This window comes from Ensifer sp. CCNWLY38 (assembly GCF_037120565.1).
GTDB classification, from domain to species: Bacteria; Pseudomonadota; Alphaproteobacteria; order Rhizobiales; family Rhizobiaceae; genus Ensifer; species Ensifer adhaerens_H.
Genome location: NZ_JBBBBO010000012.1, coordinates 111,382 through 275,473, shown reverse-complemented (window position 1 = coordinate 275,473; position 164,092 = coordinate 111,382). Strand labels below are relative to the sequence as shown.

Genomic DNA, 164,092 nt, shown 5'->3' with positions numbered 1-164,092 from the left:
TCCAGCTCCTGCATCACGGCCGGAATGGTCTTCAGCCCCTTGGCCTTGATCAGCCGGCGCACGTCGTCATGGCCGAGCTCGGTGCAGGCGCACATCGGCTGGACGGCGGCGGGATTGTAGCTGTCGCCAAGCGTCAGCGACATCAATTGCTCGACGAGGCCGGTGCAGGAGCCGCAGGAAGCGGACGCCTTGGTATGGGCGCGCACGTCGTCGAGCGAGGTCAGGCTCTTGGCCCCGATCGTCGAGACGATTTTACCCTTGCAGACGCCGTTGCAGCCGCAGATTTCCGCATCATCCGGCAAGGCTGCAACGGCCGCCATAGGGTCCAGCGGGGACCCTCCCTGATAGGCCTGGCCAAAGATCAGCGTGTCGCGCATTTCGGTAATGTCGGTGCCACGCTTCATCAGATCGTTGAACCAGGCGCCGTCGCCGGTCTCTCCGTAGAGCACCGTGCCGATGATGCGGTTCTCCTTGAGCACCAGCCGCTTGTAAATGCCGGCGGTGGCGTCACGAAGGACGATCTCCTCGCGTCCGTCGCCGTCGGCGAAATCGCCGACCGAATAGAGGTTGATGCCGGTCACCTTCAGTTTCGTCGGCGTATCGGCATGGACAAAGGCGGCGCTGCGATCGCCGGCCAGGTGACGCGCGGCAACCCGGGCCATCTCATACAGCGGCGCCACCAGGCCATAGACCATGCCGCCGACCTCGGCGCATTCGCCGAGCGCCATGATGTGCCCATCGGACGTCTGCATACCGGCGTCGACGACGATGCCGCGGTTGGTGGCAAGCCCCGCCTCCTTGGCAAGGCCGACATTCGGTCGGATGCCGACCGCCATCACGACCAGTGTCGCCGGGATGATCCGGCCGTCGTCGAGTTCAATGCCCTCGACTTTCTCCTCGCCGACGATCCGCTTGGTATTCGCCTTGGTGATGACCTTGATGCCACGCTCTTCGACCGCCCTCTGCAGCAGGTAGCCGGCGGACGGGTCGAGCTGCCGCTCCATCAGAGTCGGCATGACGTGCAGGACGGTGACATCCATGCCGCGTGCATTGAGGCCGGCTGCCGCTTCGAGGCCGAGAAGACCACCGCCGATGACGACAGCCTTTTCGCGCGACTGGGCCGCAAGCAGCATCGCCTGCACATCGTCGAGATCGCGATAGGTGATGACACCGCGCAGGTCCTTGCCCGGTACCGGAATGATGAAGGGCACCGAACCGGTCGCGATCACCAGCTTGTCATAACTCTCGGTGACGCCGTGGTCGGAGGTGACGGTCTTGGCGTCACGGTCGATGGCGATGATCTTGTGGCCCTTGTAGAGCGTGATGTCGTGCTTGATGTACCATCCGTCGCCGTGGATGATGATCTGCTCGTAATCCTTCTCGCCCGAAAGCACCGGCGACAGCATGATGCGGTCGTAGTTGACGCGCGGCTCGGCGTTGAAGATCGTCACCGCGTATCGGCCCGAGGCCTTCTCGAAGAGTTCTTCCAGCATGCGACCCGGCGCCATGCCGTTGCCGACGATCACGAGCTTTTCAGTGGTGTGTTCGGCCATGGGATCACTCCGCAGCTTCGACGAAGCGGTGGCGCTCGTAGAGGAACTTGAGCACGGCTTCGCGGCATTTGAGGTAGGTTCGATCACCGGCAAGCTCGATGCGGCGGCGCGGTCGGGCGAGCGGCACATCAAGGATTTCGCCGATGCGGGCCGATGGGCCATTGGTCATCATGACGATGCGATCGGAGAGCAGCACCGCCTCGTCGACATCGTGGGTGATCATCAGCACCGTGTTGCCGAGTTCGGCGTGGATCTGCATCACCTGGTCCTGCAGATGCGCGCGGGTCAGCGCGTCGAGCGCACCGAAAGGCTCGTCGAGCAGCAACACCTTCGGCTCCATGGCAAGCGCCCGGGCGATGCCGACGCGCTGCTTCATGCCGCCGGAGATTTCGGACGGGCGCTTGTCTGTCGCATGCGCCATCTGCACGAGTTCAAGATTGCGCATCGTCCAGTCGTGACGCTCGGCCTTGCTCTTGGTGCGCGAGAAGACCTTGTCGACGCCGAGGCGGACGTTCTCGTAGACGGTCAGCCAGGGCAGCAACGAGTGGTTCTGGAAGACGACGGCGCGATCCGGCCCCGGCTCGTCGGCAACGCGGCCATCGAGCAGCACGACGCCGGTGGTCGCCAGCGTCAGCCCGGCGACGATGTTGAGCAAAGTCGACTTGCCGCAACCGGAATGGCCGATGATCGAGATGAACTCGCCCCTGTCCACAGAGAGCGACACCTGTTTCAGCACTTCTGTGCGCACGCCGCCGCGTTCAAAACTCTTGTCGATCAGTTCCAGCGAAAGATAGCTCTTGGTCATGGCTTTCCCCTCTCTCAAGCGGTTGCGGTGCCGCGGGTGACAACGCGGCCGACGAGGGCGATGAGGCGATCGAGCAGGAAACCGACGATGCCGACATAGATCAGCGCGACGATGATGTCGCTGATCAGCGAGGAGTTCCAAGCGTCCCAGATGAAGAAACCGATGCCGACGCCGCCGATCAGCATTTCAGCCGCGACGATCGCCAGCCAGGAGAGGCCGATGCCGATGCGCAGGCCCGTGAAGATGTAGGGGGCGGCGGCCGGCAGCATGATCTTCGAAAAGTACTCAAAAGCATTGAGGCGCAGCACCCTCGCGACGTTCTGATAATCCTGCGGGATGTTGCGGATGCCGACAGCGGTATTGATGATGATCGGCCAGATGGCGGTGATAAAGATCACGAAGATCGCCGAGGGGTTGCCGTCTTGGAAAGCAGCCAGCGACAAAGGCAGCCATGCAAGCGGCGGCACAGTGCGCAGTACCTGGAAGATCGGATCGAGCCCGCGCATGGCAAGCTGGCTCTGGCCAACCAGCGCGCCGAGCGCGATGCCGACGACGGCCGCGAGCGCATAGCCGACCGCGACTCGCTGAAGGCTCGCCGCGATGTGCCAGAAGAGCCCCTGGTCGACGCCCTGGCCGATATAGAAGGGATGAGCGATCAACTCCCAGCTTTCCTCCAGCACCCGGGTCGGCGACGGCAGGCTGGAATCGGGCGCCGAACAGACGACCTGCCAGGTGATGAGGATCAGCGACAGCGTGACGATGAGCGGCGCTATGTTCGCGGCACCGGCAGCGAGCCTTTCGAGCAGCGGACGACTGCTTCCGGGTTTCGCCGAGCGGGTAAAGGCGATCACGCGCGCGGCAGGTCGCGGCGCCGACGGGCCCTTGAGTTTGAGGTTGGTGACGGTCATGCCGTTCTCCTTGGTATTCGAAAGCGAATGCTGGCGGCCGGCCAGCATCGGCAATGGCTCAGGCGACGCGCGAGATCGAAAGGCTCTTGAGGTAGGCTTGCGGATCCGCGGGATCGAAGATCTTGCCGTCGAAGAACTTTTCGACGCCACGCGAGGTGGATGCCGGCACGTCGGTCACACCCAGATCCTTGGCGGCCTCACGCCAGATGTCCTCGCGATTGACCTTGGCGACGAGCGCCTTGACGTCGGTATCGGGCGCAAACTTGCCCCAGCGGATATTCTCGGTGAGGAACCAGGTATCGTGGCTCTGGAACGGATAGGAGGCATGATCGCGCCAGAACTTCATGAAGTGCGGGCTTTGTTCGACGACCTTGCCATTGCCGTAGTCGTACTCGCCCTTGAGGCGATCAACGATGTCCTTCGGCGGCACATTGAACCAGCTGCGCTTGCCGACGATCTTCGCCAGTTCGTCCTTGTTCGCCATGTCGTCGCACCATTGCGCCGCCTCCTGGATCGCCATGGTAAGCGCCTTGGCAGCACGCGGATTCTTCTCCACCCAGTCGGCGCGCATGGCGAAGGACTTTTCCGGATGTTCGTTCCAGATTTCGGCGGTGTTGACGGCGGTGTAGCCGATCTTCTGGTTGACGAGTTGCTCGTTCCAGGGCTCGCCGACGCAGAAACAGTCCATGGTGCCGACCTTCATGTTGGCGACCATCTGCGGCGGCGGCACGACGATGGTTTCAACATCGCTATCGGGATCAATGCCACCGGCGGCGAGCCAGTAGCGGATCCAGAGATCGTGGGTGCCGCCGGGGAAGGTCATGGCCACCTTGGCGGCGGCACCTTCGGCCTTCTTCCTGGCAAAGGCTTCCTTCAGTACCGAGGCATCGATACCGACCTTGAGATCGGCATAGGCCTGGCCGACCGAGATCGCCTGGGCATCGAGGTTGAGGCGCGCAAGGATCGCCATCGGCAGCGGCTGGTTGTTCTGAGTGACCTTGCCCGTCGAAATCAGATAGGGCATCGGCGTCAGGATATGTGCGCCATCGATGCCGGCGCCGGCGGAGCCGAGCACCAGGTTGTCGCGCGTCGTGCCCCAGGAGGCCTGCTTGACCACCTCCACTTCGGTCATGCCGTATTTTTCGAAGAGGCCCTTCTCCTTGGCGATGATCAGCGGTGCCGAGTCGGTGAGCGCAATGAAGCCGAGCACGGCCTTGGTGGTTTCCGGACCGGAGCTTTGCGCAAAGGCGCCGGATGGGAACGCCGACTTCACCGCGCCGAACAGGGCGGCCGTTGCCGTGGTCTTCAGCAGGCTTCGGCGGGTGAGACCACCGGTCGAAAACTTGGTCATGCGCAGGTTCCTCTGCTCTCAGCCGGGTAAAACCGGAAATAAAAAAACGCCGCTCGGTGATTGCGTCCGGGATCGGGAGGAATCCTCGGGAACAAAACCTTGCGACGTCGGTGTCTTCGGCAAACGCGATCTGGCGTTTGAGTTCGCTTCGATCGCCGTTGACCGAAGCATTTCTAGAAAAGCAAGGGCCGTGCCAGTTCGTCGGCGCGACCCTTAGTGATTTGAATTCAAACCGTAATTTCCGAATTTGGATGCGATGCCCATAAATGCGCCTATTGTAGACTCTGCTGAATTATTGTGCGGTGCACATATTCCGCATCGGGACTCTGCACAAACATGGTGCGCCATCCTCAACCCTCCTGCTCGACCGAAACGCTCTCCGCCAAAGCGCGAACGGGGAAAGTGCGAACATAGGCCTCGATATCTGCGGGATCGAAAACGTGCCCATCCATGAAGCGTTCGCCCGGCCTCTCGCCTTCGACACGAATAGCGGGAGCGGCGGGAGCGGCGGCCCCGCCGAGCGCCTGGCGATAGAGGTCGGGGCGATAGGCGGCAGCCGCCAGCGCCTGCATCTCGGGCGATAGCCGCACTTGCCCCCAGCGCGCCATCTGGCTGTAGATCCACAGTGCCTGGACGGGACGAGGGTAGTTGGCGTGGTCGCGATGAAAAACGAAGTAGTCGTCGATCACTCGCCTGTTGCCGGCCGCATCGATGGCGAACTCTCCGGCGAGAACCCGGCGGATGATTTCGACCGGGGCACCGATGTAACGGGGGGCGGCAAGCAGTTCGGCAAGCGTGCCGCGATTGTCCGGCTCATCACACCAGCGCGCCGCCTGGTCGAGCGCCACGAGCAGGCGCGATACGGTCTCGGCATTGCTGTCCGCCCACTCCGGCCGCATGCCGATCACCTTTTCCGGCGCCAATGGCCAAATGTCCTGCTTGGCGGCGACGATGCGCCCGAGCCCACGCTCGGAGGCCACCATGTTCCAGGGCGCGCCGACGCAGAAACCATCGATGGCGCCGGCGGCAAGGGCATCCGAGGTCAGCGGCGGCGGTACCACCACAAGCTTGACGTCGCGGTCCGGATCGATGCCTCCCGCCGCCAGCCAATAGCGGACCTCGTAATTGTGCGAGGAGAAAGGATAGGTGACGCCGAGCCTTGGCGCCGCCTCGCCGCTTTGGCGCATGCGGGCAAGCACCGCGGCGAGCGCACGCGCATGGGCGAGCGCATCCTCTACTTCGCCAAGGGCGTCTTCCTCCCGCATGCGGGCGAAGAGCCGGTTGGAAAGCGTGATCGCATTACCGCCGCGCCCGAGCGAAAAAGGGGCGATCGTCGGCGACGGATTGGAGCCGAGGCCGAGCATGGCGGCCACCGGCATCGGCGAGAGCATGTGGGCGATATCGAACTGACGAAAGGCGAGGCGGTCGCGCACATTGGCCCAGGAGACATCCTTGACGAGATCGAGCGTCAGCCCCTCCTTGCGAGCGAAGCCAAGTTCCGCCGCCACGATCAGCACGGCGGCATCGACCAGCGGAATAAAGCCGGCGCGGATCGTCCGTGCCCCCTCGCCGCCCAGTCTCACCGGCGCCGGCAGCCCGTCGCCCACCGCCGCGCCGGGTCGCGAATTGTCGATGGTCGTCATGATGTTCACTCCGGTGTCTCCTTCCGACAGCATCGGAAACCGCGCTCTCACATCAGCAGGCCCGCGGCCGTCACCACGCTCTGCGCGATCTCCGACATCTTCTTCTTTTCGTTCATCGCCGTCTGGCGCAGCAGTGCGAAGGCCTCGTCCTCCGAGAGCCCGCGCATCTTCATCAGGATGCCCTTGGCGCGCTCGATCACCTTTCGCTCTTCCAGCGCCGATTTCGCATCGGCGAGCTCGCGCTGCAGCCGGCTGAAGGCATTAAAGCGGCTGACGGCCATGTCGAGGATCGGTTTGACGCGTTCCTTCTTCAGCCCGTCGACCACATAGGCGGAGACGCCCGCCTCCACCGCCGCCTCTATCGACGCCGTATCGGAGCGGTCGACGAACATGGCGATCGGCCGTCCGACGGTGCGGGTGAGCTGGAACAGATGCTCCATCATGTCGCGATTGGGGTTTTCGATATCGATGACGATGACATCGGGCCGCAGCGTCTCGATGGTGCGGACCATGCCCTGGACTTCATGGATGACCGTGACCTTGCGATGGCCGGCCTCATGCAACCCCTCCTCGATGATCGAGGCGCGGATGGCGTTCTCGTCGATCACGAGAATGGTGAGGTCCCGGTTTGTCATGAGCCGATCATGATGCAGCGCAGCATTTTTCGCAACTAGATTTGCCTAATGTTTTGACATTTGTATTAACTGCACAATATTCACGCAAATCGCCAATCGATTGGGCGAGGTTCAGGACGATGGCGGGATGCGGTCGGACGATGTAAAAGACGTGGGAGCAAAAGGATCGGCGCGCGTATGGCAAAGGGTCAATTCAGGATGCTGCGCAGCGCGACCGCGGGCATTGACGCGGTGGAGGCGGAAACGCGCCATTCCTTCGCCCGCCATACCCACGACCAGTTCGGCATCGGCCTCATCTACCAGGGCGCCCAGAAGTCGCTCAGCGGCCGCGGCATGGTCGAGGCCGGCGCCGGCGACATGATCACCGTCAACCCCGGCGAGGTGCATGACGGCGCGCCGATCGGTGACGCCGGCCGTTCCTGGCGCATGCTCTATTTCGATCCTTCCGTCATCGCCAGCGCCGCCGAAGATATCAGCCAGGGCCGCGCGGACGCTGGAGAATTTGCCTCACCGGCCTTTAACGATGCGGAAGCGGCAAACCAGTTCCGCGCGCTTTTCGCTGCGATTACAGACCCCAGGGCGCCCGACGAGACAATCCGCCAGGAGGAGCGGCTTCTGTTGTTGCTTGCGAGCGTTCTCACCACCGGCAGGCCCCAGCACCACGAAAGACCGGCAACCGTCACCGCTGCAAAAACGATGATCGACGACGATCCGACGGCGACGATCACGCTTACCGACCTCGCCGTCGAAGCAAAGCTCAGCCGCTTCCAGCTGGTGCGCAACTTCGCGAGAGCGGTCGGCCTGACGCCGCACGCCTATATCGTCCAGCGCCGCATCGATCTTGCCCGCCGCCTGATCGGCGAGGGCACGCCACTGGCGGAAGCCGCATTCGCGGCGGGCTTCGCCGACCAGAGCCACATGACGCGCGTCTTCGTCAGCAAATATGGCCTCTCGCCCGGCACCTATGCCGAGGCCAGAAAGTAACACCCGCAATTCCGTTCAAGACCCGCCTCCCCCTCCGGCGCATTGCTCAACCTGCGCATCGACAAGCGCGGCACTGCAACGGAGAACGGACATGTCGGAAAAATTTCAGGGCTATCTCCATCTGTCGCTGGCGATGATCCTCGTCGGCAGCACGGTGATCGCCAGCAAGATCATCGCTGCCGGTCTCGCCCCCTTCACCGCGACGGCCATGCGCTTCGCCATCGCCTTCCCGGTCTTCCTGCTGCTGATGCGATTGACCAAAACACAGTGGCCAAGACTCGGGCGGCGCGACTGGCTGATCCTCATCGCCCAGGCGGGTGCCGGTAGCGTCGGCTACACCACCCTGCTGATCGCCGGCCTGAGCCGGACCGCGGCAACCGACGCAGGCGTGGTGATCGGGACCCTGCCGATCGTTTCCGCCGCCATCGCCATTCTGCTGCTCGGCGAGCGCCCCGACCGCCGGATGATTGTGGCGATCGCGCTTGCCGCTGCCGGCGTGCTGGCCATCGTCTTCAAGCCCGGAGATAGCGCCGCGCACTCGCCGCTCGGCATCGCGCTCATCTTTGGCGCCGTCATCTGCGAGGGCCTGTTCATCCTTCTCAACAAACGCGTGAAGGCGGCGATCTCTCCGCTTGCCCTTTCGACGCTGATGGCCGGCCTCGGCTTTGCGGTCGCTCTCATCCCCGCCCTCTTCGAGGCACCTTCGACCGCAAAGATCGACGAGAGCGCGATCGTTGCGGTTCTCTACTATGCGCTCATTCCGACGGTGGCCGGTTTCGTGCTCTGGTATGCCGGCTCCGCACGGGTGAGCGGTACCGAGGCTTCCGTCTTCACGGCGCTCGCGCCAGTCTCGGCCGTGCTCTTTGCCTTTCTTCTGCTCGGCGAACCGGTCGGCACCCATCAGTTGCTTGGGACCGGCTGCGTGCTTGCCGCCGTACTTGGCCTGACCGTGCCCCAGATCCGCGCCAGCCGAAAGACAGCGCGCGCCTTTCGGGCAGGGAAGGCTTGAGCCAGAATGAACGCATCTAATCCGAGGGCCTCCATGCACTTCCAACACGCAGACGATATCTGGCGCGACTTCCCGGAGCTCTACGCCGGCGCACTCTTCATCGACAACGTACGCAGCGATGTTTCGGCCGAGGACCAGGTTCGCCGCTTCCAGGCGATCGCAGAGGACCGCCTGGGCGCCGGATCGGAAAGCGATCTGCCGGAAATCCAGGCATGGCGCCGAACCTTTGCCAGGATGGGGCTGAAGCCGACGCAATATCGCTCCGCCTCCGAGGCGCTGCTCAGGCGTTTCCGGAAGGAAGGCAGCCTGCCGGCGATCCACCCGCTGATCGATCTCTGCAACGCCGTCTCGCTCGCTTTCGCGATTCCCATCGCGGTCTTCGACCTCTCACGCGTAAGCAATTTTTTGCATGTCCGCCGGGCGCTCGGCGGCGAGACCTACTTGACCTTCGCAGGAGAAACGGAAAACCCGGAGCCTGGCGAGGTGATCTTCGCGGACGTCGCAGGGCGGGCGCATGCCCGGCGCTGGACCAACCGGCAGAGCGGCCATTCGGCGATCCGGCCGCAGACGGCGCGTGCGCTGATCGTCGCCGAAGCCCTGCACGAGACGGCACGAGAGGACGTCGCGCGTTTGATGACTGCGCTTTCGGAGGCGATCGTCGCAGCCTGGGGCGTTCGCCCGAGCATGGCAATGCTCGATCGCTCGTCACCGCGTTTCGATTTTTCGATTTAGGGAAGTCGTTCCGACACGGCGCGGCAGGCGCCGGAAGCCGGCCGACGCTTAGGCGCCGGCCGTGCGAGAAAACAATCAGGCCGCCTTGGCGACGTGATATTCCTTGATCGCAACCATATTGATCGCCGGGTAGCGTTCCGCCTCGTAGCGCAGCGAGAAGCTGTCCTGCGCCAGGAACACCGGGTCGCCGTCGAGATCGCGGGCGATATCGCCGCGACGGGCCGTGACGAACTTGTCGAGTTCGGCAGGCTGATCGGCCGAAATCCAGCGGCAGACCGAGAAGCGCGACATTTCGAACGAAACCGGCAGGCCGTATTCGGCGCTGAGGCGTTCCTTCAACACGTCGAGCTGCAGCGCGCCGACGACGCCGACGATTGCCGGCGAGCCGTCTTCCGGCGAGAAGAGCTGCACGACGCCCTCTTCCGCCATCTGCTGCAGGGCTTCCTTCAGCTTCTTCGCCTTCATTGCGTCTTCCAGACGCACGCGGCGCAGGATTTCCGGCGAAAAGTTCGGAACGCCCTGGAACACCAATAGTTCACCTTCGGTCAGCGTGTCGCCGATCCTAAGCGTGCCGTGGTTCGGGATGCCGACGACGTCGCCGGCATAGGCGGTGTCGGCGAGCTGGCGCTGCGACGCGAAGAAGAACTGCGGGGCGCTGAGGCCCAGCTGCTTGCCGGTGCGCGACAGGCGCGCCTTCATGCCGCGCTCCAGCTTGCCGGAGCAGACGCGGGCAAAGGCGATGCGGTCGCGATGGTTTGGGTCCATGTTGGCCTGGATCTTGAAGACGAAGGCCGTCATCTTGTCGTCGGTCGCGTGCACCGTGCGGATGTCCGCCACCTGGTCGCGCGGCGGCGGCGCGATTTCGCCGAGCGCGTTGATGAGGTCGCGCACACCGAAGTTGCGCAGCGCCGAACCGAAAAAGACCGGCGTCAGGTGACCTTCGAGAAACGCCTTCTTGTCGAAGGGCTTGCAGGCCTCGATCGCCAGCGTCAGCTCGTCGGTGAAGGCGTCGCGCTCGTTCTCGGGCAGGCGGTGGGAAGCCATTTCCGGCCCGTTGACCTTGGTCGGGATTTCCTGTGTGTCGGAACCGCGAACGGTGTTGTGGGCGAGATTGTAGGAGCCGCAGAAGGTTTTCGAGCGCCCGATCGGCCAGGTTACCGGCGCGCAGTCGAGCGCCAGCTTTTCCTCGACCTCGTCCAGGATCTCGAAGGGATCGCGGCTTTCGCGGTCCATCTTGTTGACGAAGGTGATGATCGGGATGTCGCGCATGCGGCAGACTTCGAAAAGCTTCAGCGTGCGTGGCTCGATACCCTTGGCGGCGTCGATGACCATGACCGCGGCATCGACCGCCGTCAGCGTGCGGTAGGTGTCGTCGGCGAAGTCTTCGTGACCGGGCGTATCGAGAATGTTGAAGACGTTGCCGCCATATTCGAAGGTCATCACCGAGGTGACGACCGAGATGCCGCGCTCGCGCTCGATCTTCATCCAGTCCGAACGGGTCTGGATCCGATCCTTCTTGGCCTTGACCTCGCCGGCGAGCTGGATGGCGCCGCCGAACAGCAGCAACTTTTCGGTGAGCGTGGTCTTACCGGCGTCCGGGTGGGCGATAATCGCAAATGTGCGGCGGCGGGAGACCGCCTCGGCGAGAGTTTCAGCCATGTCGTAGAATCCTGTGAGTTGCCGCGTCCTTTACAGGCTCGGCCCCGATTATGCAATTGACCGAGGCGCCCGCCGCCCGGCTTATGCGGTCATGAGCACGCACCCATCCGAATCCCGCCCGACCCTCAACCTCGTTCGCCTGCCGCATGGCGAAGGCCTCGAGCTGCCCGCCTATGAGACGGCGGGTGCTGCCGGCATGGATTTGCGAGCCGCTGTCCCCGGCGATCGGCCGCTCATGCTCACCCCTGGCAAACGCGCCCTCGTTCCGACCGGCTTCATCTTCGAGGTCCCCGTGGGCTATGAAGCGCAGATCCGCCCGCGCTCGGGCCTTGCCTTCAAGCACGGCATCACGTGCCTCAACACCCCCGGCACGATCGACAGTGACTATCGCGGCGAGGTGAAGGTGCTGCTCATCAATCTCGGTGACGAAGATTTCCTCATCGAGCGCGGCATGCGCATTGCCCAGATGGTGATCGCGCCGGTCACGCAGGTCACTGTCCGCGAGGGCGACAATGCCAGCGAGACGACGCGCGGCGCCGGCGGCTTCGGCTCGACCGGGGTTTGATCTACGCAATTCCGGACGGAAAACCGCTTCCTGGAATTGCTCTTGCTTAGGCTACGCAATTCCGGACGGAAAACCGCTTCACACTTTTCCTGGAATTGCTCTCCTAAATTAACGGCGGCAGGCGGCGCTTGACCGGCGACGACTTGACGATCGAGGTGTTGGTCTGCGCCTTCTCGGCGATCCGGTCGAGGATCGTGTCGAGCTGCGCCATGTCGCGCACGAAGAGCTTGGCGATGAAGCAATCGTCGCCGGTGACCTTGTCGCATTCAACGATTTCGGGCGTGTCCTGGATCAGCCGCTCAACGATGTGCAGCATGCCCGGCATCGGCCGCACGCGGATGACCGCCTGCAGGGGATAGCCGACCTTCTGGGGATTGAGGGCGATGGTGAAGCCATCGAGGACGCCGCGCTCTTCCAGCTTGCGCAGGCGATCCGCAGCACTCGGCGAGGAAAGGCCTGCCTCCTGCGCCAGCTCCTTCAGCGATACCCGGGCATTGGCTGCCAGAATGTCTAGGATTCGTCGGTCAATCTCGTCCAGCATCACGGCACCATAAGTCATAGCAACAAACAGAACTTCGATAATTAGGCAATCTAGCACAATTGCCTTCGTTCATCCATGGGAAAGGCTGCAAGCACCGGCTATTCTCCGATCACCAACATGGAGCGGCGATTATGAACACCGAACTCAAACGCGGCAGCATCGAGATGACAGCCGCGATGCTGATTTCCGGAACCATCGGCTGGTTCGTGCTGATGTCGGGGCAGCCGGTGATAAGCGTCGTCTTCTGGCGCTGCGTCTTCGGCGCCGTGACACTCGTCGGCATTGCCTGGTTCCTCGGTCTGTTCGACCGCCGCCACTTCAGCCGACGGATGCTGCTGCTTTCGATCGTCGGCGGCGTCGCAATCGTCGTCAACTGGCTGCTGCTCTTCGCCGCCTATTCCCACGCCTCGATCTCGATTGCGACCATGGTCTACAACACCCAGCCCTTCATGCTCTTGGGGCTCGGTGCGCTGTTCCTCGGCGAGAAGATCACGGCCACCAAGATCTTCTGGCTGTCGGTCTCGTTTGCCGGCATGCTGGCGATCATCTCGGCCAAACCCGGCCACGGCTTCGCGCCGGAAAGCTATCTGACGGGTGTTGCGCTGGCGATCGGCGCCGCCTTCTTCTACGCGATCGCGGCGATCGCGACGAAGCTGCTCAAGGGCACGCCGCCGCACCTGATCGCGCTGATCCAGGTAATCACAGGCACCTTGATGCTGGCGCCGATGGCGCTCGCAGCGCCCGCCCCGTCTGGTACCGCGCAATGGTCGATCCTGGTCACGGTCGGCATCGTCCACACGGGACTGATGTATGTGCTGCTCTATGGCGCGATCCAGCGGCTGCCGACGCATATGACCGGCGCGCTCTCCTTCGTCTATCCGATTGCCGCCATCGTCGTCGATCGCATCGCCTTCGGCCATCAGTTGCAACCGATCCAGATCCTCGGCTCGATCGCCATCCTGATTGCCGCCGCCGGCATGAATCTCGGCTGGAAACTTCGCCTGCCCTCTTCTATCAAGCGGGAGCGCGAAGGGAGAGCCGCATGATCACCTGCTATCTGAAATACGTTATCGATCCCTACAAGGCCGCCGAGTTCGAGCACTATGCCAAGCTCTGGATTCCGCTCGTCAACCGCCTCGGCGGTACGCATCACGGATATTTCATGCCGCATGAAGGGGCGAACAACATCGCGCTCGCGCTCTTCAGCTTTCCGAGCCTTGCAGCCTATGAAAGCTACCGCCAGGAAATGGCCGCGGATCCGGAATGCCAGGAAGCCTTCGCCTATGCCGAGAAGACGCGCTGCATCGTCAGCTACGAGCGCAGCTTCATGCGGCCGGTTTTCGAGTGAGCAGTTCCAGGAAAAGTGTGAAGCGGTTTTCCGTCCGGAATTGCGTCACCTGAAAGAACGTGAGCACGGATTAACGCCGCGCCTCCGATGCCATGCTCAGCGCGAAGCCGAAAAGCGCCGTACCCATGGCCCAGCGCTGCACCACCATGAACAGCGGTCGCCCGGCGAGGAAGGCCGCGATGCCGCTGGCGGCAAGCGCGATCATCGCGTTGACGGTAACGCTGGTCATGATCTGAATCGACCCGAAGACCAGCGACTGGCCGAGCACATTGCCGAGTTCCGGCCGGATGAACTGCGGCAGCAACGAGAGATAGAGCACCGCCACCTTGGGATTGAGCAGGCTCGTCAGAAACCCCATGACGAACAGCTTCTTCGGCCCATCCTTCGGCAGATGGCGGACCTGAAACGGCGAACGCCCTCCGGGCCGCACAGCCTGCCAGGCGAGATAAAGAAGATAACCGGCGCCGGCAATTCTCAGCGCATCATAGGCAAAGGGAACGGCGAGAAGCAGCGCGGTGATGCCGAGTGCGGCCGAAATCATGTAGACGACGAAACCGAGCGCCACGCCGCCGAGCGAGATCAATCCGGCGCCCGGCCCCTGGCTGATCGAACGCGAGATCAGGTAGATCATGTTCGGCCCCGGCGTCAGCACCATACCGAGTGCAAGGAGGGCAAAGCCGATCATATCTTTCAACTCGGGCATGGAGAGGCGCCTTTCGCTCGTTTTCTGCAAGCTCTACCGATCCCGCGTCGGCGGACAACGCCAGACTTGTCACCCGATCAATTTTGTCGTCAGGCGCCCAGCGGTCGTCGTTCCTTGATTTCCCTTTCTTGTCCGTCTGCGCTACAGCGCCGCGCGTCTTATCAGACGCGCAAAGGTCGCTGTAGCACTTTGAATTGCTGCATGTTTTTGTCCTTAAATCGGCTACGATTAAAGGAAACATGCAGTAGAAATCGGCATCACCACCGGAAGGAATGCCCATGACGCTCGCGGCTCTCATTGCCTATAGCGGCGCACTCTTCATCGCTGCGGCCATTCCGGGTCCCGGCGTGACCGCGCTCGTCGCCCGTGCGCTCGGCTCCGGTTTCCGCGAAACCTTCTTCATGGGTCTCGGCATAGTGCTCGGCGACATGATCTACCTGACGGCTGTCGTGCTCGGGCTGGCGCTGATCGCCCAGACCTTCACCACGGTCTTCTTTGTGGTGAAATTCGCAGGCGTCCTCTATCTCGGCTACATTGCCTGGAAGCTCTGGACCGCGGGGCTGCTGCCCGAGGATATCAAGGCGAAGCCGTCGACGAGTCCGGTGATGTCCTTCCTCTCAGGTCTGCTCGTCACCCTCGGCAACCCGAAGACGATGCTGTTCTATGTGGCGCTGGTGCCGACGCTGATCGACATCGCTGACATCGGCCCCCGCGACTACGGCCTTTTGCTGACGGCAACCTTCCTGGTGCTGTTGGCGGTGCTGGTTCCCTATATGCTGCTCGCGGCGCGCGCACGTCTGCTGCTCAAGCAGCCAAAGGCGCTGCGAACACTGAACCGGGTCGCAGCCAGCGTGTTGGCGGGAACGGCCGCCTATATCGCCGTCCGCGCGAGCTGAAAAAACTTTTCCTGAACAACAACTTCGCCGGTGCTTTTTCCTCCGGCGAATCGTCGCTGCGTGTTTGTCGTTCTGGAATTGAGCAGTCATTGTTCCTATTCTCATAAGTGACAGTTCACGCCCAAGGGAGAAACCCATGTCCGACACACGCAAGCCCGGCCGCGGCCGCGTCTATTCCTCGATCACGGAGACGATCGGCGATACGCCCATCGTGCGGCTGGACAAGCTTGCCAAGGAGAAGGGCGTCAAGGCGAACCTGCTCGCCAAGCTCGAATTCTTCAACCCGATCGCCTCGGTCAAGGACCGCATCGGCGTGGCGATGATCGAGAGCCTGGAAGCCCAGGGCAAGATTACTCCCGGCCGTACGACCCTGATCGAGCCGACTTCGGGCAACACCGGCATCGCGCTCGCCTTCGTCGCCGCTGCCAAGGGCTACAAGCTGATCCTCACCATGCCGGAAACGATGTCGGTCGAGCGCCGCAAGATGCTGGCCCTCTTCGGCGCCGAGCTGGTGCTGACGGAAGGTGCCAAGGGCATGAAGGGTGCGATCGCCAAGGCGCAGGAACTGGTCGAGACGCTGCCCGACGCCATCATTCCGCAGCAGTTCGAGAACCCGGCCAACCCGGAAATCCACCGCAAGACGACGGCCGAGGAAATCTGGAACGACACCGAAGGTGCTGTCGACATCTTCGTGTCCGGCATCGGCACCGGCGGCACGATTACCGGTGCCGGCCAGGTGCTGAAGGCGCGCAAACCCTCGATCAAGGTGATCGCGGTCGAGCCGGAAGAGTCCCCCGTTCTCTCCGGCGGCAACCCGGGCCCGCACAAGATACAGGGTATCGGTGCGGGCTTCGCGCCGGCTATCCTCGACACCACCGTCTATGACGAGATCATCACGGTCAACAGCAGCGAAGCGATCGAGGCTGCCCGCCTTGTCGCCAGGCTCGAAGGCGTGCCGGTCGGCATTTCCTCAGGCGCTGCCCTGACCGCGGCGATCGAAGTCGGCCGGCGCGAAGAAAACGCCGGCAAGACCATCGTCGTCATCATCCCGTCGTTTGCCGAGCGCTACCTCTCGACCGTGCTGTTCGAGGGCCTCGGCGGTTAAGTCACTGCTTCTCCTGCGATCGGAAAGGGCGCCTGCGGGCGCCCTTTTTGTTTTGCCAATTGATCAGCGGCTCCGCTCAAGTAGCCTGCTCCGTGAAGCTTGCAAAATTGGCGAGCGTCGAGCGCAGGCCGGCGTCGTGATCCTCCTTCGAAATCCCCTCCGGGACGTTTTCGCAGGTGACGCTGACGTGCGTACCGTCAGCCACCGGCTCCAGCGCCCAGGTGATCCGCATTACCCCTGCAAAGGCGGGATCGTCCGACTGGAACTCGGTCTCCTGCACCACGCGCCGATCCGGTTCGAGCGCGACGAAGTGGCCTGAAACGATGTCTGTATCCTCTGAGGTCTTGCCACGCGCCATGTCGTCCGGCGCCTCATAGATCAGCGCCATGCGGAAGGCGCCACCGGCACGTGGCTCGAAAGCGAGCACCTGCCCCTTCATGCCTTCGGGCGGCAGCCAGACAGCCACCGCGGCGGGAACTATGAGCGCGGCGTAGATCGTCCGTGGAGACGCCTTTATCAGACGTTCGGCGCGATCGGTTCTTCGGTCCCTTGATGCATCCGTCATCGGCTCTTCACCTCGCTCCGGTTGTCGAAGGGAAATTGCAACGAAAACAAGGGCCGCATTACCCCTCTCTTCCGCTGTAAAGCTGATACCGGCTACATCAGATCCGCCGGCCGCTACCAGGCTTCCAATACTGACGCATGCGGAACGAAACGCGGGACGTCGCAACCCGATGCTGGCTTCCAGAACAACATTAGCGCGGACGAACCGACCGGCAAGCGCTGCTATGCCGCCGCCTGCAGCCGCTCTCCGGCAATGCGGTAGGAGATCGCTTCGGCCAGATGAATACGCCCGACTGTCGGCGCGCCGTCGAGGTCCGCAAGTGTGCGTGCGACCTTCAGCACACGATGATAACCGCGCGCGGAGAATTTCATTTTTTCGGCAGCGTCCCGGAGGAGCTGCAGGCCTGATGGATCCGGCTCGGCGATCTTCTCGATCATCGAGGTCGAGCAGCGGGCATTGCTCGTCAGTTCCGGATGGCCGAGGGCGGCGAAGCGGTCGATCTGCAAGGCACGGGCGCGGGCAACACGACGGGCCACGACTTCACTGCTTTCGGCTGCGGCCGGCCTCAACAGATCGGCGGCACTGACGGCCGGAACGTCGATGCGGATATCGATGCGGTCCATCAGCGGGCCGGAGATGCGCGCCTGGTAATCGGCCATGCAGCGCGGCCCGCGGGCGCAGTTGCGTCCGGGCTCGCCCGCCATGCCACAGCGGCAGGGGTTCATGGCGGCGACGAGCTGGATCGCGGCGGGATAGCTGACCCGGTGATTGGCGCGGGCGATGATGCATTCCGCCGTTTCGAGCGGCTGACGCAGTGCGTCGAGCACCTGCGGCGTGAACTCCGGAAACTCGTCCAGGAACAAGACGCCATGATGGGCGAGCGAGGCCTCGCCGGGCTTGGCGCGCAAGCCGCCACCGACCATGGCGGCCATGGTTGCAGAGTGATGCGGCGTGCGGAACGGCCGCCGGTCCGAGAGCTTGCCGCCCGGCAATTGACCGGCGATCGAGTGGATCATCGACACTTCGAGCAGCTCGGCCGGATTGAGCGGCGGCAGGATCGACGGCAGCCGTGCGGCGAGCATCGATTTCCCTGATCCCGGCGGCCCCACCATCAGCAGATTGTGGTTGCCAGCAGCAGCCACCTCCAGCGCCCGCTTGGCGCTTTCCTGTCCCTTGATGTCGGCGAGATCCGGCAGGTTGGCAGCACCCGAGCGGATCGCGGCTTGAGGCCGCGAAAGCACCTGCGTGCCGCGAAAATGATTGGCGATCGCGATCAGGCTGCGCGGTGCGAGAATGTCGATTTCGGCACCTGCCCAGGCCGCCTCCGCCCCGCTTTCGGCCGGGCAGATCAGCCCCTTGCCGAGCGCATTGGCGCCGATCGCGGCGGGAAGCGCGCCTGCAACGGCGGCGATGGTGCCGTCGAGATTGAGCTCGCCGATCACGACATAGGGCGCCAGCGCATCGCCGGGGATGGCCCCGAGCGCCGCCATCAGGCCGAGCGCGATCGCAAGATCGAAGTGGCTGCCTTCCTTCGGCAGATCGGCGGGGGCGAGATTGACGGTGACGCGCTTGGCCGGCAGCGCCAGACCCGAAGCATGAAGCGCTGCCTGCACCCGCTCGCGGCTTTCGGCCACTGCCTTGTCCGGCAGGCCGACGATCTGCATGCCGACTTTGCCCGGCGCGACCATCACCTGAACGTCGACCGGCAGACCCTCGATACCCTGAAATGCGACCGTGCTGACACGCGCGACCATGGTTGCTCCCTCGCCCAGGCTGCCCGTCATTACGGGCGCCGCAACCGCCTTGGGTTGCAAGACGGAGCCTTGCACGGTTCACGCACAAAAACAAGAACAATTACGGAACATTTGAGGCGAGACCTACGCGCTGTCGTTGGCAAGGGCGCAACCCCGCAGCCGCGGGCGGAAGCCCGCGGCAATCTCCGTCATCCGGAGACAGGTTCTACCGAAAGCGCCGGATCAGGCGCGTTTGCGCTCGATCGCGTCCCAGAGCAGGCTCGCAACATCGGCGCCGCCAAACTTCTTGACTTCGCGAATGCCGGTCGGCGACGTGACGTTGATCTCGGTCATGTAGTCGCCGATGACGTCGATGCCGACGAAGAGGAAGCCGCGGGCTTTCAGCGCCGGGGCGATGCGGGCGCAGATTTCCTTTTCGCGCGCCGTAAGCTCGGTCGCCTCAGGACGGCCGCCGGCATGCATGTTGGAGCGCGCATCATGTTCGGCCGGAACGCGGTTGATGGCGCCGACCGGCTCGCCATCGACGAGCAGGATGCGTTTGTCGCCCTTGCGTACCGCCGGCAGGTATTCCTGGGCGATGAAGGGCTCACGGAACATCTGGCCGAACATTTCCAGAAGGGAAGACAGGTTGCGGTCGTCACGGGTCGAATGGAAGACACCGGCGCCGCCATTGCCGTAGAGCGGCTTCAGGATGATGTCGCCCATCTCCTGGCGGAAGCTGGCGATCTCCTGGGGGTCGCGGGTGATCAGCGTCTTCGGCATCAGGTCGGCGAATTCGGTGACGAAGATCTTCTCCGGCGAATTGCGCACCCAGGCCGGATCGTTGACGACCAGCGTCTTCGGATGCAGGCGTTCCAGAAGATGCGTCGAGGTGATGTAGCCCATGTCGAAGGGCGGATCCTGGCGGAGCAGGATGACGTCCATGGTCGACAGATCGACGCGTTCGGCTTCGCCCAGCGTGAAGTGATCGCCCTTGACGTCGCGCAGTGTCATCTGCTGCACGCTCGCATAGACCTTGCCGTCGCGCAGCGACAGTTTTTCGGGCGTGTAGTGGAAGAGGCGGTAGCCGCGCGACTGTGCCTCGAGGCTCATGGCGAAGGTGGAATCACCCGCGATGTTGATGCCCGACACATGGTCCATCTGGACCCCGACATTGACGATTTTCGCCATCTTCCCGTCCCCTGTGGATCACGCCAAGCGTGATCGATTTCAAATCGTCAGAACGGAAGAGGACGAGAAAACCGCTGCCCTCTCCCGCACTGGAAAAGCCCTCGACATGTAGAATGCGAGCGGGCCTTAGGCAAGGAGAGCTGAGCCTATTCGAAGCCTTCGACCACGCAGGTGATGAGATCGTGATCCGAAAGCGGCCGGCCGGTTTCATCGAGCGAGGGAATGATCCTGGTTTCGCCGATCTTCAGGCCGCGGGCGAGGAACCAGTCGAGCTTCATCGCGCGCTCCGGCCAACGGGTGATCAGGCTCGGCCGGGTCGTCATCACCTCAAGTGGTCCGCCGTGACGGGTGAAGCCGCGGGCAGCGCTCATGGCAAAGAGCCCTTCGGCTTCGAAGTCGCCGCCTGCATGGTTGCCGGTGTTGAGATCGCCGCCGATCAGCACCGGCAGACCCGGAAAGGCTTCGTCGAGCGCATCGATCAAGTCCCTGACCTGGCGTTCGCGGTAGGCCGCGGTCGTCGCGCTTTCAAGATGGGTGGAGACGGCGACGAAGCGACCCGCCTCGGCCTCGATGACGGCGCCGATCGCGAAACGCTCGCCGAGACGCGGCTGTTCGCCATCGGTGAACCAGAGACGCTCACCCCAGAGGCGCAGCATGAAGGGCCGGCCGAGCGGCACCGAAGCCAACAGCGCATTACCGTGAAAGCCCCTGGCGTTGAAATCATCCTCGCAGAACGCGCGCTCGGTATCGGAGCCGAGGCCCATCTCAATGAATTCGATGCCATAGGCGTATTGCATGCCGAGTGTATCGGCGACTTCGGCGGTCGGATGACGCTGGCCGGTGCGGGCCATGCCGTTGTCCATTTCCGAAAGCAGCACGACCGGGGCCCTGGTTGCTGCGAGATGTGCAGCACTTTCCTTCGCGAACAGGCAGCGCTCCAGGTTCCAGGCAGCGACGGTGAAGGGAAAGGCGAGCGGCGCGATCGAGGACGGCGCGCCGCCAACCTCGATGCTGTTCATTTCCGGTCGCGCGGCCATGGCGGCGTCATGGGCCGCAATGGTGCGCAGCATCGAAGCAAATCCTGCACGCAGTTCGAGCGATGGAACGGCAAGCTGCTCAACGGCTTCATGGATCACGATGCCGTCTCCAGCCGAAGGTACTGCGCCGGTGCATCGCCGGCAAAAGACGCGCCCCGTTCCAGCCGCTTGCCGGTCTCGGGCGAGAAGAAGTGCAGGCGGTCGACGGCAATCGTCACGGCGAGATCACCGGAAAGCGGCATTTCCGGAGAGAGCGCTAGCGTCAGAGGTTGGCCCTCGATGGTGCCGTGCACGAGCCGCTGAGCACCCAGCTCCTCCACATAGTCGACCTGGAACAGCATCGCATCCTCGCCGACACCGGCAAGCCGGAGGTCTTCGGCGCGCAGGCCGACAGTCACAGCGCCTTCGACCGGGGCGCGGCTGCCAAGCTCGATCCTGTAGAGGCCGATCTGCAGGCTGCCGCCCTCGATCTGGCCCTTGATCAGGTTCATCGCCGGCGAGCCGATGAAGCTCGCGACGAAGGTCGAGGCCGGACGGTGGTAGACGTCGAGCGGACGGCCGATCTGCTCGATGCGGCCGCCGTTCAAGACCACCAGCCGGTCGGCGAGCGTCATCGCCTCGAGCTGGTCGTGGGTGACGTAGAGCGAGGTCGTGCCGAGGCGCTTCTGCAGGCGCTTGATCTCGCCGCGCATGGAGACGCGCAGCTTGGCGTCGAGGTTGGAGAGCGGCTCGTCGAACAGGAAGGCCGCCGGCTTGCGCACGATCGCGCGACCCATGGCGACGCGCTGGCGCTGGCCGCCGGAAAGGGCGCGCGGCTTGCGCGCGAGGTAGGGCTCGATTTCCAGCATGCGCGCGGCTTCGGCGACGCGGGCGTCGATCTCGGCCTTCGGCGTCTTGCGGTTCTTCAGCCCGTAGGCAAGGTTGTCGTAGACGGTCATGTGCGGGTAGAGCGCATAGTTCTGGAAGACCATGGCGATATCGCGCTCGGCCGGATCGACGTCGTTGATGACGCGCGAACCGATCGTCACCGTGCCCTTGGAGATCGTCTCCAAGCCCGCGACCATGCGCAAAAGCGTGGACTTGCCGCAGCCGGACGGGCCGACCAGCACGATGAACTCGCCGTCCGCGATATCGATCGAGACGGATTTCACCGCCTCGACATTGCCGTGATAGATCTTCGAGACCTCGGCGATGGTAATGGCCGCCATGGCTGCCTCCGTTGAATTGGTACCGTTTCAGGAGCGGGCGGGACCTTTGTCCCGCCTCCACTCCGCTTACTTGTCGCTTTCGGTCAGGCCCTTGATGAACCAGCGCTGGAAGATCACGACGATCATGACCGGCGGCAGCATGGCGAGGATCGCCAGTGCAAAGGCCTCGTTGTAGTCGGGGATGTTCGAACCGACCCAGACGAGCAGGATCTGCTTGATGCCGCGCACCAGGGTGAAGAAGCCTTCGTCGGTGGTCATCAGCGTCGGCCAGAGATACTGGTTCCAGCCGTAGACGAACATGATGATGAAGATCGCCGCCATCATGGTGCGCGACAGTGGCACGAGCACGTCGATGAAAAACTTGAACGGCCCGGCGCCATCGATGCGCGCCGCCTCAAGCAGCTCGTCCGGCACCGACTTGAAGAACTGCCGGAAGTAGAACGTACCCGTCGCCGAGGCGAGCAGCGGCACGATCAAGCCGGTATAGGTGTTGGTCAGCTTCAGCGTGTTCATCACTTCGTAGGACGGCAAAATGCGCACTTCGAGCGGCAGCAACAGCGTGGTGAAGATCACCCAGAAGAAGAAGGTCGCCAGCGGGAAGCGGAAATAGACCAGCGCATAGGCCGCGAGCATCGAGAGCACGATCTTGCCGACGGCAAAGCCTAAGCCGAGGATCATCGAGTTCAGCATCATGTTGAAGCCGGTGATCTTGCCGGTGAAGCCGCCTTGACGGGTCAAGACCGTCTGGTAGGTCTCGACGAAATGGCCGCCCCAGGTGAGGCTGAGGCCATTGCGGTGGATATCGGCTGCCTCGTGCGTCGAGGTCATGAAGGCGACGACGACCGGCGCCACCATGATGAAGACGCCGAAGAGCAGGATGACGTGGTCGAAAATCTTGGTGCGATACATCGGCGCCGCCTCAGTTGTAGTGCACGCGCCGCTCGATGAAGCGGAACTGGAAGATGGTGAGAACGAAGACGATCAGCATCAGGATCACCGACTGGGCCGAGGAGCCGCCGAGATCGTTGCCGCGGAACCCGTCCATGTAGACCTTGTAGACAAGGGTGATCGGGTTGTTGGCGGCCTTGTCCTTCACCATCACGTCGATGACGCCGAAGGTATCGAACAGCGCGTAGGTGACATTGATGATCAAAAGGAAGAAAGCGGTCGGCGCGAGCAGCGGCAGGATCACCGTCCAGAAGCGGCGAAAGCCGGAGCGGCAATCGATCGCCGCCGCCTCGCGCACCGAGACCGGGATGCCCTGCAGGCCCGAGAGGAAGAAGATGAAATTATACGGGATCTGCTTCCAGACCGAGACGACCACCATGGAGAAGGCGGTGTCGAAGTAATTCAGACCGACCTTGATGTCCCAGCCGAACCAGCGGGCGAGTTCGACGATCGGGCCGATATGCTGGTCGAAGAACATCATGCCGATGAGGCCGGCGACCGGCGGCGCGATGGCATAGACCCATATGAGCAGCGTCTTATAGGCGGCGTTGCCGCGGATGACGCCATCGGCCTTGACGGCGAGCAGCAAGCCGATCGACAGCGCGAAGAAGGTGACGAGCGCCGTGAAGACGGCAGTGAAGCGGGTGATGCCGAGATACTCGCCCGATTTCAGCACGTCGGTGTAGTTGGTCATGCCGACGAAGGTCGAGCCGAAGCCGAAGGGGTCTTCGAGATAGAAGGACGACTGGATCGCCTGAACCGACGGCCAGTAGAAGAAGATGAAGATGATCGCGAGCTGTGGCGCGAGGAAGAGGTAGGGCAGGAACGGCGAGGAGAACTGCACGCGCTTTCCAGCGCCTTCTCCTCCGCTCTTCGACTGGCCACCGAAAAACCGGAAGGCGCCGAAGCGACGCCCGCCGGTTTGGGTTCCGGTTCCTCCCCGCGAGGCGGGGAGGAGATCTGTCGCGGTCGACATCGAGATCAGCCGGCCGTCTTGGCGAAGCGAGCGAGCAGCTCGTTGCCTTCCTTCTCGATCGTGTCGAAGGCGTCCTTGACGGTCGTTTCGCCCGAGAAGATGCGGCCGTATTCGCGTTCCATGATTTCGCGGATCTGCGGGTAGAAGCCGAGGCGGTAGCCCTTCGACCACTCGCCAGCCGGCAGCAGCAGCTGCTTGATGCCGACTTCGGCAACCGGCTTGTCCTTGTAGTAGCCGTCCTTCTGGGCAAGCTCGTAGGCTGCCTTGGTGATGGCGACGTAGCCGGTGGCCTTGTGGTAGAAGTACTGGATTTCCGGCGAGGTCAGGAACTGGAAGAAGTCGGCAACGCACTTGTTTTCTTCATCCGACTTGCCGGACATGGCGAACAGCGCCGCGCCGCCGATGAAGGAATTGGTGCCGGCGCCCTTGATCGAGCCCCAATAGGGCAGGAAGGTTGCCGAGAACGGCATCTGCGCCGTCTTCTGCAGGCCACCGAAGGAGCCCGAAGAACCGATCCAGAACGCAGCCTTGCCTTCTTCGAAGACCTTCTGGTTGTCGTTCCAGCCGGCGCCGTAGAAAGCGAAGTAGCCTTCGTCCTTCCAGGCCTTGAGCTTGTCGAACATCATGATGAGGTTCGGGTCGGTGACCTTCAGCTGCGTGTCGACGACAGCGTCATAGCCGTTGTTGTTAGTGGCGAACTGAATGTTGTTGCGGGAGAAGAAGTTCTCCGTGAACTGCCAGGTGAGCTGCGACTGGACGAGCGGGATGTAGCCGGCTTCCTTCAGCTTCGGGGCAACCGCCTCAAACTCTTCCCAGGTCTTCGGCGCTTCGACGCCGGCCTTCTTCAGGGCCTCGTCGTTGACGTACATGATCGGCGCCGAGGAGTTGAACGGCATGCCGACGAACTTGCCTTCGCTATCGGCGTAGAAGTAACGCACGCCGTCGATGAAGGCGTTGCGGTCGAAGTTGTGGCCAGCCTTGATGATCAGGTCTTCGGCCGGAATGACCGCGCCCTTGGCGTTGATGATCGTGGCGGCGCCGGCGTCGAAGACCTGCAGGATGTTCGGCTGTTCGCCCGAGCGGAAAGCGGCGATGCCGGAAGCGAGCGCTTCCTCGTAGGTGCCCTTCGAAACCGGGGTCAGTGCGCAGGCGCTCTGGGCTTCGTTGAACTTCTTGGAAACTTCATTGATGACTTCGCCGTTACGGCCGGCCATGCCGTGCCACCAGGTGATATTGGTCGCGGCAAATGATGACGTCGCGGAAAAAGCGAAGCTAAGGGCTGCGAATGAAAACTTCTTGAACATGACTTGGTCCCTCTCCACCGGGTTGCGGATGGCTTGGACTAGTGACGTTCAATGACAGGCCCGTAACGCTTTTATGTCGGAACGATTACAAATTCGCGAATTTGTTCCAAGACGGGATGCGCGCGGAACAACACAATCATTTTCCCTCATCCCGCGCCGGTTCAGAAGGCATCCGGTAGATGCCGCGGCCAGCCCCAAGGGGTCACCGTGACGATGTCGTAGCGCACGGAAAGCCTGCTGAAATCCGGTTGCCTGGCCAGCCAGAGATCGCTCGCAGCGCGAATGCGTTTCTGCGCCGTGGCCGTCACCGCGAAGACGCCGTCCTCGGCCGAGCGGCGCGCCTTGACCTCGACGCAGGCAATGAGGTCGCCGCGCCGGGCGATGATGTCGATCTCGCCGAGCTTGGTGCGATGGCGCATGGCCACGATGCGGTAGCCCTTCAGCAACAGGCAGAGCGCCGCGCGATACTCGGCGAGGTATCCCCGCCTCAGCGCTTTCAGCTTCCGCCGGTCGCTGCCGTCAGCCGTCATGGCGCTCCTTCAGCTGCAGCAGCCGGTCATAGAGCTCCTTGCGCGGCACGCCCGTCTGGCGAGCGGCTTCGGTCGCCGCCTTGCCGGCCGGCATGTCGGCGACGAGGCTTAGCAGCAGGGCGTCGACATCGGCCGCTTCCGGCTCGGGTGCGGCGTCCGGCGGACCGATGACGAGCACGATCTCGCCTTTGACTGCACCCGCTTCGTCATAATGGGCGGCAAGCTCGCCGAGCGTGCCGCGGCGGAACTCCTCGAAGGTCTTGGTGAGCTCGCGGCAGACGGCAGCCCGCCTACCCTCACCCAGCACCTCGGCTGCGGCCGCCACTGTCGCGGCAATCCGGTGCGGCGATTCAAAGAACATGATTGTCGCCGGCACGGTCGCGAATTCCCTGAGGCGATCGCGTTTCGCCTTGTCCTTGGTCGGCAGGAAACCGGCAAAGAGGAAGGCATCGTTCGGCAGGCCGGAGCCGACCAGCGCTGCAAGCGGCGCCGAGGCGCCGGGGATCGGCACGACGCGATGACCGGCTTCAATCGCAAGCTGCCCCAGCCGGTAGCCCGGGTCGGAAACCAGCGGCGTTCCGGCGTCGGAGACGAGCGCCACCGATCGCCCTTCGGCGAGTGCTGCAAGCAGCCGGGGTCCGGCCTCGTCGGCATTGTGTTCATGGTAGGCGTAGGGCCGGTTCACGATGCCGTAGCGGTCGAGCAGCACGCGCGTAACCCTCGTGTCCTCGCAGGCGAGCACATCGGCGCCGGCAAGCGTTTCCAGTGCGCGCAGGGTGATATCGCCGAGATTGCCGATCGGGGTCGCCACCAGATAGAGCGCCGCATCGAGGGGGCGGGCCGGAACGCTGACATTGTGCAGGCGATAGCTGCGCTCTCTCTGCCCGCCTGATGCTTCCGAGGTCTTCTGCTTTTCCACCTGCAACGTCCTGATCGTGCTCGCCGATGTGTCTATCCGGTCTTTATGAGTGAGCCTATATGACAGAGCAAGGGCAAGACGGCGGGCCGGCACGCCACATCTGGGGACAGAAGTCCTCAAACCCCTTGCGTTCCGGGCGCTGTTTCTGCCATTTTGCCGGTCCACATATTTTCCGGTCGGTCGGCCGGGGCACTCGCAGTTGACGCTCAGGCGGACGTTCGCCCGCCGGGCAATGGTTGAAAGCGGCATCCCATGCGCATTACTCTCGAGCGGTCCAACCTCCTGAAATCGCTGAACCACGTGCACCGCGTGGTCGAGCGGCGAAACACGATCCCGATCCTCTCCAACGTGCTCTTGCGTTCCGACGGTGCGAGCCTCGAAATGAAGGCGACCGACCTCGACCTCGAAATCACCGAGGCGACACCGGCGCAGGTGGAACAGTCGGGCGCGACCACGGTGCCGGCGCATCTGCTTTACGACATCGTGCGCAAGCTGCCCGACGGTTCGGAAGTGCTGCTCGCCACCAATGCCGAGGGCACGGCGATGACCGTTGCCTCGGGCCGTTCGAAATTCTCGCTGCAGTGCCTGCCGCAGTCCGACTTCCCGGATCTCACCGCCGGCAGTTTCTCGCACTCCTTCCGCCTGAAGGCGACCGACCTCAAGATGTTGATCGATCGCACCCAGTTTGCGATCTCGACCGAGGAAACCCGCTACTATCTCAACGGCATTTTCGTGCACACCGTCGAGAGCAAGGGTGAACTGAAGCTGCGCGCCGTCGCCACGGACGGTCACCGCCTCGCCCGCGCTGACGTTGAAGCGCCGTCCGGCTCCGAAGGCATGCCGGGCATCATCATCCCGCGCAAGACCGTCAGCGAGTTGCAGAAGCTGCTCGACAACCCGGACCTCGTCGTCACCGTCGAAGTCTCTGACGCCAAGATCCGACTGACGATGGGTTCGATCGTCATGACCTCGAAGCTGATCGACGGCACCTTCCCGGATTACCAGCGCGTGATCCCGGCCAACAACGACAAGGAACTGCGCGTCGATTGCCAGTCCTTCGCCCAGGCCGTCGACCGCGTTTCGACGATCTCGTCCGAGCGCGGCCGCGCCGTCAAGCTGGCGCTGAACGAAGGCCAGATGACGCTGACGGTCAACAATCCGGATTCGGGCAGTGCGACGGAAGAACTGCCCGTCGGCTACGACCACGACCCGCTCGAAATCGGATTCAACGCCAAGTATCTGCTCGACATCACCTCGCAGCTGACCGGCACCGATGCGATCTTCATGCTGGCCGATCCGGGCTCGCCGACGCTCGTTCGCGACCTTGCTGCCGAGGATGCGCTTTACGTGCTGATGCCGATGCGCGTGTAACCGGGCCTGACGCGGCGCGAAATACCAACCCGTCACGCCCGCGCGTGACGGGTTTTTTGTTGATCGATCCATCCGGCGGCTGTTGATAAGCCGACGCTTTCAGGCGCAGACAGACTTGTTTTTGCCGCAGATGGGGACACATTATGATTGCCGCCGCCCGGACCGGCTCGAATCAGCGAGCCGGGATCACAGCGGGCGGCCCGTATGAGGAGAGGACGACGGTTTTGAGGGGTTCAATGAATTTGCGCGTGAAGGTGAAGGAACGGCTCGGACGGAAGTTCGATGAGGAAATTCGCTTTTTCAAGGGATGGATGAGCAATGCCAAGGCTGTCGGTGCAATCCTGCCGACCTCTTCCATAACCGCGCGCCGAATGGCGAGCGTCATCAATCCCGCTTCGGGCCTGCCGGTTCTTGAGCTGGGCCCGGGCACGGGCGTGATCACCAAGGCAATTTTGGAACGCGGCCTGCCCGCATCGAGCCTGGTCTCGGTCGAATATTCCACCGACTTCTATAACCAGCTCAGAGCCAACTTCGCCGGCGTCAATTTTGTCAATGGCGATGCTTTCGATCTGGAACACACCCTCGGCGAGCTGAAGGGTCAGACCTTTGACAGCGTCGTCTCGGCGGTGCCGCTGCTGAACTTCCCGATGCATCGGCGCGTCGAGCTGATCGAAGATCTCCTGTCACGCATCCCGGTCGGTCGGCCGGTCGTGCAGATTTCCTATGGGCCGCTCTCGCCTGTTGTCGCGATGCCGGATCGCTACAGCATCCAGCATCTCGACTTCGTCGTGCGCAACATCCCGCCGGCACAGCTTTGGGTCTATCGTCGGGCGCACTGACGGAATGTTCGGCGTCTACGTCACCCATCCGCAGGTCCAGATCGATCCGGACGTGCCTGTCCCGCAATGGGGACTTTCCGCTGTCGGCCGCGATCGTGCGGCCCTGATGGCGGCATTGCCGTGGGTGCGCGCGCTCGGGAGGATCGTCTCGAGCGACGAAACCAAGGCGATCGAGACGGCGCAGCTGCTGGCCGATGCCGCGGGCCTGACGGTCGAAATGCACCACGACATGGGCGAGAACGATCGCTCCGCCACCGGTTTCCTGCCGCCGCCGGAATTCGAGAAGGCGGCCGACTGGTTCTTCGCCCATCCGGCGGAAAGTTTTAAGGGCTGGGAGCGCGCGATCGACGCCCAGACGCGGATCTCGGACGCAGTGTTCCGTGTCCTCGAAGGGCACGACCCCAAGATCCCAATCGCCTTCGTCGGCCATGGCGGCGTCGGCACCCTTTTGAAATGCCGACTGCTCGGCGCACCGATCGCTCGCTCCGCCGACCAGAAGGGCGGTGGCGGCGGCAACGCCTTCGCTTTCCGCCTTGCGGATCGAACCGTTGCATGCGACTGGACCCCGATGGAACACTGGCAGGGGATTTAGATGATGACCGAAACCGCGCGCGACAGACTGATCGTTGGCCTCGACCTTCCGACCATTGCGGATGCCGAGAAGATCGTGTCGACGCTCGGCAACGACGTCTCCTTCTACAAGATCGGCTACCAGCTGGTCTTTGCCGGCGGGCTTGAATTCGCGCGCGACCTTGCCGCCAGCGGCAAGAAGGTCTTCCTCGACATGAAGCTCTTGGACATCGACAACACGGTTGCCAAAGGTGTCGAGAACATCGTTAAGATGGGCATGTCGATGCTGACCCTGCACGCCTATCCGAAGGCGATGAAGGCGGCCGTCGAAGCCGCTAGAGGTTCCGATCTCTGCCTGCTCGGCGTCACCGTGCTCACCTCGATGGACGAGCAGGACGTGATCGATGCCGGCTATGAATACGACCCGCACACGCTGGTGCTGCGTCGGGCCGAACAGGCGCGCGCCGCCGGCATGGGCGGCATCGTCTGCTCGGCGGAAGAATCCGCAGCGGTCCGCAAGATCATCGGACCGAACATGGCGCTGGTGACGCCGGGCATCCGGCCGGCCGGCGCCGACAAGGGCGACCAGAAGCGGGTGATGACGCCGGCCGAAGCCTTGAAGGCCGGATCCAGCCACCTCGTCGTCGCGCGCCCAATCGTCGCAGCCGCCGAGCCGCTCGCGGCCGCCCGCGCGATTCTTGCGGAAATGAATGGGGCCCTCCCGCGCTGACGCGGGCGGCATTTCGGACGCTGAAGCGATCCGTGTTGATCCGCTTGACCTCAACCAAAATTTGCCGGAAGTAACTCCCGTCGGCCCCGGTGCCGAAAGACGAGGAGCTCAACATGGCCAAGGGATACTGGATCGCACGGGTCGATGTCCGCGACCCCGAGCGCTACAAGGATTATGTGGCGGCAGCAAAGCCAGCCTTCGAGAAATACGGCGCGAATTTTCTCGCACGCGGCGGCGAACATCATCGCCTTGAGGGCGGCGTCCGCGCGCGCAACGTCGTCATCGAATTTCCGTCGCTGCAGGCAGCGGTCGACTGTTACAACTCGCCCGAATATCAGATTGCCGCCGCGATCCGCCAGGAAGTCGCCGACGCGGAGATGGTCGTCGTCGAAGGCGTCTGACGACCTGCCATCCTCATCTTCCGACAGACCCGACAAGCCGCGTGGATTGGCCTTCACCTCTCGCGGCTGTTGGGCTATGTAGCAATCAATTCTTTCCACTGCGATCAGGAGTGCGTTTCCCATGACCTTGTCCAACCTTCCGCCGCTGGTGACGATTTTCGGCGGATCCGGGTTCGTCGGCCGTCATGTCGTGCGCGCGCTTGCCAAGCGCGGCTACCGCATTCGCGTTGCCGTTCGCCGGCCCGACCTTGCCGGCCACCTGCAGCCGCTCGGCAATGTCGGCCAGATCTCCTTCGTCCAGGCGAACCTGCGCTACCGGAAATCCGTCGATCGCGCCGTCGAAGGCTCCGACCACGTCATCAACTGCGTCGGCGTGCTGTTTGAAAAAGGGCGCAACACGTTTGACGCCGTCCAGGATTTCGGCGCGCGCGCGGTGGCTGAAGCGGCACGTAGCGTCGGCGCCACGCTGACGCACATTTCGGCGATCGGCGCGGACGCTTCCTCGCCGTCGCAATACGCCCGCAGCAAGGGCCGCGCCGAGGCCGCGATCCTGGAAACGAAGCCTGACGCGATCATCCTGCGTCCGTCGATCGTCTTCGGTCCCGAGGACGGCTTCTTCAACAAGTTCGCCGACATGGCGCGCTTCTCGCCGGTCCTGCCGCTGATCGGCGGCGGCCACACCAAGTTCCAGCCTGTCTACGTGACCGATGTCGCCGAGGCCGTGGCGCGCGCTGTCGACGGCAAGGTCACCAAGGGCAAAATATACGAACTCGGCGGCCCGGATGTCTTAAGCTTCCGCGATTGTCTCGAGATCATGCTCAACACGATCGACCGCAAGCGTACGCTCGTCTCGCTGCCCTTCGGCGTCGCGTCCTTCATCGGCAGCATCGCGTCGATGATCCCCTTCGTCACGCCGCCGCTCACCGCCGACCAGGTGGTGTTGCTGAAATCCGACAATGTCGTCTCGGCAAAGGCGGTTTCGGAGGGACGTACGCTCGCCGGCATCGGCATCGATCCGACCATGCTGGAGTCGATCCTGCCGACCTATCTGGTGCGCTATCGCCCGCAGGGCCAGTACACGCGCAGCGGCCGCGGCGCCTGATCGCTGCGAAGCCCATCTTCTTTTGAACGGCCGCCGGTACCCACCGGCGGCCGTTTGCTGTGGTATCCAGGCAACAGCGTTGCAGTTCTGCCGCAGTTAAGAAAGCGAATGGCATTTACCGCAAATTCAACATGTCCTGATATTGATCATGTCATATCCAGCGACTAAACACCGCCTCGCGCCCCGATCGCAAGGCATGACGGCGGGCGGCAGCAGCAATCTCGAAAGGCATAGCGTCCATGGGCAAGTCGATCGCAATCTTTTTTGCGTGTGCGGCACTGATCATTCTGGCTGGCTCATTCATCGCGCCGAACACGGTCGCGAGCAGCGGCAAGGGTTGCGCGCCGGCCTATGGCGTCGATCCGTGCACGACGGCATCGATCGGTCTTTCCGGCAACTAAGGCCGGCGCCCTTTAGATCAGGCAATTCCGGACGGAAAGCGGCTTCGCACTTTTCCTGGAATTGCATTGGAAGGGCATATTTTAGAGTTATTGGCGGGGGCCAGTAGCCGCGTGCGTTTCACCTTGAGACGCACGCGGCTTTGTTTTTAGGGCTTGGTCCGAGGTCAGAGAAATCTCTGAGGTCAAAGAAAAAGGCGCGTCCGGAACGCGCCTTTTCTCGTTTGAGATCGTTGATCCCGGCTCAGCCGAGCAGCCAGAGGCCGATCAAGCCGGCCGTGCCGACGACGATGCGCCAGATGGCGAAAGGCGTGAAGCCGCGCCGCGAGACGAAATCGAGCAGCGAACGCACGACGAAGATGCCGGCGACGAACGCCGCGATGAAGCCGACGGCGATCAGCGTGAAGTCGTCGAAGGAGAGCGCGTCGCGGTTCTTGTAGAGGTCCAGCGTGAAGGCGCCGAGCATGGTCGGCATCGCCAGGAAGAACGAGAACTCCGCGGCCGAGCGCTTGTCGGTCCCCATCAGCAGGGCGCCGGCGATCGTGGCGCCGGAACGCGAGGTGCCGGGGATCATCGCCAGGCACTGGAACAGGCCGATCTTCAGCGCCAGCGACGGCGGGTAGTCCATGACGTTGGTGTAGCGCGGCTTCAGCGGCAGATGGTCGATGGCGTAGAGAATGAAGCCGCCGACGATCAGCACGACACAGATGAGCATCGGCGTTTCGAACAGCACCGTCTTGATGAAATCATGGGCGATGGCGCCGATGACGGCCGCCGGCAGGAAGGCGATCAGAACGGACAGGACGAAGCGGCGCGCCTTGATGCTCGTCGGCAGCGCCAGCGCGATCGACAGAAGCTTCTGGAAATAGACGAGCAGGATGGCCAGAATGGCGCCGAGCTGGATCAAGACGGCGAAGGTGTTGCCCGGCGACCTGAAGCCGAGGAAGTGGCCGGCAAGGAGGACGTGCGCCGTCGACGAAACAGGGATAAACTCCGTCAAGCCCTCGATGAGCCCGAGGACGAGCGCGCTGATGATCGATTGATCCGCCATATATGAGATTTTCCTGACAAGTTTTGGAGTGGGAGGAAAAGGTTGATTCGCTTGTGTTTGCCACCGCAAATTTCTATAGCTCTATCACAGGAGCCGTGGCCAGACGCTTGCGCCGCCACGCTGACGCCCCCAGCAAAAAGACTCTGAGAAGCCAGATCATCGATGCCGACACTGTATCATCACCCCATGTCCTCCGCTTCACGGTTCGTTCGCCTTATCCTCTCGGAATATGGCTATCAGACGGAATTGTCCGAGGAACAGCCCTGGGAGAACCGGCGCGACTTCCTGGCCTTGAACCCGGCCGGGACGCTACCGGTCTATGTTGACGACAGTATGAGAGCGCTCTGTGGCGCCACGATCATCTCGGAATATCTCGACGAGACGAACGGAATCATGAAGCGGGATCGCCGGCTTCTGGCCGAGGACCCGTTCCAGCGGGCGGAAATCCGCCGCCTGGTCGAGTGGTTCCTGCACAAGATGGAAGCGGACGTGACGCGGCCGCTGGTGCGCGAGCGGATCTTCAAGCTGCAGATGACACCGGACCAGGGCGGCGGCGCGCCCGACAGCAAGGTCCTGCGCACCTCGCGCGCCAATATCCGCCAGCATATGAAGTATCTCTCCTGGCTCGCCGGTTCGCGCACCTGGCTTGCCGGCGACCGCATCTCCTATGCGGATCTCGCCGCGGCCGCGACGGTGTCCGTGCTCGACTATCTCGGCGAGATCGACTGGTCGGATGCCCCGACCGCCAAGGAGTGGTACCAGCGGCTGAAGTCCCGCCCCTCCTTCCGGCCGCTGCTTGCTGAACGCGTGCGCGGCGTGACCCCGGTTCCGCACTATGCGGACCTCGACTTCTGAGGCTGAAACCGTGCCCGGCATCGCTGCCAAGGCTGACAATGGGGATCGACGGCGGCTGAAGCTGACCGAGTTCCTGAAGGCCGAGGCGGCAGACAAGGGCTTCGATCTCTGTCGCATCACCCGGCCGGACGCCATTCCCGAGGCGCCGGCCCGGCTCCAGGACTTCCTCGACGACGACTTCCACGGCACGATGGACTGGCTCGCCGAGACTGCCGAGCGACGCTCCGATCCGCGAACGCTCTGGAGCGACGTGCGTTCGGTGGTGATGTTCGCGATGAACTACGGCCCGGAAGACGATCCGCGCAGGATTCTCGAAAAGACCGATCGCGGCGCGATCTCGGTCTATGCCCAGAACCGCGACTATCACGACATCATCAAGGGCAAGCTCAAGGAAGTCGCGACCCGCTTCGCCGCGCGCGCCGGCGAGGACGTCAAGGTCTTTGTCGACACCGCCCCGGTGATGGAGAAGCCACTCTCGGAAAAGGCCGGCCTCGGCTGGCAGGGCAAGCACACCAATCTCGTCAGTCGCGAATTCGGCTCCTGGCTGTTTCTCGGCAGCCTGTTCACAACGGCGAACCTCGTCATCGACGAGCCGGAGCGCGACCATTGCGGCTCCTGCCGCGCCTGCCTCGATGCCTGCCCGACCGGCGCTTTTCCTGCGCCCTATCAGATCGACGCGCGGCGCTGCATTTCCTACCTGACGATCGAGCACAAGGGTCCGATCGACCCGGAGCTCCGCCCGTTGATTGGCAACCGCATCTATGGCTGCGACGACTGTCTCGCCGCCTGCCCCTGGAACAAGTTCGCGCAGGCGGCCTCCGAAATGAAGCTGAAGGCGCGCGAGGACCTGAAGGCGCCAGCGCTCGACAGCTTGCTCGACCTCGACGACCCGGCCTTCCGCAGCCTGTTCTCGGGCTCGCCGGTCAAGCGCATCGGCCGCGACCGTTTCGTGCGCAACGTGCTGATCGCGGCCGGCAACTCCGGCAACCAGGCGCTCGTGCCTGCGGTCAAGGCGCGCGTCGGCGATCCCTCGCCCGTGGTGCGGGCGATGGCGGTCTGGGCGCTGTCACGATTGGTCGCGCCGGCGACGCTTGCGGAATTTGCCGAACAATGCGAGCCAGAGACGGACGAAGACGTCCTCAACGAATGGCAGATGGCGGGAGTGAGCCGATGCATGTCCTGATCCTTGGCGCCGGCTACTCCGGTATGGCAATCGCGCGGGCCATGGCCCCGACGGCGACAAGCGTTGTCGGCACCACCCGCACCGAGGAGAAGGCGACGAAGCTTGAAAAGGCCGGCATCCGCCCGATCCTCTTCGACGGCGAAACGATCTCCGACGAACTCGCTGCTGCGCTTGGCCAGGCGACGCACCTGATCCAGTCGATCGCGCCCGGCCGCGACGGCGATCCGATGTTCCGCGCTTCCAGCCCGGATCTCGCGCAACTGGCGCCGAACCTCAAGTGGATCGGCTACCTCTCGACCGTCGGCGTCTATGGCGACCACGGCGGCGAATGGGTCACCGAGGACATGCTGCGCAAACCGGTCTCGGCCCGCTCGGTCGAGCGGGTGGAGGCGGAGGATGCCTGGATCGCCTTCGGCGCCAGGCAGAGCATTCCGGTTGCCGTGTTGAGGCTCGCCGGCATCTACGGCCCCGGACGCAATGCCTTCTGCAATCTCGCAAACGGCACGGCCCGACGCCTGATCAAGCCTGGCCAGGTGTTCAACCGCATCCGGGTCGAAGATATCGGCGCGGCCACCCTGTTCCTCGCCAACAACGGCACGAGCGGCGTCTTCAACATCACCGACAACGAGCCGGCGCCGCCGCAGGACGTGGTGGCCGAGGCCGCGCGGCTGATGGGCGTCGAACCGCCGCCGGAAATTCCCTTCGAGCAGGCGGAGCTGTCGCCGATGGCCCGCTCCTTCTATGGCGAGAACAAGCGGGTATCGAACGCCCGCATGCGCGCCACCGGTTTCGAGTTCGCGTATCCGGATTATCGCGTTTCGCTTGCGCAGCTCTGGCAATCCGGCACATGGCGCAACGCCTGAAACGCAACTCGGCGCTCAATCAATAACATAACCCGAAATGCTTATAGAAAGCCGATAGTCAGTACATCAGTAATGGCGGCGGCAGCGCCGCCAGAATTGTGACTTTCTCTGGATATTCATTCGATACTTGACGAATTGAATACAACCTGTGCGCTAGTAACGAGTTTTCGACCATCCGGATTCCGGAAATTTCGTCCAATTCGAAATTTTTAATGAAATTTTTCGTTTACCACTGAGTTGCGCCTGCGTACGGAAGGCTGTGAGCGTTCAACCGCTGATTCCAAAGAACTTCCTGGCTCCATTTAAACTATTTCAAACAATCTTCGTTTTTGAATTTTCGTCCTTTTTTAATAAATCCTAATAGATCGTAAATGGTTGAAGCACGTTTTCGCCATTTTTCGCCCCAATTAGCGGTTCCCAGAAGATTTTTATTCAACCATTTGACCGAGGGGATCGCCAGTTGACGCCAGCGAAGATCAAGGCTGCTGCCGCTGCAGCGCTGTTCACGACCGCTATCGGTCTCGTTTCCGTTTCCGATAGCCATGCAGCCGGCGCCGGCTGCGGCGGCGCGTCCTGGTACGCGCTGAGCTCCAAGACCGCCTCCGGCGAGCGCATGAATGCCGCCCGCCTGACCGCCGCCCACCGCAGCCTGAAGTTCGGAACCAAGGTTCAGGTCACCAACAAGCGCAACGGCAAGAGCGTGATCGTTCGGATCAACGACCGTGGGCCATTCATTCGTGGCCGCGTGATCGACCTTTCCAAGGCTGCAGCCTCGCAGATCGGCATGATCCGCTCCGGCCACGCCAGCATCTGTTATCGCGTCATCAATTCCTGATTTTTGAAATACTGCCATCCGACCGATCGTCGGGTGGGTTTACTTGAGAAAGACCATTCTCGGCGGTTAATCTTCTCCGCCGTCTTGCTCTTCGATGCCATCGCCGTTACCACGGCGAAAAAGGAGTTGATCGAAGATGCGTTTGGGCGGCAGGCTCGCTGGAGCCATTGAGGTTCTTGAGGATATCGAAAAGCGGAAGCGCCCGGTCGCCGACGCGCTCAAGGATTGGGGCCTCTCGCATCGCTTCGCCGGATCCGGCGATCGCTCCGCGATCGGCAACATCGTCTACGACGCGCTTCGCATGAAGCTCTCCCACGCCTACCTGATGGACAGCGACAGCGCCGCAGCACTCGGCCATGCCGTCATGTACCGGCAATGGGGCTTTACGCCGGAAGCGCTCGCGGCCGAACTCGACGGCGACAAGTTTGCACCTGAGATGCCGTCTGCCGAGATGACGCAAGCCTTCGCCACGCGCCGCCTCGAAGACGCCGCAGCCCACATCCAGGGCGACATTCCCGAATGGGTCCAGGCCTCGTTCGAGGAAAACTTCTCCGACGACTGGCTCGATGAAGCCAAGGCGCTCGCCGGCCGGCCGACGCTCGACCTGCGTGCCAATACGCTGAAGGCCTCGCGCGCCAAGGTGCTGAAGGCGCTGGAGCGAAGCGGCGCCGAACCGGCGACGATCGCTCGCAACGGCATTCGCATTCCGGCCGGCGAAGGCGCCTCGCGCCTGCCGAACGTGACGGCGGAACTCTCCTTTCAGAAGGGCTGGTTCGAAGTCCAGGACGAGGGCTCGCAGATCGTTGCCGATCTCGCCTTTCCGCAGGAAGGCGAACAGGTGCTCGACTATTGCGCCGGCGGTGGCGGCAAGACGCTCGCCATGTCCGCCGCGATGAACAACAAGGGCCAGGTGCACGCCTACGACACCGACCGCAAGCGGCTTGCCCCGATCATCGAGCGGCTGAAGCGCGCGGGCACCCGCAATGTCCAGGTACATGAATCCACCGACAGCCTGGCGCCGCTCGCCGGCCGCTTCGACCGTGTGCTGGTCGATGCGCCCTGCACCGGCACCGGCACCTGGCGCCGGCGGCCGGACACGAAATGGCGGCTCAACCAGAAGAACCTCGAAGAGCGCATCTCCCAGCAGGAGGAAGCGCTGGCGAGCGCTGCCCAGTTCGTCCGCCCGGGCGGCCACCTCATCTATGTCACCTGCTCGGTCCTGCCTGAGGAAAACGAGGCCCAGGTCTACGGCTTCTGCGAAGACAATCCGGAATTCGAGATCCTGTCGGCGGCCGATATCTGGGCGACGCTTTTCGGCACCGACAAGCCGCAGCCCTGGTCGGCCGACATGAAGACGGTGACGCTGACGCCCGCCTCAACCGGCACGGACGGCTTCTTCTTCTGCCTGATGCAACGCAAGGGTTGACGCCTTTTGACAATGGTCAAAACACGCGCATCAGATTGAAAACGTTCTAAACTATACACTTTGACACAAGTTTGCTTTTGGTTCATGAGAAGCAGGCCCGGCCGGGGCCTTTTCTCATGGCCCGACGCCTGAACGATACCGCGTTTGCGGGCTCGCTCGGCTGCGCCGAAGGAAGTAACAGGAGAGGGTCATGACCAAGAAATTCATCCGCGGCGCCGCGCTGGCGTTCATGACGGCAACGTCGGCGTTGGCCCTGCAGCCGGCCCACGCGGCAACCGATGCCGCCGCCGTGGTGAAGCATTACACCGCCGTCGCCCATGCCAAATTCGAAGATGCGCTGACGACGGCCGAGGCACTCGACAAGGCGGTCAACGCGCTGATCGCGACGCCGAGCGAAGAAACGCTGAAGGCCGCGCGCGACGCCTGGCGGAAGGCCCGCAACCCCTACCAGGAAACCGAAGTCTACCGCTTCGGCAACGCAATCGTCGACGAATGGGAAGGCAAGGTCAACGCTTGGCCGCTGGACGAGGGCCTGATCGACTATGTCGACCCGAGCTATGGTACCGAGAGCGACGAGAACGCGCTGTTCACCGCCAACGTGATTGCCAACAAGACGATCAAGATCGACGGCAAAGACGTCGACGCCTCCAACATCACGCCGGAATTCCTGGCGGGCACACTGCAGGAAGCCGGCGGCATCGAGGCGAACGTCGCCACCGGCTACCATGCGATCGAATTCCTGCTCTGGGGCCAGGACCTGAACGGCACCAAGGCTGGCGCAGGAAACCGCCCCTATACCGACTATGACACCAAGGCCTGCACCGGCGGCAATTGCGACCGCCGCGCCGCCTATCTGAAGGCCGCGACCGAGCTCCTGGTTTCCGACCTCAAGGAAATGGTCGCCAACTGGACACCGGACGGTGCCGCAACCAAGGCCGTCGAGGCTGACCCGAAGGCTGGCCTCGTCGCCATCCTCACCGGCATGGGTTCACTCTCCTATGGCGAACTTGCCGGCGAGCGCATGAAGCTCGGCCTGCTGCTGCACGATCCGGAAGAAGAGCATGACTGCTTCTCCGACAACACGCACAACTCGCACCTGCACGACGCGATCGGCATCCAGTCGGCCTATACGGGCGAGTACACCCGCGTCGACGGCACCAAGATGACCGGCCCGTCGCTTTCGGAACTCGTTGCCGCCAAGGACGCAGCACTCGACAAGGAAATGACCGGCAACCTTTCGACCACAGTCGAGAAGATGCAGGCAATGGCCAAGCGCGCGGAAACCACCGAGGCCTACGACCAGATGATCGGCGAAGGCAATGCCGAGGGCAACGCCACCGTGCAGGCGGCGATCGACGGCCTGATCGCCCAGGCAAAGACCGTTCAGCGCGTCATTGCGTCACTGGATCTCGGCACGATCGAGCTTGAAGGTTCCGACAGCCTGGACAATCCTAACGCCGTCTTCCAATAAGCTGAAAAGGCGGGCCGCGCCGGCACCGGTGCGGCCCGATCCTCTACTGATGAAAACTGGCGCTCCTCGCCTTCTCGCGCTTCTTTTTGCGCAGGCGCTCTTTACCGCCTTGCCCGCCCTTGCCGGCGACGGCCTTCCGATCGAACGCACTGACCTCGACATCAAGGACCGCCAACGCGTCCTTACGGTCACACGGCCGACCGATGACTTCTCGAAGGCGGAAAGCTTCGAGGCCATGTCCGGTGGTGCTGCGACCTCGATCGCGCCCGTCAATGCCGACAGCTTCTCGCAGTTTTCGGCCAATCTCACCTTCCAGGAAGAGGAAGGCTTCAAGCTCGGCAACGCGCTGTTCCGCAAGCTCTGGGTCTCCTCGCCCTCCTCGACCCAAGCCTCCGACGGCCTTGGCCCGCTCTACAACGCCCGCGCCTGCCAGAGCTGTCACCTGAAGGACGGACGCGGACGCCCGCCGGAGGGCTCCACCGATGCGACTTCGATGTTCTTCCGTCTGGCGCGCCCTTCGCGCGACGACGACGAGCGACGGTTGATCGAGACGCATCAGGTCGTCAACTTCCCGGACCCAGTCTATGGTGCCCAGCTTCAGGATAGCGCCGTGCCGGGCCTCGCTGCCGAAGGGCATCTGAAGGTCAGCTATACCGAGCAGCCCTTCATCTTCCCTGACGGCGAAACGGCGTCACTGCGCAAGCCGAGTTATTCTGTGGCCGACCTCGCCTACGGGCCGCTCGATCCACAGACGACCCTTTCGCCGCGCGTGGCCCAGCCGATGATCGGGCTCGGCCTCATCGAGGCGATCCATGAGGCGGACATCCTCGCGCTTGCCGATCCTGACGACGCCGACGGCGACGGGATCAGCGGCCGCCCGGCACTCAGAGGTAACGCGAAGACCGGCAGGCTGACAATCGGACGTTTCGGCTGGAAGGCGCAGAATGCCACCGTGCGGCAGCAGAGCGCCGATGCCTTTGCCACCGATATCGGCATCTCCTCTCCCGACGCCGACCGGCCGCATGGCGACTGCACAGCCGCCCAAGTGAAATGCCTCACCATGGCGACCGGTGTGCAGGACCGGCTTGGTCCGACCGAAGCGCCCGATCCGGTGCTTAACCTCGTGACCTTCTATTCGGAGAACCTTGCCGTTCCGGCGCGCCGCAAGGCGAGCTTTGCCGAGACGCTCAGCGGCAAGAAGGTCTTCTACGACCTCGGCTGCACGAGCTGCCACACGCCGAAATTCGTCACCCGCCGGGATGCCGCAAACAAGGCGCAGTCCTTCCAGCTCATCTGGCCCTATTCCGATTTCCTGCTGCACGACATGGGCGAAGGCCTTGCGGACGGCCAGCAGGTAGGCGTCGCCAGCGATAGCGAGTGGCGCACCCCACCGCTCTGGGGCATCGGCTTGACGAAGACCGTCAGCGGGCACACTTTCCTGCTGCACGACGGACGCGCCCGCAATTTCACCGAAGCGATCCTCTGGCATGGCGGCGAAGGGCAGAAGGCCCGCGATGCTTTCGCCGCCCTTGCCGCAAGCGATCGCCGCGATCTCCTTGCCTTCCTGGAGTCACTCTGATGCTCTCTACGCATACGCTCACCCTCGCATTCTCCCTGGCGCTGACGACCGCATCGCCCGCGATGGCTCAGGAAGGGAGCGCGCTCTCGCCGCGCGTCGTCAACGAGGCCGCCGTGCCCGCCGTCATGGCCAAGGCCGTCGACGACTTCATCATTCCCGGCTACCGCAACCTGTCGGAAAAGACCGCCGCTGCCAGGCAAGCGACAGCGAAGCTCTGCGAGGCGCCGTCGCAGCCGGCACTCAAGAACGCGCAGAGTGCGTTCTCCGACCTGGTCGGCGCCTGGTCGGCGATCGAGGTCGTGAGACTCGGCCCTGCGCTTGAGCAGAACCGTTTCGAACGATTCCTCTTCTACCCCGACCGCAAGAGCACGGGGCTCAAGCAGGTCCAGGCGATCGTTTTGAAAAAAGACGAAAGCGCCACGGACGTGGCTACACTCAAGGGCAAGAGCGTCGCCGCCCAAGGCTTGGGTGCGCTGGAATACGTGCTTTACGGCAGCGGCGCCGAGACGCTTTCGGGCAAGGAGGGTGACTTCCGCTGCCGCTATGGCCTGGCGATCACTGGGAACCTCGATGACATCGCCAATGAATTCCTGGCCGCTTGGCAGAAGCCGGACGGCATCCAGGCCGCCTGGAAACACCCAGGCCCCGACAATCCCGAATTCCGCGACAATCGCGAGGCGGCGACCGAACTGCTCGGCATTCTCGTCCATGGCGTCGAGACGGTGAAGGACCAGCGGCTGAAGCCGTTCTACGAGGGCAAGGACGACAAGGGGCATCCGAAACTTGCGATCTACTGGCGCTCCGGCAACACCATGGCCTCGATCGCCGGCAACGTGAGCGGGCTCAAGACGCTGTTCGATGTTGCCGACATGCAAAGCCTGCTGCCGGAAGACAGCCGCTCCGTGGCAGGTTCGGCCGACTTCGTCTTCAAGTCGGTGATCGGCATGGCCCGCAACATCGATGGACCGATCGATGCCGCGCTCACTGACGACGACAAGCGCGCCAAGCTCGCATTCCTGTCGCTCAACACCAACGACCTCCTCAACCGCCTGAACAAGGATTTCGGCGGCGCGATCGGGCTTGGCGCCGGCTTCTCCTTCGCCGACGGCGATTAGAGCATCCAGCTCGCAGATGTAGGCACCGGAGCGGAAAAGATGCTCTCGCATCAAAGTGCTGGAGCGTCCTTAGTGCGTTCAATTGAACGCACGCGCTCCAGAGCGGGATGAGGAAAAGTGTGCGCGGTTTTCCGCCCGCATCTCGCTCAAACTCAGAGTGTTGACAATCAAGGCTTTTAGGCGCAAAGCGCTCCCGTGTCCGCTCTCGCGGGCACGTTTCACCACAAGGACCAACTCACAATGAACCCCGACAGTCGAAGTCGAGCCTTCACGCTCACGGCCGTCCGGTCCTGATTTGATCAGGGCTCCGTGGCGGTCGGATGACTCGCCCTATGGAGCCCAATATGCTGCGCATCTACAAAAGCCAGAACAGCCACCTCGTGCTCGTCGACATGCTTGACGGCATCGCATCGCCGACGCCCGCCATCTGGTTCGACCTCTTCAATCCGTCCGTTGAGGAAACGCGCCTCGTCGAGGGCCAGCTCGGCATCGAGATCCCGACCCGTGATGAGATGCAGGAAATCGAGCTTTCCGACCGCCTCTACCAGGAGGACGGTGCCGAGTTCATGACGATGACGGCGACCGCGAAGCTCGACAGCGATTATCCGGTCAAGGTGCCGGTGACCTTCATCCTCAAGGGGACGACGCTGGTGACCGTGCGCCATGCCGATCCCAAACCGTTCCAGATCTTCTCCAACCGCATTCAGAAGACGAACGGCCAGATCTGCGAAAGCGGCGAACTGGTGATGCTCGGTCTTCTAGAGGCAATCATCGACCGTACGGCGGACGCGCTGGAGCGCGCCGGCAGCGAGGTCGACGCGATCTCGCGCGAAGTGTTCCGCAAGACGAATGCCAGCGCCACCAAGAAGACGCGCGACCTGCAGTCGCTGATCGAGCAGATCGGCCAGAAGGGCGACCTCCTGACGGTCATCCGCGAAAGCCTCGTCAGCATCGGTCGGCTCGTTGCCTATCACGTGGCGCTCGAAGGCATGGGGCCACGCAAGGCAGGAAAGGAAAGCCGGCAGCGGATCAAGCTGATCCAGCGGGATGCAACTTCGCTTGGCGACCACGCGCTGTTCCTGTCGAACAAGATCAACTTCCTGCTCGACGCGACGCTCGGCCTCATCAATCTCGAGCAGAACCAGATCATCAAGATCTTCTCGGTCGCCGCCGTCGTCTTTCTGCCGCCGACGCTGGTCGCCTCGATCTACGGCATGAACTTCGGGGTGATGCCGGAACTGCAGTGGGAGTTCGGCTACCCTGCGGCACTGATGCTGATGGTGATCTCGGCGATCGTGCCCTATTTCTACTTCAAGCGCCGGGGCTGGCTCTGACCCCGCAACCTGCTATATCGCAGCCCTGAGCGACACCCCGTTCAGGGCTGCAGGTTTCCACGACGAGCGAGGATGGCATGACAGTCGCCACGGGTCTGATCGATCGACGCAGTTTCGTGAAAATGGCGGGCGCGGCCTGGGTAGCAAGCCTCGCACCCGACCGGGCTTTCGCCCTTGGCAGAGCCGACGCCGTCTTCGCCTCGGCCTTCATGGCGCCGGATGGAAGCTATGGCGTTGCAACGCTGACGGAAGCCGGCGAGATCATCGAACGTACGACGCTTCCGGCGCGAGCGCATGGCATGGCCTATTCGCCCGTCAGCCATCGGGCGGTCGCCTTCGCCCGCCGGCCCGGCACCTATGCGATGATCCTTTCGACCGACGGCTCGGCGGAACCAGTGGTCATCGCTGCAGCAGAGGGCCGGCACTTTTACGGTCACGGCTGTTTCTCGGCGGATGGCAAGCTGCTCTATGCCACCGAGAACGATTTTGCCGGCAATCGCGGCATGGTCGGCATCTATGACGGCACCGACAACTTCACCCGCATTGGCGAATTCCCGACCTATGGCATCGGTCCACACGACATGACGCTCGCTGCCGACGGACGGCTGCTTGCGATCGCCAATGGCGGCATCGAGACCCATCCCGATTTCGGCCGAACCAAGCTCAATCTCGACCATATGGAGCCGAGCCTGACGCTGGTCGACACGCAAAGCGGCGCGCTCGTGCAGAGGCACGGTCTGCCTGCTGAACTCAGCCGTCTTTCGACGCGCCACGTCGATATCGGCCCGAAGGGCGAGATCTGGTTTGCCTGCCAGTACGAAGGCGCGCGCAACGACCTGCCGCCGTTGGTCGGATCCTTCTCCAAGGGCGAAGACCTGAAATTCCTGTCGCTGCCCGAACGCACGACGGAAGCGCTGGCGAACTATGTCGGCGCGATCGCCGTCAACCGGCACGAAGGGCTTGTTGGACTGACCTCACCGAAGGGCAACGTGGCCGTGACGCTCGATGCCCGCACCGGCACGGTGCTGAAGGAAGAGCGCGTCGTCGATGCAGCAGGGGTCGCCAGCGCCGGCCACGGCTTTGCCGTTTCGTCCTATGACGGCCACTTCAAGGCGCGCCAAAGCCGGGTCGCCTGGGATCAGCACATCGTTCGTTTGGCATAGGCCGGAGACATGCCTCAGGCCGAAAAGCGGCCCGCGCCGGAGAGTTTTGCCAAGTCGTCCCAGCGATAGGCGGTCTGGTCGTGGTTTTCGCCGCCGAGGCTTACCTGGCCCTGGCCGATGGCAACCGCACCGAGATGCTCGTAGAACGCCCTGTTCGGATTGCTGGAAAGCACCCAGGCAAACAGGGACTTGCCGCCCAGTTCCCGGCAATGGGCGGCAACGCTGCGCACCAGTGCCGAGCCGATGCCGGCGCCTTGGAATTCCTTGAGGATATAGAGCGCATAGAGCTCGCGATCGAACCGCGGCGGCATCGAGCGGGCTTTTCCGTAATTGGCAAAGCCGATCACCTTGTTCGTGCTCATGTCGACCGCGACCAGATGGAAGACGTCGGCGACGCGCATGCGCCTTGCGTGGCGCAGCGCCTGCTCTTCGACGCTCATCCCATCGAGGAAGGCGTCGGAAATCAGTCCGCGGAACGTCGATCGCCAGCTTTCGACGATGACGGAGGCGATCATCATGATGTCATCCGGACCGGCCGGCCGGATATCGATGCTTCTGAAGCTCTTCATGGCACATGATATAGGTTGCAGATCACGGCTTCAAAACGGCAGCCCCCATGGAAAGCCAGAAAGTCGGTTCTATCTGTCGAGGCCACCATCATCGCGCTATTGATTGCAGTCGCCGGTTTCGTCGTCGCAAGCCGGCGGCGGGATCGCGTTTCGGCCCCGTTGTTCCTGCCCTATCTCGCCTGGGTTGCGTTTGCGACGACGCTCAACAGCTCGATTTTGCTCATGAATTGAACTTGTCGGACCTTCACGAGCGTGCCACTGTCCCGCAGGCATAATGATGCCGCCCGACAAAAAAGGCCATGTGGACTGATGGACGACCGTGATCCCCCCGATTTCCGAAAGCGCATCCGCGAGAGTTTCGCGCGGCAGGCGGCAATGCGCACGGTCGGCGCCGAACTGACGCTCGTCGAACAGGGCACGGTCGAGATCGAACTGCCGTTCGACGACAAGCTGACGCAGCAACATGGCTTCCTGCATGCGGGCGTGATCTCGGCGGCGCTGGATTCGGCCGGCACCTATGCCGCCTATTCGGTGATCGACCCGGATGCCTCGATCCTGACGATCGAGTTCAAGGTCAACCTGCTTTCGCCGGGGCGCGGCGAGCGCTTCCTGTTTCGCGGTGAAGTGACCAAACCCGGCTCGACGATCATCGTTTCCGACGGGCGCGGCTACGCGATCCGCGCCGACGGGCCGGCGAAGCTGATCGCCTCGATGACCGGGACGATGATGGTGGTGCGCGGACGCCAGGGGATCGAAGGATGAGTTTTGCCGTCAAAACCGTTGCCGGACGCAGGGTTCTCTACGTCATGGCCGTTGATGCCGAATACGGGCCGCACCTCAAGCAGCGGATCAAACCGCTGATGACCGGCGTCGGCCCGGTCGAGGCCGCCGTTGTGTTGACGCGCACGCTCACGGAGCTTGCCGCGGAAGGGGCCCTGCCCGATCTGGTCGTTTCGCTCGGGTCCGCCGGTGCCGCGACGCTCGAACAGACGGAAGTCTACCAGGCCGTTTCCGTCGGTTATCGCGACATGGATGCCTCGCCGCTCGGCTTCGAGAAGGGCGCAACACCGTTTCTCGACCTGCCGGCCATGGTGCCGCTGCCGCTGAGGATTCCCGGCGTGCCGGAGGCCCGGCTTTCGACCGGCGCCAACATCGTCTCGGGAGCCGCCTATGACGCGATCGACGCCGACATGGTGGAGATGGAGACCTTTGCGGTCCTGCGCGCCTGCCAGTCCTTCCGGGTTCCGCTGATTGCGCTTCGCGGCATTTCCGATGGCAAGGCCGAGCTCAAGCACGTCAGCGACTGGACGGAATATTTGCACGTCATCGACGAGAAGCTTGCAGCCGTGATCGACCGGTTGGAGAATGCGGTTTCAAGCGGCACGATCCGGCTCGAAACGTGATCGTAAGTCAGAGCGGGATGTGGGCGGAAAAACCGCACGCACTTTTCGTCATCCCGCTCTGAAACCCCGGAATTGTCGGGGTGCAATTGAATCGTTGCGCTGATGGCGGGCTTTCATTAAAGGCTCGCCATGATCAAGCTTGTTTGAAGGCTTCCAATGACCCAGACAGCCCATCCCGACACCGTCCTCATCGTCGATTTCGGCAGCCAGGTGACGCAGCTCATCGCCCGGCGCGTGCGCGAAACCGGTGTCTATTGCGAAATCGTACCGTTCCAGTCGGCTGAAGAAGGCTTCCAGCGGCTGAAGCCGAAGGCCGTGATCCTGTCCGGCAGCCCGGCGTCCACTCTCGACATCGGCTCGCCCCGCGCGCCCCAGGTGATCTTCGATTCCGGCCTGCCGGTCTTCGGCATCTGCTACGGCCAGCAGACCATCTGCGCCCAGCTCGGCGGCAAGGTCGAGAGCGGCCATCACCGCGAATTCGGCCGCGCCTTCCTGGAAGTCGAAAAGGACTGCCCGCTGTTTGAAGGCCTCTGGTCCGTCGGCTCGCGCCACCAGGTCTGGATGTCGCACGGCGACCGCGTCACCGCGATCCCCGAGGGCTTCGAGGTCGTGGCAACCTCTGCCAACGCCCCCTTCGCCTTCATCGCCGACGAGAAGCGCAAGTACTACGCCGTGCAGTTCCACCCCGAAGTGGTGCACACGCCCGACGGCGCCAAGCTGATTTCCAACTTCGTACACAAGATCGCCGGCATCAAGGGTGACTGGTCGATGTCGGCCTACCGCGCCAAGGCGGTGGACGCGATCCGCAAGCAGGTCGGTGACAAGAAGGTGATCTGCGCGCTTTCCGGTGGCGTCGACAGCTCGGTTGCCGCACTCCTGATCCACGAGGCCGTCGGCGACCAGCTGACCTGTATCCTCGTCGACCACGGCCTGATGCGCAAGGACGAGGCGAAGAACGTCGTTGCGATGTTCGAGGAGCACTACAACCTGCACCTCCTGCACATCGACGCGTCCGACCGCTTCATCGGCGAGCTCGAGGGCGTCAGCGATCCCGAGACCAAACGCAAGATCATCGGCCGCCTGTTCATCGAAGTGTTCGAAGAAGAAGCCAAGAAGCTCGGCGGCGCCGACTTCCTCGCGCAAGGCACGCTCTATCCCGATGTCATCGAAAGCGTGTCCTTTACCGGCGGCCCGTCGGTGACGATCAAGTCGCACCACAATGTCGGCGGCCTGCCGGAGCGCATGAACATGCAGCTCGTCGAGCCGCTGCGCGAACTGTTCAAGGACGAGGTGCGCGTGCTCGGCCGCGAGCTCGGCCTGCCCGACAGCTTCATCGGCCGCCACCCCTTCCCGGGTCCGGGCCTTGCCATCCGCTGCCCGGGCGGCATCAGCCGCGAGAAGCTCGAGATTCTCCGCGAAGCCGATGCGATCTATCTCGACGAGATCCGCAAGGCCGGCCTCTACGACGCCATCTGGCAGGCCTTCGCCGTGCTCTTGCCGGTGCAGACCGTGGGCGTCATGGGCGACGGCCGCACCTATGAGTTCGTCTGCGCGCTGCGCGCCGTCACCTCGGTCGACGGCATGACGGCCGACTTCTACCACTACGACATGGAATTCCTCGGCCGCGCCGCAACGCGCATCATCAACGAGGTCCGCGGCATCAACCGTGTCGTCTACGACGTGACCTCGAAGCCGCCGGGCACGATCGAGTGGGAATAAGCAGTCATCTCGATGTCGTCAGACAAGCTCTATAGCGATCCAAGCCTTGTAGAGTTCTACGACATCGAGAACGGCTGGACCGCCGATTCCGAATATCTGAAGACCATGGCCGCTGGCCGCACCTCGATCCTCGATCTTGGGTGCGGCACCGGCCTGTTGGCTGTCGCTCTGGCAGAAGATGGCAGCAAACGGGTCGTCGGCGTCGATCCGGCGGCGGCCATGCTGGACGTCGCAAGGTCGCGACCCGGCGGCGACCGGGTGCGTTGGGTCGAGGGCGACGGGCGGGGCATCCGCCTCGACGAGACCTTCGATATGGTGCTGCTCAGCGGCCATGCCTTCCAGGTCTTCCTGACCAGGGAGGATCAACTCGCCGCACTCAAGACCATCGCAGCGCATCTGGCTCCCGACGGGCGCTTCATTTTCGACAGCCGCAATCCGCTGGTCGAAGAATGGCGGGAGTGGACCGCGGCTGAATCCGAACGGGATATCGTTCATCCGGTCCTGGGCCAGGTTCTCGCCTGGAACGATGTGCAGCATGACCCGGCCACGGGTATCGTGGAATACGGAACTTTCTACCGGATCGCAGCCGACGGACGCACTTACGCGGCCCAGTCGAAAATCGCCTTCCCTTCCCATGAAGACCTCGTCGCGATGATGGACGAGGCCGGGCTGGTCGTCGAACAGTGGCTCGGCGGCTGGGACGGCAGACCGTTCGAAACCTCCGCGCCCGAGATCATTCCGATCGGTCGGCTGAGATAGCCGCTGCCCGGTGCCCGGAAGGCGATAACGATGCGTCTCTTCTATGGAAGCGCATCAAAAAAGAGATAGACCGCAGCGATCTTGCCATCTCGGGCGATGATGAAATCGGTCCCGGCATAGGCCGGTGGTTTGCCGGGACTGCCTGACAGCCACCGGACCCGGCCACCATTGCCTATTTCCTCAGGTGGGGCGATCGGCTGATATTGAAAGTCGGGATGTGTGGCCTTGATCACGCCCGCGATGCGATCAATCTCGTCGCGGCCGCGGAAAACACCGCCCTTAGGGTCGTAGAACACGGCGTCTTCATGGAAAATCTCACCGAACACGTCGTGGAGGTTACGAAGCAACAAGGTCGATACGAGGAAAGACATCACTTTTCTCCGGTTGGGGTCGGGCCGATAGCCGGAAGCATGAGGACATGGCACGGGGTCAGGTCTGGATAGCTCAACCCGGTGGCAACATCCGCCGATCCGGCATTGGCTGACTATTGGGCGGCGAGTGTCGCGCTTGCGTCCAGCTTTCTGTCCCTGTTCCGATTGTCGATGCTGACAGCACCGGCGCCGAAGGCAGCGATCTGAAGAAGCCCACCCGCCATCATGACGTTCTTGAGGAAGTGGATCATCTGGTTCTGATCCGCGAAATTGCTATGAAACGAGAAGGCCGTTGCGAGGGAGAACAGGGCGAGAGCAGCCGCTACGGAGCGGGTGCGATAGCCGGCAATGAGAAGCAGACCTCCACCAAGCTCAACAAGCACTGCCACGGCGAAAGCCAGCGGTGGAAAAGGCAGCCCGACGGCACCGATCATGCCGGTCGTGGCACTGTAGGCACCGAGTTTGCTGAAGCCACTCATGGCGAAGGGAAGGCCGATCAGCAGCCGGCCGACAAAGGGAAGATAACGGGTCGCAGACATTGAACGTCTCCTTGACGTGGACTCCGCAATTCGTTGCGGACCAGGCTATGATGTTGCGACTCCGCTCTTTTCGAAATAGAAATGGTTGAAAGTCATCATTGCAGAATTGTCGATGTCCAAACGCCCGATTTCGAAGCGCTGGCGATGTTTGCCAAGGTGGCGGAGGAGCGTTCCTTCGCTGCGGCGGCACGGACGATGGGGGTTTCGGTCGCAACCGTATCGCGCGCCGTCACCCGTCTCGAAGAGCGACTTGGCGGTCGTCTGCTCAATAGAACCTCGCGCCGACTTGCCCTGACCGACTACGGCCACATGCTGGCCGAACGAGCGTCCAGGATCTTCGCGGATGCCGAAGAGGCGGAGGACCTGGCGCGCGACGCCGCCAGCCGTCCGCGAGGGCTGGTTAAGCTAGCGGCGCCCCTGTCCTTCGGCACGCGCTGGGTCGCTCCCCTTCTGCCGGAGTTCTTTCGGCGCTACCCCGAGATCGCAGTCGATCTTCACTTGACCGATGCGCAGACGGACCTCATCGGCGATGGCTTCGACGCTGCGCTGCGCATCGCCGTGCTGGAGGATTCATCGCTCGTCGCGCGGCTGATCGCACCTGTCCAACGGTTCGTCGTCGCTTCGCCGGCTTACCTTGAAAAAAATGGCCGCCCGCAGCATCCGCACGACCTCGTCGCCCACCAGTGTCTGAGCTACGCCAACCGGTCGAAACGGGACGTCTGGCGCTTCACCCATCGCGAGACCGGCGAGGAAGTGGCGGTTGCGCCCAGGGGGTTGCTGCGAGGGACGAGCGCGGAAGCCTTGCTGCCGACAGTACTCGAAGGGTTGGCGATGACCGAGCTCCCCGAGTTCATCGCCACCCAGTATTTTCCGGACGGACGGTTGGAACCTGTTCTCACCGACTGGCGTCTACCGGAAGGCGGACTGTACTTCGTGACGCCGACGGCGCGCGCGCGCCCCGCGAAGGTCTCTGCCCTCGCCGATTTCCTGATCGCCGGGCTGACAGATGCGCGTTGGAGCGCGGAAGCGGTGATGGGCTGGAAACGACCGCCACCATCGAGAAAGCAGACATAGCCCGGCGCCGAACCGCGTCGCTATGCTCGCCGCCTCTACGCCTTGGCCGCGTCCCGCATTCCGTTGCGCAACTTCTGGATCCTTTCGTTCAGATCGATCATCTCCGGTACGGTGAAACCCGAATGCTCCAGCAGGGAGGCCGTCAAGCATCCGGTCTTCACGTGGAGATCCCGACCCTTGGCGGTGAGGTGAACCTCGACCAGGCGTTCGTCGACCATGCTGCGATGCCGGCCGACGAAACCGGCGGCCTCCAACCGCTTGACCGCTGGCGTAATGGTGCTGGATTCAAGGCTCAGCCGATCAGCGATCGCCGAGATCGTCAGGCCATCCTTTTCCCAAAGCGTACTCAGGACGAGATACTGCGTGTAGGTCACACCCAGCGCATCGAGCATGGGCTTGTAGACGCGGTTGATGGCGATCGACGCCGAATAGATCGAAAAACAGAGCTGGCTGTCCAGCGGCAGGGTGGGTGCATCAGACATCGTAGTCTCCTTGGCGCAGTTCGAACCTTGTGTTGCGAAAATCAATATCGCGATAAAAAGTATCTTTACAACGAAATCGAGTTGGCGTATACGATGATTATCGCGATAATGATTTTCGCGGAAACCAACCCGACAAGGAGACCCGAAAATGATCAAGACCCTCATCACTGCCGCCGCTTTCGCACTTTCCGCAAGCGCACTCACCCCGGCCGAGGCCGCCCCTGCCACCAAGAATGTCGTGCTCGTTCACGGCGGCTTCGTCGACGGCTCGGGCTGGCAGGGCGTCTACAACATCCTGAAGAAGGACGGCTACAATGTCACGATCGTCCAGAACCCGACCCTTTCGCTTGCAGACGACGTTGCCGTCACCAAACGCGCCATCGCCGCACAGGACGGCCCGGTCGTGCTCGTCGGCCACTCCTATGGTGGCGTGGTCGTCTCGGAAGCAGGCACCGACGAAAAGGTGAAGTCCGTCGTCTATATCGCCGCCTTCGCGCCGGATAAGGGCGAGTCCGTTTCCACGCTGATCGCCAACCCGCCGGCCGGCGCCTCCGTTCCGCCGATCCTGCCGCCGGTCGATGGTTTCCTGGCACTCGACAAGGCGAAATTCGCCGCCGCCTTCGCGGCCGACGTCGATCCCGAAATTGCAGCCTTCATGGCCGACTCCCAGGTGCCGTGGGGCGTGGAAGCGGCAGCCGGTGCCGTCACCGCTCCGGCCTGGAAGGAAAAGCCGAGCTTCTATCTGGTTGCGACCGACGACCACATGATCCCGCCGGCCGCCCAGCGCCAGATGGCAAAGCGCGCCGGCTCCACCGTCGTCGAAACATCCGGCAGCCACGCCGTCTACGTCTCGAAGCCGGACGCCGTCGCCAAGCTGATCGAACAGGCCGCGCAGGCTAGCGAATAAGCAACCTCAACCGATAACAACGCAAAGGGGCGCACCTCGGGTGACGCCCCTTTTTCTCGTCTCGAACCCAAACTCGGACGACAGCCTTATCGTTTCAGGAGCGCCGGGCGAAAACAATAGTATTGACTAATCAATCAGTCTGCACTAATGATTCAGCCATGATGATTGAAACCGCCCCCATCACCGCCGTCATGCGCGCCCTTGCCGACCCGACAAGGCGCGCCGTCTTCGAGCGCATCGCCAGTGCCGAGGAAATCACCGTGGTCGAGCTCACCCGCGGCAGCGGCGTGACGCAGGGCGCGATTTCCCAGCACCTCAAGTCGCTGAAGCAGGCGGGTCTCGTCGCCGAGCGTCCGGAGGGCCGCAACGTCTATTACCGCGCCGAGCCCGAGGGCCTGGCGCCGCTCGTCGACTGGATGAGCCACTACGGCACCTTCTGGCGCGACCGCTTTGCCAATCTGCGCACTCTTCTCAAGGAGATCGATCCGTGACCGGCGCAGCAGTTCTGAAGTCCGAAACGCAAGACATCGTCGTCGACGAGGTGTTTCCGCATACGCCCGAGACGATCTGGAAAACACTGACCAACGGCGACCTGATGGGCCGCTGGATCATGCCGCCGACGGGCTTTCAACCCGTGGAGGGCACGCATTTCACCTTCCAGACGACGCCGGCCGGCGCCTGGGACGGGACGATCCGTTGCCAGGTGTTGGAGGTGCGTCCGCATGAGCGCTTCGTCTACTCCTGGCAGGGCGGGCACGAGGGCAATACCGGCTACGGCTCCCGCCTCGATACGGTCGTCACCTGGACGCTGGCAAAGGTCGACAGCGGCACCCGTCTTCGCCTTGTGCATTCCGGCTTCGTCACGCCGAAGAACGATAGCGCCTACAAGAACATGAGCGAGGGCTGGACGAAGGTCCTGTCGCGCCTCGGCACCGTCACCGACGAACAGCACTAGATGCTAAAGCCGGATCGTCACGGCGATCCGGCACCTCACCAACCCGAAACAAGCAAAGAGAATGGTCGGCGCGGCCCTTACGGCCGTGCTCCAGGCTTTGCCTTGCCCGAAACAGGAGGAATGTATGAGCAAGTCCTATATCGGCGGATGCGCCTGCGGTGCGATCCGCTACGAAATCTCCGGAGAACCGGTTTTCTCCAACGACTGCCAGTGCCGCGACTGCCAGCACGAGAGCGGGACCGGGCATGGTTCGCATATGACGTTCCGCCGCGACGGGGTGAAGCTCGAAGGCGAAGCCACGCACTGGGACATGGTCGCCGACAGCGGCCATGTGAAGACGCGCGGCTTCTGTCCCACCTGTGGCTCGCCCGTCTACATGACCTTTTCGGCCATGCCGGAGTTCTTCAGTGTTCGCGCGGCAAGCCTCGACGATCCGAGCCGCTACAGGCCTCAGGCGGTGACCTACGGCATACGCGGGCATGCCTGGGACCATCTCGATCCGGCCCTGACCAAATTCGAGACCATGCCGCCGGCGTAGGATCGCCAATCGAAGGTTTCGCAGGGCGGGCCTTGAAGTGCCCGCCCACACCCATCCGGTCGCTACCCCGGTGGGAACGAGAGTCGGCAAAGGCGAACAATAACTCCGCTTTTCGGCTACCAGTTCGAACAACAGTCCGATGTCATCTTCTGCTTATCGAACGCCTTTTGGCACACACCGACAAACAGGAGAGACAGAATGTTCCGTTCCCTCATTGCCAGCGCAGCCATCGCCATTGCCGCCCCGGCCCTCGCCGACGTTCAGCCCTATCCGGCGACCTTCACCACTCAGGCCGAGTAGCCGGAGCGCCTGAAGCCAGCCAGCATTGCCGATCGAGATCGCCGCGCGTCCTCTCCGACGCGCGGCGATGCTGTACTTTGCCGCTCGCCGGAGCGCACTGAAGCCTCAAGCCGGCGGAATGAAAGGCTGGCTGATCGTCTGGAACACGGGGAGCGCTTCCAGCTTCTGCGCATGTGCCTGCAGATGAGGGTAGTTCGAGATCGCCACAAGATCGGTATGTACGTCGTTAAGGAACCGCAGGACGACCGCAACGGCGATATCGACATGGCCGATGCGCTCCGAGAACCAGTATTCGCTCTGGCTTTGCGCACGGCTCGCCTCGAGCACGCCGAGCGTTTCCTCGATCTGGCGGCGGCAGCGATCGACCCAGAGAGCCGAGACTTCGCCATGCAGGCGTTTCTCGTAAAACAGGCTGACCGCCTTATCTCCAAGGCCGGTCGCGAGCGTGGCGATCCGGAGTGCCCGATGTCGTGCCGGCTCGGTTCGCGGGAACATGACCTGATCGTCGGAAACGAGGCTATCGAGATAGTCGAGGATGATGTGGCTGTCGGTGAGCGCCAGCCCATCGTCCAGCACCAGGGTCGGCACGCGCGTCAGCGGATTGTGCGCGCGAAGCTCGTCGGCGTTACCGAAGGACGACCAAGGGCGGTGTTCGAAGGGGATACCGTAGAGCGTGAGCGCGATGCCCACGCGACGAACGAACGGAGAGTCGTATTGGCCGATCAGGATCATTTTGCCGTCTCCTGCCTGTGCTAGCGGTTTCTAGGAACAATAGGCCTTCCCCGGATGTCAAAGCCAGAGCGACTTCGGCGCAACCCGATTCCGCACCCCAGTTCTTAGCGACTTGCGGACCGCCGTTGGAATGCCGATAAGCGCCACCAACAAAACGATACGGGAGGAGCCCATGGACATTTCCGAAATCATCATCGCCGGCGATACGTCCGGCATCGAATGGCGCCTGCCTGTCTACCGCTTCACGGGCAGGAATGCCGCGGCACCGAAGACCTATATCCAGGCGGCGCTGCACGCCAACGAATTGCCGGGCACCGCGCTGGCACATTTCCTGCTGCAAAGATTGCAGCAGGCGGAAAAAGACGGCGCCATCCTCGGCGACATCACAGTCGTACCGCAGGCGAACCCGATCGGCACGGCGCAATCGCATTTCGGCGAGTTGCAGGGCCGTTTCGACCTCGGCTCACGCACCAACTTCAACCGCGACTTTCCGCTGATCTCGCTTGCCGACCGGGACTACCTCATCGAGGATCTCGATCACTATTCGGCGACCGACCGCCTGAAGCGCCAGCTGCTGCATATGGCGCTCGGCGCCGATCTGATGCTCGACCTTCACTGCGACGACGAGGCGCTGCAATACGCTTATATCGACGACGCCTTTTGGCCGGAGGCGGGCGACCTCGCTTCTGCGCTCAACATGGAAGCGGTCTTCCTCTCGGATGGCGAAAGCTCCGCCTTCGAAGAGGCCGTCGCCTATGCCTGGAAGTATGAGACCGGGCAGAAGAAGGCGCGTCTGCCGGGACGCCTCTCGGTCACGGTCGAGCTTCGCGGCACGCGCGACGTTTATCCGGAGCTTGCCCGGAAGGACGCCGAGGGTGTCTTTCGCTTCCTCGTCGCCCGTGGCGTCGTGACCGGTGAGGAAGAGGCGATCGCGCCGTTCGCCGGCATCGTCGCCCCCCTCGACAACATCGAGATGATCCGCGCGCCGGAGGCGGGCGCCATCCTGTTTCATCGCGACATCGGCGAGAGCGTGAAGGCCGGCGACCTGCTCGCGACCATTCTCACCCGTCCCGGCCGGCTCGACGGCGCGCTCGACGTGCACGCGCCGCAGGATGGGCTGATCGTCACCCGCGTCTCGACGCGGCTTGCGCGCCGGCGCTCGGACCTGATGAAGATCGCCTGCGCTCAGCCCTCCAGCGCCCTGCGCAAGCCGGGGCCGCTCGAAGCCTAACAGCAGTTCCGAGTACACGCGAAGCCGTCTCCGGACGCCTCATTCAGCGGCCGTCACCCAAGGTGGCGGCCGTCATCTTTGGGCTGTCGAGCAAGATGGTCGAACGCAACGTCTTGATCTCGGCAATCTGCTCGAACTCGCTCCAGAGCAGACGCTTGTAGTCGGCGACATCACGCACGGCGATCTTCAGGAGAAAGTCGAAGTCGCCGGCGACCGTGTGGCATTCCACCACCTCCGGCATGCGCGACACCAACTCGATGAAACGGTGACCGACCTTGCTTGCGGTGCGCTCCAGCGTCACTTCGACGAAAGCCTGGAAGCCGACACCGGCCGCCTTCGGATCGACCACGACCGTCTGGCGGATGACGCCCGTCGCATAGAGCCTGGCGAGGCGGCGCGACAGCGGCGCCGGCGAGAGACCGACCCGGGCTGCGAGCTCGTTGTTGCTCAACGACGCATCCTCGACGAGCAGACGGATGATGCGTCGGTCGACCTGATCCAGTTCCATCGCCACCTTTTCAACCATCACCAAGCTCCAACGCGCAAATCAGCAAATCAATTGCAGAGTTTTGCGCAAATAGCACGCCGTCGATATTGCCTACGCAGCAAAAATCGCATCGATTTTGCGCCGATCCTGACTTAAGAAGGAAGCCGCAGGGCAAGCCGGAGGAACGGCAGCCGGCAGGCATTCTCGACCGATAACGCATCGCTGCCAATCAAGGGGGATTTTCCGGCATGTTCGACGCACTGACCCGCCAACCCGACGATCCGTTGCTGGCCCTGATCGGGCTCTACCGCAAGGACGAACGCCCCGGAAAGGTCGATCTCGGCGTCGGCGTCTACCGCGACGAAACCGGCCACACGCCGATCTTCCGCGCCGTCAAGGCGGCCGAGAAGCGGTTGCTCGAAACCCAGGACAGCAAGGCCTATGTCGGCCCGGAAGGCGACCTCGTCTTTATCGATCATCTCTGGACGCTGGTCGGCGGCGACACCGTCGATCGCAGCCACATTGCCGGCGTGCAGACGCCGGGGGGTTCCGGTGCTCTTAGGCTTGCGGCCGACCTCATCCATCAGATGGGCGGCACGCGCATCTGGATCGGCCTGCCGAGCTGGCCGAACCATGCGAGCATCTTCAAGACGGCCGGACTTGAACCCGCCGGCTACCCGTTCTTCGATGTACCAACACAGACGGTGCTCTTCGACAACATGATCACCGCGCTGCAGGGAGCCTCCGCCGGCGACGCCGTATTGCTGCATGCGGGCTGCCATAACCCGACCGGCGGCGTGATTACCGAAGCGCAGTGGATGGAGCTTGCCGCCGTTATCGCCGAACGCGGCCTGTTGCCGCTCGTCGATCTCGCCTATCAGGGTTTCGGCCGGGGCCTCGACGAGGATGTCGCCGGCCTTCGCCACCTGATCGGCGTCGTGCCCGAGGCACTGGTTGCCGTTTCCTGCTCCAAGTCCTTCGGCCTCTATCGCGAGCGCGCCGGCGCAATCTTCGCGGTGACGACCTCGTCGTCCTCGGCCGATACGGTCCGCTCCAACCTCGCCGGCCTCGCGCGCACCAGCTATTCGATGCCGCCGGATCATGGCGCCGCCATCGTGCGTTTGATCCTTTCCGACGCGGATCTTCAGCGCGACTGGAAGGAAGAGCTCGAAACCATGCGGCTGCGCATCACCAACATCCGACGGGCGCTGGCCGAGGGCTTGCGCGACCGCTGGCAGGCGCTCGGCGCCGTCGCCAGCCAGGAAGGCATGTTCTCGCTGCTGCCGCTCACAGAGGCCGATGTCATGCGGCTCCGGAACGAGCACGGCATCTACATGCCCGGCTCCGGCCGCATCAACATCGCCGGCCTGAAGACGGCGGAAGTCGAGAGCGTCATCGCCAAGTTTAGGAACCTCTGAGGATAAGATGGCCGAGCGCAGCATCGACGTGTCCGAAGCCCCTGTCGAACGCCATCGTCTCTATGAGGATGCCCTGGCGATTCTCATGGGCACGCTGATCATGTCGCTCGGCGTCATCATCTACAGCAAGGCGATGCTCTTGACGGGCAGTACCTCCGGCCTGGCGCTGCTTTTGCAGTATGCAACCGGCGCGGAGTTCTGGCTGGTCTTCTCCCTCGTCAACCTGCCCTTCTACATCCTGGCGGTCAAACGGCTCGGCTGGATGTTTGCCCTGCGCACCTTCCTCGCCGTCAGCCTGGTGTCGCTGTTTTCGCGGCTGACGGCCGGTTGGGTAGAGATCGCCCGGCTCGATCCGATCTATGCGGCTGTAGTCGGCGGTGGTTTGATGGGCACGGGCCTGCTGATCCTCTTCCGTCATCGCACCGGGCTCGGCGGCATCAACATCGTAGCGATCTATCTCCAGGAAAAATTCGGTGTCCGCGCCGGTTACTTCCAGCTCGCGGTCGATCTCGCCATCCTTGCCGCCGCCTACTTCGTGCTGCCACCCGCAAACCTCGTGCTTTCGGTCGTCGGTGCAGCCGTCGTCAACATGACACTGGCGATCAACCACAGGCCGGGCCGCTACGCCGGCGTGACCTGAGGCAAGGTCAACGTCTTCCCTCGGGCTCTCCGGGACGCTATCAATCCGGCCACTCTTTGAAATTGCGCGATTCCGGACGGTCTCGTCCGGCCCGGAATTGCTCACAGCGGCTTGGGGCATGGAATGACGGTAACGGTTTACGGCATCAAGAACTGCGACACGATGAAGAAAGCGCGTACCTGGCTCGAAGGCCGGGGCATCGCCTATCGCTTTCACGACTACAAGGCCGAAGGCATCGACCGCCCGCACCTCGAACGCTGGTGCAAAGAAGCCGGGTGGGAAACGGTGCTGAACCGCGCCGGCACGACCTTCCGCAAGCTCGACGACGCCGACAAGCAGGACCTTGACCAGGAAAAGGCAATTGCGCTGATGCTGGCGCAGCCCTCGATGATCAAGCGCCCGGTGCTCGAAGCCGACGGCAATCTCTTGGTCGGCTTCAAGCCTGACCTCGACGAGGCAGCGCTGTAACGCCTCAGCCGGAGCCAAACGATGTCGAAGACCACGCGCGCCACGCAGACGCTCTCGAAGGCCGGTGTCACCTTCAGCGTGCACAGCTACGACTACGACCCGAATGCCGAACGCGTCGGCCTGCAGGCGGCGGAAGCGCTCGGCGAAGATCCGAGCCGCGTGCTGAAGACGCTGATGGCCGAAGTGGACGGCAAGCCGGTCTGCTGCGTCGTTCCCTCCGACCGGGAGGTGAGCATGAAGAAACTGGCCGCGGCTTTCGGCGGCAAGTCGGCCGCCATGATGAAGCCCGCCGATGCCGAGCGCCTCACCGGCTACCATGTCGGCGGCATCAGCCCGTTCGGCCAGAAGAAGCTGGTGCCGACGGCGATCGAGGAGGCAGCGCTTGCCGAGGCTGAGGTCTATATCAATGGCGGCCAGCGCGGGCTGCAGGTGCGGCTCGCGCCGCGCGACGCACAGGCCGCACTGAAGGCGATCGCCGCACCGCTGATCGCCTGAAACACCCGCCATCAAAATATCGCAGATGCCTTATACGTGCCGCAGAAGCGGGATGAAAACTGTGCAACTTTCGCATGCACATCCGCTCACGAACGGCGTCGGGTCTGTCTCATGGCATCTGCAGGGCTTCTCACCGCGAAGCGTCTTTTGAAACGCCTCGTCGTCGTCACGGGTGCGCTTGGTGCAGCCTTGGCGCTCTATCTCGTCGGCCTGCAATGGACCGGCAATTTCCACACGCTCGTCGCTGGTGAGGTCTATCGTTCGGCGCAGCCAAGCCCTGAGGCGATCGCCGCCTATTCCAAGGGCTACGGTATCCGCACCATTCTCAACCTGCGTGGCGAGAAACCGGACGAGCGCTGGTACCGCGACGAGGTTGCCGCCGCCGAGCGTAACGGTATCCGGCTCATCAACTTTCCCATGTCCGCCTCGGCAGAGATCGACCGGAAGGAAACCGACGCGCTGATGGCGATCCTCCGGGACGCGCCGAAGCCGCTGCTGATCCACTGCAAGGCCGGCGCCGACCGCACCGGTCTCGTCTCGACGATCTACCTGCAACAGATCGCCGGCGTCGACGAAGAGACGGCCGAGTGGCAGCTCTCGCCACTCTACGGCCATGTCGCGCTCCCCTATCTCTCGGGCACCTTCGCCATGGACGAGACCTGGGAAGCTCTGGAAAAATCCTTTGGTCTCAATAGTTGAGGACGAAGGCGTCATAGATTGGCGCTTGCTGCCCATGCCCCTCATCCGGCCTGCCGGCCACCTTCTCCCCGCCCACGGGGCGAAGGAGACTCGCGGCAACCGCTCACCTCAACAGCAAGTATCTCCGTCGATTTCCTCCTCACAGTGTCTCCGTTCGACAGCGTGGCACGTCCCCTCTCCCCGCCTGCGGGGAGAGGGCTAGGGTGAGGGGCAAACTTGCACACAGAGGCAGTCCGATTACCTGGCATTGCGGAGACGCGAAGCCGTTGCACGCTTGAAACGCCTTACCTGAGCTTCGCCAGCAGCCCGGCCAATTGCCGCGCCTCCGCTTCGGTCAGTCTGGCGCCCACATGGGCCTCGATCGATGGGCCATAGGTCAGCCACATGCGCGCCCGCATCGCCCGTCCGGCCTCGGTGATCACCACCCACTGGCCGCGACCATCGGCGTCGAAGGTTTCGCGGCGGACGAGCCCTTCCTTCACCAGCCGATCGATCAGGCGCGAGAGATTGTATTGCGCAAGCAACGTGCGCGCCTCGATCTCGAAGGGACGCAGCCGGCCACCTTCCGCTTGCACCAGCTCCCACAACACGTCGTACCAGCCGAGCGGCGGCAAGCCTGAAGCCTTGAAATCGGCCTCGATCCGCGCAAGCACCCGCTCACGCGCACGCATCAGCCCGATCCAGGCTTCCGTGGTTTCCGGTCGGGGACGCTCTCCGTCGTTTTTTGTCTCATCTGCCATAGATGCAATTACATCCATCTTGAAAATCGAAGCAAGCCTACATACATGCAAATGCATCTACTTGTTCAACCGGGAGACTGCCATGCTTACCCTCGTCAGCCACCATCTCTGCCCCTATGTGCAACGCGCTTCGATCGCGCTCGACGAAAAAGGCGTTCGTTTCGAGCGGACCTATATCGACCTCAAAGCCAAGCCCGACTGGTTCCTGAAGATCTCGCCGCTCGGCAAGGTGCCGCTGCTGCAGCTGCCGCAGCAAGGCGGCGAAACCGTGCTGTTCGAAAGCTCCGTTATCGCCGAGTACGTCGAGGAAAGCCAAGCCGGCCCGAAGCTTCACCCTGAAGATGCGCTGGAGCGGGCCCGGCATCGCGGCTGGATGGAGTTTGGTTCGTCGATCCTTTCGGATCTCTGGGGCTTCGAGACTGCCAAGGACCAGGAAACCTACGAGCAGAAGCGTAAGGCGCTCGCCGACAAGTTTGCGACCATCGAGGCGGCATTGCGCGACGGCCCTTATTTCGCCGGTGCCGGCTTTTCACTGGTCGATGCGGTCTTCGCGCCGATCTTCCGCTATTTCGATCTTTTCGACACACTCGCCGATCACGGCATCTTCGATGGGCTCGATCGTATCAGCGCCTGGCGCAAGGCGCTTGCCGAACGGCCGAGCGTCAAGGCGGCGGTGACGGCCGATTACAGCGAGCGGCTGATGGTCTTCCTCAGGGATCACGACGCCTATCTGCTGCGTGCCCTCCGGGCGTAGGCCGATAAGTCTAGTCATGTCGTCCTTCAGTTTGGCTTGGGACTGCCCTATGACAGTGCCCAAGCCCTGCTGGAGGAGCACAACGTGAAGGACATGACGTCGACCCTGATGATTCTTGAACCCTACCCCGGCGTCTATGCCTATTACGACGGGCGTGTCGCCGGCGTACGGCTTCATTCGGAGGCGCCGAACTGGCTTGATGACGGCGCCTACGAACTCGGCATCGCCTCCTACGCCATCGTCGATGGTCGTGAGGCGCTGGTCTATGACACGCATATCTCGCTCGACCATGCCCGGGCGATCCGCAATCACCTCGAAAGCCTCGGCGTCACCTCGATCCGCGTCGTGCTCAGCCATTGGCACAAGGACCACGTGGCCGGAAACGCTGTCTTTGCCGATTGCGAGATCATCGCGCTGAAGCTGACGGCGGAGAGACTTCACGAAAACCGCGAAAAGATCGAGGCGGCGACGCCACCGATCCAGCCCCTCGTCATGCCGAACCGGCTGTTCGAACGGACGCTCGCGCTCACGGTCGGCGAACGTCGAGTCGAGCTGCACCACTTCGCCATCCACAGCGCCGACGGCAATGTCATCTGGCTGCCCGAGGAAAAACTGCTGCTTGCCGGCGATACCCTCGAGGACACGACGACCTATATCAGCGAGGCCGACCAGACGGCGACACATGTCGCCGAACTCGTGCGCCTGCGGCAATGGCCGATCGAAAGGATCCTGCCGGCTCACGGCGACCGCCAAAGGATAGCCGATGGCGGCTACGGACCGGAGCTCATCGATGCCAATCGCCTCTACATCGAACGGCTGACCGACGCGATCACGACCGGCATTCCTATCGGAGCGCTCAAGGATTTCGCCGCCGAGGAGATCGTCTCTGGTGCGATCTTCTATTTCGCGCCCTATGAGACGGTTCACCAGAGTAATATCGAACGGGTGCGGGCTGCCCGCGCGGCACGCTGATCACTGGACGAAGCTCTGGCGTTCAGCCTTCATTTTCGCCGCAAAGCGCTCTAAGTCTTCTTCTTCCGATTCAAAAGACAGGCAGATCATGACCTATCCCGCCAATACACCCAATCCGATTGATCCGGTGAAACTCGACAATCTCGCGGAAGTCGCGATCCAGGTCGGCCTGCAGCTGCAGCGCGGCCAGGATCTGGTGATGACCGCGCCGGTGGCGGCAATGCCGCTCGTCCGTCTCATCACCAAGCACGCCTACAAGGCGGGTGCCGGACTGGTGACGACGCTCTACTCCGATGAAGACACGACGCTGGCGCGCTATGCCTACGCGCTCGACGAAAGCTTCGATCGGGCGAGCGACTGGCTCTTCGACGGCATGGCCAAGGCCTTTGCCGGCGGCGCTGCACGCCTCGCAATCTCCGGCGACAACCCGATGATGCTTTCGGCGCAGGACCCGGCCAAGGTCGCGCGCGCCAATAAGGCGAACTCGATCGCCTACAAGCCGGCGCTCGAAAAGATCTCGAACTTCGACATCAACTGGAACATCGTTTCCTACCCGAACCCGTCCTGGGCAAAGCTCGTCTTCCCGAACGATCCGGAAGACGTTGCCGTCGAGAAGCTTGCGAACGCCATTTTCGCCGCCTCGCGCGTCGATGTCGCCGATCCGGTCGCCGCCTGGAAGGAGCACAATGCCAATCTCGCCCGGCGCTCGGCCTGGCTGAATGGCGAACGTTTCGCGGCACTGCACTTCACCGGCCCTGGCACCGACCTGACCGTAGGGCTTGCCGACGGTCATCTGTGGTGCGGTGGTGCGTCGGAAGCCAAGAATGGCGTGACCTGCAACCCGAACATTCCGACCGAAGAAGTCTTCACGACGCCGCATGCACTGCGCGTCGAGGGTCACGTCTCCTCCACCAAGCCGCTGTCCCACCAGGGCACGCTGATCGACAATATCCAGGTGCGCTTCGAAGGCGGCCGGATCGTCGAGGCGAAGGCCTCGCGCGGCGAGGAAGTGCTGAACAAGGTGCTCGACACAGACGAGGGTGCACGCCGGCTCGGCGAAGTGGCGCTGGTGCCGCATTCCTCGCCGATCTCGGCAAGCGGCATCCTGTTCTACAACACGCTGTTCGACGAAAACGCTTCGTGCCACATCGCACTCGGCCAGTGCTATTCGGGCTGCTTCGTCGACGATACCAAGCTGACGCCGGAACAGATCCGCGCCCAGGGCGGTAATTCGAGCCTGATCCACATCGACTGGATGATCGGCTCGGGCCAGGTCGACATCGACGGCGTGCGCGCCGACGGTAGCCGCGTGCCTGTCATGCGCCAGGGCGAGTGGGCCTGATCACGGCTTCTCCCCGGACTCGTGCATTCTGAAAGTCTCGTTGGCCGCCGCAAAAAATGCGGCGGCCTTTTCTTTGGAGAGTTGCCTTCCGTCAGCCGTTGGCAGCGCGTTTCAGACGCGGCATCTCCGCCGACTGGTAGAGCGACAGGACATGGCCATCTGGATCGGCGAATTCTGCCGACCAGCCGCCCGGCGCGTGGCTCACCGGCGTGACGATCGTGGTGCCTTTTTCAGCGAGCCCACCGACCACGTCGTCGATACCGCCTTCAGCGAGATCGAAGACGACGATCGGCGTATTGCCGGGCTTGCTTTCGGCGACAAAGAAGATCAGCTCGACATTGTTTTCGATGGTGGCCATCAGCCAGACGCCGGCGTCATCATCATCCATCCGCTGCACCTCAAGACCAAGCACATCGCGATAGAAGGCTTCCGTCCGGAGGATATCAGAGACGTAGTAGCAGATGGCTCCGATACGTGGTTTCGACAGCATTGGTTGCTCCCTTTCTGTTGGTTACACCGGCTTGTTGCCGCCGGCCGCCTTTTCGTGAGACGCACGCGAAGAAAAATTGACCGCGAAGAGGTGACCATCGGGATCGTGGCTGGCAAAGGCGGCACGGCCGCTGCGCGTCACCGGCAGCAATGCCTGGCGGATGCGGCCGCTTTCCAGCGGATAACGCAGCCCGGTCAGTTCCAGATTGGTCTCGAGGTGGCCGGCATCGCGCCAGGCTCGGCGCAGCAGCAGGATGCGCTGACGCAGCGCCTCGTCGGAAATCTTGAGGAGATGGCGGATCTCCAGCCGGTTATGACCCGCAATGGCGAGCAGCATCACGATCCTGAGACTGGCCGCGAGCGTGGCCGCAAAGCTTAGAGGATCGCTCGACGCTGCCGTGCCCTGCGTTTCCGGCTCGGGCGCCTGTCGCTCGCGCCGAAGACGACGAGCGGCCGTGCGCGCCTGCATCGCGGCGAGCTTGCGAATGACACCGCAAAACCAGGCGCGATCACCAACGGTGGGGAAGCGCTTTGCCTTGAGCGCCACGATCAACGCTTCATGCAGCAAATCCTCCGCTTCGGCCGCACGGCGGCTCTGGCGCTTGGCGAAGCGGAGGAGATCGGAATAGTGCGCCGGCGTCAGGTGCTCGGTCATCAGGGCATGCGCTTCTCAGGGATTGAGGTTCCCTATGGTTGCAAGACCACGATCAGGCGCGGGCCGGTCGTACCTTCGGCATCAATTGTGCGCGCTGGCTGAGCCAGACACTGGCGAAGACGACGAGGATACCGAGGGCCTGGACCGACGTCAGCTGCTCGCCGAGCACGCCCCAGCCGAGCAGGATGGCAACGACCGGGCTCAGGAAGCCGAGCGGCGATACGGCTGACGGTTCGAGGCGCGACAGGCCGCGGAACCAGAGCAGATAGGTAAAGGCGGCGCCGATCAGGCCGAGATAGGCAAGCCCGAGGACGTTGGCCGTGGTCAGCGGCGGCAGGGACGGCTCGAAGAAGAGCGCCACCGGTACGAGAAGCAGGCCGCCGGCCGCCAATTGCCAGGCGGTGAAGGTGAGCGGCGGCACCGGTGGCGCCCAATGACGGCTCAGCACCGTGCCAAAGGCCATGGAGACGGCACCGGCGAGGCCAGCAAGAACGCCGAGCGGATCAAGCGTGGCGCCGGGTGTCAGCACCAGAAGGGCAACGCCGGCGATGCCGGCCAGACCGGCAACAACGCTGAGTACGCGGATCGGCGAGCCGAGAAAGACGCGCGACAGCAGAATGACGATCAGCGGCTGGACGGCGCCCACCGTTGCCGCAACACCACCCGGTAGCCTGTAAGCAGAGACGAACAGCATCGCCCAGAAGAAGGAGAAGTTCAGCGCACCCAGCACGAACGTCCGGGGCCACCAGATGCCTTCAGGCAGGCGCCGGACGAAGAGCAGCAATAGAAGCCCGGCTGGCAGCGCGCGCAGCATCGCGACGGACAGCGGATAGCCTGATGGCAGGAACTCTGTGGTGACGAGGTAGGTGCTGCCCCAGATGGCCGGCGCGAGTGCAGTCAAGGCGAGATCGACGTTACGGTTCGTGCTCATATCTTTATCTCAAGAATCTCTACATCAAGATAAATTGAGACTACCATAGTTTATCTCTACGTCAAGATACCCTATAGCTGGCAAAACAGTGGAGACCTCGGATGGATCGTGTCGACAGGATATTGGCCCAATGGCACCGGGAACGGCCGGATCTCGACGTGTCGGCCATGGGCCTGCTCGGTCGCCTCTCGCGGCTTTCGACCCATGTCGCCCGGGAAATCGAGAAGTCGTTTTCCGAACGCGGCCTCAGCGCGTCGAGCTTCGACGTGCTGGCGACGCTGCGCCGCTCCGGCGCACCCTACCGGCTCTCGCCCGGCGAACTTCTGGATACGACCATGGTCAGCTCCGGCACGATGACCAACCGCATCGACCAGCTGGAGAAGGCGGGACTGGTCGAGAGGATCGCCAATCCAGAGGACCGGCGCAGTGTCATCATCGCGCTGACGGAAGAAGGGCTGCGCCGCGTCGACGAAGCGGCGACCGCGCATGTGGCAAACCAGCATCGGGTCGTTTCCGACCTCTCGCCTGAGGAGCGTGCGGCGCTTGATGGGCTGCTACGCAAGTATCTCGCGGCTTTCGAGTAGCCGCGGCTAGATACGGGCGACGAGCCGACGGACACGCGCCAGATGTGCCTTGCGTTTGGCGTCAGTCGCCCTGTCCATGTCGTGCAGGCTGAGCATGCGAAAATTCAGCCGCTTGGCACAGAAGGCGGCGATGCCACGCTTCAACAACCGCTTCACCGGATTGCCCATATAAAGGTGCACCACCCACCACGGCGAACCGGTCGTGGTCAGCGCCCAGAACAGCTTGATGTTGTGAAGGCGCGGGATGATGCGGCCACCGGCTGGGTCATTGTCGAAGGCGACGCCGGGCGCAAAGACCCGGTCGAAGAAGCCCTTGAGGATTGCCGGGAAATTGAACCACCACTGCGGAAAGACGAGCACCAGGCCATCGGCTGCCTGCAGCCGCTTTATCCAGTCGGCGGCTGCCGATCGATCATAGGCATCGCTGAAATAGCTGCCGCGCTCCGCAACGCTCAGGCGCGGATCGAAATCCTCGCGATAAAGATCGAGCAGGTCGACGGAATGTCCCTTCGCCTCCAAAGCGGCGCGCGCTTCACGCGCCATGCTCGCGGCAAAACTGTCTTCGAGCGGGTGAGCGAGAACGAGCAGAATATGCATGGTTTCCCCGAGCAGGAATGCGAGAACGTTTGCCGGATTCCGATCTGATGTCGAGCCGGCGTTCGGACTGCCTAGAACAGGCTGCCTTGCTTCGGCGGATCTCCCGCCGGCTCCGTGGGCTTCTGCTGCTTCTTGCGCGGCTTCGACGGCGGAGAAACCGGTTCGCCCTCCCCTTCGCCCGCAATCGCCGAAACGCGGCCATCGGCGAATTCCAGGCTGAGTGCCATGCCGGCGGAGACGGCCGCCGCCTGGCGCACCGGACCGCCATCGGCATCCCGAACCAGCGCGAAACCGCGCTGCAGCACGTTGCGATAGGAGAGCGACTGCAGGATGCGGTCCTGGGCGACGATGACGCTGCGAAGGCGGCGCACGTCGGCGCGCACGGCAACGTCGGACCGGGCGGCAAGGCCGACGACGCGATCGGAGGCGCGATGGATCTGGCCGATGAGCCGCGACGGCAGCGCCCGCAGCGCTGCATCCGCCGCCTGGACCCGCGCCTCGCCGCGATGCACCTGCCGCTCGACGATGCGCTCGGCCTTGTTCATGGCATCGACCAGACGCTGGCGGCGCTCCGAGAACTTGCCTTTGAGAAGATCGGCCCGCAGCTCAGACGAGACGCGCTCGAACTGGCGGCGCTTGTTGGCGGTGTTCATCTGCAGGCCACGTCCGAGGCCGAGGGCGGCCTCGTCGAAGCGGCGGCGCGGGAGCGCCAGAAGCTGATCGAGAGACGGCAGAGCACGTGCCAGTGAACGCACCGCCTGGCGGCGATTGTCCATCTGCCGCCCGACCGCCGCCTTGAGACGCGCCGAAAGGCCGGAGACCCCGGCTTCGAGATCGGCCTTGACCGGTACCGCCATTTCCGCCGCTCCCGTCGGCGTCGGCGCCCGCTGGTCGGCGGCATGATCGATCAATGTCCAGTCGGTCTCGTGCCCGACGGCGGAAATCAGCGGGATATCGGAGGCCGCCACGGCACGGACCACAGCCTCGTCATTGAAGCCCCAGAGGTCCTCAAGGCTGCCGCCGCCGCGCGCGACGATCAACACGTCCGGCCGGGCGATCGGCCCACCGGGCTCGATCGCATTGAAGCCGCGGATCGCTGCCGCCACCTCGTCACCCGAACCATCCCCCTGCACCCGAACCGGCCAGACGACGACATGCACGGGGAAACGGTCGGCAATGCGGTGCAGGATATCGCGAATGACAGCGCCTGTCGGCGAGGTCACGACGCCGATCACCTTGGGCATATAGGGCAACGGCCGCTTGCGGTTGGCATCAAACAGCCCTTCCGCAGCCAGCTTGCGCTTGCGTTCTTCGAGGAGCGCCATCAACGCGCCGGCACCGGCCGGCTCCATCGTTTCGATGACGATCTGGTATTTCGACGAACCGGGGAAAGTCGTGACCTTGCCGGTTGCGATCACTTCCATGCCCTCTTCCGGGCGGAAGCGCAGGCGCGAGAAAGTACCCTTCCAGATCACCGCATCGATGCGCGCCCGGTCGTCCTTGAGCGCGAAATAGGCATGGCCCGACGAGTGCGGGCCGCGATAGCCCGAGATCTCGCCGCGTACGCGCACCTGGTCGAAGGCCTGCTCGACGGTTCGCTTGATCGAGCCCGAAAGCTCGGACACCGAATATTCGGTGAGGTTGCTCGGAGAATCGCTGTCGAAGAAAGAAGCCATGGCTTCTTTTACCGCACCCTTCGCCGAAGGCCAGCATATCCGTTGCGCTTTCCAACGCGCCAAGGGGCCGACGCCGCTTACGGCTTCAGCGCATAGAGCCGAATGGGCGAGCCTGCCGAAACCGGCAAGGGCGAAAGGAACGCCGGCACGCGCCCGGCGGCAAGCTCGGCATAGAAGCCTTGTGGCGCCCGCGCGGCGATCATTCGCGCCTGCACGTCCGCAGCGCAGAAGGCCAGGACCGGATGTCCGAGTTGGCGCAACATGGCCTCCGCGTCCTCGGCCGGTGCCAGGCCAATCTTCAACTCCGTGAGCATGCCGGCGGCATTGCGATGGTAGGGCGCGGCGAGCACGCGGTGCTGGGTGCGGCGAAGCAGGGTTGCACCGATATCCGATGGCCCGACAATGAACGACGGCGGCAAGCCTTCCAGATCGGTCAGCGATGCCGTTGTCAGGCACGCTTCACCGTTCGAAGTCGCGGTTTCGCCCGCCACAACGCTTCCGATTCCCTTGTCGACAAGAACCCTGGCAACGGCCCAAACCGCTGGAACCGAAATGAGAAGCGTGCCGACATAGAGCAGAGACGCGCCCATGCCGGCCGTTCCGCCGTTTGAGCGGGCACGCAGATCCGAGAGCAGCAACGCGATCGGTACGATCGCCAGGAGATTGGAAAAGGCCATCCCGCGTACCTGGACGAGCGCGATCATCAGGCTCGAAAACACAAGCGCGAAGAGGATGAGGTTGAGATCGACCCTATCGCGGCGCCAGATGCGCCAGGCACAGAGAAGCGCGGCAAAGGCGCCGGTGAAATAGTAGGCTCCGATGCTCGCGGGTTCCCCCGTTGCAACGGCTGCGAAAGAACGCGCCTCAGTGACGTTGTCGAGCCACATTTCGCGCAGCAGCGGGTCAAGCGCTGCCAAGGGATTGCCCAGGCATTGCGGTGCCACCAACAGTGCCACGACAATGACTCCCAGGCCGCAAGCGCCAAGGGCAAAACACCGCACGACGGTTGACCGATGGCTTAGCGTTGCGGCGGCGAGCGCCAGCAGGCCGCCTCCGGTCAGCGCCAGCGAATAGAAGGCGATCGAGAGGTTGTCGCAGGTTGCGGCCAGGTAGAGGCGCGGCGGTACCGTCACGAAGAAGAAGAGGCTCAGGCTTGCAGCGAGCGAAAGGCCAAAGGCAACGGTAGCCTGCGAAGGCTGCCGACCAACCCAAACCCACTGGAAGGCAACGACCGCGCAGACCACAGCCACAAACGGCGTCGTTTCCGCCCCAATGGCAATCGCCAACGCCGCCGCCAATCCTGCAATGACGTAGCTCGAAGCGCGATACTGTCGATCAACCACCATTGCTGCCATGGCTGCGACGAGCACCAACTGTACGTTGTGGTGATCGATCGCGCCGCCAAGGAAGCGATTGGTGGTGACGATGAAGATCGTGGTCAGCCCCAGGCAGAAATGCATCGCCACCACACCACCGGCACGACGGCCGGCCAGCCCCATGGCCACCAGCAACGGGATCGCAAGCGAAATCGGCCAGAACCCCAGGGCCAATGTTTCAGCCTGCACCGTCCCGACGAACGGCCTGAAGACGGAAATGAGTGCGGCGATCGGCAGGTCGATGAGGCGCGACCAGTGCATCAGCGTGCCGCCTTCCAGGCCGAGGCGGGCTTGCGTCAGGTCGAACCAGCTCTGGCCAGCGAGGAGATCGCGTACCTGAACCAGACGCATGACATCATCATTGTCGCGGCCAACGTAGTCGGACGCCATCAGGAACCGGACGACAAGGACGAGGATGGTGGGAGCGCCGTAGACGAACACCATCGAACGCAGGCTCGACCAGAACGGCCTCGGCGCGTTCTTCGAAATCGCCTCAGAAAGCGTCGCCGTCCCGTTCACCATGGATCCTCGCCCGTCTCGATCACATCGCAACCTAACGACGAGCGCTCAAAAAAGCGTAAAGCCCACGACAATTGGGGGGCCTGCACGCACGGACGTGACCCTTGGCGTCTTGTTAACACCCTGATGCCTATGATGGCGCCGATCCAACATGAGCCGAGCCACCCGGATGTTCGACCGTTTCAACATCGCCGTTCTGCTGCCTTGCTACAATGAAGCGTCGACCATCGGGCAAGTGGTTCAGGGCTTCCAGGCGGCGCTGCCGACGGCGCACATCTATGTCTACGACAACAATTCGACGGACGGCACGGCCCTGAAGGCCATGCTTGCCGGTGCGAACGTCGTGCGCGAGCGCCGGCAGGGCAAGGGGCACGTGGTGCGCCGGATGCTCGCCGATATCGATGCCGACATCTATGTCATGGCCGACGGCGACAGCACCTATTGTCCGACGGATGCCGAAGACCTGATCCGCACCTTGATCACAGAGCGCGCCGACATGGTCGTCGGGACGCGGCGCGGCGTTCACGACGATGCCGGCAGGCAGGGCCACGCCTTCGGCAACCGAATCTTCAACCTTCTGTACCGGGAAATGTTCGGCACGGATTTCAACGACATCTTCTCCGGTTACCGTGTGCTCTCACGGCGGTTCGCCAAAAGTTTCCCGGCCATTTCCGACGGTTTCGAAATCGAGACGGAGATGTCCGTCCATGCTTCGCGTCTCAAGCTGCCGGTCGCAGAGCTTGAACTGGACTATGGCCGGCGCCCCGAAGGTTCCCATTCCAAGCTGTCGACATACAGGGACGGCGCCAAGATCCTCTGGACCTTCGCAATGCTGATGAAAGAAACGCGGCCTTTCACGTTCTTCGGCGTCATCGGCATGGCTTTCCTCTCGACGAGCGTCGGCTTCATGATGCCGGTGCTGCTCGAATACTTCGCCACCGGGCTCGTGCCGCGCATGCCGACCTGGGTCTTCGCGCTGGCCATGCTGATGGTGTCGATCATCATGTTCACGGCAGGCCTGATCCTCGATTCGGTCTCGCGGGCCCGGACCGAGCTGCTTCGCCTTCACTATATTGCGACCCCGTCGCGCGCCGCAGCCTCTGAGGGCTTGAACAGCGGCTTCGCTCCGTCCCGGGTCGAGGACGAGGAATCCGGCCTGCAGCCGACGCCACGGATTGTTCGGGAACGCCACGGATGAACCGGGAAACAACCAACCGCATACGCTTCATCATCGAAGACGTCATACCGCCTGTTCTCAGGGATTCGCGCCTGTTCAAGGGCATGGCCAGCCTCGCCTGGGGCAAGCATATCGCGCATCTCGCGGAGTTTCGCGCGCGGGCGCCCTTCCTGTCGGCCGGCGAATATGAAGACCTCTATCGGCGCCATCCGAGGGTTCACGAGGGAACGGACAATTCCGAAGCCTGCGTGCGCAAGATCACCGCAAGCATCGTCGGCGACAGCGTCTGCGACGTCGGCTGCGGAACCGGCGTTCTGTTGAAACGTATCCGGGAGGCCAATCCCGAGGTCAAGCGCCTGACAGGTGTTGACTTCGCCATCGACGATGCGGCCCGGATCGAGGGCGTGGAATATCGAGCGGCGATGATCGAGGACCTGCCATTTGCGGATGGCGAGTTCGACACCGTCGTCTGCACCCATGTCATCGAACATATCCTCGACTATCGCAAAGCGATCTCCGAGCTTCGCCGGATTGCCCGGCGGCGCCTTATCATCGTCGTGCCACGCGAGCGCGAGTATCGCTACACTTTCAATCCGCACTTCAATTTCTTCCCCTATACCCACTCCTTCCTTCGCGCGGTGTATCCGGTGCCAGCCGAGCACGAGTGCATCGATATCGGCCGCGACATCTTCTATCGCGAAGACAAAGTATTGGCGGTGTGAGGCGTGGCGATGAACCTCAATCTTCAGCCCGCCGTCTGGTTCGGACTGTTCTTCACGCCGGTGCTGATTTCGGCCGGCCAGATCCTGTTCAAGCTGACAAGCGCCAAGACCGGCGACGCAAACGCTCAAGGGCTGCTGGCGCTGGCCCTTAACCCGACATTGCTCACCGCTTTGGCCGTCTACGGCATCGGCACGATCATCTGGATCTTCACGATCAAGTCCGTGCCGCTGACGATCGCCTATTCGTTCATGGCGCTCACCTTCTGCATTGTGCCGCTGCTTGCCGCCGCCTTTCTCGGCGAGGCGGTAACGCTGCGCTACGCCCTCGGTGCCGCGCTGATCATCAGCGGCATGATCATCATCAACTCGTAAGGGTGCCCGGGACCATGATCGTCACCGCCTCCTTCCTCCTCGGCATCATCACATGCGGTCTGCGCTCTCCGCGTGTCTGCCTGCTGGTCGGTGTGGTGTTTCTGGCTTTGGCAGGTGTCAGCGGCGGCTGGGTCGAGGCGGCGGCAGCGATCGGCGCCTACAATATGGGTCTCGCGCTGATGCTGTGCGGCGCCATCGCCATAGACCTGCAGCGCGACAGCAAGTAGCGCTTATCCTTTTCGCTCGAAAAACGTCTTGGTCTCCTCGTCCGCAGGGAAGAAGGATTCGATCAGCACGCCCTCCACCAGCGCATCCTGGGTCGAGCCGAAGGTCTGCAGCGTGGTGATGAAGCTCAGCCGCAGGCCGCCGACATCGAGTTCGATCGGCAGCACGGGCAACCGGTCAGTATACGGATGGTTCTCGACCGCGCGCACTACCGCAGGATTGGAGGCGGCCTTCTCCAGGCGTTTGCCGAGGCGGCTGCGCGGTCCTTGCAGCCAGGCCTCCGTGCGCACGCGCTGCACGAGATCGGCGGCCGCCGGCTCCCAATTGACGACCAGCTTGCGAACATTGTCATTGCCGAGGAAGGTGTCGAGGAAATTTTCTCCCGGCCGGAAAGGAATGTCGGCGGCGACGGCCAGGCTCGCCAGCGCCGGGTTGACCACGAGCAACGTATATTCGTGGTCGAGCACCAGGCCGGGATAGGGATCGTGGCGCGCCAGGATCAGCCTGATGGCATTGGCGACGGCCGTCGGCATGGCGTCCAGGCCCGCGGCCGGCCGTGTCGCCATGCGCGGTCGATAGCCGGCTGCCGAAAACAGCGTCCCCTGGTCGCGGGCCGGGACTTCCAGCACCGAGGCCAACCGCAGGATCATGCCTTCCGACGGTTTCGAGCGGCCGGTTTCGAGGAACGAGAGGTGACGCGCCGAAATGCCGGCGGCGACCGCGAGGTCAAGCTGGCTCATGCGGCGGTGTCCGCGCCACTCCTTCAGATGTTCGCCAAACTGCATGTGTCGTGATTCTCCATTTGCCCGGCAGAGTGGCGCGCGTGCCGGGTAAAATCCATTACCTCAGAGGTAATTGGTTTGGTGACGTCATCAGCGCAACATCCGGCCAACGACAAACGGATGGAGCCGAAGATGACCCTCTCGAACCGCAGCCTGCTCAACAAGACCTTCCTCGCCGACGGCGCCTTCTCGCTCGTCTCCGGTGCTACCCTGATCCTTGCAGCAGGGCCGCTTGCAGCGCTGATCAGCCCCGCAGCAACACCCGCCATGATGAAGGTGCTGGGTGTAGGCCTCCTGGTCTGGGGGATATTCCACCTCTCGGCGGCGCGCAATGGCGGCCCGGTGACGGCTTCGGCCCGCATCAGCATCGCCGGCGACATGCTCTGGCAGTTGGGAAGCCTGGCATTGCTGCTCGCCGCCTATGCCTCCCTTTCCGCCGCTGGCATCACCCTCGTCGTCATCGGCATGATCGGCGTCGCCGACTTCCTGTTCTTCAAGCTGCGCGGTCTGGCGCAGGAGCGCGCGGCGATCACCTGACGATGGTCTCAAGAGAGCGGGAATGAGGTCCGCCGGTCATGCCGGCGGACCTTCTCGTCTTCTTCGATCGGCTCAGATGGTCTCCCAGCCATCCTTGGCGCTGGCGCGATAGATCGCATCGATGAATTTCTGATTGAGGCGCGAATTCTCGAGCGTCACCACTTCCTCGTCCTCGCCCTTGGCGGCGCGCGAGAAGGCTTCCGCCTGAAGCTTGTACTGGCGGGCATCCTGGAAGCGGAAAAGCTGGGACTGGGCGTGGTTCTGGTTCGTCAGTTCCACCTCCTCGCGGCCGTAACGGTCCGCGTTGAAAGGCGACTTCACCTCGATGAAGCCCTTGTCGCCATGGAAGACCATGACCTGGCGGGCGGCGAGCTGGGTGGAGATATAGAAGCTCAGCTCGAAATCGCCGAAGTCTGCCCGCACGCTCGAATAGATGTCCGTGCCGAATTCCGGATCACGATCGGTGCTTGCCTGCACCCGCACCGGCTCCTTGGCCGTGACGAAGCGGGTGGTGATCGTCGGGTAGACGCCGATATCCGGCAGGCCGCCGCCGCCGAGCGCCGGGATGTTGCGCATGTTGTTGGGGTCGCGGTTGAAATAGGTGAAGGCACCCTGGACGTGACGCAGCCGGCCGATCGCGCCTTCGGCCAGCAGCGAGCGCACCTTGCGCCAGACGGGGCTGTAGGTGACCATGAAGGCTTCGGCGATCACGACGCCGTTGCGGTCGCGGGCGGCAATCAGCGTATCGATCTCGGAGGCCCGCAGCGCAATCGGCTTCTCGCACAGCACGTGTTTTCCGGCGTCGGCCGCCTTGATCGACCATTCCACGTGCTGCGCCGTCGGCAGCGGAATATAGACCGCATCGATCACGTCGGACGCCAGCATCTCCTCGTAGGAACCGAAGGCATGCGGTGCGGAGAAGCGATCGGCCATCGCCCGGGCTTTTGCGAAGTCGCGGCTGGCAACGGCCGAGACGACGCAGTTTTCCGCATCCTGAATGGCCGGCACGACGAGGTCGCGGCCGATCCGGGCCGTGGACAGAATTCCGAAACGTAACATGGTGAAGCTCCCTGATTTTGCGGCCGAGACTAGCGCCGAGGTACGTACCTATCAAGCGATTGATACCGTTCCGGCCGAGATTCCCGTTTCGCAGAAAAATCCGGCAGACGGGTGACAATGTCAGCTTTTCTGCCCTATCTTTCCCTTCGCAATCCTCCCGATCGCGATATGCTTTCATCCAGTCCAATGGAGCGAAACCATGGAAAAACTGAGACTTGGCCGTACCGACCTGACAATTGCGCCCCTTGTCTTCGGCGGCAATGTCTTCGGCTGGACCGCCGACGAAAAGACCTCCTTTGCGCTGCTCGATGCCTTTTTCGATGCCGGATTCAACGCCATCGATACCGCTGATGTCTACTCCTCCTGGGCGCCGGGCAATCAGGGCGGCGAATCCGAAACGATCATCGGCAAATGGCTGAAACAGTCGGGCCGGTCGCGCGACAAGTCCGTCATCGTCACCAAGGTCGGCTCCGAACTCGGGCCCGACCGCAAGGGACTTTCGCGCCGCTGGATCATGCAGGCGGTCGAGGATTCACTGAAACGGCTGCAGACCGACCATATCGATCTCTATCTCTCCCATTGGCCCGATCCGGAAACGCCCTACGAGGAGACGCTGGCGGCCTACGACCAGTTGCTGACCGAGGGCAAGGTCCGGGCCATCGGCGCCTCCAACCTGAACTCGCTGCAACTGCGCGAAGCGCTCGACGTATCCGCAAACCAGGGCCTGCCGCGCTATCAGGTGCTGCAGCCGGAATACAATCTCTACGACCGCGACGCGTTCGAAGGGCCGCTGCGCGATCTCTGCGTTTCAGAAGAGATCGGCGTCATCAGCTATTTCGGGCTGGCGCGCGGGTTCCTCTCTGGAAAGTACCGGACGCACAAGGACCTCGAAGGCTCGGCACGCGGCAGCGGTGTCGAGAAATATCTCGACGGGCGCGGCATGCGCATCCTCGGCGTGCTCGACGACATCGCGGCCGACACCGGGGCGACCCAGGCGGAAATCGCGCTCGCCTGGATCCGGTCACGCAAGGGTATTACGGCGCCGATCGCCAGCGCCACCAGCCTCGCGCAATTGCAGAGCCTCATTCGTTCTGCCGCACTGGAGTTGTCGGATGAAGCGATCCGAAAGCTCAACGATGTGGGTGAATGACGGGAGCTGAACCAACACGATGGCATTGACGATACGCGCTGCGACAGCCGGCGACGAAGCGGACTGGCGCCGCCTGTGGGCCGGCTATGTCGCCTTTTCCGGCACCGATCTCGCCGAGGACATCATCGACCTCACCTGGAAGAGGCTGACCGAACCCTCGGCACCGCTTTTCGCGCGCTTGGCGATCCTCGACGGAAAGGCGGTCGGCTTCGCCATCTGCCAGGAACAGCTCGCCACCTTCTTCCGGCAACCGATTTGCTACATCGAGGATCTCTATGTCGACCCCGCCGCACGCGGTCAGGGCGTGGCACGGGCGATGATCGACGATCTCATCGCGCATTGTCAGGAGAAGGGCTGGGACCGGCTCTACTGGTACACCGAGGCCGACAATGCCACGGCGCGGCGGCTCTACGACCGCTACTCCGGGACCGACGAGCACGTGCGCTACAAGGTCAATTTCGGCACGTTCCTCAAGCCAGGAAATCCGGCATAGGCCTCCGCATGGCTGCCGGCCTGGTTTGCCATGCCGGCCTTCGTCAGCAGCCCGCGCGGCTGGATAAAACTCGAGATCCGACGCGCCGGCCGTTCGTGCCACTGGATGTTGAAAGCCCATAGCTTCGGGAAAAAGCAGAGCGAGGCATAGGGCAGATGGTCGTGGATCCACCAGGCGATCGACTGCCAGCCGCCGATATCGCCGCGGCGATCCCAGACCCAGGGGATGACGATGCAGGCGCTGGCACCGATGCACCCGTCGGCGTCGCGCATATCCCATATATGATCGGCGGCAGAGGCGGCGTTGGTCGAGCAGTTGAGACCATTGGCATTGCCGAAGCCGTTGACAGCGCGGTTGCGGTAGCCTGAGCGGATGACGAGGCGGCCGAAGGTGGCCTCCAGCGGTTCCAGCAATTCCTCGCAGAGACGCCGTCCCGCCTCGATCGCGAGATCCGGATCGTCAGGAATGTTCGGAATGCGATAGAAATCGGCGATCTCCGAATGCAGGAACTCGCGAAAGAAGAAGTTTCGGGACAACCGCACCCGGCCGAGATCTTCAAGTCCCTTCATCGAACCGGGCTTCTTCATCGCTTTCCTTTCTCATCCGAACAAACGGAGTGCGAGATCAATGACATTCCAAATCCGGCCCAACGGCGCCACCCAATTCCACATCGCGGCTATCTGCTGTGCCGGAAGAAATCGATGAAGGCGCGCAGTGCCGGCCGCATCTGCCTGCGGCTTGGATAATAAAGATAGGGGCCGGCATAGGGTGCGCACCAGTCCGCCATAACGCGCTCCAGCTGTCCCTCGGCGATCGCAGTCTCGACACGAGACAGGAAGAGATAGGCGAGACCCGCCCCACCCATTGCCGCCTTGATGATCGGCCGGTCCTCGCCGAGGATCAGCGGGCCCTCGACCGATACCGTCAACTCCTCACCGCCCTTCTCGAACTCCCAGCGATAAAGCGTGCCGTTGGAGAAGCGCCGCCGGATGCAGCGATGTACAGCCAGGTCGCGCGGATGCTGCGGCCGGCCGTGGCGCTCGAAGTAGTCGGGCGATGCGACAACGGCGCTTTCCAGCTCAGGCCCAACTTTGACGGCGATCATATCGGCTTCCAGGCTTTCACCGAGCCTGATGCCAGCGTCGAAGCCTTCCTCGACAATATCGGTGAAGCCGTCCTCATTGGCGATCTCCAGGACGATCTCCGGATAGAGGTTCAGGAAGGTCCCAAGCCTTGGCGCGAGGATCAGATCTGCTGCAAACCGCGGCGCCGTGATGCGCAGATTGCCGGCGGGACGCTCGCGGGCGTCGGCGGCCGCTTCCAGCGCATGGGCGATCTCTTCCAGCGCCGGCGCCAGCCTTTCCAGCAGCCGGCGCCCCTCCTCGGTCGGCGCGACGCTGCGCGTGGTGCGTGCCAGCAGGCGAATACCGAGGCTCGCCTCGAGGCTGCCGACGGCGTGGCTGACGGCCGACGGTGCCACACCGAGTTCTCGGGCGGCCCCGCGAAAACTGCCATGGGCGGCGACGGCGGCCAATACCGCGAGTTGAGAGAGCTGCGTTCTGTTCATTGATCGAAATAATAGAACAGCCCGTGAGAATTGACAGTGATTTTCAGCCGCTCCGCATGGCCCTATTCTTCAATCGTCGCCAACGTCTGGACGAAGCGAGGAGCTCGTCTGCGATGGCAACGAGGAACCGTCGCCCGCCATTCAGGCGCGTCGGCGGTGTCCAGCCACCAATTCATGCCTCGGATGATAGACGCGCCCTCCCAGCGCGTTCGTTCCGACGCGTGGCAGCCAGACAAAGGAAACGACATGAAGACCCGCAAACTCGGGGATGACCTTACCGTCTCCACCATCGGCCTCGGATGCATGGGCATGAGCTTCGCCTATGGCGCAACAGACGAGGCGGAATCGATCCGAACGCTCCACCGCGCCGTCGACCTCGGCATCACCTTCTTCGACACGGCCGAAGTCTATGGTCCGTTCGAAAACGAGAAGCTGCTCGGCAAGGCGCTCGGTCCCATGCGCGACAAGGTGACGATCGCCACCAAATTCGGCTTCCGCATCGAAGCCGGGGTGCCGGCAGCCCAGGCAATCAAGGGCGTCGACGGACGGCCGGAGCACGCGAAGGCGGTGGCCGAAGCCTCGCTCAAGCGGCTCGGAACCGATGTCATCGATCTCTATTACCAGCATCGTGTCGACCCGGAGGTTCCGATCGAGGATACCGTCGGCGCCATGGCCGAATTGGTGCGCGAGGGCAAGGTGCGGGCGCTCGGCCTTTCCGAAGCGAGTGCCGCCACCATCCGTCGGGCCCACAAGGTTCATCCGATCGCCGCCGTGCAGAGCGAGTATTCGCTGTGGTCGCGTGACCCGGAAGCGGACGTGCTCGCCACCTGCCGCGAACTCGGCATCGGCTTCGTGCCCTACAGCCCGCTCGGGCGCGGCATGCTGACCGGCGCGCTGCGCAAGGCCGATGATCTGGAAGCCGACGATTTCCGGCGCTCGCTGCCGCGTTTCCAGGCGGAGAATTTCGACGCCAATGTGCGGCTGGTCGAAACGCTTCAAGCGCTGGCTGAGGAGAAGAGTGTGACCGCGGCTCAACTCGCGCTCGCCTGGGTCGTCAACCAGGGTGATTTCATCGTGCCGATCCCGGGCGCCCGCAAGCTCGACCATCTGGAGCAGAATGCGGCCGCGGCAGGCATCACGCTCAGTGCCGAGGAATCCAGCCGCCTCGCCGAAGCGCTGTCGCCGGCACTTGTCGCCGGCAATCGCTACACGGACGCCTCGCTGGCGCTCACCAACCGTTGACCTCGAGCGTTTCCAGGAGAAACGGAGTCTTGGAAACGCTCTATCTCTGTGATTTCACCGCATTTCCTGACGGAAAACCGCTTCGCACTTTTCCTGGAAATGCTCCATTTCTCCCCGCCTTCCGCAGATGGCGGGGAGATTTCCCATCGAAATTCACGCCGGATGCACTACCTCTCAACCAACGGCAACAAATCCGGAGGAGCGGGAATGTCCGACGAGCAGGCGATTAGCGCGGTGGTGCACCTCTATGTCGACGGCATGGCCTTTGCCAACGAGGGCGCGCTGCGCAAGGCGTTTCACCCCGATGCGGCGATTATCGGCAACTACAAGGGCGCGCTCGAATGGACGACGCGCGACGGCTTCATCAAGACGATCATCGAGACGGGTGCAGCCCCCCCTGGAACCCAGCCGGAGATGGACGTGCAGAAGATCGATATAACCGGTGACACTGCAACCGTGAGGGTGGTCGACAGTTTCGCCGGCGAACGCTATTCCGATCATCTGTCGCTGGTGAAGATCGACGGGCGTTGGGTTATCGTCAACAAGGTCTTCCATCAGCACGCGTGATGATGGCAACCCCTGCGAAACCCGAGCCGACGGGCAGGCTCATCGGCATCGACCATATCCAGCTTGCCATGCCGGCGGGTGCCGAGCCGGCGGCACGCGGCTTCTATAGCGGTCTCCTCGGCCTCTCGGAGGTGAGCAAGCCGGCCAATCTTCTCGCGCGTGGCGGCTGCTGGTTCGAACAGGGCAGCGTCCGCCTGCATCTCGGCATCGACCAAGACTTCAGGCCGGCACGCAAGGCTCACCCGGCCTTTCTCGTCGACGATCTCGACCGCCTGACGCTGCGGCTTGAAGCGGCCGGCGTAACGATCGCCAAGGACGAGCCACTTGCGGGTTACCGCCGATGTTATGTCAACGATCCTTTCGGCAACCGCATCGAACTGATGCAGCACATCGGTTGAGTTCCAACAAAAAAGGCCGCTGCAGTGCAGCGGCCCTTTCGATATCTGCCGTGTCGGTTCGGATCAGGCGCGCAGAACGCCGCCCGTCGTCTTCGTCACATTGGCAACGATCTTGGCGGTCAGCGCCTCGAAGTCCTCGTCGGTCAGCGTGCGCTCGACCGGCTGGATGGTGACTTCGATGGCGATCGACTTCTTGCCTTCGCCGAGCGACGCACCTTCGAACACGTCGAAGACGCTGACACCGGTGACCAGCTTGCGATCGGCGCCCGAGGCGGCGCGCAGGATGGCGCCGGCTTCCACCGTCTTGTCGACGACGAAGGCGAAGTCGCGCTTGACCGCCTGGAACGGCGAGAGATCGAGCGCCGGCTTGGTGCGGGTTGCCTTCTTCTTCGGTTCGGGCATGGCGTCGACATAGATCTCGAAGCCGCAGAGCGCGCCGGAGACATCGAGCGCTTCCAGCGTCTTCGGATGGAACTCGCCGAAGGTGCCGAGAACGATCTTCGGGCCGAGCTTGATCGTGCCGGAGCGGCCCGGATGATACCAGGCGGGACCGCCCGGCTCGAACTGGACGTTGCCCATCGGCACGCCGCAGGCTTCGAGCACGGCAATGGCGTCGGCCTTGGCATCGAAGACGTCAACCGGCTTGCCGCCGCCCTTGGCAGCATTCGACCACAGGCGGCCGGCGCCGTTCAGCGAGGCCGTGCCGCGGCGAATGCCGCCGGCAACGCGGCGCTGGGCGTCCGGCGTATCGCCTTCATAGGTGCCGGAGACCTCGAAGATCGCGACGTCGCCAAAACCCTTGTCGGCGTTGCGTTGCGCCGCCGTCAAAAGGCCCGGCAGAAGCGACGGGCGCATGTCCGACATATCCGAGGCAATCGGATTGGCGAGCTTGAGCGCCGGCGCGCCGCCGCCGAAGAGCCTGGCCTGATCTTCAGAAATGAAGGACCAGGTGACGGCTTCCAGCATACCGCGGCTTGCGAGCGTGCGCTTGGCAAGGCGGGTGCGGATCTGCAGCGTCGTCAGGATCTTGCCGTTGACCGTGCCATGGCTCGGCAACGGTGCGGCAACGATGTTGTCGACGCCGTGGATGCGCATGACCTCTTCGACAAGATCGGCCTTGCCGTCGACATCCGGCCGCCAGGACGGAACCGAAACCTTGAAGCGTTCGCCCGAGCCCTCAACACCGAAGCCGAGCTTCTTCAGGATCGAGACGCTTTCTTCCGAGGAAACCTCGAGGCCGGTCAGGCGCTTCACCTCGGAAACCGGGAAATCGACGATCTTCGGCTGATAGCCGGCATAGCCGACCACTTCCGCTTTGGCCGGCTTGCCGCCGCAGAGTTCGAGCACCAGCTCGGTGGTGCGCTCGAGGCCGGGCACCATGTATTCCGGATCGACGCCACGCTCGAAACGGTAGCGGGCATCGGTGATGATGCCGAGCGTGCGGCCGGTCTTGGCGATGTTCATCGGATCCCAGAGCGCCGATTCGATCAGCACGTCCGTGGTGTTCGCGTCGCAACCGGAATGCTCGCCGCCCATGACGCCGCCGATCGATTCGATCGCCTTTTCGTCGGAGATGACGACGTTGTTGGGGCCGAGCTTGTATTCGCGCTGGTCGAGCGCCAGCACCGTCTCGCCCTCCCTGGCGCGGCGGACCGTCAAGTTGCCCTTGACCTTCGCGGCGTCGAAGACGTGCATCGGCCGGCCCTGGTCGAAGGTCATGTAGTTGGTGATGTCGACCAAAGCATTGATCGGGCGAAGGCCGATCGCCAGCAGCCGCTGCTGCATCCACTTCGGCGACGGACCGTTCTTGACGCCGCGCACCAGGCGCAGCGAGAAGCCCGGGCAGAGATGCTTATCTTCGCCGAGATCGAGCGCGAGCTTCACCGGCGTTTCGCCTTCGATCGCGAAGGATGGCGCCTTCCGTGCCTTCAGCGTGCCGAGGCCGGAGGCGGCGAGATCGCGGGCAATGCCGTAGACGCTGGTGCAGTCCGGTCGGTTCGGCGTGAGATTGATCTCGATCATCGGATCGTCGAGACCGGCATAGGCGGCATAGCTGGTGCCGACGGGCGCATCATCAGGCAGATCGATGATGCCGTTGTGATCGTCGGAGATCTGCAGTTCCTTTTCCGAGCACATCATGCCGCGGCTTTCGACGCCGCGGATGGTGCCGACGGCAAGCGTCACGTCGATGCCGGGTACATAGGTGCCGGGGGCGGCAAAGGCGCCGACGAGGCCGGCGCGCGCATTCGGCGCGCCGCAGACGACCTGGATCGGAGCGCCCGAGCCGGTGTCGACCATCAGCACGCGGAGCTTGTCGGCATTCGGATGCTGCTCGGCCGAAACGACCTTGGCGATGACGAAGGGCTTGAAGGCGGCCTTGTCGTCGACGTCCTCGACCTCGAGCCCGATCATCGTCAGGCGGGCGCAGATCTCTTCCAGTGAAGCGTCGGTTTCAAGGTGGTCCTTGAGCCAGGAAAGCGTGAATTTCATGATTTCACCTGTGTCCTCGAGCATTTCCGGCTTAAATCGAAGCGCAGAAACGCTCTATCCCTTTGTTTTTCGCATTTCCGGACGGAAAACCGCTTCGCTTTCCTGGAAATGCTCCGATATCAGCTGCGCGATCAGGCCGAGAGACCGCCGAACAGCGTCGGCATGTCGAGCGGGCGGAAGCCGTAATGGGTCATCCAGCGGACGTCGGCATTGAAGAAGTCACGCAGGTCAGGCATGCCGTATTTCAGCATGGCGATGCGGTCGAGGCCCATGCCCCAGGCAAAACCCTGGTACTCGTCCGGATCGAGCCCGCCCGAGCGCAGGACGTTCGGGTGCACCATGCCGCAGCCGAGGATTTCCATCCAGTCGGTGCCTTCGCCGAACTTCACGATCGGACCGGAGCGGTCGCACTGGATATCGACCTCGAAGGACGGCTCGGTGAAGGGGAAGAAGGACGGACGGAAGCGCATCGTCACCTGGTCGACCTCGAAGAAGGCCTTGCAGAACTCTTCCAGCACCCAGCGCATGTTGGCGACATTCGCCGCCTTGTCGATCACCAGGCCTTCGACCTGGTGGAACATCGGCGAGTGGGTGGCGTCGGAATCCTGGCGGTAGGTCTTGCCGGGGATGATGATGCGGATCGGCGGCTGCTGCGCCTCCATTGTGCGTATCTGTACCGGCGAGGTATGCGTGCGCAGCACCTTGCGGTCGCCCTTCTCATCCGGATTGAAGAAGAAGGTGTCGTGCATCTCGCGGGCCGGATGACCCTCCGGGAAATTCAGCGCCGTGAAGTTGTAGTAGTCGGTCTCGATATCAGGACCTTCGGCAATCGAGAAACCCATGTCGCCGAAGATCGCGGTGATCTCGTCGACGATCTGGCTGATCGGATGAATGCGGCCGCGCTCGGCGGGCGAGGAGCGGACCGGCAGGCTGATGTCGACCGTCTCACGTGCCAGGCGCTCGGCGATAGCCTGATCCTTCAGCGCCGACTTGCGGGCGGCGATCGCGTCTGCGACCGTCGTCTTCAGCGCGTTGATCTGCGCACCGCGGGTCTGGCGCTCTTCCGGCGTCATGGTGCCCAGCGTCTTCAGGAGCTCGGAGATCGAGCCCTTCTTGCCGAGCGCATTGACGCGCACGGCCTCGATCGATCCCTCATCGCCTGCGGCATCGATGTCCGCCAGCAGTATCCGTTCCAGTGTTTCCAGTTCGCTCATTCTGTCCTGCCTCGATGCGGGAATGGGTTCGGTTCTATATCGGCTCAAGTCTTCAGGAATGTGATCGCGCCGCGGTCGCAAAGAACGCCAGTGCAAAGACGCAGGGACGACGAAGCCGGAGGCCCGGCCGAAGCGTCGTCGGAAGGCGGAACCGGGGCAGTTCCTTTCGATCGTCTCGCACGTTCATCTCGCGAAATAAGAAAAACCCGCGCTAGCCCTGCCAGCGCGGGTTTCCCAACGAATTTTAAGTACGGTTTTGGGAAAACGCTGGCTTAACGGACAGCGCTTTCAAACTCGTTTACCGTGCCGGCTTCCTTGAGGTAGGCAAGCGCCTTCTTGGAAGCTTCGACGAGGGCGCCGAATGCTGCCGGCTCATGGATCGCCATGTCGGACAGAACCTTGCGGTCGACTTCGATGCCAGCCTTGTTCAGGCCGTCGATGAAGCGGCCATAGGTCAGGCCGAATTCGCGGACGGCAGCGTTGATGCGCTGAATCCAGAGAGCGCGGAAGTTGCGCTTGTTGACCTTGCGGTCGCGGTAAGCGTACTGCTTCGAACGGTCAACCGCTGCCTTGGCGGCGCGGATGGTGTTCTTGCGACGGCCGTAGAAGCCCTTGGCTGCCTTGAGCGTCTTCTTGTGCTTGGCGTGAGCGGTAACGCCGCGTTTTACACGTGCCATGTCATGATCTCCTTAACGTGTCCAATATGCCTGAAAGTCTTAGAGACCGTTCGGCAGGTAGTTCTTGATGACCTTCTTGCCATCGGGCTCGGCGAGAACCATGGTTCCACGCGCGTCGCGGATGAACTTATTGGTACGCTTGATCATGCCGTGGCGCTTACCAGCAGCCGCTGCACGAACCTTGCCGGTGGCGGTGATCTTGAACCGCTTCTTGGCAGACGATTTCGTCTTCATCTTGGGCATTTTGCTACTCCATTGTTCTTAAGAATGCGAAACGGACAGACGAGGTCCATTTCCAGCGTTAAGAACGGCCACGGCATGCCCTGCCGGACCGTTCGGACGGGGGCTTATAACCGCACATGCCGAAAAGCGCAACTGGGGAATCGAAGATGGCGCTGCAAGCGGTGGCCGAACGCTTCCCCATCGTTGCCCGATACATCTCTAGCACGTTTGTCAGCGCATGCTCCTAGGCGGGATCGCGCGGTCGGCGGCGGCCGCCGCCGGCCCCGAAGAAAAAAGCCGCCCGGAAGGCGGCTTTCATCAATTTGGTCTTGCGATTGACGGAGGCGGCGGCTTAGCGCGGCGCCAGAACCATCATCATCTGGCGGCCTTCGAGCTTCGGCTCGGCCTCCACCTTGGCGATCGCCTGGGTATCGTCCTTGACCTGGAGCAGAAGCTTCATGCCCAGTTCCTGGTGGGCCATTTCGCGGCCACGGAACTTCAGCGTGACCTTGACCTTGTCGCCGTCCTCGAAGAACCGGTTCATCGCCTTCATCTTCACGTCATAGTCATGCGTGTCGATGTTCGGGCGCATCTTGATTTCTTTGATTTCGACGATCTTCTGCTTCTTGCGCGCTTCGGCCGCCTTCTTCTGGTTGGCGTATTTCAGCTTGCCAAGATCCAGAATCTTGCACACCGGCGGTTCAGAGTTCGGTGCGATCTCTACCAGATCAAGACCGGCCTCTTCCGCCATGCGGAGCGCCTGGTCGATCGGGACGGCACCGATATTCTGGCCTTCGGCATCGATAAGCTGAACCCGGGGTACCCGGATTTCCTTGTTTGAGCGCGGTCCCTCCTTGACGGGGGCGTCCGTTTTGAACGGTCTGCGAATGGTCGTACTCTCCTCGAGCTGTTTCCGAAATGTTGTTTAATTCAATCGCCGGCGCGATCCCAAACGAAGCGCCTGAATCTGTCACCGACGGCAATGTGTGAATTGCGACGCGAGAGTCAATAGCACGGCTCGCAAGGAAAATCATCACCTGTCGATACGGAGACGAATCTGTTTTAGAAAGAAAATCGCCAGCGAAACCGGCCTTTGGAGAGAAATTGCATGCAGGATACGCCAGCCGAGACGGAAATCAGCTTCATCGACGTCGGTGCGTCTGCGGCTGAGCGCAGGATCGCGATGCGCGTGCGCCACCCGGAGAAGCCATCAGGACAGCCGACGCTCGTCTGGCTCGGCGGCTACCGTTCGGACATGACCGGCACCAAGGCGGTCGAGGTCGAGCGCTATGCCATGGAACGGGGTGCGGCCTGTGTGCGCTTCGACTATTCCGGCCACGGCGCCTCCGGCGGCGCCTTCACCGATGGCACGATCTCGCGCTGGCTCGAGGAGAGCCTTGCGGTCATTGATCAGGCAGCACCTGGGCGCATCGTCCTGATCGGCTCGTCGATGGGCTGCTGGATTGCGCTGCGGGTTATCCAGGAACTCAGGCGGCGTGGCGACGGATCGCGCGTCGCCGGCCTGGTGCTGATTGCGCCGGCGCCGGATTTCACCGCCGAACTGATCGAACCCAACCTCACCGAAGCGGAGAAAACCTCGCTTGCCGAACGCGGCTTTTTCGAGGAACCCTCCGAGTACAGCGCAGAGCCGAACATCTTCACCCGCGCCCTCATCGAAGACGGGCGCGTGAACCGGGTGCTTGAGGGCACGATCACCACTGGCTGCCCGGTGCACATCCTGCAAGGCATGCGCGACCCCGACGTTCCTTATACTCATGCGCTGCGGCTGATGGAGCACCTGCCCTCCGACGATGTCGTCATGACGCTCATCCGCGATGGCGACCATCGCCTTTCGCGTGACGAAGATATCGCTAAAATGAAACAGGCCATCGGCACGATGCTCGCCTGAGCCCGGGCGGGAGAACGTCCCGCCCCTTCCGCCGTATACTGTCCAAAAACCGCCCTGTGCCGTGGACTGCCCACGATGCAAGGGTTTTCGCGCGCGCGGCCCCGCTTTTAACCATAAAATCCGATGTCCCGATTCCGGCGATTGACTCTGCCGCGCCGACGCTATTAACTCTTTATTAACGATTAGAGCAGCGACGGGGACGAACCTAAAGAAGCTGCCTTCAACTCAGGATTGCGCGAATACGTCCGGACAGGAAGAGCCCGGCATACCGCGTTGCAGGGGACTTGTATGGCGTCTTGGACTGGAGTTAAGGGAAGTATCGCGGCGTTCTGCGCACTTTTCATTTCAGCAAACACGGCAATTCCTGCACAGGCAGGTTCTTCTCCATGGATGCAGACCGGCTCGGCGACGTCGCAGCCGATCGGCCACTATGAATTCTGCCAGAAGTACAAGAGCGAATGCAATGTACGCTCCAAGGGAACGGTTGCTCCGCGCGTGACCGAACGCGGCTGGGCCGCCATCCGGCAGGTGAATGCTGCGGTCAATCGCGAGATCACGCCGGTCACCGACCTGGAACTGCACGGCAGGGACGAGGTCTGGTCCTATCCCGACAACGCCGGCGACTGCGAGGACTTCGTGCTTGAGAAGCGCAAGCGCCTGATGAGCAAGGGCTTCCCGGCGAGCGATCTGCTGATCACCGTCGTTCGCAAGCCCGATGGCGAAGGCCATGCGGTGCTGACCGTCCGCACGACGCAGGGCGACTTCATTCTCGACAATCTCGAAAACGGCGTAAGGCTCTGGACCAACACGCCCTACCGCTACCTGAAGCGCCAGGCCGCGAACCACAGCGGCCGCTGGGTCACCATCCAGAACGGTGCCGAAGTCGTCGTCGGCTCGGTCGGCAACTGATCCAAAGCAAAGTAGAGAGTTTCAAAAAGGGCCGGTCAGACCGGCCCTTTTTCGTATTTGCCGCTCACCCGTCACGCGTTGCCGATCAGGATGCCTGCCGCGAGCACAAGGCCACCGCCGAGCACCACCTGGAATGCCGCCCGCAGGAAAGGTGTTTCCATGTAGCGGTTCTGGATGAAGGCGATCGCCCAGAGTTCGAAGAAGACGATCACCGCCGCTGTGGCGGTCGCCGTCCAGAAATGCGGGATCAGATAGGGGAGCGCGTGGCCGAGGCCGCCGAGTGCGGTCATGATGCCGGAAGCAAGGCCACGCTTGATCGGTGAACCGCGCCCAGAGAGCTTGCCGTCGTCGTGGGCCGCCTCGGTGAAGCCCATGGAGATGCCGGCGCCGACGGAGGCCGACAGACCAACGAGGAAGGTCTGCCAGGTATCCTGGGTCGCGAAGGCGGCGGCAAAGATCGGCGCCAGCGTCGAAACCGAACCATCCATCAGGCCGGCAAGGCCGGGCTGTACGTAAGTGAGGATGAACTGACGGCGCGACGTCTGGTCCTCTTCGGCGCGCACGTCTTCGGGCGTGTGCTCTTCGCCAAGCCGCCGGGCGAGCGATTCATGCGATTTTTCCGCGATCGCGAGATCGCCGAGCAGCTTGCGGGTGGCGGCATCCTGGGTTCTCGCCGCGGCCTCGACATAGAAACGGTGCGCCGCTTCCTCCATCGCTTCGGCTTCCTCGCGCGCCTTTTCGATCGGCATTTCGGCAATCAGCCAGTCGGGCTTGCGCTCGGGGAAGTCGCGCACGTATTCGCGCCGGATAAGGGGAATGCGGCTGCCGAAGCGCTGAACGTGCAGATCGATCAACCACTGCCTGTGATGGCTTTCTTCCTCCGCCATCTCCTCGAACACTTTTGCCGAGTGGGGATATTGCTGCCGGAGCGCATCGGCATAGGCGAGATAGATGCGCCCGTCATCCTCTTCGGACGAGATCGCGAGCGCCAGGATTTCCTGCTCGCTTAAGGAAAGAAAGGGACGTTTGGAACGGGCGAAGAGGCGCGAAAACATTGGGAGAAAACCTTCTTTAGAATAATTCTAAATTTAGAAAGCCGAGACGGCACCGTCAAGGCCAAAGCCATGCAATCATGCGACAATCTCTCGACAGAGTGTCGCGGCTCAGCCACGATGAAGGCTCTCGCGAATCCCCTTCATTCCCGGAGCGATCGCCTCGATGAGGACCATCTATCCGCTTTCCGAAAGCAAGGACACGTTTCTGGATCGGCTCGGCGCCAGGCTTGCCGCGCGGCTGCAAGCGCAGACATCCGGCTACGAGCCCTACACCCCTTCCGATCAGGAAACGCTCGCGCGCACGCTGCGCCCGGGCGACGTTCTCCTGATCGAGGGCAACCAGAGGGTTTCGGCGGCGATCAAGTATCTGACGCAATCGACCTGGTCACACGCCGCGTTCTTTGCCGGCGACCAGATGCCGTTGACGCTCGATCAGGCGACGCTGCCGGTCATCGAGCGACCGCAACTCATCGAGGTCAATATCGGCGAGGGCTGTGTTGCGGTGCCGCTGAAGAAATACGCGTCGTTCAACACGCGCATCTGCCGGCCGATCGCACTGACGCCGGATGACCGCACGGCGCTCGTCGGCTTCATGATCTCGCGGCTCGGGATGAAGTATGACCTGAAGAACATCCTCGACATGCTGCGCTATTTCATGCCGACCCCGCCGGTGCCGGTGCGCTGGCGGCGGCGCCTGCTTGCCTTCGGCTCCGGCGATCCGACGCGGGCGATCTGCTCGACGCTGATCGCAGCCGCCTTCGAGCAGATCCGCTATCCGATTCTGCCGGAAGTGACCCGCGCACCCGGACGGGCGGCGGCTACCTCGACCTATTCGCGCGAGGAGATCCTGCACATCCGGCACCACTCGCTCTATACGCCTAGGGATTTCGACCTCTCGCCCTTCTTCGCCATCGTCAAGCCGACGCTCGAGTTCGGCTTCGACTACAAGCGGTTGCGCTGGAACGGCGACGGCGATCACCCGTTCAAAGGTTGAGGGCGAGCGCCTGTTCGCGGGCCATGAAGTCGCGCTGACGATCGGTGATGTAATCGCGCACGATCGGGGCCGCATCGCGCGAGCGTGACAGCTGCATGTGAAAGACGAGCTGGCTGCCGGTGCGGAACATCATCTCGGCGCTGATCAGATAGAACTCCCACATGCGGGCGAAGCGCTCGTCATAGAGCCCGATCACTTTGTCGCGGTTGGCCTCGAAGCGCGCACCCCAATGGGCGAGCGTCGTGGCGTAGTGCACCCGCAAGAATTCTAGATCCGTGACCCAGAGACTGTTGCGCTCGACCACCTCGAAGACCTCCGACAGCGCCGGCGAATAGGCGCCGGGGAAGATGTATTTCCGAAGCCAGGAGCTCGCCATGCCGGGGGGGCTCATATGGCCGATCGAATGCAGCACCGCGAGGCCGTCATCCGGCATCAGCGCGTTCAGCTTCTTGAAGAACTCGTCATAGTGATGCACGCCGACATGTTCGAACATGCCGACCGAAACGATGCGGTCGAACGGCCCCTGGACATCGCGGTAATCCTTAAGCTCGAAACGCACCCGGTCCCCTAAACCTGCCTTCCGCGCCCGTTCGGTGGCGAGCGCCTGCTGTTCCTTCGAAAGCGTCACGCCGAGCACCTGCACATCCGCGAGCTCGGCAAGATACATCGCGAGATCGCCCCAGCCGCAGCCGATATCGAGCACCTTCATGCCGGGTTCCAGGCAGAGCTTGGAGGCGAGCAGCCTCAGCTTGTTGCGCTGCGCCTTTTCCAGCGTCTCGTTGGGCTCGCGGAAATAGGCGCAGGAGTAGAGCATGTTCTCGTCGAGGAACAGCTTGTAGAATTCGTTGCCGAGATCGTAGTGATGCGCGACGTTCTGCTGCGCCTTTCCCTTGGGATTGGCCTGCTGCCGCTTGCGGAACCGCATCTTCACCGCCCGCAGAAGTTTCTGGATCGGATATGACCCGAGCGACAGCCGGTTGATCGAGAAAAGCGTCAGGAAGTCCCTGAGCGTCGAGCCCTCCTCGAAGCGCATGGTGCCGTCCATATAGGCTTCGCCGGCGGCGAGTTCGGCGTTGAAGACGAGGCTGCGGTAGAGCTTCTTGTCGGTCAGCCGCATCGTCACTTCCGGTCCGGGCGTTCCGGAAAAAACGTGGCGCTTGCCGTCGGCATCGATCACCGTCAGGCGGCCTTTGCGAATGAACGACTTCATCATATGCGACAATGGGAACATGCAGACCCTCTTGAGACAACCGTCGTATTAGCGCCGGCATCCTAGCACCCGTTTTTCGAAATGCTCCCCTTAAATTTCTGGTTGCTCATCAAGCTCTTCCCGGAACGAAAACGGGGACGGCAGCCTTCGCCACCGTCCCCGCTCAACTGTTATTCGGCGTTAGCCTCAGTCCTTGGCGCGCTCGACGTAGGAACCGTCTTCCGTCGCGATGACGACGCGGGTGCCGGCCTGGATGTGCGGCGGAACCAGCGTGCGCACGCCGTTCGAGAGAACCGCCGGCTTGTAGGACGACGATGCCGTCTGGCCCTTGACGACCGGCTCGGTCTCGGTGATTTCGAGCGTCACGTGGCGCGGCAGGTCGATGGCGATCGCCAGGCCTTCGTGCACCGAAAGAATGCAGGCCATGCCTTCCTGCAGGTAAGCCTTCAGATCACCGATATCGTCGGTGCTCATGACCAGCTGGTCGTAGCTTTCCGGGTTCATGAAGTGGAAGCCTTCGGCATCTTCATAAAGGAAGGTGTGCTCGCGGTCTTCGACGAAGGCGCGCTCGACCTGCTCGGTCGTGCGGTAGCGCTCGGAGACCTTCACACCGTCGGAAATGCGGCGCATGTCGACCTGGGTGACCGGCGTGCCCTTGCCCGGGTGGAAGTTCTGGGCGGTAAGCACGACATAGAGCTTGCCGTCGACGTCGAGAACGTTGCCCTTACGGACAGATGAAGCGATGACCTTGACCATTAGTCTTCCTTGTAACAGAGGTATGCGCGACACCGCGGGCCGGAAACACTGGCCCTGAAGGACGCGGAAAGAAGGATTTCGCGCCGCAACTACCCTAATTTCGTGCAAATAGCCAGCCTGAGCCGCTGTCTGCACGAAGAAAGCCTGGACTGAACCGATCATGTCGCATGCCTCACCCTGGTGGACACCCGATGTCCATGCCGACCGGCGGCCGTTTCTTCTCGGCCGCAACCGGATCCAATCGGCGTTGCGCCGGTTCTTCGAGACACGCGATTTCATCGAGGTTGATACGGCGACGCTGCAGGTCTCGCCCGGCAACGAGGCGCATCTGCACGCCTTCGCGACAGAGGCTCTCCATCACGACGGATCGAGCCATCCGCTCTATTTGCACACCTCGCCGGAGTTCGCCTGCAAGAAGCTGCTTGCCGCCGGAGAACAGCGCATCGCGTGCTTCGCCCATGTCTACCGCAACCGCGAGCGCGGGCCGCTGCATCACCCTGAATTCACCATGCTCGAATGGTACCGCGCCGGCGAAAGCTACGAGGCGCTGATGGGCGACTGTGCCGAGATCCTGACGCTCGCCGCAGAGACAACCGGCACCAGTCACTTCACCTTCCAGGGCCGCACCTGTGATCCCTTCGCCGAGCCGGAACGGCTTGGTGTCGCGGACGCCTTCGCGCGCTTTGCCGGCATCAACCTATTGGCCACGATCGCTCCGAACGGCGACACCGATCGTGACGGGCTCGCTGCGGCTATGACCGCAGCCGGACTTCGGGTCGCCTCCGACGACACCTGGGCGGATCTTTTCAGCCGCGTGCTCGTGGAAAAGGTCGAGCCGCATCTCGGTTTTGGCCGCGCGACGATCCTCGACGAATACCCGACGGCCGAAGCGGCGCTGGCGCGACCGGCCGCGCGCGACCGGCGCGTCGCCGAGCGCTTCGAGCTCTATGCCTGCGGCGTCGAGCTCGCCAATGCCTTTGGCGAGCTCACCGACGCAGCGGAACAACGCCGGCGCTTCGAGATGGAGATGGCGGAAAAGGCGCGCGTCTATGGCGAGACCTACCCGCTCGACGAGGATTTCCTGGCAGCACTCGCGATCATGCCCGAAGCGAGCGGCATTGCGCTTGGATTCGACCGGCTGGTGATGCTTGCAACCGGTGCGTCGCGTGTCGACCAGGTGCTCTGGGCACCGGTGGCGGAGACGCAGCCGTGAACGTGCATCGCCCGATCAAGACTGCGCGAGAGCTCGTTGAGGCAGGTCTCGTCGACGGCAGCAATGAGGCCGCGGTTGCCGCGGTCGCCGAGCGTTATGCGGTTGCGATCAGCCCTGTCATCGCCGGTCTCATCGACCCCAGCGATCCCGATGATCCGATCGCCCGGCAGTTCGTGCCCGATGCCGCCGAACTGACGCTGCTTCCCGAAGAGCGCGAAGACCCGATCGGCGATAAGCCGCACAGTCCTGTCGCCGGCATCGTCCATCGCTATCCGGATCGAGTGCTGTTGAAGGCCGTGCATGTTTGCCCGGTCTATTGCCGCTTCTGCTTCCGCCGCGAGATGGTCGGGCCGCAGGGTCTGGGCACGTTGACGCCGGCCGAACTCGATGCGGCGATCGCCTATATCTCCGAACACGAGGAGATCTGGGAGGTGATCCTCACCGGCGGCGATCCCCTGGTGCTGTCACCGCGGCGGCTCACCGAGCTCATGGAACGGCTGAAATCGATCCCGCATGTGAAGATCGTCCGCTTCCACACCCGCGTGCCGGTTGTCGAGCCGTCGCGCATCGACGCCGACCTGATCGCGGCACTGAAAGCCAGCGGCAAGGCCACCTATGTGGCGCTGCATGCCAACCACCCGCGCGAGCTGACTGAAGAGGCGCGCGCCGCCTCGGCACGACTGATCGATGCCGGCATCGTGATGGTCAGCCAGTCGGTGCTCTTGAGGGGCGTCAACGACGACGCGGAGGTATTGGCTAGCCTGATGCGCGCCTTCGTCGAAACGCGGATCAAGCCCTACTACCTGCATCACCCGGATCTGGCGCCGGGCACGAGCCATTTCCGTCTGTCGATCGAGGAAGGCCAGGCGCTGGTCTCAGCCCTGCGCGGCCGGGTCTCCGGCCTTTGCCAGCCGACCTATATCCTCGACATTCCAGGTGGTCACGGCAAAGCGGTCATCAGTGCCGCGACGATCGCGGCCGACGGTGGCGGCTGCTACACGGTCACCGATTTTCGCGGCGGCGAACACAGCTACCCGCCGAAAGCCTGATGCACCGCGAGAAATCGCGTCCCGCCAACACATTGCAATTTCATCTAAATATTTGGAACCCGTATTTTTCTTGGCGATTTTCGAGAAAAATCGCGGAGGCGCGTCACAGGCTTTCGACGTCAATCGTCACATGGTCATAGGCAACACAACCACGATGGAGTTGAGACCATGACCGATACGAAAGCCGTCCGTTACGAACAGGAAATCCCGGATGTGCTCGGCGCGCTTGCCGATGTGCACAAGACCATGGACCTGCACGGGCTTGACCGGACGATCCACAATCTCGTGCAGCTGCGTGCCTCGCAGATCAACCGGTGCGGCTTCTGCGTGAAGATGCACACCAAGGAATCTCGCGCCGAGGGCGAAAGCAACGAGCGGCTCGATCGCATCATCGTCTGGGACCAGGTCAACGACTTCTCGCCGCGCGAGAAGGCGGCTCTCGCCTGGACGGAAGCCCTGACCGAACTCGAACCGCGCACCGATTTTGCGCCGCTCCGCGCCGAGCTGCGCCAGCATTTCAGCGAGAAGGAGATCAGCGTCATCACCTCGACGGTGGCGATGATCAACCTTTGGAACCGCATCCAGATTTCGAGGCACTGATATGAACGACCGGCAGCATATGCAGATCTTCGAGGAGGCGCGCCCGCGCCTTCTCGGCCTTGCCTACCGCATCCTCGGCTCGCACGCCGATGCAGAAGACGCGGTGCAGGACACGTTCCTGAAATGGCAGGAGGTCGACCGCGCATCGATCGAAACGCCGGCGGCTTGGCTGACCACCGCCTGCACGCGCCGCTGCCTGGATCTGCTCAAGGCCGCGCACCGCAAGCGCGTCGACTATGTCGGCGCGTGGCTGCCCGAACCGATCCACACGACAAGCGACGACAATGCCGAGGAAAAGCTGGCGCTGACCTCTTCGCTGACGACGGCGTTCCTGCTGATGCTCGAACGACTGACACCGAAGGAGCGCGCCGCCTATCTGCTGCATGAGATTTTCGGCCAGCCCTATGACGAAGTGGCAGAAACCCTGGACATGCAGGAGACGGCCGCCCGCAAGCTGGTGTCGCGTGCCAAGACGAACATCGGCCTGGAGAAAGCCCGGCACCAGACACCGCGCGAGCGCCAAGATGAGCTGCTGTCCGCCTTCCACCAGGCAATCCACGGCGGCAACGTCACAGGGCTCTCGGCGCTTCTTTCGGCCGACGTGAAGCTGACGGCCGACGGCGGGGGCAAGGTGGCAACGGTGCTTGGCGTGCTCTCCGGCAAGGAGACCGTGCTCGGCTTCATCATCGATCGGCTCACCGAATACTGGGCGCATTACGTCTGGGAAATCGGCGACATCAATGGCGGCCGCGGCATCGTGCTTCGGGACGAGGCGAAAAACGAGATCGCCGCGACAGTCGCCTTCGGCTATGACGGTGACGGAAACGTCAACGACATCTTCATCATGCGCAACCCGGACAAGCTCACGCATTTTGGCGAGGCTGCGCTCCACTGACATAGCGGCACCACTGACGCGAACGCGATCTTCCGATACCGGATGAGCCGGTACGCGTTCGCTTGCGATGCCCCGCGTGAGGTACTGACATGCTTGAAAAAACACCCGCTCCCCGAGAGGAAACCGGCTGGCGCGCCCTGCTATCCGGCGAAAATGCGGTGCATTCGCTGGTGCTCAGCGGCGGCGTCGCGCTACATGCGCTCAACATCTACGTGGTGACGACGATCATGCCATCGATCGTGCGCGAGATCGGCGGGCTTGAATATTACGCCTGGAGCACGACGGTCTTTGTCGCGGCCTCGATCCTCGGCGCCGCACTATCGGCGCGGCTGCTCGGTGCCGTCGGCGCCGGTGGCGCCTATGCGATCGGCGCGCTCGTCTTCGGCTTGGGGACGCTCTTCTGTGCCACCGCCCCTTCGATGGCGATGCTGCTTGCCGGCCGGGCGATCCAGGGTTTTGGTGGCGGCCTGCTCTATGCGCTCGCCTATGGCGTAATCCGGCAGGTCTTCCGGCCCGAACTCTGGACCCGCGCCATCGGCCTGATTTCGGCGACCTGGGGAACGGCGACCTTGATCGGACCCGCGATCGGCGGCATGTTTGCCGAGTTCTCCACCTGGCGCGTTGCCTTCTGGTCTCTCCTGCCGCTGACGGCGCTGCTTGCCGCGCTCGCCTTCTCGACGCTGCCGCGCAAGGCCACCGGCGAAGAGGAGCGCACGCCGCTCCCGCTGCTGCAACTCCTGCTCCTCGTCGGCATCGTGCTTGCGCTTTCGGTCGCGAGCACGCGCACAATGGCCTTGGAGCAGATTGCCTGCGTCGGCGTTGCGATCCTCCTGTTCCTGAGCCTTCTGTTCGTCGAGCGTCGGGTGACGGGCAAGCTTCTGCCCTCCGGCAGCTTCACGCTGACCTCCCCGCTGGCCGCCCTTTATGCTACGATCACCCTGCTTATGGTCGGCCTGCAGCCGGAGATCTATGTGCCGTACCTGCTGCAGGAATTGCATGAGCTATCGCCGCTGGCGGCCGGCTATATCGCCGCGCTAATGTCGATCGGCTGGACGGCGGGATCGATGACAAGTGCCCATTGGCATGGAGAACGGGCGAAACAGACAATCTTTGCCGGTCCGGCCTTCGGTTTTATCGGCCTTGCCCTGATCGCCCTGTTCATGCCGATGGCAGGCGCAGAGTTCCTGGTTATCGCCGCGCCGCTCTGCGTCGGCATCATCGCGGTCGGCTTCGGCATGGGCTTTGCCTGGCCGCATATCGTTACCGCCGTCTATGAATTCGCGCCGGAGGGCGAAGCGGAGAAGGCATCGAGCTCGATTACCACTGTCCAGCTCTTTGCCGCTGCACTCGGCGCAGCGCTTGCCGGACTGACTGCCAACCTCGCCGGGATCGAAGCGTCGTCGGAGGGGGGTGTGGCGCTGGCAACGACCTGGCTCTTCGGTCTGTTCGCGCTGCTGCCCGCACTGGCAGTGCTGACGGCCAGGCGTGTACGGCGCGCGAGACGCACGGTGGCGTGAGCCCTATCGGACAATGCGGCCCGCCGAAACGACAGCGGGCCGCGACGCAAAGACTGCGGCGCCCCAACTCATTCGACGGAGCGCGGTCAGGAGGAAACGATGGAAGCCGAGAGCGTCGGCCTTCATGGCGTGCGCGAAACGCTGCTGATCACGCTCCGGGCGAAGGCTGCGGAGAGCGCACTACCCGATTCCCTTCTGCACGATCGCTTTGCCGCCGAGCTGTTGCGGCGCCTCGACGGCAAGGCGAAAGCGCCTGATGTCGGTCACGACATGACGATCGGCATCGCGATGCGCGCTTATCTGCTCGACCGATGGACCAGGGCTTTCATCGCGAGCCATCCGGATGCGATCGTGCTCAACCTCGGCTGCGGCCTCGACACGCGGATCCTGCGGCTCGATCCGCCTTCCTCCATCGCCTGGTTCGACGTCGACTTTCCGGATGTCATCGCCTTGCGACAGCGCCTCTTCCCCGATCGCGTCGGCTGCACTGCAATCGCCTCCTCCATTACCGAGCGGGACTGGATCGACCGCATCCCCGATGACCGGCCGGCGATCGTCGTCGCCGAAGGGGTGCTGCCCTATCTTCGCGATCAGGAAGTACGTGACCTCCTGCGGCGCCTTGTAACCTGCCTTGCCGGCGGCGAAATCGTTTTCGACGCCTACAGCCATCTCGGCATCGAACTGCTGCGCTTCAACCCGTCCTTGCGCGCAACAGGCGCTGAGCTTCGTTGGGGGATCGAGGACGCACGGGCGCTGGAACGGGGTGTGCCCGGGCTGACGCTGCTCGAGGACATTTACAACTACGATGCCGCACAGATCGCGCGCATGTCACCGATGGCGCGGATCGCGATCCAGTTCTTCAGCGCGGTCCCCATGCTGCGCCGTATGGGGCGCCTGTTGCGCTACCGGTTCAAGCAGACATGAAAAAGGGCCGCGCCTCACGGCGCAGCCCCCTTGATAGCAAGCAGTCGATGTCTGCCGATCAGGCCTTGATTGGCGCGATCGAGATTTCGACGCGACGGTTCTGCGCGCGGCCGGATTCGCTCGCGTTGGAAGCGATCGGACGCTCCTTGCCATAGCCCATAGCCGACATGCGGCGCTGGTCGACGCCCTGGCCGGCGAGGTAGTTGGCGACCGAGGCGGCACGGCGCTCGGAGAGGCCCTGGTTGTAGGAGGCGCTGCCGGTCGCATCGGTGTGACCGTCGACGTCGATCATCGTCTTGTTGAACTTGCGCAGCACGATCGCCACCGAGTTCAGCGTGTCGTAGAAGGCCGGGATCACCTGGTCGCGGTCGGTCGCAAAGGTGATGTTCGACGGCATGTTGAGGATGATGCGGTCGCCGGCGCGGGTAACCGAAACGCCGGTGCCCTGAAGCTGGGCGCGCAGTTCCGCTTCCTGGCTGTCCATGTAGTTGCCGATCAGGCCGCCGCCGAGACCGCCGATCGCGGCACCCACAAGCGCCGAGTCGCGCCGTCCTGCAGCACTGCCGCCAACGAGCAGACCGGTCGCCGCACCGAGGCCTGCGCCAATCAGCGCGCCACCAGCGGTGTTCGACATCTTCTGTTCACCCGTATAGGGATCGGTGGTGGTGCATCCCGAAAGATAGATGGCCGCAACAGCCAGAATGGCGCATTTCTTGATCATGGAATCAGTTGTCCCCATTGGTGCTCAAAGGTGCTTCATACTACGGATTGCGGCAGGAAGATGAAGAGGCGTCCCAATCACGCCATGGTTTACCGGCAAATGCCGTCTCGCTCGGACCGGGTGTGCCGGTCGGGCCACACTATAACCGATCCTTCACATGCCCTTGATAGGACGGACATCTAGCGACCAAGATAAATGTGTGCGGCTTTCCGCCGCCGCTGATTGATAAAGACGAGGCAAGATTTGATGGCAATCGAGTTCGGCGACACGCAACGCAGTCTCAGCGACACGCTCAACGGCATGATTGCCTCCATTCGCGGCGAGACGATCACGCTGCGCGAACTGATGACCGAGATCGGCGAACAGGGTTTCCTGCTGCTCTGCGCGCTTCTGACGCTGCCGTTTCTGCTGCCGGTGTCGATACCGGGCGTCAGCACGGTTTTCGGCGCCGCGATCATCCTGATCTCCGTATCGATCACGCTCAACCGCCTGCCCTGGGTGCCGCAGCGCATTCTCGACCGCAAGATCGAGACCGAAAAGCTGGTGCCGACCCTGCAGAAGGGGGCGAGCATCGTCTCCAAGCTCGACCGCTACGTCCGCCCGCGCCTGGGCTTCCTGACGCAGGGCGCGGTGATGAACCGCTTCAATGGCCTGATGATCATGGCCGGCGGCGTTCTCCTGATGTTTCCGCTCGGGCTCATCCCGTTGTCGAACACGCTGCCGGGAATCGCGATCCTCTTGCTCTCGCTCGGCATCATTCAGCGCGACGGGCTGATGGTCGCCGGCGGCTATCTCTTCCTGATCGCAACGACTGTCTATTTCACCGTGCTTGCCTACATGGCCTTCGCCGCCGGACAGGGGTTGTCGTCGTTCTTCGTTTCGTAAGGCGGAAGCCCGCGAATTTGCCGGCGAGCCTGACGCGTCGCCATCGACACGTCGGTCGCCAGTCCGGCCGGGAAGCCGGAGCGGCGGAATGTCAGGCCGCCTGGAAGCTTTTGTAACTGGCGGAATCGGTCTGGACGCCGAGCTTCTCCATCAGCGCCTCGCGGTCGATGCCGAGGCCCCTGTCGAACTCACCAATCGCTGCCGCGACCTTCGGCGCGAACGCTTCGCTTTCGAATTCGATCACGGTGCAGAAGTTGAACTTTCCCGGGCCGGCATGCTGCTCGAGGAACAGATCCTTGACGTAGCCATCCTGGCTGCGGATGACCGCAAGGGTCTTTTCCACCAGCTCCACAAACTGTGCCCGCGCGGCGGTCGGCACCGCAAACTTGTTGATGCGATAGAGCGGCGCGACGACGTTCGCCTTTGCGTTGCTGCTCATTGAACTCTCCCTCACGTGTTTCTTCAACGCCCGCCGACGCCATTTTGGCGACGGGCAGAAACATTCGTACGACCTCAAGTCAAGTTGAGGTCAACGGGGGTCGATGAAAAATCATCTTGACGGCTGAAGCAGGATCAGGCGGCGATGCCCTTCAGCACGTTGGCAACGTTAAGGCCGATTTCCGGCACGCCATAGCCACCCTCCATGCAGACAACGACCGGTAGACCCGAGCGCTTCAGCGCCTCGCCCATGCGGATATAGTCCTCAGACGTCAGCCGGAAGAACGAGATCGGGTCACGTTCGAAGGTGTCGACGCCGAGCGAGACGACCAGGGCCTCGGTGCCAAAGGCGGCGATGCGTGACAGCGCGTCGGCCATGGCCGCCGACCAGACGTCGAAGCCGGTGCGGCGCGGCAAGGGATAGTTCTTCGTCGTGCCCAGCCCCTCGCCGGCACCCTCCTCATCGGCAAAGCCGAGGAAATAGGGGAAGGCATCGACGGGATCGCCGTGGAGCGAGGCGAAATAGACATCGCCGCGTTCGTAGAAGATATCCTGGGTGCCGTTGCCGTGGTGGAAATCGACATCAAGCACGGCAACCTTGCGGGCGCCATGATCGCGCAGGCGCTGGGCGGCGCAGGCGGCATTGTTGATGAAGGAATAGCCGCCATAGAGATCGATCGCCGCATGGTGACCGGGCGGACGGCAGAGCGCGAAGGCGGCGCAGCTGCCCGCATGGATGTGGTCGGCAGCCGAGAGGGCGCAGTCCATCGCGGCGCGTGCGGCGGCATAGGTGCCTTCGGTGATCGCCGTTTCCGCCGCGAAGGAATAGTAGCCGAGCGCACCGTCGATGTCCTTGGGCGGATGCTGGCGCATGCGCCGGGCGGGAAAGCAGGTCGCGATCGCCTCGCCGCGATAGCCGTCGGCAACCCAGCGCGACCAGGCGGTTTCGAGAAAATCGAGATAGTCGGCCGCGTGCAGCTTGAGGGCGACCTCGAGACCGTGGCGCTCGGGTGCTGCTACATCGTCAAAGCCCGCCTCCTTCACCGCCGCGAGAATCCATTCGGCACGGAACGGCGCCTCGAAGGGCGGCACGAGTTCGCCGCCGAAGAGCTCGGTTCTGGCGTCGCGGAGCTTGTGGTCTTCGGTGTAGAAGATGCGCATGGGGAGGTGTCCTGCAGAGGCAATCGACGGGTGCCGGTACCCTACCCCAGGTTTCGGACTTGGCAACCTCGACGGGGCCTCTCATCCGGCCTGCAGGCCACCTTCTCCCCGCAGGCGGGGCGAAGGGACGTTGCGGCACCTGCTCGCCCGCAGTCTCCACTCTCAGCACTTCCTGGGTGACAGGTGCGGCAGCCGAGACATCAGCGGCCTCTCCGCGTCCCCTCTCCCCGCCTGCGGGGAGAGCGTTAGTCCTCGGGTTAAACCCGAGGAGAGGGGCAATCACGCGTGAAGCGCGATCCGCTTGTAGAAGAAGGTCGTTGCGCAGAGCCCGCCTTCCGGCCACATCGCATAATCGGGAATGACGCCAACGCGCTCCCAGCCCAGGCGCGGATAGATCGCCTCGGCCTCGCTGCCGGTTGCCGTATCGAGCACAAGCAGCGTCTTACCGCGCGCCGCGGCCTCGCACTCAACCGTCTCCATCAGCCGCCGCGCCAGGCCCTTGCCGCGGGCGGCACGGTGCACGAGCAGCTTCTTCAGGTCGCCGCGGTGCGGCTGGTTCGGCATCTGCGCAACGCCGACCTGCACGGTGCCGAGGATGCGGCCCGCTTCCTCCGCCACCATCAGCAGCGTTTCGTTCGCGGCGACGGCCTCGACGACGCCGCGCCAATAGGCAAGCGCGCTTTCCGGCGGATAGGGCTGCATGAAGCCGACCGAGGCGCCACCCTCGACGCAATCGGACAGTACCTCGGCAAGCGCCGGCATGGCGGCGCGGGCCTGGGTTTCATCGAGCAGACGGATCTGGATATCGGACATGATCAAACCTTGGTGCGGCAAAGGACGACAGCATAGTGAGCCGGCTCATCGTGGGGATTGTGGAAGATGTGGCCAGCCCCCAGCCCCATGAACAGGCAGTCGCCTGCTTCCAGCGAATGGGAGCCGGATTCGGTGGTGAGTTCGAGCCGACCGGAGAACAGCCAGAGATGCTGGGTGATGCCGCGATCGGACGGTTGGCGCTCGAACACGACGCGCGCACCCGGCGGAAACTCGACCTCGACGATATCGACCGGTGACCCCACCCCATCCGGTGAGACGGAGCGGCGCAGATAGCCGGATTCCGGATCGCGCCAGAGGCGCTGGTCTGCACGCTTTGCAAGCGGAGATGCATCCCTGGCCTCGAAGGCGAAGAGCGCTGACAGCGTGGTGCTGAGCGCGCTGCAAAGCTTGGCGAGAAGCTGGGCCGTCGGGCTCGCCTCACCACGCTCGATACGCGAGATCATCGCCCGGCTGACGCCGGAGCTGGTGGCGAGTTCGTCGAGCGTCAGATTCTGTTCCGCGCGCAGCGTGCGGATCCGCTCGCCGATGGCATATTCGAGAGGGTCGGTAACGTTTTCCATTATTTGAGATTGCATTTCTCATATAGTGGAGTCAAGACTGGGAAAGACTGAAAATACGGGCATGCGATGCCGCTTTGGCGACAGCGCATCGACGGCCTTTCGGCTATGGTGGCGGCTTCGTGAGCAGAAACGAGAAAAGCTTACACTTCAATACTTTAGACAGTTCTCACTCATCGCGCCAAGTGCACCCCAAGTGCGGCCTTCCATCGACAGGTTGGACATGACAACGCAGCCCTCTTCGCTGACCTCGATCGCCAGTATCGTTGCCTCGATGACTTCGGTCGCGATCGGCAACGGCATGATGCTCGCCTATGTGCCGTTTGCGCTGACGCGCTCGGACGCGCCGGACTGGGTGCCGGGTGCAGCCGTGACCATGATCGCCTTCGGCGGGCTCGTCGGCTGCGTCATCGCGGGGCCGATGATCCGTCGTGTCGGCCATGCGCGCGCCTTCTCCTGCTCGATGGCGCTTGTCATCCTCTCGGCACTGACGATCGCGCTCGGCATGCACCCGCTTCTCTGGGTGCTCGCCCGCGGCCTTTATGGCGCATCCGGCAACACCAATTTCATTATCGCCCAGAGCTGGCTCAACCATGCGAGCGAGAACCACTGGCGCGGAAAGGCGATGGCGCTGTTCTACATGGCCTATGTCATCGGGCTCGGCACCGGCGCCTGGCTGTTCGGGCAGATTCCGGCGGACGGCAACCTGCCACCGCTCGTCACCATCTTCTTCACCGCGCTCGCTCTGCTGCCGATCGGGCTGACGCGACTGCCGACGCCGCCGGCGCCAGCCAAGGTCAGCATCGATATCCCGATGGTCTGGCGCAATTCCCCCGTCGCTTTCATCGGCGTGCTTGCCGCCGGCGGCCTGTCGATGGTGGTGCAGGGCTTCACGCCGATCTATGCGGCCGCCAACAATGTCAGCCAAGGCGACGTCGCCAACCTGATGTTCGTCATGCAGTTTGGGCTCATCGCCATCCAGTATCCGATGGGCACGCTGTCTGACCGGATCGATCGCCGTCTGGTGCTGATCGGCACCTGCCTGCTGATCCTTGCCGCCGGCTACTTCGCGCTCTCCGCCTCCTTCAGCAATCTGATCCTCTTGATGCTGGTCTTCGCGCTCTTTGCCGGCGCGGTCGAGACCGTCTATTCGATCGCCAATGCCCACGCCAACGACCGCACGGATCCCGCCGATTTTGTGCCGCTCGCGAGCACCTTGCTGGTCGCCTGGTCGATCGCCGCGACGGTCGTGCCGATGCTGGTGACGCTGCTGACACCGGTGTTCGGGCAGCGCACTTTCATCTATGCGGCGATGGCGGTCGCAGCACTTTATGCGCTCTTCGTGCTCATGCGACTGAGGAAACGCGACGAGGTGCCAGCAGCCGAGCGCGAAAGCTTCGAGATCAGGAGCGCACAGGTGCCGAATGCCGGCGCGCTCGTCGATGCGGAAGCGAGCGCCGAATAGCCCGATTTATAGTGAACGAAGCCTTCATTTCCCGCTTTGCGGCGGTTGAAGGCACTGCTATATGCGGCCCATGAGCACAACATCTTCGAAGACGCCCCTTTCGCATATCCGCAACTTCTCGATCGTGGCCCACATCGACCACGGCAAGTCGACGCTTGCCGACCGGCTGATTCAGTCCACCGGCGGTCTCGCCGAGCGCGAGATGTCTGAGCAGGTGCTCGACAGCATGGATATCGAGCGCGAGCGCGGCATCACCATCAAGGCCCAGACGGTGCGTCTGCACTACAAGGCCAATGACGGCGAAACCTATGTGCTGAACCTGATCGACACCCCCGGCCACGTCGACTTCGCCTATGAAGTCTCGCGCTCGCTGTCGGCCTGCGAAGGCTCGCTGCTGGTCGTCGATGCGTCCCAGGGCGTCGAAGCGCAGACGCTCGCCAACGTCTACCAGGCGATCGACAACAACCACGAGCTCGTCACCGTGCTCAACAAGATCGACCTGCCGGCGGCCGAACCGGACCGCATCAAGGAGCAGATCGAGGAAGTGATCGGCATCGACGCTTCGGACGCGGTGCTGATTTCGGCGAAGACCGGCCTCGGCATTCCGGACGTGCTCGAAGCGATCGTCAACAAGCTGCCGGCGCCGAAGAGCGACGGCGGCGATGCGGCGCCCTTGAAGGCGCTGCTGGTCGACAGCTGGTACGACACCTATCTCGGCGTCATGGTTCTCGTGCGCATCATCGACGGCACGCTCAAGAAGGGCATGACCATCCGGATGATGGGCACCGACGCCAAGTACACGATCGAACGCGTCGGCGTGCTGACGCCGAAGATGGTCGCGATGGATGCGCTCGGCCCGGGCGAGATCGGCTTCATCACCGCCTCGATCAAGGAAGTGGCCGATACCCGCGTCGGCGACACCATCACCGAGGACAAGCGCCCGACCGCCAAGGCGCTGCCGGGCTTCAAGCCGGCGCAGCCGGTGGTCTTCTGCGGCCTCTTCCCGGTTGACGCCGCCGACTTCGAGGACCTGCGCTCGGCGATGGGCAAGCTGCGCCTCAACGACGCCTCGTTCTCCTTCGAGATGGAATCCTCCGCGGCCCTCGGTTTCGGCTTCCGCTGCGGCTTCCTCGGCCTCCTGCACCTTGAAATCATCCAGGAGCGCCTGGAGCGCGAGTTCGACCTCGACCTGATCGCCACAGCCCCTTCGGTCGTCTACAAGCTGTTCATGACCGACGGCTCGGAGCGCGAGTTGCACAACCCGGCCGACATGCCCGACGTCGTCAAGATCGCCGAGATCCACGAACCGTGGATCCGCGCGACGATCCTGACGCCCGACGACTATCTCGGTGGCATCCTGAAGCTCTGCCAGGACCGGCGCGGCATCCAGATCGAGCTGACCTATGTCGGCACCCGCGCGATGCTGACCTACGACCTGCCGCTCAACGAAGTCGTCTTCGATTTCTACGACCGGCTGAAGTCGATCTCCAAGGGCTATGCCTCGTTCGACTACCAGATCACCGACCACAAGGAAGGCAACCTTGTGAAGATGTCGATCCTCGTCAACGGCGAGCCGGTCGACGCGCTGTCGATGATGGTACACCGGATGGCGGCGGAAAAGCGCGGTCGCGAAATGTGCGAGAAGCTCAAGGAGCTGATCCCGAAGCACATGTTCAAGATCCCGATCCAGGCGGCGATCGGCGGCAACGTCATTGCCCGCGAAACCATCTCGGCGCTGCGCAAGGACGTGACGGCCAAGTGCTACGGCGGCGACGCCACCCGCAAGCGCAAGCTGCTCGAAAAGCAGAAGGCCGGCAAGAAGCGCATGCGCCAGTTCGGCAAGGTGGAGATCCCGCAGGAAGCCTTCATCGCCGCGCTCAAGATGGGCGACGAGTAAGCGGCAGAGCCGCATGCTTCTACTTTGAAAAGGGCGGCCTCGGGTCGCCTTTTTTGGTTTGGGCTTGAGCTGTGTATGCCCTTGATGCCCCAGCCCGACTTGGTCGTGGGTGGCATTGAAGGGCGACGAGGACGTTGTTGCCGGGTCCGTGCTTGGATCCTCGGGTCAAGCACGAGCAACCTGCCCGTTATGGCCGGATTCGTTTACATCGTCACGAACCACAAGCGAGGAACACTCTACATCGGTGTTACCTCAGATCTCGAACACCGTATCTTCGAGCATCGAGAGGGACTGACGCCGGGATTCGCATCGAAATACGGTTGCGTCCAGCTCGTTTGGTACGAGGAGCATCTGCAGATCGGCACCGCGATCCAGAGGGAGAAGTCTCTCAAACGTTGGTACCGACAGTGGAAGGTCGAACTGATCGAGAAGATGAATCCCGACTGGCGCGACCTCTATTTCGAACTTTGGTGAGAGCTTGCGTGTGGATCCTCGGGTCAAGCCCGAGGATGACAACTAGGAGAGTGAGGCGATGCCAGAGCGGCAAAGTTCGCTTACCCCTCTGACAGCAAATACCGTTTCGAAATCCGATCCACCAGCCGCCCGTCACTCAGCGGCACCGCCTTATCAATCTTGTAGTCTGTGAAACCCATCCTGCCGTAATAGGTGAGCCCGCCCACGTTGTCGGCGCGGATGGTGGCGTTCAGAGCCTTGAAGCCGATGGAACGGGCGTGGTCGCGGGTGGCCTCGAAAAGCGCCGTCCCGGCGCCTTTGACCTTGTTGCCGGGGCGGGAGAAGGTGCCGATATCGGCCCAATCCTTGGGCATTCCGTCCGAGCGCTCCAGCCCCTGGAATGCGCAAGGCTCGCCATTCTCATCCTCCGCAACGAAGCAACTGACGAAGCCGGGACCGGCGAGATAGTGTTCTGCAAAGCTTTCGGGCGTGAACGGCGTCTGATGGGCCGTAGTGCCGCCGATCCGGATGATTTCGTTGAGGAAGGCGCACAGAACAGGCGCATCGTCTGGCCGCGCCGGGCGCACATGGATCGTTTTCGTCGCATCGACCATAAGAAAAACACTCCTTGAAAAGGTCTAAAGTATTCAGTTCGCTGCACGCGGCAGCGGGCGTGCCGGGTTTCCGGCGACCACGGCGCCGGAGGGCACGTCCTTCGTCACCACCGCCCCTGCGCCGACAATCGCACCATCGCCGATGGTCACGCCGCCCAGGATGATCGCACCGCCGCCGATCCAGACATCCGCTCCGATCGTCACCGGACGGGCGACTTCGAGACCCTGGCCACGCAGAACCGCGTCCTTGTGGTGCTCGGCACAAAAGATCTGCACGCTCGGTCCCAGCATCGTCCCCTCGCCGATCGTCACCCGACCGCTGTCGAGGATCGTGCAGCCGGCGTTGAGATAGACGCGGGCGCCGAGACTTGTGTTGATGCCGTAGGAGCAATGGAACGGCGCCTCGATGAAGACGTCATCGGCAACCGCACCGAACAGTGCACGCAAAGCCGGCGCCATGCTCCCGCGCACGGCCGGTGACATGGTGTTGTGCTGGTGGACCGCTTCGCGTGCCACCAGTCGAAGCGCATCGAGCTCGGCATCGAGGCACGAGTACCATTCACCTGCGGCCATCTTGTCGCGTTCGCTGGCGGTCATGCTTTTGCCTTTGCTTCCGCCGCTTCGCGCCGGGCCAGGCTTTCGGCCGGCCACATCGTCTTCATGTCGTAATAGACCTCGAAGGCCGGGGCGCCGCCTTCGAGCGACAGCCACTCCACCTTGGAGCGGGTGAAAATGTGCGCATGCGGCGGGAAGTCCGAGGGACGGTCGAGGCTCGCGATGCGGAGGAAGGAGAGCCAGCCGCGCCGACCATAGTCGCTCCAGAGCGCCGTCTGGCATTCGGCGCAGCGATAGACGTCGTGCGGGCGGCCGCTGTCGGTGGGGAGCGTGACGACGACGGGCTCGCCCTTGGTGAGCTCGATATTGTCGCGCTCGATCACACCGTTGACGACGAAGGCGCTGCCGACCTGGCGCTGGCAATCGCTGCAATGGCAGCAATTGACGAACATCGGCGCGGCCTTCAGTCGATAGCGGATCCTGCCACAGAAGCAACCGCCGTTTCGTGTCTCGCTCATCCGTCCATCTCCTCCAACACCGGATCCGCGTTCGCGGCGGCGCCCTCACGCCGATCGATCGTCGCCACCCAGGCGCGCGCCAGCGCCAGGCCGGCAGCATCGGCCTCCCGGCCATGGCGGGCGGCGTGCTCGCGATAGCGGGCAAGCCAGGTGGGATCGAGCCGGTTGATCGTATCCGGGAAGGCGCGGTTCCAGTCCTCGACAAGGTGCGTATCCGCCTCGAAATGGAACTGAGTGCCATAGGCGGCGCGGCCGACGCGGAAGGCCTGATGGGTGGTGACGGCGTTTTCGGCGAGATGCACGGCCCCTTCGGGCAGCGTGAATGTGTCGCCGTGCCACTGGAAGATCGGAAAGCTCTCACCGACGCTGGACAGCACCGGGTCCTCAGCACCTTCGCCGCGCACCTGGATCTGGCACCAGCCGAACTCCTTGGCCGTGCCGAGCAGGTTTTCAGCCCCGTAGGCGCGGGCGAGAAGCTGGCTTCCGAGGCAGATGCCAAGCACGGAGCGGCCGCTGTCGCCGAAGGCGCGCATCAGTGCGGCGAGAGCAGGCAGATAGGGATAGGCGGCATCGTCGAGCGCGCTCTGCTCGCCGCCAAGCACGACGAGCGCGTCATAACCTTCTGGCGTCGCAGGAACGGTGTCGCCGAGATAGGCGCGATGGATCTCGATCTGCGCCTTGACCTCGCGAAGCGCCGTGCCAACCTGGCCGAGCTCGGTCTTCGCCATGTTTTCAACCACCAATACCCGCATCGTCACCTTCCCTTCGCCGTCGCGAACCGAGATTGAACACGAGCGTGGCCGCTGTTCAAGAGGCGCAATGATCCGCCCCGCGCTTTGCCACCTGCGCCACGGGTCTTGACTTCCCGGTCAAACTTTCCGACCTTCGGGGCATCATGATGTCGACGATTTCTTCCTATCACTGCTTCCGGGTGTGCCCGATCGCAGGAACCTGACCCCAGCCCGGATGTTTGCGCTCTCCGGGTAAGGGGAGCCTTTCGCGTCGGCAGAAGAAATTTTAGACGCGGCTGAACGAGCGCCGAATTCCCAGAAAATTGATTCCGAGTGCGCCCGTGGGCGCCACGGTCGAACACGGCAGGTCACATCATGGCGGCATCCCGCAAGAAACTTCCCCCCATCATCATCAATGCCGAGGATCACAAGCGGCTGACGGCGCTGGCTTCCTCCGCGCTCGACCGCGTGCCCGAAGTGGCCGAAGCTCTGCTCTCCGAGCTTGACCGTGCCCGTATCGGTGCGCCGGAGGCGCTGCCCGCCGACAGTGTGCAGATGGGCTCCACCGTTGCCTTCGAGGCGGACAACGGCTTTGCCAAGCAGGTGACGCTCGTCTACCCCGGCGAGGCCGATATCGAGACCGGACGGATCTCGGTGCTGACGCCTGTTGGAGCGGCCCTGATCGGCCTTTCCGTCGGTCAGTCGATCGACTGGCAGGATCGGTCGGGCAAGGTCCACCGCATGACCATTCGCAGCGTGACGCCCCAAGCAATTCCAGGAAAAGTGTGAAACGGTTTTCCGTCCGGAATTGTGTATCTCTACAGGCAGGCCGGCGGCGTGTGCCGCCAAACGAAAACGGGGAGGCCGGTTCTCACCGCCTCCCCGTTTCCCTGATGGTCGTTCGATCGATCAGAACTGCTTGCCGAGCTTGGCGTCGACCGACTGGCTGTTGGCGCCGCGGATGGCGAAGAAGAACAGGATCGCCGCCCAGAGGATGGATTTCTCCGCGCCGAAGAGGCCCTCGCCCTGCACGATACCGTGGAAATAGACGGTGACGAGCAGAACGATCATGCCGGCGAAAGCAGCCGGGCGCGTAAGCAGGCCGATCGCGATCAGGATGCCGCCGAAGAATTCAGTGGCGGCAAGAAGCGGCGACCAGAAGACACCCGGATAGAAACCGAGGCCTTCAACCATGCCGATCGCGCCGAAAGGATCGGTGATCTTGCCGAAGCCGTGAACTGCAAGCAGGGCACCCGCCAGAACACGCAGCAGCGTCTCGGCTGATGTATCCAGCGGCAGATAAATCTTTTCCAGAGCCGGCAGGATGGTACGCGGGCGGGAACTGGAAGCGGTGACGTCGGTCATGAATGGCCTCTCCGGCGGTTGGGGTGCGACAATTTGTGCAATGCCGCATTGTCTCGCCGCGACGGCAGCTCAAAGCAAGCTATCCCCGATAAAAACATGACTAAATTTGTTGACAATTATGTGAGCAGGGCGTGAGCATCTGAGGCGCAGCGACGCAGTTGTTTCCACCTGGCGCCGCCGGTATGGTCGCCGCCCGACACACGTCCGAGACCAGGCCGATGGATCCGAAACCGCGTATCACCATCCTCTATTGCACCCAATGTAACTGGCTGCTGCGCGCCGGCTGGATGGCGCAGGAACTGCTGCAGACCTTCGGGCAATCGCTCGGCGAAGTGGCGCTCATTCCCGGCACCGGCGGCAATTTCGAGATCCGCGTCGATGACGCGCTCGTCTGGGAACGCAAGCGCGACGGCGGCTTCCCCGGTCCCAAGGAACTGAAACAGCGCATCCGCGATATCATCGAGCCGGAGCGCGATCTCGGCCATACCGACAGGAGCTGATCCTGGATTTCGGAATTCTTGCCGGCGTTCTTTCCGCTGCGTTCCTGTCGGCGACGCTGCTCTTCGGCATGTCGGAGGCTGCGGTCGTTGCCGCCGCCTTGCATGGAGAAACAAGCCGCCCTGCCCTCTTCGTTGCGGCAACGCTCGGCAATGTGCTCGGCGCCGTCGTCAACTTCGCGCTGGGGCGCTTCCTGATCCGCTTCGAAGGGCGACGCTGGTTTCCCGTCTCGGCGGCAAATCGACAGAAAGCGGAGGCGCTCTTTGCCCGCTACGGCCAGCCTGTGCTGCTGCTTTCCTGGCTTCCCGTCATCGGCGACCCGCTGACGCTGGTCGCCGGCCTGTTGCGCATGAAGCTGCCGCTGTTCCTGCTGTTCGTCACCATCGGCAAGGCGGCGCGTTATGCCGTCGTCCTGTACCTGACGCCCTGACGCCAAGCCATCGCGACGTTGCGATCACGGCTCAGCTGTGAGCGAAGATATCCGTCTCGTCCCAGCCCAGCAGGTCAAGCTTGGAACGCGTCGGCAGGAAGGCAAAGCAGGCGTCGGCGTGCTCCATGCGGCCGTCGCGAAGCAGGCGGGCGGTCAGCTTGTCGCGCAGCGCATGCAGATGCAGCACATCGGAAGCCGCATATTCGAGCTGCGCCGGCGAGAGGATGTCCGCCGCCCAATCGGACGACTGCTGCTGCTTGGAAATGTCGACGTCGAGCATTTCCTTGAGATTGTCCTTGAGGCCGTGGCGGTCGGTATAGGTCCGGGTCAGCCGCGAGGCGATCTTGGTGCAGAAGACCGGCGTCGTCGTCACTCCGAACGTGTGGAAGAGCACGGCGATATCGAAGCGGCCGAAGTGGAAAATCTTCTGGCGGGCCGGATCGGCAAGCATGGCGACGAGGTTCGGCGCTTGCCTCTGGCCCGGGGCGATGCGGATGACGTCGGCGGTGCCGTCGCCCGGCGAAAGCTGCACAACGCAGAGACGGTCACGGCGGGGGATAAGACCAAGCGTTTCAGTGTCGATGGCGATCGCACCCGTATAGCGCGCAGCATCGGCTGCGGAAATGTCGCCTTCATGCACCCGTATTGCATTCGCCATCGAAAATCCCCAGATCAAACGAAGTGGTGTGGCCTATAGCGCAAGTTTGGCGCCGGCGATACCGTTACCGTATCCCGCCAGACGGTCGCCCGTTCGAAAGTCCTGACAATGACGTCTTTTCGCTCCGTCCTCGCCCTTTCGGCCCTCGCGCTGACTTTGGGGCTCTCCGCCGTCCCGGCAACGGCACAGACCTATCGGGACCTGCCCGGCGTGCGCCAGATGGATCCGCTGAATGGCGGCGGCGACCATACCGTCTGCGAGCAGACCTTCGTCGACCGGTACTATCCGTTCGAATCGACGGCCCGTGGCCGCCCCGTCTACGACACGATCTACAATTGCCGCCGCGGTGATGGACCGGTCTTCCAGGGCAGCGACCTGCCGCCGTCGCTCTATCGCCAGAAACGCGGCCTTGGCTATTGAGGCAGGCGCGCCTCGGCGCCCATCGCGTTGCCCGCAAGCTTGCCTCCTCGACGACCACGCCGCTTGGCAAGGCGGGGATTTCTTCCTACAGCGCCGCGCGTCTTATCAGACGCGCAAAGGACGCTGTAGCACTTTGAATTGCTGCATGTTTTTGTCCTTTAACCGGCTACGATTAAAGGAAACATGCAGTAGTCTGACGGCACGGAAGCGGGGACTGCCTCCGCCTGCAGCGCTTTGAATTTCTGCATGTTTTCATCCTTTGATCGGTTAGGATCAAAGGAAACATGCAGTGGGAGGAACCATGTCCGATATTATGGCCGACAACAGGCCGCTTGCCATCAGCGCGCCCGCTCCACGCACGCTCGACCTGATCTTCACGCCGCAGGCGCTGAAGGACCTGCACCAGCGTTACCGGATCGTCGAAGCCGACCCGGACGATATCGCCGGGCTCGGCGACGATATCCTGTCCGAAGCGCGCTACATCATCGGCCAGCCGCCGCTCGATCACGCAACGCTTCAGCGCATGGGACAACTCCGGGCGATCCTCAATGTCGAGAGCAACCTGATCAACAACATGCCCTACGAGGTGCTGTTTGCGCGCGGCATCCATGTGGTGACCACGGGGCAAGTCTTTGCCGAACCGGTCGCCGAACTCGGCCTTGCCATGGCGCTCAACATCGCCCGCGGCATCGTCGACGCCGACCTTGCCTTCCGCGAAGGCCGCGAGCTGTGGGGCGGCGACGGCAACCGGTCGGCGCGGCTTGTCTCCGGCGCCGACATCGGCATCATCGGTTTCGGCGATCTCGGCAAGGCGCTGAACCGCGTGCTCTCCGGTTTTCGCGCCAGGATCCGCGTCTTCGACCCCTGGATGCCGGCCTCGATCCTGAGAGACAACGGTGTCGAGCCGGCATCGCTCGATACGGTCCTCGGCGACAGCGACTTCGTCTTCGTCGTCGCGTCGGTCACCAGCGAGAACGAAGGCTTCCTCGGCGAAAAGGCCTTTGCCCGCATGCGTCCGGGTGCCGCCTTCATCCTCTTGAGCCGCGCCGGCGTCGTTGATTTCGACGCGCTGATGGCGGCGGTCGCACGCGGCCATATCGTGGCGGCCAGCGACGTCTTTCCGGAAGAGCCGCTACCGCTCGATCATCCGGTTCGCCGCCTGCCAGGCTTCCTGCGCTCCGCCCACCGCGCCGGCGCGCTCGACAGCGCCTTCAAGAAGATGGGCGACATGGTGCTCGAGGACATGGATCTGATGGACCGCAACCTGCCGCCGATGCGCTGCAAGCGGGCCGAGCGAGAAACCGTCGCGCGCATGCGCTCGAAGCCGGTGACCGTGAACTGACCCAGCGTTTTTTTGCGGCGGATGCCGGCGGGGCGTGCATCCCGCCGGTTAACGTGTTTTATGGGAATCGCATTTAACTTTCCTTGCACATGCGACCATCCTTGCACGCTAAGGTCGTCGCCAGTCGATCGGTACGGAAGCAGAGAACCGCAATGGCAGACACGGCGTCCGGTGCTCGACAAGACAGAACACGCGATGGCTGGAACAGCTCGCTGCGGTCGCTGTTCAGCCTGGTCATCGTTGCCATGCTGATCGTCGTCTCGGCCACACTCGTCGGGCTCGATTATCATCGCTCGCGCAACGCCGCGATCGCCGACGCCGAGGCCAATATGCGCGGCTTCATGAACCGCCTCGTCGACCGACTGGGCGTGCTCTCGGGCGATACCTCAGCCCTCGTCAACCTCGTCTCCTCGGTCGCCAACTCCTTCCTGGTGCCGCCGCCGGAGCGCATGAATGACAAGGTGGCGGTCCTGCGCGAAGGCATCACCCGCTCGCCGCATATCGACGGGGTCTATGTCGGCTATCCCAACGGCGCTTTCTTTCAGGTGGTCGATCTCAAGCAGGTCGCCTGGCGCATGGCGCTCGACGCGCCACGTGGTGCTGCCATTGCCGTGCGCTCGATGGAAAAGGATGCCAGCGGCAAGTCTCTGCAGCGCGTGCTCTTCCTCGACAAGGACGGCATGCAGTTCTCTGAACGGCAACTACCGCCTACCGGCTTCGACCCGCGGACCCGGCCGTGGTATCGTGCGGCCGTCAACGGAAAGACCGCGGTCTCGACCGGCCCTTATGAAAGTGCCACGACCGAAACGCTCGGCATGACGATCTCGCAGGCGCATCGCGGCAATCCTGAGATCGTCATCGGCGCGGACGTCATTCTCGATACGATCACCGATTTTCTTGCCCGCGAGCGGCTGACGACCGGTTCCGTCTCCTTCATCCTCGATGCCGTCGGACGTCCGATCATCCACTCGGACCGGGTGATGATGCGACGCATCATGGCGGCGAAGGACAAGGACAGCCCGATCGTTCAGGCCGACAGCGATCCCTTGATCCAAAGCATCCGCCTCAATCCGCCCGAGCCCGGCAAGGCCGACTTCGTCGCGGTGGGGGACCGAACCTATCTCGTCATGGTGACGCCGCTCGAATCCGCGCTGCTACTCTCCGGCAACCGCGCCGTGGTGGCCGCGCCGCTGGACGAGTTGATGGCGGAGGCCAACCAGACGCTCGTGCAAGGGCTGGTGATTTCCGGATCGGTCGTGGCGCTCGCGGTGCTCGCTTCGCTGGTGCTTGCGCATTTGATCACCAAGGGGCTCAACCAGCTGACAGCCAGCGCCAACCGGCTGCAGGATCTCGACTTCACGACGCCGATCGACGTCTCGTCGCATGTCAGCGAGATCTCCACGCTCGGCGGGGCCATGAACCGGGCACGAGACGCGATCTTCACCTTCGCGCTCTATGTGCCCAAGGAACTGGTGCGCAAGGGCATCGAGTCCGGCCAATTCAGCGGCCGATCCGCCTGGCGACAGGAGGTGACGGCGCTCTTCACCGACATCTACGACTTCACCACGCTCAGCGAAAAATATCCGCCGGAAGATGTCGTGGCGATGCTGTCGGAGTATTTCGACATCTTCAGCGAGACCGTCGGAGAACACGACGGAACGATCATCCAGTTCCTCGGCGATTCGGTGTTCGCGATGTGGAACGCACCGGCAGCGGACGAAAAGCACGCGGAAAATGCCTGTCGGTGTGCGCTGGCGGTCGAGGATCGCTTGCGTGTCTTCAACGAGGCCCAGCGTCAGAAGGGTCTTCCAGAGTTCCGCACCCGTTTCGGCATCCATACCGGCACCGCCGTCGTCGGCAGTGTCGGCGCGAAGGAGCGGCTGCAATATACGGCGATGGGCGATACGGTGAACGTCGCCTCCCGCCTGGAAGGCATGAACAAGAACTACGACACCACGATCATGGCGAGCGGCGCCGTCGTCGCCCATGCCGGCAACGCTATCCGCTTCCGGCCGCTCGGTTCGGCGCAGGCGAAGGGCCGCGCCTCCGCGCTGGAGATCTACGAGGTGCTGGGCGCAGAGCCGGAAGAACCGGCAGCCGCAGACGTGCCGGCAACCAAGCCGGAAGGCACGCAAGATGGGGAAAGCGGATAGGCGGCCTCAGTGACCAACACTGCGGCGCGATCGGGTGACCCAGCGGATACCGGCGACGACAGCAAAAGCGAGCAGCGGCCAGACGGCCCAGAACACTCCATGCCAAGTCAGCACGTTGATCGTCAGGAGCACCAGCCCGGAAAGGGCCAGCACACCGATGCCGCGATCGACCCACGGGTTTGCCTTGAGCCACGCAAGACCCGCCAGAATGCCGAGCCCGAGCAATGGCCAAACGGACCAGAGCACCCCGTTCCAGGTGAGGAGGTTCAGCGCGACCAGTCCTGCGGCGATGACGGCGAGCACAGGAAGAGAGCCTCGCTTCGCCGCGGCGACCGCCCCGCCGCCCCCCTTTGCCTCAGCCCCTGATCGGGCGCCATTTCCGCTGGCTTGACCAGCGGAACGTCCGAAGCCTTGGATGCCGATTGCCGGGCGGGGATCGGCCGTGCCGATTCGCACGGCATAGCTCGGAACACCACCATCGATGTTCTTCACCTCCAGCGGTCCCAGAAAATCGAAACCGACGGCGACCTTGTTGCGCACCTGGTCATAGACCGTATTCGAAATGACGATGCCGCCGGCGGGTGCTGAAGCCTGCAGGCGCGCCGCGACATTGACGCCGTCACCATAGAGGTCGTCGCCCTCGGCGATCACGTCGCCGAGATTGATGCCGATGCGAAACATCATCTGTTCGTCCGCAGGGCATTTCTCGTTGCGACCGGCCAACTCGTTCTGCACGTCGATCGCCGCGCGCACGGCTTCCACGACGCTCGGAAACTCCGCGATGAGGCCATCGCCCCAGGTGTTGACGACACGGCCCTCATGCGCCTCTATGAGCCGTCCCATAGCATCGCGATAGCGCTTCAACGTGGCGAGCGTGCCCTCCTCGTCGGCACGCATCAGTCGGGTGTAGTCCTGGACATCCGCCGATAGGATAGTCGTCAGCTTGCGACGCGTCTCAGACATCGCTTCGTCCTCGCTCAGTTCCGCCGCCCCGGCGGACGATTGCATGGTGCCGCGTTCGTGCGGTCTGCACGCCACTTTGTTGCGAATAGAATATCAATGCTGTCGGTCAAAGCTTCAAGGCGCGTCGCGCGAAAATAGCGGCGGACGTGCAACCATTTCGAAGGAAAGAGCGCGCCGCGCGACGGGAAATCACCTCGATTTGCGCCCAATCGCCAGAAACGAAAAAACCCCGGCGAACCGGGGTTTTTCAAAACCAAATCAAGGATTTGGCTTGGGAATTTGGTGCCCAGAAGAGGACTCGAACCTCCACACCCTTGCGAGTACCAGCACCTGAAGCTGGCGCGTCTACCAATTCCGCCATCTGGGCGACGGGCTGGGGTGTAAAAGGCCCGAGCTGAAGTGTCAACAGGGTTTTTGAAGTTTTCGTGTCGGATTGCAAAAAACTCAGTTCGAAGCGGATTCCGCCCACCGGCGGATTGTGGATAGCCCCCTTGAGAGCAGCGCTTCGGCCGCCTCAGACGTCTCCGCCTCGACATAGCACCGCATCTCCGGCGCATTGCCCGAGGGCCGGAAATGGATGATCCGACCATCATCCAGCGTCACTCTCAGCCCATCGATGTCGCTCACCGCAGCGACGCCGCCGATCGGCGCCAGGAATTCCGCAAGATTTGCCTCGTCTCCGCGCAGATAGCTCATCAACCTGGCGCTTGTCCCCACCGGGAAGTTTTCGAGCCGATCGCTGAGCGCCACAGGCAAGCGGTAGGAAGCGGCGAGCGCGGAAAGCGAAAGCTTGGCCTCGGCCGCCGCGGCCAGTGCCGCAACAATCGGCAGAAAGCTATCCCGGGTGGGCAGCGCTTCGAGCGTTGCGCCATTGATCTCAAAGGGGCTCGCGGTCAGCGTGCCGCCATTGGCCTCGAAGCCGGCGACCTTCTGCGTACCCTCTTTCAGCGCCTGCTGCATGCCGGCGATCACGAAGGGCGAGCCGACGCGGGTGCGCAGGACGGAGAGCCCTTCCCTGCCCTCAAGGCCGGAATTCGACGTGACCGGCGTGACGGCAAGTCTGGCGCCGAGGAAACCGCAAGCCATCAGGCCCAGCAGGTCACCACGCAGGGGCAGCCCATTTTCGTCGGCGACAAGGGGCCGGTCGCCGTCCCCATCAGCCGATACGATCGCATCGAGGCGATGTTCGCGCGCCCAATCCTGAAGCCGCTCGATCGTCTCCGCCGAAACCGCCTCGGTATCAACAGGAATGAAGTGTTCCGAGCGCCCAAGGGCCACGACATCGGCACCAGAGTGGGTCAGCAGTTCGGCGATCAGGTCGCGGGCGACGGTACTATGCTGGTAGACACCGACCTTGAGCCCGGACAGCGCCCCGGCCGGCAGCAATTGCCGGTTCCGTTCCATGAAGAGGGCGGCGGCCCTGGCCGCGTGGTCCTCACCGGTTCCGGCATCGGCGACCGGCGCGATCTGGTATGCAATGCCGTCGGCGATGCGGCTGATCGCCACCTCGTCCGCCTTGTCGATCTCACCATCCGGGCGATAGAACTTGATGCCGTTGCGATCAGCCGGGATATGGGAGCCGGTGATCATCAAGCCCGCTGCCCCGTTGGCGAGGCCGTAGAGCGCCAGTGCGGGCGTCGGCACCGTGCCGCAGTCAAAAACACGCAGCCCCTCGCGCGACAGCGCCGCGGCGCAAACGGCCGCGATCTCCGGGCTCGAATCGCGAAAATCGCGGGCGATGAGGATAGGATCGCCAGGCTTGCTGTGCCCGGACTCCACAAGATGCCGGGCGAAGGCCGTCGCATAGCGGGCGGAGGGTTCGCCCTTCAGTTCCTCGGAGAGCCCGCGCAAACCACTGGTGCCAAACTTCAATTGCATCGCGTACCTCGCTGACGACGGGAAGGGACCGGACAAGAACCGCAGTGACACGACCGACGGATCGGCGCATCGTACTGAAGAGGGCAACGGGTGAAATCCAGTGGTTCCCGCAACCACGCAGAGCGTCCGGCGCCATGAATAAACCAAGAAAAACAAACGTAATACAGGCAGGGACACAAACGGAAGGCATAGCCTTCTGAAAGTGAGGATAAAATGACGGGATTTCGCAATTTCGTTATCGGCTGCAGCTTGGCCGCCACCTCCCTGATCACCCCCATCGGACCTGTTGAGGCAATGCCGATTCAGGCGCCCGATCTCCAGATCAAGGCACAAGGCGACGTCCAGAATGTGCAGTATTACCACCGGCGCTACGGCGGATATGGCGGGTACGGCTGGCGTCGCGGATGGGGTCCAGGATGGGGAGGAGGGCCTTACTACCGGCGAGGATGGGGTGGCCCCTATTATGGTGGTTCGGGCCTGAGCTTCTACTTCGGCTCCGGCGGCTATTATGGCGGCGGCTACGGCAGCTACTATGGCGGCGGATACTATCCCCGTTACTATGGCGGCTACTATCCGCGTTACTATGGCGGCTACTATCCACGTCGCTACTACGGAAACCGCTATTACGGTAATAGCTACTACGGTAACAACTACTATTATCGCGACCAGTATGTTCGCCGCAGCTCCAGTTCACACGTCAGCTGGTGCCTGTCGCGCTACCGCTCCTACAATCCGGCAACCAACCGGTTCCTGAGCTATGGCGGCGCCTACAGGGTCTGCATCTCGCCCTACTGATAGGGGCGATTTAGGCGACGCCGCTTAACCCGAGTCGCCGATGCTGGCGCTGTTGAGCGGGCTCGATCGACCCGCGGCGATTCCGGGCACGTTCCTTTGCTGGAGTTGATGTCTTCCGGCGCGATTCCGGACGCGAAACCGTTGCGCACTTTTGTGCACTTTTGCGGGAATTGGTTGATCACCCAACAAGTGGGGAATTTCGATTAAGCCGCCGTTAACTGCAACCACTTACCGTTTCGGAAAGCTCCACAATGCTGCCGGGATGAAAAATGCTGCTTCCGACCCAGCAATCCAACGCCACCGCGACGACCGGCTTGGTCGGCTCGATCCTGAAGGACATCGAGAAGCGGCAGGCGGAAGAAGAGGAAAAGGCCAAGGGCACCAAGGACGACAAGGTCCTGAAGGCTCAGGTCCAGTCCGATGATGCCCGCAAAGCGGCCAACGAGAAGATCAACGCGCACTTCTTCGATCGCACCCAGAACGACCCCAACAGCAATCGCGCGGCTCTCGTTCGCCAAGTCGGAGCGTTCTTCCACCTCGACCGCGAGACGTTCAAATCCGACGCCGCCTTCGCAAGAGCGCTCGAAAACCAGATCAAGGATCTGGATCCGAGCGATCTCGCCAAGGTCGAGGAGCAGCTTGGGCTGGATAAGCTCGGCCTCTCCCTCACCGAACTGGCTGAAGCACTCAAAAATCCAGGCGGCCGGGAAAACGAGACACTGAAGGCGGCGCTTGGAGAGACGAGCGGCAAAAGTTCTCAAAGTCAGGCACAGGCTGCCAAAGCGGTCGAGCGCCTGAAAAGCACCGCGGAATCCGGTTCGCTCGAGGAAGCCCAAGTCGACAGCTTGCGCAACGATCCCACGCGCAGCACCGACAAGCAGTCGCTGGTCGAACAAAACGAGCAGCTTCGCGCGCTCCAACTCAAGGACGAGATGGAAAATGTCGCCGAGCGCCGCGAGGCCGAGCTGCAAAACTTGGTCCGCTTCGACGAGAACGGCCTGTACAGCCTGACGGCGCAGAGCTTCTGATCATTTCCTCCGCACGATGCCGAGCCTTGCCATGACCTCCTTGGGAATGCCGTAGCGGCGAACGGCATCGCGGCTGTCACGCAGCCCGCAGATCTCGCGCTGGATGAAAAAGGCCCAGACGGCATCGGCTGCTTCATCGAGGAGCCGCTCGCGCAAATCCGGGGCCGCCTCCGCCTTCAGTTCCGACAGTGCGGCAAGCGCCTTTTCCACCTTCAGCCCATGCCGGCCGAGCGCATCGGCCCGCTCGGACATGAGTTCATATTCGAGCACGTTGAAGGCGCCGGTGGTCGAGAAGGTCGGGCTCAGGGCTTTGGGGGGACGAACGCTCATCCGAAACTCCTCAGAAGTCCTGAAGATGGCGCTGTCGAAGCCCACAGGCAAGGGCGGTCGGCTGCCGCAGCGATCGAAACTTGGTTAAGATTTCATAAACCTCTTTCGCCTAGCCTCAGTGATCATGCCGATTCCCTTATCCGCGACCTGGTCGCGGCTGTCCGGCGATTGGCCCCCTGCATGTTTCTTTAAAAACATGCAGCAACTCAAAGAGCTGCAGCGACCCTTGCGCGTCTCATAAGACGCGCGCCGCTGTAGACGCGCATGAGGCGCCAACCTGCAAGTGACAAAGAAATAGTCCGCACGCGAGCCGGAAATCGGTCCGTGTCCAAGCGTGCACCCGCGTTTCGTCGGTCAACGACGATTGGTCAACCTCAAGGTCAAGCGAGATGGAGACCAGAATGCTGATACCCATCCAGACGGCCCGAGCCGCGGCCGCTACCGCAGAAGACACGAACACCAAAGCGCAGCAGCCGGCAGCGCTGTTGCCCGCCGGCCAACGCGGCGAAGCCATACAAAAGATACTGGACGCGCTGACCCGCCACCTCTCGGGGCGCGAAATCCTCTCCAAGGACGCTCTGGTGCGGCTGATGGAGGATCTGGCGCGCATCCTGAAGTTCCCGCCCCTGCCTCAGGAAGGCGGGCGGGATTTCGTTCGACGCCTGGTGGCCTTCCTCGAAACGATGCCTGCATCCGATCGGCTGTTGCTCGAGCGCCAGCTCGGCGGGCGCAGCCTCGCCATCCGGGTCGGCCTGCTTGCCGACCTGCCCGCGATCCGCAATGGTACGAGCGCGCCGAGCAGCACCGCCACTCCGATGCCCGCTCAGGCGCGCGACGTCATCCTGCGCAATCCCTCTCTCCAGACGGCAATGCCTCTCAACCCGGTTGCTGCGCGTGCGCCGGTTGCCGGCGAGGTCGCGCTGCTGCAGGCGGTGCTGCGCAAGACCTTTGGGGTCGGCAACGACACCGACGCGCTCGAACCGCGGGGCGATGATTTGGACCAGGGCGGAACGGCAGAGGCACCTTCAAAAGCCCGAAACGCCGCACCGGTCGAGCGAAGCGAAACGCGTGCGAGCACAGGCAAGCCCACGTCACCGGATGGCACGCCGGTCGAAACCGCCGCCGCCCTGCTGGCAGGCGAAGGCGAAGTCGAGGAAGCGCCGCAAACGGCCCTCGGGTCTGTGCCTGAGGAAACCGGACCCCCGACCGATGGCGGGCAAGTCGAAATCGAGGTCCCAGCCAGCGAGAGCACGGCGGCGCCGGCCGAAGCCGATACGACTGCCGAAACCGCCGAGAACGCCGACCCCGATGGCACCTATGGCCCAATGCCTGATGCCGAGGAGGAGAATGACGCCAAGGCAGCTACGACGGCCGGTCGCGGCAATCCCGAGGCCCGGCCGATGCGGGTGCTCTTCGAGGCGATCAAGACGCTCATTCGCGACAGCGTAACCCTGCCCGGAAGCGCGGCCGGCGCCGAGACCAGGCCGGCGGCTGAGCGCGCCGATGGTAGCGACGCGCCGGCGCCGGTCCCGGCAAAAGAAACCGCCACACCGGTGCGCGCGATCGACGCCGCGGCGCACCAGCGCGAGATCGCGGACGGCGGCAACGCCCTGCCGTCCTTGCTCGACGACCAGGCCGAGGACACAAAGGCTGCCCAGCGCCTGCCTGCGGACATGCGGCCGCAGCGCGCAACCGATGAACAGACGATGCAGCAGGTTATCGCCAGGCTGGTCGAAAACGGCCTGCCGCGCGAAGCCATTCCTTTTGCCATGATCCCCTACCCGCCGGCCGCCAAGGATGCCGCGGAGACCGAACACCTCAGTTATGAAATGCCGGGCGGATCGGAAGACCAGGCGTCGGACGAAGAACTGGAAGAAGGCGAAGGCCAAGATCAAGCGGGCGGAGAGCAGCCAACGGACGAAGCCCAGCTCGACGACGGGACACCGGAAGCACCCGACGCCTACGATCTTTATCGCAGGCTCGGCGGCCTCGGCTGAGGGGGCGACCCGAGCAATCATTCGAGCAAAGAAAAACCCGCGGAGATCGCTCTCCGCGGGTTTTTCAGTTCAGATGTCAGGCAACGATTACTCGTTGTTCTGGCGGTTCTTCAGAGCCGCGCCGAGGATGTCGCCGAGCGAAGCGCCCGAGTCGGACGAACCGAACTGAGCAACGGCTTCCTTCTCTTCAGCGATTTCCAGAGCCTTGATCGACAGCTGGATCTTGCGGTCCTTCTTGGAGAAGTTGGTGACGCGGGCGTCGACAACCTGACCAACCGAGAAACGCTCCGGACGCTGTTCGTCGCGGTCACGCGCGAGGTCAGCGCGGCGGATGAACGAGGTGATGTCTTCGTGGTTGACGAGCTTCACTTCGATGCCGCCATCGTTGATCGCGATGATTTCGGCCGAAACAACGGCGTTCTTGCGCAGTTCGCCCGAAGCAGCGGCGTCGCCGACTGCATCCTTGCCGAGCTGCTTGATGCCGAGCGAGATGCGCTCCTTGTCGACGTCGACGTCGAGAACAACGGCGCGAACGACGTCGCCCTTGTTGAACTCTTCGATGACCTGCTCGCCCGGACGGTTCCAGTCGAGGTCGGAAAGGTGCACCATGCCGTCAACGTCGCCGTCGAGGCCGATGAACAGGCCGAATTCGGTCTTGTTCTTGACTTCGCCTTCAACTTCCGTGCCAGCCGGATGGCTGTGCGCGAATGCCTGCCACGGGTTCTCGAGCGTCTGCTTGAGGCCGAGCGAGATACGACGCTTGGTCGGGTCGACTTCGAGAACGACAACGTCGACTTCCTGGCTCGTGGACAGGATCTTGCCGGGGTGTACGTTCTTCTTGGTCCAGGACATTTCGGAGATGTGGATCAGGCCTTCGATGCCCGGCTCCAGCTCGACGAACGCACCGTAGTCGGTGATGTTCGTGACGGTACCGGAGATCTTCTTGCCGACCGGGTACTTCGCACCGATGCCATCCCACGGATCCGACTCGAGCTGCTTCATGCCGAGCGAGATGCGGTGGGTTTCCTGGTTGATGCGGATGATCTGAACCTTGACCTGCTGGCCGATGTTCAGGATCTCCGACGGATGGTTCACGCGGCGCCATGCCATGTCGGTGACATGGAGCAGACCGTCGATGCCGCCGAGGTCGACGAACGCACCGTAGTCGGTGATGTTCTTGACGACGCCTTCGACAACCTGGCCTTCTTCAAGGTTCTGAACGATTTCAGAACGCTGCTCGGCGCGGGACTCTTCCAGAACCGTACGACGCGAAACGACGATGTTGCCGCGACGCTTGTCCATCTTGAGGATTTCGAAGGGCTGCGGGTTGTGCATCAGCGGGGTGACGTCGCGGATCGGACGGATGTCGACCTGCGAGCGCGGAAGGAAGGCAACGGCGCCGTCGAGATCGACGGTGAAGCCACCCTTGACCTGGTTGAAGATGATGCCTTCGACGCGTTCGCCGGCTTCGAACTTCACTTCCAGGCGCATCCAGCTTTCTTCGCGGCGAGCCTTTTCGCGCGACAGAACAGCTTCGCCGAGCGCGTTTTCGATGCGCTCAACGTAGACTTCGACTTCGTCGCCGACCTTGAGCGAGCCGTCCTTGGCCTTCGCGCCGAATTCCTTCAGAGCGATGCGGCCTTCGACCTTCAGACCGACGTCGACAACGGCGACGTCCTTTTCGATGGCCGTAACGATGCCCTTGGCAACATAGCCTTCGGCGAGATCGGTCTTCGCGAAGGATTCTTCGAGAAGAGCGGCGAAATCGTCACGGGTAGGATTGGTAGCAGACATGGAATCTCCTGCATGCATCTCATTCGAGACGCACATGCGCCGGGGGCTGGTGTTGAACAGGCCTGAACCCAGTCCGCCCCATCGAAGGGGCAATCCGGCGCGTGGACGGAATTTCAGGCTATGCAAGAAGAGCGTTTCAAACGAGGGTTGTGAAAGGGCTCTTCTTCAGATCTTCATCAGGGCCGCATCGATCAAAGTCTTCGCGGCCTGAAACGCCGCCTCTATACTCATTTCAGACGTATCAAGCAAGTGCGCGTCTTCGGCCGGCCGCAAGGGACTGTCGGCGCGGCCCATATCGCGCTCGTCGCGCTTCTTCACATCCTCGAAAATCGCCGCATAGTCGGCCGGCTGACCGCTGCCGATGATCTCGTCGTAACGGCGTCTCGCCCGTACTTCCGGCGACGCAGTGACATAGAGTTTTACCGGCGCACCCGGGCAGACAACCGTGCCGATGTCGCGTCCGTCGAGGACCGTTCCGGGCTCGCGCAACGAAAAGGCGCGCTGCGCCTCGACCAGTGCCCGGCGCACCGCCGGCATGACGGCGATCTTCGAGGCCGCCTCGCCGATCGCGTGGGCGGAAAGCACCGACCGATCAAGCCCGGCCAGTTCGACCTCGCGCGCCATCTTCTCCGCGACCGCCTCGTCATCGAGCGGCAGCCCGCTATCCAACAGCGCCTTGGCGGTGGCGCGATAGGTCAGCCCCGTATCGAGGTGATGAAAGCCGTATTCCTCGGCGATCCGGCGCGAGAGCGTGCCCTTGCCGGCCGCAGCCGGCCCGTCGATGGCGATGGTGAACGTCATTTTCCAACCTGCATATGTATATGGTCGTCGTGCCTGGCGGCCCTGCAACCCTGAAACCTAATGGACTCCGCTTCAACGCCAAGTCTTTGCGCCAGATGCGGCTCCACGAAAATCTTCTCGATACCGAAACCGCTCCCCTCACCGGCAAGCCAGCGGAGCGCCTCTGCGGTCCGGCCATCTTCCAGCGGCAAAGGCCGCCACAACGGCTGCAAGAAGTCCAAGTCCCACCGCAAGGTCAAGAGGTCTTCGCGATCCCGGCATGGAAGAATGCTATCGGGATGCGGCTGCTCGAAGGCAAAATAGCCGATCGGCGAGCGTGTCGCCTTATCCAGATAGCTGCCATCGGTATTCTGATAAAAGAACGCGACATCCAGCTTCCGGCCGTCCGAATGGGATAGATGCGGGAACAGCGGAAAACCATCGAAGAACGGAAAATTGGCGTCGAGCGCCAAGGTGGTCGTTCCGGGGAATTCCTGGTCCATATGCCGCGACAAAGCGACGGCCGCTTCCTTCAACTCCGGTACGACGTACTGGCGGTTCAGGGCGCAGAAGAGGGGCGACTGCATTCTGAGCCGCGACGTGCCGTCGTCGAAACAGGGCAACGGAACCCGACCAAAGACCGGTGCCACGGCGTAGCTGAGCGCGCTCCCGGCTGCATAGAGGCCAAGAAAGAGTGCAAGAAATACGAGAAAGCCTGCTCTGCTTCGGCGCTCGATGCCAAGAGCAACAAGCCAGACAAGGCCGCCAATCTGCGTCAGCAACGTCAGGACAACAACGACTGCAAACGTCAGCAGCCATCTAAGTTTTACCGCCAGCGCAGTTGGCTTCAAACGATCCTCGCCCCGAGCCGCGACATCAGCTCAATGTACCCCGGAAAGCTGGTCGCGATCATCGACGCATCATCGACGGCGACCGGGTGTTCGGACGCTAGTCCCAGGACAAGGAAGCTCATGGCGATACGGTGGTCGAGATGGGTCTTCACCACCCCGCCTGAAGCATTTCCGAGGCCCTTGCCGCCGGGGCGGCCGCGCACCACCAGCGAGGACTTGCCCTGCTCGCAGTCGAGACCGTTGAGCTTCAGGCCCGCGGCGATGGCGGCGAGGCGATCGGACTCCTTCACGCGCAGCTCATCGAGACCGTGCATGATGGTCGCGCCTTCGGCAAAGGCGGCGGCGATGGCGAGAATGGGATACTCATCGATCATCGAGGCGGCACGCTCTTCGGGGACCGTAACCCCTTTCAGATCGGAATGGCGCACCCTCAGGTCCGCCACGTCTTCCCCGCCGACCTGCCTGATGTCGATCACCTCGATGTCTCCGCCCATCTCCTGCAAGGTCAGGATCAGCCCCGAGCGGGTCGGGTTCATCAGCACGTTCCGGATGGTGATGTCAGAACCCGGAACGACGAGCGCCGCGACCAGCGGGAAAGCCGCCGAGGACGGATCGCCGGGCACGTCGATCTCCTGGGCGACGAGTCTGCCGCGACCTTCGAGCCGGATGGTGCGGACACCGGTGGCATCGGTTTCCACCGAGAGTTCGGCGCCGAATCCGCGCAGCATGCGCTCCGTGTGGTCGCGGCTGATCGCCGGTTCGATGACGGTGGTGATGCCGGGCGCATTCAGACCGGCGAAGAGCACCGCCGATTTCACCTGGGCGGACGCGACCGGTACCCGGTAGGTGACCGGCGTCGGCGTCTTCGGCCCGCGAAGGGTCACCGGCAGGCGGTCACCCGTAGCAGCCTCTACCTGCACGCCCATCTCACGCAAGGGATCGAGCACGCGCGCCATCGGCCGCCGGCTGAGCGAGGCATCACCGATGAAGGTCGTTTCGAAATCATAGACTCCAACGAGACCCATGATGAGTCGGCAACCGGTGCCGGCATTGCCGAAATCGAGCGGCGCTTCCGGCGCAAGCAACGCGCCGTTGCCGACGCCGTTGACGATCCAGGTGTCGCCCTCCTTGCGGATCCTGGCACCCATCGCCTGCATGGCCCGGCCGGTGGCGATCACATCCTCGCCTTCGAGCAGGCCGGTGATACGCGTTTCGCCGGCGGCAAGCCCGCCCAGCATCAGCGACCGATGCGAGATCGACTTGTCGCCAGGAATTCGGACCGTACCCTTAAGGCCGTCTGATTTGCGGGCGGTGACAGGGCTTTGGCCCAATCCTTGCGACATGCGGTATCCTCGAAACAAGCAAGACAGTGTCGCGCGCTCAAGACGCGCCAAAGTCGCGTCAGCACTTGAATGGCTGACTGTTTTTATTCTTAGACCGAACAGGATTGAAGAAGACAATGCAACTCGTAAGGCGTCCTTGCGGGCCGGCCTGCTGTCCGCAGCACTCCCGCCACAACCCCTGCTGCATGCTTCCTTGAATCGCGGCGCGCGGCCATGCTTGCGCACGCCGGAACGCCCGTGACACAGGGCCTTGCAAGTTTTGCCTTTGACAGATGCGGTCAAGATGATTATGGGGACCGGCTAATCATCATAAGCTTGATACCCTTTCCACCCGCCGGTTTTCGGCAAGAGCCGGCTCGGCCGGCCATTCAAGAGGCTTTGACAGTGGCAAAACCGGAACTTGGAACAAAGCGCATCGACCCGGAAACCGGGCGCAAATTCTACGATCTGAACCGTGATCCGATCGTTTCGCCTTACACCGGCAAGTCCTATCCGCTGAACTTCTTCGAAGAAACTTCGGTCGCCAAGGTGCTCGAAAAGGAAGAAGAAGAAGACGTCACGGAAGTCGATGCAGAGAACACCGAAGTCGAACTCGTTTCGCTCGAGGATGCCGATGATGAGGCAGCGGGCGGCGACGACCTGCCGGATCTCGGCGACGACGATGTCGAGATCGACGGTGACGACGACGACACCTTCCTCGAAGCCGACGAAGACGAAGACGACGACGACATGAGCGGCCTCATCGGCGTCTCCGACGACGAAGAAGACGTCTAAGCGCTTCAAATAACATCGGAATGCTCCCGTCCTCGGCCTTTTTGGCCCGGACGGGAGAAAATTGGCCCGGACTGGAAATAAATCCACAGGCCACGCATTTTTCGGCTTGCCATCCTCAAAAAGGGGAAGTAATAAGCCGCCACTCGCCGAGCACAACAGCCCGACGAATTTCCCGGACCGGCCTAGCCGGAACCCGATATGGGGCTATAGCTCAGCTGGGAGAGCGCTTGCATGGCATGCAAGAGGTCAGCGGTTCGATCCCGCTTAGCTCCACCAAACTTCTTCTTCGATTGATGACCGATGGACCTTCAAGGTCCCTCACTGCTTTCCAACTCGTCCAGCGAATCCAGGATCATCGTCAGCAGCCGGATGATTTCGGCCGACTCGAGCAGGGCGTTGCGGATTTCGCGCTCCGAGCGAGTGGGCACGGAGGCGGCGATGTTCAGCAGGACATTGGTGACATCGGGTGCATCGGTGTTGGGTTCCATGCCGGTCTGTTCGCGCATGCAGCGGATCAGCGCCACTGCGCCTTCGAGCAACCGTTGTGCCTGCACCGGGGTGAGTTCATGAACCTCATTGGCGGCACGAAACAGCTGGGATCTGAAGCCCGATATCGTGGTCATCTCCCGGATGATACTCCTTTCGGCTTCAAATGAAAGTGGTGGCCGGACCCACCCATGCAACGTTCGGATGAACAGGCTACGCGCGCGACCTTGCGCGAAGGCGAACAAGGCGGCCAAGCCGCACAGTCACGCATCGGTGCAGCCCGCCCAACTCGCGCGCGTTTACAATTTGTTAAGCATCGAAACGCAGAAGCTGATGCCATGTTCCTGATCTCGAAAATCTTCTGGCTGGTCGCCCAGCCGCTGTCGTTCTCCTTCTTCGCCGCCCTTGCCGGGCTGCTGGCGACGGCGGCGGGCCTGCGCCGCACCGGCGGCTTCCTTGGCGGGCTTGGCGCGCTGGTGCTCTTCGTCAGCCTGTTCACCACCGCCGGCGCCTACGCCCTCCAGGCACTCGAAGACCGCTTTGTGCGCCCCTCGCCACCGCCTGCAACGCTCTCCTGCATCATCGTGCTCGGCGGCGCCTTCGAGAACGAGGTGATGGCAGGCCGCGGCGGCATGGAATTCAACCAGGCGGCGGACCGTTTCATCGAGACGGTGGCGCTCGCAAAACGCTACCCCGAGGCGCGTATCCTGGTTTCCGGCGGTGATGGCTCCTTCAGCGGTACTTATGCCGGCGACGCCGAGGCCTCGCAGGGCTTCCTCGCCGCGTTCGGCGTCGGCGGCGAATGGCTGATTCGCGAAGAACAATCGCGCACGACTTTCGAGAACGCCCGCAACACCAAGGAATTGCTGGGCGCGAATGGGCTATCGAATTGCGCACTCGTCACGTCTGCCTTCCACATGCCCCGTTCGGTCGGGCTCTTCCGCGCGCTCGACATCCCGGTCATTCCCTGGCCGACGGATTACCGCACCAGCGGCAAGCTTGGCCTTAGCTTCGACTTCACCCAGCCGTCGCTCAACGCACAACTGACGACGACGGCGGTGCGCGAATGGATCGGCCTCCTCGCCTATCACCTCGCCGGCCGGACACCCTCGATCCTGCCGGCACCCTGAGAGTTGACGGCGGGGCCCGAGATAGCCCAGCTTCAAAGCGAACCGCCGAATCTTGCCCGGAGCGCCCATGCCGATCCTCGAAATCCTTGACTACGCCGGTGTGGCCGTCTTCGCAGCGACCGGAGCGCTGTCGGCCTCACGCAAGCAGCTCGACATCATCGGCTATCTCTTCCTCGCCTCGGTGACCGGGATCGGCGGCGGCACGATGCGCGACGTCGTTTTGGGCGCGACACCGGTCTTCTGGGTCACCAACCCGACCTATCTGCTGGTCTGCGCCGCGGTGGCGGTCGTCGTGTTCTTCACCGCGCATCTCTTCGGCTCGCGCTACCGGGTCCTCGTCTGGCTCGATGCGATCGGCCTTTCGGCCTATTGCGTCATGGGTGCAGCGAAGGGATTTGCAGCCACGGGCTCAGCGGGCGTCGCGCTCGTCACCGGCATGCTGACAGCCACCTTCGGCGGCATCCTGCGCGATCTGCTCGCCGGGGAACCTTCGGTGCTGCTGCGGCCGGAAGTCTATGTCACCGCCGCGCTGATCGGCGCTGGCGCCTTCGTGCTTGCAACCATCGCTGGCCTGCCGCTTGCGGCGGCATCGACGCTCGGAGTAATTTCCGCCTTCGCCGTGCGCGGCGGCGCGCTCAAGTTCGGCTGGACGCTGCCGACGGGCAAGGCGCAGCCGGGCAGAGATCCCGATGATGTGATGTGAAAGGTTCATGCGCCTGATCGGCGCAAACGCCGCACGATCAATTTATTTTGAGGATCGCCTTGCCAGCTCGCTTGAAGACACGCGATTGCGAGCGGACCTCCCGTTTCGCGCTTTTCCTGAGATCAGCGGCCGTTCCTGCGGCGCAGACGGATCACCACGTCGACATGCGCAATCTCCATGCCCTCGGGCGGTTCCGGGAGATTGTCGATCTGAATGTTGCTGACGGGGATATCGAGAACCTCGTTCTGGCCCTCGACGAAGAAATGATGGTGATCCGACACGTTGGTGTCGAAATAGGTCTTGGCGCTTTCCACCGCCAGCACGCGGATCATGCCGGCCTCGGTGAACTGGTGCAACGTATTGTAGACGGTTGCGAGCGAAACAGGCACCCCGGCCATGACAGCCTCCTCGTGCAGTTCCTCGACGGTCAGGTGACGGTCACCCTTGGCAAAGATCAGATCGGCGAGGGCAACGCGCTGACGGGTCGGACGCAGGCCTGAGTGGCGCAGCCTTTCTTCCGAACTCACTTCTGTTGCTTTCGTCATCAAGGGTCGTTCCATGTATCCCGGCGAAATTCACAATACTTCCGTTGCGATATAACTTTTGCGCCCCGCGCTTTCAATAGATTCTCGGTCAAACATGCGTTGCAAAGCCCGAAAAACCGGTCAAACTCGGGGAAGGCTGGCAATTAACTCTGGTCGCGCCCACATTGATCCTGTAAGCGACGGCGGAACGAAAATGCCATCTGAGGCGGCGGTAACCTGGCCGGAAACAAGAAGGTCGGGTTCGCCACGCTTCATTTCAAGCCGAACTTGCTCTAAAGCAGATCGGACAACACGTTAAGTCATTCGGGGAAGCATCCATTCATGACCACCAGACAATCCAGCTTCAGCTACGAGGAAATCCTGGCCTGCGGCCGTGGCGAGTTGTTTGGCCCTGGCAACGCGCAGCTGCCGCTGCCGCCGATGCTGATGGTTCATCGCATCACCGAGATTTCCGAAACGGGCGGCGCCTTTGACAAGGGTTACCTTCGCGCCGAGTACGACGTGCGTCCCGACGACTGGTACTTCCCCTGCCACTTCCAGGGCAATCCGATCATGCCGGGCTGCCTCGGCCTCGACGGCATGTGGCAATTGACCGGCTTCTACCTCGGCTGGCTCGGCGAGCCCGGCCGCGGCATGGCGCTTTCCACCGGCGAAGTGAAGTTCAAGGGCATGGTTCGTCCCCACACCAAGCTTCTCGAATACGGCATCGACTTCAAGCGCGTCATGCGCGGCCGGCTCGTGCTTGGCACCGCCGACGGCTGGCTGAAGGCCGATGGCGAGACTATCTATCAGGCAACCGACCTGCGCGTCGGTCTGTCCAAGGATAAGGCCGAGTAGTCCAGGCTAGCCTGCACCGAACGAAATAAAGAAAAGGTCAGTATCATGAGACGGGTTGTTGTCACGGGCCTCGGCATCGTTTCCTCGATCGGAAACAACGCGGACGAAGTCACGGCGTCGCTGCGCGACGCAAAGTCGGGCATCACGTTTTCTCCCGATTTCGCGGAAAACGGCTTCAAGTGCCAGGTCTGGGGCGCCCCGTCGCTCGATCCGACCGAACTCGTCGACCGCCGCGCCATGCGCTTCCTGTCGCAGGGCGGCGCCTGGAACCACGTGGCGATGAAACAGGCGATCGCCGATTCCGGTCTCGAAGAAGCCGTCGTTGCCCGCAACGAGCGCACCGGCATCATCATGGGCTCGGGCGGTCCGTCCACCCGCACGATCGTCGAAGCCGCCGACGTCACCCGCAAGAATGTGAGCCCAAAGCGCATCGGCCCGTTCGCGGTTCCGAAGGCGATGTCGTCCACGGCGTCCGCGACGCTCGCCACCTGGTTCCAGATCCACGGCGTCAACTACTCGATCTCCTCGGCCTGCTCGACCTCGGCGCACTGCATCGGCAATGCCGCCGAGATGATCCAGTGGGGCAAGCAGGACGTGATGTTTGCCGGCGGCCATGAGGATCTCGACTGGACCATGTCCAACCTCTTCGACGCCATGGGCGCCATGTCCTCGAAATACAACGAGACGCCGGCGACCGCGTCCCGTGCCTATGACGTCAACCGCGACGGCTTCGTCATTGCCGGCGGCGCCGGCGTCCTCGTCCTCGAAGAACTGGAACACGCCAAGGCCCGCGGTGCGAAGATCTACGCCGAAATCGTCGGCTACGGCGCGACCTCCGACGGCTACGATATGGTGGCCCCGTCGGGCGAAGGGGCGATCCGCTGCATGCGCCAGGCGCTTTCGACAGTGAAGGGCGACGTCGACTACATCAACACCCACGGCACCTCGACGCCTGTTGGCGACAGCAAGGAAATCGGCGCGATCCGCGAAGTGTTCGGCAGCAAGATGCCGCACATCCAGTCGACCAAGTCGCTGACCGGCCACTCGCTTGGCGCTGCCGGCGTGCAGGAATCGATCTACGGCCTCCTGATGATGCAGGCCGGCTTCATCGGCGAAAGCGCGCATATCACCGAACTCGACCCGGAATTCGACGGCGTCCCGATCGTTCGCAAACGCATCGACAACGCCAAGATCGATACGGTTCTGTCGAACTCCTTCGGCTTCGGCGGCACCAATGCAACGCTCGTCTTCCAGCGCTACAACGGATAACACCATGACGGGACTGATGACCGGAAAGCGTGGCCTCATCATGGGTGTGGCCAACAGCCATTCCATTGCCTGGGGCATTTCCAAGGCGCTTGCGGCGCAAGGGGCGGAACTCGCCTTCACCTACCAGGGCGAGGCGCTGGGCAAGCGCGTCAAGCCGCTCGCCGCCGAGCTCGGCTCGGACTTCCTGCTGCCTTGCGATGTCGAAGACATTGCGTCCGTCGATGCCGTCATCGCTGCGATCAAGGAACGCTGGGGCAAATTCGATTTCATCGTGCATGCCATCGGCTTCTCCGACAAGAACGAGCTGAAGGGCCTCTATGCCGACACCTCGCGCGACAATTTCAGCCGCACGATGGTGATCTCCTGCTTCTCCTTCACCGAAATCGCCAGGCGTGCTGCCGAGCTGATGAATGATGGCGGCTCGATGCTGACGCTGACCTATGGCGGCTCGATGCGCGTCATGCCGAACTACAACGTCATGGGCGTTGCCAAGGCGGCGCTTGAGGCTTCTGTGCGTTACCTCGCCGCCGATTACGGCGCGCGCGGCATTCGCGTCAACGCGATCTCGGCCGGCCCGATCCGCACCCTTGCCGGCGCCGGTATTTCCGACGCCCGGGCGATGCTCTCCTGGCAGCAGAAGAATTCGCCGCTTCGCCGCACGGTCACCATCGACGACGTCGGAAATTCCGCGCTCTACCTGCTTTCGGACCTGTCGCGCGGAGTCACCGGCGAGATCCACTACGTCGATTCCGGCTACAACATCACCTCAATGCCGGCGCTCGACACGTTGCGGACGGCCGACGTCGAGTAATACTCTCAACTTACCGGAAAACGGAACAAAGCCCGCGGATCGGCCTCGATCCGCGGGCTTTGTCGTTCATGAGCCGCTCAGGGAAATAGAAACAGTGCGAGCACGGCGACGACGATCGCCAGCACGATGAACCCCGTGTGCGTGCGCCGCCCCGGCTCCAGCGGCAGGTGATAAAGGCTCTTCAGGAACGACATGGGTACCTCGGAGGTCGCTCCATGTCCCTCGGCTTGCTTGATGTCCTTGGCGACAGCCTCGGCCGCATCCTCGGTCAAAGGCGGCCTGTTCACTCCCCACGTCATGGCACTCATCCTCCGACGAGAAATACCGACGGCGTCATGGTGAGCCCGAACAGGGGCGATGGCAACAGGCAAACTGTCGCTGTCCGTTGGCCGGAGCGCTACTGCATGTCTCCTTAAATCGACCTCGTTTTAAGGACGAAGACATGCAGAAAATCAAAGTGCTACAGCGACCTTTGCGCGTCTGATAAGACGCGCGGCGCTGTAGGCCCGGAACGCAAAAAGCCGGGCGATTGGCCCGGCTCCTTGCTTAATCCTTGTTGGTCTTCAGCGCTTCGCCCAGAGCACCTTGAAGCGGGCGTTGCGGCAGGTTTCGCCGTATTCCTTGGAATTCTCGCCCAGTACCTGCTCGTAGGGCAGGCCGCGGTTGGCGACCAGCATCAGCTTTCCGCCCTGCTTCAGCGCCTTCAGCGCCGTCTTGATGATGGCAATGCCAAGCGCCGGCTCGGCGGCGTGCGCCTCATGGAAGGGCGGATTCATGACGATGAGATCGTACTTGTCGCGCGGCTCTTCGCTCGTCAGGTCGAACCAGTGGAAGCGCGCCGGCGTCGACGGCGCGTTTGCCATCATGTTGACGCGCGCAGCTTCGAGCGACTCATGGTCGGCCTCGAAGAGATCGACGCCCTTGAGGCCCGGCGAGGCTTCAGCGAGCTTGACGGCGAGATAGCCCCAGCCGGCGCCGAAATCGGCGGCATGGCCGTGGAAATCGTTGGGCAGGCGCGAGGCGAGCAGTTCCGAACCCGCATCGATGCGGTCGTGCGAGAACATGCCGGGCGAAGCCTCGAACAGGCCATCGACGCGCACCGGCACCTTGGCGAGCTTGTGCACCGCGTCGGTGACGTCTTCGGGACGGGTGAACCAGAAGGCGACGCCGTGATACTTCGGCAGATGGTCGCCGTCCCATTCGAACTTGGCGATCCGCTTCTTCAGCGACTGGATGCCGTCTTCCTTGCCACCGGCAACGAGGATCAGGCCGCCCTCGCGGGTGCGCTTCAGCGCCTCGGCGATCCGGTCCTCGTTCTCGCCCTTATGCTTGCCACAGAGCACCAGCGTGACGTCGTAGTCTTCGCCGGTGATCTCAGGCGTCACATCGGCGCGCATGGCCTCCAGGGCGCGATAGAGTGGCCGCAGCGGCTGAACAGCGGCGATCGAGGCTTCGAAGCCCTTGGGCAGCCTGTAGCCCGCCTCGGCGCCGAGAAAGAGAACACGCTCGCCTTCGCCCGGCGGATCAATCACACCGCTATCGAACGGGTAAAACAGGGTCTTCAACGCATCTCGGCTCATCGGTCTATCCGTCATCTTCCTACAAGAAAGGGGCGCGGAGCGTTCCGCCCCGCGCCCCGAATGCACTCGGGTGAAGCTCGCTTATTCGGCGGCTTCGCCGTCGCCCTTCTTCTCAGACTTCTCGGCAGCGACTTCCTTGCCGGTGGCCTGGTCGACGACCTTCATCGACAGGCGAACCTTGCCGCGCTCGTCGAAGCCCATGAGCTTGACCCAGACCTTGTCGCCTTCCTTGACGACGTCAGTCGTCTTGGCAACGCGCTCGGAAGCGAGCTGGGAGATGTGGACGAGGCCGTCACGGGCGCCGAAGAAGTTGACGAAGGCGCCGAAGTCGGCGGTCTTCACAACGGTACCTTCGTAGATCTGGCCAACTTCCGGCTCGGCGACGATCGAGTGGATCCACTTGCGGGCCGCTTCGATTTCCTTGCCGGACGAGGAGGCGATCTTCACGGTGCCGTCGTCTTCGATGTTGATCTTCGCGCCGGTCTTTTCAACGATTTCGCGGATGACCTTGCCGCCGGAGCCGATGACTTCGCGGATCTTGTCGACCGGGATGTTCATGACTTCGATGCGCGGAGCGAACTCGCCGAGCTGGCCACGGCTTTCGGAAATGGCCTTGGCCATTTCGCCAAGGATGTGGAGACGGCCACCCTTGGCCTGGTTGAGCGCGATGCCCATGATCTCTTCGGTGATGCCCTCGATCTTGATGTCCATCTGCAGCGAGGTGATGCCGGCGTCGGTGCCAGCAACCTTGAAGTCCATGTCGCCGAGGTGGTCTTCGTCGCCGAGGATGTCGGAGAGAACGGCGAAACGCTCATCTTCCTTGATCAGGCCCATGGCGATGCCGGCAACCGGCTTTGCCAGCGGAACGCCGGCGTCCATGAGAGCGAGCGAGGTGCCGCAAACCGTCGCCATCGACGACGAGCCGTTGGATTCGGTGATCTCGGATACGACACGCAGTGTGTAGGGGAACTGCTCGGCTTCCGGCAGCATCGGGCGAATAGCGCGCCAGGCGAGCTTGCCGTGACCGATTTCGCGACGGCCCGGGGAGCCCATGCGACCGGTTTCGCCGACCGAGAAGGGCGGGAAGTTGTAGTGCAGCATGAAGCGTTCTTTGTACATGCCGGTCAGGCTGTCGACGTACTGTTCGTCTTCGCCGGTGCCGAGCGTGGCAACGACGATCGCCTGCGTCTCACCGCGGGTGAAGAGCGCCGAACCGTGGGTACGCGGCAGAAGGCCGACTTCCGAGACGATCGGGCGAACGGTTTCCAGATCGCGGCCGTCGATACGGCTCTTGGTGTCGAGGATGTTCCAGCGAACGATCTTGGCCTGCAGGTGCTTGAAGACGGCGCCGATGACTTCAGCGGTGTACTTGGGCTCCGCACCTTCCGGGAAGAAGTGTGCCTTTACCTTCGCCTTGACGGCATCGACGGCAGTGTAGCGGGCAGCCTTTTCGGTGATCTTGTAGGCGTCGCGCAGTTCGGCTTCGGCCATGCCGAGCATTTCGGCTTCGAGCGCGGAATGATCTTCCGGTTCGAATTCGCGCGGCTCCTTGGCGGCGACTTCAGCGAGCTTGATGATCGCGTCGATGACCGGCTGGAAACCCTTCTGGCCGAAGACGACGGCGCCGAGCATAACGTCTTCAGCCAGTTCCTTGGCTTCCGACTCGACCATCAGCACGGCTTCCTGGGTGCCGGCGACGACGAGGTCGAGCGTCGATTCGTCCATCTCGTCGAGATGCGGGTTCAGCACGTACTGGCCGTTGATGTAGCCGACGCGCGCGCCGCCGATCGGGCCCATGAACGGGATGCCCGACAGCGTCAGCGCTGCAGAAGCGGCAACCATCGACAGAACGTCGGGGTTGTTTTCGAGGTCATGCTGCATGACCGTGACGATGACCTGGGTATCGTTCTTGTAGCCATCGGGGAAAAGCGGACGGATCGGACGGTCGATCAGGCGCGAAACGAGCGTTTCGTTCTCGCTCGGACGGCCTTCGCGCTTGAAGTAGCCACCCGGGATCTTGCCGGCAGCGTAGGTCTTTTCCTGGTAGTTGACGGTCAGCGGGAAGAAGTCCTGGCCCGGCTTCGGCGACTTGGCCGAAACGACGGTGGCGAGAACGACGGTTTCGCCGTAGGTGGCGATGACGGCGCCGTCAGCCTGACGGGCGACCTTGCCGGTTTCGAGCTTGAGCGGACGCCCAGCCCATTCGATTTCAACCTTGTGGGTATCGAACATGTTCTGTCCTTCGTGTGCGGCAGACCTTTCCGCGGCTGTTACAGCGCGGGTGGTCGGAAAACCGCCTGGTATGGCGCATCACGGGCAAGACAACGGGAGGCTTCAAACGAGACCGGCCGCTCTCCGCTTTGCAAAACCTGGCTGCTCCGCAGCGGGTCCTGCAAGCAGGCGCCGAAGCATCCTGCAATCCTGCCCCATGACGGGCCATCGGTTGATCCGCGGATCCGGCCCATCCGGCCCGCTGGATACCTCTCCATTTTTGCGCCTAGTGCGCGTGTGGAGAGTTCATTTCTCGAGCGCTCTGCGCTCCATAATAAAAAAGGCCGGCGGACCGCATGCGATCCGCCGGGCAAGTCGCTTAGCGACGGATGCCGAGGGCACCAATCAGCTTGGTGTAGCGCGCTTCGTCTTTCTTCTTCAGATAGTCGAGGAGCGAACGACGGCTGGAAACCATCGCGAGAAGACCACGGCGGGAATGGTTATCCTTCTTGTGGCCCTTGAAGTGTTCGGTCAGGTTGTTGATCCGTTCCGTCAGGATAGCAACCTGGACTTCCGGAGAACCGGTGTCGCCTTCAACGGTTGCGTATTCCTTGATGAGCTGAGCCTTACGCTCTGCAGCAATCGACATCGGATGATCCTTTCGATTTCGAGGATTTAGGGACGCCTTCAGCCGGGATGTCGTCCAGCTGCGGCCGTGAATGCAACGGGCATGCGCCTTTTGCTGGCGTGCCTATAAACGAATTGGATGAAAAAGGAAAGGGTCATGGACCTGCGCCCCGATGGGCTTCCGGAGAGCCTTGGATGCTTGTCGGTCGCGGCCGATTTCCGATAGTAGCGATCGACGCTCCGGCCGACCGTCGCGCCGTTTAAAGGGGCCCGTCCGCCTCTACGAATCTTCGTCCTTCGCCTCGCGCGGAATGGTGATCCGCCACTCGATGCCATCGGCATGCATCACCCGCTCCAGCGCGGCGTTCAGCGCCATGCCGAGCATGCGCTCCAGCACCAGTGTGCCGAAGCCCTTGCGGATCGGATCGGAAGGCTTGCCGGCGAGATCCGCGCCCTCCTCCCGCCAGCGAATGGCAATGCCTTCATCCTCCAGCGACCAGCTCAGCTTGACAACTCCGGTGGTGTTGGCAAGCGCGCCGTATTTGGTGGCGTTGGTCGCGAGCTCGTGCAGGGCCATGCCGAGGGTCTGGGCGATCTGCGTGTCGAGCCTCAGGGCCGGGCCGGAGAAGATCACGCGCTTCGGGTCGTCAGGTGTAAACGGCTGCAACTGGTTCTGGGCGAGCTCGCGGAAATCGACCCCTTGCGCGGCGTTGGTGATCATCAGGTCGGTGGAGCGCGCGAGTCCGGCAATGCGCTTGCGGAAGCTGTCGGCGAAGTCCGACGCGCTCTCGGCCGAATAGACCGATTGGTTGAGCATCGACTGGATCACCGTCAGTTGGTTCTTCGAGCGATGCGCCACCTCGCGCATGAGGAAGCGGATCTCGTTCTCGGCCTTGCCGCGCGCCGCCGCTGCCCGTGCGAGCGCTGCCGAGACCTGCTCGACCTCCGAGATCATGTGCGGCCGCGATTCGATCCGTTCGCCGGCGCCGAGACGGCGCGCATCCTGCGCCACGAGCTTAACGCCCTGCGACAACAGCCGCGCAATCGCCAGCGAGCCGGCAATCGCGATGCCCGCGAAAAGGATGCCGCCGAGCGACAGCCACAGGAACGACCAGACGGCCGGCGCATCGACGGCCGCGCTAGGCGCCCAGGCGATGATCCGCCATCCGGTGACGACGGAGAACTCGGTCGCGACGCGATATTCCGTGCCGTTTTCCTTGATGTTGCGGACACCGATGCTGATCGCCGGCACCTTGTCGAGGAAGAACGGTTCGCCGGCCTTGACGGCCGCATCCGACGAGATGATGACCTTGCCTGCGCCATCGACCAGTGCCGCGTTCCAACCGGGAGAAAGCGTGTCGCGGTTGACGGCCTTTGCCATGTTCTCGGCGTTTTGCGTCAGCGCCAGCAGATACTCCTCACCGGTCGCCAATTTCGCCGGCAGGTAGACGTTGAAAACCCACTTTCCCGCGGTCTGGCCGAAGAAGACGTTGGAGACGAGCGGCGCGCCATTGTTGGTGAAGGCCCGCTCGACCGAGCCCGTATCCGAGGCTTTGCTGAGTTGCGCACCGAAAGGCACGCGGGTGTTGAGCCGCTGGTTGTGCTTGCGGTCGATGACGATGAGGTAGGAGTCCGTTTCGGCGAGCGCCGTCGCGGCCCTGCGGTAGAAGGCCTCCATATTGCCGTCTTCGATCTCTTGCGATGTCGAGAGCACCTTCAGCGTCGTCAGCATGCCCTCGATGTCACGCTCGACGATACGCGTCACCGACCCGGTCGAGGCCTGCAGCAGCGCCGTGATCACCTGCTCCTGCTGATCGACGCTGCGCTTCAGCACGACGAGCGAAAAGATGAAGGCCGGAACGATGGCCACGAGGAGCAACGACGTCAGATAAAAACTGAACGGCCGGGTCAGGCGGTGACGAACGAGATCGACGACCGTCGCCAGACCGTTCGCAGCCTTCCGCTTTCCTTCGTCCAGCACGCCCGTCACCTCAGTCGCCCTTCTTCGTTCCGCGCCGGGCACACAGCCGCTTTCGGCGCGCGCCGCGGGAGACGGTGCGATCGCCAATCGGCTCCGGAGCACGGGACGGAATCACCTCGGATGGATTGGAAGCCCATGCCGGGGATCATGCGTCAAGGATGGGGCAAAGGCAAACGCTTCCGGGCGCTTAGCCGGTGGCGAAAACACGCTTCGGGCGGAACTCACCCTCGGCGATCTCACCGATGGCAACCAGCTTGCCGCGTGCCGTCGCATAGGCTTCAGGCGTCGCAAGCGGCGCATCGCGGCCACGCAGGATGATGGGATTGCCCATTCTCAGGCGGTGCGCCTGATCATCGTTGACGGCGACATGCGGAAGGTTGGAAAGCGCTTCACCGGTTTCGATCAGGTAGGCGTCGAGCGCCGCCAGGCGTTCTTCGTCGCTCTCGATTTTCTCCAGCGCCACCAGATCGGCGAGCGGCACCATGTCCTCTTCACCAAACGGTGCGACAAAGGTGCGGCGCAGCGAGGCGATGTGGCCGAAACAACCGAGATCGCGGCCCATGTCACGCGCCAGCGAACGCACATAGGTGCCCTTGCCGCACTCGATTTCGAAATGCGCGAGATTGGGAGCGGCACCCAGCAGTGTCAGGCGATGGACCTCAACCTCGCGGGCCGGGATCTCGACCGTTTCGCCGTCGCGGGCGAGATCATAGGCGCGCTCGCCATCGATCTTGATCGCAGAGAACTGCGGCGGCACCTGGCTGATGACGCCGGTATATTTCGGCAGCAGCGCGCGGATCGCCTCTTCGTTCGGCCGTTCGGTCGAGGAATGCGTGACTTCGCCTTCGAGATCGTCGGTCGAGCGTTCCTCGCCCCAGGCAACGGTGAATTCGTAGATCTTGCGACCGTCCATCACGTAAGGAACGGTCTTTGTCGCATCACCGAGCGCGATCGGCAGCATGCCGGAAGCGAGAGGGTCGAGCGTGCCGGCATGGCCGGCCTTCTGGGCCTTGAACAGCCACTTGATCTTCGAGACGGCTTCGGTAGAGCCGAAGTCGAGCGGCTTGTCGAGGATCAGCCAGCCCGAGATCGGGCGGCCCTTGGGCTTACGCGGTTTGGACATGAAATCTACTATTCTTCGTCTTCGCTGGTCTGGTCGAGATCGCGGCTGACTTCCGGCGAACGCAGGAGTTCATCGATCTTCTTGTAGTTGTCGAAGCTCGTATCGTCGCGGAAACGAACGTCGGGCATGTATTTCATCTGCCGGAGCTGCGGGCCGAGGCGGCCGCGAATGTACTTGGCATTGCGGTTCAGCGCGTCGATGACCTCGGCGTGGTTGGGCACGCCGAGCGGCGTGACATAGGCCGTGGCGATCTTCAGGTCAGGCGACATGCGCACTTCCGAGATCGCGATAACGGTCTTCTCGATCACGGGGTCGCGAACCTCGCCGCGCTGCAGAACCTGCGTGATCGCAGCACGCACCTGTTCACCGACCCTCAGCATGCGCTGGGAAGGGGCAGAGGATGTGGCTTTGCTCATGGTCGTTGCTTTCCAAGGTATTGCACCCGTCCGGGGCGCAAACCGTTTTTACTCTTTAGCGTATTATACCTTCCGTGCCTCAGGCACGGGTAGCTCCGATTGTCCGCGCCCGCTTTCTTTGGCGCAGCGCCAGAAAAATTCCCGTTGCCGTCAGCAGGAGCGCAGTCACCAGATGGATCAATTCGAATTGCGGGTGAGCGCAACCCTCACTGATGGCGGACTGGAAGACTTGGTCTTCGGCTTCTCCCCAGGATGTTATGGCCACCAGCAAGAGAAGGCCGCCGAGAAGGCTCCCGACCCAAAGCAACGCCCGCAGACGCAACACCGTCGAACCGATCGCCAGACAAAGAAGCGCCGCCAAACCAACCCAATTGGTCAGAAACGCGGCCGCCTCGTTGAAAACAGTGAAATCCTGTCCGTCCCAGTCCGGGTAGAACTTGTCGCAAACCTCGGCGAAGGCCGGCGTCCACCAAAACGACACAACAGCGGCCAGGGCCGCCGTTGTGCAGATTTGCCGGGCTTTCGAAAGCCCCATCAGAGCGTCCGGGTGATATGCTCGACGCGGAAGCACTCGATCGTATCGCCGGCGCGGATGTCTTCGTAGTTCTCGAAGGCCATACCGCACTCCTGACCGACGTTGACTTCCGAGACTTCGTCCTTGAAGCGCTTGAGGGTCTTGAGCTTGCCTTCGTGGATAACGACGTTGTCGCGAACCAGGCGGACGCCGACGCCACGCTCGACCTTGCCCTCGGTGACGCGGCAACCCGCGACCTTGCCGACCTTGGTGATGTTGAACACCTCCAGTATCTCGGCGTTGCCGAGGAAGGTTTCGCGGCGCTCCGGCGAGAGCAGACCGGACATCGCCGCCTTCACGTCATCCACCAGATCGTAGATGATGTTGTAGTAGCGGATTTCGATGCCGGCGCGCTCGGCGGCCGAACGGGCCTGTGAGTTGGCGCGGACGTTGAAGCCGATGATCGCGGCGTTCGACGCTTCGGCGAGCGAGATGTCGGATTCGGTGATACCACCGGCACCCGAATGCACGATGCGTGCACGCACTTCGTCGGTTCCGAGCTTGTCGAGAGCACCGGCGATCGCTTCGATCGAACCCTGCACGTCGCCCTTGATGACCAGCGGGAACTCCTTGAGACCGGAGGTCTGGAGCTGGGTCATCATCTGCTCGAGCGAGCCGCGCGAGCCGGACTGGCGAGCAACCTGCTTCTCGCGAGCGAGACGCTGGCGGTACTCGGAGATCTCGCGAGCACGGCTTTCGTTTTCGACGACGGCAAACTTGTCACCGGCGGCCGGCGTACCCGAAAGGCCGAGAACCTCGACCGGCATCGACGGACCGGCTTCCTTGACGTGTTCGCCCTTGTCGTTGACCAGCGCGCGTACACGGCCCCACTGATCACCGGCGACGATGATCTGGCCCGGACGCAGCGTGCCCTTCTGGACGAGGACGGTGGCAACCGCACCGCGACCACGGTCAAGCTCGGCTTCAACCACCGTACCTTCGGCCGTCCGGTTCGGGTTGGCCTTGAGGTCGAGGATTTCCGACTGAAGCAGGATCGCTTCGAGCAGCTTGTCGAGGTTGGTGCCGTTCTTCGCGGAGACTTCCACGTCGAGAACTTCACCGCCCATGGATTCGACGAAGACTTCGTGCTGCAGCAGCTCGGTGCGAACCTTCTGCGGGTTCGCCGTCGGCTTGTCGACCTTGTTGATCGCCACGATGATCGGAACACCGGCCGCCTTGGCGTGGTTGATCGATTCGATCGTCTGCGGCATCACGCTGTCGTCGGCCGCAACCACCAGGATCGCGATGTCGGTCGCCTGGGCACCACGGGCACGCATGGCGGTGAACGCCGCGTGGCCGGGGGTGTCGATGAAGGTGATCTTGTTGCCGTTCTGCTCGACCTGATAGGCGCCGATGTGCTGGGTGATGCCACCGGCTTCGCCGGCCACCACGTTGGCGTGGCGGATCGCATCGAGCAGCGAGGTCTTGCCGTGGTCGACGTGACCCATGATCGTGACGATCGGCGGACGCGGCAGCAGTTCCTCGTCGGAATCGGTCACGTTGAAGATGCCCTCTTCGACGTCGGATTCCGAGACGCGCTTGACCGTGTGGCCGAATTCGCCGGCGATGAGTTCAGCCATGTCGGCGTCGATCAGATCGCCGGGCTTCATCATCTGGCCTTCCTTCATCAGGTACTTGATGACGTCGACGGCGCGTTCGGACATGCGCTGCGACAGTTCCTGAATCGTGATGGTCTCAGGCAGGATGACTTCGCGCGAGATCTTCTCGCGGGTTTCCTGCATCTGGCTGCGCTTGAACTTCTCCTGGCGGCGACGCATGGCCGACAGCGAACGGGCGCGCTGGCCGCCATCCTCGTCGACGGCAGCCGTCAGCGTCAGCTTGCCCTGGCGGCGACCGTCGTCGCCCTTCGGGCGGGCCGGAACCTTGGCGGGCTCGGGACGCACGACCTTGCCGCGTGCCGGACCTGCGCCGGGACGCGGACCGCGATCGTCATCCTTTTCGTTGTCGACCTTACGGCCGCGCAGAGCGCCGGCCGGAGCCGGGGTCGGAAGTCCAGTTGCCGCTTCAGCAGGCCGTGCAGCCTGCGGGCGGTTGTCGACGCGACGCTCAGTGGAAGCCGGTGTGCGAGCTGCCACGGGGCGCTCTTCGACAACCTCTTCGGCCTTTGCTTCAGGCTCGACAGCCGGGCGGGCCGCTTCTTCAGCGGCGCGGCGTGCGGCCTCTTCCTTCTCCTGAAGGAGACGGGCTTCTTCCTCGCGCTTGCGGCGTGCTTCGTTCTCAGCGCGGATGACCGCTTCTTCGGCGTCGCGGATCTGCGCTTCGGCGAGAGCACGGCGGCGTGCATCGATCTCACCGGCGGAAAGCTGGTTCAGAACGACACCGACACGCGGACGGTTGGCCTGGTTGGCTTCCTGGCGCGTCGAGTGCTGCTGCGGCTGCGGTGCCGGGCGGCCGGAAGGCTGCGGCTGAGCCGGACGCTGTTCGACCGGGCGTGCTGCGGGAGCCGCGGCAACCGGCGTGATCGGGCGCTCGTCCTTGGGGCGATGGAAGGGGCGTTTCTTGGTTTCGACCACGACCGCCTTGGTGCGGCCACGGCCCATGTCCTGACGCACGGTCCCCTGCGAAACCCCGTGGGGTTTCAGGGTCAGCGTCTTCTTGCCTGCTGCGCTGCCTGTCTTGTCGTCGTTGTTGTCGGTCATTCCGTTCCGTTCCTAGCGATCAGGGCCGGATGCGTATCACCTGACCCTGTCTTCCAAATTGTCTCAAACAATGTACGCGATGCCGGCTGTCGCCGGTGACGCGCGTCATTGCTGTGGCTTGCCAGCGCCGCCTTCGGCCCGGACCGGGACGGATCCTCGGTACTTTTCGAGCATGATTGCGCGCTTCACTACACCCTCACCCGCCTGCCCTGCAAGCGCTGCGGCATGGATAAAAGCATTACTTCCTAAAAGGCCCTCCATTTCCGCCCCGGTGAAGGGACGGAACGAAGGTATTTCCATTTCATCATCGGCCACGAAGCTCATCGCCTTGCGGGCCTGGTCTATCTTGCGCACGCCGTCGGCCGCAGCGTCGCTCGCATGGAAAACGGCAAGCGCTGCAAGACCGCGCACGGCCTGCTCCGTCTTCGTCGCACCGGAGATGAACTGCGCCGCCTTGCGCGCCATGTTCATCATTCCGGCCAGTTGCTCGGCGAGCAGCCGGTCGACGTCGTCGGCGAGCGTCGCGTCGGCCTTGACGTCCGCCTTCAGGGCGCGGGCGAAGAACTTCTTCGCCACCGCCTTTTCAACCAGCGCCCGCTCGGCCTTCACCCAGCAGCCGCGTCCCGGAAGCTGACGCTTCAGATCCGGAACGACGCGACCGTCGGGCCCGGCAACGAAGCGGATCAACTCATCCGGCGAACCGCTTTCGCGGGTCACAATGCAGGTCCGCGTGCTGCCGTTCCGATCCTTCGGGCCCCCATCTAAGGGCAGCGTGTCCGAAGGCAGGCTGTCGGCATCATCAGAGGCGGTCATCGTCCTTAAGCGTCCTGCTCGGCGCCTTCGGCAACGTCGATCGGCTCTTCGCCTTCGACCTCATCGCTTGCCAGGTCCTCTTCCGTGATCCAGCCGGCCGCAAGGCGCGCCTGAACGATCATGGTTTCGGCTTCGGCGCGCGAAACGTCGAACTTCGAGAAGGTGCCCTCGAAGCGCTTGGTCTCGCCGTCCTTACGTTCGCTCCAGCCGACGAGATCGTCAGCGGCACAGCCGGCAAAGTCCTCGATCGTCTTGATGCCTTCTTCGCCGAGCGCAACGAGCATCTGGCTCGTCAGGCCGTCGATCGAGCGCAGTTCGTCGGCAACGCCGAGTTCCTTGCGCTTGGCATCCATTTCCGCTTCGAGCTTGTCGAGGAATTCGCGCGCACGGGTCTGGATTTCGGTCGCGGTCTCCTCGTCGAAGCCATCGATCGACGAGATTTCGTCGAGATCGACATAGGCCAGCTCCTCGACGGCGGCAAAGCCTTCGGACGCCAGAACCTGGCCGACCATTTCGTCGACGTCGAGCGCGTCCATGAACAGGTTGGTGCGCTCGGTGAATTCCTTCTGGCGACGCTCGCTCTCTTCCTGTTCGGTGAGGATGTCGATGTCCCAGCCGGTCAGCTGCGAGGCGAGGCGAACGTTCTGGCCGCGACGACCGATGGCGAGCGACAGCTGCTCGTCCGGAACGACCACTTCGATGCGCTCTGCATCCTCGTCGAGAACGACCTTGGCCACTTCCGCCGGCTGCAGCGCGTTGACGATGAACGATGCCGGATCCTGCGACCACGGAATGATGTCGATCTTTTCGCCCTGCAGTTCGCCGACGACGGCCTGAACGCGCGAACCGCGCATACCGACGCAGGCGCCGACCGGATCGATCGACGAGTCGTTCGAGACAACGGCGATCTTGGCGCGCGAACCCGGGTCACGGGCAACCGACTTGATCTGGATGATGCCGTCGTAGATCTCAGGCACTTCCATGGTGAAGAGCTTCACCATGAACTGCGGGTGGGTACGCGACAGGAAGATCTGCGGACCACGCTGCTCGCGGCGCACGTCGTAGACGAAGGCGCGGACGCGGTCGCCATAACGCATGTTTTCGCGCGGGATCATCTCGTCGCGGCGGATGATGCCTTCACCGCGGCCGAGATCGACGATGACGTTGCCATATTCGACGCGCTTGACCGTGCCGTTGACGATCTCGCCGACGCGATCCTTGAATTCGTCGAACTGGCGATCACGCTCGGCTTCGCGAACCTTCTGCACGATGACCTGCTTGGCGGACTGGGCGGCGATACGGCCGAAGTCCATCGGCGGCAGCGGGTCGGCGATGAAATCACCGAGCTTGGCGTCCGGATTGCGATCGCGAGCAAGTTCGAGCGGGATCTGCGTGGAATAGTCGTCAGCCTTTTCGACCACTTCCAGAAGACGCTGCAGGCGGATTTCACCGGTCTTGGAGTTGATGTCGGCGCGGATGTTCGATTCCGACCCATAGCGCGAGCGGGCGGCCTTCTGGATCGCATCGGCCATTGCGGCCAGAACGATCTCGCGGTCGATCACCTTTTCACGCGCGACGGCATCCGCGATCTGCAGAAGCTCGAGCCGGTTAGCACTGACTGCCATGTCTTATCTCCGTTGGGTTGCAGGGGGCTTCACGCTCCGCCCGACTTATTCCTCAATAGGTGAATCTTCGTCTTCGAAATTCTCGTTCGCGGCGCGCTCGGCCTTCGCCTTCTTATCGGCCGTCAGCGCATCACGGATCAGATCGTCGGTCAGGATCAGCCGCGCTTCGGCAAGCGTGGTGAACGGGATGACGACGACAGGTTCCTCGCCGTACGCGGGCTGATCGCGCTCAAGCCGGAAACCATCATCATCGACGGAAACGATCTTGCCGCGGAACCGCTTGCGGCCATCGACCAGAACCGACGTCTCGCATTTCAGCAGGTGCCCCTGCCAGCGAAAGAAGTCGGACTTGCGCACCATGGGGCGGTCGATGCCAGCCGACGACACTTCGAGATGATACGCCTTGTCGATCGGATCTTCCACATCGAGCACCGGCGAAATGGCCTTGGAGATCTCTTCGCAATCCTCGACGGTCATGGTGCCGTCGTTGCGCTCGGCCATGATCTGCAACGTCAGGCCGTTCTGGCCGGACATGCGCACGCGCACCAGGCGATAGCCCATCGGCACGATGACCGGCTCGATGATGTCGGCAATGCGCTGGTCGAGACCGGTTTCGGTGATCAGACGCGGTTCATTTGCATTTTCAGCCGTTGTCGTATCGGACAAACGATCATCTCCTCATCGGACCGGCTAATAAAAAAGAGCGGGTCCTGACGGGCCCACTCTTCATCTACCGATCAAGAATTTGAGGCTCATATACGCTTCATCGCCGCAAATTGCAAGGCGTTGGGCCATCCGCTCCAAATGCGCCGATCCGCTCGCAGACGACGATCTTCGATAACAAGGTCAATTTCAGCGGGTGGCACTTCGCGTCCTCGGGCCTATAACAGGGATAGAACCGCTTCGGGACGACAATCAAGGACAAGAGAGAAGACGAGGTGCCCCACCGTAATTCGCCGCTTGCACCCTTCAAGCACGACATCTTCCGCACGATCTGGATCGCGAGTCTCGCATCCAACTTCGGCGGCCTCATCCAATCGGTCGGCGCCGCCTGGCTGATGACCTCGATCTCACCTTCAGCGAACATGGTGGCACTGGTACAGGCATCGACCTCGCTGCCGATCATGCTCTTCTCGCTCGTCTCGGGCGCACTTGCCGATAATTTCGATCGGCGGCGGATCATGCTGGTGGCGCAGTGTTTCATGCTTTCCGTCTCGGCGCTTCTGACCATCTGCGCCTATGTCGGACTGATCACGCCCTGGCTGCTCCTGCTCTTCACCTTCCTCATCGGCTGCGGCACGGCGCTCAACAACCCATCCTGGCAGGCCTCGGTCGGCGACATGGTCCCGCGCGACGACCTGCCGGCGGCAGTCGCCTTGAACAGCATGGGCTTCAACATCACCCGCAGCGTCGGCCCGGCGATCGGCGGCGCGATCGTTGCCGCAGCCGGTGCTGCCGCCGCCTTCTTCGCCAACACGCTCAGCTACTTCGCGATCCTCTTTGCGCTGGTGCGCTGGCGGCGGGAGGTGCCGACGAACACCTTGCCGCGCGAGACGCTCGGCCGCGCCATATCCGCGGGCCTGCGCTATGTCGCCATGTCGCCGAACATCGGCAAGGTGCTGCTGCGCGGTTTCCTCTTCGGTCTTTCGGCAAGCGCGATCCTCGCGCTGCTGCCGCTCGTCGCTCGCGATCTCGTTCAAGGCGGGCCGCTCACCTACGGCCTGATGCTCGGCGCCTTCGGCCTCGGCGCGATCGGCGGGGCGCTGCTCAGCGCGCGACTGAGGGAGAAGCTGTCGAGCGAGGCAATCGTGCGCATCGCATTCACCGGCTTTGCCGCGAGCGCCGCGATCACGGCCTGGAGCACCTATGCCTGGCTCAGCTGTCTCGTGCTGCTCGTCTCCGGCGCCTGCTGGGTGCTGGCGCTGTCGCTGTTCAACACGACCGTGCAGCTCTCGACGCCGCGCTGGGTCGTTGGCCGGGCGCTGTCGCTCTACCAGACGATGACCTTCGGCGGCATCGCCGGCGGCAGCTGGCTCTGGGGCACGGCGGCCGAACAATATGGCGCCGCCAATGCGCTGATGGGCTCCTGTCTGCTGATGTTCGCTGGCGTCGTGGTCGGCTTCCGGCTGCCGCTGCCGGAGTTCACTTCGCTCAATCTCGATCCGCTCAACCGCTTCAACGAACCGCCGCTCGAATTGGACCTGAAGCCGCGCAGCGGCCCGATCGTCATCATGATCGACTACGAGATCGCCGACGACGATATCCCCGAGTTCCTGACGACCATGGCGGAACGCCGGCGCATCCGCATCCGTGACGGTGCCGGACACTGGGCACTGATGCGCGACCTCGAAAACCCGACGACCTGGACCGAGACCTATCACGTGCCGACCTGGGTCGAATATGTGCGCCACAACCAGCGCCGCACCCAGGCCGACGCTGCCGTCGGCGACAAGCTGACGGCGCTGCACAGCGGTGCAGCACCACCGCGCGTGCACCGGATGATCGAACGCCAGACGATCGTGCCGACGCATTACGAGCGCTACAAACGCCAGGTGAATGTCGACATGCACTAAATGCCGTTGCCAGCCCCCATGCTGACATTGACCAATGCAACGAAAGAGGCCCTGTCACGCAGGGCCTCTTTCGGTTCAGCTTGAGAGAGCGTCGACGCCTCTGGTTGGAACTTGCCTTAGCGCAGCTTCGCCTTCAGCGAGGCATCGGGGAAGCAGGTGGCGGCAAGCCCGCTCTTTGCCTGCCAGTCGCCTAGCGAGCGGCGCGTCTTGTAGCCGGGAAGGCCGTCGACCTTGCCGACGTCATAGCCCTTGGCGACGAGCGCCTTCTGCATGGCGAGAACGTCCGAGCGCAGCATGTTGCCGACGTCGCCCCAGTTGCCGCGGAACGCGCCGCCGCCGGTGGCGATGCGGTCGGCGAGATTGCCGATGAAGAGCGCATAGAGGTCGGAGTTGTTGTACTCCTTGAGCACATAGAAATTCGGCGTGACGATGAACTCCGGACCGTGCCGGCCGGCCGGCACCAGCATCATCGAGGATGCCGACAGTTCGTGCGACGGGAAGGCCTTGCCGGAAATCCGCGTGATGCCCTTGTCCGCCCAAATGGACAGAGGTTGAGCGAGGTCCGGGCCTTCCTGTGCGCAGGAGACGGCGTCGGGGATCGAAACCTCGAAGCCCCAGTCCCGGTTGCGCTTCCAGCCCTTCTTGACGAGATAGTTGGCGATCGACGCCAGGCTGTCCGGCACCGAATTCCAGATGTCGCGGCGGCCGTCGCCGTCGAAGTCGACGGCATATTGCAGGAAGCTCGACGGCATGAACTGCGGCTGGCCCATGGCGCCGGCCCAGGAGCCGCGCATTGCCGCCTCATTGACGTCGCCGCTGTCGAGAATGTGCAGCGCCGCGATCAGCTCGCGCCTGAAAAGGTCGGGCCGCGTCGACATGAAGGCCTTCGTCGCCAGCACATCAACGACCGGATAGGGGATCTTGGCACGGCCGAAGCCGGATTCACGCCCCCAGATCGCCACGACCACCGAGGCCGGCACGCCATAGGTGCGCTCGATTTTCTTCAGGGTCGACGCATGGGTGGAGGCAAGGCTGCGGCCGGTTGCCGCCAGACCTTGCAGGCGCTTCTCCGAGAAGTAGCTGCCGGGCGAGGAGAACTCCGCCTGGCTCTGCTTCTGCTCTTTCGGCTTCGGGAATCCGGGAGGCGCCAGATCCGGAAGATCCCAGTTGAGCTTCACGTCGGCGAAGGCCGCCTTGAACGAGCCTGCGGAAATGCCCGCCTTCTTCGCTTCCGGCCAGAGATCGTTCTGGAGCCAGGTGCGAAACTCAGCCTCGACATCCGCCTTGGTGGCGGCATGCGCGAACCCCAGCCAGCCACAGAGCAACAGTGTCGAAAATAAAAGAAGTCTCAGCATCTGGCTTCCCTATCGGTTGGATCGCGGGGTTCGAAAGCGTCGCTCAGATCGACGTGCGGGCGCGAAGGGCGGCCGCCAGCGTGCCCTCGTCGAGATAGTCGAGTTCACCGCCAACAGGTACGCCATGGGCAAGCCGGGTGATCTTCACCTCCATGCCCTCGAGCTGGTCGGTGATGTAGTGCGCCGTGGTCTGGCCCTCGACCGTCGCATTGACGGCGATGATCAGTTCGCGGACGCCGCCATTGGCGACGCGCTGGACAAGTCCTTTGATGTTGAGGTCTTCAGGGCCGACGCCATCGAGTGGGGAGAGCGTGCCGCCAAGTACGTGGTAGGCGGCGTTCATCGCGCCGGCGCGCTCCAGCGCCCAGAGGTCGGAAACGTCCTCGACGACGATGATGACCGACTGGTCGCGACGCTCGTCGGAGCAGACGGTGCAGGGATCGATCGTATCGACATTGCCACAGCAGGAGCAGATCCGAACCTTGCGGTGCGCCTCGCCCATCGCGTCCGCGAGCGGCCCCAGCAACTGGTCCTTCTTCTTGACGAGATGGAGGGCGGCGCGCCGCGCCGAACGCGGCCCGAGCCCCGGGACTTTTGCCAGGAGCTGGATGAGTTTTTCGATTTCGGGGCCGGTGACTCGTTTTGCCATGCGGCGCTTTTAGCCCATATCGAGCCCGAACGGAATCGACTTCGCACACTGCAGTGGGCCATCGCAAAGGGCGCAGGAGAAATCGGCGTGCATTCGACAAAGGCGCAATCTATTGTTGATTGCAGCAGATGGAGGCTCCGATGACCGATACGCCATTCCGCTATACAGCCCCCAGCGATGAATGCGATCTGATCATGAAAGGCGGCATCACCTCGGGTGTCGTCTTCCCGCGCGCCATCACCGAACTCGCGACCCGCTACCGCTTCATGCATATCGGCGGCACATCGGCCGGTGCGATTGCCGCCGTCATGACGGCGGCTGCCGAATACCGACGCCAAAGTGCCGCAACGGCGGACGAGAAAAACGCTGGCTTCGCGCTGATCGATGCGATGCCGAAGGAGCTGGCCGCCAATCTCCCGACCTTCTTCCAGCCATCGGCGGAAACAGCGCCGCTCTTTCGCATCGGGATGGCGATGGTGCGAACGCAGGGAAGCAAGGTGGTGGCGGCAGCCCTGGAGGCCCTCAGGGTTTTTCACTTGGCGTTGCTCCTTGCCGCCCTCCCCGGCCTCACGCTGATCGTCGCCGGCATCGCCTCGACCGACTGGGCGCTTGGCATCCTGGGGGCGCTCGTCGTCCTGATCGGCGCGATTGCGATGTTGACTTATCAGCTCTATCGCGCGGTCGCGGTGGTGCTGCCGGCCCACGACTTCGGCCTATGCAGCGGCCTGACCCAACCGGGCGCGAAGAAACCTGCATTCACCAACTGGATTGCCGAGCGGATCGAAGCCATTGCCGGCCCGGTTCGTCCCGACGGAGAATCCCGCCCGCTGACCATCGGCGACCTTGAGACCTATGACATCACGCTGAAAAGCGTCACCACTGACCTCGCCTCGCGGCGTCCCTATGAGCTGCCCTTCGGCGACCGGGTGCACAATTACCGCAAGTCGGAATTCGAGAGGCTGTTTCCGCCGTCCATCATGAGCTACCTCCTGAAGGAGAGCAAACCACGCGACATCGTGGGGCCGGATGGCGTGCGGGATTTCTACCAGCTACCGCCGGCAAAGAAGCTGCCGGTGGCGATCATCGCCCGCATGAGTCTCAGCTTCCCCGGATTGATCCGCGGCGTTCCACTCTATCGCTACGATTATTCCCTGCGCGCGGCAGCCCGGCGCGATCCGTCGACCCATATCCGCTGCCTGTTTTCCGATGGCGGCATCACCAGCAATTTCCCGATCCATTTGTTCGACGGACTGCTGCCCGGTCGCCCGACCTTCGGTATTTCGCTGACGAGTTACGATCCGAGGCGCCATGGCGAGGATGAGGACGGATCAGGTGGCAGCCGCGTGCACCTTCCGCGCCGTACGGCCGAAGGCAAAGCCACGCCGGTCTATCCGGTCGAGGGGCTTTTCGCCTTCGTTGCTGCGATCCTCGACACTGCCCGCAATTGGCAGGACACGCTGCAGAGCCAGTTGCACGGCTACAGCGAGCGCATCGTCGAGGTGAGGCTCGATGACGCCAAGGAAGGCGGGCTCAATCTCGACATGGATGGGGAAACCTTGAATTTCCTCAGCATGCTCGGCGGCAAGGCCGGCGATGTCGTGCTCAAGAATTTCGACTTCAACGAACATCGATGGCGCCGAGCGATGACGATGCTGCCGACACTTTCCGAGTCGCTGCGCAAGCTGTCCAATCGTTACATGGAACCGCCGACAGAGCGCAGGATCGATTATCCGGCGATCCTCACGGAATACGATCCGACCGGCCTGGTCGGCGTTACAAAGGCTGACCGCCTGGCGCTGAACGAGCTTACCCTGAAGCTCGCAGCCATAGGCGCCGAACTCGATCGGCGCCCCATTCCTCCAGCTTCCAGCCAGAAGGTGGATCTCAGGATCACCGCCAGCATGGATACCAATCCGCGCGGGGCGAACCCGCCGCGGCCGGACACGCCACCCGCGCCCAATCAATAGAGCGGAATGAGGAAAAATGCGCGCGGTTTTCCGCCCGCATCCCGCTCCAACTCTTTCAAACCGGTCAGAACGGCAGCTTCATGCCGGGCGGGATCGGCAGGCCGGCGGTCAGTTCGGCGGTCTTTTCCGCCTGGACGGCTTCGGCCTTGTCCTTGGCGTCCTTGTGGGCGGCGACGATCAGATCTTCGAGGATCTCGACGTCATCTTCCTTGAAGAGCGAAGGATCGATCTTCAGGCTCTTGAGGGTGCCCTTGCCGTCGAGGCGGACGGTCACCAGACCACCGCCGGAAGTGCCGTCGACTTCGAGTGCGGCGATCTCCGCCTGCATCTTCTCCATCTTCGCCTGCATTTCCTTGACCTTGCCCATCATCCCCATGATGTCGCGCATCGTCGTCTCCTGTTCTTCTGTTTCTGCTCGCAGACGGGACTATTCGATGTCGTCGCCAGGGACGATATCGCCGTCGGCGGATTCGGCTGTAGCCGGAGCAACGCTCTCGGCCTCTTCCTCGACGGCGCGAATGCGCACGTCGGTGATCTTGGCGCCCGGAAAGCGGGCAAGAATGGCCGCGACATCGGGGTCTTGGCGCGCATCGTTGACGCGCTGCTCCTGCGCCCGCTGTTCGGCTTCGATCAGCGTCGGCTCACCGCGCTCGCGGCTGTAGCTGACGATCCAATGGATGCCGGTCCATTCCTTGAGCTTGACCGCCACCTCGCCAAGCAGCGTCTTCGGTGCGTCGTCAGACACGTTGACGTCGAGGCGGCCGGGCTCGATATGCACGAGGCGCAGGAAACCGCGCACCAGCGTCTTCAGCTTGATGTCGCGGTTCTTGGCGCAAAGTTCGGCGATGTCGGCGATCGAATTGACCGGCACAGACGGCTGCGGCTTGGCGGCCGGGGCTACGGCGGGTCGCTCCTCGATACGGCCGACAGTGACCGGCTGGGGTGCTGCATCCGGCACGGCGCGCAACATGGTCGCGCCATTGCTCGTCTGGCGCTGAACCGGCATCGCCTGGGTGGCCTGCGCTGAAATCGAGCCCGAGGCGGAAGCCTGCGCCCCGCCGCCATTGCCACCAACCGGCCCCGAACGGGCGCCGCCGCCTTCACCGCCGGAAAGCTCAAGCACGCGTCGCGCAGCCTCTTCCGGCGCCGGCAGATGTGCCGCATGCGCCAGCCGGATCAGGACCATTTCGGCCGCACCCGCCGGGCGCGACGAACTTTCGGCCTCCGGAATGCCCCTGAGCAGCATCTGCCAGATACGCGAGAGTGCGGTGACCGCAACGCTTTCGGCAAAGACGGCACCGCGGGTGCGCTCGATCTCGCTTAGCGACTGATCGTTGACCGCCTCCGGCACGTATTTCATGCGGGTGACGAGATGGGTAAAGTCGGCAAGGTCGGTCAGCACGACCGTCGGATTGGCGCCGGCCTCGTATTGCGCGGTAAATTCCTGGAGTGCGGCGGCAACATCGCCTTTGACGACATGGTCGAAGAGATCAACGATGCGGGCGCGGTCGGCAAGGCCCAACATGGAGCGCACGGTCTCGACCTCGACCGCACCGCCGCCGTGTGCAATCGCCTGGTCGAGCAGCGACAGGCCGTCACGCGCCGAGCCTTCGGCGGCGCGGGCGACCATGGCGAGCGCTTCCGGATCGAAGGAAACGCCTTCCTTGCCGAGGATCGTCGAAAACAGGCCGACGAGATCAGACGCGCTGATGCGACGCAGATCGAAGCGCTGGCAGCGCGACAGAACCGTGATCGGAACCTTGCGGATTTCGGTGGTGGCGAAGATGAACTTCACATGCTCCGGCGGCTCTTCGAGCGTCTTCAACAGGCCGTTGAAAGCCTGGGTCGAGAGCATGTGCACTTCGTCGATGATGTAGACCTTGTAGCGCGCCGATACCGGACGGTAGCGCACCTGCTCGATGATCTCGCGGATGTCATCGATACCTGTATGCGAGGCGGCGTCCATTTCGATGACGTCGACATGGCGGCCGTCCATGATCGCCTGGCAGTGTTCGCCCGGTACGCGCAGGTCGATCGTCGGCCTGTCGATGTCTGATGTCTTGTAGTTCAGAGCACGGGCGAGGATGCGGGCGGTGGTGGTCTTGCCGACCCCGCGCACCCCGGTCAGCATATAGGCCTGCGCGATGCGCCCAGTTTCAAAAGCGTTGGTGAGCGTGCGCACCATCGGCTCCTGGCCGACCATCAGGTCGGAGAAATCCTTGGGGCGGTACTTGCGCGCCAGAACACGGTAGGCGGCTGGTTTCTCAACGGATGAAATGGACGTGTCGTCGCTCATCGACCCTGCCGCTGTTCGAACTCTTGTCCCGACAGGACGGAAAAGGTGGGAGGCTGGCACGATGACCCGTGCCGGGGCTCGTTAGGGCTGCTTCCTTCCGGACCTGACCCGGTTGGCGAGTGGCTCGTCCACCACCAACCTCCCGGCTTCCATATCGGCAATATCGAAAGCAAATGCAAGCCAAGCCATCAAAAAACTGATATCGATATGCAAAACAAGGCGAATCCGTTGTCTTTGCCTGAGGAGAATGACTTGGCGACCTTTACTCTCGACGAGCGACTCGAGCGCGACGGCATTCCGATCGCCTCGATCGGCCTGTGTCAGATGCGGCTGATGAACGACCGCCGCTGGCCCTGGCTCGTGCTCATTCCGCAGCGTGAAGGCATTTCGGAAATCTTCGACCTGACCCCGCTCGACCAGACGATGCTGACCTTCGAGACGACCATGGCGGCAACGGCCCTGAAGAAGGTCACCGGCGCTCAAAAGATCAATGTCGGCGCATTGGGCAATATCGTTCGGCAGCTACATGTGCATATCATCGCCCGCAACGACGGCGACCCGAACTGGCCGGGGCCGGTCTGGGGCTTCGGCAAGCCGGAGCCGTGGGACGAGAAAGAACATCGGGACTTCGCAGCGCGCATTCTGGAAAACCTCTGAACATGACGAAATCGATCTTTGACCTTCGTAGCCCGCATCCGGAGCCAAGCACTCTCGTCGCCTTTTCCGAAAACCATCTGGACCGCCAGTCGGAGCACCGCAGCGACGATTGCGTCGAGCTGGCGCTCAAGCACCCGGGGGCCCATTTCCTGGCCTTCTCGGGACCGAAGCTGATCGTCAAGCACGACGAGAAGATCATCGACCCGCTGTTTGCCCCCTACGAACTCGAAGGGCTCGAACCGGTGCTCGACGAGACCATCCTGCTCGGCTACCTGCCGAACGGCGAGCCACGGCTTGCCGTACCGACGGGCTTGACCGAAGAGACGATCACTGAGCCCTTCAAGATCGCCGATGGCCGCACGCTCTACCGGCAACAGATGCTACCGGAGGAACTGCTCGGCCAGTTCGCGCAGGCGTCGAGCCTCATTACCTGGAACGCCAACAACCGCTTCTGCGGCCGCTGCGCCGGGCCGATGGAAGGCACGGCCGGCGGCTATCGCCGGGTCTGCACCGCCTGCGGCCACATGGTCTTTCCGCGAACAGATCCGGTCGTCATCATGATGACGATCGACCTTGAGCGCGACCTCTGCCTGCTTGGCCGCAGCCCGCATTTCGCGCCGGGCATGTATTCCTGCCTTGCCGGTTTCGTCGAGCCGGGCGAGACGATCGAAAATGCCGTGCGCCGCGAAACGCACGAGGAGTCCGGCATCCACATCGGCCGGGTGCGCTACCATGCCTCGCAGCCCTGGCCGATGCCGCACACGCTGATGATCGGCTGCTATGCCGAGGCGAAGTCGACCGTCATCAAGCGCGACGAGCAGGAGCTGGAGGACGTGCGATGGTTCACGCGCGAGGAAACGATCGCGATGCTCGAACGCTCGACCGGCGTTGCCGATACCGGCGACGAGCATATTCCGCCGCCGAAGGGCGCGATCGCACATCAGCTCATGCGTGACTGGCTCGCCTGGGGCGAGCGGGCATAAGGCCCAGCCTTCGACAAGGAGGATCGGATTTGTCTCGCTCCGAACGGTTGCTCGATCTTCTGCAGGTGCTTCGGCGCTACCGCCAGCCGGTGAGCGGCCAGCGGCTGGCGGAAGAGACCGGCGTCAGCCTCCGAACGCTCTATCGCGATATCGCCAGCCTGCAGGCCCAGGGCGCCCATATCGAGGGCGAGCCGGGGCTCGGTTATGTGCTGAAACCCGGCTTCATGCTGCCGCCGATGATGTTTTCCGCGGAGGAAATCGAGGCACTGGTGCTCGGATCGCGCTGGGTTTCCAAGCGCACCGACGACGATCTCGCAGGCGCTGCAGCGAACGCCCTTGCCAAGATCGCCGCGGTGCTTCCGGCAGAGCTTCGCGAGGAGCTGGACAGCTCGACCCTGCTTGTCGGACCGAGCCCGCCGGCCACCAACGGCATCGACATCGCCGCACTCAGGCGGGCGATCCGCAACGAGCGCAAGGTGGAACTCGACTACGTAGACAATGATGGCAGTGCAACGCAGCGCACCATCTGGCCCTTTGCGCTCGGCTTTTTCGAGAACGTCCGCATGGTCATGGCCTGGTGTGAACTGCGACTGGACTTCCGGCACTTCCGCGCCGACCGCATGCGCCGGATGACGGTGACCGAAGTGCGTTATCCGCGTCGCCGCCAGGTGCTGATGAAGGACTGGCGCGCCAGCCAGGACATGACAGCGTCCAAGCGCCAGACGGTCGGCTCCTGACAACTCTCGATGCTGACAGAAGTTGGCAGCCACCACGCCTAGCCTGCAATTCCCCGCAACAAGGAGGAAACAGCATGGCCAAGGCAAATCTCATAGTCCTTTATGTCAAGGACCCGCTGGCGAGCGTCGGGTTCTACCGCAATGTGCTCGAACAGGAACCAAGCGTCACCTACCAAACCTTCTCGTCCTTCGAGCTGCCCGGCGGCTTCACCCTCGGGCTTTGGGCCGAACACACGGTCGCGCCGGAGCCGACGGCATCAGGCCATCGGTCGGAACTGGCATTCATGGTGGAAGACGAGAGCGCAGTGCGCGCACATTACGAGAAATGGAAAGCGGAAGGGCTGCAGATTGCGCAGGAATTGACCGAGATGGATTTCGGTCCGACCTTCGTCGCGCTCGATCCGGATGGTCACCGGCTGCGCGTCTGCCTCTTCGATTCGTGATCGAGAGGACAGCGGCGCGTATCCCGCCAGCTTAAAGCATGAAGCGGCGGGATGCGCGAATGGTGCGATTAGCGGCCGTAAACGGCTGCCTGGATCTGCGAGCGGGACAGACCGATGTCGCTCAGTGCATGATCGTCGAGAGCGTTCAGCTCGCGGATTGCACGGCGGGTCTTCGCATATTCCATGATCTTCTGACGGATCTTCATCTTTAAACTCCTTACTTGAACGGGCGTTAAGTAGGCATTTGCCTAAAATTTGTGTACCGCCGCGATTGCAAACTAGGCATGCGCCAGACGCGTAGCCGGTTAACGAATTTTCGCCACTTTCTTACGCCGCGACACGATCGTTAAACTGGTGATCCGCCTAGAGAATCCAGGCATGGGCGCATCCAGTGAGAGCGCCCATGCCATAATCAAAGATATTAGCCAGATGCGAGAAACAAGGATGACGCGGAGCGACTGGGAGACAAATGCCGGATTTCAGTTGCCATCGGAATTCGCACGCTTCGAACGCTGGATTGCAGATCAAGGCAAAGCGGGAATCGCCATCGAGATCCCGGCGAGCGCGTCTCACCAGGGGAGTTTACCGGACGAAAAGTGGTACCGACACCTCGCCTCCGGTGAGGTGTGGCGGCTCGCCTCGCCCGACTTTCCCTTTCGAGGAACTTTCGAGCAGGTCTGAGCCAAGCGTCAGAGCACGCCGCGCATCGGGTGCGCCTTGTAGGTGCCGAGGATGCGGACCTTCTCGGAGAAGAAACGCAGCTCGTCCATGGCGTGGCGCACACCGATATCGTCGGGATGGCCTTCGATATCGGCGTAGAACTGCGTCGCCACGAACTTGCCGCCGAGCTGATAGCTCTCGAGCTTGGTCATGTTGATGCCGTTGGTCGCGAAACCGCCCATCGCCTTGTAGAGGGCGGCGGGAATGTTGCGGACATTGAAGACGAAGGTGGTGATGATCAACTCGTCGTCCGCGGCACGCCCTATGCGCTGTTCTTCACGGGACAGCACGACGAAGCGGGTGACGTTGCTTTCGGTGTCCTCGACGTTTTCGGCGACGATCTCGAGGCCGTAGAGATCGGCGGCAAGGCGCGGTGCAAGCGCTGCCATCGAGCGGTCGCCCTTTTCGGAGACGAGCTTTGCCGCGCCGGCCGTGTCGCCGGCGACGACCGGCTTCCAGCCATTGGAACGCACGATCTTGCGGCACTGGCCGAGCGCATGGATGTGGCTGTGAACAGTGCGGATTTCGTCCCGCGTGACGCCGGGCAGCACCATCAGTTGGAAGCGGATCGGCATGAAGTATTCGCCGACGATGTGCAGCCGCGATTCCGGCAGGAGGTGATGGATATCGGCGACGCGGCCGGCGATCGTGTTCTCGATCGGGATCATCGCGAGATCGGCGTCACCGTTCTCGACGGCGACGAAGGCATCCTCGAAGGTCTGGCAGGGCAGCGGCTCCATTGACGGAAACATATCGCGGCAGGCCATGTCGGAATTGGCGCCGTAGTCGCCCTGGAAGGAAATCCTGTTGGTCTTGACGGTCACGGTAGCTTCCTTCTCAGGCTTATTCGGGATGGCGGGCGGAAAGGATACGGCGGGCTTTTTCCAGCTCCACCGGCGTATCGACGCCGAGCGGAACCGAATCGACGATCTCGACATCGATGCGCATGCCGGCTTCGAGCGCGCGCAGTTGCTCGAGCGATTCGCGACGCTCGAGCACGGAGGGCTTTAGCGATACGAAGCGCTCCAGCGCCTGGCGACGATAGGCATAGAGGCCGATGTGATGATAGAGCGGGCCCTGGCCGTAGGGCGCGGTCGCGCGGGTAAAGTAAAGTGCGCGCAGCCGCGTGTCGCTCAGCGGCGAGCCGACGACCTTGACGATGTTCGGGTTGCTCTTTTCGCTCTCTTCGGTGATCGCCACCGTCAGCGTCGCGATATCGGTTCCAGCGTTTTCAAGCGGGTTCAGCGCCGCGCGGATCGATGCCGGCTCAACCGTCGGCAGATCGCCCTGGACGTTGATGACGATCTCCGCTTCGCCATTCGGGTCGGCTTTCCGCAGCGCTTCATAGATCCGATCAGAACCGGACTGGTGATCGACGCGGGTCATGATCGCTTCGAATCCCGCGTCGCTGACCACGTCGAAGACCTGCTGGTCGTCGACGGCGACGATGACGCGGCCGACATCCGCTTCGCGGCCGCGGGTGGCGACCTGGACGATCATCGGCAGGCCGCAAATGTCGGCGAGTGGCTTTCCGGGCAGGCGTGTCGAGGCCATGCGCGCCGGAATGAGCACGATGGCTTTACCTGAATTTTCGCGATTCATGATCTGGCCTTCAAAAACCCCGCTGAAAGTGTCAATAAGTCTCAGTTAGGGGCCGATAATCACTGTTGCAACGCAGAGCCAAAAGACATAGGTTCCGCGCGATTTCAAGATAGGCCGGGTATTTGTTTGCGCCGGTGGCAAAGGGAGCGTTTGCAGATGAATTCATATGTGAACATGGGCGTGGGTGCCTTTCTGGGGACGGTCTTCGTTCTGATGTCCGTGTCCATTGCATCGGAAGGTATTTTCCACTCCGAGGCTCCCGAGAAGGAAGGCTTCGCGATCGTTGCCGAAGAGGGCACGTCTGAAGCCGGCGCCGGCGGCGCCGCAGAAGTCGAAGTCGATATCAAGCCGCTGCTGCTCAAGGCCGATGCTTCTGCCGGTGAAGCCGTGTTCAAGAAGTGCGCAAGCTGTCACACCGCCGACAAGGGCGGCGCAAACAAAGTTGGTCCGAACCTCTGGGGCCTCGTCAACCGTCCGATCGCCTCGCATGAAGGCTTCAGCTATTCGGCCGGCATGAAAACCTTCTCCGAAGGCGGCAAGGTCGTCTGGGATTACGACCATCTGAGCTTCTTCATCGAAGCGCCGAAGAAGCACGTTCCGGGCACAGCCATGGGCTTTGCCGGCGTCAAGAAGCCGGACGAGCGCGCCAACCTGATCGCCTGGCTGCGCGAGCAGGCCGATTCGCCCGCAGCGCTTCCGGATGCCGCTGCGGCCGCTGAAGCGGCACCGGCTGCTGGCGCCGAAGGCGCAAAGCCGGCCGAGGCTCCGGCAACCGAAACCAAGCCGGCTGAAGGCCAGGCCGCTCCGGCGACGGAATCCAAGCCTGTCGAAGGCCAGCCGGCACCGGCGCAATAAGCTTAGCGGTTGGAAACAATCCAAAAAGGCCCGGCTCGCGCCGGGCCTTTTGCATTTGCGGGGCACGGTAACGCGACACGCCACACGAATCGATAGACGGGATTTCGCTCCTCCCGAGGAAACACTTCCCGAAATTCCGAAGCAGTCACACCAGCA

Annotated in this window: 176 protein-coding genes, 2 tRNA genes and 1 other RNA gene (1 of these 179 cut by a window edge); 92 read left to right on the top strand and 87 right to left on the bottom strand. The window is 62.9% G+C overall.

Annotated features, from left to right (window positions below):
• The 6 genes from V7S54_RS25085 to V7S54_RS25060 all read right to left on the bottom strand — a co-directional run.
• Positions 1-1,553 (bottom strand): NAD(P)/FAD-dependent oxidoreductase (locus tag V7S54_RS25085; RefSeq protein ID WP_336408963.1); only part of this gene is annotated, 1,553 nt, incomplete at its 3' end.
• A gap of 4 nt (positions 1,554-1,557) precedes the next feature.
• A complete protein-coding gene (locus V7S54_RS25080; RefSeq protein WP_057247949.1) occupies positions 1,558-2,358 on the bottom strand; it encodes an ABC transporter ATP-binding protein in 801 nt (266 codons plus the stop codon).
• 14 nt (positions 2,359-2,372) lie between these two features.
• Positions 2,373-3,266, bottom strand: coding sequence for a nitrate ABC transporter permease (ntrB, locus tag V7S54_RS25075; protein WP_083203454.1), 894 nt, complete (start codon positions 3,264-3,266; stop codon positions 2,373-2,375).
• 58 nt (positions 3,267-3,324) lie between these two features.
• On the bottom strand, positions 3,325-4,617 hold the full coding sequence (locus tag V7S54_RS25070) for a CmpA/NrtA family ABC transporter substrate-binding protein (protein ID WP_065372171.1): 1,293 nt from the start codon (positions 4,615-4,617) through the stop codon (positions 3,325-3,327).
• Positions 4,618-4,967: 350 nt separating this feature from the next.
• Positions 4,968-6,269 carry a CmpA/NrtA family ABC transporter substrate-binding protein gene (locus tag V7S54_RS25065; RefSeq protein WP_419178139.1) on the bottom strand — a complete coding sequence of 434 codons (1,302 nt, stop codon included), beginning with the start codon at positions 6,267-6,269 and terminating at the stop codon, positions 4,968-4,970.
• Between the two features lie 38 nt (positions 6,270-6,307).
• The gene (locus tag V7S54_RS25060; protein WP_065372170.1) at positions 6,308-6,895 is read right to left on the bottom strand and encodes an ANTAR domain-containing response regulator; all 588 of its coding nucleotides are present in this window, start codon (positions 6,893-6,895) and stop codon (positions 6,308-6,310) included.
• A 177-nt stretch (positions 6,896-7,072) separates the two neighbouring features.
• Between V7S54_RS25060 and V7S54_RS25055 the strand changes: the two genes are divergently transcribed.
• The 3 genes from V7S54_RS25055 to V7S54_RS25045 all read left to right on the top strand — a co-directional run bounded on the left by V7S54_RS25055 (position 7,073) and on the right by V7S54_RS25045 (position 9,620).
• Positions 7,073-7,879, top strand: coding sequence for an AraC family transcriptional regulator (locus V7S54_RS25055; RefSeq protein WP_065372169.1), 807 nt, complete (start codon positions 7,073-7,075; stop codon positions 7,877-7,879).
• Positions 7,880-7,970: 91 nt separating this feature from the next.
• Positions 7,971-8,888, top strand: a complete 918-nt coding sequence (locus tag V7S54_RS25050; protein WP_065372168.1) for a DMT family transporter — start codon at positions 7,971-7,973, stop codon at positions 8,886-8,888.
• 33 nt (positions 8,889-8,921) lie between these two features.
• Positions 8,922-9,620, top strand: coding sequence for a B3/B4 domain-containing protein (locus V7S54_RS25045; protein WP_065372167.1), 699 nt, complete (start codon positions 8,922-8,924; stop codon positions 9,618-9,620).
• Positions 9,621-9,695: 75 nt separating this feature from the next.
• Here V7S54_RS25045 and V7S54_RS25040 read toward each other — a convergent pair whose 3' ends face one another.
• Entirely contained in the window at positions 9,696-11,279 is a 1,584-nt protein-coding gene (locus V7S54_RS25040; protein ID WP_336408964.1) for a peptide chain release factor 3, read from the bottom strand.
• A gap of 91 nt (positions 11,280-11,370) precedes the next feature.
• On the opposite strand from V7S54_RS25040, the gene dut reads away from it, so the two are divergent.
• Positions 11,371-11,844, top strand: a complete 474-nt coding sequence (dut, locus tag V7S54_RS25035) for a dUTP diphosphatase (protein WP_065372165.1) — start codon at positions 11,371-11,373, stop codon at positions 11,842-11,844.
• 103 nt (positions 11,845-11,947) lie between these two features.
• Here dut and V7S54_RS25030 read toward each other — a convergent pair whose 3' ends face one another.
• Entirely contained in the window at positions 11,948-12,385 is a 438-nt protein-coding gene (locus tag V7S54_RS25030; RefSeq protein ID WP_057248242.1) for an Lrp/AsnC family transcriptional regulator, read from the bottom strand.
• A gap of 131 nt (positions 12,386-12,516) precedes the next feature.
• Between V7S54_RS25030 and V7S54_RS25025 the strand changes: the two genes are divergently transcribed.
• Together V7S54_RS25025 and V7S54_RS25020 are read left to right on the top strand one after the other, a co-directional pair.
• The gene (locus V7S54_RS25025) at positions 12,517-13,431 is read left to right on the top strand and encodes a DMT family transporter (protein WP_065372164.1); all 915 of its coding nucleotides are present in this window, start codon (positions 12,517-12,519) and stop codon (positions 13,429-13,431) included.
• Positions 13,428-13,733 carry an NIPSNAP family protein gene (locus V7S54_RS25020; RefSeq protein ID WP_057247940.1) on the top strand — a complete coding sequence of 102 codons (306 nt, stop codon included), beginning with the start codon at positions 13,428-13,430 and terminating at the stop codon, positions 13,731-13,733. Before V7S54_RS25025 ends, V7S54_RS25020 begins: the two co-directional genes overlap by 4 nt.
• Before the next feature lie 70 nt (positions 13,734-13,803).
• On the opposite strand, the gene V7S54_RS25015 is transcribed toward V7S54_RS25020, so the two are convergent.
• Positions 13,804-14,436, bottom strand: a complete 633-nt coding sequence (locus tag V7S54_RS25015) for a LysE family translocator (protein ID WP_057247939.1) — start codon at positions 14,434-14,436, stop codon at positions 13,804-13,806.
• 278 nt (positions 14,437-14,714) lie between these two features.
• On the opposite strand from V7S54_RS25015, the gene V7S54_RS25010 reads away from it, so the two are divergent.
• Complete coding sequence (locus V7S54_RS25010) at positions 14,715-15,332, top strand: LysE family translocator (RefSeq protein ID WP_065372163.1); 618 nt, start codon at positions 14,715-14,717, stop codon at positions 15,330-15,332.
• A gap of 136 nt (positions 15,333-15,468) precedes the next feature.
• A complete protein-coding gene (gene cysK / locus V7S54_RS25005; protein WP_065372162.1) occupies positions 15,469-16,437 on the top strand; it encodes a cysteine synthase A in 969 nt (322 codons plus the stop codon).
• A 76-nt stretch (positions 16,438-16,513) separates the two neighbouring features.
• Here the strand turns inward: cysK and V7S54_RS25000 are convergent, their stop codons facing one another.
• From V7S54_RS25000 to rsmI, 10 genes are all read right to left on the bottom strand, one after another.
• Entirely contained in the window at positions 16,514-17,002 is a 489-nt protein-coding gene (locus tag V7S54_RS25000; protein ID WP_336408965.1) for an SRPBCC domain-containing protein, read from the bottom strand.
• Between the two features lie 221 nt (positions 17,003-17,223).
• Positions 17,224-18,756 carry a YifB family Mg chelatase-like AAA ATPase gene (locus tag V7S54_RS24995; protein WP_065372160.1) on the bottom strand — a complete coding sequence of 511 codons (1,533 nt, stop codon included), beginning with the start codon at positions 18,754-18,756 and terminating at the stop codon, positions 17,224-17,226.
• 222 nt (positions 18,757-18,978) lie between these two features.
• On the bottom strand, positions 18,979-19,926 hold the full coding sequence (gshB, locus tag V7S54_RS24990; protein WP_058326252.1) for a glutathione synthase: 948 nt from the start codon (positions 19,924-19,926) through the stop codon (positions 18,979-18,981).
• Positions 19,927-20,072: 146 nt separating this feature from the next.
• On the bottom strand, positions 20,073-21,062 hold the full coding sequence (locus V7S54_RS24985) for an endonuclease/exonuclease/phosphatase family protein (protein ID WP_065372159.1): 990 nt from the start codon (positions 21,060-21,062) through the stop codon (positions 20,073-20,075).
• Positions 21,059-22,171, bottom strand: coding sequence for a sn-glycerol-3-phosphate import ATP-binding protein UgpC (locus tag V7S54_RS24980; RefSeq protein ID WP_065372158.1), 1,113 nt, complete (start codon positions 22,169-22,171; stop codon positions 21,059-21,061). Before V7S54_RS24980 ends, V7S54_RS24985 begins: the two co-directional genes overlap by 4 nt.
• Positions 22,172-22,237: 66 nt before the next feature.
• A complete protein-coding gene (gene ugpE / locus V7S54_RS24975; RefSeq protein WP_057247932.1) occupies positions 22,238-23,080 on the bottom strand; it encodes a sn-glycerol-3-phosphate ABC transporter permease UgpE in 843 nt (280 codons plus the stop codon).
• Positions 23,081-23,090: 10 nt separating this feature from the next.
• A complete protein-coding gene (locus V7S54_RS24970) occupies positions 23,091-24,095 on the bottom strand; it encodes an ABC transporter permease subunit (protein ID WP_234792846.1) in 1,005 nt (334 codons plus the stop codon).
• Between the two features lie 5 nt (positions 24,096-24,100).
• On the bottom strand, positions 24,101-25,399 hold the full coding sequence (locus tag V7S54_RS24965) for an extracellular solute-binding protein (RefSeq protein WP_065372157.1): 1,299 nt from the start codon (positions 25,397-25,399) through the stop codon (positions 24,101-24,103).
• A gap of 161 nt (positions 25,400-25,560) precedes the next feature.
• The gene (locus tag V7S54_RS24960) at positions 25,561-25,929 is read right to left on the bottom strand and encodes a YraN family protein (protein ID WP_065372156.1); all 369 of its coding nucleotides are present in this window, start codon (positions 25,927-25,929) and stop codon (positions 25,561-25,563) included.
• On the bottom strand, positions 25,919-26,848 hold the full coding sequence (rsmI, locus tag V7S54_RS24955) for a 16S rRNA (cytidine(1402)-2'-O)-methyltransferase (RefSeq protein WP_065372155.1): 930 nt from the start codon (positions 26,846-26,848) through the stop codon (positions 25,919-25,921). Before rsmI ends, V7S54_RS24960 begins: the two co-directional genes overlap by 11 nt.
• Positions 26,849-27,100: 252 nt before the next feature.
• Between rsmI and dnaN the strand changes: the two genes are divergently transcribed.
• From dnaN to V7S54_RS24920, 7 genes are all read left to right on the top strand, one after another.
• Positions 27,101-28,219, top strand: a complete 1,119-nt coding sequence (dnaN, locus tag V7S54_RS24950) for a DNA polymerase III subunit beta (RefSeq protein ID WP_057247928.1) — start codon at positions 27,101-27,103, stop codon at positions 28,217-28,219.
• Positions 28,220-28,455: 236 nt separating this feature from the next.
• Complete coding sequence (gene pmtA / locus V7S54_RS24945) at positions 28,456-29,058, top strand: phospholipid N-methyltransferase PmtA (RefSeq protein ID WP_083203443.1); 603 nt, start codon at positions 28,456-28,458, stop codon at positions 29,056-29,058.
• Positions 29,059-29,062: 4 nt separating this feature from the next.
• On the top strand, positions 29,063-29,650 hold the full coding sequence (locus tag V7S54_RS24940; RefSeq protein ID WP_065372154.1) for a histidine phosphatase family protein: 588 nt from the start codon (positions 29,063-29,065) through the stop codon (positions 29,648-29,650).
• Between the two features lie 3 nt (positions 29,651-29,653).
• The gene (gene pyrF, locus V7S54_RS24935; RefSeq protein WP_065372438.1) at positions 29,654-30,358 is read left to right on the top strand and encodes an orotidine-5'-phosphate decarboxylase; all 705 of its coding nucleotides are present in this window, start codon (positions 29,654-29,656) and stop codon (positions 30,356-30,358) included.
• Positions 30,359-30,471: 113 nt separating this feature from the next.
• A complete protein-coding gene (locus V7S54_RS24930; protein WP_065372437.1) occupies positions 30,472-30,759 on the top strand; it encodes a DUF1330 domain-containing protein in 288 nt (95 codons plus the stop codon).
• A gap of 121 nt (positions 30,760-30,880) precedes the next feature.
• Positions 30,881-31,861 (top strand): complex I NDUFA9 subunit family protein, encoded by a 981-nt coding sequence (locus V7S54_RS24925; RefSeq protein ID WP_065372153.1) that lies wholly within the window; start codon positions 30,881-30,883, stop codon positions 31,859-31,861.
• Positions 31,862-32,100: 239 nt separating this feature from the next.
• On the top strand, positions 32,101-32,262 hold the full coding sequence (locus tag V7S54_RS24920) for a hypothetical protein (protein WP_141679256.1): 162 nt from the start codon (positions 32,101-32,103) through the stop codon (positions 32,260-32,262).
• Positions 32,263-32,503: 241 nt separating this feature from the next.
• On the opposite strand, the gene V7S54_RS24915 is transcribed toward V7S54_RS24920, so the two are convergent.
• Complete coding sequence (locus V7S54_RS24915) at positions 32,504-33,310, bottom strand: undecaprenyl-diphosphate phosphatase (protein ID WP_065372152.1); 807 nt, start codon at positions 33,308-33,310, stop codon at positions 32,504-32,506.
• Between the two features lie 162 nt (positions 33,311-33,472).
• Here V7S54_RS24915 and V7S54_RS24910 point away from each other — a divergent pair, with 162 nt between their 5' ends.
• The 10 genes from V7S54_RS24910 (at position 33,473) to V7S54_RS24865 (ending at position 45,134) form a co-directional block, all read left to right on the top strand.
• Positions 33,473-34,165 (top strand): glutathione S-transferase family protein, encoded by a 693-nt coding sequence (locus V7S54_RS24910; protein ID WP_057247922.1) that lies wholly within the window; start codon positions 33,473-33,475, stop codon positions 34,163-34,165.
• 10 nt (positions 34,166-34,175) lie between these two features.
• Complete coding sequence (gene queG / locus V7S54_RS24905) at positions 34,176-35,348, top strand: tRNA epoxyqueuosine(34) reductase QueG (RefSeq protein WP_141679255.1); 1,173 nt, start codon at positions 34,176-34,178, stop codon at positions 35,346-35,348.
• Positions 35,336-36,211, top strand: coding sequence for an SDR family oxidoreductase (locus tag V7S54_RS24900; RefSeq protein WP_065372150.1), 876 nt, complete (start codon positions 35,336-35,338; stop codon positions 36,209-36,211). The genes queG and V7S54_RS24900 overlap by 13 nt, the downstream gene beginning before the upstream one ends.
• A 460-nt stretch (positions 36,212-36,671) precedes the next feature.
• Entirely contained in the window at positions 36,672-37,046 is a 375-nt protein-coding gene (locus tag V7S54_RS24895) for a septal ring lytic transglycosylase RlpA family protein (protein ID WP_057247919.1), read from the top strand.
• A gap of 136 nt (positions 37,047-37,182) precedes the next feature.
• Positions 37,183-38,472: an RsmB/NOP family class I SAM-dependent RNA methyltransferase gene (locus V7S54_RS24890; RefSeq protein ID WP_065372149.1), complete on the top strand. Its 1,290-nt coding sequence runs from the start codon at positions 37,183-37,185 to the stop codon at positions 38,470-38,472.
• Between the two features lie 190 nt (positions 38,473-38,662).
• Positions 38,663-39,943, top strand: coding sequence for an imelysin family protein (locus tag V7S54_RS24885; protein ID WP_065372148.1), 1,281 nt, complete (start codon positions 38,663-38,665; stop codon positions 39,941-39,943).
• A 49-nt stretch (positions 39,944-39,992) separates the two neighbouring features.
• The gene (locus tag V7S54_RS24880) at positions 39,993-41,522 is read left to right on the top strand and encodes a di-heme oxidoreductase family protein (RefSeq protein ID WP_065372436.1); all 1,530 of its coding nucleotides are present in this window, start codon (positions 39,993-39,995) and stop codon (positions 41,520-41,522) included.
• Positions 41,519-42,637, top strand: a complete 1,119-nt coding sequence (locus V7S54_RS24875; RefSeq protein ID WP_419178142.1) for an imelysin family protein — start codon at positions 41,519-41,521, stop codon at positions 42,635-42,637. Before V7S54_RS24880 ends, V7S54_RS24875 begins: the two co-directional genes overlap by 4 nt.
• Positions 42,638-42,981: 344 nt before the next feature.
• On the top strand, positions 42,982-43,971 hold the full coding sequence (locus tag V7S54_RS24870) for a magnesium transporter CorA family protein (protein WP_065372435.1): 990 nt from the start codon (positions 42,982-42,984) through the stop codon (positions 43,969-43,971).
• 77 nt (positions 43,972-44,048) lie between these two features.
• A complete protein-coding gene (locus V7S54_RS24865) occupies positions 44,049-45,134 on the top strand; it encodes a DUF1513 domain-containing protein (protein ID WP_065372146.1) in 1,086 nt (361 codons plus the stop codon).
• A gap of 14 nt (positions 45,135-45,148) precedes the next feature.
• Here the strand turns inward: V7S54_RS24865 and V7S54_RS24860 are convergent, their stop codons facing one another.
• On the bottom strand, positions 45,149-45,703 hold the full coding sequence (locus V7S54_RS24860) for a GNAT family N-acetyltransferase (RefSeq protein ID WP_065372145.1): 555 nt from the start codon (positions 45,701-45,703) through the stop codon (positions 45,149-45,151).
• Between the two features lie 15 nt (positions 45,704-45,718).
• Here V7S54_RS24860 and V7S54_RS24855 point away from each other — a divergent pair, with 15 nt between their 5' ends.
• From V7S54_RS24855 to V7S54_RS24835, 5 genes are all read left to right on the top strand, one after another.
• Positions 45,719-45,934 (top strand): tryptophan-rich sensory protein, encoded by a 216-nt coding sequence (locus V7S54_RS24855; protein WP_083203442.1) that lies wholly within the window; start codon positions 45,719-45,721, stop codon positions 45,932-45,934.
• A gap of 78 nt (positions 45,935-46,012) precedes the next feature.
• Positions 46,013-46,465 carry a PaaI family thioesterase gene (locus V7S54_RS24850; protein WP_057247911.1) on the top strand — a complete coding sequence of 151 codons (453 nt, stop codon included), beginning with the start codon at positions 46,013-46,015 and terminating at the stop codon, positions 46,463-46,465.
• Positions 46,462-47,106 carry a 5'-methylthioadenosine/S-adenosylhomocysteine nucleosidase gene (locus V7S54_RS24845; protein ID WP_065372144.1) on the top strand — a complete coding sequence of 215 codons (645 nt, stop codon included), beginning with the start codon at positions 46,462-46,464 and terminating at the stop codon, positions 47,104-47,106. Before V7S54_RS24850 ends, V7S54_RS24845 begins: the two co-directional genes overlap by 4 nt.
• Before the next feature lie 156 nt (positions 47,107-47,262).
• Entirely contained in the window at positions 47,263-48,825 is a 1,563-nt protein-coding gene (gene guaA, locus V7S54_RS24840; protein ID WP_065372143.1) for a glutamine-hydrolyzing GMP synthase, read from the top strand.
• Between the two features lie 12 nt (positions 48,826-48,837).
• The gene (locus tag V7S54_RS24835; protein ID WP_336408966.1) at positions 48,838-49,584 is read left to right on the top strand and encodes a class I SAM-dependent methyltransferase; all 747 of its coding nucleotides are present in this window, start codon (positions 48,838-48,840) and stop codon (positions 49,582-49,584) included.
• Between the two features lie 41 nt (positions 49,585-49,625).
• On the opposite strand, the gene V7S54_RS24830 is transcribed toward V7S54_RS24835, so the two are convergent.
• Positions 49,626-49,955 (bottom strand): nuclear transport factor 2 family protein, encoded by a 330-nt coding sequence (locus V7S54_RS24830; RefSeq protein ID WP_336408967.1) that lies wholly within the window; start codon positions 49,953-49,955, stop codon positions 49,626-49,628.
• 113 nt (positions 49,956-50,068) lie between these two features.
• The gene (locus tag V7S54_RS24825) at positions 50,069-50,494 is read right to left on the bottom strand and encodes a DoxX family protein (protein ID WP_065372140.1); all 426 of its coding nucleotides are present in this window, start codon (positions 50,492-50,494) and stop codon (positions 50,069-50,071) included.
• 81 nt (positions 50,495-50,575) lie between these two features.
• On the opposite strand from V7S54_RS24825, the gene V7S54_RS24820 reads away from it, so the two are divergent.
• The gene (locus tag V7S54_RS24820; protein WP_336408968.1) at positions 50,576-51,568 is read left to right on the top strand and encodes a LysR family transcriptional regulator; all 993 of its coding nucleotides are present in this window, start codon (positions 50,576-50,578) and stop codon (positions 51,566-51,568) included.
• A gap of 35 nt (positions 51,569-51,603) precedes the next feature.
• On the opposite strand, the gene V7S54_RS24815 is transcribed toward V7S54_RS24820, so the two are convergent.
• On the bottom strand, positions 51,604-52,050 hold the full coding sequence (locus V7S54_RS24815) for a MarR family winged helix-turn-helix transcriptional regulator (protein WP_065372138.1): 447 nt from the start codon (positions 52,048-52,050) through the stop codon (positions 51,604-51,606).
• Between the two features lie 148 nt (positions 52,051-52,198).
• Here V7S54_RS24815 and V7S54_RS24810 point away from each other — a divergent pair, with 148 nt between their 5' ends.
• The 4 genes from V7S54_RS24810 (at position 52,199) to V7S54_RS24795 (ending at position 54,450) form a co-directional block, all read left to right on the top strand.
• Entirely contained in the window at positions 52,199-52,957 is a 759-nt protein-coding gene (locus V7S54_RS24810) for an alpha/beta fold hydrolase (RefSeq protein WP_065372137.1), read from the top strand.
• A 161-nt stretch (positions 52,958-53,118) separates the two neighbouring features.
• Positions 53,119-53,448 (top strand): ArsR/SmtB family transcription factor, encoded by a 330-nt coding sequence (locus V7S54_RS24805; RefSeq protein WP_065372434.1) that lies wholly within the window; start codon positions 53,119-53,121, stop codon positions 53,446-53,448.
• On the top strand, positions 53,445-53,912 hold the full coding sequence (locus tag V7S54_RS24800; RefSeq protein ID WP_336408969.1) for an SRPBCC family protein: 468 nt from the start codon (positions 53,445-53,447) through the stop codon (positions 53,910-53,912). Before V7S54_RS24805 ends, V7S54_RS24800 begins: the two co-directional genes overlap by 4 nt.
• Positions 53,913-54,036: 124 nt before the next feature.
• Positions 54,037-54,450 (top strand): GFA family protein, encoded by a 414-nt coding sequence (locus tag V7S54_RS24795; protein WP_065372135.1) that lies wholly within the window; start codon positions 54,037-54,039, stop codon positions 54,448-54,450.
• 405 nt (positions 54,451-54,855) lie between these two features.
• Here V7S54_RS24795 and V7S54_RS24790 read toward each other — a convergent pair whose 3' ends face one another.
• Positions 54,856-55,482 carry a glutathione S-transferase family protein gene (locus V7S54_RS24790; protein ID WP_065372134.1) on the bottom strand — a complete coding sequence of 209 codons (627 nt, stop codon included), beginning with the start codon at positions 55,480-55,482 and terminating at the stop codon, positions 54,856-54,858.
• A gap of 172 nt (positions 55,483-55,654) precedes the next feature.
• Between V7S54_RS24790 and V7S54_RS24785 the strand changes: the two genes are divergently transcribed.
• Positions 55,655-56,713: a succinylglutamate desuccinylase/aspartoacylase domain-containing protein gene (locus V7S54_RS24785; RefSeq protein WP_065372133.1), complete on the top strand. Its 1,059-nt coding sequence runs from the start codon at positions 55,655-55,657 to the stop codon at positions 56,711-56,713.
• 43 nt (positions 56,714-56,756) lie between these two features.
• On the opposite strand, the gene V7S54_RS24780 is transcribed toward V7S54_RS24785, so the two are convergent.
• Positions 56,757-57,239, bottom strand: a complete 483-nt coding sequence (locus V7S54_RS24780) for an Lrp/AsnC family transcriptional regulator (RefSeq protein WP_058324573.1) — start codon at positions 57,237-57,239, stop codon at positions 56,757-56,759.
• Positions 57,240-57,448: 209 nt separating this feature from the next.
• Here V7S54_RS24780 and tatA point away from each other — a divergent pair, with 209 nt between their 5' ends.
• From tatA to V7S54_RS24755, 5 genes are all read left to right on the top strand, one after another.
• Complete coding sequence (tatA, locus tag V7S54_RS24775; RefSeq protein ID WP_065372132.1) at positions 57,449-58,618, top strand: tyrosine aminotransferase; 1,170 nt, start codon at positions 57,449-57,451, stop codon at positions 58,616-58,618.
• Between the two features lie 7 nt (positions 58,619-58,625).
• Entirely contained in the window at positions 58,626-59,258 is a 633-nt protein-coding gene (locus tag V7S54_RS24770) for a YitT family protein (protein ID WP_065372131.1), read from the top strand.
• A gap of 123 nt (positions 59,259-59,381) precedes the next feature.
• Positions 59,382-59,726, top strand: a complete 345-nt coding sequence (locus V7S54_RS24765) for an ArsC family reductase (RefSeq protein WP_065372130.1) — start codon at positions 59,382-59,384, stop codon at positions 59,724-59,726.
• 21 nt (positions 59,727-59,747) lie between these two features.
• Positions 59,748-60,221, top strand: a complete 474-nt coding sequence (gene ybaK, locus V7S54_RS24760; protein ID WP_065372129.1) for a Cys-tRNA(Pro) deacylase — start codon at positions 59,748-59,750, stop codon at positions 60,219-60,221.
• A 111-nt stretch (positions 60,222-60,332) separates the two neighbouring features.
• Positions 60,333-60,920 (top strand): dual specificity protein phosphatase family protein, encoded by a 588-nt coding sequence (locus tag V7S54_RS24755; protein WP_083203441.1) that lies wholly within the window; start codon positions 60,333-60,335, stop codon positions 60,918-60,920.
• A gap of 284 nt (positions 60,921-61,204) precedes the next feature.
• On the opposite strand, the gene V7S54_RS24750 is transcribed toward V7S54_RS24755, so the two are convergent.
• Positions 61,205-61,660 (bottom strand): MarR family winged helix-turn-helix transcriptional regulator, encoded by a 456-nt coding sequence (locus tag V7S54_RS24750; RefSeq protein WP_065372128.1) that lies wholly within the window; start codon positions 61,658-61,660, stop codon positions 61,205-61,207.
• Between the two features lie 82 nt (positions 61,661-61,742).
• Here V7S54_RS24750 and V7S54_RS24745 point away from each other — a divergent pair, with 82 nt between their 5' ends.
• The 3 genes from V7S54_RS24745 (at position 61,743) to V7S54_RS24735 (ending at position 64,728) form a co-directional block, all read left to right on the top strand.
• Positions 61,743-62,414, top strand: coding sequence for a glutathione S-transferase family protein (locus V7S54_RS24745; RefSeq protein WP_065372127.1), 672 nt, complete (start codon positions 61,743-61,745; stop codon positions 62,412-62,414).
• A 93-nt stretch (positions 62,415-62,507) separates the two neighbouring features.
• On the top strand, positions 62,508-63,386 hold the full coding sequence (locus V7S54_RS24740; protein ID WP_065372432.1) for an MBL fold metallo-hydrolase: 879 nt from the start codon (positions 62,508-62,510) through the stop codon (positions 63,384-63,386).
• 88 nt (positions 63,387-63,474) lie between these two features.
• Positions 63,475-64,728 (top strand): aminopeptidase, encoded by a 1,254-nt coding sequence (locus V7S54_RS24735; protein ID WP_336408970.1) that lies wholly within the window; start codon positions 63,475-63,477, stop codon positions 64,726-64,728.
• A 91-nt stretch (positions 64,729-64,819) separates the two neighbouring features.
• Here the strand turns inward: V7S54_RS24735 and V7S54_RS24730 are convergent, their stop codons facing one another.
• From V7S54_RS24730 to V7S54_RS24720, 3 genes are read right to left on the bottom strand one after another with little or no spacing between them, the layout of a single operon-like run.
• A complete protein-coding gene (locus V7S54_RS24730) occupies positions 64,820-65,218 on the bottom strand; it encodes a VOC family protein (protein ID WP_065372125.1) in 399 nt (132 codons plus the stop codon).
• 21 nt (positions 65,219-65,239) lie between these two features.
• Positions 65,240-65,872, bottom strand: coding sequence for an RNA polymerase sigma factor (locus V7S54_RS24725; protein ID WP_234792844.1), 633 nt, complete (start codon positions 65,870-65,872; stop codon positions 65,240-65,242).
• A gap of 52 nt (positions 65,873-65,924) precedes the next feature.
• On the bottom strand, positions 65,925-66,803 hold the full coding sequence (locus tag V7S54_RS24720) for an EamA family transporter (protein ID WP_065372124.1): 879 nt from the start codon (positions 66,801-66,803) through the stop codon (positions 65,925-65,927).
• Positions 66,804-66,904: 101 nt separating this feature from the next.
• Here V7S54_RS24720 and V7S54_RS24715 point away from each other — a divergent pair, with 101 nt between their 5' ends.
• Positions 66,905-67,387, top strand: a complete 483-nt coding sequence (locus V7S54_RS24715) for a MarR family winged helix-turn-helix transcriptional regulator (protein WP_065372123.1) — start codon at positions 66,905-66,907, stop codon at positions 67,385-67,387.
• 6 nt (positions 67,388-67,393) lie between these two features.
• Here the strand turns inward: V7S54_RS24715 and V7S54_RS24710 are convergent, their stop codons facing one another.
• The 3 genes from V7S54_RS24710 to V7S54_RS24700 all read right to left on the bottom strand — a co-directional run bounded on the left by V7S54_RS24710 (position 67,394) and on the right by V7S54_RS24700 (position 71,558).
• Positions 67,394-67,984, bottom strand: coding sequence for an NAD(P)H-dependent oxidoreductase (locus V7S54_RS24710; RefSeq protein ID WP_065372122.1), 591 nt, complete (start codon positions 67,982-67,984; stop codon positions 67,394-67,396).
• Between the two features lie 71 nt (positions 67,985-68,055).
• Positions 68,056-69,660 carry an exodeoxyribonuclease VII large subunit gene (xseA, locus tag V7S54_RS24705; protein WP_336408971.1) on the bottom strand — a complete coding sequence of 535 codons (1,605 nt, stop codon included), beginning with the start codon at positions 69,658-69,660 and terminating at the stop codon, positions 68,056-68,058.
• A 77-nt stretch (positions 69,661-69,737) separates the two neighbouring features.
• A complete protein-coding gene (locus V7S54_RS24700; RefSeq protein ID WP_336408972.1) occupies positions 69,738-71,558 on the bottom strand; it encodes a hypothetical protein in 1,821 nt (606 codons plus the stop codon).
• 148 nt (positions 71,559-71,706) lie between these two features.
• Here V7S54_RS24700 and V7S54_RS24695 point away from each other — a divergent pair, with 148 nt between their 5' ends.
• From V7S54_RS24695 to V7S54_RS24680, 4 genes are read left to right on the top strand one after another with little or no spacing between them, the layout of a single operon-like run.
• On the top strand, positions 71,707-72,753 hold the full coding sequence (locus tag V7S54_RS24695; protein WP_336557344.1) for a glycosyltransferase family 2 protein: 1,047 nt from the start codon (positions 71,707-71,709) through the stop codon (positions 72,751-72,753).
• Positions 72,750-73,454 (top strand): class I SAM-dependent methyltransferase, encoded by a 705-nt coding sequence (locus V7S54_RS24690; RefSeq protein ID WP_065372119.1) that lies wholly within the window; start codon positions 72,750-72,752, stop codon positions 73,452-73,454. The genes V7S54_RS24695 and V7S54_RS24690 overlap by 4 nt, the downstream gene beginning before the upstream one ends.
• Positions 73,455-73,463: 9 nt before the next feature.
• Positions 73,464-73,826 carry a transporter gene (locus V7S54_RS24685; RefSeq protein WP_065372118.1) on the top strand — a complete coding sequence of 121 codons (363 nt, stop codon included), beginning with the start codon at positions 73,464-73,466 and terminating at the stop codon, positions 73,824-73,826.
• 14 nt (positions 73,827-73,840) lie between these two features.
• The gene (locus tag V7S54_RS24680; RefSeq protein WP_065372117.1) at positions 73,841-74,053 is read left to right on the top strand and encodes a hypothetical protein; all 213 of its coding nucleotides are present in this window, start codon (positions 73,841-73,843) and stop codon (positions 74,051-74,053) included.
• 3 nt (positions 74,054-74,056) lie between these two features.
• Here the strand turns inward: V7S54_RS24680 and V7S54_RS24675 are convergent, their stop codons facing one another.
• Complete coding sequence (locus V7S54_RS24675) at positions 74,057-74,836, bottom strand: helix-turn-helix domain-containing protein (RefSeq protein ID WP_065372116.1); 780 nt, start codon at positions 74,834-74,836, stop codon at positions 74,057-74,059.
• A gap of 129 nt (positions 74,837-74,965) precedes the next feature.
• Here V7S54_RS24675 and V7S54_RS24670 point away from each other — a divergent pair, with 129 nt between their 5' ends.
• Positions 74,966-75,370, top strand: coding sequence for a hypothetical protein (locus V7S54_RS24670; protein ID WP_065372431.1), 405 nt, complete (start codon positions 74,966-74,968; stop codon positions 75,368-75,370).
• Positions 75,371-75,442: 72 nt separating this feature from the next.
• On the opposite strand, the gene V7S54_RS24665 is transcribed toward V7S54_RS24670, so the two are convergent.
• A complete protein-coding gene (locus tag V7S54_RS24665; protein ID WP_065372115.1) occupies positions 75,443-76,429 on the bottom strand; it encodes a Gfo/Idh/MocA family protein in 987 nt (328 codons plus the stop codon).
• A 199-nt stretch (positions 76,430-76,628) separates the two neighbouring features.
• Between V7S54_RS24665 and V7S54_RS24660 the strand changes: the two genes are divergently transcribed.
• Both V7S54_RS24660 and V7S54_RS24655 read left to right on the top strand, forming a co-directional pair.
• Positions 76,629-77,579 carry an aldo/keto reductase gene (locus tag V7S54_RS24660; RefSeq protein WP_065372114.1) on the top strand — a complete coding sequence of 317 codons (951 nt, stop codon included), beginning with the start codon at positions 76,629-76,631 and terminating at the stop codon, positions 77,577-77,579.
• 19 nt (positions 77,580-77,598) lie between these two features.
• Positions 77,599-78,072 (top strand): GNAT family N-acetyltransferase, encoded by a 474-nt coding sequence (locus V7S54_RS24655; RefSeq protein ID WP_065372113.1) that lies wholly within the window; start codon positions 77,599-77,601, stop codon positions 78,070-78,072.
• Here the strand turns inward: V7S54_RS24655 and V7S54_RS24650 are convergent.
• A complete protein-coding gene (locus tag V7S54_RS24650) occupies positions 78,024-78,659 on the bottom strand; it encodes a hypothetical protein (RefSeq protein ID WP_065372112.1) in 636 nt (211 codons plus the stop codon). The two genes, V7S54_RS24655 and V7S54_RS24650, sit on opposite strands and share 49 nt — an antisense overlap.
• An 89-nt stretch (positions 78,660-78,748) precedes the next feature.
• A complete protein-coding gene (locus V7S54_RS24645; protein ID WP_065372111.1) occupies positions 78,749-79,639 on the bottom strand; it encodes a LysR family transcriptional regulator in 891 nt (296 codons plus the stop codon).
• Positions 79,640-79,885: 246 nt separating this feature from the next.
• Between V7S54_RS24645 and V7S54_RS24640 the strand changes: the two genes are divergently transcribed.
• The 3 genes from V7S54_RS24640 (at position 79,886) to V7S54_RS24630 (ending at position 81,846) form a co-directional block, all read left to right on the top strand.
• Positions 79,886-80,881 (top strand): aldo/keto reductase, encoded by a 996-nt coding sequence (locus tag V7S54_RS24640; protein WP_065372110.1) that lies wholly within the window; start codon positions 79,886-79,888, stop codon positions 80,879-80,881.
• Between the two features lie 207 nt (positions 80,882-81,088).
• Positions 81,089-81,448, top strand: a complete 360-nt coding sequence (locus V7S54_RS24635) for a nuclear transport factor 2 family protein (RefSeq protein ID WP_057247873.1) — start codon at positions 81,089-81,091, stop codon at positions 81,446-81,448.
• A 2-nt stretch (positions 81,449-81,450) separates the two neighbouring features.
• Entirely contained in the window at positions 81,451-81,846 is a 396-nt protein-coding gene (locus tag V7S54_RS24630; protein WP_065372430.1) for a VOC family protein, read from the top strand.
• 63 nt (positions 81,847-81,909) lie between these two features.
• On the opposite strand, the gene pheT is transcribed toward V7S54_RS24630, so the two are convergent.
• The 5 genes from pheT to infC form a co-directional block, all read right to left on the bottom strand.
• Positions 81,910-84,336 (bottom strand): phenylalanine--tRNA ligase subunit beta, encoded by a 2,427-nt coding sequence (pheT, locus tag V7S54_RS24625; protein WP_065372429.1) that lies wholly within the window; start codon positions 84,334-84,336, stop codon positions 81,910-81,912.
• Positions 84,337-84,467: 131 nt separating this feature from the next.
• On the bottom strand, positions 84,468-85,550 hold the full coding sequence (gene pheS, locus V7S54_RS24620) for a phenylalanine--tRNA ligase subunit alpha (protein WP_057247870.1): 1,083 nt from the start codon (positions 85,548-85,550) through the stop codon (positions 84,468-84,470).
• Between the two features lie 272 nt (positions 85,551-85,822).
• Positions 85,823-86,227 carry a 50S ribosomal protein L20 gene (gene rplT, locus V7S54_RS24615; protein ID WP_065372109.1) on the bottom strand — a complete coding sequence of 135 codons (405 nt, stop codon included), beginning with the start codon at positions 86,225-86,227 and terminating at the stop codon, positions 85,823-85,825.
• Between the two features lie 39 nt (positions 86,228-86,266).
• Complete coding sequence (gene rpmI / locus V7S54_RS24610) at positions 86,267-86,470, bottom strand: 50S ribosomal protein L35 (RefSeq protein WP_065372108.1); 204 nt, start codon at positions 86,468-86,470, stop codon at positions 86,267-86,269.
• 331 nt (positions 86,471-86,801) lie between these two features.
• Positions 86,802-87,338: a translation initiation factor IF-3 gene (infC, locus tag V7S54_RS24605; RefSeq protein WP_057247869.1), complete on the bottom strand. Its 537-nt coding sequence runs from the start codon at positions 87,336-87,338 to the stop codon at positions 86,802-86,804.
• Between the two features lie 219 nt (positions 87,339-87,557).
• Here infC and V7S54_RS24600 point away from each other — a divergent pair, with 219 nt between their 5' ends.
• The gene (locus V7S54_RS24600; protein WP_336408974.1) at positions 87,558-88,358 is read left to right on the top strand and encodes an alpha/beta hydrolase; all 801 of its coding nucleotides are present in this window, start codon (positions 87,558-87,560) and stop codon (positions 88,356-88,358) included.
• A gap of 288 nt (positions 88,359-88,646) precedes the next feature.
• Entirely contained in the window at positions 88,647-89,267 is a 621-nt protein-coding gene (locus V7S54_RS24595; RefSeq protein ID WP_065372105.1) for a transglutaminase-like cysteine peptidase, read from the top strand.
• 71 nt (positions 89,268-89,338) lie between these two features.
• On the opposite strand, the gene mbfA is transcribed toward V7S54_RS24595, so the two are convergent.
• Positions 89,339-90,322 (bottom strand): iron exporter MbfA, encoded by a 984-nt coding sequence (gene mbfA / locus V7S54_RS24590; protein WP_065372104.1) that lies wholly within the window; start codon positions 90,320-90,322, stop codon positions 89,339-89,341.
• Between the two features lie 163 nt (positions 90,323-90,485).
• Here mbfA and V7S54_RS24585 point away from each other — a divergent pair, with 163 nt between their 5' ends.
• The gene (locus V7S54_RS24585; protein ID WP_065372103.1) at positions 90,486-91,316 is read left to right on the top strand and encodes a lipo-like protein; all 831 of its coding nucleotides are present in this window, start codon (positions 90,486-90,488) and stop codon (positions 91,314-91,316) included.
• Here the strand turns inward: V7S54_RS24585 and V7S54_RS24580 are convergent.
• The gene (locus V7S54_RS24580) at positions 91,306-92,547 is read right to left on the bottom strand and encodes an SAM-dependent methyltransferase (RefSeq protein ID WP_057247864.1); all 1,242 of its coding nucleotides are present in this window, start codon (positions 92,545-92,547) and stop codon (positions 91,306-91,308) included. The two genes, V7S54_RS24585 and V7S54_RS24580, sit on opposite strands and share 11 nt — an antisense overlap.
• Positions 92,548-92,712: 165 nt before the next feature.
• Positions 92,713-93,282 (bottom strand): elongation factor P, encoded by a 570-nt coding sequence (gene efp, locus V7S54_RS24575; protein ID WP_057247863.1) that lies wholly within the window; start codon positions 93,280-93,282, stop codon positions 92,713-92,715.
• Between the two features lie 160 nt (positions 93,283-93,442).
• Between efp and epmA the strand changes: the two genes are divergently transcribed.
• The 6 genes from epmA to V7S54_RS24545 all read left to right on the top strand — a co-directional run bounded on the left by epmA (position 93,443) and on the right by V7S54_RS24545 (position 99,480).
• Positions 93,443-94,495 carry an EF-P lysine aminoacylase EpmA gene (gene epmA / locus V7S54_RS24570; protein WP_065372102.1) on the top strand — a complete coding sequence of 351 codons (1,053 nt, stop codon included), beginning with the start codon at positions 93,443-93,445 and terminating at the stop codon, positions 94,493-94,495.
• Positions 94,492-95,544: a lysine-2,3-aminomutase-like protein gene (locus tag V7S54_RS24565; protein WP_065372101.1), complete on the top strand. Its 1,053-nt coding sequence runs from the start codon at positions 94,492-94,494 to the stop codon at positions 95,542-95,544. The genes epmA and V7S54_RS24565 overlap by 4 nt, the downstream gene beginning before the upstream one ends.
• 168 nt (positions 95,545-95,712) lie before the next feature.
• Positions 95,713-96,144 (top strand): carboxymuconolactone decarboxylase family protein, encoded by a 432-nt coding sequence (locus tag V7S54_RS24560; RefSeq protein WP_065372100.1) that lies wholly within the window; start codon positions 95,713-95,715, stop codon positions 96,142-96,144.
• Between the two features lies 1 nt (position 96,145).
• Positions 96,146-97,039, top strand: a complete 894-nt coding sequence (gene sigJ / locus V7S54_RS24555) for an RNA polymerase sigma factor SigJ (RefSeq protein ID WP_065372099.1) — start codon at positions 96,146-96,148, stop codon at positions 97,037-97,039.
• An 89-nt stretch (positions 97,040-97,128) separates the two neighbouring features.
• Positions 97,129-98,556: an MFS transporter gene (locus V7S54_RS24550; protein WP_083203437.1), complete on the top strand. Its 1,428-nt coding sequence runs from the start codon at positions 97,129-97,131 to the stop codon at positions 98,554-98,556.
• A 99-nt stretch (positions 98,557-98,655) separates the two neighbouring features.
• Positions 98,656-99,480: a class I SAM-dependent methyltransferase gene (locus V7S54_RS24545; protein ID WP_065372098.1), complete on the top strand. Its 825-nt coding sequence runs from the start codon at positions 98,656-98,658 to the stop codon at positions 99,478-99,480.
• 58 nt (positions 99,481-99,538) lie between these two features.
• Here V7S54_RS24545 and V7S54_RS24540 read toward each other — a convergent pair whose 3' ends face one another.
• Positions 99,539-100,201: an OmpA family protein gene (locus tag V7S54_RS24540; protein WP_065372097.1), complete on the bottom strand. Its 663-nt coding sequence runs from the start codon at positions 100,199-100,201 to the stop codon at positions 99,539-99,541.
• 246 nt (positions 100,202-100,447) lie between these two features.
• On the opposite strand from V7S54_RS24540, the gene V7S54_RS24535 reads away from it, so the two are divergent.
• Entirely contained in the window at positions 100,448-101,086 is a 639-nt protein-coding gene (locus V7S54_RS24535; protein WP_057247857.1) for an exopolysaccharide biosynthesis protein, read from the top strand.
• Positions 101,087-101,177: 91 nt separating this feature from the next.
• On the opposite strand, the gene V7S54_RS24530 is transcribed toward V7S54_RS24535, so the two are convergent.
• The 4 genes from V7S54_RS24530 to V7S54_RS24515 all read right to left on the bottom strand — a co-directional run bounded on the left by V7S54_RS24530 (position 101,178) and on the right by V7S54_RS24515 (position 104,079).
• Positions 101,178-101,525 (bottom strand): hypothetical protein, encoded by a 348-nt coding sequence (locus V7S54_RS24530; protein WP_065372096.1) that lies wholly within the window; start codon positions 101,523-101,525, stop codon positions 101,178-101,180.
• Between the two features lie 134 nt (positions 101,526-101,659).
• The gene (locus V7S54_RS24525) at positions 101,660-102,685 is read right to left on the bottom strand and encodes a histone deacetylase family protein (RefSeq protein WP_065372095.1); all 1,026 of its coding nucleotides are present in this window, start codon (positions 102,683-102,685) and stop codon (positions 101,660-101,662) included.
• 279 nt (positions 102,686-102,964) lie between these two features.
• Positions 102,965-103,498 (bottom strand): GNAT family N-acetyltransferase, encoded by a 534-nt coding sequence (locus tag V7S54_RS24520; protein ID WP_065372094.1) that lies wholly within the window; start codon positions 103,496-103,498, stop codon positions 102,965-102,967.
• A 2-nt stretch (positions 103,499-103,500) separates the two neighbouring features.
• Positions 103,501-104,079 carry a helix-turn-helix domain-containing protein gene (locus V7S54_RS24515; protein WP_083203436.1) on the bottom strand — a complete coding sequence of 193 codons (579 nt, stop codon included), beginning with the start codon at positions 104,077-104,079 and terminating at the stop codon, positions 103,501-103,503.
• A gap of 220 nt (positions 104,080-104,299) precedes the next feature.
• On the opposite strand from V7S54_RS24515, the gene V7S54_RS24510 reads away from it, so the two are divergent.
• From V7S54_RS24510 to V7S54_RS24500, 3 genes are all read left to right on the top strand, one after another.
• A complete protein-coding gene (locus V7S54_RS24510) occupies positions 104,300-105,541 on the top strand; it encodes an MFS transporter (RefSeq protein ID WP_065372092.1) in 1,242 nt (413 codons plus the stop codon).
• Between the two features lie 70 nt (positions 105,542-105,611).
• Entirely contained in the window at positions 105,612-107,438 is a 1,827-nt protein-coding gene (gene lepA, locus V7S54_RS24505; protein ID WP_373419933.1) for a translation elongation factor 4, read from the top strand.
• A 189-nt stretch (positions 107,439-107,627) separates the two neighbouring features.
• Positions 107,628-107,912: a GIY-YIG nuclease family protein gene (locus V7S54_RS24500; RefSeq protein WP_065372091.1), complete on the top strand. Its 285-nt coding sequence runs from the start codon at positions 107,628-107,630 to the stop codon at positions 107,910-107,912.
• Between the two features lie 80 nt (positions 107,913-107,992).
• On the opposite strand, the gene V7S54_RS24495 is transcribed toward V7S54_RS24500, so the two are convergent.
• From V7S54_RS24495 to V7S54_RS24480, 4 genes are read right to left on the bottom strand one after another with little or no spacing between them, the layout of a single operon-like run.
• Positions 107,993-108,505, bottom strand: a complete 513-nt coding sequence (locus tag V7S54_RS24495) for a GNAT family N-acetyltransferase (protein WP_065372090.1) — start codon at positions 108,503-108,505, stop codon at positions 107,993-107,995.
• Between the two features lie 33 nt (positions 108,506-108,538).
• On the bottom strand, positions 108,539-109,102 hold the full coding sequence (locus V7S54_RS24490; protein ID WP_065372089.1) for a sugar O-acetyltransferase: 564 nt from the start codon (positions 109,100-109,102) through the stop codon (positions 108,539-108,541).
• A complete protein-coding gene (locus V7S54_RS24485; RefSeq protein ID WP_065372088.1) occupies positions 109,099-109,578 on the bottom strand; it encodes a GFA family protein in 480 nt (159 codons plus the stop codon). Before V7S54_RS24485 ends, V7S54_RS24490 begins: the two co-directional genes overlap by 4 nt.
• Complete coding sequence (locus V7S54_RS24480) at positions 109,575-110,330, bottom strand: type 1 glutamine amidotransferase (RefSeq protein ID WP_065372087.1); 756 nt, start codon at positions 110,328-110,330, stop codon at positions 109,575-109,577. The genes V7S54_RS24485 and V7S54_RS24480 overlap by 4 nt, the downstream gene beginning before the upstream one ends.
• A 354-nt stretch (positions 110,331-110,684) precedes the next feature.
• Between V7S54_RS24480 and rnk the strand changes: the two genes are divergently transcribed.
• On the top strand, positions 110,685-111,098 hold the full coding sequence (gene rnk, locus V7S54_RS24475; RefSeq protein WP_065372086.1) for a nucleoside diphosphate kinase regulator: 414 nt from the start codon (positions 110,685-110,687) through the stop codon (positions 111,096-111,098).
• Between the two features lie 120 nt (positions 111,099-111,218).
• Here rnk and V7S54_RS24470 read toward each other — a convergent pair whose 3' ends face one another.
• Positions 111,219-111,674, bottom strand: a complete 456-nt coding sequence (locus V7S54_RS24470; RefSeq protein WP_057247845.1) for a DoxX family protein — start codon at positions 111,672-111,674, stop codon at positions 111,219-111,221.
• A gap of 218 nt (positions 111,675-111,892) precedes the next feature.
• Here V7S54_RS24470 and V7S54_RS24465 point away from each other — a divergent pair, with 218 nt between their 5' ends.
• Positions 111,893-112,174 carry a SelT/SelW/SelH family protein gene (locus V7S54_RS24465; protein WP_058324536.1) on the top strand — a complete coding sequence of 94 codons (282 nt, stop codon included), beginning with the start codon at positions 111,893-111,895 and terminating at the stop codon, positions 112,172-112,174.
• Positions 112,175-112,242: 68 nt separating this feature from the next.
• Positions 112,243-112,602: a YqaA family protein gene (locus tag V7S54_RS24460; RefSeq protein ID WP_083203435.1), complete on the top strand. Its 360-nt coding sequence runs from the start codon at positions 112,243-112,245 to the stop codon at positions 112,600-112,602.
• Between the two features lie 31 nt (positions 112,603-112,633).
• Here V7S54_RS24460 and V7S54_RS24455 read toward each other — a convergent pair whose 3' ends face one another.
• Positions 112,634-113,260: a ribonuclease D gene (locus V7S54_RS24455; protein WP_065372084.1), complete on the bottom strand. Its 627-nt coding sequence runs from the start codon at positions 113,258-113,260 to the stop codon at positions 112,634-112,636.
• 108 nt (positions 113,261-113,368) lie between these two features.
• Between V7S54_RS24455 and V7S54_RS24450 the strand changes: the two genes are divergently transcribed.
• From V7S54_RS24450 to V7S54_RS24440, 3 genes are all read left to right on the top strand, one after another.
• On the top strand, positions 113,369-113,680 hold the full coding sequence (locus V7S54_RS24450) for a hypothetical protein (protein WP_065372083.1): 312 nt from the start codon (positions 113,369-113,371) through the stop codon (positions 113,678-113,680).
• Between the two features lie 301 nt (positions 113,681-113,981).
• A complete protein-coding gene (locus V7S54_RS24445; protein ID WP_065372082.1) occupies positions 113,982-115,022 on the top strand; it encodes a hydroxyacid dehydrogenase in 1,041 nt (346 codons plus the stop codon).
• 152 nt (positions 115,023-115,174) lie between these two features.
• Positions 115,175-117,175, top strand: coding sequence for an adenylate/guanylate cyclase domain-containing protein (locus V7S54_RS24440; RefSeq protein ID WP_083203433.1), 2,001 nt, complete (start codon positions 115,175-115,177; stop codon positions 117,173-117,175).
• A gap of 6 nt (positions 117,176-117,181) precedes the next feature.
• Here the strand turns inward: V7S54_RS24440 and V7S54_RS24435 are convergent, their stop codons facing one another.
• The 3 genes from V7S54_RS24435 to V7S54_RS24425 all read right to left on the bottom strand — a co-directional run bounded on the left by V7S54_RS24435 (position 117,182) and on the right by V7S54_RS24425 (position 120,016).
• A complete protein-coding gene (locus tag V7S54_RS24435) occupies positions 117,182-118,138 on the bottom strand; it encodes an adenylate/guanylate cyclase domain-containing protein (RefSeq protein ID WP_065372427.1) in 957 nt (318 codons plus the stop codon).
• Between the two features lie 280 nt (positions 118,139-118,418).
• A tRNA-Leu gene (locus V7S54_RS24430) sits at positions 118,419-118,505 on the bottom strand.
• A gap of 77 nt (positions 118,506-118,582) precedes the next feature.
• Positions 118,583-120,016: a phosphomannomutase gene (locus tag V7S54_RS24425; protein WP_065372081.1), complete on the bottom strand. Its 1,434-nt coding sequence runs from the start codon at positions 120,014-120,016 to the stop codon at positions 118,583-118,585.
• A 213-nt stretch (positions 120,017-120,229) separates the two neighbouring features.
• Here V7S54_RS24425 and V7S54_RS24420 point away from each other — a divergent pair, with 213 nt between their 5' ends.
• Positions 120,230-120,811, top strand: a complete 582-nt coding sequence (locus V7S54_RS24420) for a BA14K family protein (RefSeq protein WP_065372080.1) — start codon at positions 120,230-120,232, stop codon at positions 120,809-120,811.
• A gap of 269 nt (positions 120,812-121,080) precedes the next feature.
• Positions 121,081-121,839 carry a hypothetical protein gene (locus V7S54_RS24415; protein ID WP_065372079.1) on the top strand — a complete coding sequence of 253 codons (759 nt, stop codon included), beginning with the start codon at positions 121,081-121,083 and terminating at the stop codon, positions 121,837-121,839.
• Here the strand turns inward: V7S54_RS24415 and V7S54_RS24410 are convergent, their stop codons facing one another.
• Positions 121,840-122,169 carry a DUF6665 family protein gene (locus tag V7S54_RS24410; RefSeq protein ID WP_065372078.1) on the bottom strand — a complete coding sequence of 110 codons (330 nt, stop codon included), beginning with the start codon at positions 122,167-122,169 and terminating at the stop codon, positions 121,840-121,842. It lies immediately after the preceding gene.
• Between the two features lie 401 nt (positions 122,170-122,570).
• Here V7S54_RS24410 and V7S54_RS24405 point away from each other — a divergent pair, with 401 nt between their 5' ends.
• On the top strand, positions 122,571-124,166 hold the full coding sequence (locus tag V7S54_RS24405; RefSeq protein WP_336408975.1) for a hypothetical protein: 1,596 nt from the start codon (positions 122,571-122,573) through the stop codon (positions 124,164-124,166).
• Positions 124,167-124,253: 87 nt separating this feature from the next.
• On the opposite strand, the gene rpsA is transcribed toward V7S54_RS24405, so the two are convergent.
• The 4 genes from rpsA to aroA all read right to left on the bottom strand — a co-directional run bounded on the left by rpsA (position 124,254) and on the right by aroA (position 128,934).
• A complete protein-coding gene (rpsA, locus tag V7S54_RS24400; protein WP_082615707.1) occupies positions 124,254-125,978 on the bottom strand; it encodes a 30S ribosomal protein S1 in 1,725 nt (574 codons plus the stop codon).
• Positions 125,979-126,125: 147 nt separating this feature from the next.
• Positions 126,126-126,761, bottom strand: coding sequence for a (d)CMP kinase (cmk, locus tag V7S54_RS24395; RefSeq protein WP_065372076.1), 636 nt, complete (start codon positions 126,759-126,761; stop codon positions 126,126-126,128).
• On the bottom strand, positions 126,758-127,591 hold the full coding sequence (locus tag V7S54_RS24390) for a hypothetical protein (RefSeq protein ID WP_065372075.1): 834 nt from the start codon (positions 127,589-127,591) through the stop codon (positions 126,758-126,760). Before V7S54_RS24390 ends, cmk begins: the two co-directional genes overlap by 4 nt.
• Positions 127,588-128,934 carry a 3-phosphoshikimate 1-carboxyvinyltransferase gene (gene aroA / locus V7S54_RS24385; protein ID WP_065372074.1) on the bottom strand — a complete coding sequence of 449 codons (1,347 nt, stop codon included), beginning with the start codon at positions 128,932-128,934 and terminating at the stop codon, positions 127,588-127,590. The genes V7S54_RS24390 and aroA overlap by 4 nt, the downstream gene beginning before the upstream one ends.
• A 384-nt stretch (positions 128,935-129,318) precedes the next feature.
• On the opposite strand from aroA, the gene V7S54_RS24380 reads away from it, so the two are divergent.
• Both V7S54_RS24380 and V7S54_RS24375 read left to right on the top strand, forming a co-directional pair.
• A complete protein-coding gene (locus V7S54_RS24380) occupies positions 129,319-129,708 on the top strand; it encodes a TIGR02300 family protein (protein WP_057247831.1) in 390 nt (129 codons plus the stop codon).
• A gap of 200 nt (positions 129,709-129,908) precedes the next feature.
• Positions 129,909-129,984 (top strand) — tRNA-Ala (locus V7S54_RS24375).
• A 32-nt stretch (positions 129,985-130,016) separates the two neighbouring features.
• On the opposite strand, the gene V7S54_RS24370 is transcribed toward V7S54_RS24375, so the two are convergent.
• Positions 130,017-130,448 carry a hypothetical protein gene (locus V7S54_RS24370; RefSeq protein WP_141679253.1) on the bottom strand — a complete coding sequence of 144 codons (432 nt, stop codon included), beginning with the start codon at positions 130,446-130,448 and terminating at the stop codon, positions 130,017-130,019.
• A gap of 84 nt (positions 130,449-130,532) precedes the next feature.
• On the opposite strand from V7S54_RS24370, the gene V7S54_RS24365 reads away from it, so the two are divergent.
• Both V7S54_RS24365 and V7S54_RS24360 read left to right on the top strand, forming a co-directional pair.
• Positions 130,533-131,324, top strand: a complete 792-nt coding sequence (locus tag V7S54_RS24365) for a YdcF family protein (protein ID WP_065372072.1) — start codon at positions 130,533-130,535, stop codon at positions 131,322-131,324.
• Between the two features lie 67 nt (positions 131,325-131,391).
• Positions 131,392-132,027, top strand: a complete 636-nt coding sequence (locus tag V7S54_RS24360; RefSeq protein ID WP_065372071.1) for a trimeric intracellular cation channel family protein — start codon at positions 131,392-131,394, stop codon at positions 132,025-132,027.
• Positions 132,028-132,149: 122 nt separating this feature from the next.
• Here V7S54_RS24360 and irrA read toward each other — a convergent pair whose 3' ends face one another.
• Positions 132,150-132,572, bottom strand: a complete 423-nt coding sequence (gene irrA, locus V7S54_RS24355) for an iron response transcriptional regulator IrrA (protein ID WP_065372070.1) — start codon at positions 132,570-132,572, stop codon at positions 132,150-132,152.
• 321 nt (positions 132,573-132,893) lie between these two features.
• Between irrA and fabA the strand changes: the two genes are divergently transcribed.
• The 3 genes from fabA to fabI are packed head-to-tail and all read left to right on the top strand — an operon-like array spanning position 132,894 to position 135,489.
• Complete coding sequence (gene fabA / locus V7S54_RS24350; protein WP_029742379.1) at positions 132,894-133,409, top strand: 3-hydroxyacyl-[acyl-carrier-protein] dehydratase FabA; 516 nt, start codon at positions 132,894-132,896, stop codon at positions 133,407-133,409.
• Between the two features lie 45 nt (positions 133,410-133,454).
• Positions 133,455-134,678, top strand: coding sequence for a beta-ketoacyl-ACP synthase I (gene fabB / locus V7S54_RS24345; RefSeq protein ID WP_065372069.1), 1,224 nt, complete (start codon positions 133,455-133,457; stop codon positions 134,676-134,678).
• A 4-nt stretch (positions 134,679-134,682) separates the two neighbouring features.
• On the top strand, positions 134,683-135,489 hold the full coding sequence (gene fabI, locus V7S54_RS24340; protein WP_065372068.1) for an enoyl-ACP reductase FabI: 807 nt from the start codon (positions 134,683-134,685) through the stop codon (positions 135,487-135,489).
• 77 nt (positions 135,490-135,566) lie between these two features.
• Here the strand turns inward: fabI and V7S54_RS24335 are convergent, their stop codons facing one another.
• From V7S54_RS24335 to rimP, 12 genes are all read right to left on the bottom strand, one after another.
• Positions 135,567-135,788 carry a hypothetical protein gene (locus V7S54_RS24335; protein ID WP_065372067.1) on the bottom strand — a complete coding sequence of 74 codons (222 nt, stop codon included), beginning with the start codon at positions 135,786-135,788 and terminating at the stop codon, positions 135,567-135,569.
• 264 nt (positions 135,789-136,052) lie between these two features.
• The gene (locus tag V7S54_RS24330) at positions 136,053-137,069 is read right to left on the bottom strand and encodes a class I SAM-dependent methyltransferase (RefSeq protein ID WP_065372066.1); all 1,017 of its coding nucleotides are present in this window, start codon (positions 137,067-137,069) and stop codon (positions 136,053-136,055) included.
• An 81-nt stretch (positions 137,070-137,150) separates the two neighbouring features.
• On the bottom strand, positions 137,151-139,301 hold the full coding sequence (pnp, locus tag V7S54_RS24325) for a polyribonucleotide nucleotidyltransferase (RefSeq protein WP_065372065.1): 2,151 nt from the start codon (positions 139,299-139,301) through the stop codon (positions 137,151-137,153).
• Positions 139,302-139,659: 358 nt separating this feature from the next.
• The gene (rpsO, locus tag V7S54_RS24320) at positions 139,660-139,929 is read right to left on the bottom strand and encodes a 30S ribosomal protein S15 (protein WP_025425494.1); all 270 of its coding nucleotides are present in this window, start codon (positions 139,927-139,929) and stop codon (positions 139,660-139,662) included.
• Positions 139,930-140,187: 258 nt separating this feature from the next.
• A complete protein-coding gene (locus tag V7S54_RS24315) occupies positions 140,188-141,897 on the bottom strand; it encodes a sensor histidine kinase (RefSeq protein WP_065372064.1) in 1,710 nt (569 codons plus the stop codon).
• Between the two features lie 178 nt (positions 141,898-142,075).
• Positions 142,076-143,011: a tRNA pseudouridine(55) synthase TruB gene (gene truB / locus V7S54_RS24310; RefSeq protein ID WP_057247820.1), complete on the bottom strand. Its 936-nt coding sequence runs from the start codon at positions 143,009-143,011 to the stop codon at positions 142,076-142,078.
• Between the two features lie 8 nt (positions 143,012-143,019).
• Entirely contained in the window at positions 143,020-143,427 is a 408-nt protein-coding gene (gene rbfA / locus V7S54_RS24305) for a 30S ribosome-binding factor RbfA (protein ID WP_029742366.1), read from the bottom strand.
• A gap of 79 nt (positions 143,428-143,506) precedes the next feature.
• The gene (locus V7S54_RS24300; RefSeq protein ID WP_065372063.1) at positions 143,507-143,962 is read right to left on the bottom strand and encodes a hypothetical protein; all 456 of its coding nucleotides are present in this window, start codon (positions 143,960-143,962) and stop codon (positions 143,507-143,509) included.
• The gene (infB, locus tag V7S54_RS24295) at positions 143,962-146,661 is read right to left on the bottom strand and encodes a translation initiation factor IF-2 (protein WP_065372062.1); all 2,700 of its coding nucleotides are present in this window, start codon (positions 146,659-146,661) and stop codon (positions 143,962-143,964) included. The genes V7S54_RS24300 and infB overlap by 1 nt, the downstream gene beginning before the upstream one ends.
• 105 nt (positions 146,662-146,766) lie before the next feature.
• On the bottom strand, positions 146,767-147,474 hold the full coding sequence (locus V7S54_RS24290) for an RNA-binding protein (RefSeq protein ID WP_065372061.1): 708 nt from the start codon (positions 147,472-147,474) through the stop codon (positions 146,767-146,769).
• Between the two features lie 5 nt (positions 147,475-147,479).
• The gene (gene nusA / locus V7S54_RS24285; protein ID WP_065372060.1) at positions 147,480-149,099 is read right to left on the bottom strand and encodes a transcription termination factor NusA; all 1,620 of its coding nucleotides are present in this window, start codon (positions 149,097-149,099) and stop codon (positions 147,480-147,482) included.
• Positions 149,100-149,144: 45 nt separating this feature from the next.
• Positions 149,145-149,765 (bottom strand): ribosome maturation factor RimP, encoded by a 621-nt coding sequence (gene rimP, locus V7S54_RS24280; protein ID WP_057247815.1) that lies wholly within the window; start codon positions 149,763-149,765, stop codon positions 149,145-149,147.
• A gap of 272 nt (positions 149,766-150,037) precedes the next feature.
• On the opposite strand from rimP, the gene V7S54_RS24275 reads away from it, so the two are divergent.
• Complete coding sequence (locus V7S54_RS24275) at positions 150,038-151,672, top strand: MFS transporter (protein ID WP_065372059.1); 1,635 nt, start codon at positions 150,038-150,040, stop codon at positions 151,670-151,672.
• A gap of 116 nt (positions 151,673-151,788) precedes the next feature.
• On the opposite strand, the gene V7S54_RS24270 is transcribed toward V7S54_RS24275, so the two are convergent.
• Positions 151,789-153,027, bottom strand: a complete 1,239-nt coding sequence (locus V7S54_RS24270; protein ID WP_065372058.1) for a lytic murein transglycosylase — start codon at positions 153,025-153,027, stop codon at positions 151,789-151,791.
• A 43-nt stretch (positions 153,028-153,070) separates the two neighbouring features.
• Positions 153,071-153,676: a recombination mediator RecR gene (gene recR / locus V7S54_RS24265; protein WP_057247812.1), complete on the bottom strand. Its 606-nt coding sequence runs from the start codon at positions 153,674-153,676 to the stop codon at positions 153,071-153,073.
• A gap of 140 nt (positions 153,677-153,816) precedes the next feature.
• Between recR and V7S54_RS24260 the strand changes: the two genes are divergently transcribed.
• Positions 153,817-155,643, top strand: a complete 1,827-nt coding sequence (locus tag V7S54_RS24260) for a patatin-like phospholipase family protein (protein WP_065372057.1) — start codon at positions 153,817-153,819, stop codon at positions 155,641-155,643.
• A gap of 64 nt (positions 155,644-155,707) precedes the next feature.
• On the opposite strand, the gene V7S54_RS24255 is transcribed toward V7S54_RS24260, so the two are convergent.
• The 3 genes from V7S54_RS24255 to ffs form a co-directional block, all read right to left on the bottom strand.
• The gene (locus tag V7S54_RS24255; protein ID WP_057247810.1) at positions 155,708-156,031 is read right to left on the bottom strand and encodes a YbaB/EbfC family nucleoid-associated protein; all 324 of its coding nucleotides are present in this window, start codon (positions 156,029-156,031) and stop codon (positions 155,708-155,710) included.
• Between the two features lie 39 nt (positions 156,032-156,070).
• A complete protein-coding gene (locus V7S54_RS24250) occupies positions 156,071-157,939 on the bottom strand; it encodes a DNA polymerase III subunit gamma/tau (RefSeq protein WP_065372056.1) in 1,869 nt (622 codons plus the stop codon).
• A 45-nt stretch (positions 157,940-157,984) separates the two neighbouring features.
• An RNA gene (gene ffs, locus V7S54_RS24245) (signal recognition particle sRNA small type) lies at positions 157,985-158,082 on the bottom strand.
• Between the two features lie 64 nt (positions 158,083-158,146).
• Between ffs and V7S54_RS24240 the strand changes: the two genes are divergently transcribed.
• The 4 genes from V7S54_RS24240 to V7S54_RS24225 all read left to right on the top strand — a co-directional run bounded on the left by V7S54_RS24240 (position 158,147) and on the right by V7S54_RS24225 (position 160,759).
• Entirely contained in the window at positions 158,147-158,596 is a 450-nt protein-coding gene (locus tag V7S54_RS24240) for an HIT family protein (protein ID WP_065372055.1), read from the top strand.
• A gap of 2 nt (positions 158,597-158,598) precedes the next feature.
• A complete protein-coding gene (nudC, locus tag V7S54_RS24235; RefSeq protein ID WP_065372054.1) occupies positions 158,599-159,579 on the top strand; it encodes an NAD(+) diphosphatase in 981 nt (326 codons plus the stop codon).
• Between the two features lie 29 nt (positions 159,580-159,608).
• On the top strand, positions 159,609-160,316 hold the full coding sequence (locus V7S54_RS24230) for a helix-turn-helix transcriptional regulator (RefSeq protein ID WP_065372053.1): 708 nt from the start codon (positions 159,609-159,611) through the stop codon (positions 160,314-160,316).
• Positions 160,317-160,390: 74 nt separating this feature from the next.
• Entirely contained in the window at positions 160,391-160,759 is a 369-nt protein-coding gene (locus V7S54_RS24225; RefSeq protein WP_065372052.1) for a VOC family protein, read from the top strand.
• 68 nt (positions 160,760-160,827) lie between these two features.
• On the opposite strand, the gene V7S54_RS24220 is transcribed toward V7S54_RS24225, so the two are convergent.
• Entirely contained in the window at positions 160,828-160,965 is a 138-nt protein-coding gene (locus tag V7S54_RS24220; RefSeq protein WP_064817013.1) for a DUF1127 domain-containing protein, read from the bottom strand.
• A gap of 172 nt (positions 160,966-161,137) precedes the next feature.
• Between V7S54_RS24220 and V7S54_RS24215 the strand changes: the two genes are divergently transcribed.
• Positions 161,138-161,440, top strand: coding sequence for a hypothetical protein (locus V7S54_RS24215; protein ID WP_065372051.1), 303 nt, complete (start codon positions 161,138-161,140; stop codon positions 161,438-161,440).
• Positions 161,441-161,448: 8 nt separating this feature from the next.
• On the opposite strand, the gene V7S54_RS24210 is transcribed toward V7S54_RS24215, so the two are convergent.
• Together V7S54_RS24210 and V7S54_RS24205 are read right to left on the bottom strand one after the other, a co-directional pair.
• Positions 161,449-162,303, bottom strand: a complete 855-nt coding sequence (locus V7S54_RS24210; RefSeq protein WP_065372050.1) for a prephenate dehydratase — start codon at positions 162,301-162,303, stop codon at positions 161,449-161,451.
• Positions 162,304-162,322: 19 nt separating this feature from the next.
• Entirely contained in the window at positions 162,323-163,081 is a 759-nt protein-coding gene (locus V7S54_RS24205; protein WP_065372049.1) for a 3-deoxy-manno-octulosonate cytidylyltransferase, read from the bottom strand.
• Positions 163,082-163,237: 156 nt separating this feature from the next.
• Between V7S54_RS24205 and V7S54_RS24200 the strand changes: the two genes are divergently transcribed.
• Positions 163,238-163,936: a c-type cytochrome gene (locus V7S54_RS24200; RefSeq protein ID WP_065372048.1), complete on the top strand. Its 699-nt coding sequence runs from the start codon at positions 163,238-163,240 to the stop codon at positions 163,934-163,936.
• 145 nt (positions 163,937-164,081) lie between these two features.
• On the opposite strand, the gene V7S54_RS24195 is transcribed toward V7S54_RS24200, so the two are convergent.
• Positions 164,082-164,092 carry the 3' portion of an AEC family transporter gene (locus tag V7S54_RS24195; RefSeq protein ID WP_065372047.1) on the bottom strand. The gene runs 934 nt beyond the window's last position, so only the last 11 of its 945 coding nucleotides appear in the window; its start codon lies beyond the right edge, outside the window; its stop codon occupies positions 164,082-164,084.

Bases quoted from the DNA above. Each gene is read 5' to 3' on its own strand.
- V7S54_RS24470 (WP_057247845.1), bottom strand. From the start codon at position 111,674: ATGACCGACGTCACCGCTTCCAGTTCCCGCCCGCGTACCATCCTGCCG.
- V7S54_RS24810 (WP_065372137.1), top strand. From the start codon at position 52,199: ATGATCAAGACCCTCATCACTGCCGCCGCTTTCGCACTTTCCGCAAGC.
- V7S54_RS24530 (WP_065372096.1), bottom strand. From the start codon at position 101,525: ATGAGCAGCAACGCAAAGGCGAACGTCGTCGCGCCGCTCTATCGCATC.
- V7S54_RS24795 (WP_065372135.1), top strand. From the start codon at position 54,037: ATGAGCAAGTCCTATATCGGCGGATGCGCCTGCGGTGCGATCCGCTAC.
- V7S54_RS24700 (WP_336408972.1), bottom strand. From the start codon at position 71,558: ATGGTGAACGGGACGGCGACGCTTTCTGAGGCGATTTCGAAGAACGCG.
- V7S54_RS24765 (WP_065372130.1), top strand. From the start codon at position 59,382: ATGACGGTAACGGTTTACGGCATCAAGAACTGCGACACGATGAAGAAA.
- V7S54_RS25055 (WP_065372169.1), top strand. From the start codon at position 7,073: ATGGCAAAGGGTCAATTCAGGATGCTGCGCAGCGCGACCGCGGGCATT.
- rnk (WP_065372086.1), top strand. From the start codon at position 110,685: ATGGCGGCATCCCGCAAGAAACTTCCCCCCATCATCATCAATGCCGAG.
- V7S54_RS24730 (WP_065372125.1), bottom strand. From the start codon at position 65,218: ATGCTGTCGAAACCACGTATCGGAGCCATCTGCTACTACGTCTCTGAT.
- V7S54_RS24640 (WP_065372110.1), top strand. From the start codon at position 79,886: ATGAAGACCCGCAAACTCGGGGATGACCTTACCGTCTCCACCATCGGC.
- V7S54_RS24250 (WP_065372056.1), bottom strand. From the start codon at position 157,939: ATGAGCGACGACACGTCCATTTCATCCGTTGAGAAACCAGCCGCCTAC.
- V7S54_RS24465 (WP_058324536.1), top strand. From the start codon at position 111,893: ATGGATCCGAAACCGCGTATCACCATCCTCTATTGCACCCAATGTAAC.
- ugpE (WP_057247932.1), bottom strand. From the start codon at position 23,080: ATGTATCGCACCAAGATTTTCGACCACGTCATCCTGCTCTTCGGCGTC.
- pheS (WP_057247870.1), bottom strand. From the start codon at position 85,550: ATGAGCGAACTGGAAACACTGGAACGGATACTGCTGGCGGACATCGAT.
- V7S54_RS24480 (WP_065372087.1), bottom strand. From the start codon at position 110,330: ATGCGGGTATTGGTGGTTGAAAACATGGCGAAGACCGAGCTCGGCCAG.
- fabA (WP_029742379.1), top strand. From the start codon at position 132,894: ATGACCACCAGACAATCCAGCTTCAGCTACGAGGAAATCCTGGCCTGC.
- V7S54_RS25060 (WP_065372170.1), bottom strand. From the start codon at position 6,895: ATGACAAACCGGGACCTCACCATTCTCGTGATCGACGAGAACGCCATC.
- V7S54_RS24820 (WP_336408968.1), top strand. From the start codon at position 50,576: ATGGTTGAAAGTCATCATTGCAGAATTGTCGATGTCCAAACGCCCGAT.
- V7S54_RS24740 (WP_065372432.1), top strand. From the start codon at position 62,508: ATGACGTCGACCCTGATGATTCTTGAACCCTACCCCGGCGTCTATGCC.
- V7S54_RS24860 (WP_065372145.1), bottom strand. From the start codon at position 45,703: ATGAAGAGCTTCAGAAGCATCGATATCCGGCCGGCCGGTCCGGATGAC.
- V7S54_RS24560 (WP_065372100.1), top strand. From the start codon at position 95,713: ATGACCGATACGAAAGCCGTCCGTTACGAACAGGAAATCCCGGATGTG.
- fabB (WP_065372069.1), top strand. From the start codon at position 133,455: ATGAGACGGGTTGTTGTCACGGGCCTCGGCATCGTTTCCTCGATCGGA.
- V7S54_RS24940 (WP_065372154.1), top strand. From the start codon at position 29,063: ATGTTCGGCGTCTACGTCACCCATCCGCAGGTCCAGATCGATCCGGAC.
- V7S54_RS24965 (WP_065372157.1), bottom strand. From the start codon at position 25,399: ATGTTCAAGAAGTTTTCATTCGCAGCCCTTAGCTTCGCTTTTTCCGCG.
- V7S54_RS24920 (WP_141679256.1), top strand. From the start codon at position 32,101: ATGGGCAAGTCGATCGCAATCTTTTTTGCGTGTGCGGCACTGATCATT.
- V7S54_RS24260 (WP_065372057.1), top strand. From the start codon at position 153,817: ATGACCGATACGCCATTCCGCTATACAGCCCCCAGCGATGAATGCGAT.
- tatA (WP_065372132.1), top strand. From the start codon at position 57,449: ATGTTCGACGCACTGACCCGCCAACCCGACGATCCGTTGCTGGCCCTG.
- V7S54_RS24540 (WP_065372097.1), bottom strand. From the start codon at position 100,201: ATGATCAAGAAATGCGCCATTCTGGCTGTTGCGGCCATCTATCTTTCG.
- V7S54_RS24900 (WP_065372150.1), top strand. From the start codon at position 35,336: ATGCATGTCCTGATCCTTGGCGCCGGCTACTCCGGTATGGCAATCGCG.
- V7S54_RS24225 (WP_065372052.1), top strand. From the start codon at position 160,391: ATGGCCAAGGCAAATCTCATAGTCCTTTATGTCAAGGACCCGCTGGCG.
- V7S54_RS24270 (WP_065372058.1), bottom strand. From the start codon at position 153,027: ATGCTGAGACTTCTTTTATTTTCGACACTGTTGCTCTGTGGCTGGCTG.
- V7S54_RS25045 (WP_065372167.1), top strand. From the start codon at position 8,922: ATGCACTTCCAACACGCAGACGATATCTGGCGCGACTTCCCGGAGCTC.
- V7S54_RS24735 (WP_336408970.1), top strand. From the start codon at position 63,475: ATGACCTATCCCGCCAATACACCCAATCCGATTGATCCGGTGAAACTC.
- V7S54_RS24595 (WP_065372105.1), top strand. From the start codon at position 88,647: ATGGCGTCTTGGACTGGAGTTAAGGGAAGTATCGCGGCGTTCTGCGCA.
- V7S54_RS24485 (WP_065372088.1), bottom strand. From the start codon at position 109,578: ATGAGCGAGACACGAAACGGCGGTTGCTTCTGTGGCAGGATCCGCTAT.
- V7S54_RS24825 (WP_065372140.1), bottom strand. From the start codon at position 50,494: ATGTCTGCGACCCGTTATCTTCCCTTTGTCGGCCGGCTGCTGATCGGC.
- V7S54_RS24420 (WP_065372080.1), top strand. From the start codon at position 120,230: ATGACGGGATTTCGCAATTTCGTTATCGGCTGCAGCTTGGCCGCCACC.
- V7S54_RS24200 (WP_065372048.1), top strand. From the start codon at position 163,238: ATGAATTCATATGTGAACATGGGCGTGGGTGCCTTTCTGGGGACGGTC.
- V7S54_RS24655 (WP_065372113.1), top strand. From the start codon at position 77,599: ATGGCATTGACGATACGCGCTGCGACAGCCGGCGACGAAGCGGACTGG.
- V7S54_RS24745 (WP_065372127.1), top strand. From the start codon at position 61,743: ATGCTTACCCTCGTCAGCCACCATCTCTGCCCCTATGTGCAACGCGCT.
- V7S54_RS24425 (WP_065372081.1), bottom strand. From the start codon at position 120,016: ATGCAATTGAAGTTTGGCACCAGTGGTTTGCGCGGGCTCTCCGAGGAA.
- V7S54_RS24205 (WP_065372049.1), bottom strand. From the start codon at position 163,081: ATGAATCGCGAAAATTCAGGTAAAGCCATCGTGCTCATTCCGGCGCGC.
- V7S54_RS24220 (WP_064817013.1), bottom strand. From the start codon at position 160,965: ATGAAGATCCGTCAGAAGATCATGGAATATGCGAAGACCCGCCGTGCA.
- V7S54_RS24645 (WP_065372111.1), bottom strand. From the start codon at position 79,639: ATGAACAGAACGCAGCTCTCTCAACTCGCGGTATTGGCCGCCGTCGCC.
- V7S54_RS24365 (WP_065372072.1), top strand. From the start codon at position 130,533: ATGTTCCTGATCTCGAAAATCTTCTGGCTGGTCGCCCAGCCGCTGTCG.
- V7S54_RS24600 (WP_336408974.1), top strand. From the start codon at position 87,558: ATGCAGGATACGCCAGCCGAGACGGAAATCAGCTTCATCGACGTCGGT.
- V7S54_RS24770 (WP_065372131.1), top strand. From the start codon at position 58,626: ATGGCCGAGCGCAGCATCGACGTGTCCGAAGCCCCTGTCGAACGCCAT.
- V7S54_RS24330 (WP_065372066.1), bottom strand. From the start codon at position 137,069: ATGAGCCGAGATGCGTTGAAGACCCTGTTTTACCCGTTCGATAGCGGT.
- ybaK (WP_065372129.1), top strand. From the start codon at position 59,748: ATGTCGAAGACCACGCGCGCCACGCAGACGCTCTCGAAGGCCGGTGTC.
- V7S54_RS24890 (WP_065372149.1), top strand. From the start codon at position 37,183: ATGCGTTTGGGCGGCAGGCTCGCTGGAGCCATTGAGGTTCTTGAGGAT.
- V7S54_RS24755 (WP_083203441.1), top strand. From the start codon at position 60,333: ATGGCATCTGCAGGGCTTCTCACCGCGAAGCGTCTTTTGAAACGCCTC.
- V7S54_RS24865 (WP_065372146.1), top strand. From the start codon at position 44,049: ATGACAGTCGCCACGGGTCTGATCGATCGACGCAGTTTCGTGAAAATG.
- V7S54_RS24925 (WP_065372153.1), top strand. From the start codon at position 30,881: ATGACCTTGTCCAACCTTCCGCCGCTGGTGACGATTTTCGGCGGATCC.
- V7S54_RS24415 (WP_065372079.1), top strand. From the start codon at position 121,081: ATGCTGCTTCCGACCCAGCAATCCAACGCCACCGCGACGACCGGCTTG.
- V7S54_RS24515 (WP_083203436.1), bottom strand. From the start codon at position 104,079: ATGGAAAACGTTACCGACCCTCTCGAATATGCCATCGGCGAGCGGATC.
- V7S54_RS24405 (WP_336408975.1), top strand. From the start codon at position 122,571: ATGCTGATACCCATCCAGACGGCCCGAGCCGCGGCCGCTACCGCAGAA.
- pnp (WP_065372065.1), bottom strand. From the start codon at position 139,301: ATGTTCGATACCCACAAGGTTGAAATCGAATGGGCTGGGCGTCCGCTC.
- V7S54_RS25080 (WP_057247949.1), bottom strand. From the start codon at position 2,358: ATGACCAAGAGCTATCTTTCGCTGGAACTGATCGACAAGAGTTTTGAA.
- gshB (WP_058326252.1), bottom strand. From the start codon at position 19,926: ATGGCGAAAATCGTCAATGTCGGGGTCCAGATGGACCATGTGTCGGGC.
- ntrB (WP_083203454.1), bottom strand. From the start codon at position 3,266: ATGACCGTCACCAACCTCAAACTCAAGGGCCCGTCGGCGCCGCGACCT.
- efp (WP_057247863.1), bottom strand. From the start codon at position 93,282: ATGGTCAAGGTCATCGCTTCATCTGTCCGTAAGGGCAACGTTCTCGAC.
- guaA (WP_065372143.1), top strand. From the start codon at position 47,263: ATGACCCAGACAGCCCATCCCGACACCGTCCTCATCGTCGATTTCGGC.
- epmA (WP_065372102.1), top strand. From the start codon at position 93,443: ATGTCGCATGCCTCACCCTGGTGGACACCCGATGTCCATGCCGACCGG.
- rpsA (WP_082615707.1), bottom strand. From the start codon at position 125,978: ATGCATGCAGGAGATTCCATGTCTGCTACCAATCCTACCCGTGACGAT.
- V7S54_RS24790 (WP_065372134.1), bottom strand. From the start codon at position 55,482: ATGATCCTGATCGGCCAATACGACTCTCCGTTCGTTCGTCGCGTGGGC.
- V7S54_RS24670 (WP_065372431.1), top strand. From the start codon at position 74,966: ATGACCCTCTCGAACCGCAGCCTGCTCAACAAGACCTTCCTCGCCGAC.
- V7S54_RS24490 (WP_065372089.1), bottom strand. From the start codon at position 109,102: ATGACCGCCAGCGAACGCGACAAGATGGCCGCAGGTGAATGGTACTCG.
- V7S54_RS24850 (WP_057247911.1), top strand. From the start codon at position 46,013: ATGGACGACCGTGATCCCCCCGATTTCCGAAAGCGCATCCGCGAGAGT.
- rpsO (WP_025425494.1), bottom strand. From the start codon at position 139,929: ATGTCGATTGCTGCAGAGCGTAAGGCTCAGCTCATCAAGGAATACGCA.
- V7S54_RS24915 (WP_065372152.1), bottom strand. From the start codon at position 33,310: ATGGCGGATCAATCGATCATCAGCGCGCTCGTCCTCGGGCTCATCGAG.
- V7S54_RS24675 (WP_065372116.1), bottom strand. From the start codon at position 74,836: ATGCAGTTTGGCGAACATCTGAAGGAGTGGCGCGGACACCGCCGCATG.
- V7S54_RS24580 (WP_057247864.1), bottom strand. From the start codon at position 92,547: ATGTTCCCATTGTCGCATATGATGAAGTCGTTCATTCGCAAAGGCCGC.
- V7S54_RS25010 (WP_065372163.1), top strand. From the start codon at position 14,715: ATGACGCTCGCGGCTCTCATTGCCTATAGCGGCGCACTCTTCATCGCT.
- V7S54_RS24885 (WP_065372148.1), top strand. From the start codon at position 38,663: ATGACCAAGAAATTCATCCGCGGCGCCGCGCTGGCGTTCATGACGGCA.
- V7S54_RS24780 (WP_058324573.1), bottom strand. From the start codon at position 57,239: ATGGTTGAAAAGGTGGCGATGGAACTGGATCAGGTCGACCGACGCATC.
- V7S54_RS24960 (WP_065372156.1), bottom strand. From the start codon at position 25,929: ATGACGGCTGACGGCAGCGACCGGCGGAAGCTGAAAGCGCTGAGGCGG.
- V7S54_RS24690 (WP_065372119.1), top strand. From the start codon at position 72,750: ATGAACCGGGAAACAACCAACCGCATACGCTTCATCATCGAAGACGTC.
- V7S54_RS24290 (WP_065372061.1), bottom strand. From the start codon at position 147,474: ATGACCGCCTCTGATGATGCCGACAGCCTGCCTTCGGACACGCTGCCC.
- infB (WP_065372062.1), bottom strand. From the start codon at position 146,661: ATGACCGACAACAACGACGACAAGACAGGCAGCGCAGCAGGCAAGAAG.
- V7S54_RS24495 (WP_065372090.1), bottom strand. From the start codon at position 108,505: ATGGTCGATGCGACGAAAACGATCCATGTGCGCCCGGCGCGGCCAGAC.
- V7S54_RS24335 (WP_065372067.1), bottom strand. From the start codon at position 135,788: ATGACGTGGGGAGTGAACAGGCCGCCTTTGACCGAGGATGCGGCCGAG.
- nudC (WP_065372054.1), top strand. From the start codon at position 158,599: ATGACGAAATCGATCTTTGACCTTCGTAGCCCGCATCCGGAGCCAAGC.
- V7S54_RS24500 (WP_065372091.1), top strand. From the start codon at position 107,628: ATGGCCGGATTCGTTTACATCGTCACGAACCACAAGCGAGGAACACTC.
- V7S54_RS24910 (WP_057247922.1), top strand. From the start codon at position 33,473: ATGCCGACACTGTATCATCACCCCATGTCCTCCGCTTCACGGTTCGTT.
- V7S54_RS24545 (WP_065372098.1), top strand. From the start codon at position 98,656: ATGGAAGCCGAGAGCGTCGGCCTTCATGGCGTGCGCGAAACGCTGCTG.
- V7S54_RS24650 (WP_065372112.1), bottom strand. From the start codon at position 78,659: ATGAAGAAGCCCGGTTCGATGAAGGGACTTGAAGATCTCGGCCGGGTG.
- aroA (WP_065372074.1), bottom strand. From the start codon at position 128,934: ATGTCGCAAGGATTGGGCCAAAGCCCTGTCACCGCCCGCAAATCAGAC.
- V7S54_RS24970 (WP_234792846.1), bottom strand. From the start codon at position 24,095: ATGTCGACCGCGACAGATCTCCTCCCCGCCTCGCGGGGAGGAACCGGA.
- xseA (WP_336408971.1), bottom strand. From the start codon at position 69,660: ATGGCTTCTTTCTTCGACAGCGATTCTCCGAGCAACCTCACCGAATAT.
- V7S54_RS24520 (WP_065372094.1), bottom strand. From the start codon at position 103,498: ATGTCCGATATCCAGATCCGTCTGCTCGATGAAACCCAGGCCCGCGCC.
- V7S54_RS24720 (WP_065372124.1), bottom strand. From the start codon at position 66,803: ATGAGCACGAACCGTAACGTCGATCTCGCCTTGACTGCACTCGCGCCG.
- mbfA (WP_065372104.1), bottom strand. From the start codon at position 90,322: ATGTTTTCGCGCCTCTTCGCCCGTTCCAAACGTCCCTTTCTTTCCTTA.
- rpmI (WP_065372108.1), bottom strand. From the start codon at position 86,470: ATGCCCAAGATGAAGACGAAATCGTCTGCCAAGAAGCGGTTCAAGATC.
- V7S54_RS24450 (WP_065372083.1), top strand. From the start codon at position 113,369: ATGACGTCTTTTCGCTCCGTCCTCGCCCTTTCGGCCCTCGCGCTGACT.
- V7S54_RS24805 (WP_065372434.1), top strand. From the start codon at position 53,119: ATGATTGAAACCGCCCCCATCACCGCCGTCATGCGCGCCCTTGCCGAC.
- V7S54_RS24835 (WP_336408966.1), top strand. From the start codon at position 48,838: ATGTCGTCAGACAAGCTCTATAGCGATCCAAGCCTTGTAGAGTTCTAC.
- V7S54_RS24525 (WP_065372095.1), bottom strand. From the start codon at position 102,685: ATGCGCATCTTCTACACCGAAGACCACAAGCTCCGCGACGCCAGAACC.
- V7S54_RS24460 (WP_083203435.1), top strand. From the start codon at position 112,243: ATGTCGGAGGCTGCGGTCGTTGCCGCCGCCTTGCATGGAGAAACAAGC.
- pyrF (WP_065372438.1), top strand. From the start codon at position 29,654: ATGACCGAAACCGCGCGCGACAGACTGATCGTTGGCCTCGACCTTCCG.
- irrA (WP_065372070.1), bottom strand. From the start codon at position 132,572: ATGACGAAAGCAACAGAAGTGAGTTCGGAAGAAAGGCTGCGCCACTCA.
- dnaN (WP_057247928.1), top strand. From the start codon at position 27,101: ATGCGCATTACTCTCGAGCGGTCCAACCTCCTGAAATCGCTGAACCAC.
- V7S54_RS25050 (WP_065372168.1), top strand. From the start codon at position 7,971: ATGTCGGAAAAATTTCAGGGCTATCTCCATCTGTCGCTGGCGATGATC.
- V7S54_RS24300 (WP_065372063.1), bottom strand. From the start codon at position 143,962: ATGGGGCTTTCGAAAGCCCGGCAAATCTGCACAACGGCGGCCCTGGCC.
- V7S54_RS24630 (WP_065372430.1), top strand. From the start codon at position 81,451: ATGGCAACCCCTGCGAAACCCGAGCCGACGGGCAGGCTCATCGGCATC.
- V7S54_RS24750 (WP_065372128.1), bottom strand. From the start codon at position 61,660: ATGGCAGATGAGACAAAAAACGACGGAGAGCGTCCCCGACCGGAAACC.
- V7S54_RS24785 (WP_065372133.1), top strand. From the start codon at position 55,655: ATGGACATTTCCGAAATCATCATCGCCGGCGATACGTCCGGCATCGAA.
- V7S54_RS25020 (WP_057247940.1), top strand. From the start codon at position 13,428: ATGATCACCTGCTATCTGAAATACGTTATCGATCCCTACAAGGCCGCC.
- sigJ (WP_065372099.1), top strand. From the start codon at position 96,146: ATGAACGACCGGCAGCATATGCAGATCTTCGAGGAGGCGCGCCCGCGC.
- V7S54_RS24845 (WP_065372144.1), top strand. From the start codon at position 46,462: ATGAGTTTTGCCGTCAAAACCGTTGCCGGACGCAGGGTTCTCTACGTC.
- nusA (WP_065372060.1), bottom strand. From the start codon at position 149,099: ATGGCAGTCAGTGCTAACCGGCTCGAGCTTCTGCAGATCGCGGATGCC.
- rbfA (WP_029742366.1), bottom strand. From the start codon at position 143,427: ATGAGCAAAGCCACATCCTCTGCCCCTTCCCAGCGCATGCTGAGGGTC.
- V7S54_RS24870 (WP_065372435.1), top strand. From the start codon at position 42,982: ATGCTGCGCATCTACAAAAGCCAGAACAGCCACCTCGTGCTCGTCGAC.
- V7S54_RS24715 (WP_065372123.1), top strand. From the start codon at position 66,905: ATGGATCGTGTCGACAGGATATTGGCCCAATGGCACCGGGAACGGCCG.
- V7S54_RS24215 (WP_065372051.1), top strand. From the start codon at position 161,138: ATGGGCGCATCCAGTGAGAGCGCCCATGCCATAATCAAAGATATTAGC.
- cysK (WP_065372162.1), top strand. From the start codon at position 15,469: ATGTCCGACACACGCAAGCCCGGCCGCGGCCGCGTCTATTCCTCGATC.
- V7S54_RS24635 (WP_057247873.1), top strand. From the start codon at position 81,089: ATGTCCGACGAGCAGGCGATTAGCGCGGTGGTGCACCTCTATGTCGAC.
- V7S54_RS25070 (WP_065372171.1), bottom strand. From the start codon at position 4,617: ATGACCAAGTTTTCGACCGGTGGTCTCACCCGCCGAAGCCTGCTGAAG.
- V7S54_RS24660 (WP_065372114.1), top strand. From the start codon at position 76,629: ATGGAAAAACTGAGACTTGGCCGTACCGACCTGACAATTGCGCCCCTT.
- V7S54_RS24880 (WP_065372436.1), top strand. From the start codon at position 39,993: ATGAAAACTGGCGCTCCTCGCCTTCTCGCGCTTCTTTTTGCGCAGGCG.
- V7S54_RS24445 (WP_065372082.1), top strand. From the start codon at position 113,982: ATGTCCGATATTATGGCCGACAACAGGCCGCTTGCCATCAGCGCGCCC.
- rplT (WP_065372109.1), bottom strand. From the start codon at position 86,227: ATGGCACGTGTAAAACGCGGCGTTACCGCTCACGCCAAGCACAAGAAG.
- V7S54_RS24510 (WP_065372092.1), top strand. From the start codon at position 104,300: ATGACAACGCAGCCCTCTTCGCTGACCTCGATCGCCAGTATCGTTGCC.
- V7S54_RS24930 (WP_065372437.1), top strand. From the start codon at position 30,472: ATGGCCAAGGGATACTGGATCGCACGGGTCGATGTCCGCGACCCCGAG.
- V7S54_RS24685 (WP_065372118.1), top strand. From the start codon at position 73,464: ATGAACCTCAATCTTCAGCCCGCCGTCTGGTTCGGACTGTTCTTCACG.
- recR (WP_057247812.1), bottom strand. From the start codon at position 153,676: ATGGCAAAACGAGTCACCGGCCCCGAAATCGAAAAACTCATCCAGCTC.
- V7S54_RS24240 (WP_065372055.1), top strand. From the start codon at position 158,147: ATGCAAAACAAGGCGAATCCGTTGTCTTTGCCTGAGGAGAATGACTTG.
- lepA (WP_373419933.1), top strand. From the start codon at position 105,612: ATGAGCACAACATCTTCGAAGACGCCCCTTTCGCATATCCGCAACTTC.
- V7S54_RS25030 (WP_057248242.1), bottom strand. From the start codon at position 12,385: ATGCTGGACGAGATTGACCGACGAATCCTAGACATTCTGGCAGCCAAT.
- V7S54_RS24360 (WP_065372071.1), top strand. From the start codon at position 131,392: ATGCCGATCCTCGAAATCCTTGACTACGCCGGTGTGGCCGTCTTCGCA.
- V7S54_RS25040 (WP_336408964.1), bottom strand. From the start codon at position 11,279: ATGGCTGAAACTCTCGCCGAGGCGGTCTCCCGCCGCCGCACATTTGCG.
- V7S54_RS24830 (WP_336408967.1), bottom strand. From the start codon at position 49,955: ATGTCTTTCCTCGTATCGACCTTGTTGCTTCGTAACCTCCACGACGTG.
- V7S54_RS24440 (WP_083203433.1), top strand. From the start codon at position 115,175: ATGGCAGACACGGCGTCCGGTGCTCGACAAGACAGAACACGCGATGGC.
- V7S54_RS24695 (WP_336557344.1), top strand. From the start codon at position 71,707: ATGAGCCGAGCCACCCGGATGTTCGACCGTTTCAACATCGCCGTTCTG.
- fabI (WP_065372068.1), top strand. From the start codon at position 134,683: ATGACGGGACTGATGACCGGAAAGCGTGGCCTCATCATGGGTGTGGCC.
- V7S54_RS24815 (WP_065372138.1), bottom strand. From the start codon at position 52,050: ATGTCTGATGCACCCACCCTGCCGCTGGACAGCCAGCTCTGTTTTTCG.
- V7S54_RS24455 (WP_065372084.1), bottom strand. From the start codon at position 113,260: ATGGCGAATGCAATACGGGTGCATGAAGGCGACATTTCCGCAGCCGAT.
- V7S54_RS24995 (WP_065372160.1), bottom strand. From the start codon at position 18,756: ATGGTCGCGCGTGTCAGCACGGTCGCATTTCAGGGTATCGAGGGTCTG.
- pmtA (WP_083203443.1), top strand. From the start codon at position 28,456: ATGAATTTGCGCGTGAAGGTGAAGGAACGGCTCGGACGGAAGTTCGAT.
- pheT (WP_065372429.1), bottom strand. From the start codon at position 84,336: ATGAAATTCACGCTTTCCTGGCTCAAGGACCACCTTGAAACCGACGCT.
- V7S54_RS24550 (WP_083203437.1), top strand. From the start codon at position 97,129: ATGCTTGAAAAAACACCCGCTCCCCGAGAGGAAACCGGCTGGCGCGCC.
- cmk (WP_065372076.1), bottom strand. From the start codon at position 126,761: ATGACGTTCACCATCGCCATCGACGGGCCGGCTGCGGCCGGCAAGGGC.
- V7S54_RS24410 (WP_065372078.1), bottom strand. From the start codon at position 122,169: ATGAGCGTTCGTCCCCCCAAAGCCCTGAGCCCGACCTTCTCGACCACC.
- V7S54_RS24725 (WP_234792844.1), bottom strand. From the start codon at position 65,872: ATGACCGAGCACCTGACGCCGGCGCACTATTCCGATCTCCTCCGCTTC.
- truB (WP_057247820.1), bottom strand. From the start codon at position 143,011: ATGTCCAAACCGCGTAAGCCCAAGGGCCGCCCGATCTCGGGCTGGCTG.
- V7S54_RS25025 (WP_065372164.1), top strand. From the start codon at position 12,517: ATGAACACCGAACTCAAACGCGGCAGCATCGAGATGACAGCCGCGATG.
- V7S54_RS24680 (WP_065372117.1), top strand. From the start codon at position 73,841: ATGATCGTCACCGCCTCCTTCCTCCTCGGCATCATCACATGCGGTCTG.
- V7S54_RS25015 (WP_057247939.1), bottom strand. From the start codon at position 14,436: ATGCCCGAGTTGAAAGATATGATCGGCTTTGCCCTCCTTGCACTCGGT.
- V7S54_RS25000 (WP_336408965.1), bottom strand. From the start codon at position 17,002: ATGACGGATGCATCAAGGGACCGAAGAACCGATCGCGCCGAACGTCTG.
- V7S54_RS24710 (WP_065372122.1), bottom strand. From the start codon at position 67,984: ATGCATATTCTGCTCGTTCTCGCTCACCCGCTCGAAGACAGTTTTGCC.
- V7S54_RS24665 (WP_065372115.1), bottom strand. From the start codon at position 76,429: ATGTTACGTTTCGGAATTCTGTCCACGGCCCGGATCGGCCGCGACCTC.
- V7S54_RS24535 (WP_057247857.1), top strand. From the start codon at position 100,448: ATGGCAATCGAGTTCGGCGACACGCAACGCAGTCTCAGCGACACGCTC.
- V7S54_RS24435 (WP_065372427.1), bottom strand. From the start codon at position 118,138: ATGTCTGAGACGCGTCGCAAGCTGACGACTATCCTATCGGCGGATGTC.
- dut (WP_065372165.1), top strand. From the start codon at position 11,371: ATGAGCACGCACCCATCCGAATCCCGCCCGACCCTCAACCTCGTTCGC.
- V7S54_RS24585 (WP_065372103.1), top strand. From the start codon at position 90,486: ATGAGGACCATCTATCCGCTTTCCGAAAGCAAGGACACGTTTCTGGAT.
- V7S54_RS24980 (WP_065372158.1), bottom strand. From the start codon at position 22,171: ATGGCGGCCATTACCATCGCCGAGGTCTCGAAGATCTATCACGGCAAT.
- V7S54_RS24255 (WP_057247810.1), bottom strand. From the start codon at position 156,031: ATGCGCGACATCATGGGGATGATGGGCAAGGTCAAGGAAATGCAGGCG.